The 230686-nt window shown below is 70.8% G+C and carries 166 protein-coding genes and 1 pseudogene (2 of these 167 cut by a window edge); 96 read left to right on the top strand and 71 right to left on the bottom strand.

Translation table 11 applies throughout. The annotated features are described in order from the left end of the window. Positions 1 to 219, bottom strand: the start of a protein-coding gene (locus tag ABZX37_RS01950) for a MarR family transcriptional regulator (RefSeq protein WP_354735092.1). It extends 291 nt beyond the left edge of the window; the window shows 219 of its 510 coding nt (coding positions 1-219); the start codon lies at positions 217 to 219; its stop codon lies beyond the left edge, outside the window. A 55-nt stretch (positions 220 to 274) separates the two neighbouring features. Here ABZX37_RS01950 and ABZX37_RS01945 point away from each other — a divergent pair, with 55 nt between their 5' ends. After that, the gene (locus ABZX37_RS01945; protein ID WP_354735091.1) at positions 275 to 2224 is read left to right on the top strand and encodes an MFS transporter; all 1950 of its coding nucleotides are present in this window, start codon (positions 275 to 277) and stop codon (positions 2222 to 2224) included. On the opposite strand, the gene ABZX37_RS01940 is transcribed toward ABZX37_RS01945, so the two are convergent. The 11 genes from ABZX37_RS01940 to ABZX37_RS01890 form a co-directional block, all read right to left on the bottom strand. Next, positions 2221 to 3045: a CoA ester lyase gene (locus ABZX37_RS01940; protein WP_354735090.1), complete on the bottom strand. Its 825-nt coding sequence runs from the start codon at positions 3043 to 3045 to the stop codon at positions 2221 to 2223. The two genes, ABZX37_RS01945 and ABZX37_RS01940, sit on opposite strands and share 4 nt — an antisense overlap. Next, positions 3042 to 4250, bottom strand: coding sequence for a CoA transferase (locus tag ABZX37_RS01935; RefSeq protein WP_354735089.1), 1209 nt, complete (start codon positions 4248 to 4250; stop codon positions 3042 to 3044). Before ABZX37_RS01935 ends, ABZX37_RS01940 begins: the two co-directional genes overlap by 4 nt. Beyond that, a complete protein-coding gene (locus ABZX37_RS01930; protein WP_354735088.1) occupies positions 4247 to 6190 on the bottom strand; it encodes an SUMF1/EgtB/PvdO family nonheme iron enzyme in 1944 nt (647 codons plus the stop codon). The genes ABZX37_RS01935 and ABZX37_RS01930 overlap by 4 nt, the downstream gene beginning before the upstream one ends. Further along, the gene (locus tag ABZX37_RS01925; RefSeq protein WP_354735087.1) at positions 6187 to 7089 is read right to left on the bottom strand and encodes a ribokinase; all 903 of its coding nucleotides are present in this window, start codon (positions 7087 to 7089) and stop codon (positions 6187 to 6189) included. Before ABZX37_RS01925 ends, ABZX37_RS01930 begins: the two co-directional genes overlap by 4 nt. Then, complete coding sequence (locus tag ABZX37_RS01920; protein ID WP_354735086.1) at positions 7086 to 8405, bottom strand: ADP-ribosylglycohydrolase family protein; 1320 nt, start codon at positions 8403 to 8405, stop codon at positions 7086 to 7088. The genes ABZX37_RS01925 and ABZX37_RS01920 overlap by 4 nt, the downstream gene beginning before the upstream one ends. Further along, complete coding sequence (locus tag ABZX37_RS01915) at positions 8402 to 9562, bottom strand: ADP-ribosylglycohydrolase family protein (protein ID WP_354735085.1); 1161 nt, start codon at positions 9560 to 9562, stop codon at positions 8402 to 8404. Before ABZX37_RS01915 ends, ABZX37_RS01920 begins: the two co-directional genes overlap by 4 nt. A gap of 94 nt (positions 9563 to 9656) precedes the next feature. Next, on the bottom strand, positions 9657 to 10940 hold the full coding sequence (locus ABZX37_RS01910) for a sugar ABC transporter substrate-binding protein (protein ID WP_354735084.1): 1284 nt from the start codon (positions 10938 to 10940) through the stop codon (positions 9657 to 9659). Positions 10941 to 10978: 38 nt separating this feature from the next. Then, the gene (locus ABZX37_RS01905; protein WP_116199984.1) at positions 10979 to 11806 is read right to left on the bottom strand and encodes a carbohydrate ABC transporter permease; all 828 of its coding nucleotides are present in this window, start codon (positions 11804 to 11806) and stop codon (positions 10979 to 10981) included. 3 nt (positions 11807 to 11809) lie between these two features. Beyond that, on the bottom strand, positions 11810 to 12763 hold the full coding sequence (locus ABZX37_RS01900; protein WP_354735083.1) for a sugar ABC transporter permease: 954 nt from the start codon (positions 12761 to 12763) through the stop codon (positions 11810 to 11812). Continuing rightward, a complete protein-coding gene (locus ABZX37_RS01895) occupies positions 12760 to 13785 on the bottom strand; it encodes a LacI family DNA-binding transcriptional regulator (protein ID WP_354735082.1) in 1026 nt (341 codons plus the stop codon). Before ABZX37_RS01895 ends, ABZX37_RS01900 begins: the two co-directional genes overlap by 4 nt. 267 nt (positions 13786 to 14052) lie before the next feature. Continuing rightward, entirely contained in the window at positions 14053 to 14604 is a 552-nt protein-coding gene (locus ABZX37_RS01890; protein WP_354735081.1) for a TetR/AcrR family transcriptional regulator, read from the bottom strand. Positions 14605 to 14670: 66 nt separating this feature from the next. Here ABZX37_RS01890 and ABZX37_RS01885 point away from each other — a divergent pair, with 66 nt between their 5' ends. From ABZX37_RS01885 to ABZX37_RS01875, 3 genes are all read left to right on the top strand, one after another. Beyond that, positions 14671 to 15432, top strand: a complete 762-nt coding sequence (locus ABZX37_RS01885) for an ABC transporter ATP-binding protein (protein WP_354735080.1) — start codon at positions 14671 to 14673, stop codon at positions 15430 to 15432. Between the two features lie 170 nt (positions 15433 to 15602). Continuing rightward, complete coding sequence (locus ABZX37_RS01880) at positions 15603 to 16928, top strand: FtsX-like permease family protein (RefSeq protein ID WP_354735079.1); 1326 nt, start codon at positions 15603 to 15605, stop codon at positions 16926 to 16928. Positions 16929 to 16952: 24 nt separating this feature from the next. Next, positions 16953 to 17279, top strand: coding sequence for a putative quinol monooxygenase (locus ABZX37_RS01875; protein WP_354735078.1), 327 nt, complete (start codon positions 16953 to 16955; stop codon positions 17277 to 17279). Between the two features lie 86 nt (positions 17280 to 17365). Here ABZX37_RS01875 and ABZX37_RS01870 read toward each other — a convergent pair whose 3' ends face one another. Continuing rightward, entirely contained in the window at positions 17366 to 18391 is a 1026-nt protein-coding gene (locus tag ABZX37_RS01870; protein ID WP_354735077.1) for a LacI family DNA-binding transcriptional regulator, read from the bottom strand. A 139-nt stretch (positions 18392 to 18530) separates the two neighbouring features. Between ABZX37_RS01870 and ABZX37_RS01865 the strand changes: the two genes are divergently transcribed. Genes ABZX37_RS01865 through ABZX37_RS01855 form a run of 3 tightly spaced genes read left to right on the top strand, consistent with a single transcriptional unit; the run spans position 18531 to position 23532 of the window. Then, positions 18531 to 19868, top strand: coding sequence for an MFS transporter (locus ABZX37_RS01865; RefSeq protein ID WP_354735076.1), 1338 nt, complete (start codon positions 18531 to 18533; stop codon positions 19866 to 19868). A gap of 26 nt (positions 19869 to 19894) precedes the next feature. Beyond that, positions 19895 to 21952, top strand: a complete 2058-nt coding sequence (locus ABZX37_RS01860) for a hydantoinase/oxoprolinase family protein (RefSeq protein ID WP_354735075.1) — start codon at positions 19895 to 19897, stop codon at positions 21950 to 21952. Then, complete coding sequence (locus ABZX37_RS01855; RefSeq protein ID WP_354735074.1) at positions 21949 to 23532, top strand: hydantoinase B/oxoprolinase family protein; 1584 nt, start codon at positions 21949 to 21951, stop codon at positions 23530 to 23532. The genes ABZX37_RS01860 and ABZX37_RS01855 overlap by 4 nt, the downstream gene beginning before the upstream one ends. Positions 23533 to 23556: 24 nt before the next feature. On the opposite strand, the gene ABZX37_RS01850 is transcribed toward ABZX37_RS01855, so the two are convergent. After that, on the bottom strand, positions 23557 to 23967 hold the full coding sequence (locus ABZX37_RS01850) for an NUDIX domain-containing protein (RefSeq protein ID WP_354735073.1): 411 nt from the start codon (positions 23965 to 23967) through the stop codon (positions 23557 to 23559). Positions 23968 to 24049: 82 nt separating this feature from the next. Between ABZX37_RS01850 and ABZX37_RS01845 the strand changes: the two genes are divergently transcribed. After that, positions 24050 to 24556 (top strand): HAD domain-containing protein, encoded by a 507-nt coding sequence (locus tag ABZX37_RS01845; protein ID WP_354735072.1) that lies wholly within the window; start codon positions 24050 to 24052, stop codon positions 24554 to 24556. Here ABZX37_RS01845 and ABZX37_RS01840 read toward each other — a convergent pair. Continuing rightward, on the bottom strand, positions 24548 to 25222 hold the full coding sequence (locus tag ABZX37_RS01840) for an endonuclease V (RefSeq protein WP_354735071.1): 675 nt from the start codon (positions 25220 to 25222) through the stop codon (positions 24548 to 24550). The genes ABZX37_RS01845 and ABZX37_RS01840 overlap by 9 nt on opposite strands. Before the next feature lie 162 nt (positions 25223 to 25384). On the opposite strand from ABZX37_RS01840, the gene ABZX37_RS01835 reads away from it, so the two are divergent. From ABZX37_RS01835 to ABZX37_RS01825, 3 genes are all read left to right on the top strand, one after another. Next, the gene (locus ABZX37_RS01835) at positions 25385 to 26200 is read left to right on the top strand and encodes a BPL-N domain-containing protein (protein WP_354735070.1); all 816 of its coding nucleotides are present in this window, start codon (positions 25385 to 25387) and stop codon (positions 26198 to 26200) included. A gap of 131 nt (positions 26201 to 26331) precedes the next feature. Beyond that, on the top strand, positions 26332 to 31293 hold the full coding sequence (locus ABZX37_RS01830; RefSeq protein ID WP_354735069.1) for an isopeptide-forming domain-containing fimbrial protein: 4962 nt from the start codon (positions 26332 to 26334) through the stop codon (positions 31291 to 31293). Between the two features lie 43 nt (positions 31294 to 31336). After that, positions 31337 to 31882, top strand: coding sequence for an AAA family ATPase (locus tag ABZX37_RS01825; protein WP_354735068.1), 546 nt, complete (start codon positions 31337 to 31339; stop codon positions 31880 to 31882). A gap of 6 nt (positions 31883 to 31888) precedes the next feature. Here the strand turns inward: ABZX37_RS01825 and ABZX37_RS01820 are convergent, their stop codons facing one another. The 4 genes from ABZX37_RS01820 to ABZX37_RS01805 all read right to left on the bottom strand — a co-directional run bounded on the left by ABZX37_RS01820 (position 31889) and on the right by ABZX37_RS01805 (position 35755). Then, entirely contained in the window at positions 31889 to 32536 is a 648-nt protein-coding gene (locus ABZX37_RS01820; protein ID WP_354735067.1) for a hypothetical protein, read from the bottom strand. 94 nt (positions 32537 to 32630) lie between these two features. Beyond that, on the bottom strand, positions 32631 to 33791 hold the full coding sequence (locus tag ABZX37_RS01815; RefSeq protein WP_354735066.1) for a sulfotransferase: 1161 nt from the start codon (positions 33789 to 33791) through the stop codon (positions 32631 to 32633). A 10-nt stretch (positions 33792 to 33801) separates the two neighbouring features. Beyond that, positions 33802 to 34581: an SDR family oxidoreductase gene (locus ABZX37_RS01810; RefSeq protein WP_354735065.1), complete on the bottom strand. Its 780-nt coding sequence runs from the start codon at positions 34579 to 34581 to the stop codon at positions 33802 to 33804. A gap of 4 nt (positions 34582 to 34585) precedes the next feature. Beyond that, positions 34586 to 35755, bottom strand: a complete 1170-nt coding sequence (locus ABZX37_RS01805) for a hypothetical protein (RefSeq protein ID WP_354735064.1) — start codon at positions 35753 to 35755, stop codon at positions 34586 to 34588. 87 nt (positions 35756 to 35842) lie between these two features. On the opposite strand from ABZX37_RS01805, the gene ABZX37_RS01800 reads away from it, so the two are divergent. Further along, positions 35843 to 36730, top strand: a complete 888-nt coding sequence (locus tag ABZX37_RS01800; RefSeq protein ID WP_354735063.1) for a helix-turn-helix domain-containing protein — start codon at positions 35843 to 35845, stop codon at positions 36728 to 36730. Between the two features lie 371 nt (positions 36731 to 37101). Here the strand turns inward: ABZX37_RS01800 and ABZX37_RS01795 are convergent, their stop codons facing one another. Further along, the gene (locus tag ABZX37_RS01795; protein WP_116200007.1) at positions 37102 to 37575 is read right to left on the bottom strand and encodes a nuclear transport factor 2 family protein; all 474 of its coding nucleotides are present in this window, start codon (positions 37573 to 37575) and stop codon (positions 37102 to 37104) included. 82 nt (positions 37576 to 37657) lie between these two features. On the opposite strand from ABZX37_RS01795, the gene cysD reads away from it, so the two are divergent. From cysD to ABZX37_RS01765, 6 genes are all read left to right on the top strand, one after another. Further along, the gene (cysD, locus tag ABZX37_RS01790) at positions 37658 to 38575 is read left to right on the top strand and encodes a sulfate adenylyltransferase subunit CysD (RefSeq protein ID WP_354735062.1); all 918 of its coding nucleotides are present in this window, start codon (positions 37658 to 37660) and stop codon (positions 38573 to 38575) included. Then, positions 38575 to 40413 (top strand): adenylyl-sulfate kinase, encoded by a 1839-nt coding sequence (cysC, locus tag ABZX37_RS01785; RefSeq protein ID WP_354735061.1) that lies wholly within the window; start codon positions 38575 to 38577, stop codon positions 40411 to 40413. Before cysD ends, cysC begins: the two co-directional genes overlap by 1 nt. Positions 40414 to 40668: 255 nt before the next feature. After that, positions 40669 to 41385 (top strand): methyltransferase domain-containing protein, encoded by a 717-nt coding sequence (locus ABZX37_RS01780; protein WP_354735060.1) that lies wholly within the window; start codon positions 40669 to 40671, stop codon positions 41383 to 41385. 76 nt (positions 41386 to 41461) lie between these two features. Next, entirely contained in the window at positions 41462 to 41596 is a 135-nt protein-coding gene (locus ABZX37_RS01775) for a hypothetical protein (RefSeq protein WP_354735059.1), read from the top strand. A gap of 61 nt (positions 41597 to 41657) precedes the next feature. Continuing rightward, positions 41658 to 42827, top strand: a complete 1170-nt coding sequence (locus ABZX37_RS01770; RefSeq protein WP_354735058.1) for a YcaO-like family protein — start codon at positions 41658 to 41660, stop codon at positions 42825 to 42827. Between the two features lie 18 nt (positions 42828 to 42845). Then, positions 42846 to 44249, top strand: a complete 1404-nt coding sequence (locus ABZX37_RS01765) for a TfuA-like protein (RefSeq protein ID WP_354735057.1) — start codon at positions 42846 to 42848, stop codon at positions 44247 to 44249. On the opposite strand, the gene ABZX37_RS01760 is transcribed toward ABZX37_RS01765, so the two are convergent. From ABZX37_RS01760 to ABZX37_RS01745, 4 genes are all read right to left on the bottom strand, one after another. Further along, complete coding sequence (locus ABZX37_RS01760) at positions 44246 to 44827, bottom strand: hypothetical protein (protein WP_354735056.1); 582 nt, start codon at positions 44825 to 44827, stop codon at positions 44246 to 44248. The two genes, ABZX37_RS01765 and ABZX37_RS01760, sit on opposite strands and share 4 nt — an antisense overlap. A 130-nt stretch (positions 44828 to 44957) precedes the next feature. Further along, positions 44958 to 45662 (bottom strand): type 1 glutamine amidotransferase domain-containing protein, encoded by a 705-nt coding sequence (locus tag ABZX37_RS01755; protein ID WP_354735055.1) that lies wholly within the window; start codon positions 45660 to 45662, stop codon positions 44958 to 44960. Continuing rightward, positions 45659 to 46579, bottom strand: coding sequence for an acetoacetate decarboxylase family protein (locus ABZX37_RS01750; RefSeq protein ID WP_354735054.1), 921 nt, complete (start codon positions 46577 to 46579; stop codon positions 45659 to 45661). Before ABZX37_RS01750 ends, ABZX37_RS01755 begins: the two co-directional genes overlap by 4 nt. An 81-nt stretch (positions 46580 to 46660) precedes the next feature. Continuing rightward, positions 46661 to 47242, bottom strand: a complete 582-nt coding sequence (locus ABZX37_RS01745) for a TetR/AcrR family transcriptional regulator (protein ID WP_354735053.1) — start codon at positions 47240 to 47242, stop codon at positions 46661 to 46663. 63 nt (positions 47243 to 47305) lie between these two features. On the opposite strand from ABZX37_RS01745, the gene ABZX37_RS01740 reads away from it, so the two are divergent. Next, on the top strand, positions 47306 to 48574 hold the full coding sequence (locus ABZX37_RS01740; RefSeq protein WP_354735052.1) for an NADH:flavin oxidoreductase/NADH oxidase family protein: 1269 nt from the start codon (positions 47306 to 47308) through the stop codon (positions 48572 to 48574). On the opposite strand, the gene ABZX37_RS01735 is transcribed toward ABZX37_RS01740, so the two are convergent. Beyond that, positions 48543 to 50174 carry an ABC transporter substrate-binding protein gene (locus ABZX37_RS01735; RefSeq protein ID WP_354735051.1) on the bottom strand — a complete coding sequence of 544 codons (1632 nt, stop codon included), beginning with the start codon at positions 50172 to 50174 and terminating at the stop codon, positions 48543 to 48545. The two genes, ABZX37_RS01740 and ABZX37_RS01735, sit on opposite strands and share 32 nt — an antisense overlap. A 27-nt stretch (positions 50175 to 50201) precedes the next feature. Continuing rightward, on the bottom strand, positions 50202 to 52250 hold the full coding sequence (locus tag ABZX37_RS01730) for a hypothetical protein (protein WP_354735050.1): 2049 nt from the start codon (positions 52248 to 52250) through the stop codon (positions 50202 to 50204). Between the two features lie 518 nt (positions 52251 to 52768). On the opposite strand from ABZX37_RS01730, the gene ABZX37_RS01725 reads away from it, so the two are divergent. The 3 genes from ABZX37_RS01725 to ABZX37_RS01715 all read left to right on the top strand — a co-directional run bounded on the left by ABZX37_RS01725 (position 52769) and on the right by ABZX37_RS01715 (position 61604). Further along, positions 52769 to 54103, top strand: coding sequence for a threonine/serine exporter family protein (locus ABZX37_RS01725; protein WP_354735049.1), 1335 nt, complete (start codon positions 52769 to 52771; stop codon positions 54101 to 54103). A 515-nt stretch (positions 54104 to 54618) separates the two neighbouring features. Further along, the gene (locus ABZX37_RS01720; protein ID WP_354735048.1) at positions 54619 to 60390 is read left to right on the top strand and encodes a type I polyketide synthase; all 5772 of its coding nucleotides are present in this window, start codon (positions 54619 to 54621) and stop codon (positions 60388 to 60390) included. After that, positions 60387 to 61604: a cytochrome P450 gene (locus tag ABZX37_RS01715; protein ID WP_354735047.1), complete on the top strand. Its 1218-nt coding sequence runs from the start codon at positions 60387 to 60389 to the stop codon at positions 61602 to 61604. Before ABZX37_RS01720 ends, ABZX37_RS01715 begins: the two co-directional genes overlap by 4 nt. Before the next feature lie 372 nt (positions 61605 to 61976). Here the strand turns inward: ABZX37_RS01715 and ABZX37_RS01710 are convergent, their stop codons facing one another. From ABZX37_RS01710 to ABZX37_RS01695, 4 genes are read right to left on the bottom strand one after another with little or no spacing between them, the layout of a single operon-like run. Beyond that, a complete protein-coding gene (locus ABZX37_RS01710) occupies positions 61977 to 63158 on the bottom strand; it encodes an alkyl sulfatase dimerization domain-containing protein (protein WP_354735046.1) in 1182 nt (393 codons plus the stop codon). After that, on the bottom strand, positions 63158 to 64480 hold the full coding sequence (locus ABZX37_RS01705; RefSeq protein ID WP_354735045.1) for an MFS transporter: 1323 nt from the start codon (positions 64478 to 64480) through the stop codon (positions 63158 to 63160). The genes ABZX37_RS01710 and ABZX37_RS01705 overlap by 1 nt, the downstream gene beginning before the upstream one ends. Before the next feature lie 50 nt (positions 64481 to 64530). Then, positions 64531 to 65850: an alkyl sulfatase dimerization domain-containing protein gene (locus ABZX37_RS01700; protein ID WP_354735044.1), complete on the bottom strand. Its 1320-nt coding sequence runs from the start codon at positions 65848 to 65850 to the stop codon at positions 64531 to 64533. Further along, entirely contained in the window at positions 65843 to 67891 is a 2049-nt protein-coding gene (locus tag ABZX37_RS01695; RefSeq protein WP_354735043.1) for an acetate--CoA ligase family protein, read from the bottom strand. The genes ABZX37_RS01700 and ABZX37_RS01695 overlap by 8 nt, the downstream gene beginning before the upstream one ends. Before the next feature lie 80 nt (positions 67892 to 67971). Here ABZX37_RS01695 and ABZX37_RS01690 point away from each other — a divergent pair, with 80 nt between their 5' ends. Then, positions 67972 to 69141, top strand: coding sequence for a helix-turn-helix domain-containing protein (locus ABZX37_RS01690; RefSeq protein ID WP_354735042.1), 1170 nt, complete (start codon positions 67972 to 67974; stop codon positions 69139 to 69141). On the opposite strand, the gene ABZX37_RS01685 is transcribed toward ABZX37_RS01690, so the two are convergent. The 6 genes from ABZX37_RS01685 to ABZX37_RS01660 all read right to left on the bottom strand — a co-directional run bounded on the left by ABZX37_RS01685 (position 69142) and on the right by ABZX37_RS01660 (position 76980). Then, the gene (locus ABZX37_RS01685; protein ID WP_354735041.1) at positions 69142 to 70143 is read right to left on the bottom strand and encodes a hypothetical protein; all 1002 of its coding nucleotides are present in this window, start codon (positions 70141 to 70143) and stop codon (positions 69142 to 69144) included. A gap of 21 nt (positions 70144 to 70164) precedes the next feature. Beyond that, entirely contained in the window at positions 70165 to 70977 is an 813-nt protein-coding gene (locus ABZX37_RS01680; RefSeq protein ID WP_354735040.1) for a DUF3592 domain-containing protein, read from the bottom strand. Positions 70978 to 70986: 9 nt separating this feature from the next. After that, positions 70987 to 71514 (bottom strand): hypothetical protein, encoded by a 528-nt coding sequence (locus ABZX37_RS01675; protein ID WP_354735039.1) that lies wholly within the window; start codon positions 71512 to 71514, stop codon positions 70987 to 70989. Positions 71515 to 71637: 123 nt separating this feature from the next. Then, complete coding sequence (locus tag ABZX37_RS01670) at positions 71638 to 74628, bottom strand: hypothetical protein (RefSeq protein ID WP_354735038.1); 2991 nt, start codon at positions 74626 to 74628, stop codon at positions 71638 to 71640. 1 nt (position 74629) lies between these two features. Next, a complete protein-coding gene (locus ABZX37_RS01665; RefSeq protein ID WP_354735037.1) occupies positions 74630 to 75664 on the bottom strand; it encodes a hypothetical protein in 1035 nt (344 codons plus the stop codon). Continuing rightward, on the bottom strand, positions 75661 to 76980 hold the full coding sequence (locus tag ABZX37_RS01660) for a hypothetical protein (protein ID WP_354735036.1): 1320 nt from the start codon (positions 76978 to 76980) through the stop codon (positions 75661 to 75663). The genes ABZX37_RS01665 and ABZX37_RS01660 overlap by 4 nt, the downstream gene beginning before the upstream one ends. Positions 76981 to 77420: 440 nt before the next feature. Between ABZX37_RS01660 and ABZX37_RS01655 the strand changes: the two genes are divergently transcribed. From ABZX37_RS01655 to ABZX37_RS01640, 4 genes are all read left to right on the top strand, one after another. After that, positions 77421 to 78968, top strand: a complete 1548-nt coding sequence (locus ABZX37_RS01655) for a flavin monoamine oxidase family protein (RefSeq protein ID WP_354735035.1) — start codon at positions 77421 to 77423, stop codon at positions 78966 to 78968. Between the two features lie 49 nt (positions 78969 to 79017). Beyond that, a complete protein-coding gene (gene cynS / locus ABZX37_RS01650) occupies positions 79018 to 79488 on the top strand; it encodes a cyanase (RefSeq protein ID WP_354735034.1) in 471 nt (156 codons plus the stop codon). Positions 79489 to 79658: 170 nt separating this feature from the next. Continuing rightward, positions 79659 to 79880: an MbtH family protein gene (locus tag ABZX37_RS01645; RefSeq protein ID WP_354735033.1), complete on the top strand. Its 222-nt coding sequence runs from the start codon at positions 79659 to 79661 to the stop codon at positions 79878 to 79880. A gap of 182 nt (positions 79881 to 80062) precedes the next feature. Continuing rightward, positions 80063 to 81028, top strand: a complete 966-nt coding sequence (locus ABZX37_RS01640; protein WP_354735032.1) for a winged helix-turn-helix domain-containing protein — start codon at positions 80063 to 80065, stop codon at positions 81026 to 81028. A gap of 106 nt (positions 81029 to 81134) precedes the next feature. Here the strand turns inward: ABZX37_RS01640 and ABZX37_RS01635 are convergent, their stop codons facing one another. Genes ABZX37_RS01635 through ABZX37_RS01620 form a run of 4 tightly spaced genes read right to left on the bottom strand, consistent with a single transcriptional unit; the run spans position 81135 to position 87740 of the window. Beyond that, the gene (locus ABZX37_RS01635; RefSeq protein ID WP_354735031.1) at positions 81135 to 82733 is read right to left on the bottom strand and encodes a beta-ketoacyl synthase N-terminal-like domain-containing protein; all 1599 of its coding nucleotides are present in this window, start codon (positions 82731 to 82733) and stop codon (positions 81135 to 81137) included. Beyond that, a complete protein-coding gene (locus ABZX37_RS01630; RefSeq protein ID WP_354735030.1) occupies positions 82730 to 85408 on the bottom strand; it encodes an amino acid adenylation domain-containing protein in 2679 nt (892 codons plus the stop codon). The genes ABZX37_RS01635 and ABZX37_RS01630 overlap by 4 nt, the downstream gene beginning before the upstream one ends. Further along, positions 85405 to 86763, bottom strand: coding sequence for a DUF6002 family protein (locus ABZX37_RS01625; protein ID WP_354735029.1), 1359 nt, complete (start codon positions 86761 to 86763; stop codon positions 85405 to 85407). The genes ABZX37_RS01630 and ABZX37_RS01625 overlap by 4 nt, the downstream gene beginning before the upstream one ends. Beyond that, positions 86733 to 87740 (bottom strand): hypothetical protein, encoded by a 1008-nt coding sequence (locus ABZX37_RS01620; RefSeq protein WP_354735028.1) that lies wholly within the window; start codon positions 87738 to 87740, stop codon positions 86733 to 86735. Before ABZX37_RS01620 ends, ABZX37_RS01625 begins: the two co-directional genes overlap by 31 nt. Positions 87741 to 88001: 261 nt before the next feature. On the opposite strand from ABZX37_RS01620, the gene ABZX37_RS01615 reads away from it, so the two are divergent. Genes ABZX37_RS01615 through ABZX37_RS01590 form a run of 6 tightly spaced genes read left to right on the top strand, consistent with a single transcriptional unit; the run spans position 88002 to position 104170 of the window. Continuing rightward, positions 88002 to 93233, top strand: a complete 5232-nt coding sequence (locus tag ABZX37_RS01615; RefSeq protein ID WP_354735027.1) for an SDR family NAD(P)-dependent oxidoreductase — start codon at positions 88002 to 88004, stop codon at positions 93231 to 93233. Further along, complete coding sequence (locus ABZX37_RS01610; RefSeq protein ID WP_354735026.1) at positions 93226 to 95511, top strand: lantibiotic dehydratase; 2286 nt, start codon at positions 93226 to 93228, stop codon at positions 95509 to 95511. Before ABZX37_RS01615 ends, ABZX37_RS01610 begins: the two co-directional genes overlap by 8 nt. Beyond that, positions 95508 to 98840: an amino acid adenylation domain-containing protein gene (locus ABZX37_RS01605; protein WP_354735025.1), complete on the top strand. Its 3333-nt coding sequence runs from the start codon at positions 95508 to 95510 to the stop codon at positions 98838 to 98840. Before ABZX37_RS01610 ends, ABZX37_RS01605 begins: the two co-directional genes overlap by 4 nt. Then, a complete protein-coding gene (locus ABZX37_RS01600; RefSeq protein ID WP_354735024.1) occupies positions 98825 to 100789 on the top strand; it encodes a radical SAM protein in 1965 nt (654 codons plus the stop codon). The genes ABZX37_RS01605 and ABZX37_RS01600 overlap by 16 nt, the downstream gene beginning before the upstream one ends. Beyond that, the gene (locus ABZX37_RS01595) at positions 100782 to 102449 is read left to right on the top strand and encodes an ABC transporter ATP-binding protein (protein ID WP_354735023.1); all 1668 of its coding nucleotides are present in this window, start codon (positions 100782 to 100784) and stop codon (positions 102447 to 102449) included. The genes ABZX37_RS01600 and ABZX37_RS01595 overlap by 8 nt, the downstream gene beginning before the upstream one ends. Next, positions 102446 to 104170, top strand: a complete 1725-nt coding sequence (locus tag ABZX37_RS01590) for an ABC transporter ATP-binding protein (RefSeq protein ID WP_354735022.1) — start codon at positions 102446 to 102448, stop codon at positions 104168 to 104170. The genes ABZX37_RS01595 and ABZX37_RS01590 overlap by 4 nt, the downstream gene beginning before the upstream one ends. A gap of 15 nt (positions 104171 to 104185) precedes the next feature. Here ABZX37_RS01590 and ABZX37_RS01585 read toward each other — a convergent pair whose 3' ends face one another. Continuing rightward, positions 104186 to 105472 carry a type VII secretion protein EccE gene (locus tag ABZX37_RS01585; RefSeq protein WP_354735021.1) on the bottom strand — a complete coding sequence of 429 codons (1287 nt, stop codon included), beginning with the start codon at positions 105470 to 105472 and terminating at the stop codon, positions 104186 to 104188. 151 nt (positions 105473 to 105623) lie between these two features. Here ABZX37_RS01585 and ABZX37_RS01580 point away from each other — a divergent pair, with 151 nt between their 5' ends. From ABZX37_RS01580 to ABZX37_RS01565, 4 genes are read left to right on the top strand one after another with little or no spacing between them, the layout of a single operon-like run. Beyond that, positions 105624 to 107639, top strand: a complete 2016-nt coding sequence (locus ABZX37_RS01580) for a fibronectin type III domain-containing protein (RefSeq protein WP_354735020.1) — start codon at positions 105624 to 105626, stop codon at positions 107637 to 107639. 11 nt (positions 107640 to 107650) lie between these two features. After that, on the top strand, positions 107651 to 108604 hold the full coding sequence (locus ABZX37_RS01575) for a MoxR family ATPase (RefSeq protein WP_354735019.1): 954 nt from the start codon (positions 107651 to 107653) through the stop codon (positions 108602 to 108604). 3 nt (positions 108605 to 108607) lie between these two features. Further along, positions 108608 to 109726 carry a DUF58 domain-containing protein gene (locus ABZX37_RS01570; protein WP_354735018.1) on the top strand — a complete coding sequence of 373 codons (1119 nt, stop codon included), beginning with the start codon at positions 108608 to 108610 and terminating at the stop codon, positions 109724 to 109726. Continuing rightward, the gene (locus tag ABZX37_RS01565; protein ID WP_354735017.1) at positions 109723 to 111840 is read left to right on the top strand and encodes a DUF3488 and transglutaminase-like domain-containing protein; all 2118 of its coding nucleotides are present in this window, start codon (positions 109723 to 109725) and stop codon (positions 111838 to 111840) included. The genes ABZX37_RS01570 and ABZX37_RS01565 overlap by 4 nt, the downstream gene beginning before the upstream one ends. A gap of 10 nt (positions 111841 to 111850) precedes the next feature. Here ABZX37_RS01565 and ABZX37_RS01560 read toward each other — a convergent pair whose 3' ends face one another. Then, positions 111851 to 113992 carry a protein kinase gene (locus ABZX37_RS01560; RefSeq protein WP_354735016.1) on the bottom strand — a complete coding sequence of 714 codons (2142 nt, stop codon included), beginning with the start codon at positions 113990 to 113992 and terminating at the stop codon, positions 111851 to 111853. Positions 113993 to 114155: 163 nt separating this feature from the next. Between ABZX37_RS01560 and ABZX37_RS01555 the strand changes: the two genes are divergently transcribed. From ABZX37_RS01555 to ABZX37_RS01535, 5 genes are all read left to right on the top strand, one after another. Beyond that, positions 114156 to 114500: a hypothetical protein gene (locus tag ABZX37_RS01555; protein ID WP_354735015.1), complete on the top strand. Its 345-nt coding sequence runs from the start codon at positions 114156 to 114158 to the stop codon at positions 114498 to 114500. 20 nt (positions 114501 to 114520) lie between these two features. Continuing rightward, positions 114521 to 115195 (top strand): hypothetical protein, encoded by a 675-nt coding sequence (locus ABZX37_RS01550; protein ID WP_354735014.1) that lies wholly within the window; start codon positions 114521 to 114523, stop codon positions 115193 to 115195. A 158-nt stretch (positions 115196 to 115353) separates the two neighbouring features. Beyond that, positions 115354 to 116730 carry a type VII secretion integral membrane protein EccD gene (eccD, locus tag ABZX37_RS01545; RefSeq protein ID WP_354735013.1) on the top strand — a complete coding sequence of 459 codons (1377 nt, stop codon included), beginning with the start codon at positions 115354 to 115356 and terminating at the stop codon, positions 116728 to 116730. Between the two features lie 5 nt (positions 116731 to 116735). Then, on the top strand, positions 116736 to 118172 hold the full coding sequence (gene eccB, locus ABZX37_RS01540) for a type VII secretion protein EccB (RefSeq protein WP_354735012.1): 1437 nt from the start codon (positions 116736 to 116738) through the stop codon (positions 118170 to 118172). A gap of 48 nt (positions 118173 to 118220) precedes the next feature. Further along, on the top strand, positions 118221 to 118898 hold the full coding sequence (locus tag ABZX37_RS01535; protein WP_354735011.1) for a precorrin-3B C(17)-methyltransferase: 678 nt from the start codon (positions 118221 to 118223) through the stop codon (positions 118896 to 118898). A 13-nt stretch (positions 118899 to 118911) separates the two neighbouring features. Here the strand turns inward: ABZX37_RS01535 and ABZX37_RS01530 are convergent, their stop codons facing one another. The 4 genes from ABZX37_RS01530 to ABZX37_RS01515 are packed head-to-tail and all read right to left on the bottom strand — an operon-like array spanning position 118912 to position 134957. Continuing rightward, positions 118912 to 121038, bottom strand: a complete 2127-nt coding sequence (locus ABZX37_RS01530; RefSeq protein WP_354735010.1) for a YrhB domain-containing protein — start codon at positions 121036 to 121038, stop codon at positions 118912 to 118914. Continuing rightward, entirely contained in the window at positions 121035 to 134201 is a 13167-nt protein-coding gene (locus ABZX37_RS01525; protein ID WP_354735009.1) for a hypothetical protein, read from the bottom strand. Before ABZX37_RS01525 ends, ABZX37_RS01530 begins: the two co-directional genes overlap by 4 nt. A gap of 4 nt (positions 134202 to 134205) precedes the next feature. Next, the gene (locus ABZX37_RS01520; RefSeq protein WP_354735008.1) at positions 134206 to 134580 is read right to left on the bottom strand and encodes a hypothetical protein; all 375 of its coding nucleotides are present in this window, start codon (positions 134578 to 134580) and stop codon (positions 134206 to 134208) included. Then, positions 134580 to 134957, bottom strand: a complete 378-nt coding sequence (locus ABZX37_RS01515; protein ID WP_354735007.1) for a YbaB/EbfC family nucleoid-associated protein — start codon at positions 134955 to 134957, stop codon at positions 134580 to 134582. Before ABZX37_RS01515 ends, ABZX37_RS01520 begins: the two co-directional genes overlap by 1 nt. Before the next feature lie 117 nt (positions 134958 to 135074). On the opposite strand from ABZX37_RS01515, the gene mycP reads away from it, so the two are divergent. Beyond that, positions 135075 to 136361, top strand: coding sequence for a type VII secretion-associated serine protease mycosin (gene mycP / locus ABZX37_RS01510; RefSeq protein WP_354735006.1), 1287 nt, complete (start codon positions 135075 to 135077; stop codon positions 136359 to 136361). Between the two features lie 57 nt (positions 136362 to 136418). Here mycP and ABZX37_RS01505 read toward each other — a convergent pair whose 3' ends face one another. After that, entirely contained in the window at positions 136419 to 136715 is a 297-nt protein-coding gene (locus tag ABZX37_RS01505) for a hypothetical protein (RefSeq protein ID WP_354735005.1), read from the bottom strand. A 28-nt stretch (positions 136716 to 136743) separates the two neighbouring features. Continuing rightward, positions 136744 to 137097 carry a type VII secretion target gene (locus ABZX37_RS01500; RefSeq protein ID WP_354735004.1) on the bottom strand — a complete coding sequence of 118 codons (354 nt, stop codon included), beginning with the start codon at positions 137095 to 137097 and terminating at the stop codon, positions 136744 to 136746. Between the two features lie 157 nt (positions 137098 to 137254). Between ABZX37_RS01500 and eccCa the strand changes: the two genes are divergently transcribed. The 5 genes from eccCa to ABZX37_RS01475 are packed head-to-tail and all read left to right on the top strand — an operon-like array spanning position 137255 to position 144714. Next, positions 137255 to 141220 (top strand): type VII secretion protein EccCa, encoded by a 3966-nt coding sequence (gene eccCa / locus ABZX37_RS01495; RefSeq protein ID WP_354735003.1) that lies wholly within the window; start codon positions 137255 to 137257, stop codon positions 141218 to 141220. A 45-nt stretch (positions 141221 to 141265) separates the two neighbouring features. Beyond that, entirely contained in the window at positions 141266 to 141664 is a 399-nt protein-coding gene (locus ABZX37_RS01490) for a hypothetical protein (RefSeq protein ID WP_354735002.1), read from the top strand. Between the two features lie 10 nt (positions 141665 to 141674). Next, entirely contained in the window at positions 141675 to 143042 is a 1368-nt protein-coding gene (locus ABZX37_RS01485; protein ID WP_354735001.1) for a hypothetical protein, read from the top strand. Positions 143043 to 143053: 11 nt separating this feature from the next. Further along, positions 143054 to 143500 carry a hypothetical protein gene (locus ABZX37_RS01480; RefSeq protein ID WP_354735000.1) on the top strand — a complete coding sequence of 149 codons (447 nt, stop codon included), beginning with the start codon at positions 143054 to 143056 and terminating at the stop codon, positions 143498 to 143500. 14 nt (positions 143501 to 143514) lie between these two features. After that, a complete protein-coding gene (locus tag ABZX37_RS01475) occupies positions 143515 to 144714 on the top strand; it encodes a hypothetical protein (protein WP_354734999.1) in 1200 nt (399 codons plus the stop codon). A 393-nt stretch (positions 144715 to 145107) separates the two neighbouring features. Here the strand turns inward: ABZX37_RS01475 and ABZX37_RS01470 are convergent, their stop codons facing one another. Next, positions 145108 to 146358 (bottom strand): HAMP domain-containing sensor histidine kinase, encoded by a 1251-nt coding sequence (locus tag ABZX37_RS01470; RefSeq protein ID WP_354734998.1) that lies wholly within the window; start codon positions 146356 to 146358, stop codon positions 145108 to 145110. Beyond that, positions 146355 to 147029, bottom strand: a complete 675-nt coding sequence (locus ABZX37_RS01465; RefSeq protein ID WP_354734997.1) for a response regulator transcription factor — start codon at positions 147027 to 147029, stop codon at positions 146355 to 146357. The genes ABZX37_RS01470 and ABZX37_RS01465 overlap by 4 nt, the downstream gene beginning before the upstream one ends. A 34-nt stretch (positions 147030 to 147063) precedes the next feature. Here ABZX37_RS01465 and ABZX37_RS01460 point away from each other — a divergent pair, with 34 nt between their 5' ends. Genes ABZX37_RS01460 through ABZX37_RS01450 form a run of 3 tightly spaced genes read left to right on the top strand, consistent with a single transcriptional unit; the run spans position 147064 to position 150771 of the window. After that, complete coding sequence (locus ABZX37_RS01460) at positions 147064 to 148458, top strand: BTAD domain-containing putative transcriptional regulator (RefSeq protein ID WP_354734996.1); 1395 nt, start codon at positions 147064 to 147066, stop codon at positions 148456 to 148458. After that, positions 148458 to 150098 carry a right-handed parallel beta-helix repeat-containing protein gene (locus ABZX37_RS01455; protein WP_354734995.1) on the top strand — a complete coding sequence of 547 codons (1641 nt, stop codon included), beginning with the start codon at positions 148458 to 148460 and terminating at the stop codon, positions 150096 to 150098. The genes ABZX37_RS01460 and ABZX37_RS01455 overlap by 1 nt, the downstream gene beginning before the upstream one ends. 10 nt (positions 150099 to 150108) lie before the next feature. After that, entirely contained in the window at positions 150109 to 150771 is a 663-nt protein-coding gene (locus ABZX37_RS01450; RefSeq protein WP_354734994.1) for a response regulator transcription factor, read from the top strand. Here the strand turns inward: ABZX37_RS01450 and ABZX37_RS01445 are convergent. Then, entirely contained in the window at positions 150753 to 151436 is a 684-nt protein-coding gene (locus tag ABZX37_RS01445) for a hypothetical protein (RefSeq protein WP_354734993.1), read from the bottom strand. The two genes, ABZX37_RS01450 and ABZX37_RS01445, sit on opposite strands and share 19 nt — an antisense overlap. Before the next feature lie 280 nt (positions 151437 to 151716). Here ABZX37_RS01445 and ABZX37_RS01440 point away from each other — a divergent pair, with 280 nt between their 5' ends. Together ABZX37_RS01440 and ABZX37_RS01435 are read left to right on the top strand one after the other, a co-directional pair. Beyond that, positions 151717 to 152754, top strand: coding sequence for a histidine kinase (locus tag ABZX37_RS01440; RefSeq protein ID WP_354734992.1), 1038 nt, complete (start codon positions 151717 to 151719; stop codon positions 152752 to 152754). Further along, positions 152751 to 153431: a response regulator transcription factor gene (locus ABZX37_RS01435; protein WP_354734991.1), complete on the top strand. Its 681-nt coding sequence runs from the start codon at positions 152751 to 152753 to the stop codon at positions 153429 to 153431. The genes ABZX37_RS01440 and ABZX37_RS01435 overlap by 4 nt, the downstream gene beginning before the upstream one ends. On the opposite strand, the gene ABZX37_RS01430 is transcribed toward ABZX37_RS01435, so the two are convergent. Together ABZX37_RS01430 and ABZX37_RS01425 are read right to left on the bottom strand one after the other, a co-directional pair. After that, entirely contained in the window at positions 153389 to 154615 is a 1227-nt protein-coding gene (locus tag ABZX37_RS01430; RefSeq protein WP_354734990.1) for a macrolide family glycosyltransferase, read from the bottom strand. The genes ABZX37_RS01435 and ABZX37_RS01430 overlap by 43 nt on opposite strands. Next, entirely contained in the window at positions 154612 to 167994 is a 13383-nt protein-coding gene (locus tag ABZX37_RS01425) for an amino acid adenylation domain-containing protein (protein WP_354734989.1), read from the bottom strand. Before ABZX37_RS01425 ends, ABZX37_RS01430 begins: the two co-directional genes overlap by 4 nt. Positions 167995 to 168204: 210 nt before the next feature. Here ABZX37_RS01425 and ABZX37_RS01420 point away from each other — a divergent pair, with 210 nt between their 5' ends. Genes ABZX37_RS01420 through ABZX37_RS01410 form a run of 3 tightly spaced genes read left to right on the top strand, consistent with a single transcriptional unit; the run spans position 168205 to position 178171 of the window. Continuing rightward, positions 168205 to 172665, top strand: coding sequence for an SDR family NAD(P)-dependent oxidoreductase (locus ABZX37_RS01420; protein ID WP_354734988.1), 4461 nt, complete (start codon positions 168205 to 168207; stop codon positions 172663 to 172665). Then, positions 172662 to 177005 carry a type I polyketide synthase gene (locus ABZX37_RS01415; protein ID WP_354734987.1) on the top strand — a complete coding sequence of 1448 codons (4344 nt, stop codon included), beginning with the start codon at positions 172662 to 172664 and terminating at the stop codon, positions 177003 to 177005. Before ABZX37_RS01420 ends, ABZX37_RS01415 begins: the two co-directional genes overlap by 4 nt. Continuing rightward, positions 177002 to 178171, top strand: coding sequence for a cytochrome P450 (locus ABZX37_RS01410; RefSeq protein ID WP_354734986.1), 1170 nt, complete (start codon positions 177002 to 177004; stop codon positions 178169 to 178171). The genes ABZX37_RS01415 and ABZX37_RS01410 overlap by 4 nt, the downstream gene beginning before the upstream one ends. On the opposite strand, the gene ABZX37_RS01405 is transcribed toward ABZX37_RS01410, so the two are convergent. From ABZX37_RS01405 to ABZX37_RS01395, 3 genes are read right to left on the bottom strand one after another with little or no spacing between them, the layout of a single operon-like run. Beyond that, a complete protein-coding gene (locus tag ABZX37_RS01405; RefSeq protein ID WP_354734985.1) occupies positions 178165 to 179280 on the bottom strand; it encodes an MAB_1171c family putative transporter in 1116 nt (371 codons plus the stop codon). The genes ABZX37_RS01410 and ABZX37_RS01405 overlap by 7 nt on opposite strands. Continuing rightward, positions 179277 to 179765 (bottom strand): hypothetical protein, encoded by a 489-nt coding sequence (locus ABZX37_RS01400; protein WP_354734984.1) that lies wholly within the window; start codon positions 179763 to 179765, stop codon positions 179277 to 179279. Before ABZX37_RS01400 ends, ABZX37_RS01405 begins: the two co-directional genes overlap by 4 nt. A gap of 22 nt (positions 179766 to 179787) precedes the next feature. Beyond that, positions 179788 to 180183, bottom strand: a complete 396-nt coding sequence (locus ABZX37_RS01395) for an XRE family transcriptional regulator (protein ID WP_344276142.1) — start codon at positions 180181 to 180183, stop codon at positions 179788 to 179790. 157 nt (positions 180184 to 180340) lie between these two features. Between ABZX37_RS01395 and ABZX37_RS01390 the strand changes: the two genes are divergently transcribed. Continuing rightward, positions 180341 to 180880: an RICIN domain-containing protein gene (locus ABZX37_RS01390; protein ID WP_354734983.1), complete on the top strand. Its 540-nt coding sequence runs from the start codon at positions 180341 to 180343 to the stop codon at positions 180878 to 180880. 142 nt (positions 180881 to 181022) lie between these two features. Here ABZX37_RS01390 and ABZX37_RS01385 read toward each other — a convergent pair whose 3' ends face one another. Next, entirely contained in the window at positions 181023 to 181577 is a 555-nt protein-coding gene (locus tag ABZX37_RS01385) for a helix-turn-helix domain-containing protein (protein WP_354734982.1), read from the bottom strand. A gap of 100 nt (positions 181578 to 181677) precedes the next feature. Between ABZX37_RS01385 and ABZX37_RS01380 the strand changes: the two genes are divergently transcribed. After that, a complete protein-coding gene (locus tag ABZX37_RS01380; protein WP_354734981.1) occupies positions 181678 to 182415 on the top strand; it encodes an SDR family NAD(P)-dependent oxidoreductase in 738 nt (245 codons plus the stop codon). A gap of 146 nt (positions 182416 to 182561) precedes the next feature. On the opposite strand, the gene ABZX37_RS01375 is transcribed toward ABZX37_RS01380, so the two are convergent. Beyond that, positions 182562 to 186614, bottom strand: a complete 4053-nt coding sequence (locus ABZX37_RS01375; protein WP_354734980.1) for a WD40 repeat domain-containing protein — start codon at positions 186612 to 186614, stop codon at positions 182562 to 182564. A gap of 399 nt (positions 186615 to 187013) precedes the next feature. On the opposite strand from ABZX37_RS01375, the gene ABZX37_RS01370 reads away from it, so the two are divergent. The 6 genes and pseudogenes from ABZX37_RS01370 (at position 187014) to ABZX37_RS01345 (ending at position 191625) form a co-directional block, all read left to right on the top strand. Next, complete coding sequence (locus tag ABZX37_RS01370; protein ID WP_354734979.1) at positions 187014 to 188063, top strand: ParB/RepB/Spo0J family partition protein; 1050 nt, start codon at positions 187014 to 187016, stop codon at positions 188061 to 188063. A gap of 140 nt (positions 188064 to 188203) precedes the next feature. Further along, a pseudogene (locus ABZX37_RS01365) lies at positions 188204 to 188788 on the top strand (3-hydroxyacyl-CoA dehydrogenase NAD-binding domain-containing protein); the annotation flags it as partial. Beyond that, positions 188786 to 189115: a 3-hydroxyacyl-CoA dehydrogenase family protein gene (locus ABZX37_RS01360; RefSeq protein WP_354735139.1), complete on the top strand. Its 330-nt coding sequence runs from the start codon at positions 188786 to 188788 to the stop codon at positions 189113 to 189115. The pseudogene ABZX37_RS01365 and the gene ABZX37_RS01360, both read left to right, overlap by 3 nt. After that, a complete protein-coding gene (locus ABZX37_RS01355; protein WP_354734978.1) occupies positions 189115 to 189390 on the top strand; it encodes an acyl carrier protein in 276 nt (91 codons plus the stop codon). Before ABZX37_RS01360 ends, ABZX37_RS01355 begins: the two co-directional genes overlap by 1 nt. A gap of 22 nt (positions 189391 to 189412) precedes the next feature. Further along, positions 189413 to 190519, top strand: coding sequence for an acyl-CoA dehydrogenase family protein (locus ABZX37_RS01350; RefSeq protein ID WP_354735138.1), 1107 nt, complete (start codon positions 189413 to 189415; stop codon positions 190517 to 190519). After that, positions 190516 to 191625, top strand: coding sequence for an HAD-IIIC family phosphatase (locus ABZX37_RS01345; protein WP_354734977.1), 1110 nt, complete (start codon positions 190516 to 190518; stop codon positions 191623 to 191625). The genes ABZX37_RS01350 and ABZX37_RS01345 overlap by 4 nt, the downstream gene beginning before the upstream one ends. Here the strand turns inward: ABZX37_RS01345 and ABZX37_RS01340 are convergent. After that, entirely contained in the window at positions 191597 to 192265 is a 669-nt protein-coding gene (locus tag ABZX37_RS01340; protein WP_354734976.1) for a class I SAM-dependent methyltransferase, read from the bottom strand. The two genes, ABZX37_RS01345 and ABZX37_RS01340, sit on opposite strands and share 29 nt — an antisense overlap. Positions 192266 to 192638: 373 nt before the next feature. Here ABZX37_RS01340 and ABZX37_RS01335 point away from each other — a divergent pair, with 373 nt between their 5' ends. The 5 genes from ABZX37_RS01335 to ABZX37_RS01315 all read left to right on the top strand — a co-directional run bounded on the left by ABZX37_RS01335 (position 192639) and on the right by ABZX37_RS01315 (position 199260). Then, positions 192639 to 194015 (top strand): SUMF1/EgtB/PvdO family nonheme iron enzyme, encoded by a 1377-nt coding sequence (locus ABZX37_RS01335; RefSeq protein WP_354734975.1) that lies wholly within the window; start codon positions 192639 to 192641, stop codon positions 194013 to 194015. A 214-nt stretch (positions 194016 to 194229) separates the two neighbouring features. Next, entirely contained in the window at positions 194230 to 195867 is a 1638-nt protein-coding gene (locus ABZX37_RS01330; protein WP_354734974.1) for an ABC transporter substrate-binding protein, read from the top strand. Then, complete coding sequence (locus ABZX37_RS01325) at positions 195864 to 196937, top strand: hypothetical protein (RefSeq protein WP_354734973.1); 1074 nt, start codon at positions 195864 to 195866, stop codon at positions 196935 to 196937. The genes ABZX37_RS01330 and ABZX37_RS01325 overlap by 4 nt, the downstream gene beginning before the upstream one ends. After that, positions 196934 to 198010 (top strand): enolase C-terminal domain-like protein, encoded by a 1077-nt coding sequence (locus tag ABZX37_RS01320; protein ID WP_354734972.1) that lies wholly within the window; start codon positions 196934 to 196936, stop codon positions 198008 to 198010. Before ABZX37_RS01325 ends, ABZX37_RS01320 begins: the two co-directional genes overlap by 4 nt. Further along, positions 198007 to 199260, top strand: a complete 1254-nt coding sequence (locus ABZX37_RS01315) for an MFS transporter (protein WP_354734971.1) — start codon at positions 198007 to 198009, stop codon at positions 199258 to 199260. The genes ABZX37_RS01320 and ABZX37_RS01315 overlap by 4 nt, the downstream gene beginning before the upstream one ends. Positions 199261 to 199284: 24 nt before the next feature. Here ABZX37_RS01315 and ABZX37_RS01310 read toward each other — a convergent pair whose 3' ends face one another. Genes ABZX37_RS01310 through ABZX37_RS01300 form a run of 3 tightly spaced genes read right to left on the bottom strand, consistent with a single transcriptional unit; the run spans position 199285 to position 201589 of the window. After that, a complete protein-coding gene (locus tag ABZX37_RS01310; RefSeq protein WP_354734970.1) occupies positions 199285 to 199737 on the bottom strand; it encodes a pyridoxamine 5'-phosphate oxidase family protein in 453 nt (150 codons plus the stop codon). Next, on the bottom strand, positions 199734 to 200705 hold the full coding sequence (locus ABZX37_RS01305) for a hypothetical protein (protein ID WP_354734969.1): 972 nt from the start codon (positions 200703 to 200705) through the stop codon (positions 199734 to 199736). Before ABZX37_RS01305 ends, ABZX37_RS01310 begins: the two co-directional genes overlap by 4 nt. Then, entirely contained in the window at positions 200702 to 201589 is an 888-nt protein-coding gene (locus ABZX37_RS01300; protein WP_354734968.1) for a GNAT family N-acetyltransferase, read from the bottom strand. Before ABZX37_RS01300 ends, ABZX37_RS01305 begins: the two co-directional genes overlap by 4 nt. Positions 201590 to 201878: 289 nt before the next feature. Between ABZX37_RS01300 and ABZX37_RS01295 the strand changes: the two genes are divergently transcribed. The 5 genes from ABZX37_RS01295 (at position 201879) to ABZX37_RS01275 (ending at position 205529) form a co-directional block, all read left to right on the top strand. Beyond that, a complete protein-coding gene (locus ABZX37_RS01295; RefSeq protein ID WP_354734967.1) occupies positions 201879 to 202664 on the top strand; it encodes a methyltransferase domain-containing protein in 786 nt (261 codons plus the stop codon). Beyond that, positions 202661 to 203587, top strand: a complete 927-nt coding sequence (locus ABZX37_RS01290; protein WP_354734966.1) for a 2OG-Fe(II) oxygenase family protein — start codon at positions 202661 to 202663, stop codon at positions 203585 to 203587. The genes ABZX37_RS01295 and ABZX37_RS01290 overlap by 4 nt, the downstream gene beginning before the upstream one ends. After that, on the top strand, positions 203584 to 204441 hold the full coding sequence (locus tag ABZX37_RS01285) for a prenyltransferase/squalene oxidase repeat-containing protein (protein ID WP_354734965.1): 858 nt from the start codon (positions 203584 to 203586) through the stop codon (positions 204439 to 204441). The genes ABZX37_RS01290 and ABZX37_RS01285 overlap by 4 nt, the downstream gene beginning before the upstream one ends. A 362-nt stretch (positions 204442 to 204803) precedes the next feature. Further along, positions 204804 to 205154, top strand: a complete 351-nt coding sequence (locus tag ABZX37_RS01280) for a hypothetical protein (protein ID WP_354734964.1) — start codon at positions 204804 to 204806, stop codon at positions 205152 to 205154. A 123-nt stretch (positions 205155 to 205277) separates the two neighbouring features. Beyond that, on the top strand, positions 205278 to 205529 hold the full coding sequence (locus ABZX37_RS01275) for a hypothetical protein (RefSeq protein ID WP_354734963.1): 252 nt from the start codon (positions 205278 to 205280) through the stop codon (positions 205527 to 205529). Between the two features lie 222 nt (positions 205530 to 205751). On the opposite strand, the gene ABZX37_RS01270 is transcribed toward ABZX37_RS01275, so the two are convergent. Next, positions 205752 to 206288, bottom strand: coding sequence for a DUF6292 family protein (locus tag ABZX37_RS01270; protein WP_354734962.1), 537 nt, complete (start codon positions 206286 to 206288; stop codon positions 205752 to 205754). A gap of 396 nt (positions 206289 to 206684) precedes the next feature. Between ABZX37_RS01270 and ABZX37_RS01265 the strand changes: the two genes are divergently transcribed. Genes ABZX37_RS01265 through ABZX37_RS01255 form a run of 3 tightly spaced genes read left to right on the top strand, consistent with a single transcriptional unit; the run spans position 206685 to position 208659 of the window. Next, positions 206685 to 207680, top strand: a complete 996-nt coding sequence (locus ABZX37_RS01265; protein WP_354735137.1) for a zinc-binding alcohol dehydrogenase family protein — start codon at positions 206685 to 206687, stop codon at positions 207678 to 207680. 54 nt (positions 207681 to 207734) lie between these two features. Continuing rightward, positions 207735 to 208193, top strand: coding sequence for a hypothetical protein (locus ABZX37_RS01260; RefSeq protein ID WP_354734961.1), 459 nt, complete (start codon positions 207735 to 207737; stop codon positions 208191 to 208193). Positions 208194 to 208233: 40 nt separating this feature from the next. Next, complete coding sequence (locus tag ABZX37_RS01255) at positions 208234 to 208659, top strand: hypothetical protein (RefSeq protein WP_354734960.1); 426 nt, start codon at positions 208234 to 208236, stop codon at positions 208657 to 208659. Positions 208660 to 208686: 27 nt separating this feature from the next. Here ABZX37_RS01255 and ABZX37_RS01250 read toward each other — a convergent pair whose 3' ends face one another. Then, entirely contained in the window at positions 208687 to 209724 is a 1038-nt protein-coding gene (locus ABZX37_RS01250; RefSeq protein WP_354734959.1) for an alcohol dehydrogenase catalytic domain-containing protein, read from the bottom strand. Between the two features lie 58 nt (positions 209725 to 209782). Further along, on the bottom strand, positions 209783 to 210373 hold the full coding sequence (locus ABZX37_RS01245) for a hypothetical protein (protein ID WP_354734958.1): 591 nt from the start codon (positions 210371 to 210373) through the stop codon (positions 209783 to 209785). A 210-nt stretch (positions 210374 to 210583) separates the two neighbouring features. On the opposite strand from ABZX37_RS01245, the gene ABZX37_RS01240 reads away from it, so the two are divergent. Beyond that, on the top strand, positions 210584 to 211513 hold the full coding sequence (locus tag ABZX37_RS01240; RefSeq protein WP_354734957.1) for a universal stress protein: 930 nt from the start codon (positions 210584 to 210586) through the stop codon (positions 211511 to 211513). On the opposite strand, the gene ABZX37_RS01235 is transcribed toward ABZX37_RS01240, so the two are convergent. Further along, positions 211443 to 211682: a PLDc N-terminal domain-containing protein gene (locus ABZX37_RS01235; RefSeq protein WP_354734956.1), complete on the bottom strand. Its 240-nt coding sequence runs from the start codon at positions 211680 to 211682 to the stop codon at positions 211443 to 211445. The genes ABZX37_RS01240 and ABZX37_RS01235 overlap by 71 nt on opposite strands. 141 nt (positions 211683 to 211823) lie before the next feature. On the opposite strand from ABZX37_RS01235, the gene ABZX37_RS01230 reads away from it, so the two are divergent. Beyond that, complete coding sequence (locus ABZX37_RS01230; RefSeq protein ID WP_354734955.1) at positions 211824 to 212498, top strand: CBS domain-containing protein; 675 nt, start codon at positions 211824 to 211826, stop codon at positions 212496 to 212498. A gap of 51 nt (positions 212499 to 212549) precedes the next feature. Here the strand turns inward: ABZX37_RS01230 and gap are convergent, their stop codons facing one another. From gap to ABZX37_RS01215, 3 genes are all read right to left on the bottom strand, one after another. After that, complete coding sequence (gap, locus tag ABZX37_RS01225; protein ID WP_354734954.1) at positions 212550 to 213566, bottom strand: type I glyceraldehyde-3-phosphate dehydrogenase; 1017 nt, start codon at positions 213564 to 213566, stop codon at positions 212550 to 212552. 115 nt (positions 213567 to 213681) lie between these two features. Then, positions 213682 to 214980 (bottom strand): FAD-dependent oxidoreductase, encoded by a 1299-nt coding sequence (locus ABZX37_RS01220; protein ID WP_354734953.1) that lies wholly within the window; start codon positions 214978 to 214980, stop codon positions 213682 to 213684. Between the two features lie 98 nt (positions 214981 to 215078). Beyond that, positions 215079 to 216536 (bottom strand): AAA family ATPase, encoded by a 1458-nt coding sequence (locus ABZX37_RS01215; RefSeq protein ID WP_354734952.1) that lies wholly within the window; start codon positions 216534 to 216536, stop codon positions 215079 to 215081. 183 nt (positions 216537 to 216719) lie between these two features. On the opposite strand from ABZX37_RS01215, the gene ABZX37_RS01210 reads away from it, so the two are divergent. The 16 genes from ABZX37_RS01210 (at position 216720) to ABZX37_RS01135 (ending at position 228227) form a co-directional block, all read left to right on the top strand. Next, the gene (locus ABZX37_RS01210; RefSeq protein WP_354734951.1) at positions 216720 to 217733 is read left to right on the top strand and encodes a nitroreductase; all 1014 of its coding nucleotides are present in this window, start codon (positions 216720 to 216722) and stop codon (positions 217731 to 217733) included. Next, positions 217730 to 218608: a universal stress protein gene (locus ABZX37_RS01205; RefSeq protein ID WP_354734950.1), complete on the top strand. Its 879-nt coding sequence runs from the start codon at positions 217730 to 217732 to the stop codon at positions 218606 to 218608. Before ABZX37_RS01210 ends, ABZX37_RS01205 begins: the two co-directional genes overlap by 4 nt. Positions 218609 to 218731: 123 nt before the next feature. Next, positions 218732 to 219133 carry a DUF6010 family protein gene (locus tag ABZX37_RS01200; protein WP_354734949.1) on the top strand — a complete coding sequence of 134 codons (402 nt, stop codon included), beginning with the start codon at positions 218732 to 218734 and terminating at the stop codon, positions 219131 to 219133. A 121-nt stretch (positions 219134 to 219254) separates the two neighbouring features. Beyond that, positions 219255 to 219893: a CBS domain-containing protein gene (locus ABZX37_RS01195; RefSeq protein WP_354734948.1), complete on the top strand. Its 639-nt coding sequence runs from the start codon at positions 219255 to 219257 to the stop codon at positions 219891 to 219893. Positions 219894 to 219898: 5 nt separating this feature from the next. Further along, a complete protein-coding gene (gene ppk2, locus ABZX37_RS01190; protein WP_354734947.1) occupies positions 219899 to 220753 on the top strand; it encodes a polyphosphate kinase 2 in 855 nt (284 codons plus the stop codon). 69 nt (positions 220754 to 220822) lie between these two features. Continuing rightward, positions 220823 to 221650, top strand: coding sequence for a universal stress protein (locus ABZX37_RS01185; protein WP_354734946.1), 828 nt, complete (start codon positions 220823 to 220825; stop codon positions 221648 to 221650). Positions 221651 to 221683: 33 nt separating this feature from the next. Then, positions 221684 to 222256 carry a CBS domain-containing protein gene (locus ABZX37_RS01180; RefSeq protein ID WP_354734945.1) on the top strand — a complete coding sequence of 191 codons (573 nt, stop codon included), beginning with the start codon at positions 221684 to 221686 and terminating at the stop codon, positions 222254 to 222256. Between the two features lie 30 nt (positions 222257 to 222286). Then, complete coding sequence (locus ABZX37_RS01175) at positions 222287 to 222568, top strand: DUF1918 domain-containing protein (RefSeq protein WP_354734944.1); 282 nt, start codon at positions 222287 to 222289, stop codon at positions 222566 to 222568. Beyond that, complete coding sequence (locus ABZX37_RS01170) at positions 222555 to 223445, top strand: universal stress protein (protein WP_354734943.1); 891 nt, start codon at positions 222555 to 222557, stop codon at positions 223443 to 223445. The genes ABZX37_RS01175 and ABZX37_RS01170 overlap by 14 nt, the downstream gene beginning before the upstream one ends. Further along, positions 223442 to 223846 carry a hypothetical protein gene (locus ABZX37_RS01165; protein WP_354734942.1) on the top strand — a complete coding sequence of 135 codons (405 nt, stop codon included), beginning with the start codon at positions 223442 to 223444 and terminating at the stop codon, positions 223844 to 223846. Before ABZX37_RS01170 ends, ABZX37_RS01165 begins: the two co-directional genes overlap by 4 nt. Further along, the gene (locus tag ABZX37_RS01160; RefSeq protein WP_354734941.1) at positions 223843 to 224967 is read left to right on the top strand and encodes a CHAD domain-containing protein; all 1125 of its coding nucleotides are present in this window, start codon (positions 223843 to 223845) and stop codon (positions 224965 to 224967) included. Before ABZX37_RS01165 ends, ABZX37_RS01160 begins: the two co-directional genes overlap by 4 nt. Before the next feature lie 94 nt (positions 224968 to 225061). Continuing rightward, on the top strand, positions 225062 to 225676 hold the full coding sequence (locus ABZX37_RS01155) for a CBS domain-containing protein (protein WP_354734940.1): 615 nt from the start codon (positions 225062 to 225064) through the stop codon (positions 225674 to 225676). Continuing rightward, positions 225673 to 226569 (top strand): universal stress protein, encoded by an 897-nt coding sequence (locus ABZX37_RS01150; protein ID WP_354734939.1) that lies wholly within the window; start codon positions 225673 to 225675, stop codon positions 226567 to 226569. The genes ABZX37_RS01155 and ABZX37_RS01150 overlap by 4 nt, the downstream gene beginning before the upstream one ends. Before the next feature lie 293 nt (positions 226570 to 226862). Next, complete coding sequence (locus tag ABZX37_RS01145; RefSeq protein ID WP_354734938.1) at positions 226863 to 227249, top strand: hypothetical protein; 387 nt, start codon at positions 226863 to 226865, stop codon at positions 227247 to 227249. A 43-nt stretch (positions 227250 to 227292) separates the two neighbouring features. Further along, the gene (locus tag ABZX37_RS01140; protein ID WP_354734937.1) at positions 227293 to 227499 is read left to right on the top strand and encodes a hypothetical protein; all 207 of its coding nucleotides are present in this window, start codon (positions 227293 to 227295) and stop codon (positions 227497 to 227499) included. A gap of 86 nt (positions 227500 to 227585) precedes the next feature. Further along, on the top strand, positions 227586 to 228227 hold the full coding sequence (locus tag ABZX37_RS01135; RefSeq protein ID WP_354734936.1) for a response regulator transcription factor: 642 nt from the start codon (positions 227586 to 227588) through the stop codon (positions 228225 to 228227). 10 nt (positions 228228 to 228237) lie between these two features. Here ABZX37_RS01135 and ABZX37_RS01130 read toward each other — a convergent pair whose 3' ends face one another. Both ABZX37_RS01130 and ABZX37_RS01125 read right to left on the bottom strand, forming a co-directional pair. Further along, the gene (locus ABZX37_RS01130) at positions 228238 to 229215 is read right to left on the bottom strand and encodes a nitroreductase family protein (RefSeq protein ID WP_354734935.1); all 978 of its coding nucleotides are present in this window, start codon (positions 229213 to 229215) and stop codon (positions 228238 to 228240) included. Then, positions 229212 to 229691, bottom strand: coding sequence for a universal stress protein (locus ABZX37_RS01125; protein WP_354734934.1), 480 nt, complete (start codon positions 229689 to 229691; stop codon positions 229212 to 229214). Before ABZX37_RS01125 ends, ABZX37_RS01130 begins: the two co-directional genes overlap by 4 nt. A gap of 189 nt (positions 229692 to 229880) precedes the next feature. Here ABZX37_RS01125 and ABZX37_RS01120 point away from each other — a divergent pair, with 189 nt between their 5' ends. Next, positions 229881 to 230686: the 5' portion of a nitroreductase family protein gene (locus tag ABZX37_RS01120; RefSeq protein WP_354734933.1), read on the top strand. Its footprint extends 190 nt past the window's final position; the window shows 806 of its 996 coding nt (coding positions 1-806); the start codon lies at positions 229881 to 229883; the stop codon falls past the right edge of the window.

The following is a 230686-nucleotide window of genomic DNA, read 5'->3' as shown; positions in this document are numbered from 1 at the left end:
CGAAAGGCGGTACGGGGGACCGGCCCGCTTGAGCGCGCCCAGCAGTTCCACTTCCCACAAACCGACCCCGAAGGCGTCGAACTCGCGGCGCAGTTCCGTTTCCAGCAGGCGGGCGGCGCGCAGCAGGCGGAAGCTCAGCGCCTTGCTGACCCGGTCTTCCTCGCGCACGCCGGTGATCTGCGCCATGACTCCGTCGACGTGGTCTCGCTCCGCTGGCATGGGCGAGTATTCTAACACCGGTAATTATCTTACCGGTCTCGAATCAGGATGGTCCGTGCACGCTTCCCCTGCCCCCGAGCCCGATCCGCAGCGCTGGCGCGCCTTGTGGGTGTGCCTCATCGCGGGGTTCATGACGCTGCTCGACGTCAGCATCGTCAACGTCGCGCTGCCCTCGATGGAGCACGGGATCGGCGCGACGCCCGCGGACGTCTCGTGGGTCGTGTCCGGTTACGCGCTCACGTTCGGGCTCGCGCTGGTGCCCTCAGGACGGCTTGGCGACGACTACGGTCGCCGCCGGATGTTCCTGTTGGGGCTGGTGTTGTTCGTGGCGACCAGCGTCTTGTGCGGTGCGGCGCCGAACGCCACGTGGCTTGTGGTGGCCCGGCTGGGGCAGGGCGTCGCGGGCGGGTTGCTGAACCCGCAGATCATCGGGCTGATGCAGCAGCTGTTCTCCGGTCGCGAGCGGGGCAAGGCGTTCGGCGCGTTCGGGGCGACGGTCGGGCTGTCCACCGCGATCGGGCCGGTGCTGGGCGGGTTGCTGATCCAGGGCATCGGCGTCGACCAGGGGTGGCGCTGGGTGTTTTACGTCAACCTGCCGATCGGGATTCTCGCGATCCTGTTCGGGCTGCGGTTGCTGCCGAAGGACTCGCGCAGCGGCCGGAAGCGGACGCCGGACTTGGTCGGGTCGGTGCTGCTCGGCGTGGCGGTCGTGCTGGTGATGCTGCCGTTAATCGAGCAAGAGGAACAGGCGACGTCGCCGCGCTGGTGGCTGATGGGCGTCGCGGCCGGGTTGCTCGTGCTGTTCGTGCTGTGGGAGCGCTGGCTCGGCAACCGCGGCAAGCAGCCGCTGGTGAACCTGAAGCTGCTGACCGTGCGCAGCTACTCCATGGGTTCCGCGCTCGGCATGGTCTATTTCGCCGGATTCACCGGGATTTTCCTCGTCCTGACGCTGTTTTTCCAGCAGGGCCTCGGCTACACGGCGCTGCAGGCCGGCGCGGCGATGCTCGCGTTCGCGATCGGCTCGGCGATCTCGCCGACCATCGGCGGGCGGCTCGTGCACCGGTTCGGCAGGCCGATGGTCGTCCTCGGCACCTTGCTCGTGGCGATCGGGCTCGCCGCCACCGCGTGGCTCGTCCGCGACTACTCCGGCGCGAACACCGCGTTCGTGCTCGCCGCGCCGTTGTTCGTCGGCGGGTTCGGCAGCGGGCTGGTGATTTCGCCGAACTCGACGCTCGCCTTGGAAGAAGTCCCGCCCGCGGAAGGCGGCACCGCGGCCGGAGTGCTGCAGACCGGGCAGCGGATCGGTTCGGCGGTCGGGACCGCGCTCGGCGGGTCGCTGTTCTTCGGCGAGCTTGGCCGTTCGCACGGGGACTACCACTCGGCGACCGCGCTCGGGCTGATGGGCTCGACCGCGCTGGTCGTGCTCGCGCTGCTGTTCGGCGTCGTCGATGTGGTGCTGTCCCGGACGCGAAAGCGCCGCAGCACGCCGGAAAACAAGCCGTCCGCGGCGATTTCCGGCTCGGTAAGCGGTCTCGCTCCCGCCGAAACCGCCTCGGTAAGCCTGACTTCCTTGGAAACTCACGAAGTACGCCGCACTACCACCGCCGCGGACAGCACGTTCGCCCTCGACGCCCCGGCGGGCGCGTATCTGCTGCTGGTCCAGGCGGGCGGGCGCGAGCCCGTGGCGCGGCACGTGCAGGTGGGCGCCGAACCGGTGCGCGAGGACGTCGAGCTGGCGCGGTCGGTCCGGCTCACCGGCACCGTGCACGCGATCCGCGGTCCGTTCCCCGGAGCCCAGGTCGCGGTGCTGGACGCCGAGGGCGAGGTCCAGCGGGTGACCGTCACGGACGAGGCGGGCCACTACACCGTCGACGATCTCTTCCCCGGCGAGTACACCGTCGTCGTCACCGGGTATCAGCCGGTCGCGGGCCCGGTGCAGTTGACGGACGAAGGTCCGGTCCGGTTCGATCCGTTGCTGCGCTTGGTTTCCGCGGACAAGGTCTAGTCGGCCACCAGCGCCAGCACCGCCAACGCCTGGTCTCGCATCGCGACGTCCAGGAACGTCCCGTCGGCGAGCGCGATCGCGCCCACCCCGGCCTGCGTGGCACCGTCCATTCGGGACAGAACCTCCCGCGCCCGAGCGACCTCGTCCGCCGTCGGCAGGAACGCCGCACGGATCGTCGGCAGCTGCACCGGATGAATCGCCGTCCGGCCGCGGAATCCGAGTGCCCGTCCGGCCCGGCAGCTCTCGGCCAGCCCCTCGAGATCCCGGACGTTCGCGTACACCGACATCGCGGGCGGTGGCAGCCGCGCGGCGCGGGCGGCGTTCACGATCCGGCTGCGTGCCCAGGTGAGTCCGGCTTCGTCGGCGAGCCGCAGGTCGGACCGCAGATCCGCCTCGCCCAGCCCGAGCGACGCCGGCTGCGGGGAAGCGAGCGCGATCTCCAGTGCCCGCTCCACCCCGAGCGCGGACTCGATCAGCGGGTGCAACTCCCTGCCCGGCAAAGCATCGGCGTGCGACCGGACGTCGGCCGAACTCTCGACCTTCGGCAGCCGCGCGCCCACCCACGTCGGCAGCGTGGCGACCGCGGCGACGTCCGCCGCGTGCCACGGCGTGTCCGCGTGGTTGATCCGCACCTGCACCGGACGCGACGCGGGCACGTCGGCCAACAGCCGCATCGCGTTGTCCCGCGCGGCATCCTTCTGCGCGGGCGCGACGGCGTCCTCCAGGTCGACCAGCACGACGTCGGCGTCCGACGCGAGTGCCTTGGCGACGCGGTCGGGCCGGTCCGCGGGGACGTAGAGCAAGGTCAGCGCGGGCGTCATACCGCTCCCTCCGCACGAAGCTCGGCGATTCGCGACGGAGCGAAGCCCAGCGAACCGAGCACCTCGTCGGTGTCCGCGCCGTGCGGTCGTCCGGTGAATCCGATGACGCCGTCGTTGTCCGACAACCGAAAGAGCGGCCCCTGCATCAACGTCGTGCCCAGTTCCGGGTCCTCGATCTCGTGGATCGTGCCCAGCGCGCGGAACTGCGGGTCGGCCACGATGTCGGCGGCGTCGTAGATCGGGGCGACCGCTGCCTGTGCCTCCTCGAACGCGGCCACGACCTCGTCGCGCGTGTGCCGTGCGATCCAGCCGCCGACGGCCTCGTCCAGTTCGTCGGCGTGCGCCGCGCGGTCCGCGCCGGTCGCGAACCACGGTTCGTCCGCCAGTTCCGGACGGCCGACCAGGCGCACGACGCGTTCCGCGATCGACTGTGCCGACGTCGACACCGCCACCCACTGGCCGTCGCTCGTGCGGTAGGTGTTGCGCGGCGCGTTGTTCGTGGACCGGTTGCCGGTGCGCGGCTGGACCGTGCCGAGCTGGTCCCATCGCGTGATCTGCGGTCCGAGCATGGCGAGAATCGGCTCGATGATCGCGACGTCCACGACCTGGCCGCGTCCGGACGCGGTCCGCCCGGCGAGCGCGACCATGATCGCGTACGCGGTGGCCAGCGACGCGACCCCGTCGGCGAGCCCGAACGGCGGCAGCGTCGGCGGGCCGTCCGGTTCGCCGGTGGCTGCCGCGAATCCGCTCATCGCCTCGGCGAGCGTGCCGAAGCCGGGCCGCGAGCGATACGGGCCGAGCTGGCCGAACCCGGTCACCCGGGCCAGAACGAGGCCCGGGTTGCGCGCGGACAGCTCCTCGTAACCGAGGCCCCAGCGTTCGAGAGTGCCCGGGCGGAAGTTCTCGATCACCACGTCCGCGGTCCCGGCGAGCGCCAGGAACACCTCGCGTCCGCCGTCGCTGCCGAGGTTCGCGGTGACGGTGCTTTTGTTGCGCCCCAACGTCTTCCACCACAGATTGACGTCGCCCTTGGCCACCCCGTGCGTGCGCGACGGGTCAGGCCGCGACGGGTGCTCGACCTTGATCACCTCGGCGCCCATGTCGCCGAGGTGCATCGCGGCCATCGGCCCGGCGAACAACGTCGACGCGTCCACGACCCGCAGCCCGGCCAGCGCCCCGGCGGAAGCCTCCCTCGACACGGTCATCGCGTCACGTCCCACGCGCAGCGGAACCCGACGGTCGCGCCGCGCGCCAACCCCAACCCGGGCAGCAGCAGCTTCACGCTGTAATCCGGGGCGTGCCGGCCGCCCTCGACGTACCATTCCGAACCCTCGGCGCGGTAATCGCTGCCGCCCTTGAGCATCACGAACCGGGTCCTCCCGTCGGAGTGTTCGCTTTCCGTCCAGTTCCACACCGCGGGCGTGCCGCGCCGGAGCCCGCCGGTTTCCCCGGCTAGCTGCCATTCGTCCTCGGTGGGCAACCGGCCGCCGCGCCACGCGCAGTACGCACGGGCGTCGTCGAGGTCCACAAAGGTCACCGGCTCGTCCTCGACCAGGCCATCGGCCCAATGCGCGAGGAACCGATGGGGCTCGACCGGCTGGTATCCGGTAGCGGCAAGGAATTCCGCGAACTGGCCGTTCGTCACCTCGGCAGCGGCGACCGCGACCGGCGACGCCAGCGAACCGTCTCGCTGCAGCGTCCGGGCGTCGTGCAGTCGCGGCGGCAACGGCTTCCACTCGTCTACATACGGCGCGCCCTGGTACATCCCGGTCTCGCGCCCGCGGTAGCGCACCGTCAGCACGTACGGCCCGGCAGGCACCACGACCGCGTCGTCCTCGGGCCTGCCCCGAGTCGGCTCGCGAACGACCCGCGTCGCGAGCCGGTGCGGGAAACGAGCGTCCGGATCGTGGGGGAGAGTCGCTACCCGGGACAGCCACGACGGCTCCGCCGCACCCTCGGCGACCCGCAGCAGCGCCGAAATCCCGCGCGCGGGCACCCGCCCGTCGGCGAAAAGATCGATCACCGGCCCGTCAACGACCGGACCGACATAATCCACGGAGCTGCGGTTCACGACCGTCCACAGTGTCCAGTCACCCAGCTCCCAGCGCGACGCGTAAACCCCGGCCGCCTCCGCTTCCGGCGTCAGCGGAGCCAACGGCGTCCACTCACCCTCGCGCAGCAGGTCACCGGCCGCACGCTGCACCGTCACCATCCGCCGCACGGTCGCGGCATCCCGCTGGGACCACCCGACCCACACGCCGAACACGACTTCCCACACCATCACGCCGACGCCGTTCAGCCACGCCGACTGAAGTTCCTCGGTGTGGTCGCGGTGCCATCGCCGCACGTGGTGCTGCATGTGCCGCCGCTCGTACCAGTGCGAACGCAGCACGCCCGGCACCGGCGAATCGGCGAAGAACTGCGCCCACGACGCCGAGTGGTCCTCGATCCGCTCGACCGGCAGCTTCGATTCGCCCTCCAGCACGACCCCGGGCCGCGCGCGTTCGAGCTGCTCGACGAGCGCCGGATCGGCCTTCTTCAACGTGTCCAGGAAGACGCCGTCCGCGCCGAAATCCGCCAGCACCGCGGACAATTCCGCAGCGTCGTCCTCGCCCCGGCGTGTGCCGACGTCCCACGGGTTGTAGTCCACGAATACTCGCACGCCCGCCGAGTGGAACGTCTCGACCAGTTCGCGGAGGCCGGGCACATCGCGGTAGAAATCCCACTGGTTGCGGTCGTCGAGGCCGATCACCGGGTACGCGTGCCACAGCACGACCGCGTCGAGGCCGCCGAACCGCTGGTGCGCGTCGGCGAGGAACCGCTCCGGCGTGAACCGGTGCTCCTCGAACGAATACAACAGCTCGTCCCACAGCCAGACCTGCGCGACGGTGTGGCATCCGGCGGCCCACGCGGCTTCGGGCCGGTCGTAGGCGCGGCCGTGGTAGCTGTGCCGTTCGTGCGCGTCGGCGCGCCATTGCCGCAGCCGAGCCCGCCATTCCGGACGGTCGGCAGGATTCGCCGGGCCGACGAAGATCTTGGCCTCGTCCAGCGCGACGAGCTGTTCAGCCGACAGGGGAGTGCCCAGCGGGACCTCGGTCGGCTGGTCGATCGGGCGCGGGACGAGCGGGTCGAACACGTACGTCATCGGGCGTTTCCTCCGGTCGCGAACTCAGCGAACTCGGCGACCTCCGCAGCGGTCGGCACGGCGGACTGCGCGCCGGGCCGGGTGACAGCGAGCGCGGCGGCGGCCCCGGCGCGCTCGGCGGCTTCGCGAAGCGGACGACCCTCGGCGAGCACCGCCGCGAGCACGCCGCAGAACGTGTCCCCGGCTCCAGTCGTGTCCACCGGGGACACTCGGAACCCGGGCAGGTGCACGATTTCCGCTTCGGCGACCACACAACCGGCCGCCCCGAGCGTGATCACCACAGCGGGCGCGCGCTGCTGCAGGGTCCGGGCCAGCTCCTCGGGCGAGCCCGGCGTCCCAGCCAGGTCCGCGGCTTCATGCTCGTTGACGATCAGCACGTCGAGGTCAAGATCCGGCAGCGGCCGGGAAGGCGCGGCGTTGAGCACCATCCGCGCACCAGATCGCCGGGCCGCGGCAGCAGCGGTTACGGCCTCGAGCGGAATTTCCAGCTGCGCGAGCACAACGTCCGCCGAAGCGATCCGCTCAAGCTGTGTCTCGGCGAGCGAGAGCCGTGAATTGGCCCCAGGCGCGACCACAATGGAGTTCTCGCCGTCCGGCGACACCATGATGAACGCGGTGCCGGTCGCACTGTCCACTCGAGACACCAGGTCAGTGCGCACCCCGGCCTTCGTCAACGACGCCAACAGAAACTCGGCACCGTCATCGACACCGAACGCTCCGAGGAACGTCGTCTCCGCCCCACCGGCGAGTGCTGCGGCGACCGCCTGATTGGCCCCCTTGCCACCGGGACTGCGCCGCACATCCCCGCCGAGAACGGTCTCGCCCCCGCGCGGCTGCCGCGGCACGTCGACCACCAGATCGACATTCGCCGACCCGACGACAGCAACCCGCCCGGTCATCGCGTCACCCCGGCCGTCCGCGCGGCGAGATCGGTGATCCGCTGCTCGCCGCCGGGCAGCGACGTCGCGATCCGGTTGTCGAGCGGCTTCGTCCACTGCTCGCCGATCCCGTCCACACCCAGCAACGCGCCAACGACCCCGCCGACCGTCGCAGCCGCGGAATCCGTGTCCCAGCCAGCCGTGACAGCGAGCGAGATGCTCTGCCCGAAGTCGCCATCGCCGCGAGTCAGCGCGTACGCGATCACCGCCGCGTTGTTGAGCACGTGCACCCAATGCAGGTCGCCGTATTCGGCGTGGAGCCGGTCCAGCCCGTCGTCGTACGCAGCAGCTTCCCGCCCAAACCGGACCGCCGCGGCCAGCCGACTGTGAGGCGGCAGAACAGTTTCCGCCGCATCGAGGACATTGTGGACGGAGTCGCACACCATCGCGCCCGACGCCAGCGCAGCTGCCCACATCGCGCCGTAGATGCCGTTGCGAGTATGGCTGAGCCGCGCGTCGACCCACGCGAGCCGCGCGGCGCCGCGGACGTCTCCGGGGGAGACCCAGCCGAAGACGTCGGTCCGGATCAACGCCCCGATCCACTCGCGGAACGGGTTGAGGTGCGTCGCGGTCTCCGGCACCGGCCGCGCGTCCAGCAGATTCCGGTACGCGGCGCGCTCGGCGGTGAACACCCGCCCGGCGGGCAGTTGTTCCAGCCAGAGCTGCGCGACGTCGTCAGCAGTGAACTCGCGGCCGTGCCGTTCCAGCAGCGTGAGCGCGAGGATCGGGTAGTTGAGGTCGTCGTCCTCCGGCATCCCGGAGATGTTCTCCTCAAGGGAAGTCGGCCGGGAGCGCCGGTTCCACGGCCACCGCGCCGCGACGTCTTCGGGCAGGCCGACCTCGGTGAACCACCGGTCCAGCGGCCAGCGGCCGGTCGCGCGCAGGATCTCCTCGATGCCCTCGCGCGGGATCTTCTCGACCGGCTTCCCGAGCAGGCACCCCGCCGCCCGGCCGGTCCACGCGCCGAGCGTGCGGTCCGCGACGGGCCGGGGGAGGACCGGCGCGGCCGGGAGCAGCGCGGCGATCGCGTCCCAGTCGTCCGGCTCGTGCGGCGCGGGAGGACAGGGGAGTGCGGCCAGTTCCTCCAGCAGCGTCCGGGCCAGCGCCCGCAACGCTGGGGGCGCCGGCCGCGGTCCTGCCCCGCTCACGGCGGGCACCGGATCGCCGCCGGCGGCGATCCAGCGCTCCCGCACCGAGGTCGCGTCCTTGCCCTCCGCGGCGGACTGGACGAACTCGTGCGCGAGCAGGTCTTCGGGCTGAGCCCAGGTCAGCCTCATGCGGCGGCCAGCGCGTCGAGAGCGGCGAGCCGCGCCTGGGTTCGCGCGCGGTCGGCCTTCACGATGTCCGTCGCGGCGGACGCGAGCAGCAGCCCGGTCTCACGCAGATCCATCTTGCTGGCCTCGCCGATCGGATCGATCCACTCGTCCGGCACCGAAGCCGCCCCGCCGAGCCCGGCGCAGAGCGCACCCGCCATCGACGCGATCGAGTCCGCGTCCCGGCCGTAGTTCACCGAACCCAGCACCGCTCCGCGGTAGTCGCCCTGGTGTCCCAGCACAAACCCGAGCGCGGCGGGCAATTCCTCGATCGCCTTGGTCCGCGACGGCCGCCGTGCGTCCATCGACATCTGCCGGTACTCCGGCCCGACCGAATCGAACGGCGCGACGACCTCGCGGATCTTCCGCGCGAGCGCCCGCTCCTCGTCGTCGGTCTTGGGCGTGGCGTTCCACCCCTCGAAGGCTTCGACGACAGCCCGCAGCGCCGCCAAAGTCCCGTCGTGCGACACCGCGAGCGCGGCCCGCACGATGTCGTCCAGCCGGGCGCCGGGCGCGACCGAAGCGGCGACCATCGCGGCCAGCACCCCGGCGGCCTCGCGGCCGTAGCTGGACTGATGCGGCGCGGTCAGGTCGATCGCCTCGGCATACGCCGCCTGCGGATCACCCGGGTTCACGACGCCGACCGGCGCGATGTACATCGCGGCGCCGCAGTTCACGATGTTGCCGACACCAGCCTCACGCGGGTCCACGTGGCCGTAGTGCAGCTTCGCGACGATCCACTTCTCGGCGAGGAACACCCGCTGCAGCAATAGCGCTGTCGACTCCAGCTCCGGCACCCAGCGCGGCTCGCCGATCATCAGCGGCACCAGGTCCTCGGCCATCGAGTACGCGTCGAGATGCGCGCGGCGCTTCGCGTACACCTCCACGATCGCGCGGGTCATCAAGGTGTCGTCGGTGATGTGCCCGTCGCCCTTGTGGTACGGCGCGATCGGGCGCGCGTCCCGCCAGTTCGGGTACCAGGGCGGGACGATCCCGGTCACCCGGCCGCCGTGGCGCTCCTCGATCTGCTCGGGCGTCCACCCTTCGGTCGCGCCGCCGAGCGCGTCCCCCACTGCCGCGCCGGTGATCACTGCCACCGCGCGGTCCTCCAGCCAGGTCACCGGCTTGCGTCCCTTCGTTCCCCGGCGCGGGCACTGCCGCCCGCGCCTGTTGTGCGCGCCGGGACCGGACGCGTGCCCGGTCCCGGCGCGGCGGTCACTTGCCGACGCTCTTCCAGCCGTCCTTCAGCTGCTGCGCCAGCGTGGTCGCGTCGATCTGGTTCGCCAGGAAGCGCTGGTAGGCAGGCGTCGCGACAGTGTCCTTCCACTGCGCGTACTTGCCGGCGAACAGATACGGCGCGGAGGTCAGGTACTTGCCCGACGCCAGGATGGTGCTCCAGCCCTTCTTGGCGCCGAGCTTCTTGTCCAGCGCCTCGCGAGCGGAGTTGCTCGCCGGGATCAGCGTGTCGGCCTCGTTGAGCGCGGCGAGGTTCTCGGTGCCGGTGAAGAAGTCCAGGAACTTCGCGGCCTGCTCGACGTGCTTGGAGTCCTTGTTGACCGACAGCGTCTGCGGGTTCGCCGCCTGCGCCGGTCCGGCCGGGCCGGCGATCGGGGGCAGCGCGACCCAGTCGAGGTCCTTCGGCGCGTCCTTCTCGATGTTCGCCGCCTGGTACGAGCCCTGCACGGTCATCGCGACCTGGCCCGCGTAGAACGGGGCCAGCGCCTTGCCGCCGGACTGGGTCAGCGTCACCGGCAGGATCGAGTGGTCGGTCGCGTTCATGTCGTGCACCAGCTGCGGCAGCGCCATCTCGCCCTGGCCGACGCTGATCTGCGCCTGGTCGCCGGTGCCCTCGAAGTACTTGCCGCCGAACGCCGGGGCCATCGCCACGAACGTCGCGGTCGGGCTCGACAGGCCCCAGCCGAGGCCGTATTTGCCGTCCTTCGTGGCGGTCTTGGCCAGTTGGCGCAGCTGGTCCCAGGTCATCGTCTCGCCGGTCGGGACCTGCGCGCCGGACTGCTCCAGCAGCTTCTTGTTCGCGAAGACCACATAGGACTGCAGCTCGGTCGGGTACGCGACGACCTTGCTGTCGACCGTCACCGAGTCGAGCACGCCCTTCGGGATGTCCGCGCGCTTCTGCTCGGTCAGGTAAGGGGAGAGGTCGGCGAGGTAGCCGTCGGCGGCGAACGGCCCGATCCCGGCGGCCTCGTAGTGCACGATGTCCGGCGCGGTGCCCGCGTTGAACTGGGTGATCAGCTTGTCGTAGGCGCTGTCCCAACCGGCCTGGACGACCTTCACCTGCGTGTCCGGATGCGCCTGGTTCCACGCGCCGACGATCTTGTTCGTGGCGGCGATCGCGGCGGGCTGGTCCGACAGCGACTGGAAGGTGAGGGTGACCGGTCCGCCGTCCCCGCTGCCGCTGTCCGCGCCGCTGCCGCACGCCGCGGCGAGCAGGCTGGTGAGGGCGAGGCTGGCGGCGATGGCCGCGCGTCGTGTCTTCATCGACCGACCTTTCGAGGGTGTTTCCGATGGGGTGGGGCTCATCCCTTCACCGCCCCGGCCATGAGGCCGCCGGTGAGTTTCTTCCGCAGGAGGCTGAAGAAGGCGATGCTCGGGATCGCCGCGAGCACGGCGCCCGCGGCCAGCGGACCGAGGGCGACCTTGCCCTCGCCGCCGATGAACATGGTGAGCGTGATCGGCAGCGTGTAGTTCTCCGGCGACTGCAGCAGCACCAGCGCGAAGAAGAACTCGTTCCACGACGACACGAAGCTGAACATCGCGGTCGCGACCACGCCCGGGGCCAGCAGCGGGAACACGATGGTGCGCAGCACGGTGAACCGGGTCGCGCCGTCCATCGCCCCGGCCTCCTCGAGGTCGACCGGGATCGCCGCGACGTAGCCCTGCAGCATCCACAGCGCGAACGGGAGGATGTAGGTGGTGTGCACGAGTGTCAGCCCGACGAGGCTGTCGGCGAGACCGAGCGTCCGCAGCACGAGGAACAGCGGCAGGATCACCAGCACCACCGGGAACACCTGGCTGACCAGGATCCAGGTGACGCCGGCGACGCGCAGCTTCCCCTTGAGCCGCGCCAGCACGTAGGCCGCGGGCACCGAGATCAAGATCGCGAGGACGGTGCTGGCCAGCGCGACCAGCAGGCTGTTGAACGCCGAATGCAGCAGGCCCTGGCGGGAGAGCGCTTCGCCGTAGTTGTCCCAATGCCATTCGCTCGGGACCAGGTTGACCGACAGGGAGTTCAGCTCCGCCGACGACTTCACCGACGCGGAAATCAGCCACAGCAACGGGAAACCGAGGAACAGCAGGTACAGCACGAGAGCCAGGTACTGCGCGGGGCGCACGGACCAGCGCATCGCTCACCGCCCCCTTTCCGGGCGGTCGCCGCGGAACTGCGACCGCAGGTAGATCGCGAGCAGCGCGACGACCACGATGACGAGGACCAGCCCCATCGCGGCGGCGTAGCCGATCTCGCGGTTCTTGAACGCTTCGAGATACACGAACAGCACCGGGACCATGGTTTTGCCGCCCGGGCCGCCCGCGGTGAGCACGTACACGAGCGAGAAGGAATTGAAGTTCCAGATGAAGTTCAGCGAGGTAATGGAGCTGACGATCGGACGCATGCTCGGCCAGGTGACTGCGGTGAACCGTCGCCACGCACCAGCTCCGTCGACCGCGGCCGCCTCGTGGAGTTCAGCCGGGATCTGTTGCAGGCCAGCGAGAAGCGTCACGGTGGTCTGCGGCATGCCTACCCAGACGCCGACCACGATCACCGCGGGCAAGGCGGTGTTGAAATCGCCGAGCCAGTTGATTCCGTCCGGGAGGCCGATGCTGCCGAGAAATGCGTTGAGCGGTCCGCCGTTGGCCGAGTAGATCATTTGCCACATAATCGCGACGACCACCGGCGGCATCGCCCACGGAATGAGCGCGAGCACCCTCGTGAGGCCCTGGAGTTTGAGGCCGGAGTTGAGCAGCAGCGCCAGGCCCATCGCGGCGGCCAGCTGCAGGACGGTCACCCCGACCGTCCAGATCAGCCCGATCCGCAGCGAGTCCCAGAACAGCGAGTTCCCGCCGAGGCGGACGAAATTGTCGATCCCGGCGAAGCCGAAGTCCGGATGCCGCACCAGCCGCGTGTCGGTGAACGCCAGCACGATGCCGATGACCAGCGGGGCCACCGACAGCACCAGGATCGGGATCAGTGACGGCAGCACCAGCGCGATCGCCTCGCGCCGGCGCGTGCGGGCCCGCGTGGTCTTCTTCGGGCGCGGCGGGGGAGCGGGGGCGGCTCGCCTCGGCTCGATCGCGGTGATCATTCCGCGTCCTCCACGTTCTGGTCCACGGTGGATTCCCGGACGAACAGCTCGGTGCCGACCGAGATCTGCCGCGCCGGCGCGTCCGCGTCGTCGGTGAGCCCGAGCATCAGCCGGGCGGCGGCGCGCCCGCGTTCGGCCGAACCGAGGGACACACTGGTCAACCGGGGCAAGAAAACCTGTCCGAGCTCGGTGTCGTCCATGCCGGTGACGGCGACGTCGCGCGGGATGCTGAGCCCGAGTTCCCGGGCGGCGCGGACAGCCCCGATGGCGAGCAGGTCGTTGGCCGCGACGATGGCGTCCGGCCTATGTGGACGGTCGAGCAGCTTACGGGCGGCCTCGATCCCCGCTGCGACAGTGAAATCGGCGGCGACCTCGACGTCCGTCTTGGCGGCGAAGTCCTTCGCGGACACCGCTTCGTCGAAGCCGCGCTGCCGCGAGGAGCCCGGCGTGGTGTCGAGCGGCCCGTTGAGGAAGCCGATCCGGCGGCGGCCCAGGGAAACGACGTGCTGCACCGCCGCGCCGATCCCGGCGGCGGAATCCGTGGAGACCGAACTGATCCCGCGGTCGCTCATCGCACGGCCGATCACCACGACCGGCACCGGCGCCCGGCCGATCTGCTCGATCAGCTCGTCGTCGGTGCGCAGCGGGATGACGATCATGCCGTCGACGAACCCGCCGTGCAGGCTGTGCGTCAGTTCGGTCGTCGAGGCCGCGGTGTCCCCAGTGGACATGACGACGACCCGATACCCGTGCGGCGCAAGGACTTCGTGGATGCCGCGCATGATCTCGACGTAGACCGGGTTGCCGATGTCCGCCACCGCGAACGCGATCTGCGACGTCTTCTTCAGCCGCAACGACCGCCCGATCGCGTCCGCGCTGTACCCGAGTTCCGCCGCGGCCGCCCGCACACGTTCGACCATCGCCTTGCTCGCGCCGGTCCCGTGCAGCGCGCGCGAGGTCGAAGCCAGCGACACGCCGGCGCGCTCGGCCACCTGGATCAGCGTGGCTCGGGTTGACGTCATCGTCCCTCCCAGTCGGACACAGCGAGCAACAGTGCGGATACCGCTGTTGGAAACGTTTCCAGTCTACGGACTGGATGGTTTGGAAACGTTTCCAAGCGGTGCCGGGATCATGTCACCCGGATGGCGGACGTGTCAACGGAGCTGGTGCGGGGTCCGGGGATCTGTGATGCCAGCGTGACGTGCGCCGGTTCGGCGCAGGCCCAGTGCGGGCCCGGGTGCTGGTCTGGCGCGGGTTCTGCGCGGGTTCTGCGCGGGTTTAGCGCGGGTTTAGCGGGATCGCCAGTCGGCGCGGACCACATCCGCGGCCGAGGGAGCGTGGTCCGGATCGGTCAGCCACTGCAGCGCGGTCCCGACCAGCAGCGAGTAATAGTGCGCGCCGACCGCGTGGACGTCCTTCGGATCGGCGTCCGGTCCCAGATCGCCGAACGCGCGGGCGAGCCCGACGCGCGCCAGCTGCTGGCCCTCGGCGTTGATCTTCCGGACCTTCTCGTCGTGCTGGAGGTAGCTGACGCTCTCGAAGTTCACGAACCACAGCTCGCGGTGTTCGCGGATCGACTCGATGATCCGCGCCCAGCGCTGCTCCGGCCCGGCCTTCTCGTCGTCCGGTTCGGAGAGGACGGCGAACAGCATCTCGCCCCACTCGGTGTTGAGGTCGGACAGCGCCTGCGTCAGCAACTGTTCCTTCGACCCGAAGTGGTAGTTGATCGACGCCTGGTTGGCCCTGGAGGCGGCGACGAGGTCGCGCACCGTAGTGCGCGCGTAGCCGGCTTTGAGGAGGCATTCCCGGGCGGCGGTGATCAGGTTCTCGCGGTGTCCCACACGTGCTACCGTATCATGTAAACGTTCGTTTTAAACGTTCATTCACATCTCTGGGAGGACTGGAAGATGACCGCACCCGCGATCCGCACCAGACGGCTGCGCTGCCGCTTCGAAGGAGAGGGCGGCCCGGTCGACGCACTGCGCGGCGTGGACTTGGACGTCCCTCGGGGCGCCTTCGCGGCGATCATGGGCCCGTCGGGCTCGGGGAAGACGACGCTGCTTCACTGCGCGGCTGGCCTGCGCACCCCGACTGAAGGCACCGTCGAACTGGACGGCGCTGATCTGTCTGCTTTGGACGAATCGCGGCTGGCGGAGCTGCGCCGCCAGCGGATCGGGTTCGTGTTCCAGCAGTTCAACCTGCTGCCCGCGCTGACCGCCGAGGAGAACATCGAACTGCCGTTGCGATTGGACGGCCGCAGCCCGGACCCGCGGCGCACCGCGGCGTTGCTGGCGCAGGTCGGTCTGGCTCAGCGTGGGGGACACCGTCCCGGGCAGCTGTCCGGCGGGCAGCAGCAACGGGTGGCCGTGGCTCGGGCGCTCGTGACGGATCCGGAGGTGGTTTTCGCCGACGAACCGACTGGCGCGCTGGACATCCGCAGCGCGCGGGAAGTGCTGGGCTTGCTGCGGCAGCTGGCGGACCGGGGCCAGACGATCGTCATGGTGACGCACGACCCGGTGGCCGCGTCCTATGCCGACGCGGTGCTGTTCCTGGCGGACGGGCTGGTGGTCGATCAACTGGCCCGGCCGACTGCCCCGGCGGTGGCGAACCGGATGGCCGTGCTGGTCGAATCCGCTGAGCGGGCGGCGAATGCGGTGGGTGCCCGGTGAAGCGGCGCGAAAAGCCCAGTGGCGACAGCAAGATCGATGGGGCTTGACGTGGTGAGACTTGTTTTGCGGCGGTTCGGCGATCACCGTGCCGACCGGCCGGGTGGTGTTCGTCGAGGCAGCGCGCTCGGCGAGATCGAGCGCGGTGGCCGTGAGTCCAAAGGGGAATTGACATGCTGAAACTCGCTCTACGGCTCTTCAGCCATCACCGCGCGGCTGCCATCGCCACCGGTCTGGTCGCGCTCGTCGGGATGGCGCTGGTGGTCGCGATGACCGCCCTGCTCGGCACCGGCCTCTCCGGCAGCACCGCTCCGGCCGATCGGGGGTTCCTCACCCAGTTCCCGCTCATTATGGGCGGTTGGGTGGTGGCGATCGTCGTGTTCGCGATGGTGTCGACGATCGGCGTCACGCTCGCCGCGCGGTCCGGCGAGATCGGCGGGTTGCGCCTGATCGGTGCGGCGCCACGGCAAATCCGGGTGCTGGTCTCGATGGAGACCCTCGCGATCACCGCGGTGGCCGCGCTGCCCGGACTGGGACTCGGCTACCTGCTCGGGTTCCTTGTGCTGACCGGTGTGCGTTCGACCGGGCTCACCGCGTCGAGCACGTCGTTCTCGCCGGGGATCGGGCTGCCGCTGGCCGGTGTCGCGGTCGTGCTGCTGGCCGGGGTGCTCGCGGCGTGGATCGGCAGTCGCGGTCCGGCTCGGCGCAGTCCGGTCGACGAAGAGTCCGGACCGCGCCGGGTCAGGTCGGCGCGACCGCGCCGGATCGCGGCGATTGTATTGCTGGCAGCCGGTTTCGGGTCGGCGAGCGCGGTGCTCGCCCTGCCTGCCGACAGCATCGCGACGACCGGCCTGACCGGTCCCGCCGTGGTGCTGTGCTCGATCGGGTTCGCGATCCTCGCGCCGGAACTGATCACCGTGGCGAACCGGATCGTCGGCCGTCTGTCGCGCGGGGCGAAGAACGCCGAAGCGCATCTGGCGGGGGTGAACCTGCGTGCCGCACCGGAACGAGCCCGGCCGATCGTCACCTTCCTGACGCTGCTGGTCGGCGTCTCCGCGGGCACGTTGGCCATGCAGGGCATCGAAAACCAGCACAGCGTCCCGGGCAGCACCGCCGACGTCCTGGCCTCGATCAACTACCTGGTGGTCGTCCTGATCTCGCTGTTCATGGCGATCGCGCTGACCAACAACCTGGTGGCCGCGATCGGCGATCGCCGGACGGAGTTCGCGACACTGTCGCTTATCGGCTCGACCGTCCGGCAGGTGCGCGGCGTGCTCCTGCGCGAAACCGCGGCCGCGACCCTGTTGGCGATTGTCGTCGCGGTGGTGGGTTCGGTGGTGTGTGTCCTGCCGTTCTCGATCGTCAAGACGGGCGGTCCGGCTGCCGCGTTCAGTGTCATGCCGTTCGTGGTGAGCGCGGTTTTCGGGGGAGGAGTGGTGTTTCTGGTGACGTCGGTGGCCGGAGCACGGGTGATTCGTTCCGCGGCGGTGGCCGGGTAGCCGGTCGCTTGCGATACTCGGGGCATGATCTTGATCGTCCTCAAAGCACAGATCCGCCCAGAGAAGCGCGCCGAATGGCTGGAAGGCATCGAGCGCTACACCGCGAACGTCCGGAGCGAACCGGGGAACGTTTCGTTCGACTACTACCAGAACGGCGGCGACGAGAACGAGTTCGTCATGGTCGAGGTCTTCGCCGACAGCGCGGCCGGGGACGCGCACGTCGCGACCGCGCACGCGCAGGAGTTCTTCCCGTTCATGTCGACAGTCGTGGCGAAGAAGCCGGAGATCAACTATCAGAACCTCGACGGCGCGGCCTGGTCCGAAATGGCCGAGGTCACCCCGGTGGACTAGCGGTGGGCCGTGAAGGGAACCCTGCGGGACTCAGAGTCCGTGAAGGTTCCCCTCACGGCACACTCGCGGAGCAACGAAACCCGGCGTCAGTCGCGTCGCCTGGTTGATTCCCGCAATCGCAGTTCGGGAGTCAGAAACACCGGCCCGGCAGGCGTCTCGGCACCGGACAACCGCGCCAGCATCAACTCCACCGCTCGCTCGGCCAGCGCTTCGTGCGTCAGGTCCATCGCGGTGATCGGCGGGGTGCTCGTGCGGGCGTGCTCGCTGTCAGTCAGGGCGGCGAGCAGCAAATCGTCCGGGATGCGCAGGCCTTGCGCGGCGGCGGCTTCGGCGATCAGCGGGGCGAAATCGCTTGTCGCGACCACGATCGCGTCCGGCCGGTCCGGGCCGGACAGCAAGGGCTGCACCAGTTCGGGCACGTCGTGCTGGGTCAGGCCTTCGCTGAGCAAAGCTGTCCGCGGTGGTAGCCCGCGCCGCTTGCACCACGCCAGGTAGGTCTCGCGCGGACGCCGGTTCCAGGCGTTGTCCTCGGTGCCGGACAGCAGAAGCAAGTCGCGCGCGCCCTGGTCGTGGAGGTGGTCCAGCAGCGCCTCGACGACCGGCGGATAGTCCAGCCGCACCGCCCACGGGAGGTCGGGCTGTTCGGGATCCTCCTCGACGGTCACCACGGGCAGGCCCCGGCCGAGCAGTTCGGCCAGCGCGGTGTCGCCGCCGTAGGGGTGGGCCACGATGCAGCCGTCCATCGGCACGCTCGCCACCGCGGGGTCGTGCAGGTCGGGTACGTGGATGAGCCCGGTCTTGTGCCGCAGCATCTCGGTCGCGATCGACCCGACGAGCCGGTTGAACGTCTCGGCGCGGTCGGGCGTGCCGGCCACCGCGTAGCGCGGCCGCAGGATGAGCCCGACGAGGCCGGACCGGCCGGTGCGCAGCGAGCGCGCGTTGGGGTTCGGGTCGTAGCCCAGCTCCGCGGCGGCCTCGCGCACCCGCGCCTTCGTCGCCGCGGAAATGGGCCTGCGCCCGGAAAGCGCGTGCGAAACCGTGCTGATCGAGACCCCGGCGCGCTCGGCGACCTCCCGGATCGTCACCGGCCGCTTGCCGCTCGCCGTGTCCACTCCTCGTACCCCTTCGCCCTGCCTCCGGACGGCCCAGTATCGCCCACCGGCCGGCGGAGGAGGGCTTGACACCGCACCGGCGCGCGGGTTTGATGCCGCGAAAGCTCATCAAAACGTTTTGATGATGATAGGAGGCGCCATGGCCGCCCCGCACGAGCCCGCCCCGCCCACCTCCGCCGCCGCGCCGACCGTCGGCGACGTCTGCACCGGGATGCGGCTGACCCGGCGGCATTGGCTGGCCGGTTCGGTGCTGTTCTTCGCGTTCGTCGTCGAGGCCTGGGAGCAGGTCGGGCTGGTCTACGTCTCGAACGGGATCGCGGGCGAGTTCGGCGTGGACAACACGAAACTCGGCTGGGCGCTGTCCGCGGTCGCGTTCGGCATGGTGCCCGGGGCGCTGCTGTGGGGCGGGCTGATCGACCGGCTCGGCCGCCGCCGCGTGACCGTCGCGAGCCTCCTGATTTACGCGGTGCTCGCGCTGGCCGCGGGCCTGTCACCGGCATTCTGGCCGTTCGTTGTGCTGCGGTTCCTGTCCGGCGTCGCGTTCGGCGGGGTCTACGCGGTCACGTTCCCGTATTTTCTCGAACTGCTGCCCACCGCCCGTCGTGGCCAAGGCGCCGTGGCGCTCAGCATCGGGTTTCCGATCGGCACGCTGCTGTGCATCGGGGTGAGTCAGTCGCTCGGGATGATCAGCTGGCGCGCTGTCGCCGTGGTCGCCGCGCTGGCCGGGCTGTGGGCATTCGCCGTCCTGCGCTGGGTACCGGAATCGCCGTACTGGCTCGCGCGGCGCGGGCGACACGCGGAGGCTGCCACCGTACTGCGCGGTCTCGGTGCGGAAATTCCTTCTGACACAACGTTTTCCGTCGAGGACGCCGACCGCAAGGCAGGCGCGGTGCGGAACCTGTTCCGGTCGCCGGTGCGGCGGCGGTTCCTGCCGCTGCTGCTCACGTCGTTCACGTTCAGCTGGGGCTATTGGGGTTTGCAGACGTGGCTGCCCGTGCTGCTGCAGAATCGCGGGCTGAGCGTGTCCGGCGCGCTGTGGTTCGTCGCGGTGACCCAGGTCGTGTCCGTCCCCGGCTACCTGCTCGCCGCGTGGCTGACCCGCCGCCACGGCCGCAAGCGGATCTTCCTGCTGTTCGCGCTGGCCTCGGCGATCGGCGGCGTGCTTTTCGGCCTCGCGACCGGTTCGACGCAGCTGTACGCGGGCAATCTGATCCTCGCGTTCTTCTCGCTCGGCGCCTGGGGCATCTGGAACACCTGGTCGGCCGAGGTGCTGCCGACCGGACTGCGCGGCGTCGGCTACTCGTGGTCCACCTCGGCGATCCTGCTGGCCAACACCGTTTCGGTGCCGGTGATCGGCGCGATGATGGACCACGGCGTCGCGTCCTCGCTGACCGTCGCGTCGATCGTGGCCTTCCTCGTCGTCGCGCTGCTCGCCGTCCTTCCGCTGCCCGAGACCGAGGGTCGCGCGCTCACCTGATTTCCCTTACCGGACAAGGAGTTCCCATGACCTACCGGGTCGCCATGGACATCGGCGGCACCTTCACCGACGTGGTCGTCCACGACGGCGCGACGCGGCGGCTGCGCGCGGGCAAGGTGCTCACCACCCCCGACGACCTCGCGCGCGGCGTTTTCGGCGCGCTCGAAGGATTCGACCTGCCGTTCGCCGAGATCGAGTTCTTCGTGCACGGCACCACCCAAGGACTGAACGCGCTGCTCGAACGACGCGGCGCGAAGGTGCTGATCCTGACCACTCGGGGGATCGGCGACGTCTACCGGATCGCGCGCGGCAACCGGAACCGGCTGTTCGACCTGCACTACCGCAAGCCCGAACCGCTCGTCGGGCCGGAAGCGGTCGCGGAGGTCGCCGGACGGCTCGACGCCACCGGCGCCGAACTCGAACCGCTCGACGAGGACGCGGTGCGGCTGGTCGCGAAACGCGTGCGCGAAGAGGGTTTCGAGGCCGTCGCGGTGTGCTTCCTGTTCTCCTACTTGGATTCCGGGCACGAACGCCGCGCGGGCGAGATCCTGCGGGGCGAGCTCGGCGACGACGCGCTGGTCGTGCTCTCCCACGAGGTCGCGCCGGAATGGCGGGAGTACGAGCGGACGTCGACCGCGGTGCTGGAGGCCTACACCGGCCCGTCGGTGCACCGCTATCTCGACCGCATCGAAGCGCGGTTCACTGAGAAGGGATTGCATGTCCCGGTGCACGTCATGCAGTCCTCCGGCGGCCTGGTCAACGCCGGTTTCGCGCGGCGGCATCCGTTGCAGACCCTGCTTTCCGGTCCGGTCGGCGGCACGATGGGCGGCGTCGCGGCGGCGAAGCTGCTCGGCCGTCCCGACCTGATCTGCATCGACATGGGCGGGACCTCGTTCGACGTCTCGCTGGTGATGAACTACGCCGCCGACGTTTCGCCGGACGGCGAGGCGGAGGGATTCCCGCTGCTGATGCCGCTGGTCAACCTGCATACGGTCGGCGCGGGCGGCGGTTCGCTCGCCTATGCCGAGGGCGACGCGCTGCGTGTCGGCCCCGAATCGGCGGGCGCGGTGCCCGGCCCGGCGTGCTACGGCCGCGGCGGGACGCAGGCGACGGTCACCGACGCGAACTGCGTGCTCGGCCGTGTCGATCCGGAATCGTTCGCGGGTGGCGGAATGCCGCTCGACCTCGACGCCGCGCGCACGGCCGTCGCGACGCTGGCGGATCAGCTCAGCATGGACCCGGTCGAGCTGGCGTCCGGCATCTGCGACGTCGGCAACGCCAAGATGGCACAGGCGATCCGCACCCTGACCGTCGAACACGGCCGCGAGCCGGGCCAGTTCGCGCTGCTCGCGTTCGGCGGCGCGGGACCGATGCACGCGGCGTTCATCGCGCGGGAAATCGGGATCACCGAGGTGATCGTGCCGCGGTTCCCGGGCGCGTTCTCGGCGTGGGGCATGCTCGAGGCGGACGTGCGGCGGGACTTCACCATGCAGTTCTTCGCCAACGGAGCCGAACTCGACACCCGCGCCCTGCGCGCGGCCCTCGACTCGCTGCGCGATCAGGCGCTGGAAGCGTTGCGGGACCAGGGAATCTCCGAGGACCGTCAGTCGGTGACGCACGGCGTCGACATGCGGTACGAAAGCCAGGACTACACCCTGACCGTGCCGATCCTGGATTCAGATCCCGTCGACAGTCCCGATTTTCTGCCTGCGGTGGAGGCGCGTTTCGCCGAGATCCACCACCAGCGCTACGGCCACGCCACCCCCGGTGCGCCAGTGCAGTTCGTCGCGCTCCGCACCACGGGCCACGGCGTCGTCGACCGCGCTGAGGCCTCCGCCGAGGCGATCGTCGAGCGACCCGGGCCCGTTGTCCGCGACGTCGTTTTCGCCGGCCAGGCCGTGCCCACCACGATCGTGGCGCGCGCGTCGCTCGCCCCCGGCAGCCGCTTGTCCGGACCCGCGATCGTGCACGAGGAAACCGCCACCACGGTCGTCCCGCCGGACGCCGAACTCGCCGTCGACGACCACGGCTTCCTGGTCGTCACCCTCGCGGCCGCCGGCCACCTGCAGGAGGAGCACGCGTGAGCATCAGCCCCGTCACCACCGAAATCATCCGCTCGGCGCTGATCCAGGCGGCCGAGGACATGAACATGACCCTGATCCGGTCGTCGTACACGCCGACGATCTACGAGGGCAAGGACTGCGCCGTCGCTTTGCTGGACCGGAGCCATCGCGTCCTCGGCCAGTCGTCCGGGCTGCCGATTTTCCTGGGGAACCTGGAGATCTGCACGAGCCACACCGAGGACCTGTTCGGCGCGGACGTCTGGCAGCCCGGCGACGTCTGGGTGCTCAACGACTCCTACATCGGCGGCACGCACCTCAACGACTGCACGGTTTACGCGCCGATCTTCGTCGGAGACGAACTGGTCGGGTTCGCGGCTTCGCGCGCGCATTGGATCGACATGGGTTCCAAGGATCCCGGCGGTTCGATGGATTCCACGAACATCTACCAAGAGGGCCTGCGGATGGGGCCGACGCGGATCGTCGCCGGTGGCGTCGAATGCGCCGACATCCTGCGGCTGATCGAGACGAACGTGCGGTTCCCGTACGTGACCCTCGGCGACATGCGCGCGCAGATCGCCTGTGCCCGGATGGGCGTGCGGCGGCTCGGCGAGCTGTTCGCCCGCTACGGCGCGGAAACCGTCGACGCCGCGCGCGAGCAGATCTTCGCGCAGACCGAACGGCTCGAACGCGAGCGGATCGCGGCGATCCCGGACGGCGAGTACGAGGCGACCGGGTATCTGGACAACGACGCGATCGACCCGGACACGCCGCTGAAAGTGCGCGTGCGAGTGGTCGTCGAGGGCGAATCGATGACGATCGACCTCACCGACTGTGCCGACCAGGCCACCGGTCCGGTGAATTGCGGCCGCTCCCAGGCGATTTCGGCGGCGCGGGTCGGGTACAAGCTGCTGATCTCGCCGCAGGTGAGCCTCAACGGGGGTTCGTTCGCGCCGCTGGACGTCCAGGTCCGCGACGGGTCGATGCTCGGCGCTCGGGAGCCCGCCGCGTGCCAGTACTACTACTCCAGCCTCGGCATGCTCATCGATCTCGTCGTGGCCGCCCTCGCGCCCGCGATGCCGGACCGGGTCGCCGCGGCCAGCTACGGCGATTCGATGATCGTGCAGTTCGCCGGCGACCACCCGCGGACAGGCGAACCGTTCGTGACCCTGGAAGCGACCGTCGGCGGCTGGGGAGCCTGGAACGGCGGCGACGGGGAAACGGCACTGATCAACAACGTCAACGGGTCGCTGCGGGACCTTCCGGTCGAGGTGGTCGAAACGCTGTATCCGGTGCGGGTGAACGAATACCGCATCCGCACCGGCTCGGGCGGCTTGGGCCGCTGGCGCGGGGGCGACGGAGTGGTGCGGGAGTACGTGATGGAGGCGGACCAGGATCTGTCACTGTGGTGGGAGCGGTCGGTGACGCCCGCGTGGGGGCTGTTCGGCGGGTCGTCGGGCGCTCCGCCGCGCGTGGTGTTGAACCCCGGGACGCCGGACGCCCGGGAGATGTTGAAGGTGAACAGCCTTCGGGTGCACCGAGGAGACGTGCTGCGGTGCGAGTCCGGCGGGGGAGGGGGTTACGGGACGCCTGCCGGGGTGTAACGGAGTCTTCCGCGAGGTGACTGTCTACTGTGGAGCTTCAGCGAGCAGCCCGGCTTCGCGCAGGTGATCGAAAATGACCTGGTCGACTGGGGACACCTTGCTCCGGTCGGCGTAGGTCAGCCAGACGATCTCCTCGATCTCGCTGCTGGGAGCCAGGGCGCCGCGGTAGTCGGCGGTGTAGCAGGTCATCCGGACGGCGATGCCCGCGGCGTGTCCGTGGGCTTGGGCCTGGAAGGTGCCGAAATGCCGCGCGCTCTCGGGCACGACGGCGACGGTGAGCTCCTCGTCGATCTCGCGGACGAGAGTCTGGAGATCGGTCTCGCCGGGTTCGCGTTTGCCACCGGGGAGGTAGTAGACGTCCTTGCCTCGTGAGCGAGTGCTGAGAACCCTGCCCGCGTCGAACCGGATCCAGGCGATCTTGTCGATGACGGTCAACGGGGTTCCTTCCGGGCGGGATTCGTCGGGTGAAGGTAGCTGCCGCGGGGTTGGCGGCTCAACTGGATAAGCTGGCAGCGCAATGGAATCGACTGAGTCCTCCCTTGGCGGCCGTCGCTCGTTGGTGTTCCTTGATGTCGACGGAACGCTGCTGCCGTTCGGTGCTGCCCCGGGCCGCGAACCGCTTGAGCCGGGTCCGCTGCTGGATCGGCTCGATCCGCGGTGGGGGACCCGGCTCGCCGCGCTGCCTGCCGAGTTGGTGTGGGCCACGACGTGGGAAGACGAAGCCAACACCGAGATCGCGTCGCGGCTCGGCTTGCCGCCGCTGCCGGTTGTGCGCTGGCCGGAGCTCTCGGAAGCGGAGGAACGCGAAGACCGGTGGTTCGGCGTGCATTGGAAGACCCGGACGCTGGTCGAGTGGGCGGGCGGACGTCCCTTCGCCTGGGTCGACGACGAGATCGCTGACGGGGACCGGGAGTGGGTGCTGGCCCGCCATCCCGGTCGTGCGCTGCTGCACCGCGTCGCTCCGGATCTCGGTCTCGCGGAGGAGGATTTCGTGGTGATCGGCGAGTGGCTGCGGTCATTGTGAAAGCTGGCGCTCCGCCAACGCCCGACGGCACAAGGAATCCGCCCGGCGCGTCGTCTCCGGCAGGCGGTACTTCCGTGCCAACGCCAGCGTCGCATCGCTAGCCTCCGCCAACCCGATCCGATGACCGACCGAAACGAAGACCGGCTTGACCCCAGCCTGCGTGCGCAGCGCCCGCCCGACGACCTCCTCGCCATCAACCAGCGGAGTCCAATCGCCGCGCGCTGGGCCGGGTTGGTCATAGGTGAAGGTGAACGGCGTTTTGGCGACTCCGGCGGTGCGGAGTCCGGTCAGGACTCCGAGGTGGCTCGCCAGCCCGAGCCGGCGCGGGTGGGCGAGGCCGTAACCGTCGCAGAGGACCAGGTCTGGGCGGTGGCGGAGCGCGGCCAGGGCGTCCAGGACGGGCGGGAGTTCGCGGAAGGCGAGCAAGCCGGGGATGTAAGGGAAGCTGACTTGCCCCGCGGCCGTCGTTTCTTCCACCGTTTCGAGCGACGTGATGTCGACGAGCACGGCGGCTGCGACGACCAGGTCCCGTACATCGTCGTAGGCGACGTCGACGCCCGCTACCAGGGCACCGTCGGAGAGGGCCGGGCCGGTCGGGTCCACGAGGGCGCGCAGGCGGTGTTGTTCGGCAAGGGCGTCGGCCTCGGTGGCGGGCCAGGCTGGCATGGAGTTCCTCGCGGAGTGGCAGGCCCAGCAGGTCCTGCGGCACGATCGGTTACGGGCGAAAGGTCGGCGCTGACCCTATCAGGCTCAAAAGTGTGACCGTTACTAAAAGCTAATCGTTAGTGCTATCGTGCGGCAACGGCCGCCAAGAGGAGAGAGAAAACCATGCCCGGTACGGACCTCAGGCCCGACCGTCGTCTCGCGATTCCGGGGCGGCGGCGGTGGCTGGCCGGTCTTCTCTCGGCCGCCGCGTTGCTGGCGGTGGGTTGCGGTCAGCCGGAGGCCGCGGCGGAAAAACCTCCGGCGCGGAGTGCGGAAGCGCCGCTCGCGCTGGTTTACAACGGGCCGCAGGGGTGCGCGGATTGCGGGCCCGCGGTGGCCGATCTGCTGCGCCGGGCACCGCAGCATTTCCGGGTCGAGTACGTCGGGCCGGGCACCGGGAAGCCGCTGACCGCGGCCGTGCTGGCGGAGGCGCAGTTGTACGTCCAGCCGGGCGGCGGTCAGGATCTCGACCGGACTTGGCGGGACCTGGACGACTCCGCCGACGCGGTCCGCGACTGGGTCCGGGGCGGCGGCAGCTACCTCGGCCTGTGCTTCGGCGGCTATCTCGCGGGCCGCGATCCGGGGTTCGGCCTCCTGCCCGGCGACACGCACGGGTACGCGGGTTCTCCCGGCTCGACGGTCCCGGACGAGCGCGACACCGTCATCGAGGTCAGCTGGCGCGGGAAGCCGCGGCACATGTATTTCCAGGATGGGCCCGTCTTCCGGCTGGACGAGGGTTCCCACGCGACTGTGCTGGCGACCTATACCAACGGGGCGCCCGCGGTGGCCGTCACCCCGTACGGCAAGGGGCGGGTCGGCGTCAGCGGGCCGCATCCGGAAGCCGACGCCTCCTGGTACGACGAGAAGGGGCTCACCAATCCCGACGGCGTCCAGACGGATCTGGCCTACGAGCTGATCCAGGCGACCGTCTCGCGGTAAGGGAAATGCCCGCGTGAATGTTTTTCGCGGGCGGGCAATTCCGGTGCCTAAGGTGAACTCAAGTGGGTGACTTGTGCGCCCCGGCGCGCTTTCGAGTTGTCGGTTGGGGTGCGCGTTGATTCGATGCGATCATGGTGCGCTGGGCGGGTGGGAACGGGAAAGCGGTCCGGCGGTTGGCCGTGCAGGTTCTCGTGACGGCGGTCGCCGTATCGGGTGTCGTGGTCGGCGGCGCTGCTCCCGCGTCGGCGGAGACGTGGCCGGTGGAAGGCGAACAGAGTCCGTCCGCATTCGACTGCGACCATCTTTATTACAGCAATTTCCGCTCGGGCATGCAGTTCCGCACGGACGCCGCCGGGGACGCCGAGATCCAGAACACCGTGATCAGCAAACGGGCGGGCACCGGCCTGCCGGATTACTGGTCGACCGATATGGCGCTCGGCAAGGATCCCGACACCGGCCGTCCCGCCGCGTTCTATTCCAGTTACACGAGTGCGAACCGGAAGCTGTACAAACACGTTTCCGGGACGGACCGGGCCACCGACGAGATCGCGGCCGGCCAGACCCGCGACCTGCCCGCCGGGGTGAACTGGGGCGGGACCGCCGCGGACCCGAACACCGGGATGCTCTTCGGCGCGCAGAACGGCGGCGCGCCGAAGCTGTTCGGGATGAACCTGGCGACCGGCGCGACGACGGTCTGGACCAGGGGCTCGAACCTCACGCCGGTCCCGTCGAACGATCCCGTTTTCCTCGGCGGCTCGCTGGTGCCCGACCTGTTCGTGGACGCCGACGGCGGCGCGTACTACGGCATTTCCTACGGCGGCTCGACCTACGTGTACCGGCTCGATCCGGCGACCGGGACCACGACGCGGGCGGTGCACGTCGTCGGGCCGGGGTCGAGCAACGGCTTCAACAACTACGGAATGGCCTACTTCCACGGTTCGATCTACCTCGGCTACTACGGCGGCGCACTGTACAAAGTGGACCCGAAGACCGGCGCGTCGACGCTGGTGCCCGGCGGGAACGCCCAGGACAACCAGGTCGGCCGGATCAAGTCCGAATCCGGCGGCACCTGGCCGATCACGGACCTGGCCAGTTGCTCGATCGCGCCGAACCTGACTTCCCGCCTCGTCGTGCGCAAGACCGCCAGCGAGCAGACCGCTAAGCCGGGTGACACCGTGCGGTACACGGTGACGATCACCAACGAGGGCGACGCTCCCACCCCGGCGGCCAGCCTGACCGACGACCTGAGCGCGGTCCTCGACGACGCCGCGTACAACAACGACGCGTCCACCACGAACGGCGGGGCACCGACGCCGACCCAGCCGGGCTACGACGGCCGGAAGCTGACCTGGACGGGTGCGATCGCGCCTGGCGACACCGTCACCATGGCCTATTCGGTGACCGTGGGAAAGCCGCCCGGCGGGGACAAAAAGCTGACCAACGTCGTGACAGTCCCGGAAAGCAATTGCGCTGAGCCGTCGAAGGACCCCGCGTGTTCGACGGTCGTGCCGATCGCCACGTTGAAGATCGCGAAACATGCGTCGCCCGCCAACCCGAGCCCGGGGAGCGTCGTCTCGTACACGGTCACCGTGACCAACGACGGTCAGGCTGATTGGGCTGGAGCGCACGTCACCGACGATCTGACCGACGTCCTCGACGACGCCACCTACAACAACGACGCGCGCGCAACCGGTTCCGGCACGATTACCTATGACCCAGGACGATCGCTGCGCTGGACCGGCGATGTCGCGGCGGGTGCCACGGTCACCATCACTTACACGGTGACCGTCGCCGACCCGCCGCGCGGAAACCGTCGCCTGACCAACCGAGTGGTGGGCCCGGACGGTTCGAACTGCGGCACGGACCCCTCATGCACCACGGACGAACCGATTTCTGGCTTGGTGATCCGGAAATCGTCCTCGCCCGCCACCGCGAAGCCAGGCGACACCGTCACGTACACGATCACCGCCGAGAACATCGGCAGCGCGACGGCGACCGCAGTCCACCTTTCCGACGATCTCACCGGCGTGATCGACGACGCTGCCTACAACAACAATGCCGCCGCCACCATCGGCGGCACTCCCACGCCGAGCCAGCCGGGATACGACCCGAACACGGCGAAACTCACGTGGACCGGCGACATCCCTGCCGCCCAGACCGTCACGATCCGCTACACCGTCACCGTGCACTCGCCGCCGCGCGGGGACCACAAACTGCGCAACACCGTGACCGGCCCAGAGGGATCGAACTGCCCGCCGAACAGCACGGATTGCGCCACCGACACTCCCATCGGCGCGCTCGAAATCAAGAAGACCGCGGACAAGACCGATGCCAAGCCCGGCGAGCGCGTCAGCTACACCGTGACCGTGCGGAACGTCGGCGAGGCCGCGTATCCCGGAGCGTCGTTCACCGACGACCTGTTCGGTGTCCTCGATGACGCGACGTGGAACAACGACGCGACAGCCACGTCGGGCACCGCCTCCTTCGCCGCCCCGCGGCTGCACTGGACGGGCGACGTCCCGGCTGGTGCCACCGTGACCGTGCGCTACTCCGTCACCGTCGGCACTCCGCCCGGCGGCGACAAGCGGCTGCGCAACCTCGTCACCGGACCGGACGGTTCGACGTGCCCGCCCGGCAATACTGATCCGGACTGCGGTACTGACACCGGGATCGGCGCCCTGGAATTGTCGAAGACCGCTTCGCCCGCGACGGCGCAGCCCGGCGACAAGGTCACGTATACGGTGACCGCGCGGAACCCAGGCACCGCAACCTATCGAGACGCGCGTTTCACCGACGACCTGAGCCGAGTCCTGGACGACGCGACCTACAACCAGGACGCCCGGGCCACCACTGGCACCGTCACCTACGCCGAACCCACCTTGACGTGGACCGCCGACCTGCCCGCGGGCGGGACCGCGACGATCACCTACTCGGTCACCGTCAGCCCGGCGCGCGCCGGGGACAGCGAACTCCGCAACGCGATCACCGGCCCGCCCGACTCCAGCTGCCCGCCCGGCACCAAGGACCCGGACTGCAATGCGGTTACGCCGGTCGCTCGGCTGCACGTCAAGAAGACCGCGAGCCCGTCGAATCCGCGGCCCGGCGACACTGTCACCTATACCGTCTTGGTGGCCAACGACGGGAAGGCCGCTTACCGTGGCGCATCCGTCACTGATGACTTGACTGGTGTTCTTGATGATGCGAGTTACAACAACGATGCTCGTGCGACGGGTGGCGCGACTGCTTATGCCGCACCGAAACTGACGTGGAATGGGGACGTCGGGGCGGGTGCGTCGGTGACGATCACGTACACGGTCACGGTGCACAATCCGCCGACCGGCGACAAGGAGTTGGTCAATGCGGTGACGGGCGGTGATTGTCTGCCGGGTGGTGATGATCCGGATTGCGGGACGGTCACGCCGTTGCCTGCGTTGAAGGTCAAGAAGACCGCGAGCCCGTCGAATCCGCGGCCCGGCGACACTGTCACCTATACCGTCTTGGTGGCCAACGACGGCAAGGCCGCTTACCGTGGCGCATCCATCACGGACGACCTCACCGGCGTTCTCGATGACGCGAGTTACAACAACGATGCTCGTGCGACGAGTGGCGCGACTGCTTATGCTGCACCGAAACTGACGTGGAGCGGCGACGTCGGGGCGGGTGCGTCGGTGACGATCACGTACACCGTCACCGTGCATAATCCGCCAACCGGCGACAAGAAGCTGGTCAACGCGGTGACGGGCGGTGATTGTCTGCCGGGTGGTCATGATCCGGATTGCGGGACGGTCACGCCGTTGCCAGCGCTGAAGATCACGAAGACCGCGACCCCGGCGGAGATCAAGACCGGCGATCGGGTCAGCTACACGATCACCGTCGAGAACGTTGGCGAGGCTGACTACCGGGCCGCGTCTTTCACGGACAACCTCGCTGGCGTGCTCGACGACGCGACCTACAACGGTGACGCCAAAACGGACACCGGCACCGTAGCCGTCACGCCGCCGAACCTGACGTGGACCGGGGACCTGGCCAAGGGGGCCACCGCGACCGTCACGTATTCCGTCACGGTCACCAACGCAGGCGACCACCGGCTCGTCAACACCGTCACCGGAAGCGGGTCGAACTGTCCGGAGGGGTCGACCGATCCGGACTGTCGGGTCGTGCTGCCGAAGCCGCACCTGCGGATCACCAAAACCGCCGCCCCGGCGATCGCCGAACCGGGCGGGAAGGTCGCCTACACCGTGACCGTCCGCAACATCGGCGAGGCGCCGCAGCCGGACGCACAGTTCACCGACGACCTCTCCGGCGTCCTGGACGACGCCGCCTACAACGGAGATGCCAAGGCGACCGCTGGCGACGTCCGCTACCAAGCCCCGCGTCTACAGTGGACTGGACCCGTCGAGGCGGGTGCGCAGGTCACGATTACGTATTCGGTGACGGTCGGGGATCCGCCGCGTGGTGACAAGGTCCTGCGCAACGCGGTCACGAGTCCGGACGACACGAACTGCCTGACCCGGGACCCGGCTTGCGGCACGGAAACCCCGGTGCGCGCCATGACCATCACCAAGCGCGCGGGCGTGGCGACGGCGAAACCGGGGGAGAAGGTCACCTACACCGTCGAAATCGCCAACACCGGCACGGCCGCCTATCCGGACGCGGCGTTCGTCGACGACCTCTCCGACGTTCTGGACGACGCCACCTACAACCAGGACGCCAAGGCCACGAGCGGAACCGTCGACGAGAGCGGCTCGCGGCTGACCTGGCACGGGGCGCTGGCGGTTGGCCAGACCATCACGGTCACCTACTCGATCACCGTCAAACCCGGAGCGGCTGCTGGGAGCCATCTGCGCAACGTCGTGGTCTCGTCGAATCCGGGAACCAGTTGTGTCACCGGAGCTGAGCCAGGCTGTTCCACCGACACTCCGGTGACACCGCCGACTCCGGTGAAACCCCCGAACCCGGTGGTACCGCCGAGCACACCGCCGCTGGCCTCGACCGGCACACCCCTCCGGGACCTCCTCTTCAGTTCGCTGTTCAGCTTGCTCACCGGCTTCGCGCTGCTGGTTGCCACCCGGCGACGCAGGCGGCGAGGCTGAAAATCGTTGGCGGACCGCCGATGAAGAAGGCAGGGTCCGGGGCGTGACGATCTTCGTGGTGACCGGAATCCAAGCGGCGGGCAAGTCGACGGTGGCGCAGGCCCTCGCGAAACGGTTGCCGAAATCCGTGCACGTGCGCGGGGACGCGTTCCGGCGGATGGTGGTCAACGGACGGGTCGAGATGGGTCCGGCCGACCCGCCCGCCGAGGCGATCCGTCAGCTTCGGCTGCGGTACGCGCTCGCGGCCCAGGTCGCGGACGGGTACGCCGACGCCGGGTTCACCGTGGTGCTGCAGGACATCGTGCTTGGCGAACACCTGACCGAGATGGTCGACGCGCTGCGCACGCGGCCGTGTTACGTCGTGGTTCTCGCGCCGAGCGCCGAGGTGGTGGCGCAGCGCGACGCGGCTCGGCAGGCGGTGCGGGGGAAGATCGCGTACCAGCCGGGCGACACGGGCATCGCCGGGCTGGACGCGTACCTCCGCGAGGAGACTCCGAAGATCGGGCTGTGGCTGGATACCTCGGAGCTGACGGTCGAGGAGACTGTCGACGAGATTCTTGCCCGGGCCGAGGCTGAAGCGGTGGTCTGACCGGAGTCAGTTCGGCGGCTGCTGCGGGCCTTCGCCCGGGTTGGGCTGCGGCGGCTCGGGCTGGGAGTGCCCAGGCTGCTCCGGCTGGGGGTAGCCGGGCTGCTGCTGGAAGTAGCCGGACTGCTGGCCGGGATCCGGCGCGGGGTAACCGGGCTGGGGCTGACCGGGCTGACCCGGTTGCGGCTGACCGGGCTGGCCGGATTGCGGATAACCAGGCTGCGCGTAGCCGGTCTGCGGATACCCGGGCTGGCCGTAACCGGCCTGCGGGGCGAACCCGGGCTGCCCGCCCGTCGGGTACCCGCCCGGCGCGAAACCGGGCTGCGCGGCGCGGCCGCCCTTCGCGACCGCCAGCACGACCAGCAGCCACGACAGTATTTCGAGACCGTTGAGCGTGATGCTCGCGGACGTGAAGATCGTCGACAGCTCGGCGGTGCTCAGGTGGTCCGACATCATCCAGGACGTGATGTTCGCCAGGATGAGCTGCCAGGCGATGTTCAGCGCCGTGGTGACGAGCATGACCGCGAAGGCGGCCACCATCAGCCCGGAGCCGCCGCGCGAGCGCTTGCCGATCGAGAGGATCAGGCCGAACAGCCCCACGATCAGCAGCAATGCCTGCGGGAGGACCTGGATGATCGCGTTGGTGAAGGTCGTCATACCTGCTCTCCGCTCAAGGAACGTCGGGCAGATCCTAGGGGGCGGCCCCGTGCGGCGTGGCCGGTTCGCCGAAGATCCCGGTCTCGAAACGGCTTCAACTTCGGTGCGCGGAACGGTATCCGGCGAACCGCTCGTCGACCTCCCCGGCGGTCAGGCCGAAGTCGGCGAGGTCGTAGCGGTGCCTCGGTTTCGCGTCCCCGGTGCGGCTCCGCTCGTGCAGCGTCGTCATCGCGTCGCGCGCCCGCGGGGCGAGGTCGAGGCCGAAGTGCTGGTAGACGCCCTCGACAGTGCTGATCGGGTCGGCGACGAAGTCCTCGTACCGGACGTCGCAGAACTGCGCGGGGTTGTGCCGCTCCCGGGCCGCGGCGAACTGTTCCGCGCCGCGGGCCCACAGGTCGAGCTGGCTCCGTCCGACGACCTCGCCGCGGAAAGTGTCCGACCAGCCTTCGGAAGCCTGCTCGGTGAGGCTGCACACCGACGCGATGATCGTGCTGGGCGCGCGATGGGTCTGCACGACCAGCGCGTCCGGGTAGACCTCCATCAGCGCGTCGAGCGCGAACAGATGGCTCGGGTTCTTGAGCACCCAGCGGCGGCCGGCGTCGGGCAGGCCGATGAGCTGCAGGTTGCGCCGGTGCCTGCGGTAGGCGTCGGTCCAGTCCTGGCCGTCGAGCCAGCGCGAGTAGCCGGGCACGTGCGCGAGGCATTCGTACGACACGGATTTCAGCGACTGCCGCAGCAGCTGCCAGCATTCCTCGACCTGGTCCGCCGACATGTGGTGCAGGCCCATGAATTCGGGGTGTTCGACGTGGTGCTGCTCGTATCCGGCCTGAATCGCCTGGAACACCGGGTTTTCCGCCCAGGTTTCGCGCGGCGGGCGCGGCTGCGGCATTTCGGTCAGCCACACTTCGAGACCCTGGTGCGCCGGGTCTTCGGTCAGCAGCCGGTGCAGCGCGGTCGTCCCGGTGCGCGGCAGGCCGGTGACGAAGATGGGCCGCTCGATGGGCACGTCGGCGTACTGCGGATGCTGTTTCCACGAAGCCTCGCTCAGCAACCGAGCGACCAACGCGCCGCGCAGGAAGGCGCGATGGACTTTGTTGCCGTACGGCGTTAAATCGGCTTCGGTGGCATAAGAATCAAGCAGCACGCGCAGGCCTTCGAGGTGCTCGTCGCCGCCGAAATGGTCGAGGCCGGTGAGTTTCGTGGCGGACGCGTGGAGGTCTTCGACCGTGCCGACGCTGTCCCGTCCTGGACGCATGCTCTTCCCCTCAGTGATGGTATTCGCCCGCGTTCACGTCGAGGCACTGCCCGGTGACGCAGCGGGCCAGCGCGGACGCGAGGAACACGACCGTGTCGGCGATCTCGTCCGGTTCCGGAAGCCGGCGCAGGTCGATGGTCTCCGCCGTTTCCTCGTACACCTGCTCCGCGGGCACGCCGCGTTCCTTGGCCAGGTAAGCGAAGTACCACTTGAGCGAGTCTGCCCAGATGTAGCCCGGGGCAACGGAATTGACCCGGATTCCGCGCGGGCCGAGTTCCGACGCCAGGCTTTGCGCGAGCGCGAGCAAACTCGCCTTGGCCATTTTGTACGCGCCGAAAGTGCGCCGCGAATGCCGCAGCACGGCCGAGTTGATCATCACGACCGAACCGGCGCTTTCGGCGAGTGCGGCGGTGCAGAGCCGGGTCAGCCGGAGCGCGGCGAGCACGTTGGTTTCGAACCCGGCGCGGACCGCGTCGAGATCGACTTCGGCGAGATCGGTGATCGGCGGAATGGCGAAAGCGTTGTTCACCAACGTGTCCACTCGCCCGAACTCGCTCAGCGCGGTCTCGACGAGCTTCGCTGCCGAGGCGTCGTCGGTGATGTCGGTGGGCACTGCGACGGCCCGGCGGCCAAGCGCCTCGACCTCGGCGGCGACTTCGGCGAGCCGGGATTCGGTGCGGGCCGCGAGGACGACGTCGGCGCCGGCCGCGGCGGACCGCAACGCGATCGAGCGACCCAGCCCCGGGCCGATGCCGGAGACGAGAACGACTTTGCCAGCAAGGAGATCCATGGACTCAGCCCAGCATCCTGGCCGCGACCGCGGCCTGTCGCGCGGCGATCCGCTCTGCCCATTCCTCGGGGGTCACGCTGGCCTCCTTGTGAAACGGCAGCCGGTCGGCGAGTTCGCCGAACTTCACGACTTCGACCTCCGGACCGTCCTCAGTGGTCAGTTCCCGGGAAAGCCGCTGCCAGCGGATCTGGACGTACCCGCGGTCGTGCCCGGTGCGTTCGAGCCAGTTCGCGACGCCGGGGTCGCGTTCGCTGATCACGAACCGCATCTTGCCGTCCGGGTCGGTCCGGGCCTGGTCGGCGGTGAGGCTGGTCTGGTGGTTGAGGTAGTCGAGGGAGACGTACCACGGGCTGCCGAGCTGGATGCCCTGGTACGGCGCGTCCGAACGGGGCACGGTGACGATCATGACCTCGTCGTCGGCGAGTTCGTAGTGCCCGGCCGAGGAGTACTGGGTGGGCAGGCCGCCGGGCGTGCTGCGCGGTTCGGTCATCGTGTTCACCGGCAGATTCAGGTAGAACCACTTGGGGAAGGCGAGGAACGTCCGGATCCGGCTGAGCAGGATCTTTCCGGTGACGCCGTAGCGTTTCTCCATCGCGGTGCGGGACAACGCGGGCGGCGCCTGGCCGGTGGTGCCGGCGCAGCGGAGCTGGATGCTGCCGCGCTGTTCGGTCGCCCAGTCGCTGTAGACCTCGCGGACGACGAGCATCGACGAGCCCGGACCCAGCACGAAATAACCGGGCTCGGGATCGGGTTTCGCCGGGCCGAAGCGGATCTCGAAGGTGCCGTCGGCGGCGACGGGGATGTCGCGGTCGTCGAACGCGGTCATGCTGTCGGGCACCTCGACCGGCGTGTAGTCGCCGTTGAGGACCTGGAAGCTCAGGTCGGCGGTGGTGCCGCGGGTGCCGGTGACGACGTACTCGCGGTCCTCGCGGATGTTCGCGTTGAAGTACAGGGTGTCCGGGTTGTCGAGGCCCATTTTCGTGTACGGGCCGGTGGACAGGGTGAAGTACGGGAAGTCGCGGTCGTAGGCCCACGCAGTCTGGACCGAGGCCCGGATGCTGCCCGCGAGGTAGTCGTAGCCCTCGATCAGGTCCTGTTCGGTCCGGACGTGCGGCGCCTCGGCGATGATCTTTTCGGCTTCGGCGATCGCGCCGGCGAGCGGTTCGGTCAGCACCGGAGACTCCTCACGCTGGTCCAAATCTGTACCGGGGTGGTACGTTCGGTGTCGGTTGAGACTAGAACGCGTTCTAAGGATGGGTCAATGGCGGTTACCCGGCGCTCGCCGCCGACCGAACGGGTCGTGCGGCTGCTGGACTATTTCGCGGCCCGGCCGGGACAGCGTTTCGGGTTGTCCGCGCTGGCCCGCGAACTGGACCTGAGCAAGCCGACCTGCCTCGGCATCCTGACCGAGCTGACCGCGAGCGGCTACGTGGTCCGCGATCCCCGGTCGACGACCTACCGCCTGGGACCGGCGATGATCGCGGCCGGGCGCGCGGCCGCCGAGGGTTTCGGTGCCAGCGAAATCGCCCGCACGCACCTGGAAGAACTCAGCGCCCGCTACCAGTCGACCTGCACCGCGTCGGCTGTGGTCGACGGCCGCATCCTGATGCTGCAGAGCGCCGGGCCGGGCAAGGTGCGACTCGGCGAGACGTATCCGTTCGCGCCGCCGGTCGGGCTGATGTACGTGCTGTGGGACGCCGAATCCGCCTTCGACGCCTGGCTCGCGATGCCGCCCGCGGTGCCCGTGCGGCTGGACGAGGCGTACCTGCGGCGCGTGGTCGCCGAGTGCCGGGAACACGGGTATCTCGTGGAAAGCCTGACGTCGGCGGGCCGTCGGCTCTACACGCTGATGGCGGGCGTCGCCGCTGGTGATCTGCCGCCCGAGGTGCGCGGCTTGGTCGGCGAGCTGGTGTCGAGCCTGGGGGAGCGGGTGTACCTCGGCGCGGACCTCGAACCGCGGAAGAAACACGCGGTGAGCCTGCTCGCGGCCCCGACTTTCGACGCGTCGGGGAGGCAGGAGCTGGTGCTGACGCTCTCCGTGGGCGAACCGATCACCGGTGCGGAAATCGCCCGGCGCGGGGCGGCGCTGGCCGCGGTGGCGGATGCGGTGACGGCGGAGGCGGGCGGGGTTCGTCCTCGCTCGGTGTGACGTCCGTGAGGGGAACCCTCAGGGACTCAGAGTCCCTCAGGGTTCCCCTCACGGACTCCAGTAAACGGTCGCATGGTCGTAAATCGGGCATTCCGGCAACCTTGACGTCCTTTGTGGACGGTCGGCGAGCGTAGGCTGCGCAGTTTAAGGCCCTGGCATTGCCGCAGAGGTCCGTGAGGGGCTCCTTGAGGGACTCAGATTCCCGCAAGGAGCCCCTCACGGACCTCAAGCCTTGGCTGCATGGCAACAAGTCGGGCGTTTCGGTGCCGTTGGCTTCCTTTGCGGACGGTCAGCGGAGCGAGGTTGCGCGGATTAAGTCCCTGGCATGGGGAATCAGATTCCCGCAAGGAGCCCTTCACGGACCGCCGCAATCAAGCGGGCTGGCCCCACATGTTCGCCGTCAGCTTCCACCCCGGCTGGTCCTTCATCGTCACCAGCGTTTCGTACAGCCGCTCGTACCCCGTGCTGCTGATCCGCCAGGCGCCGTCCTCGCGCCGGTAAGTGTCCTCGTAGTACGCGGCGCCCTCGATCACGACGCGGTGCTCGGCGACGATCACCTTGTCCTGGAACATCCACCGCCCGGTCGCGGTGTCGCCGTCGATCTCGATTTCCGGGTGGCCGGCGAAGTGCATCGTCGTGATGCCGGGGCCGACGGTGGTGCGCAGGAACTCCATGAGCGCGTCGCGGTTGTCGAAGTTCAGCGGTTCGCCGTAGGAGGGCGTGCCGTAGTGCACGCGGGCGTCGGCGGTCAGCGTCTCCGCCATCTCGTCCCAGCGCTTCAGGTCGAGGCACCGGAGGTAGCGGAATTTCACGCGGCGGATTTCTTCGAGCGCGGCCAGGTCCATGCGCTCAGCGTCCTCCGCCGCTTGACCGAGTGCAAGAACCTGTTCTACTTTTCTGTCCTCGAACCCCGGAAGGGCGGATCCGATGGCGACCCAGGCACCCCCGGCCTACGAGCTGAGCCACCTCGGTGCGCTCGAAGCCGAAGCCGTGCATGTCTTCCGCGAGGTCGCGGCGACCTTCGAGCGGCCGGTGCTGCTGTTCTCCGGCGGGAAAGACTCGATGGTGATGCTGCACGTCGCGGCGAAGGCGTTCTGGCCCGCGCCGCTGCCGTTCCCGGTCATGCACGTCGACACCGGGCACAACTTCGACGAGGTCATCCGGTTCCGCGACGAAACCGTCGAGCGCTACGGGTTGCGGCTGGTGGTCGCGAGCGTTCAGGACGACATCGATGCGGGCCGGACCGTCGAAGATCCGAAGGCGGGCCGGAATCGGCTCCAGACGGCGACTTTGCTGCGAGGCATCCGCGAGAACGGCTTCGACGCGGTGTTCGGCGGTGCGCGGCGCGACGAGGAGAAGGCCCGGGCCAAGGAACGGGTGTTCAGCTTCCGCGACGAGTTCGGGCAATGGGATCCGCGGCGGCAGCGGCCGGAACTGTGGAATCTTTACAACGGCCGCCATCGCAAGGGCGAACACATCCGGGTCTTCCCGCTGTCGAACTGGACTGAGCTGGACATCTGGCAGTACGTCGAGGCGGAGAACGTGACCCTGCCGTCGCTGTACTACGCGCACCAGCGACCGGTGGTGCAGCGGGACGGCATGCTGCTCGCGGAGACCCGGTTCCTCACCGTGGGCGAGGGCGAAGTTCCTTACCCGGCAACGGTTCGCTTCCGCACTATCGGGGACGCGACCTGCACCGGCTGCGTCGAATCGACCGCTTCGTCACCGGCGGAAGTGGTGGCCGAGGTCGCCGCGACGCGGGTCACTGAACGCGGCGCGACCCGGGCCGACGACCGGATTTCCGAGGCCGGGATGGAAGACCGCAAGAAGGAAGGCTACTTCTGATGGGCGCCGGGGATCGGGTCACGACGGTGCGGCTCGCCACGGCGGGCAGCGTGGACGACGGCAAATCGACCCTGATCGGCCGCTTGCTGTTCGATTCGAAGACGGTGTTCACCGACCAGCTCGAAGCGATCGAGCGCACCAGCCGGGACCGCGGCGACGCGTATCCGGACCTCGCCCTGCTGACCGACGGCCTGCGCGCCGAACGCGAGCAGGGCATCACCATCGACGTCGCGCACCGGTATTTCGCCACGCCCAAGCGGAAGTTCATCATCGCCGACACCCCGGGGCACGTGCAGTACACCCGGAACATGGTCACCGGGGCGTCCACTTCGGACGTCGCGCTGATCCTGGTCGACGCGCGCAAGGGCGTGCTCGAACAGTCGCGCCGGCACGCGTTCCTCGCCAGCCTGCTGGGGATCCGGCACCTGGTGGTGTGCGTGAACAAAATGGACCTTGTCGACTGGTCGCAGGAGCGGTTCGAGGAAATCCGCGAGGACTTCCGCCGGTTCGCGATGAAATTGCAGACGCCGGATCTGACTTTCGTGCCGATGTCCGCGCTGCACGGCGACAATGTGGTGCACCGGGGCGCGAGTATGCCGTGGTATGAGGGCACTTCGCTGTTGCATCACCTGGAGCAGGTGCACGTCGCTTCGGATCGCAACCTCGTCGACGCGCGTTTCCCAGTGCAATACGTGATTCGCGAACACAGCCGGGACTTCCGCGGTTACGCCGGAACGGTGGCCGGCGGCGTGTTCAAACCCGGCGACGAGGTGACGGTGCTGCCGTCCGGGTTCACCACCACCGTCCGCGCGATCTGGGGCCCCGGCGGGGTCGAGGTGCCGGAGGCGTTCGCCTCGCTGGCCGTCACCATCGAACTTGCCGACGAACTGGACCTCAGCCGCGGCGACCTGATCTGCCGTCCGGGCAACCGTCCGCACGTCGGCCAGGACGTCGACGCCATGGTCTGCTGGTTCTCCGAACAGGCCGCGCTCGCTCCGGGCGCGAACTACCTCGTCCGGCACACGACCCGCGAGACCAAGGCCGAGGTCCGCGCGCTCGACTACCGGCTGGACGTCACCACGCTGCACCGCGACGAGGCCGCTGAGTCGTTGTCGCTCAACGAGATCGGCCGGATCCGGCTGCGCACGCGACAGCCGTTGCTGTTCGACCCCTACCTCCGCAATAAGCCGACCGGTGGATTCCTGCTGGTCGACGAACACTCCGGGGACACCGTCGGGGCGGGCATGATCACCGGCCCGAGCGCAACCGCGCCGAACGTGGTCTGGCATCCGGCGGCGGTGTCGCGGGACGAACGCGCGACCCGCGGCCGCACCGTCTGGCTCACCGGGCTGTCCGCCTCGGGCAAGTCGAGCGTGGCCGTCGAGCTGGAGCGCAGGCTGGTCGCCTCGGGCCGCCCCGCCTACCTGCTGGACGGGGACAACCTCCGGCACGGCCTCAACGGCGACCTCGGGTTCGCCCCGGCGCAGCGGGCGGAAAACATCCGCCGCGTCGCGGAGGTCGCCAAGTTGTTCGCCGACGCCGGGGTAGTGGCCGTCGTGTCGCTGATCAGCCCGTATCAGGCTGACCGCGAGCTCGCGCGGGCCGTGCACGAAACTGCGGGTTTGCCGTTTTTGGAAGTCTTCGTCGACACGCCGCTCGAAGTGTGCGAGGACCGCGATCCGAAGGGCATGTACGCCAAGGCGCGGTCGGGGGAAATCACCGGATTCACCGGAGTGGACGCGCCGTACGAACGGCCCGCGTCCCCGGATCTGGTGCTGCGTCCGGAAAACGGCGACCCCACTGCGATGGCCGCATTGGTTCTCGCCGCCCTGGAGTGACGTCCGGGCGGCGCAGGACGCATTCGTACGGCTGGGCTAATTCGCGCTGCGACCGTTTTCCGCCGAGAGTCGATCGGGCAGGCGTGCCAGTTTCTTCGGGTAACGACCTTTGACGGTGCGTCGCGGGCGCTGCGACTCTGGAGTTCTGCCTCCGGCGGTGCGCCCGCTGGATGCTGAGGTCTCGGTCGAGCCGGGCGATTCGGTGCCCGGTCCGGCGTCATTCGCATTTCGGCAATGGTGCTGGGAGTGTCAGGCGTGGATGTCACTTTTTTCGAACAGGCTTTGCAACGCGAAATCCGGCCGGGTTCCTTCGCGGTCGAAATCGGCGACAGCACGCTGCCGGTCGCCCCGCAGCCGCTGGGATGGTGGAAGCGGGAACCCGGAGCCGAGCCGCCGGTCGGCTCGGACGTGCTCGACTGGGTGCGGGACGGCTACGTCCTCGACATCGGCTGCGCCACCGGCCGTGACCTGGAGATTCTCGCCGCTCGCGGGGTCCGTGGGCACGGGATCGAGCTGATCCCGGCCGCGGTGGAGATGGCGCGGGCCGCGGGCGTCTCCTGTGTCCGGGCGGACGTTTTCTCCTACCTGCCGCCGCGCCCCGTGGACACGGTGCTCGCGGTCGGCGGAAACGGCGGAATGGCGGCCCGGCTCGCCGCACTGCCGGAATTCCTGCTTCGGTTGTCCTCGTGGCTGACCGAAGCCGGCCGCATTGTGTTCACCAGCACGGATTGGCGGAAACTGCCGCCGGGAACATTCAACACCCGTGAACTCCCCGACGGCGGATACCGCGGGGACATCCGGATGCGGCTGTGGCTCGAGGACGAGGCCGGCCCGTGGTTCCCGTGGCTGTTCGTCGATCCCGACGCACTGGAAAAGGCCTGTGCCGAAGCGGGGCTGCGGATCGCCGGCCGCAAGGAATGGCAGGGCGGGATCGCCTACGCGGCGCTGCTCGAGCGGGCCGTTTCCGCCTGATCGCACGGGGAAGGCCGGTCCGCGCCCCCGAATTTCCCTGGTCCGCAGGGGAAGTGGAATGAAAGGAAGTTCCCGCATGAACGAAATCGTGCTGCCCACGGCCGCCGAACTGGAAGCCGACCTGACGAGCGTCCGCTCGGAAAAGATCTCGACCTTCCAGTCCCCGTTCGCCGAGGGCGTGGCCGAAAGCAGCGAACTCTGCGGCTGCTGACCGGGGTCGGGCTGGCGGTGCGTGCCGCCAGCCCGATCGGCGCGGAAGAAACGAGGCGACGATGACCCAGCAGACGGCCGCGGATCCGGGCCCGGCCAAGGTGGTGTTCGACGGGACGCACCGGAGCCGTCGGCCGGAGGAGACGTGGCAGTGGATCAAACCGAAACTGCCGCGGCTCGGCATCACCCGCGTCGCCGACGTCACCTGGCTCGACGAGATCGGGATCCCGGTGTTCCAGGCGATGCGGCCGAACGCGCTGACCCTCTCGGTTTCCCAGGGCAAGGGCGTCAGCGCCGCGCTGGCCCGGGTGTCCGGGGTGATGGAGGGCGTCGAGCTCTGGCACGCGGAACACCCGCTGAAATTCTCGGCCGACACAGCCGCCGTCGGCGAGGTCGAACGGTTCACCGGGTACCGCGTCGACGAGCTCGCGCTGGCCGCCCGGCATTGCCTCAACCCGGACACGCGGTTGGAATGGCGGACGGCGCGGCTGGTCGACGGCAGCGGTACGTCGCTGGTCCCCGTCGAGCTGATCGCGCTCGACTTCCGGTTCGACGAGCGCTGGCTCCCGCCGTTGTTCCGGATCAGCAGCAACGGCCTGGCCAGCGGAAACACCCTGGACGAGGCGTTGCTGCACGGGATGTACGAGGTGGTCGAACGCGACTCGATGGCGCGCCGGGCCGCCGGGGAACAGCCGTTGCTGGTGCACCCGGAAACCGTCGAGAACGCCGGGCTGGTGGCTCTGCTGGAGAAATACCGGGCGGCCAAGGTGCACGTCCAGATGAGCTTCCTGCCGAATCCGTTCGGCATCCCGGCCTTCGACGTGCTGATCTGGAGCGACGCGTTCCCCGCGACGTTCACCGGCTCCGGCGCTCACCTGGACGCCGCGGTCGCGTTGTCCCGGGCGCTCACCGAAGCCGCGCAGTCCCGAGCCACAGCCATCGCCGGAGCACGCGACGACATCGGCAAGGCCCCGTACCGGGAAGCCCGCGTCTTCGGGGTCCGCCGGTCCTCGGATTCCCCGCCCTTCAAGGAGGACGACGGCCCGGCGATCCCGTTCGGCGAAATCGAATCGGCCCCGCTGGCCACTTTGGCCGGTGAAGTGCGGGACGTCGCCGAGCGGGTCAAGCGAGTGACCGGGCACGCCCCGCTGTATGTCGACCTGACCCAGCCGGACCTCGCGATCCCGGTGGCGCACGTCGTCTGCCCGGGAACCTCCTTCCAGCACCATTGACCCGGAACGGACGCCTTCATGCCCCGTCGTCTTCTTTTCGCCGGTCCGAGCCTGCCGGACGCCGCCGAGCTCGCGCGGGACTCGGACATCGAGGTGCTGCCTCCGGTGGCCGCGGGCGATCTGCCCCGGCTGTCGCTGGCTCCCGGGGACGCGGTCGGCATCGTCGACGGCTACTTCCACCAGGTCGGCACGGTCCGGCACAAAGAAATCCTGGCGCTGCTGGGCGAAGGGGTGCGGGTGCTGGGCGCGGCCAGCATGGGCGCGCTCCGGGCCGCCGAACTGGACGTCTTCGGCATGGAGGGCGTCGGCCGGATCTACGCGGACTACCGCGACGGGCGGCTGGAGGCGGACGACGAGGTCACCCTGCTGCACAGCACGCCGGAGGAGGACTACCGGCCGCTCTCGGAACCGTTGGTGTGCATGCGCGCGACCTTCTCGCAGGCGGTGGCGGCCGGGGTGTGCGACAGCGAGACCATCGCACGGCTGGTCGCTGTCCTGGCCTGCTGGCCCTTCGGCCGGAGGTCCTACGACGGTCTTGCCGCGGCTGGCCGGGAAGCCGGGATCGACCCGAAGCTGGCCCGCGAGATCGGCCAGTACTGCGTCGCGCATCGGCTGGATCCCAAGCGTTCGGATGCGATCCTGCTGCTGGACGCCTTGCGGCACGAACGGCCGACCCCGCTCGACCCGCCGACGGTCAACCGGACTTCCTTTCTGTACCTGTGGCAGACGGCGGCGTCGGGGCTGGAGATCGGGGACTCGCCGCACCAAGGCCACCTCGGCGCGCTGCGCGCCTGCCAGCTGTTCGCGGCCGACTATCCCTCGTTCCACCGAAGGGTGATTTTCCGTGCTCTGGCAGCGAAATGCGTCGAGGAATGCGGCAGTGAGCCACTCGCCGACGACGCGGAGACTGCTTTGCGGCACGGCGAGCACCGGGGCCTCTACCGGCTCCCGGCCGACCCCGCGCGGCTGGCCTTCCTCGCGCAGTGGCTGACCGCGGCCGAGCGCGAAACTCTGCCCCGGTCAGCGCAACTGCTGACCTTTCTCGTGCGCAGTTTCCGGGTGAATCCGGGCCTCACGTGGGAGGAACTGCCGCTCCGGCAGCTGCGGGAGAAGCCGTCGTGGGAGGACGCGCGACGGCTCGTGCGGCTCGCGTGGGAGGTCAACGACCGGGTGTTCGCCGAGGACCAGGAACGCGACGTCAACGACCTGTCGCACGAGAAGATCCTCGACCTGTTCGCCGGCCGGTGGGGCGTCGCCCGCGACGAGCTGGAACTGGCGGCGATGGACCGCGGGCTGGAGTCGCTGGACAGCCTGGTGATGGCGGGCCGCGCGTTCTACCTGCTCGCGCGCTACAACCCGAACCTGGCGCGGCTCACCGTCGAAGCGGCCGATGCCCCGACGGCGAGCCGGAGTGCCAGCTAGCGCGACAGGGCCAGGCACCGGATCCCGAAGCGGTCGCCGTAATTGTTGAAATAGGACACCAGGCTGAAGCCTTTGGCGACCCAGGCCGGATTCTGCCAGCGGCAGGCCGCGTGGAAGTCGATGGGAACCGACGTTCCGTGTCCGACGCACCGCCAGGACGCGACATTGTCGCCGACGCTCGCGTCGGAATAGCCGAGGGAGTTGCAGTATTTGTTGACCTCGATTCCGCCGACGTCGGCGTACGCGGACGGATTGGCCCAGCACCGGCCGCCGTTGTTGGTCACGGTGAAACCGGCCCGCACCAGGTCGGAGAATTGCCACCGGCAGGCAGCGGTCAACGGCACCGCGGTGTCGATTTTGTGGTTCCCGACGCAGAACCAGACGTCGGCGCGCCGCGTGACGTCCGCGAACCCGTTCGCTTGGCAGAACTCGCGAAGCATCATTCCGCCGAGGTCGCCGACAGTGGCGGGCGACGCGGGCTTGGCAGGTGCGGCGGACGCGGCGGGGGAAATCAGCAGGAATGCGAGCAATGCGCCGCCCACCGCGGCCAGCAGCGATCTGAACCGTGATTGTCTCATCGGAAATCCGTCCGTCTCTGTCCGGAATTATCGCTTTGTGGTGCGCCTCGCGAAGCGGCCCGGGTATCGTTGCGCGCGGGGACGGGTGAGCACAATCAGCCTATGAGCGTAAGCCGTGGCGTCATTCGCGCTATGCGGCGGAGACGTCGGCGATGATCCGGCGCGCGAGCGCGGCCGACGAGCCGGGATTCTGGCCGGTGTAAAGAGTGCGGTCGACGATCACGTGAGACTTCAGCGGCAGGCCGGCGACGTAGTCCGCGCCAGCCTCCTTGAGCCGGTCTTCCAGCAGCCACTTGGCTTTCCACGCGAACGGGTTGAACCGTTCCTCGACGTTGGAAAGCCCGGTCATCCGGTATCCGGCGAACGGCCAGGTCCCGTCTGGGTTCTTCGCGGCCAGCGCGGCGGCGGGCGCGTGGCACAGCAGCGCGAGCGGCCTCGCCGAGGCCAGCCGTTCGGTCAGCAACGCACCGGAAACCGGGTCGACGGCGAGGTCTTCCATCGGACCGTGGCCGCCGGAATAGAAGACGACGTCGAAGTCGTCGGGGTCCACTTCGGACAGATCGGCGGGCTGGGCCAGCACGGGGGAGAGGCGGTCGAGTTCGGCCTTGAGTTTCTTGGCGGTGCGCGGAAGAACGCCGCCTTTGACGCCGAGGCTGAGGTTGTCGACCACGGGCTGCTTGCCGCCGGGAGTGGCGACCGTGACGTCCCAGCCCGCTTCGGCGAACAGCGTGTAGGGGACGACGAACTCCTCGGCCCAGAATCCGGTCGGGTGTTCGGTGCCGTCTTTCAGCGTCCAGACCCGGGCGGCGGAAAGCACCTGCAGCACCTTGGTCATCGCGAAACTCCTCGCTGGGGAACCGAGTACGGGACCGGCAGGTGCAGCGCGAGCTGGCCTTCGGCGAGCACGTCGAACCGGACCGGGCGGGTCGGCTTGAGCGAGCGCAGGTCGTCGCTCATCCGGCCGCGGCCGAGCTGCAGATTCACGGTGCGCGGGAAAGACGCGCTACCGGACGACAGGGCGTTCGTCTGGCTGAGCGTCGAGTGCCAGGCGCCGTCGATGGTCGTGTACGAGGTGAGGGTCGAAACGCGTTCCCCGCTGGGGTGCCTGGTCTGCGCGGGGGTGGCGGCGGACAGCGTCAGATCGGCGTCGCCCTCGTCGTTGGCGACGCGGGCGGTGGTGCGTTCGGCGTTGATGTCGACGTCCAGTTCGGTGACCCACTTCGGGAAGCCGTAGCCGTCGTGGCCGCGGACCTGCGCGATGTCGGTGTTGACCGGCAGCGACAAGACGTAGGTGTCGAGGTGGTCGTTCTTGAGCGCGGTGAGCAGGTCGACGAACCCGAGCTTGCCATGCCGCGCGGGCTGGACCGCGACACCGACGGCCGCTTCGGTGTAGAAGTCGATGTCGCACACGTCGTAGCGGAAGAACATCACCGACACGAGGCCGAGGCCGGGCGCGACTTCCAGCGGGGCCAGTTCCCGCGGCAGCCGGGCGCGGATCGCGCGGGAGCGGGCGAGCATGGTGAGCCGTGCCGAGGACATCCGGTAGTAGAAGTTCGGCGTCAGCGTGGGCCCGATCGGCGACTCGACCCTCGTCTTCGGCAGGCCGCGGAAGAACTCGACGCCGCTGACGCGTGGGTCGCGGGCGACCTCGTCCAGGTCGGCGGCCATCCGGTAACGGTCGTACAGGCCGCCCTCGGGGACGGTGACGAGGCGACCGCCCAGGTCGACGTCCACAGTTCCGGTCGATGCCATCGGGGTCGCTCCTGTCGCGTCATGTGTGCAGTGCTTACATGACGGTAAGCCTCGATGTGAGCACTGTCAACACTGGGGTCGTCACTCACCCGCCCGGGCAGCGAAGACCGCGGTGAAGGACGCGCGGACCCGTTTGGCGACGTCGTCGGGGGAGTCGCTGGCGAGCTTGCCGTCGAGGTGCAGGCTGGCCAGTCCGTGCACCATTCCCCAGCCCGCGATCGTGATGGCGGCCAGGTCTGCCTTGGGGAAGACGGTGGCGACGGCGCGGGCGAGCGTTTCGTGCACCGCGGCGGCGGCCTGGACGCGCTCGTCGTTCGTGTCGTCGCAGGCGTTGCCGAACATGAGCCGGAACAGCGCCGGTCGGCGCAGGGCGAAGTCGACGTATGCGACGCCCAATTCGGCCAATTCGGCGACCGTGGTCGGCACCGCGCCGCCCTGGGCCAGGTCGTCGTTCAGATCGCGGAGGCCCTGGGCGGCGAGGGCTGATTCGAGGGCGTCGCGGTCGGCGAAGTGCCGGTACGGCGCGGTCGGGGAAACGCCCGCTTTCCGTGCGACAGCCCGCAGGGAGAACTGCTCGCCCTGCTCGAGCATCTCCATCGCGGTCGTCAGCAAGGCGGCCCGGAGGTCGCCGTGATGATAGCCGTCCTTCGCGGAAGTTGACACTGCTTACATCGCCTCCTATTCTCATGTGAGCACTGCAAACATACCGCACGGATCGAAGGAATCATGACCACCTCGCCCCTGTTCGCGCCGTTCGCGCCCGCCCACGGCCCCGCGCTGGCCAACCGGCTCGTCAAAGCGGCCATGGAGGAGAACATGGCCGGCTCCGGGCAGTTGCCCGACGAGCGGATGCGCCGCCTGTACCGCCGCTGGAGCGAGGGCGGCGCGGGGCTGCTCATCACCGGCAACGTGATGGTGCACGCCGAAGCGATGACCGGACCGGCGGGCATCGTCCTGGACGAGCGGTCGCCGCTGGAGCCGTTCCGCGCGTGGGCGGACGCGGCGAAGAGCGGCGGTGCGCGGGTGTGGATGCAGATCAACCACCCCGGACGCCAGGTGATGGCGAACCTGCCCGGCGTCGCGTGGGGTCCGTCGGCGATCAAGGTGGACCTCGGCAAGCAGAGCAAGCGGCTCGCCCAGCCGACCGCGATGACCGCTGACCACATTGGACAGACGGTGGCGCGTTTCGCCGAGACCGCGCGTCGCGCCGAGGAAGCCGGGTTCGACGGCGTCGAGATCCACGCTGCCCACGGGTATCTGCTGTCACAGTTCTTGTCGCCGCTGGTCAACACGCGCACCGACGAATGGGGCGGCAGTTTGGACAACCGCGCGCGGCTGCTGCTCGACATCGTGCGAGCCGTGCGAGACGTCGTTTCCCCGGATTTCGCGGTCGCGGTGAAACTGAACTCGGCCGATTTCCAGCGCGGCGGATTCGACGCCGCGGACGCTGGCCGGGTGATCGAAATGCTGGCTCCGCTCGGTGTCGACGTAGTCGAACTGTCCGGCGGCAGCTACGAAAGTCCCGCGATGTCCGGCCGGTCCGGCGACGAGCGCACGGTGGCGAGGGAGGCGTACTTCCTGACTCTGGCGGAAGAACTCGCCCGGACAAGCCCGCTGCCGCTGATGCTGACCGGTGGCATCGTCCGGCGTTCGGTCGCCGAGCAGGTCCTGGCGGGCGGGATTGAGCTGGCGGGGATGGGGACCGCCCTCGCGGTGGACCCTGACTTGCCGAAGAAGTGGCTTCACGGCGAGGACGCCGCTGTCGAACTCGAGCCGGTGACGATCAAGGACAAAGCGCTGGCGTCCGCGGCGGGGATGGCCCGGGTGCGCCGCCAGTTGCGACGGCTCGGCGCGGGCCGTGCGCCGCTGTTGCGCACGAATCCCAAGCTGGCGCTGCTGAAGGAAACCGTTCTGCAGCAACGCGCCTTGCGCCGCTACCGGGGCTGGCTCGCGGACCGGGGCGTCAGCAGGACGTTTTCGCCACAGCAGGCGTGACCGCCTTGTTCCACACCGTCCCGGTGGATCCGTCGGCCCTGATCTCCACGACCGGGAACGGTTTCTCCACCGGGTTGCCGTACTGCGCCTGATCAGGGCTGAACTGGATGCTGCCGCTCGCGCCGCGGACGGCGTTCTGGCACCGCATTTCCTCGATGAGCCCGATCTGGGACAGGGGCGCGCGCACGACCGTGTCGGCGACGCCGTTCGCGGCGCGTCTGGCCGCGGTCACGGCGACCATCATGGCGTCGTGGGTGAGGATGCCTTCGCCGCTGCCCAGGTCGGCGACGGAGAAAGCCAGCGGGGTGGTCCCGTCGTCCGCTCGGACCGGCTGGCCGTCGCACGCGCCGGGTTTGCCGGTGAAGACCGCCTGGAAAGTGTTGTAGGCGGCCTGTTCCCCGGAACCGTTGCACGGCCCCCATTCGTCGGGACTGGCCAGCGAGGTGAACAGCACCCGGACGTGGCCGCCGCGGACGGCGTCGCGGAGGCTCGCCTCGTTGATCGAGGAGCCGCCGTCGTCGCCGGTGACGACGGTCAGCTTCCCGTTGGCGCACGGGGTGTTCCCCTGCGTCCAGGACTGCACGAACGGCCCGAGATCGATGCCGCGGCCGGTGAAGTAGACGACCGTCGGCGCGACCGAGCAGAGATTCTGGTCCAGGTAGGCGAACTGGGTGAGCAGCGGGTCGGCACGGGAGACGTTGGGAGGCAGCGGGCCCGGCGAGGTGAACGGGAACCGGTGCGCCGCGGGCATTTCCTTGACGGCCATCGCGCCGAGCGTCTGGGTGTAGTCGTCGCCGGGAACGTTGTCCTGCACGATCGCGACCCGCGACGGGTCCGGCTCGATGCCCGCGATGTACCGGGCGGCGGCCGCCACGGAGTGGGTGTTGGTGGGCGAGGTGCGGAAGAAGCCGGTGTTGAGCCTGCCCTCGGGGGTGAGGTTCATGGTGTCCCCGGTGACCGTCGCGCCGATCACCGGCAGATGCGCCTGACCGGTCAGTTTCGCCGCCGCCGCACGGGTGTTGTCCAGGCTCTGCCCGAGCCCGATCACCGAGACCACATGGTGGGCGGCCGCGTGTTCGGAGATCTTGTCGACGGCCTCGGACCAGCTGGCGTACTGGCTGCCCATATTGGCCAGGAACAGCTTCACTTTCGGCACGCTGCCCTGGAACGCGGCGGTGTGGTTGGCCCGCCACGTTCCCGCGAGCGCGCCCTCGATGTCGGCATACAGGTCGGGGTAGAGCCTGGTGTCGATGCCTTCGTTCGGCGTCATGTCCTGGAGCAGCACGACGGACACGTAGTTGTCGGTGACGGCTTCGTTGGCGGCCCGGACCGTCTTTTCCAGTTCCCGCATGTGCTCCGGTTCGTCCTTCCGGAACTGCGAGCTGTCCAGGTTGATGCCGACGCAGGCGTCGGTCGCGTCGGCGGACATGCCGTCCCCGCACGGCGCGAACAGCGGGGGGACGAGGAAGATCGCGGCGACGAGGGCGGCCACCGTCAGCGTGGCGAAGCTGGTGGCCGTCACCGGGCGCCGCAGCACCCAGTTGACCAGACGCGGGAATCTGCAGGTGAACCAGCGCAGGAATTTTCTGATGAGGCGCATCGCGCTCCTGTCGGGGAAGGGGTGGCTTTACCGGCCGCTGAATTGCGCGGCGGCCTCGGTCAGCGCGTCGGTGTCGTCTCCGGCCGCGTAGTTGCCGGCCAGCCTCGTGAAGTTTTTGGAGATGCGCTTGTCGTGCGACGGGCTGGGAACGGTGTGCGGGTCGTGGTAGAGCCACAGCCGCGCGACGATGCTGGTGATCGCGGCCTCGGCCGATTCCCGCCCCGGCGGCCCGTCGGGCACGAGCTTCGTGACGCTGTCCTCGGTCGGCTCGACCGCGGGCAGGCGGCACGGAGCCATCGTGATCTGGTCGACCAGCCGAACCCAGGCTGGGTGTGCGACCTCGGCGAACTGGTCGACCAGTTCGCGGACGACGGGCGCGAAGTTGTCGCAGGCGAGCGCGTAATACAACCGCCGGGCCTGATCCTCGGTCTCGCCGGTCGGTTCGGCGCAGGTGTTCGCCATCCGCCCGAACACTTCGGCCCACGTCATGGCCACGGGATGGCGGTCGGCGCTTTGCGCGTGCAGACCCGCCAGCAGGCAGGCGAGCAGCCACGGGTGCAGGGCCGCCGGATGTTCCCGCCCGGGAGCGGAGACCGGCCACAGGCGCGAAGGCCGGGCGGCGAAGGTGCTGATCCACAGGTTCTCCCGCAGCGAGCGCAGAATGTCGTTCGCGTCGGGAAAGGCGGCGGGATCCAATCCGGCCGACCGCCCCGGCTGGCCGAGCCGGACCGCCACCGCGACCGCCTGCGGAATGACGGCGTGCAGCGCGTCCGCCAGCAGCGACATCGGCAGGAAGGACTTCAGCGCGCGTTCCCACAGCGCGATTCCTTCGTACGGCTGGAAAAGCAGCGAGCGGTCGAGCGGTGCGACGTCCGTCGGCAGTTCGGCGACCCAGCGGCCGATCTCCTGCGCGGCGGCGGGCAGGCCGCCGGAGAGGCGCTGGACGAACTCGTCGAAGACAGCCGGTTCCCAGCCGTCCGGGGTGGTCGGGGCGAGTTCGCGGAGCACCTCGGGGCCGGGCGGGTCCAGCCAGACGGGATACCAGGCCCGCGCCGCGCCCGCCCGGGCGGCGGCCAGGTGCTGGGTCCACTGCTTGAAATCGGCCTGGGACAGCAGCGGGACCGGCCGCCCGTCCGGGCAGTCCGCCTTCGTCAGCCACGGTTCCCGCCACTCATGGCCCCAAGCGGCCGACCACCGGTCCATTGCCGCCACGATCAGCAGCGGATCGCGTTCGGGCAACCGATTCTGTCGTGCGCGGATGAATGCGGTGAGGAATGCGCGGCCCGCGGGGGTGGCGTCGACGTTGTCGATCAGCAACGCCCAGGCGTGCTCGTGCGGGCCGTCCTGTCCGCGCGGGGCCAGACACTGGCATCGCCGTACCGGCGTCGTCCATTGGTCGGCGCTGCGCTGCAGATCAGTCAGGAACGCGTTCATCACGTGCGGGAGCGGGTCCGAACCGCGTTGGCTCAGCTCGATCAACGAGTCGATCGTGCTGGCTCCCTCGAGCAGGCCGCTGAACCAGCGCAGCGCCTGCCGCACGCTTCGCCGCCGTCGGTTCGCGAGACGCAGCAGCGCGCCGATTCCGCTGCTGACCGCTTTCTGAACCGCGGGACCCGGCACCTGATCTCCGATCCCGGACAGCGAAACGGCGAATCGGACCGCCGCGCCGGCCATGTCCGCGATCCGCTCGTCTTCTTCCTGGTGCAGGTAGCTTCCGATGAGCTGGAGCACGTACGCGCGGGCGGCGTCCCGGTCCTGCGGCAGGGTTTCGTTCAGCGCCAGCAAGGAAAGCCCGACGCGGTGGAAAGCCGGGTCGCGCGGCAGATTGTCCCAGTGCCGCGCCAGGAGGAAGGAAACGCAGGCGACGGCGGAGATCGGGTCGGCGACGCGGGCGTCCTGGAAATCGAGCCGGGCGTGGACGAGCGTGCCGCCGCAGGCGCCGGCGATCGCTTTCAGCGCGGTGCTCTTGCCCGAGCCCTTCGGCCCGAGCAGCGCGACCACCGGCTCCGGTACGGCCGTCCCCTCCGCCGGTCGCCGGAATGCCTGCCCGACGAAAAGCTCTGCGGCAGTGATCACGGGTGGTTCCCCCAGGTCTTGGACGCGCTGTTCGGCTCGCTCGCGGTGCGAAGGCACGGCAGAGGGTGTATCGGTTCAGATGTGGGCCGTGTCACAGGTATCGCGGCGGTTCACTCGGAAGTGTGGCCATCCTGACCGGTCGCGCAGGTGGCCGTCCGAGGGTGTTCCGGTGGCTGGAACAAAGGTGGGCGGCGTGGTGCTTGTGAGGGGAACAATGCCAGGGACTTGAGCTGCGCAGCCCCTGTCTGCTGACCGTCCACAAAGGACATATGTGCCGCCGGAATGCCCGATTCATCACCATGTGGCCAGGTCTTGAGGTCCGTGCGGGCGCCTGGCTCCGCCCGGGTCCTCCGATCTGGGCGAACCGCACCCGCAGCGCCGTCTTAAGGCCCTGGCATTGCCGTGAGGGGAGCCCTGAGCGCCTCGCGGACCGTGGAAAAGCCACGATCGGGCGAAGCTGCCGGAGCGACGCGTTCGCGGGCGCATTTTTGTCTGGGTGCCTCCTTAAAGTGCGGTTCATGGCAAAGGACGAGCGCGAACAGGCGCGAAGGGTGCTGAGCTTCGCGCTCGACGTGGCGATGCAGATGTTCCAGCAGGGCATCGAAACGGCGGTCATCGTGCGCACGGTCCGCGGGCTGGCGCTCGCGGGCGGCGTCGAGGATCTGCGGATTTCGGTGGGAGTACGGGCAATTCACCTTCAATACTGCCCTGGCGGCGGCGGGGAACCACTGGTGCTGTTCGGGAGCGTGCGGGCGAACGACGCGCGCGACATCGGCCGGATGGGAGATCTGGAGGCGCTCGCGGTCCGCGCGGGTGCCGGTACGATTTCGCCTGCCGATGCCGAGCGCGACGCCGAAATCCTCGCTCAAGCGGGGCCGACTTGGCCGTGGTACGTAAGTCTGCTCGGCGGCTGCTTGCTCGCGGCGATGATTTGCCTGCAGGCGAACGGGACTGTGCTCGCCGCGGTGGTGTCGGCCGGGTTGTTCGTCTTCGCCAACCGCGTCGGCTGGGCGTTGAGCACGGTCGGCATCGCGGAGTTCTTCCAGGTCGCGGCCAAGGCGAGCACCGTGCTGGCCGTCGCGATTTCGTTGCTGTCGCTGGGTTTGCTCACCGGGCACGAAGCAGCGAGCCTTTCGGCGGCCAATCTCGTGCTGTTGCTGCCGATTCTGTCGTTGGTGTCGCTGGTGGAGGACGCGGTCGGCGACTTCCATCTGATGGCCGCCGCGCGGATCGTGACAGTGCTGCTGCTGACCGGGGCGATCGCGACCGGGGTGATGGTCGTGGTGTCGGTGGCGAACGACCTCGACATCCTCGGCGAGGCAAGCCGCGTTTCGCTCGCCGCGCTGCCGCTCGCGCTGGTCCCGGTGACGGCGCTGGTCGGTTCGCTGGGAAACGCGATCCTGATGGGCACTCCGATGCGATGGTGGCTGCTCGCCTGCGGGGCCGGACTCGTGACGTCGCTGGTGAACTGGACCGGACGCTCGGCGCTGGGCCTGTCCGCACCGGTGTCGATTTTCCTCGCCACCACAGTGCTCGGCGTCCTCGCCGGTGCGGCGGCCCGGATCTTGAAGGTGCCGACCGCGGTCGTGACGATCCCCGGTTTGACCGGCGCGGTTCTGCCGGGACCGGCGATGTATCTGAGTTTGTCGCAGGTTTTCGCTCGTGTCCCTGGTGCGTGGGATGCGGTGGCGGAGGCGATCGTGTCGACGGCGGCGATCGGTGTCGGCGTGGTGCTGGGCCTGCAGCTCGCGGCGTTGCGCCGACCGGCTGCGGCGATGCTGGGCAAGCCTCGCCGCGAGCAGGCGGGTCCCGGTGCCTGGGAGAAAGGGGGCGAACGGCGGGAATTCCGTTGAGGCACTGGCCGGTGCGGCGGCCCGAGCCTTGCTGCCGACCGCGGTCGGGTCGATTCCCGGTTTGACGGGCGCGGTGGTGCCGGGGCGTGCGATGTATTTGAGTTTGTCGCAGGTTTTCGCTCGTGTCGCTGGTGGTTGGGATGCGGCGGCGGCGATCGTGGCGATTGGCGTCGGCGTGGTGCTGGACGCGAAAACCCGCTTGGCCGGTTCGGGCATCGCGTTCCTCCGAGGGTTGATCAACTACGTCCGGCAGCACAACCTGGACGTCCGTGACCAGCGAGGTGCTGTTGGGCGAACACCAGCGCGAGCAAATCGATCCCGGAGCCCGGGAGAAAGGGGGTGAACGACGGGAATTCCGCTGAGGAAAAGGAGATCCCCGCGCTGCTCAGCGCGGTGCGCGAGCGACACCGGAGGGAGAACCGGCCACCGGGGCCCATTATCTAGGGGGTGGCAGTGATCCCGTTGGTGCGTAATGTCGGACTGGTCACGCCGCACATCTAGCCCTGGGGGGGCCGTTGAGCGAGTCCGAACGCACTCTGGTCGCCGCATTGCGTACGTCGCTGAAGGAGAATCATCGGCTCAAGGACGAGAACCGGCGGCTGCTCGGAGCGGCCGCGGGAGCGGAACCGGTCGCGATCGTCGGCGCGGGATGCCGGCTGCCGGGCGGGATCGAGACGCCGGAGCAGTTGTGGCGGCTCCTCTCGGACGGCGGCGACGCGATCGGCGGGTTCCCGGACGACCGGGGTTGGGACGTCGAGCGGCTTTACGATCCCGAAGGGGTCCGGCCCGGGTCGATTTCCGTGCGGGAAGGCGGATTCCTGACCGGTGCCGGGGAGTTCGACGCCGGGCTCTTCGGGATTAGTCCCCGCGACGCCCTCCTGATGGACCCGCAGCTGCGGCTCCTGCTGGAAACCGGCTGGGAATCCCTGGAGCGGGCCGGAATCCCGCCGCGTTCGCTGGGCGGCAGCCGGACCGGCGTGTTCACCGGCGTGATGTACCACGACTACCCGGGCAGTTTCGCCGCGTCCGGAATGGTGTCCGGCCGGGTCGCCTACACGTTCGGGTTGCAGGGCCCCGCGATCACGGTGGACACAGCCTGTTCGTCGTCGCTGGTCACGGTGCATCTGGCTGCACAGGCGCTGCGTGCGGGGGAGTGCGAACTCGCGCTCGCGGGCGGGGCGACGGTGATGTCGACGCCGCGCACCTTCGTCGAGTTCAGCAAGGACGGCACGTTGTCTCGCGGCGCGCGGTGCCGGAGTTTCGCCGAGTCCGCCGACGGAACGGCGTGGTCCGAGGGCTGTGTAATGCTGGTGCTGCAACGGCTTTCCGATGCGCGCCGATCCGACCGCCCCATCTTGGCGGTGCTTCGCGGGAGCGCGGTCAATTCCGACGGGGCGTCGAACGGCATCACCGCGCCGAACGGTCCGGCGCAGCGCCGGGTTATCAAGCAGGCGCTGGCGTCGGCTCGGCTGTCGGCCGCGCAGATCGACGTCGTGGAGGCGCACGGGACCGCCACGCCGCTCGGGGATCCCATTGAGGCGCAAGCGATTCTGGCGACGTACGGTGCGGACCGGAGCGGCGGGGCTCCGCTGCGGCTCGGGTCGTTGAAGTCCAATCTCGGGCACACGCAAGCCGCGTCCGGTGTCGCTGGGCTGGTGAAGTTGGGGCTCGCGTTGCGGCACGAGCTGCTGCCCAAGACCTTGCACGTGGACGCGCCCAGCAGCCGGATCGACTGGTCCGCCGGCGAGGTCGAGCTGCTGACCGAGGCGACGCCGTGGCCGCGTGGGTCTCGGCCGCGCCGGGGTGCGGTATCGAGTTTCGGGCTGAGCGGGACGAACGCTCACGTTGTGGTGGAGGAAGCTCCCGCACCCGCCGAAACCGCTGCGGGCGATGGAGTGGCGGTGCCGGTGGCGCTCAGCGGGCGCGATCTGGCGGCCCTGCGGGCGCAGGCAGACCGGCTGGCCGAGCGGGTGCGGGAGGAGCCGGATCTCCGTCCGGCGGACGTCGCTTGGACGCTCGCGACCGGCCGCACCCACCTGGAACACCGCACGGCTGTCGTCGCGCGCGATCGGGACGAACTGCTCGCCGGACTGGAAGAACCGTCCGCCCGAGCGGCGCGTGGCGAGGGGCCGTTGGCGTTCCTGTTCTCGGGCGCCGGTTCACAGCGGACAGGCATGGGCGAGGAACTGGCCGCCGCGTATCCGGTGTTCGCCGCCGCTTATGCCGCTGCTTGCGCGGAACTCGATCGACATCTGGACCGTCCGCTGCGGGAGGCGATCGGCGGCGCGCTCGACGAGTTCCGCTACAGCCAGGCGGGGTTGTTCGCGATCGAGGTCGCGTTGTTCCGGCTGGCCGAGTCGTGGCAGCTGCAACCGGACGTCCTTTGCGGACATTCCGGGGGCGAGCTGGCGGCCGCGCATTGTGCGGGAGTGCTGACGCTCGCGGACGCGGCGGAGCTGGTCGTCGCGCGGGCGACGCTGATGCAGGCCCAGCCGCGCGGCGTGATGGCGGCGATCGAGGCGGAGCCGGAGGAACTCGCTGGGGAGGCGGTCGATGTCGCGGCGAGCAACCATCCGCGAGCGGTTGCCGTCGCTGGGGAGGCGGTCGATGTGGCCGCGGTCAATGGTCCGCGAGCGGTCGTCGTCTCCGGGGAGGAAGCGGCGGTGCTGGCCGCCGTCGCCCGGTTCTCCGCTGCGGGGCGGCGCACCAAGCGGCTGGCGGTCTCGGTGGCCTGCCATTCGCGGCTGATGGATCCGGTGCTGGAGCCGTTCCGCGCGATCGCGGCGCGAGTGACGTACGCCGAACCCGCGCTGCCGGTCGTCTCCACCGTGACTGGCGAGCCGATCGACTCCTTCGACGCGGACTACTGGGTTCGCAACATCCGCCGCACGGTCCGGTTCGGCGATGCGGTCCGCACGCTGGAGAGCCAAGGCGTCACCCGATTTCTCGAACTTGGCGCGGACGGGCCGCTCACGGCGCTGCTTCCGGACGCTCCGCTGGCCGTCGCCGCGCTGCGCCGGGGCGTGCCGGAGGACGTCGCCATCGCCGAGGCGATCGGGGCGCTGCACGCCGACGGCGTAACCCTGGACTGGGCCGCAGTTCTCGCGCCGCGCGAAGCGGGGTTCGTGGACCTGCCGACCTACGCCTTCCAGCGGGAACGCTACTGGCTGTCCGGTTCGGCCGAGGCGGGCGACCTGTCCGCGACCGGGCTCGAAGCTGCCGGGCACCCGTTGCTGGGGGCCGCGGTTCCGCTAGCCGACGGCGACGGATTCCTGTTGCACGGCCGGATTTCGGTCGCCGCGCAGCCGTGGCTGGCCGGACACGCCGTCGGCGGCTCAGTGCTGTTTCCCGGCACCGGGTTCCTGGAACTCGCCCTGCGTGCCGGTGAGGAGTCGGGAGACACGCGCGTTCGCGAGCTGACCGTGCACGCGCCGTTGGTGCTGGCGGCCGACGGGGTCCGGGTTCAAGTCCGGGTCGGTGGGGCTGATGAGGCTGGGGTGCGTCCGTTGAGCATCCACGCGCAGACGGGCGACGCACCCTGGGTGCGGCACGCCGACGGTGCGCTGGCTCCGGCTGGCCCGGCGCCTGAGACCGCTCCGGCTTGGCCGCCTGCCGGGGCCGAGGAGATCGATCTCGACGGGATGTACGAGCTACTCGCCGAGCGCGGTGTCGAGTACGGTCCGTTGTTCCAAGGGCTGAAGACCGCTTGGCGGCGCGGGGACGAGGTGTTCGCCGAAGTCGCGCTGCCGGAATCCGCGGTGCTGGATGCCGCTGAGTTCGGCCTCCACCCAGGGCTCGCCGATTCAGCTCTGCACGCTGTCGGCCTCGGCCCGGCTGCCGGCGCGGGGACGCTGCTGCCGTACTCGTGGTCCGAAGTGGACTTGTGGTCGCCCGGCAGCTCCGAGCTTCGAGTGCGGGTGAAACCGTTGGGGGAGAATACGGTCTCCCTGTCCTTGTCGGACTGCTCGGGCCATCCGGTGGCCACGATCGGTTCACTGGCGTTGCGGCCGGTCACCGGCGTGCGGCGGGCTCCCCGCTCAGGATCGTTGCTCCGTCCGGAATGGACCGAATGCACCCTGTCCGGCGGAGCGGCGGAGGACGTCCAGGCTTTGGTCGTTTCGCCGGGATCTGACGCCGCGGCGGCACAGCGCGAAGTCCATCGGATCCTCGCCGCGTTGCGCACGGCGCTCGCGGACGACCGGCGGATCGTGGTGATCACCCGGCACGCGGCCGGACTGCCCGGTGAACCGGTCGACCTGGCCGGTGCGGCGGTCGCCGGATTGATTCGCTCCGCGCAGACCGAACACCCAGGCCGGATCACGCACCTGGACACGGACGCGCCACCGTCCGACGACTTGATCGCCGCTGTGCGCGAGCCAGCCATTGTCGTGCGTGACCATCGAACCCTGACCCCGCGTTTGGTCGCCGTCGAAGCCGCCGACAGTGCGGAGTGGGGTCCGGGACCGGTGCTGATCACCGGCGGGACCGGGCAGCTCGGCCGGTTGGCGGCCGAACACCTAGTCCGTCACCACGGCGTACGGAAGCTGGTGCTGGCGAGCCGGACCGGCCGGGGCGGGGACGACGTCGCCGCCGAACTGGCCGCGCTCGGTGCGGAGGCCGACGTGGCGGTCTGCGATCTCGCCGACCGATCCGCCGTCGCCGCGCTGCTGACCGCGCACCCGGTCACCGCGATCGTGCACGCGGCGGGAGTCCTCGCCGACGGGATGCTCACGTCGTTGACCGCGGACCAGGTCGACGCGGTGTTCGAGGCCAAAGCCACCGCCGCGTGGAATCTGCACGAACTCGCCGGTGACGTGGACAAGTTCGTCCTGTTCTCGTCTGCGGCAGGCCTCCTCGGCGCGCCGGGCCAGGCGAACTACGCGGCAGCGAACGCGTTCCTCGACGCACTCGCCCAGCACCGCCGCAGCCTCGGACTGCCCGCTCAATCACTGGCCTGGGGGCTGTGGAACTCCGACGAACGCACCGGCGGTCTCACCGCTGAAGCAGGTCTGGCGCTGTTCGACGCGGCCCTCGCCGACCCGGCACCGGTACTGGCCCCGCTGCGGCTCGACGCGTGGCGTGGCGACGACGTCCCGCCGCTGCTCCGCGGCCACGTGCGGACCACCCGGCGCGCAGGCGGTTCCGCCGCCGGACGACTGCGCCGCACCCCACCTGCCGAGCGCCGGGAGCGGTTGGCGGAACTGGTCGGCGCGCAGGTCGCGGCGGTACTCGGACACAGCGCGACCCTTGAACCCAGCCGTGCGCTGCCGGATCTCGGTTTCGACTCGCTCACCGCGGTCCAGGTGCGCAACCGGCTCGCCGAACTGACCGGCCTGACTCTCGGCGCGACCCTGGTGTTCGACCATCCGACGGTCGCGGACCTGGCCGAATTCCTGAACGAGTCCTTTTCGGACACTCCGGCCGAGCCTTCCGCTCCGGTGCCGGCGGATCCGGTCGCCCGGCTGTTCGCCGAGGCAGTAGCGGCGGGTCGGGTGCCAGATGGCGTCGCCCTGCTGGGGGCCGCGGCGAATCTGCGCGAGTCGTTCAGCACGGCGATCGGGACATCTCGGCCAGTACGGCTCGCCGAGGGGCCACAGCGTCCCGCGCTGCTGTGCGTGCCCTCACCGGCCGCGATGACCGGTGCCGTCCAATATGGACGCTTGGCCGCGCCGTTCCGCGGCGACCGGCGCGTCTGCGTGCTGTCCCTGCCCGGCTTCACCGCGGACGAGCCGCTTCCGGCCGACCTCGCCACGCTCGTCACCACCCTCGCCGGCCAGGCGCGCGAAGTGGCCGACGACGAACCCTTCGCGCTGCTGGGATATTCGTCCGGCGGGTTGCTGGCCGAAGCTGTGGCGGCGGAACTGGCCCGCACCGGCCGTGCCCCGGCGGGCGTGTGCCTGCTGGACACCTACGAGATGGGCGGCCCGGCCGAGAACGCCGTTCACGCGATGGCCGGGGAAGTGCTGTCCCGCGAGGACGAAGGCGGGTTCGACCGGGCGCAGCTGACCGCCATGGGCCGCTACCTCGGCCTTCTGGCCGCCGCGGGACCGCCGGACATCCGGGTTCCCGCGGTGCTGCTGCGCTCCGCCCGCAGCTTCGGGGACGTGGCGGGGACGGCGTGGCAGACGACGTGGTCGCGAGCCGACCGCGGGGAAACCGTGCCCGGGGACCATTTCAGCATCGTCGCCGAGGACGCGGAGAGCACGGCGTCGGCTGTCGGGGCGTGGCTGGAATCCGTGGCAGAACCGATCGTGGAAACCGTTACCGGACTTGGGAGTTCGTCGTGAACACTGAAGTGTGCCCGTACCCGTTCGCACCGTCGGCGCTGGCGGTCGACGCCCGGTACGGCCAGATGCGCGAGCAGCCTGGAATGAGCCGGGTGCGGCTGCCGTACGGCGGCGAGGCCTGGCTGGCGACGCGATACGAGGACGTGCGGGCCGTGCTGGTGGACCGGCGGCTGATGCGCAGCCTGACCGTCGGCAAGGACGCGCCGCGCGGGACCGAGGCGATCGAGAGCGAGAGCTCGATCATCACGATGGACCCGCCGACGCACTCCCGGCTGCGCCGGCTCGTCGCGGCCGCGTTCACCCCGAAACGGGTGGAAACGCTGCGCCCGCGCGTCCAGGAGATCACCGACGGCCTGATCGACCGGATGATCGAGCAGGGCCCGCCGGTCGACCTGGTGTCGTCGTTCTCGATCCCGCTGCCGATCACCGCGCTGTGCGAGCTGCTCGGGGTGCCGCAGGAGGATCGCGAGAAGGTGCACACCTGGACCGACACGATGCTGATGCTCAGCGGCGACGGCTCGGACCACACCGCGATCATGACCGCGCAGCGCGAACTGTGGGGTTACATCGCCGGTCTGGTCGCGGAACGCCGGGAAACCCCCACCGACGACCTGATCGGCGCACTGGTGCGGGCCCGCGACGACGAGGGCAGGCTGACTGAGGGCGAGCTGATCGACCTGTCCGGCGGCATCCTGGCAGTCGGGCACGAGACGACCGCGAACCACATCTCCAACCTGCTCTACACCCTGCTGACGAACCCGGACCAGCTGGCCCGCCTGCGCTCGGATCCCAGCCTGATGCCGTCGGCGGTCGAGGAGTTGCTGCGGTTCGTCCCGCTCAGCGCGAGCGCCAGTTTCGCGCACATCGCCAGCGAGGACGTCGAAATCGGCGGCCAGCTGATCCGCAAGGGCGAGGCGGTGTTCGCCGACGTCGACGGCGCCAACCGCGACGCGACCGTGTTCGAGTGCCCGGAGGATCTCAACCTGGCCCGCCCGCGCAACCACCACGTCGGCTTCGGCCACGGCCCGCACCACTGCCTCGGCGCCCAGATGGCGCGGCTGGAACTGCAGGTCGCGTTGGGGACGCTGCTGGCGCGGTTCCCGGATCTGGGGTTGGCGGTGGACGCGGCCGACGTGCCGTGGCTGAGCGCGCGGCGGCAGCGGGGGCCGGAGCGGCTGGAGTTGACTTGGACCGAGGCGTTGCCCGCGCAGTGACGGGTTTGCCAAGGTTCGTGAGGGGAACCCTGACGGAATCAGAGTCATCAAGCCGCGCGACCTCGGTCCGCTGACCGTCCACAAAGGACGAAAACGGCACCGAAATGCCCGATTTGCCACTATGTGGCCGCGTCTTGAAGTCCGTGAGGGACTCCTTGAGGGAATCAGGTTCCCTCAAGGAGTCCCTCACGGACCGCAACCCGGCTTCCGCTGCGGGGCCACAGCGACGTGCGTTCACCCGGATCGAGCCAGCTGAGCTGCGGGAACGCGCCGGAAGCACGTCCGCATCACAGCCTGAAGTTCCTGGCATTGGGAATCAGGGTTCCCCTCACGGACCTCCGCGTCGCGAACCGCGGCCGGATCTCGGCGGCGTCACCAACCGCTGCGATAGAAGCTCCGCGACACGTAACTACTCGCCTCCGCAGCTCGAACCGCGCACAGTTCCTCCTTTACCGCCCGCGCCTGCTTGACCAGCGGGTCGTCCCCAGGCGCGAGCGCCAGCAGATCGATCACATGCAACGCCTCCTGCGCCCGCCCGTCCGCGCGCAGCCGCTCGGCGTGGTCGAGCACCGCCTGCTTGTCCGTGATCGCCTCGGCCCGGGCGGCGGCCGCGGCGTCTGGGCGGGACGGGTGCAGGGTCGTCGGATTTCCGTCCCACCAGCCGGTTTCCGAGCGGACGATATCGCGGACGATGTACTCCCGGTGCCCGTAGTGCTCGCGCATCCACGGCACGTCGAACAGCTCGGCCGGGTACAGGAGGTCGTGCACGATGTCGTCTGCTCGCCGGCCCCGGTTGAGCTGGTCCACGACCGCGCTCCGCAGCCACCGGAGGGCGGCGGCGGTCATGGTGAGCTGCCGGACCGGATCCTCGCGGATGACGGGGCCGAATTCCGGCACCAGGACAGCGGGGTTCAACGCGGCGAGGCGATCCAACGTGTCGGCCCAGCGGACGGTGTCGCGCATGGTGCGCATCGGCGTCCCGATGTTGGGGATGCCGTTGATCACCGCCGCGCTCCCGTACAGAACCCGCTGGGACGGCAGCCACACGGCGGTCACGTCGTCGGTTTCGGACGGGGCCCACAGCAGCCGGACGTCCGGGGCCAGGGTCATCGCTTCCCGGTAGGTCTGGTCGGGGAAGGTGACCGGTGGCGGGGCCGTCAGGTCGGCCATCGGACGGCGGAACTGCCGGGTGTTGATGTGGTTCTGCAACCCGGCGGTCTCCAGATACCGCCGGTAGCGCCGGACGACGTTCTCGTGCGCGACGACGGCCGGGCGGCGTTCGCCATGGGCAGCCGCGTAGTCGAAGAACCCGGGTACGCCGTAGTTGTAGCCGAGATGGCCGTGGCTGTAGACGATCCAGCGCACCGGTTCGCTGAGCTGGTCCAGTACCGGCGCGACGAGGTCCGGAGACGGGCCGGTGTCGACCACGACGAGACCCGAGGGAGTTTCCACTGCCAGGCTGTTGCCCTGCAGGCCGATCGAGCGGACGCCGGGCGCGACCTCGGTGATCTCACCGGTGCCGTGGAGCGGGTTTTTGGTGTCTTGGAAAGGCATCAGCTGACCACCTCGGTGCGGAGTCCGAGCCGCCGCGCGGTGCGGTCCGGGTTGACGAAGAACATCGCGAGCAGACCGCCCACAATGGACAGCAGACCGCTGATCGTGAAGGCGAGCGTGAAGCCGCCCTCGGGCGACGAAGCGGCTTGGATCAGCCGCCCGGTGAGGTACGGGGCGAGCAATCCCGCCGTGGTGACCAGCCCGACGCTGATCGACAGCACCGCGCCGCGCTGCCGGGTCGGGCTGATCTCGGCGTTCATCGTGACGCCGAGCGCGAACATGACCCCGCCGAGGCTGAACGCGACGGTCAGCAACGCGATCTGGAACCAGCCCCCGGTGTGCGGGAACAGCAGCATCGCGAGACCGGAAACGAGCACCGCGATGCCGCCGAGCACACCGCGGGCGACCCGGCTCGACACTCCGCGCCGCATCAAGCGGTCGCTGAGCGCGCCCTGGGCGAGATTGAAGACGACGGACGCGATCCACGGCAGCGCGACCAGCGTCCCGGTGGTCACCGTGCTGTAGTGCAACGCCGTCTCGAGGTAGTGCGGCACCCACGCGACCAGCACGGAAAGCGCCCAGTACGCGGCGAAACCGGCCAGGAAGCCGCCGAGCCACGTGCCGCTCAGCAGGATTCGGCGGTAGGGCACGCGGGGTTCGTCCGCTTCGGTCTTGGCCTCGTCCGCGTGCACGGACGCGGTCCCCGCGACCTTGCCCTCCCGTCCGAAGATCGCCCACAGCAACGACCACACGAGGCCGACGACAAGCAGCGCGAAGAACGCCCACCGCCAGCCGTAGCCGACGATCAGCGCCGTCAGCAGCGGCGACGCCAGCGCCACGCCGATGCCGGAACCGGCGTTCAGCAACGCGCTCGGCAAGCCGCGTTTCTCGTTGGGGAACCACTTGTACGCCGCGTGCATGGCCAGTGGATTCGCCGGTCCTTCGGCCGCGCCGAGGACGATCCGGCTGACCAGCACCGCGCCGAACCCGACGGTGCCGAGCATCGGGGCCTGGGTCAGCGCCCAGACGACGCCCAGCACCAGCAGGATCCACTTCGTCGGCACGCGGTTCGACACGAAGCCGACCACGATCGCGGAAATGCTGAACAGGAAGTAGAACCCGCTGCTGATCAGGCCGTACGCCTCGGGCGTCAGGCCGAGATCGTGCATCAGCGGCTTCGCGGCGAGCCCGAGCACGGCCTTGTCCGCGAAGTTGATCAGCATGAACACCAGCAGCAGCCCGGTGACGACCCAGCCGCGGGCGCTGGTGCCGCGGGTGCGCCGGCGGGCGGCGGTTTCGGCGGGGAGGGCGGGAGCGTTCATCGTGGGGTCCCCATTTCAACGTCGTTGTCGGACGGGGTGGTACAGAAAACTCAGAAGGCCCAGCGGGTGCGGCCCGCGGTGCGGGCGCGCAGTTGCTCGGCGCGGTCGGTGCCGTCCAGCACGGCTTGGGATTCGGCGGCGGCCCAGGCGTAGACACCCTTCGCCATCGTCGAGGTCGCCGCTTTTTCCAGTGCGGTGAAGACTTCCGCGCGGGCGGTGTGCGCGGTCTCGTCGTCCGGGGCCGCGTCCACGGCGAGCTGCGCGAAGTGCCCGGCCAGCCGGTGTTGCCCGGCCGCGAGCAGTTCCCGCGCCCGCGCGGCCAGCCGGTCGGAGCCGCCGGACAGGTCGGCGAGTTCGCGCGACAGGTCGGCGCGGCGGGCGGGTTTCAGGTTGGCCGGGTTGCCGTCGTACCAGCCGCCGTAGAGCCGCCAGACGTTGCGGACGACGAATTCCGGCTCGTCGTACGACGGTTTCAGGTATGGCTTGGCCAGCAGTTCGGCAGGTGCGGTGACGCCGTGCACCACCTCGTCGAGCGTGGCTCCGGCGTTCATCGCGTCCACGGTCTGGTCGTGCAGGGTTTCGAGGAACTCGGCGGTGTCCGACAGCGCGGTCCGGATCCGGTCCGCGCCGACGATCGGCACGCCGTGCCCGGGCAGCAGCAGTTCCGCGCCGAGCCCGGCCATCCAGCGCAGCGCCTGCGCCCACTCGGCGGCGTAGCGCTGGACCTTCTGCGGATTGCCCGGGTTGGGGGAGGACCAGATGAAAAAGTCGCCGCAGCACAGGATTTTCCGGTCGGGCAGCCACGCGATCGTCGCGTCGTCCGTCTCGCCGCGGCCGTGTTTCAGCTGGACGTCGAGGTCGCCGATCCGCAGCGTCGTGGTGTCGCGGTAGGTGAGGTCGGGGTGCCGGTACCGGTCCGGCCAGCGGAAGCCGGGCGACTGGAACTGCCGTTGGTTGATCACCGTGTTGTAGCCGCGGGTGCGCTCGTACCGCTCGAAGCGCGGCGGCGTGTTCTCGTGGGCCAGCACCGACGGGCGACGCCAGCCGCGTTCCTCGGCCTCGGTGTCGAACGGCCCGACGCCGAAGACGTGGTCGATGTGGCCGTGCGAGTAGACGGCGGTGTGCAGCGGGGCATCGGTGCGCGCGCGGGTCGCGCCGAAGAGGTCTTTGGCGGTACGGCGTTCGCCGGTGTCGAAGCAGAACAGGCCGTCGGCGGTCGGGAAGAGGAAGACGTTGCCGAACGCCGGCCACATCCAGACGCCCTCGGCCAGCTCGTGCAGACCGTCCTTGCGCAGCGCGCCGGTGTGGTAAACGCGGGTGTCGGCCTCGCCTCGCCAGACTTTGTCGGCGTAGTCGAGCAGGTCAGTCACGGGATGCCTCCTGAAGAGTCGCGGTGAACAGCGCGTCGACGGCGACCAGGTCGTCGCCGGTGACGCAGAGCGGGTTGAGGTCGGCTTCGGCGAATTCCGGATGGTCGCCGAGGATGCGGACGAGCCCGTCGATCGCGGCGGCGACGGCGGGGACCGGGGCGGCGAGGACGTCGCCCGCCCACTCCGCCAGTTCGGCCCGCTGCTCCGGGGTTGCCGGGAGCAGCAGCGCCCGACGGGGTGCGGTGGGGTCTTCGGCACGGTCGCCGCCCGCGCCGAGGACGATCGCGGTGCCGTACAACGGATCCCGCGTCGCGCCGAGGGCGAGTTCGGCGGTGTGCGGCAGCAGAGGCTGCACGACGAGGGTGCGGTCCGGGTCGGTGGAAACCTCGTCCAGGCGGGCCTGGAGCGTCTCCAGTACTGCAGGCAGCTCGGCCGCTGTGACGCCGACGCGGACGAGTCCGGCGCGGGCCCGATGCGGAACGTCGGTGGCGTCGCCCTTGACCACGTACGGCTCCGACCAGCCGTTTTGCTGAACAGCAGTAGCGAGATCGATCCCGGCGACGGTTTCCACGTGCGCGATGCCAGCGTCCTCCAACAGCGGAATGGCCCGCAGTTCTGTCCACACTGGACGGTCGTCGCCGATAGCCTGGTGCGCGGGTTCCGGGACCCGGTCCGGGATCAGCACCTGAAGCCGTCGTACGAGAGCGCCGATGCTGGGCAGCACGGTGTCCGGCCGTCCGGCGTTCGCCAGCTCGCCGGGCGGCGCACATGCCCAGATGAACCACGTCGGCGTCCGCATCGCTGCGGCAGCGGCGGCAAGCCGGTGATACGCCTCCCGGAACCGGTCGCCGAACGTCAGATAGAGCACGACGCCGTCCAGCTCCGGGTCTTCGTCGAGCGCGCCGAGGAGATCGCCGACGCGGTCGAGCCAGCGGTCGATGTTGCCGCCGAGATCGACCGGGTTCTCGTCGGCCGCCTCGACGCCGCCGACCTCGGCGAGCTTCGCGCGCGTCGCGTCCGACAAGGGCGGGATCCGGACGCCCAGCGCGGTGAGGTTGTCGGCGAGGATGCCGCCCGCGCCGCCGGACATCGTGAGCACGGCCAGCCGCGGAGCAGGCGGAAGCGTCGTGCCTTTGCGGGCGCAGAGCACGGCGTCCACGAGCTGGTCGTCGTCCGTGACCAGGTGAATGCCCTCTTGGCGGCACAGCGAGGCGAGCAGGAAGTGATCACCGGCGACGGCGGCGGTGTGCGACAACGCGGCCTGCCGACCGGCGGCGCTGCTGCCCACCGCGAGGGCCACCACGGTCTTGCCCGCCGCTCTAGCCTGGCGTCCGAGTTCACGGAGACCGTCCGCGTCGCGCACGCCTTCGAGGTAGAGCACGAGCACCTCGACGTCCGGCTGGTCGAGCAGGCAGCTGCCGAGCTCGTGGCTGGACAGGCAGGCTTCGTTCCCGACGCTCGCGTAGTACGAGTAGCCGATCCCGGCCTGTTCGAGCAGGTCAGCGAGCACGAACCCCATCGCGCCGCTCTGCGTGACGATCGCGAGCGGGCCCGGCGGGACGCGTTCGCGGTCGAGGAAGACAGTCGTGGACAGCTGCACCCCAGCGGGGTGGCTCACGACGCCGAGGCAGTTCGGGCCCAGCACCGGCAGGTCTCCGGCGGCCTCGCGCAGTTCGTCCTCCAGCGCGGGGTTGCCGCCCTCGGCGAAACCCGAGGCGAAGACGATGACCGCGCCGGAGCCGAGTTCGCGTGCCTGCCTGACCAGCCCCGGGACCGTTTCCGCCGGGGTCGCGAGGACCACGAGGTCGGGGCCGTAGCCGATCTCGGCGAGCGAGCCGACCGTCCGTACGCCGGGCAGCTCGAGCGGGCCGCGCGAGACCGCGAAGACCTCGCCGCCGTAGCCGCCGCGCAGCAACCGGTCCAGCGCGATCCGTCCCCAGGACAGCGCGGTGGTCGCGGACACGCCGACCACGGCGACCGACTTCGGGCGGAACAGCGGCTCGCAGCGCATGGGTCCGGGGCCTCCTGTGATCGCGGTCATGGACACAACCCCAACTGTCGCCCCTGGCCAATCCGGCTGGTAGCGCACATTGCCCAGGTTTTCGGCTACCGTGCTGTGACATGTCACAGCTGTCGTGGCGCAGCTTCGAGCACCGGCTGCCGAAGATGGGCGAGCGGACGATCCGCCGGTACGTCGAGACGTCCCCGCACTACCGGGGCCAGGTGCCCGCGCACCTGCACCTCCACATGGCGCACACCTGCCGCGAGTTCGGCCGGATGTTCGCGCGCGCCGTGCGGGAGCACGACGAGCTGCGCGAGGACGAACTGGAGCTGTTCCGCCGGCGCGGCCGGGAGCGGGGCGCGGAGGGGCTGCCGGTCAGCGAATTCGTGCACGCGTACCTGCTGGCGGCCGAGGAGATGTGGGCGGAGATCCAGGACCTGTCCGAGGGGTCGCCGCCCGGCGAGACGACCGCGGTGCTGCTGAAGTGCCTGCACCAGGTGCTGAACGCGGCCGTGCAGGCGCACCAGAAGGAATTCCAGACCGCGGACCACGAACAACGCGAGGCGGCACGGGCCCTGGTCCGGCGGCTGGCGGCGGGGGAGTTCGTCCCGGAACCGGCCGACGTCCGGCTCGCCTCGGCGTACGGCGTGCTGGCCCTGCGCTTCGCCGCGGACCCGGCGGATTCAGTCGGCGACGCGGTCGGCCGGCATCTGGCAGGACAGCGGAAAGCGCGGTTGCTGTTGCAGCACCTGCGTCGAGAACTGTCCGGAGACGTCCTGGCCGCCTTGGATCCGGATGGCGGGCTGCTGTTGCTTCCGGCTGCTTCGGACAGTGGAGAGGCGGCGCTGATCGAGGCTCGGCAGGCTGTTCTGCGGGCGCATCAGACGACGGGCGTGGAGATCACCGGGGCGTTCGCGCACGCGGCGGATCTGTCGGAAATCCCGGCGGCGGTGGCGGAGGCAGAACGTTTGCTGCGGTTGAATTCGGCTCCTGACACCGTTGCGGTGCTTGCGGATCATCTTTTCGAGTACCAGTTGAATCACGACAGTGCGGCGACGCCTCAGCTGCGTGCGCTGGCGGAGCGGCTGGGCGGCGAGCCTGATCTGACGACGACGCTCCGGACGTACTTCGAGACTGATTTCAACCGTCGTGAGACGGCGCGGAAGCTGCACGTCCATCCGAACACGGTGGACAATCGCCTGTCGCGGATCGCGAACCTGACCGGTGCGGATCCGCGTACTGCCAAAGGGCTGTTGCTGCTCGGCGCGTCGCTGGGCTTGGCGGGCTGATCATCCGGCGAGAGAACCGCTGCCGTTGGGTCCGGTGACCGTGACGCGAATGGTGCGAGCCGTCGGCAGCTGGACGACGGTGACCTGCCAGGTTTGCGGCGTGCCGACGTCGATGGTGCGCAAGGCTTTTCGGACCGAGCCGGGAATCTGGTCGACGGGCAGCGAGCGGAGATCGAAGCGCGGGACCTGGACTCCGGTCGGCGCGAAAACGACGGTCAGCCGGTGTTCCTGGACGACCGCGGTGAGCGTCTGCGAGACGTCAATGCTCTGGGCCAGCCCATCGACGGCACGGCGCAGCTCTCCCTCGTCCAGCAAGGACCGGTCCGGGCCGACGTCGACCGTCGCGGAGCCTGACGAGGTCACCTCGGACGACGCGGGCGGCGGCGGTGCCGGGGCGCTCGAGTCCGGAGCGAACAGTTCGACGCGGAAGAGCCCGAGGACGGCGCCCGCGCCGAGCAGCAGGCCGAGCAAGGTCAGGACACCGGCCGCGCAGCCTTCCGGCGGCGGGTGGACCAAAGCGGACTCAGCCGCGGGTTCGATGACCGCGTTCGCCGCCCGGCGCTGCCATTCCGGCGAAGGATTGGAGACGAGCCGCACCTTCCACGGCCGCTCCGGCGGGTACACGACCACCAGGACGTCGCCCGTGCGGTACTGCGGGAGATCGACCAGATTGACAGTGTGGGTCATCGCCGCGCGATGGGACGGGGCCCCGTCCGGCGCGACCGTGAGGATGAATTCGACCGGGAGATCGCCTGTTTCGGTGCCTCCGGCGCGGAGGCTTTCGATCCGCGCGAGCGCCACGACAGGTGGCACGGCCGCTTCGCGGGCGCGGCGTGGCATGCCGCCGAGGTACACGAGAATGCCGTAGCCGGCCGGAATTCCCAGGCCGGCCACGAACAACGGAACACTCTCGAGGATGACCCCGACGACGAGCGAACACAGGGTCGCTCCGATGACCAGACCGGTCAGGAAACCGAACGCGATCGTGCGGATGGCTGCCATGGAAGTGCTCCCTTGCGGCGGTCAGAGGGAAATCGGTTCCACCAGAACGGCTTTCGGATCCTGCGGGTCGTAGCGGACCTTCACCGCCGAACCCTGCGAAGGGGCTTGGAACAGCGACGTGATCATGGTCGTCACGACCTCGCGTTCGCCGGTCTCGGTGGGAAACCGCACGGTGACGGCGAATCGCGGATTCCCCATGACCCAGACGTTCGTGAAGTCCACGCGGGTGAGAAAACCCGTCACCTGACGGCCGGAGCGGAGCAGCGCCTGCTCGCGGTCGTCCGCCTCGGCCGCGCGAAGGAACGACCGCAGCAGCACGATGATCAGGACCAGCGCGATGAGCCCGGCCACCGCGGGCACCAGGAACGGCTCGTAGTAGACGACCCAGTCCACATCGGACCACGGCTCGGCCTTGCCGTCGAGGAAGGGCAGCCGTTCGCCCACGGATTCCGGCGGCGTCCACGACGGAGCCGCCACGCCGCTGCCCAGCGTCACCCCGAGCGCCGCGGCCAGCGAGCTCGCGCGGAAGCTGATGCCCATGCGGCGCAACGACATTCCGCCGCCCCACAGCATGGCGAAGCCGAGCGACGAGGCCACCGTGACCGCCAGGCTGAAGAACAGCACGAGCGACCCCGCCGGTCCCGCGTCGGCCCCCCACGCGCCGACGCGGTTCAGCGACATCAGCCGGAAGCCGTCCAGCAGCCCGAGTGCGCCCGACCAGCCGGCGACCGCCCAGGCGAGCGTCGTGGGAAGCCCGAGCAGCCACAGCCGCCTGCTCGACGCCCGGGTCTCTTCAGGATCGTCCGACAGGCCGAACGCGAATAAGCTGAACACCGCGCCCGCCTACGCGATCGGGCCGAACACGGCGACCTTGGCCGGGTCGGCGGGGTCGAGGCGGGCTTCGTGGCGGGTCCCGGGCGCGTACTGCTGGATCGTCGCCTGCGGGGTGATCAGCGGGGTGACCGTCCGGTACATCATGCCGTCGGCGCGGGTGACCTCCAGCGTCGCGGTGTACTGCGCCTGCCCGGCGACCGTCCGGCCGGTCGGCTCCAGCGCGCGGATCACCAGCGTGGCCTTCTCGCCGGTGTCGTAGAGCCGGCGCAGTTCGGTGCCGTAGGCCTGGAGTTCCTGCTGCTGGCGCAGTTGCTCCTCCATCGGCAGCGCCATAAAGGCCGCCGTCGCCGGGTCGGCGGCGACGGTGCGGAACGCCTGCGCGGCCAGCTGCGGAGTCGGCAGCTGCGGGGTGATGTCGTGCCCCTGCGCGGCGGCTGCCTGCCGGAACTGCTCGGCGTGCTGCTGGAAATCCTGTGCGCCGCGGGCCATGCCCTGCTGGGTGGCCTCGTTGATCTTGTCGCGGATCTTCTTGAACATGGGATGCCTTTCGCCGTGTCGGTGTGCTGGACACAGCTTCGGGCGGGCGGGGCGCTACCGAACCCAGGTTTTGCGGTCGTGGGGTGCGTTGATGCTGGTCAGGGCGGTGTCAGGGGTGGGCTGCTACCGCGGCCAAGTCCTGCCGTCGTCGGTGGCGTCGAGACAGGTCAGAGCTGCCCAGAAGACCGGGGAGCGGGCTGGCCCGGGCTGTTCGCGCCAGCGCGCGAGCTGGTTCCGCTGCCACGCGCAGAGCTCGGCGACCGGATCCGGCCCGGCCAGCGCGGTGTCGACGGCGATGATCAGTTCGGCCATCGGATCAGCACCGGGCACTGCGGCGGAAGTCGGCAGCGCCCACACCGTCGCGGCCACCAGCCCGGCCCCGGCCGCGACGGCGGCGAGCAGCACGCCGAACGGTTCGGGCAGGCCGAAGTCGCTCGCGCTCGCGCAGCCGATCAGCGCCGCCCGTGCGGGCATGTCCACTTCGGACAGCGCCAGGTCGGCGGCGGTGAACGGCCGGTGCGCGCCGATCGGTGCGGCGGTGCCGGGCAGGTCGGCCGAGCAGGACAGATGGAGTGCGGTCTGCGCGCCGTGGACGTCCTGGATGCGGCTGACGTGCCCCGCGAACACCAGCCGCGAACACGGTTCGGCCAGTGCCGCGGCGAGCAGCCGCCGGTCGGTGTCGGTGCGGCGGACCAGGTCGAGGCCGCGCGCGGCGGCGGGGCGGACGGGGCCCGCGGCGAGCCGGGCGTCGAGGTGGCGGATCAGCGGCGAGGTCGCGTCTTGCTTGCCGAGGACCGAACCCAGCTCGCCGAACGCGCTCTGGCCGGGGATCCGCGGATCGAGCAGGTAGACAGGCGGTCCGGCGGGGCCTGGTTCGCGGCGCGGGATTCCGGCGGGGGCGAGGAGGGAGACGTCGGCGAGGTCGAGGATCCGGAGGTCGCTGTCGAAGCAGGTGTCGACCTCGTCGGCGTCGAGCACGCGGTCCGGCCGCCGGTCCGGCAGGGCGAGCAGGCCCCACGGGACCGCGGCGAGCGCCGGTGACGGCTGGATTCGGAGCAGCGGGCGCGTGGCTTGTCGGAGTCGCGCGACGAGGTCGGCGGGCAGGAGGTTGAGCGCGAGGACGCGGGCGAGGCGTTGTTCTCCGGAGGAGAAGGCGTCGAGCGATCGTCGGACGGCGTCGGCGATCCGCTCGCCTTCCCGCGGCGTCGGGGAAGCCTCGGCGAGGAACCCGCGCGCGGTGTCGACGAGATCGGCGTCGATCGGGTGCGTGCGGACGGTGTCGAGGTCGCTGGTGGTGCGCCAGCTGAGGTAGGTGTGCCCGGCGTCGGCGTAGCGCAGGATGAACGTCTCTCGACCGGGTTCGGCGGCGGGCCAGGTCTCGACCGTCCGGGTCGCCGAGACGCACCCGTAACGCTCGTCGGCCAGTCGGGACCAGTCGTCCAGTTCCATCGGCGAAGACGGCGACCAGCGCAGACCGGGCGGCGGGGCGAGCCGGAGCGGGAGCGACGAGGTGACCGAACCCAGTGCTGCCAACGGAAGCTGATCGGTCTCGGCGGGCGGCGTCGCCAGCGCGGGGAGTTCGCCGGTCAGGTTCAGGGAACGGTCTTCCGGGTACGCGCCGACCGCGCAGGTCCGTTCGATCAGCTCCGCGATAAGGCGCGTTTCGCCGAGCTGGGTCAGCAGGACCATCAGCAGTTCCGTCGCCGGGCCCGCGACGCTGTTCGCCCACGCTGTGCGCGCCTGGGCCGACGCGAAGGCGAACCGGTACTCCTGCGCGGCGAGGGCCACAGGGAGCAGCAGGTCCAGCACCGCTCGCGGGTCTTCGCCGCGTGCGTAGCCGATCGTGGCCGACAGATAGTCGGCGCGCAGGCACTCCAGCCATTCGCCCGAATCGCGGGCCGCGGTTTGAAGATCGGCCGCGTACCTTTCCGCGGACGGCCAGTCTTCCTCGGCCGCCGCACAGCGAGCCAGCGCCGACGCGAGTCGACGCGCGCCCGGGGTGTCTCCGCTTGTCGCCCACAGCTTTCCCGCGTGTTCGAACTGGTCCCGCGCCTGCGCGACTTCGTCGGCGAGCAGCAGCAACGTGCCCAGTGCGTAGCTTGCCTCGGCGACGTCTCCGGTCACTCCGGCGGCGGCGAGTTCGTCCCTGGCCTTGATGATCGCGGCGATCGCGCCGGGGAGGTCTCCGTCGAGCGCGCGGGTTTCGGCCAGCCCGATGGCGAATTTCGCCGCTGCCGGACCATCGTGGCGGGCGGTGAGCCGCAGCAGGTCCGCGGTCGCGTCTGCTTCCTCGCCGCCTGCTTGGCGGATGCGGGCGCGTTCGGCCCGTGCCATCGCCTGCAGCGCCGCCGCCTGGACGCGGACCTCGTCGATGTCCGCGATGCGGTCGAGGTCGGTCAGAATCTCGTCGATCGCGGAGCGTGCCCCGGCCGGATCCCCGGCGGCCACCTGCACGCGTACTTCGAGGATGCGCAGTTCCAGCTCGTCGGCGCCGTGCGGGTCGAGCTGCTCGCGCGGGAACTGGCCGGGTTCGGCTGCCTTCCGGAACGCCGCGCGACGTCGCTGATCGCCGAGCAGCTCACGGGCCCGGTCGAGGTCACCCTCCTCAGTGGACAGTGAGATGAGGACGCGTTCCGCTACCTCGCGGGAACCCTCGATCATCCGCAGTTCGGCGTACTGTCCGAAGTGGACAATGGCGGCGGTGCTCACGGCGAAGACAGTGAGCACGGCTTCCGCGCACTGGCGCGCGTTGCGGAGGTCGCCCGCGGAGTAGCAGACGGTGGCCAGATCGCTGACAGCGGCGACTTCGAGACTGACCCGGTCGAGTTGCTGGGCGAGCTGACGCATCCGTGCGTAAGCCCGCTGAGCACCGGCGACATCCCGCGCCGCGGCGAGTTGCTTGGCCTCGGCTTGGACAGCGACGGCTTCGGTGAGCAGTTCGTGGTACTCGGCTTCGGTCAGCGAGCACGCGGGCAGCTCCTGGTAAGCCGCCGGATCGAGACCGAAATGCGTTGCGACGCAACGACAGTTGTACCCGTGTGAAACCGCGCCGGCGAGTTCTGGGGGCAGCGGCCGGTCCGGCGGCTCGAGCGGCGGCGGCAACCCGGCGAGCACGTCAGAACTCCTCGTCGGCGACGGCGCGTTCGGCCAAGGTCCGGGCGGCGGGCGGCAGCGCTTCGCGGGCCCGCACCAAGGAGATCACTTCGGCCCGGTCCTCCGGCGTGGTCCCGTTGACGTCCGGGTCGGCCGCGCCGACGACGAGACCGATCCGGTTGAAGGACGTCGCCGCCAGTCCGGTCCCGGCTTCGTCCAGGTCCGCGGTTCCGGCGAATCCTCCGCTGCCGAGATGCAGGGCGGCTTCGGCGAAGGGCTCGCCGTCGTGGGCCGCGACGGCAGTGAGGGACGCGTCGTCGAGCGCGCCCGTGACTTCGACCTCGAGCCGGGCGGCGGTCCTGGTCGCGACGATCCGCCAGGTCACGGTGTCGTCCGCGGCGTCCAGAACGCCCGGCGGGACCCGGGCCCAATCGACACTCGCGCGTCCCTCGGCCAGCACGCCCTCGGCGGACGCGGAGGGGCCAGCACCGGCAGCCAAGGCGTACGCACGCTGACCAGGGGCAACCCGTGCCGCCAGGTCGGCCGCGGCGTCGGCTCGTTCGAGGTCGTCGTGGCGGTCGAACCAGGCGGAGAGCTGTGTGCACAGCTGCCGGGTTTCCTCGGCCACCGATCCGGCGGCAGCGAACAAGCCATTCGCCGCGTCGAACAGCTCTCCCGGACTGGCTTCGAAGCCGTCGAGCAGGCCCTCGGCGACGTCCTCCACTGCCGTGGTCGCGACGGCCGCTTCCAAGTCCAGCAGCGCCGGGTCGAGCGACGGGATGCCGAGGGTCGGGCTGGCGGGCCACCAGCGCCGGGCCCACAGCAGAAGTGCGAGGCGGGCCAGTTCCGGCTGGGCCGGGAGGTCGACGTGCCCGTCGCTGAGTGCGGTCAAGCTGGCTTCGGTGCCGACGAGCCTGGTCAGCCACGGTTCGGCCGCGCTGGCGTCGGTGAGTTCGATCCGCATCGACGGCACGGAAGCGCTGAGCAGGTCGGCCAGCGCGAAGCGGATGAGGCCGCCGTCCGCTGCGATGACTGGAGTGTGCACTGGATGGGTCACGAGGCAGCCTCCAGTCGCGGCAGGCTGGCGACGAGGGCACGGCGCACCTTCGTCCGCAGGTCCAGCGACGTTGAACGAACGACTCCGGTGAGCAGGTCCCGGATGTCGGCCGCAGCGGCCGGAAACTCGCCGCTGACGTCGAAGCCGTGCAACCGGACCCACAGCCGGGCGAGGAACCGCTTCGCGAACTCGCGCAGTTCTCGCAGGACCTCGGCGTCCGGCTGCGCGGTGAGGGGTGTCGAACCGGCCAGCGCTCGGCGTGCGTACAGGACGTAGCCCTCCCTGGCGACCTGAGCGTTGAGCCGCTGCGCGAATTCCGGGAGGTCGCCCCGGGGCCCGTCGAGTGGCCGAAGCGCGGGTGCGAGGACGACGCCGAGCGCGAAACACGTTGCCAGCACGGGTAATTCGAGCCCGAATCCGGCGGCCGTACGGCTGAGTTCTTCGTCGACGAGACCGGCGACGGGGTTCTGGTCAGCGGCGGGCAGACGGCGCAAGGTGGCGCGGACCCGGCGTTCGATGCTGCGTTCGAGAAGCTCGCTGCCCGTTTCGTCGCGCTGGTTCAGCGGGGGCACGGCGGTGCGTTCGCCGCGCTGAAGGCCGAGATCAGGCGCGGGCAGGCCGGAAACCTTGCGGACGGCCCGGGCGAGTGCGGCGGCGCCTCCGGGCTGACGCAACGCGAGGCCGAACGCATGTCCGGCGGGGGAGTCGGCGAGCGCTTGCCAAGCCTCGTCAGTGAAGCCGTTGACGACCGCGGCGAGCAGCGCTGCGGCGTCGGCTGTCTGGTACGGGTGTGGTGTGGTGTGCCAGCGGCGGCGCAGTTCGGCGGTCAAGTCGGCCGTGGGCTGGGGGTCGGCCAAGTAGCGGCTCAACTGATCGACCCCGGCCGCACCGTCTTCGCCGTGCCATTCGCGCAGCGTCGACGCGGCCCGCTCCGGCGCGGCGGCGTCCGGCATGCCGAAGGTGGTCGCGAGTTCGTAGGCGAGCGGGAAGCACACGTCCTGGACGTTTCCCGCCGTGATGCGCAGGGCCCGGCGTTGCCGCTTCAGGTGGGTGAACCACGCCGCAGTGGCGCGCAGCCGCGCCGAATCGGCCAGCAGCAGTTCGGTCACTTCCGCCGCGGCGGGCGGATCCAGCAGCGGGCGGCCCAGGCGAGGCCTGGCCGCGGTACGGATGACGAGCGGATCGATGATCTTCTTGATCGTGCGGGTCAGCGGACCGCCGTCGCCCGCCGAAAGGACCTCGACGTCCGGGATCCGCCGCCAGGCGTGCGCGAGAACGGCCGAGCGCAACCGGGACTGCCCCTGGCCTGCCGTCATCGCGCCCCCTCGTTCCGCCCGCACTTTATCCTGCCGCGCGGTCCGGTGTCCGACGGGCATATTCCACCGCTGGCGGAAACGCCCGGGAAAGGGAGAAGGATTCGGCGCCGAACACGGAATCGAGTGCGGAATGGGACCGGCACGCGCGTTTTCCCGGGTTTTCGCTGAATTCGGCTGCCAGATGGTGCAACGGATACGGAAGCGCGGCACGGTCCGCGGTGCGGAAGACGTAATGCGAGCAAAGGCATAACCCGGTCCGGCTCAGGGTGGTTACCCGGAATGTTGTATTGAGCGGCTCGCGCGATCTGCAGTAGGCTCGCCGCAGCTTCGCCGCACTAAGGAAATCCTTATGTCTTGCGGTTCTTGGGGAGAGGGGAAGATGTCCGATGGCTGGTTCTGTCCTGCCGCCGGGATTGAGCAGACGGCGGTTTATTTCGGCAATGGGAGCCGCCGGCGGCGCGGGCGCGATGTTCGCGACGATGGGGGCGCTGGGTCTCGCGCCGACGGCCCGCGCGAGCGCGGGTTACGAGCCGCCGCGCCGGTCGGATTTCACGCTGACCGGGCGCGGAGCGGCGAAAGTGGTGATTCTCGGCGGCGGCGTCGCCGGGCTGGCGACTGCGTACGAACTGACGAAGGGCGGCTACGACTGCACCGTTCTGGAGGCGGCCGATCGTCCGGGCGGGCGGAACTTCACCGTGCGCGGCGGTACGGTGCAGACCGATGTGCGCGGAAATACGCAAACCGCCGCTTTCAGTGAAGGAATCTATCTGAACGCGGGCCCGGCGCGGATCGCGCAATGGATGGTCACACTCGATTACTGCCGTGAACTCGGGGTGCCGATCGAGGTTTTCACGAATACCAACGCGAGCGGTTTCGTCTTCAACGAAGCGGCCGGAATGCAGCAGCCGCAGCGGATCCGGACCGCCAAAGCCGACGTGTACGGATATGTCAGCGAACTGCTCGCCAAGGCGACCGACCAGGGCGCGCTGGACAGCGAACTCACCGCGACGGACAAGGAGCGGCTGCTCGATTTCCTGCGGGACTGGGGCGCGATCGGGGACAAGGCGGCGGGCCGGCGCTACGTCGGCTCGTCCCGGCGCGGCTACTCGACCGAACCGGGCGCGGGCGACCAGGCGGGCGTGCCGCTGGGCCCGGTGCCCTCGCTGGCCCAGACGCTCGCCGACGGCACCGGCCGGTACTTTTCCTTCGATTTCACCTACGAGCAGGCGATGCTGATGTTCCAGCCGGTCGGCGGCATGGACCGGATCCCGATGGCGCTGGCCCGCGTGCTCGGACCGCAGCGCCTGCGGCTGGGCACGGAGGTCACCAGGATCGTCAACGCGCCGGACAAGGTCGGCGTCACCTTCCTCGAGCCGAACGGCAAGGAGGGCCACCTCGTCGCCGATTTCTGCGTCGCCGCGCTCCCGCCGCAGGTGCTCGCCCGGATTCCGCACAACCTCGGCGCGGACGTCCAGGCCGCGCTCGGCAAGTGGCAGCTCGGCACGGCCGCGAAGATCGGCCTGGAGTACCGCAGCCGGTGGTGGGAGACCGACTACCGGATCTACGGCGGGATCACCGACACCGACCTGGACATCGAACGCCTCTGGTATCCGTCGCACGGTTTCCACGGAGCGCGCGGGCTGCTCGTGAACTACTGCTACGGCAACCACGCCCGCCAATACGGGGAGCTTGCCCCGGACCAGCGGGTGCGGCGGGCGGTGGAGCAGGGCGTGAAAATTCACGGCGCGAAGCACCGCACGGAACTGGCGAACTCGTTCTCGGTCGCCTGGCATCTCGTGCCGCACCTCGAAAGCGCGTGGGCCATGCCCCCGCTCGGCACCCCGGCCTACCAGCTGCTCGGCAAACCGGCCGGACGGGTGTACTTCGCCGGGGACTGGCTCACGCACCTCACCGCCTGGCAGGCTGGGGCCTTCGAGTCCGCGCGGCTGGTGGTCCGGCGACTGCACGAGCGCGTCCTGTCCCGCTGAACTCCCCGGCGGCGCGGCGGCAAGCGGTCCCTCCGAGGAAAGGACTCCCATGGTGCACTCCCAGTTCGACCCGGCCGTCCGCGAGGCGCTGGCCGCGAAGGCGGTGGAGGCCAAGACCCGCGAGGGCCTCACCTGGCAGCAGCTCGCCGACGCCGCCGGTCTGTCTCCGGTGTTCACGACCGCCGCGGTCCTCGGCCAGCATCCGCTGCCGAAGGAGTCCGCCGAGGCCGTGGCCTCGCTGCTCGGCCTGGACGACGACGCCGCGCTGCAGCTGCAGACGGTGCCGGTCCGCGGGTCGATCCCGGAGCGGGTGCCGACCGACCCGACCATGTACCGCTTCTACGAGATCCTGCAGGTCTACGGAACGACCTTGAAGGCGCTCATCCACGAGCAGTTCGGCGACGGGATCATCTCGGCCGTCAACTTCAAGCTCGACGTGAAGAAGGTCGACGACCCCGAGGGCGGCTCACGGGCCGTGATCACCCTGGACGGCAAGTACCTGCCGGCCAAGCCGTTCTGAGCCGGCGGCGGGCCGGAGCGCCTTCCGGCCCGCCGCTTGTCTTGCTGAACCGATTCCGGCGAAGAATTCCGGAACCGGGCAGTCTTGGCGCACACTGCTCGTCGTCGTGGCAATGCTGGTCTATCCTGCTCTCAGTGCGGTGCTGTCGCCGACCGGAATAGGAGAACGCTGTGACCAATCCGTTCGAAGACGAGAATGGGGTTTACCTCGTCCTGGTCAATGCCGAGAATCAGCATTCGCTGTGGCCCGAGTTCGCCGCCGTGCCCGCCGGATGGACGACCGTCCACGGACCGGCGTCCCGGGCGGAGTGCCTGGACTACGTCAACGAAAACTGGACTGACCTGCGCCCCGCCTCGCTGATCGCCGCGATGGCCGAGTCGCCCGCGCGCTGACGCCTCCCGGGGCGGGAAATACCGGAAACGACATCGATCGCCGGACGAGGAAATACTTTTCAGACGTGTTTAGCAGCCGTAGCTGAACCGTCAGCACGACGATTGTATTCTTCATGTACGCGGGCCTGATTGACTTCGCCTGGAGGGGGATTAAACGGCGTTTCTGTCAGATCGGTGGTATAGTGATCCGGCTTCATCTGACCCTGGAGTCATTTCAGTCCGTCCGATTTCTCGAAGGCCCCCTCCCGGTTGTCGAACTGCTCGGCGCGCTGTGCCGGCTGAGAAGGGACGCGCGTCCCGCCGGGCATTTCCCGGTCCGGCTCCGGCCGCCCCGGCCGATCCGGCCGCTGTTCGACCTGTTCTCCGCGCGCGGCGAGGTGCCGGACTTCCTCGTCTCGCGCCGCGCCGAGATCGGCTCCGCGCTGGACGACCTCGCGGCCCTGCCCGCCGACCGGGTGCGCGCCGACCTCGCGGCGACGTTCCGGCTGAAGCGGCCCGCCGGGTGGCTGCACGACCTCGCGTCCGGGAGCGACGAGGCGAGAACGGCGCTGGTCAAGGCCGTCGACGAGGGATACCGCGGCCTGGTGGAACCGCAGTGGGCCGAGATCGTGGCCACCGCGCAGGCGGACCTGGCCCAGCGGGGGCACATCATGCTGCGCCAGGGCGTGGCGAGAGCGATCGGCTCGGTGTCCGCGGGGATCGGGCAGCTCGGGAACGTGGTGGAGATCGGCAGTCCCGCCGACCGGGACCTGCCCGCGCCGCACGGGCTGGACTTCGTGCCGTCGTGCCTGGCCCCCGAGACGGTAGTGATCCCGGGCGGGTCGGGCGAACCGGTGACCGTGGTGTACCCGATCCCGGGCGTGTCCGCGCGGAGCGGCCCGGGTCGATCGAGCGGTGACGGCTTGTCGGCACTGGTGGGGGCGCGCCGGGCGGCGATTTTGCGGGCCGCGGTCGTGCCGCGCGGGACCACGGAGCTCGCGGTGCAGGCCGGGGTGAGCTTGTCGTCGGCTTCGGAGCACGCGAGCGCGTTGCGCAATGCCGGGCTGATCATGACGGTGCGGGCGGGGCGGAAGGTGCTGCATACGGCGACGGAGCTGGGCGCTTCGCTGGTGCGGGCGAGTGATGCGCGGTTGTGCGACGCGCGTTGACCCCGGCTGTGCGCTTGCGGGCTGTCTCGGGCAAGGCGGAGCTTTCGGGCTGCGCGACGTTGGGCTGATGGCGGCGGAAGTCGCCTGACCTGACGATGACCTGGCCTCATTCGGGCAGCACCGGAACCCCTTTGGCCCACTGGCGGGTGCGTTCGAATGGATAGGTCGGCAGCCACACTCGGCGGTGGCCGGGTGCGAACACTGTCGACCAGTCCGGCGTGCCGCCCGCCGTCCACAGCCTGCCGAGGTTCGCCAGCTCGGTGGACGGGGAACCGTTGGCGACGATCTCGAACTGCCGGAAGGGCCAGGCCCGGCGACCGGTGGCCAGGGTGAACGCGACGTCGGCCAGTGGCAGGTCGGGTTCGCGGTCCAGGTGGTCCCGGAGCTGGGCCGAAACAGTCGCCAAGGCCTGCGGGCTGCGGGCGGACAGGACGAGGAGGTGCTGGGAGCAAGCCGCCGGGCGAGGGAGCGGCGGGGGTTGTTCCAGGAGCACGTGCGCGTTCGTCCCGCCTAGGCCGAATGAGCTGACTCCGACTCGGCGGGGTGCGGCCAGTTCGACGGGTTCGGTGTTGACCGTGAAAGCGCCGGAGAGGGGGAGGTGCGGGTTCGGACGGCGGAAGTGCGCGGTCGGCGGGACGGTGCCGTGCCGGGCGACCAGGGCGGACTTGATCAGGCCGACGACCCCGGACGCCCCGTCCAGGTGGCCGATCGCGGGTTTCACCGAACCGAGAAGGCACCCGGGGATCCCGGCGAGCCGGAAGGCGCGGTCTAGGGCGTCGACCTCCAGTGCGTCGCCGAGAAGGGTGCCGCTGCCGTGTGCTTCTACGTAGCTGACGGCGTCGAATTCCGCGGCCCGCAACGCTTCCAGCACGACGGCGGCCTGTCCGCTGCCGCTGGGAGTGCGGTAATCGGGGCGGTCGCCGTCGTTGTTGATTGCCCAGCCTCGGATGACCGCGTGGATGGCGTCGCCGTCGTCCAGCGCGTCGGCGAGCCGTTTGAGCAGGACGGCGCCGGAGCCGCTGCCGAAGACCGAGCCGTCTGCGTCGGCGTCGAAGGTGCGGCAGCGGCCGGACAGCGAGACCAGGCCGTCGTCCGCGGCCAGGCGGGCCGGGTAGGGGATGGCTGCCGCGCCGGCGAGGGCGAGGTCGCACCGGAAGTCTGCGAGGTTCTGCGCGGCCAGGCATACCGCGACCAGCGAAGACGAGCACGCGCTTTGCACGGCGAGGCTTGGGCCGGAAAGGCCGAGTGCGTAGGACACGCGGGCGGCGGCATGGTCGGTCGCGGCGCCTACTGGATGCGCGCCGGGCCAAGCGCCGGCCAAGCGGTAGTGCTCGTACCAGCTCGGGCCGACGCTGGCGAAGACTCCGGTGTCCGGGCACGAAGCCGGGTCGTAGCCCGCGTCCTCGAAGGCTGACCACGAGGTTTCCAGCAGAAGCCGGTGTTGCGGATCGAGTTGTGCGGCCTCGTCCGCGCTGTAGCCGAAGAATTCCGCGTCGAAGTCGGCGATTCCGGTGAGGTGGCCGACTGCGCGCACCAAACCAGGGTCGCGCAGCAGTGCTTCCTCGACTCCGGCGGCGCGCAGTTCTTCGTCGGAGTAGCGGCGGATCGGGTCGATGCCTGCGAACAGGTTGCGCCACAACGCGTCCGGGCTCGCCGCGCCGGGGACGCGGCACGCCATGCCGATGATCGCGATGTCCTCGGTCACCGGGAACGCCGTCCTGCCCGGGCGGCGCGGCGGCGGGACATGCGGTCGCCGACTCGGTCCAGGGCGCCGTCGGGGCTGGCTGACAGGGAGTCGGCGAGCGCGGTGATCGTGGGGTGGTCGAAGAACCGGCCAAGGGGGATTTCTACGCCGAGTTCCTTCTCCAGCAGGCGTTTCAGCACCGGAACCTGTGCGGAGTGTCCGCCGAGCGCGAAGAAGTCCTTGTCCATAGGCGGGTTAGGCAGGCCGAGCACGGTTGACCAGGCGCGGGTGATCGCCCGGGGCACTTCGCCCAGAGGGCGGCGGGTCGGCGACGGAACGGGTAGCGCGCGGACGTCGACCTTTCCGGTGCTGGTCAGCGGGAACGTGTCGAGGACGGTGACGGAGCGCGGGACCATGTAGTGCGGCAGCTTCCGGGCGAGTGCGTCGAGCAACGGCTCCGGATCCGGGCGCGAGCCCCGTGGCACGACGTACGCGAGGATCTCGCTCTTTCCGGCGACGGCGACGGCCTGCGCGACCCCGGGCTGAGCGCACAGAGCCGCTTCGACCTCGCCTAGTTCGACTCGGTAGCCGCGGATTTTTACCTGCCGGTCGGCGCGGCCGAGGTGCAGGAGGGTTCCGTCCGGCAGCCGGCGGGCGAGGTCTCCGGTGCGGTAGGCGGGCACGCCGTCGATCGTCACGAACTTCCCGGCGGAGGCGGCCGGATCCCGCCAGTAGCCCGGCGCGACGTGCTGGCTGAGCACGGTGATTTCGCCGCGGAGGCAGGTGCGGCGGCCCGCCGGGTCGAGCAGGACGACCTCGACGCCCGGCAGCTGGCGGCCGACTGGGATCACTTCGCCGTCCACCTGCGCGTCGGGGCCCAGATGGTGCTGCGTGACGAAGCTGATCTCGGTGGCGCCGTAGCCGTTGACGAACACGCAGTCTGGCGCACCGACGCGGCGCGCCCGTTCCACGTCGTCGCGACGCACCTGCTCGCCGCCCAGGAGAACCGCGCGCAGAGCGGGCAGGCGACGGTCGCCGAGGGAATCGGTCAGGTAGCGGAACATCGTCGGCGTCGAGTGGTAGACCGTCACCTCGTGTTTCGCGAGGACCTCGCCGAGTGCGGCGACGCCGTGCGCGGCCACGTCGAAAGGCACCACCGCGGCACCGCTGAGCAGGGCGGAGAACAGGTCGGTGACGGCCATGTCGAAGCCGAAGGACGTGAGCAGGCCGAGCCGGTCGGCGGGGCTGATCCGGAAGTTGCCGACGTGGTTGCGGACCTGGAAGAGGACGTTCGCGTGCGGCTGCGCGACCGCCTTCGGCTTGCCGGTCGACCCCGAGGTGTACAGGACGTAGGCGAGGGAATCGCCGAACGCGGCGATGTCCTCCAGCCGGAGTTCCACTGTGGACAGATGGTGCACGGCCAGCGTGGGGGCGATCCGATCGCACAGGGGCTGGTGTTCCGGGTCGGTCAGGACCGTGGTGGCGCCTGCGTGGGCCAGGATCGCGGCCAGCCGGTCGGGCGGATGGTGCGGGTCTAGCGGCACGTACGGCCGTCCGGTGAGGACGGCGGCGACGATCGCGACGATGTGCGCTGGTCCGTGCGGGAGCAGCAACCCGACTGGGCCGGTGTCGGACCGCAGCAGGGCGGCGGTTCCGGCGGCGCGGGCGGCGAGTTCTTCGTAGGTGAGGGTTTCGGAGTCGGTGAGGATCGCCGGGTTGGCGGGGAACCGTTGGCAGATCTCGGCGAACCGGTGCGCGATCGAGGTCGCGTCGGCGGGGAACGGGGTGTCGCTGGAGGTCTCGAGGGTCGACGTTCGATCGCCGCGGGCGCGCGGGAGCAAGTCCGCCGTGGATCGCTCCGGGTGGTCGAGGATCTCGGTCAGCAGGGTGGGCAGATCGGCGGCGAGGTCGGCCAGCAGGGACTCCGGCAGGTGCCCGAGCCACGAGATCCGGGGGCGGTTCGCCCGCAAGGTCAGGACGATCTCCAGGTCGTACGGGGTCGAGGAACGGGCGACCGGTTTCAGGCTCAGCCCGCCTGCCTCTACGGGTTCGCCGTCCTCGCCCAGGGCGAAAGCGCTCAGGCTCGAATGGCCGAGGAATTCGTCGACCGCGACCGCTACTTCGAATCCGGCAATTGCCGTGGGCTGCGTGGTGGCGATGTCGCTGAGTGCGGTCGAAACCGGTCGATCCTCAGTGAGGTCGACGACAAGCGCCGTGCCGTCGGACAGACCGAGCGTGATCGCACCGGTCCCGGTGTAGCGCCGCAGCAGCAAGGCGATCGCGGTGAGGAAGACCGAACCGGGCTGACCGGCGAAGCGCAGGTCGAGTTCGGTGGTCAACCGGGCGCACCGGCCGGACGGGGCCAGATCGAGCCGGGAGCCGACCGGGTGGCTCGCTGCGATGGCCGGGGTGAACTCGGGTGCGGGGGAGCCGGAAAGTTCGGCGACGAGGTGTGCCAGGAACTGGCCGAACCGCAGGTGAGTGGCGTGGGGCAGCGCGACCAGCAGTAGGTGCTCGTCCTCGGCGAGAGAGCGCAGGCTTGCCCGCAGCGGAGGCGCGGAGAGGTCGTGGTCGTCCGGAAGAGCGTCCACTGTGGAGGATGGATCGTCCGGAAGCCGGGCGGCGATCCGCTTCAGGACGGCAGACAGCTCCGCCCGGTCGAGCGGGCCGGTGATGCGCAGCGCCCGCACGGTCACCGCCCCGCCGGGACGGCCAGCGCCGCGTCCACCGCCGCACTCACCTGGTCCAACCCGGTGACCGGCACGAGCGCCGCCGGTTCGATCGGCTGGTAGTCGGCGGCGGTGTACGTCCCCGACGCGTGCAGGACGATCTCGGTGCCCGCGGGGACCAACCGCCGCTCGATGGCGTTCAACACCCCGGTCATCGCCATCACCAGCGACCATTCCCGCAGCTCGGCGTGATCGTCAGGCATCGGCCGCCCGGCGGCGTTCAGCAGGTCGCGGACCGCCGCGTACCGGTTCGCGCACTCCTGCCGGGACACGACGATCCCGGTCCCGCCGAACCGCCGCACGAGCGGGTCCATCGTCTGCGAGGTGGCCGGGCGGCGGGTGTAGAACGTCGGCTCCAGCACCTCGTCCGGGTCCTCTGTGGACAGCGGGAAGTGCGGGTCGGCGTCTTGGACGTAGTGCCCGGCCGAGCGGCGGTACCGGGGCGCGTTCGCGGGGTCGTGGCCGCCGTGGAGCAGGCTCAGCACCATGTCGGGCGCGCCGAGGTGCTGGACCAGCAGGAAACCCGGATGCGTGGCCGGATCCGCCTCGTGCGCGGCTTCGAGCTGTTCCCGGCCCTGGTGGTAGCCGAGCAGGCCGAACGCGCTCGACACGGCGTGCGCGTGCCAGCGGTTGCCGCGGGCGGGGTCGACGTCGTTTTCGAGGAAGGCCCGGGCGGCGTCGGCGACCAGGTAGTTGTCGAGGTCGAGGGTGAACCACAGGCGCGGAGAACCGGGGCGGACTTCTTCGCGGGCCACGAATTCGCGGGCGAGGTCTTTGACCTGCTCCGGTCGCGGGCTGTCGAGCAGCAGCACCGGATTGCGGCGGGCCAGCTCCGGCTCCCGGGACAGTGCGCTGGAGCGGAATTTCGACTCGGAAAGGGCGGGCGCGAGCACTATCACCCGGAGCTGGTCGGGCCGCACGAGACCGGTCGCGATCGCGCGGTCCACCGCGTCGCGCAGGGCCACGCCCTTGTTCGCGGACGTCGGCGTGAAGATCACGATCGGCTCGCCGGTGCGGCGGATGTGCTCGACCGCCCTGGCGACGATCAGCAGGGAGGCGAAGGTTTTCGTCGTGTGGGTGCCGGGGTTGCCGGTGAGGTCGAGCAGCCGGATCGAGTGGCCGTCGATCTCCGCCAGCGGGCCCCACGCGGCGGTCGCGACGGAGAAGTACTCCCGGGTCGCGGGGCCGAGGTCCGGCAGCGCGGAGCCGGGAGCGAACCGGCCCGGCGAGGTGACCGGAGCGGGCACGCGGCGTTCGATTTCCGCGCGGATCCGGGCGTAGTAGTCGGTGATCAGGTTCCGGGACGCGCGGGGGACGGCCATCGCTCCTCCTCGTTCGGGACAGGGGCAGGGGAGCGCAGCCGGTCGCGCAGCTCCAGCAGGCGGTCGCAGACGGAAGCGGTGTCCTGGACCGGGAATCCGGCCGCGACGTCGGGCAGGTGCGGCAGCAGGGCCGCGCGCGCGGTTTCGCCGAATACGACGTCGGACCCCTCGATCACGACTCCGTCCCGGCGCCCGTCGCGCTGGTTTCGCCGCACCGCGACGTCTTCCTCGACGGGCAGGTCGAGAGTCAGCGAGCTGGCGCGGATCCGCACCGGGTATCCGCCGGGCAGCCCGAGCGGTCCCGGCACGTTCGTCCGGGTGTCCGCGCCGGTCAGCAGGTTTTCGACCAGCAAGGCAGCGGCGTGCCCGGTCACCGCGTTCAGCTCGCGGCGGTCGACCGCGCGGAGCTTGGCCAGCCGGGCCGTGACGTCGGTCAGCGGCGCGTCGTCCAGCCAGGCCAGCGCTTCGTCGGCGGCGTCGTCGGGTGCGTGCAGGTGGACGTGGTGGGCGAGCACGCGCAGCGTCCGGGTGTCGTCGGCGGGCAGCGTCGCGCGCAGTGCGGCGGCGAGGGTCTGCACGTTGCCGATGCCGCAGAACACCGGCAGTCCCAGGGCTTTCAGCAGGGGGTTGACCGCGTCCGGGAAGCAGCCGTTGACCAGCAGCGACTCCGGGCTGGTCGCCGCCACTGCCTGCGCGAGCGAGATCGCGGGTCCGGCTTGGAGGGGCAGAGTGAGCCCGAAACCGCCGTGTCGCAGCAGGTTCGTCCACTCCGACGGGCTTGTCATCCGCTCCCACGGCGACTGATGCGAAGCGCAGTTCAGCACGACCGTCGGCTGGGTCCGCGCCAGGACCTCTCGCAGGTCGGTCAGGGACCCCGCTTCGAAACGGACGGGCGAGCCGCTCAGCCGCGCCCGCATTCCGGCGAGATCCGCGACCTCTCGCGCCTGGCCGGGCCTGCGCGCCAGGATGTGCGCCACGGCCGGAATCCTCGCCAGGGCAAGCGAAAAACACGCACTGCGCGCCAGGGATCCGCTCCCGGCGACGACGACGCGGGGCACCCGGGCCGAATTCTCGGTCAATCTGGGTCCTTTCGCGGGAGAACGGGGCTCACGGTAACCGCGTTCGCCCGCCCGCCACCGTGGTTTCGCCTGGGTCCGAAAGCATGGACGCACGCGGGCGGCCTGGATCTACTGGCGACGAGAAGGTTGTCGGCCGACGTGTGCGATGAGTGAGGCGGTATGGCCATCGGTGACTCCGCTGACCCCGACCCGGCCGTCGAACCGGTCGCGATCGTCGGGATGGCCTGCCGGGTGCCGGGCGCGGCGGACGTCCGCCGGTTCTGGCGCAACCTGACCGCCGGGGTCGAGTCGGTGCGGCGGTTCACCCGCGCCGAGCAGCTGGCCGCCGGCGTGCCGGTCGAGGAGCTCGACGACCCCGCGTTCGTCCCGGCCGCGCCGGTGCTGGACGACATGGCGGGCTTCGACGCCGCGTTCTTCGGGATGACCCCGCGCGAGGCCGAGCTGGCCGACCCGCAGCAGCGGCTGTTCCTCGAGCTGTGCCACACCGCGCTGGAGGACGCGGGCCATCCGCCGGGCCGGGTCCGCGGCGAGGTCGGGGTCTACGGCGGCACCGGCGTGGACGACTACCTCTGGCGCAACATCCGCGGCAACCGGCGGATCTGGGAGTCGGCGGGGCGCGGCCTGACGATGGTCGGCAACTCGCCGGACTACCTCGCGACCTTCACCTCGTACAAACTCGACCTGCGCGGCCCGAGCATGACCGTGCAGACCGCGTGCTCGACGTCCCTGGTCGCGGTGCACCTTGCCTGCGAAGCCTTGCGCTCCGGCGAATGCGACCTGGCGGTGGCGGGCGGCACCAACATCGAACTCCCGCACCATCGCGGCTACCTGCCGCGCGTCGGCGGTGTCGATTCGAACGACGGACACTGCGCGCCGTTCAGCGAGCAGGCGTCGGGGACGGTCTGGGGCAGCGGCGGCGGGACCGTCGTGCTCAAGCGGTTGTCGGAGGCGATCGAGGACGGTGACCACGTCCACGCGGTGATCCTCGGCAACGCGGTCAACAACGACGGCTCGGAGAAGGTGTCCTTCACCGCTCCCGGGCCGAAGGGCCAGACCGCGGTGATCGCGCAGGCGTTGAGCGTGGCCGGGGTGACCCCGGCGGACATCGGCTACGTGGAGGCGCACGGCACCGGCACCCGGCTCGGCGACCCGATCGAAATCGCCGCGCTGACCGAGGTTTTCGGCCGCGAGCCGCGCGACGGGCAGCGGTGCGCGATCGGCTCGGCCAAGTCCAACATCGGCCACCTCAGCCAGGGGGCCGGGGTCGTGGGCCTGATCAAGGCCGCGCTGATGGTGTCCCACGGGATGCTGCCTCCTTCGCTGAACGTCACCGCGCCGCATCCGGACATCGATTTCGCGAACTCGCCGTTCACCGTCAACACAGTCGCGCGGGTTTGGGAGGCGGCCGGGCCACGCCGGGCGGGGGTGAGTTCGTTCGGCTTCGGCGGCACGAACGCGCATTTGGTGGTCGAACAGCCGCCGGTGCCGGCGGCCACTGAGGCGGGGGAAGTCGCGCTGATCCCGTTGTCCGCCAAGACCGAAAGCGCCCTGCGGACTGCGGCGACACGACTGGTCGAGCATGTTGCCGACTCTCCCGAGCTGAGTCTCACCGACATCGCCCACACGTTGCGCACCGGGCGGGACGAGCATCCGCACCGCGCCGCAGTGGTCGCGCGGACTCGTGAAGACCTTGCCCGCGCACTGGCCCGCCCCGCCGCAGCGGTCGCCGATCCCGCCACGAAGGTCGCGTTCCTGTTCTCCGGACAGGGCAGCCAGTACCCGGGCATGGGCGATGAACTGCACAACGCCGAACCGGTCTTCCGGTCCGCAATGGACGAATGTCTTGAGCTGACGCGGGCAGAACTCGGTGCTGACCTGCGAGAGCTGCTCGCCGCGCATCCGGAGGAGACCCAGTTCGCGCAGCCCGCGCTGTTCGCCGTCGGCTACGCCTTGAGCCGGTTGTGGCGGTCGTGGGGCGTCGAACCCGAGGCGATGATCGGCCATTCCGTCGGCGAGTACGTGGCGGCTGCCAAAGCCGGGGTGTTCACCGTGCCCGAGGCGGTCCGGCTGGTGTGCGCGCGAGGACGGCTGATGCAGCACGCGCCGCCGGGAGCCATGCTGGCCGTCTCGATGGACGAGGACCGGCTCCGCGAATGGCTGCCCACCGACTTGTCGCTCGCCGCGGTGAACGGCTCGGGGGCCTGCGTGGTCGCCGGGCTTGCCGAAGCGGTCGAAGACTTCGCTGCGAAGCTGTCCGCGGAGAAGATCCAAAACCGAGAGCTGCGTACCTCGCACGCCTTCCACTCGCCGTTGATGGACGGGGTTCTCCCGGACTTCCGCGCCGAGGTCGCGGCGGTGTCGTTGCGCCGCCCCAACCGGCCCTACCTCTCGACCCGCACCGGGGACTGGATCACCCCGGAACAGGCCGCCGACCCGGACCATTGGGTCCGGCAGCTGCGCGACACCGTCCGCTTCGGCGACTGCGTGCAGCGGCTGCTCGCGGACGGTTCCTGGGCGTTGGTGGAATGCGGTCCCGGACGGCAGCTCGCCGGGCTGGCGCGGATCCGGCCACGCGGCGCGGCGCGGTCGAAGGGCCCGCTCGCCCTGCCCAGCCTGCCGACGCCTGGCGATTCTCGCGGCGACGTGGAGACCTTGTATGCCGCGGCGGGTCGCTTGTGGACGGTCGGCGTCCCGGTGCGCACCGGCCGCATCGGTGCCCCCGGACGCCGCGTGCCCCTGCCTGCCTATCCGTACGAGCGCACGCATTACTTCGTCGAACCCGATCCGCCGTGCGCGCCGCAACCCGCTCCGGAACCGGTCGAGCACAGCTGGGTTTCCGTGCCGACCTGGCGGCAGACCGCGCCGCTGACGGCGACCGGCGAGCCGTCCAGCTGGCTGGTCTTCAGCGACGGTCCGCGCGGAACCGACCTGGTCACGGCGCTCCGGCGCAGTGGTGCCGACGTTGTCGTCGCAGGAGAGGAGCCGGGCAACCCTCACTGTGTCCGCGCGACCGAACCGGACGACTACGCGCGCCTCTTCGCCGACCTTGCCGCGCGCGGCGGGATGCCGCCGCGGATCGCCCACGCTTGGCTGCTCGACGCCGACGAGGCCGATCCTCTTCGCGCCCAGGATCTCGGATTGTTCAGCCTCATCGCCTGTGCGCGGGCGCTCGCTACGACCGCACAAGCTCAGTCAGGGGAGAGCGGCGCGATCGCACTGGACATCCTCACTCGTGGCGCGCGCGATGTCACCGGCGCCGACCTCGTCAATCCCGCCAGCGCGACGGTGACCGCGTTCGCTGAGGTCGCTCCGATCGAACTGCCTGTCCTGCGCGTCCGCCACCTCGACCTCGGGCCGGGCGACCGCGCCGCCGGTGCTCTCCTGGCGGAACTGTGCGCCACCCCGGGCGATCCGGTCGTGGCCCTGCGCGGGGGACGCCGGTGGGTCCCAGAGCAGCAACCCGTTCCCGAACTGTCCGAAGTGGACTCGGAAACCCTTCGGCAGCAAGGCGTCTACCTGATCACCGGCGGTACCGGAGGGATCGGGATCACCGTCGCCGAGCACCTCGCGCGGCGGGTCGCGGCAAGGCTCGTCCTCACCAGCCGCCACGGTCTCCCGCCGGAGCACGAGTGGGGTGCGCTGGGCGCGACCGATCGCATCGGCCGGGCTGTCGCGGCGATCCGCCGGATGCGGGCGGCCGGAGCGGAAGTCGAGGTCGTCGCTGCTGATGTCAGTGAAGCGGACGACCTGGCGCGTGTTCGGGAAGTCCTTATTGGACGGTTCGGCCGTCTCGACGGCATCGTGCACGCGGCGGGCGTCGCCGGCGGTCAGATGATCGAGGCGTGGGACCGTGCCGAAGCCGAACGCGTGCTCGGCCCGAAGCTTCTCGGCACCAACCTTCTCCGTGCCACGTTCGGCGATCTCTCCCCGGATTTCCTCGTGCTGTGCTCCTCGACCTCGGCGTTGATCGGGGCCCCGGGACAGCTCGACTACAGCGCGGCGAACGCTTACCTCGACGCGTGCGCGGGTGCCGCGGACGGGTGGCCGGTGCGGCGGTTGTCGGTCAACTGGGGGCGGTGGCTGGAAGTCGGCATGGCCGTCGAGACCGAGGTGCCCCGGGAATGGCAGCGCGTGCTCGACCAGCCCGGCGAGGCCTGGGACCACCCGATCCTGACCCATCGCGACGGCAACGGCGGATACCGCGGGACGGTTTCCCCGGCAACGCATTGGGTGCTTGACGAGCACCGGCACCACGGCCGCGCTCTCCTGCCGGGAGCCGCGCACGTCGAGCTGATCCGGGCGGCCTTCGAGAACCATGTACCCCGATCCTCGCCGCAGCATCAGGCCGAGCTCAGCGATCTCGTGTTCGTGCGCCCGCTGGTGCTCGCCGACGACGAGAGCGCCCGCATTCGGGTCACCGTTCGAGGCGACGCGGGGGAGTACCGGGTCGAAGTCGCCAGCGAGACTGGGGTGCACGCCGAGGCCAGGGCACGGTGGACCGCCGCTGACGCTGAGCTTGTCGATCTGCGCGCGCTTCGAGCTGGCCACGGCGGACAACGTCAGGACTACGACGGCGAACGTCTCGGAAAGGCGGGCGGCTTCGCGCTGGGCGGGAGGTGGCGCAGCCTGCGGCACACGACCGACGCCGTCGACGGCACGAGCCGCTTGGCCTGGTTCGAACTCCCCGACGCGGTGCGGACGGAGGCCGAGCGGCTGCCGCTGCACCCGGCGGTGCTCGACGAGGTCACCTCGGTGGCCAGCGACGGACAGGGCAAGTACCTGCCGCTGAGCTACGGACGGCTGGTCGTGCACCGGCCGTTCCCCGCGCGGCTGTGGGCCTGGGCGCGCTACCAGGGGGCCAGAGACGGCGAGGTCATCACCGCTGATCTGTCCGTTGTGGACGAAATCGGCGAACCGGTGCTGACGGTCACCGACTTCGTCATGCGCCGCACCGACGTCGCCGCCCTCAGCAGCAAACCCGCCGCGCCGACCGGCGAGGGCCTGCGTCCGGAAGAGGCGGTGGACCTCCTCGACCGGCTCCTCGGCGCGGACCTCGGTCCTCGCGCGATCGTCTCCGCGGTGCCGCTGGCCAGGATCCGCCAGCGCTCCGAGGCGATCATGGCTTCCGGCCCCGGCCCCGGCGCCGCGCCCGCCGACGACCTGGAGACCGCCATCGCACGCGTGTGGGCCGACGTGCTCGGGATCGCCGAGGTCGGCGCGGACGAGGATTTCGCGGAACTCGGCGGGAACTCGCTGACCGCGGTCCAGCTGATCTCGCAGGTGCGCAGCGCGGTCGGCGTCCGGGTGCCGATGCAGGTGCTGTTCGAAGCGCCGACCGTCGCGGCGATGGCGGGCGTGGTCGCCCGGATGCGGGGCGACGCCAGTGGCTGACGCGCACCTCGTCGAGCTTCCCGGCGGCGACTGGAAAGTCTGGCGCGCGGCCCTGCTCCGCACGACCGGCTTCCCCGCCGACGGACTCGCCGCCTTCACCTGCTCCGAAGCCGCGGCGATCGTCGATGCGCATCTCGACGGCACCGTTGCCCAGCACGAGGCCGAGCAGGCGTTCGCCGAAGCCGCCGCGCAGGGGAGTCGTGCGCTGTCGAAGATCGCGGCCGACCCGTTGTTCCGCGAGGCGCTCGTGTGGCAGAACGCGCGCGTTCTGCGCGTGGCCGATTCGATCGCGGCCGAGACCGAGCCCATGCAGCTGAACCGGCGGCGCCGCCGGGACGAGGGCTTGCTCGCCCGCTACTGGCAGCGCTACTGCGCCAAAACCGAGACGATCGGCTTCTTCGGGCCGGTCAGCTGGACCGAGATCACCTCCGGGCCGGATATCGTCACCTCCGGGATCGGCCCGCGCCTGGTCCGGGCCCGCGCGACCCACCTCGAGTACTGGGTGCTCGACGCGTACGCCCGGCACCTGGCCGAAGACAGCAAGACCCGGTCCTGGTTCCCGGTCCGGCTGCCCCCGCACCTCGCGCTCGACGGAACCCGGCTGCTGCATCCCACCGAACCCGCCCGCACCCTCACCCCGCAGCAAGCGCAGCTGCTCGCCTGCTGCGACGGCCGTCCCGCACGGGAAGTCCTCACCGCGCTCGACGGAACCCTCGCGGAGCGGGTCGATCTGGAGCGCATGCTCGCCGACCTGCACGACCGTTCGCTGGTGTCGTGGGGCATCGACCTGCCGCTGAACCACACCGCTCAATCCGCGCTGCAGCAGGGAATCGAGGCGATCGGCGACGAGCGGATCCGGCACGACGCGCTCGCCGGGCTCGAGCGTCTCGACCGGGCACGGGCGCGCGTGGCCGAGGCAGCGGGCGACGCCGACGCGTTGCTGACCGTCCTAGCGGAACTGGACGACGTGGTCACCGCGGTGACCGGAAGCGCACCACGGCAGCGTGCCGGCGAGATGTATGCGGGCCGGACTCCGTGCTACGAGGACACGATCCGGGATGTGGACCTCAGCTTCGGTACTGGCCTGCTGGACGGCTTCGGTCCCGCGCTCACCCGGATGGCCCACCTCGCGCGCTGGCTCACCGCGGAACTCGCTGCCGCCGTCCAAAGTGGACTTAGAAGGCTGCACGCCGACCTGGCCGAGGACAGCGGCGGCCGGGAGGTCCCGTTCGGACAGTTGTGGTACCTCGCCCGCGGCGTGCTCTTCGGCCAGGACGACGGACCGGTCGCCGCCGTGCTGGCCGAGTTCTCCCGGCGGTGGGCGGCGTTGTTCGCGCTCGACACCCAGTCCGAGGACGTCCGCCGCGCCAGCGCCAGCCTCGACGTCGAGACGCTGTTCCCCGCCGACCGGCCGGGCTGGGCCGGGGCGAGGTTGCACAGCCCGGATCTCCAGCTGTGCGCGGAGAACCTGGACGCCCTGCGCCGTGGGGACTTCTTCGCCGTCCTCGGCGAGCTGCACGTTTCCTGGCCGACGTTCGACTCCGGCGTCACCGTCCGCGTCCACCCCGATCCCGAGCAGCTGCGCGCCGATCTGCGAAACGACCTCGGTTCCGGCCGGATGCTGCCGCTGTTCCCTTCCACGTGGCCACGGGTGACCGCGCGGGTGAACCGCTGCCTGGAGAACGTCGACGACCGTCAGTTCGGCTTCGTCGACGCACCGGGTGCTGATCCCGATCGGCTGGTGCGCATCGCCGCTTTGGCCGTCACCGACCACGACGGCGAACTCCTCGTGCACGGGCCCGGCTTCCGCCGTCCAGCGCTCGATCTGTTCTCCGAGCTGCTGATGATGCGGGCGGTCGACGCGTTCCGCTCGGCCACCGCGCGACCGCACACGCCGCGGATCACCGTGGATCGGCTGGTGGTGTGCCGGGAGAGCTGGCGGACGACCGTCGGCGAGACCGGGCTGTCCGAGGTCGAGGGGCATCGCCCGCGATACCTGGCGGTCCGGCGCTGGCGGCGCGAGCTCGGCCTGCCGGAACGGGTTTTCGCCAAGTTCGCGACCGAGGGCAAACCGCTCTACGTCGACTTCACCAGCCCGGTCTACGTGGCGGGATTCTGCTCCGCGCTGCGGGCCGCCGCTCGCACCGGAGCGGACAGCGCGCTGACGCTCACCGAGCTGCTGCCGGGGCCGGAGCACGCGTGGGTGCCTGATGCCGAAGGGCGGACGTACCTGTCGGAGCTGCGTGTCCAGCTGCGGGATCCGGAGGCGGCCGAATGACCCTTCTGCCACAGCGGGTGCTGGCCCACGCTCAGCTGCGCCCTGACGCGATCGCTGTGCGCCAATGGGATCGCCGCCTGACCTACGCCGAGCTGGCCACGGCGGCCACCGGTCTCGCCGCGACCCTGCGTGCCCGCGGTGTCGGCCCGGAGACCCCGGTGGGACTGTGCCAGCGCCGGACGCCGGAGATGATCGTCGGCCTTCTCGGGATCATGCTGGCGGGCGGGGTGTACCTGCCGCTGGAGCTGTCCCACCCTCGCCACCGCCGCGACGCCATCCTCGCCGATGCCCGGCCAAAGCTGGTCGTCGTCGACGACGACGGCGAGAAAGCCCTGGCGCACCACAGTATTCCGCGTCTTCGGCAGCAAAGCGCAACAGATGCGAGCGCCGTCGAGATCGCCCCGGACAACCTCGCGTTCCTGATGTACACTTCCGGCTCCACCGGCGAGCCGAAAGGCGTCGCGCTCGGACACGGCGGCCTCATCGCGCACCTGGAAGCCGCCGCCACCTGGGTCGGGCTCGACCGGAACGCCCGCGTCCTGGCCTTCGCCTCGTGCGGTTTCGACCTCTCGCTGCACGAGATCGGGGTCGCGCTCGCGTTCGGCGCGGAGGTGGCGCTCATTGCCGAGGCCGACCGTCTGGATCCGGTCCGGCTGCACGAATTCCTGCGCGCCCACGAGGTGTCCTACGCGAACCTGCCGGTTTCCGTGCTGCCGCTGGTCGAACCGCACGGACTGCCCGCGTTGACGGTGCTCGGGACGGGTTCCGAGGCACCGGGACCGGAGCAGGTCGCGCGATGGACCGCGCCGGGCCGCCGGTTCCTCAACAGCTACGGGCCGACCGAGACCACGGTCATGGTGTCTTCCTTCGACGCCCGCGGCGAGTGGACGCGGCCGATCCCGATCGGCCGTGTGCTGGGGGAGCACGGGCTGCACGTGGTGGACGAGAAGCTGTGCTCGGTCCCCGCTGGGACCCCCGGCGAGCTGCTGATCAGCGGAGCGGGGCTCGCGCGCGGCTACCTCGGGCGGCCCGGGCGCACCGCGGAACGGTTCATCGCCGATCCGTTCGGCAGCGGCGGGCGGGCGTATCGCACCGGCGATCTCGTGCGCCGCAACGCGGACGGGGACCTGGAATTCCTCGGCAGGCTGGACCGGCAGGTCAAGATCCGCGGTCAGCGCGTGGAACTCGGCGAGATCGAGACCGCGCTGCGGGCGCACCCGGAGGTCCGGCACGCGGTCGCGGACACGGTTTCCGGCACGGTCGTGGCGTTCTGCGTTCCGGAGACAGTGGAGCCGTCGGCGTTGCGGGAGTACTGCGCCAGCCGGTTGTCCGCCGCGATGGTCCCGACGCGGGTGTTCTGCCTGCCTGAGCTGCCGCTGCTGGCCTCGCACAAGGTCGATCTGAACCGGCTCCGCGAGCTGGTCGCTCGCGAACCCGCGGCGGCCGGTGCGGCGGACGGGCCGCTGCCTGCGGTGGTGGCCCGCGTGTGGCGCGGCCTGCTCGGCGAAGGGGAGGATTTCTTCGCCAGCGGTGGACATTCGCTCACCGCGATGACCATGGCCGCGGCCTTGCGCGCCGAGCTTGGCCGTGACGTCGGAGTCGGCGACATCTACCACAGCCGCACCCTCGCCGGGCTCACCGAACGCGTCGCACAGGCTGCCCGCACCGACGAGATCGAGCTGACCACCGGACATCCGCCAGCGCTCTCGCCGGGACAGCGACGGTTGTGGTTCCTCGACCAGCTGGCCCCCGGCTCCGCCGCGTACAACACGCCGATGGCCCGCAGACTGCATGGACCAGTCGTCCTGGCGAGGCTGCAAGCTGCGTTGACCGCGGTCCTCGCCCGGCACGAAGTGCTGCGATGGCGCTTCCCGGCCGACGGCGGCACGCCCCGAGCGGTGGCCGACCCGCCGTTCGTGCTGCCGTTGCCGGTCCTCGACACGTCCGTCGAGCGGATCCAGTCGGAGCTGGACGCCGAAGCCACCGCGCCGTTCGACCTGGCGGGCGGCCCGCTGGTGCGGGCGAAGCTGCTGCGGCTCGCCCCGGACGACCACGTCCTCGCGATCACCTTCCACCACGCGGTGTTCGACGGATGGTCGCTAGAGCCGTTCTGCCGCGACCTCTCCGCCGCCTACACCGCCGAACTGCCGCCGCTGCCGGTCAGCTACGCCGACTACCCGGCCTGGCGGAGCGAACGCGACCGGCGTCGTTCCGCGGAGGACCTCCAGTGGTGGCGCGAACATCTCTCGGACGCGCCGACCGTCCTCGACCTCCCTCGCGACCACCCCCGGCCACCAGCGCAGACGCACCGGGGAGCCCTCGTCAAAGGCCAGCTCGGCCAAGACCTCTCCACCGCGGTCGAAGCGCTGGCGTCCACTGTGGACACAACGTCCTCGGTGGTGTTGTTCGCGGCGTTCGCCGAGCTGCTGCACCGCGTCACCGGCCGCGACGACCTCGTGCTCGGTACCCCGGTCGCCGACCGCGGCCACGTCGCCTTCCACGATCTGGTCGGCTTCTTCGTCGAGATCGCCCCGCTGCGGTGCCGCGCCGACGAGACGCGGAGCTTCGCCGACACGGTTCGCCGCGCGGCCGCCGAGTTCGTGGCCGCCCTCGCGCACCCCGCCGCACCGCTGGAACGCATCGTCGCCGAACTGCGCGTGCCCCGCGAATCGACCCGCGGTCCGCTCGTGCAGGTGCTCTTCAACGTCTACGGCTTCGCGCCCGGAGAGCTCGTCCTGCCCGGCGTCGCCACGGAAACCCTGCCCGCCGGACAGCCTGGCTCCGCGTTCGACCTGACCGTCTACGTGGAACGCCACGAGGACGGATTCGGCGTCGAGCTCCTCTACGACCGCGCGCTGTACGAGTCCGACCGGATCGACCGCCTGCTCGCCGCGTACCTCGAATGGATCGCCGCGCTGGTGACCACCGGCGAGAAACCCGCGCTGGACCCGTCGCTCAGCAAAGGAATCCGCGAAGCAGCGGCGTCCGATGAGCCGGCGGTCAAGGAAAGCACCTGGTCCGACACCGAACGAGAGCTCGCCCGGCTGTGGACCGAGGTCCTGGACGGACGCCCGGTCGAGGTCGCCGACAACTTCTTCGACCTCGGCGGCACCTCGTTCGCCCTGACCGTCCTGCACGGCCGGATCGAACGGCAGTGGGGCAGCCGCGCCCGGCTCGTCGACCTGTTCCGTTATCCCACCGTGCGCGCGTTCGCGGCGTTCCTGGACGGCCAGGCCGCGGACACGGCGCTCGAAGCGGCCGACCGGCGGGCCCGTGCCCGCCGGAACCGGGCCCAGACACGAGGAGGGCGGTCATGGGCCTCCCGGTAACGCTCGTCTTCCCGCCCGCGGCGGACCCTTCGCTGCCGCACGGCGCGCTGCCGCTGCTCGGCGCGGTGCTCCGGCGCGGCGGGCACGACGAGGTCGAACTCCGCGACCTCAATCTGGAGGCCTTCGACCACCTGCTGCGGCCGGAACCGCTCGCGGCGGTGTCAGACGGCGGTGCCGCCGAAGTCGTCGCGAACATCACCGAATCCCGGCGGATCCTGCGGGATCCGGTCGACTTCTACGATCCGGCGAAACTCCTCTACGCCAAGCGGATCTTCCACCTCGCCGGCGACCTGATCACCGCGGGGCAGCCGGAGTCGCGGTTCGGCAAGTACTCCTATTCGCAGGCGACCTACGACAGCTACGAGGAGGTCGCGCACGCGGTCGACACCGAGGCCGGACCGCTCGCGGGCTACTTCCGCGACGTGGCCGTTCCGTCGCTGCTGGCGCGGAAACCGCGGTTGATCGGCCTGTCGGTGCCGTATTTCTCGCAGCTGATCCCGGCGTTCCTGCTCGCCGAGGAGATCCGTCGGCAGGACCCGAGCGTGCACGTCACGGCGGGCGGGCCGGTGATCACGTGGGGCCGGGAAGTGCTCACCGCCGACGCCCGGTTCGGCCGCTGGCTCGACTCGTTCCTCGTCGGCGAGGCCGACGAAACTCTCCTGCACTTCGCGGATTCCCTCGCCGGAGAACGGGACCCGGCGTCGGTGCGCAACATCGTCCGCTATGCCGGCGGCGCGGTCCTGGAGCAACTCGACCCGACCTACCAGCTCAACCTGGACTGGCTGCCCGCCCCGGATTTCACCATGCTGCCGCTGAAGGACTACTTCGCGCCCAAACGGGTCATCTGCATGATGCCCACGCGCGGCTGCTACTTCAACCGGTGCGCGTTCTGCAACTACGCCTTCATCAAGATCGCGCCCTACCGGATGCGCTCGCCGAAACTGATCGCCGAGGACGTGGCGTCCGTGGTCGCGTCGACCGGCGAAGACGTGTTCTCCTTCGAGGCGGACGTCATGCTGCCCGCCCATCTGCGGTCGCTGTCCGAGGCGTTGCTGGAACGGCGGACCGACATCAGCTGGCACGGCGTCGCTCGCTTCGAGAAGGGCTTCACGCCGGAGGTGTTCGCGACCATGCGCGAAGCCGGGTGCGTCCGGCTCTACATGGGGCTCGAAAGCGCCAACGAACGCGTGCTCAAGGCGATGGACAAGGGCACGACCCCGCAGCGGATGGCGGATATCCTCGCGATGTGCCACACCGCCGGGATTTCCGTCGAAGCCGGGGTGTTCAGCGACTTCCCGTCGGAGACCGCCGCCGAGGCGGAGGACACCTACCGCTTCGTGCGCGACCACCGGCACGTGATCGGCCGCGCCGACGCGGGCACGTTCCGGCTGCTCAAGGGCGCGCCGATCGCCGACGAGCCCGAGGTGTACGGGATCACCGTCAAGGACGACCCGGCGCGCCGCTGGTACCACCTCGACTACGAGGAGGACACCGGCGTCTCCACCGGGCTGGCCGAGCGGATCCAGCGGCTCTACCCGGAGGTCGCGCTGATCGACGTGCCGGAGGACATCCTCTACAACGCCCGCTTCGGCCCCAACGCGTTCCGGAGGTTCTTCGACGGCGGCGGCGAAGCGGCCGATCCGCTGCCCGCCGAGGCGAAACTTTCGCTGGCCGACGGGGTCGTGCTGCACCGCGTCCTGGTCGCCAACTCCGGTGCGGTCCACTTCGACGGCTCCGAGTCCTCGCACGCGGGTTTCGAGAAGTCCCAGCTGGCGATCACGATCGCCCTCGATCGCCGCCACTCGCGCGTGCACCCGTTGGGGGACAACGAGGAGAAGGTCCTGCGCCGGTTGGCCGAGGGCGACGCGCGGGCCGGCGAACTGCATTCCACTGTGGACACTCTGGTGGCGAAGGGGCTGGTGACGGTTCAGGACGGTGCCGGTGCCTGACCCGGACACCCGGGGGCCGGGCCGCTACCTGTGGTGGCTGGTGCGGTGCCAGCCCGGCCGGGTGCTGTCCGGCGGCCTGGTGAGCGCGGCGTGGATGGGCTGCCTGATGCTGCCGCCGTACTTCCTGTCGCGCGCCGTTGACGAGGGACTGCGCGGCGGGAGCATGGCCGCGCTGCTGGGCTGGGCCGCCGCGATCGTGGGCATCGGTGCGGTCAACGCGACGCTGGAAACGGTGCGGCACCGCACCATGACCCAGGTCCGGATGGACGCTTCTTTCCGCACCGTGCGGGCCTTGACGCACCAAGCCGTCGAGGTCGGGGCGACTCTGCCGCGGAAGGTCTCGGCGGGTGAGGTCGTCAGCATCTCGGCGACGGACGTGATGCGGATCAGCTGGGCGCTGACGGTCACCGGCCCCGGTTTCGGCGGCATCGTGGCGTTCGCGGTGGTCGCGGTGCTGCTGTTCTCGGTGTCGCCGACGCTGGCGCTCGTGGTCCTGCTCGGGGTGCCGCTGCTCGTCGTGCTCACCGGACCGCTGCTGAGGCGACTGCAGCACGTGGAGACCGAATACCGGCGGCAGGAGGCGGCGCTGACGACCCGGGCCGCCGACATCGCCGGGGGACTGCGGGTGCTGTGCGGAATCGGCGGAAAAGACCGGTTCGCGGGCGGTTACCGGCGTGCCTCGCAGGCCCTGCGCGCGGAAGGCAACCGGATCGGCGCGGTGATCAGCTGGATCCAGGCGCTCGGCGTCGGCCTGCCCGCGCTGTTCCTGGGCGCGGTCACGTGGATCGCGGCCCGGATGACCGCGGCGGGGGAGATCACGATCGGCGAACTGGTCGCGGTGTACGGTTATGTGGCCGTGCTGGTGGTGCCGGTGTCGTACTTCATCGAGGGCGCGGGGGACATCAGCCTCGGTTTGGTGGCCGCGCGGCGGGTGGTGCGGATCCTGGTGCTGCGCCCGGAGGTCACCGACGGTCCTGGTGCGGTTTCGGGCCCGCCGGGGCAGGCGCCGATGGCTGACTGTGTCTCTGGGCTGGAGGTGCGTGCGGGGGAGTTCCTGGTGCTCGCGACCTCGACGACGGCCGAAGCCGCCGCGGTCCTGGAACGGCTCGCCCGGCTGACGGACTCGGACGTCCGGTGGGGCGACGTTCCCCTCAGCGCGGTCTCGCTGGCCGAGGTGCGCCGCCGGGTCGTGCTGAGCGATGTCGACGGGTACCTGTTCGGTGGTTCTCTCCGCGAAACCGTTGCCGCCCAACGGGATGACGACGCGATCACCGCCGCGCTGGAGGTCGCCGCGGCGGAAGACGTGCTGGCTGCTGGGCTTTCGTCCTCAGTGGACGCCAAGGGCTGGAGCCTGTCCGGCGGCCAGCGGCAACGGCTGCGGCTGGCGCGTGCTGTGCTGGCGGATCCAGACGTCCTGCTGCTGGTCGACCCGGCGGCGGCGGTGGACGCGCATACCGAGTCGCTCATCGCGGACCGGCTCCGAGCCGCGCGGCGAGGGCGGACCACCGTGGTGGTGAGCACGTCGCCGCTGTTGCTGGCGAAGGCTGATCGGGTCGCTTTGTTGAGCGACGGGCAGGTGGTCGCCGTGGGCTCGCATGCGGAGTTGCTAGGCCGGGAGGCTGGGTACCGATCGCTGGTGGCTCGTGGAGGTGAGGTGTGAACGGCTCGCTGCCCGTCGCGGACAACCGTGCGGTACGCCACGAGGCTCGGCGGCTCCTCCGCGCCGACCCGCGCGCCGTGACCGTGATCGTCCTCCTGAACTGCGCGGCGGCGGCGCTCGGCCTCGCCGCCCCGTGGCTCGTCGGCGAGATCGTCAACCGGGTCACCGCGGGCGCTGAAGTGTCCACTGTGGACTTTCTGGCCGTCGCGATCGTCGCCTTCGCCGTGGCGCAGCTGCTGGTCACCCGGTTCGCGCGGTACGCGGCTTTCCGGTTCGGGGAACGGTCGCTGGCCAGCCTGCGCGAGCGATTCGTGGACGACACTCTCGCCCTGCCGGTGTCCGTGGTGGAGCGCGCGGGCGTCGGCGACCTGATCACCCGAGGCTCCAGCGACGTCGCGCAGGTCGGCGGGACCCTGCGCGACGCGGTCCCGGACCTGTTCGTCTCGGTGGTGCAAGCGGTGTTCATCCTCGGCGCCGTTTTCGCGTTGCATCCGCTGCTCGGCCTGTGCGCGCTCGCGGGCATCCCGCTGATGTGGTGCGTGACGCGGTGGTATCTCAACCGTTCCCGGAGCGCCTACCTCGCCGAAGGCGAAGCGAACTCCGCGCTCGCCGACGCCATGGCCGCCACCGCCGAAGGAGCCCGGTCCGTCGAGGTGTTCGGCCTGCAGCAACAGCGAATCGACGCGGCAGAACGCGCGATCTCAGCCTCGTACGCGGCCCGGATGCGGACGTTGTCCTTGCGCACGGTGTTCATCCCCGGAACAGTCTTCGCCCACTCGATCCCCGTCGCGGTGACCCTCGTCGGCGGCGGTGCCGCACACCGGGCCGGGCTGCTCAGCCTCGGCGCGGTGATCGCGGCCGGACTGTACCTGTGGCAGCTCGTGGACCCGCTCGACCACGTCCTGTTCTGGCTGGAGCAACTGCAAAGCAGCGGTGCGTCCCTGGCCAGGATCAAAGGCGTCGCCGAAGCCGCGGCCGACGACGAGCCGGCTGCGGCCGTGCCCGTCGACGACCGGATCGAAGTCAAGGCCTTGCGCTACGCCTACCGCGGCACCGCCGACGTCCTCCACGGCCTGGACCTGACCGTGCGCCCCGGCGAACGGCTGGCGATCGTCGGCCCGTCCGGCGCGGGCAAATCCACGCTGGGCCGATTGCTCGCCGGAATGGACGCCCCGCGAACGGGCAGCGTCACTCTCGGCGGCGTAGATGTGCACCGGCTCGCTCCCGGCCGGGCGCTGCTGGTCACGCAGGAACATCACGTGTTCGTCGGAACCCTCCGGGACAACCTGGCCATGGCGGCCCCCGCTGCCTCCGACGACCGCCTCGCCTGGGCCTTGGAGACGGTCGGCTGGACGCACCCGCTGCCGGACGGCCTGGACACCGAACTCGGCGACCCAACCCGCGGCGACCCTTCGCTCGATCCCGCTCAGGCGCAGCAGATCGCGCTCGCGCGCGTCCTGCTGGCCGACCCGCGCACGGTGATCCTCGACGAGACCACCGCGATGCTCGACCCGAACGCGGCGCGCCGAGTCGAACGATCCCTGGCCGCGGTCTTGGAAGGCCGGACGGTGATCGCGATCGCGCACCGCCTGCACACTGCGTATGACGCTGACCGCGTCGCGGTGCTGGAGCACGGGAGGCTCACGGAACTCGGGAGTCATGAAGATCTTCTTGCGGCACAAGGCACTTACGCGGCGTTATGGCGGTCGTGGCACAGCTGACCCCGGAACCGAGACTCAGCAAACCGCCCCCAGCGGCAAGGTCGCCGTCAACCCGTCATGCTGACGCCCCTCAAGCCGATCCAGCCGCAGCCCCCATTCCCTGGCAAGCCGAGCCAGCACCTCGCCCGCCCGCTCGACCGCCGCCGCGTGCGGAGAAGCGACACGCACGACGGCCACCACCTCAGGCACCCCAACCAAACGGCGAGCCGTCAGCGACAGCGTCACCGCGGTCTGGGATGTCGCGCCCAGCACCGCGTGGATCAGCCGGGGAGTCGTCGCGGGCGGGAGGGCGGACCAGCCGTCCAGCCGGAACGCGGTCTGGGACACCGGGCCGCTGTGCCAAAGCCGCCACTGCTCCCGGACCCGGGTGCGGCCAGCGGTGACGTGCGCCAGCGACGCGATCGAGCCGAGAAATTCAGTTTCTCCTAACGGAGTCGTCGGCACGCCGTCGCGGCGCAGGCGACGCTGGACGCGCCGAAGCGCATTGGTCAGCGCTTGGCGCACCGCATCGTGCTCGTACCGCTCGACGGTGCGCAATGCTTGCAGCGCAAGCCAAATCCTAGGTGGTTGCTGACGGTCGACGCCCGCGTGGTAAAGCACCTGCGCGACGAAGCCGGTGCCAGGTTCGGCGGGCGGCAGCAGCGCTTCGGGGCCCGGGATCGGCGTCGGCGGAAGCGAGTTCGGGCGCAGGACGGCGGAGATCCCGTCCGTGCGGCTGAAGAGGAACACGGGATCGTCGCCGAGTTGCCCGGGATGTCCGGAACCTTCCGGCGACAGCGTGCGCAGCAGAGCCCGGCCGGTCTCGTCAGCGTCGGCCAGTTCGCGTTCCCGGTCGCGCAGCGCGTAGCCCAGGGAAAGCGACAGCCACTCGTAGCCCCAGCGACCGCGGTACCGCAGTGACGTCAGGGTCAGCAGCGCCACGGCGCCGAGCCCGATCGTGGCCGCCACCGGCCACGGTCGGCCGATCGCCAGGACAGCTGCCACCAGCACCAGTTGCCAGCAGACAACCTGCAGCGCGCCCCATCGGCGACGTCGCTCAGTCGGAAGGCGTACCGGAGTCGGGGGCGGTGTCGTCACGACCGGGCGCCACGGCTGGGCATAGGTCGCCACCGGGGAAGGAGCCGCTGCTCTCGCCGCGGTCAAGGCGGCCAGTGCCGCAGCGCGGGCCGCTGCCTGGGCATCCGCCGGTACGGGGATCTGCTGGCCCTGGCCGATCGGCCGGGCGAGCGGCGTCGGCTCCGGGACTCCTCGCGCCGGGGCGCTGGCGCGCCGCCCGGGATGTGCCTCGCCGGGATGGGTCACGGCAGCCTCCTCACGTCCCGGACAGGGTCGCGGGGAGAAGCTGAGGTTTCCGTGACAGCACGTTTAATCAGGATTTCAACGGCGTCCTCTAGCGTCCGGGCATGGGTTCCGGATGTATCCCGGCTGTAGCCGACGCCGTTACGGTCCTCCGGTGACCACAGAAACGCCGCGCGCGAGGCGCGCCGCCATGTTCCGGCTGGGGACGGTCGTCGTCGCCGCCCTGGCCGTGGTCGGCATCGCCGTCACCGGGCACGCGTCGCTGCCCACGGACCTGCAGTTCGCGGACGCCGGGCACTGGGTCTACAACACCTCGTCGCAGTCGGCGGTGCACGTCGACGGCGCGACCGGCCAGGTCGACGCCCAGGCAGCGGTCCCCGGCGCGGAGGCGGGCAGCCCGGTCGCGCAAGGCGGCCGTTCGGGCTACGTCGTCGACCGGACGCGGATCACCGAGTTCAGCAAGTCGACGCTCGGCGTCGAGAGCAGCAAAGCGCCGCCCGCCGCCGAGGAACCGGTCGTGCTGGAGGTCGCGGGCGGCCCGTACCTCGTGTACCGCAACGCCGGGCAGATCGCGCGCCTCGGCGACCCGGCGGCCACCGCGCCGACCGGCGGCCCGCTGTCCGCACCGGTGACGACGTCCGACGGCACGGTCTGGGTGCACCGCATCGACAACGGCTCGATCTGCGACCTCCCGCGCGGCGCCACGCTCCTGACCTGCCCCGCGCAGCTGCCGCAGGGACACGACGCGTCGCTCTCGATCGTCGGCGACCGTCCCGTCGTGCTCGACACGACGGCCAGCGTGCTCCGCTCGGTCGGCGCGAACGGGCTCGGCGAACCGGCTGACCTCGGCCTTTCGCTGCCCGCGACCGCGCAGGTGGCGAGCGACGACGTCGACGGGCGGCTCGCGGTCGTGGACCCGGATCACGGCCAGCTGCACCTGATCGACGCCGCCGGCCTGCTGCAGAACCGTCCGGTCGCGCGGCCGGTGTCGGTCCCGCTGGAGAAGGGCGGCCACTACGTGGGCCCGGTCGCGACCTCGCACACCGTCGCCGTGGTCGACCAGGCCCGGCACGAGGTGCGCACCTACGACAGCAAGGGCACGCTGAAGAGCAGCAAGGCGGTGCCCGACGGCGGCGGCGAAGCGCGGCTGTCGCTCGGCCAAGACCACCGGATCTACGTCGACAACCACGACGGCTCGCACATGGTCGTCGTCGACGGCGGCGACGGCGTGGCCGCGGACGTGGACGTCAGCGCGAAGACCCAACCCAAGCCCACCCCGCCTTCGCAGCCGGAGACCACGCCCAGCAGCCAGCCGCCCGCGCCGCCGGGCCCGCCCGCGCAGCGGGACAACCCGCCCCCGCCGGTCGCGAAGCCGACCCCGCCGGGTGCACCGCGCAACGTCCGCGCGACCGCGGGCACCGGTTCGGCCACGGTGATGTGGTCGTCCGCTCCCGGCAACGGTTCCCGCGTGGTCCGGTATGTCGTGTCCTGGTCCGGCGGTTCGACCACAGTGGACGGTGGGCGGTCGCGGGTCACCGTGGACGGGTTGACCAACGGCCAGTCCTATTCCTTCAGCGTGGCCGCGGAAAACTCCGCGGGCCGGGGCGCGGCGGCGAGTTCCCGCTCGGTCGTGCCGGGCGGCGCCGCCGAGGCGCCGAAGGTCACCGCGACCGTCGGGTCGAACGGCGCGGTATCGGTGAGCTGGACGACCCCGGACCTGCACGGAGCCGACCTCGACCACTACGCGGTGAGCGCGTCCGGACAGGGCGACCGGTCGGTGTCCGGCACGTCGACCAGTTTCCAAGGTTTGAGCGGCACCATCACTTTCACGGTCCGCGCGATCACCTCGTACGGCTCGGGCGGGCAGATGACCGGCAGCCCCGGTTCGGCGCGGGCGACCCTCGCGTCCGGCCCGCCGTCGGTGAAGATCACGAGCGTGCGCAGCACGAACGCGCTGATCGTGACGGTCAACGCGGACCCCAACGGCGGCGCGGCCACCTGCCAGGCCTCGTTCATGGGCGCGACTTCGCCCTCGAAGTCCTGTTCCGGAACCACTCAGCTCACGATCTCGAACGTGGCTTGGTTCGGGGCGATCACGATCAAGGCTACGATCCGGAATTCGGCGGGTTCGGCGAACGACAGCTGGACCGGCACTCCGACCACTTCATGAGAAGGGCGAACGTGAGCTTCACGCCGAAAGCGGCCTACGACCTCATTGCCGACAACGTGCAGACGGTGCTGCGCGGCCACCCGGACGTCGTCCGGATGGCGGTCGCGGCGCTGTTCGCCGAGGGGCACTTGCTGATCGAGGACGTGCCCGGTGTCGGGAAGACCACGCTCGCGCGGTGCCTCGCGGCCAGCGTCGGCGGCCGGTGGAACCGCATCCAGTTCACCCCGGACCTGCTGCCCGGCGACATCCTCGGCGTGATGGTCTACCACCAGCACGCCGAGCAGTTCCAGTTCCACCCCGGCGGGATCTTCGCGAACGTGGTGCTCGCCGACGAAATCAACCGCGGCACCCCGAAAACGCAGGCGGCGCTGCTGGAGGCGATGGCCGAGCGGCGGGTCACGGTCGACGCGGTCACCCAGCCGGTGCCGCGGCCGTTCCTGGTGGTGGCGACCCAGAACCCGATCGAGATGGAGGGCACCTACCGGCTGCCCGAGGCGCAGCTGGACCGGTTCCTGATGCGGTTGTCGGTCGGCTACCCGAGCCACGACGCGGAAGTGATGGTCGTGATGGGCGACTGCGCGGGCGTCACCGCCGACGAGCTGCGGCCGGTGCTGCGGATCGAAGACGTGCAGCAGGTCATCGCCCGCGTGCGGCAGGCGTACCTGGCGCCGGAGGTCGTGTCGTACGCGGTCCGCCTCGCCGCGGCGAGCCGCAGCCATCCGGCCGTGCGCTACGGCGTGAGCCCGCGCGGCAGCATCGCGCTGATCCGTGCCGGACAGGGCCTCGCGGCCACGCACGGCCGCGATTACGTGACCCCGGACGACGTGAAGGACGTGGCGCTTCCGGTGCTGTGCCACCGGCTGGTGCTGACCCCCGACGCCGAATTGAACCAGCGGCGGCCCGAGGACGTCGTGGCCGAACTGCTCGCCGACACCGCCGCCCCGACGGCCGCGCCCGGGCGCTGAGGCGTGCGGCTCACCCGCCGCGGAATCGCGGCGCTCGCCGGTGCTGTGCTGGGCTACGGGCTCGGCGAACTGGCCGGATATCCGCTGCTGCGCGTGCTCGCCGGGATCGTGGCCGGCGCCGTGCTCGCCGCGGTGCTCGTGACCCGGGCCCGGCCGAAGGCCGAGGTCTCGCGGTCTGTCCACCCGGAACGCATCGAACGCGGCCGTCCGGCACTGGCGACTTTGACGGTGCGCAACGAAAGCGAGCGACGGCACGGCGGGTTCTCCGCGCAGGATTGCGTCGGCGCGGACGTCCGCGAGGTGCAGGTCCGCGCGCTCGCGCCCGGCGCCGCGGCGACCTACCACTACGAGCTTCCGACCACCGTGCGCGGCAGGCTCGAGGTCGGTCCGCTGGTGCTGCACCGGTCGGATCCGTTCGGGTTCGCGCGCGCCGACCGGACGCTGGGCGCGGCCGCGTGCCTGTGGGTGTACCCGCGGCTGAACCCGATGCGCCCGGCCGCCGCGGGACATCCGCGCCACCACCACGACGGCCCGATCACCGATCCGCCGCTGCGCGGTTCCGCGGATTTGCTGGCCGTGCGCGAGTACATGCTCGGCGACGAAGTCCGGCACCTGCACTGGAAAGCCAGCGCGCGAACCGGGCGATTGATGGTGCGCGACTACGCCGATCCGGCGCAATCGCGGCTGACCGCGGTGCTGGACACCCGGTCGGCGGCGATGCGGCCGGAGGTGTTCGAGGAAGCCGTCGAAGTCGTGGCGTCGCTGCTGTACGCGTCCGCGACGGCGGGCCAGCACTGCCGGTTGCTGACGTCGTCCGGGCTCGAAACCCCAGTGGGGAGCGGGGTTCCGACGGCTCGCTTGCTGTTGGACGAACTGTGTCTGGCTACGCAAGATTCGGACGATTCGCTGCTGCTGCCCGCGGCGCGGCTGGCTGGCGCGCGGCCGGGCGGGGCGCTGGTCGTGGTCACCGGGCCGGAGGCCGATCTCGGGGCGGCGCTGCGCTGGCGGCCGGACACTGTGGTCCGGCTGGGTGTTCGCGAGCCGGGCGTGCGCGCCGGTTCGATCGACGCGGTGGATGCGGCGGACGCGGCGGCGAAGTGGAATGCCCGGGGCGAAGGGTGAACGCGCGGTTGGCGGTGACCGGACTGCTCGGCTCCACCACGGTGGCCGGGCTGTTGTTCGCGCCGGTTTTCGGGTTGTCGGCGTTGTTGTTGCCGGTGCTCGTGGTCGTGCTGCTCGGCTACGCGATTGCCGAGCTGTGCCTTCGCCTGCCGCGCCTGACGGCGTGGCGTCCGCTGCTCGTGCTAGTCGCCGGATTGCTCGGAATCGTTGAGACCACGCTGTTTTCGACCACCGTCTCCGGATTGCCCACGAGTGCCTCGCTGCGGGGATTGAGCCACGGGCTGACCGAGAGCTGGCTGCAGACCCTGCAATCGACCTGGCCCGCGCGGCCGGACGCCGGACAGCTGCTGTTCGTGCCGCTGGCGGTGCTGCTGGCCGTCGTGCTCGGGCTGGAACTGGTGCTGCGTCTGCGAATGCCGCTCGTGGCGCTGCTGCCAAGCCTGGCCGTGGCGGGTCTGGCGCAGGCGTATCAGGCCCTGAGCGGGTTCACCGCGCTGTACGCCGCCGTCGCCTATTTCGCGCCAGCTGGGCTGTTGCTGTGGGCGTCGCGGCCCGGCGGCGGTTCTCTGCGGCTGCGTCGGCCATCCGGTGCGGCTGCGTTGGCGGTGCTGCCGCTGGTGGTCGGGATCGCCGCTGGAGCAGTCGTGTTCGGCGGGCTCGACCCGGCGGGACGGGCGCCGTTCCGGCTCGCCGACGGCCATCCGGTGCCGCCCCCGCAAACCCCGGTCAGCAACCCGCTCGACGAGATCGCCGGGCAGCTGGCCGATCCGGCGCGCCCGGTGTTCAGCTACCGCAGCACCGCTCCGGTCGACCGGTGGCGGCTGGTCGTGCTGAACGGGTTCGACGGGGCGAACTGGTCGGCCGAACCGAAACTGCGCCGGCTCGGCCAGAGTCTCGACGGCGTTCCCGGCGCGCCGGAGGTCTCGGCGGAGCTGAGCGTGCCGCCGTTGTCCGGTCCGTGGCTGCCCAGCCAGCCGGGCTTGACCAGCGTGATCGGCGCCGCGCCGCTGGTGGACCCCGGCGCGGGCGTGCTGCTTTCTGCTTCGCCGGGCGGGCAGACCGACTACCGGATGACCTGGTCGGCGCCGGAGGCGGACGCTCAGTACCTCGCCACCGCATCGGTCGATGCGCAAGCGCCGGGCGGGCTCGGCGGTGTCGGCGCAGTGCCCGACGACGTCGCCAGGCTTGCCTGGACAGCGGTGCACGGTCTCCGTCCGACGTTCCAGTCCGCGTTGCAGCTGCAGCGATTTCTCCAGCAGAACTACCAGCTCGCGGTCGGCGACGATCTGCCGACCGGGGCGTCCTGGCCGCAGCTGCGGCAGTTCCTGACCGTCTCGAAACGGGGGACGAGCGAACAGTTCGCCGCCGCGTACGTCGCGCTGGCCCGGATCACCGGCATCCCCGCCCGGCTCGTGGTCGGCTACCGCGGCGCGGACACGGCCGGTGAGCACGTCGTGCACGGCGGCGACGCGCTGGCGTGGCCGGAGGTGGCGGTCGCCGGGGTGGGCTGGGTGCCGCTGGACCCGACGAAGTCTGCGGCCACGTCCGCCAAGTCGTCCGGGCTGGCGGGTGCGGCGGGACGGGCGCAGTCGCAGCTGCCGCCGCTGGAAAAACTCCAGCCGCCGGTGGCGCCGCCGGACAGCAAGCCGGAAGCCGCCTCGTTCGTCTCCGGATCCGCTGGCTGGCCGTGGTGGATCGCCGCGGCGGTCGTACCCGGGCTGATGCTGTGCGGGCTGGTCGCCGTGCCGCTGGCGAAGCTTCTCCGGACGAGACGCCGACGCCGTCGCCTGGGCAAAGACGCGATTTTCGGTGCCTGGGCGGAGGCTCGGGATCGGCTGCGCGCCCACGGAGTCGTTTATCGAGTCGGCATGACGCCCCGGGACCTGGCGGAATCGGCCGGGTCGGCGCTGGGGGAGCGGGTGCGCGATCCGGTGCTGCGGCTGTCCGGCGTGATGGATTCCGCGCTGTGGTCGCGGTTCCCGCCGTCGGAGAGTGCGGTGGGGGTGGCGTGGATGGAGATCCGGGAACTGCGGCGGGCGCTGGCCGGACGTCCCTTGCTGAGCCGGGTGCGTGCGGTTTTCGACCCGCGTTCGTTGTTCCGGCGGTCTGCTTAGGACAGTGCGGTCAGGAGGTGCAGACCGCGCCGCGGATCGGGACCGGAGGGGTTTCGTAGACGTGGCTGCCGTCCGTCGCGCGGATCTGGAAGCAGTACTTGCGCGCCGGGTCGACGGGAACCGACATCGCCCGATTGCGGTGGGCGGTGAGGACCATCGGCGCGATGCGCTCGGCCCCCACGACGACCGCGAAGTCCAGATTCCCCTCGGCAGTCCAGGAAAGCTTGATCTGAGTGCCGAGATCGGCCGGTGCGGCGAGGGCGAGATGCACATCCGGCGCCGGGACCCGCTCGGCAGGCGGCAGCTGCCCGGACGACGGCGCGGTCGCGAGCGGGAGCGCGGGCCGGGGGTCTTGTTTTGAGGTGAGCATCGGCACCGCGATCAGCGCGCCGACGGCCGCGACCAGCCCGGCGGCGAGGGCGGGCCACCAGGCGATGCCGGGCAGCTTCTTGGCGCGGCGGGGTTCTTTGGTGTCGTCGAAGGTATGCAGGAGCGTCCGGCCGGGGGCGGTTGGGCCGGAGACGTTGGTGGGGTGCTGAGGAACGCCGCCCAGGCCGTTGGGTTGTTGGGGCGCGGCGAGGCTGGGGGAGCTGGCGGGTTGCTGTGGCGCGCTGCCCGAGCCGCCGGGTTGGTGCTGGGGCACGGCTAAGTTGGGTGAGCTGGCGGGTTGGTGTGGTGCGTTGGAGAAGCTGCCGGGCTGCTGTGGCGCGCTGACCGGGCTGCCGGGTTGGTGTTGGGGTGCGGCGAAGTTGGGGGAGTCGGCGGGTTGGTGCGGTGCGCCGGAGAAGCCCGCGATCTGCTGCGGAGAGCCACCCGCGCCGCCGGGTTGGTGCTGGGATGTGGTGAAGCCGCCCGGCAGTGGGGCGGGGCCTGGCGAGTCGGCGGCTTGGTGCGGTGCGGCGATGGGACCGCCGTCTGGCTGCGGTGGCGCTTGGCCGATTCCGGGCACCTGCGGCGGGGGGCTTTGCTGGCCGCCGGGCCGCTGGTGGAGTGCGGCGAAGCTGCCTGTCTGCTCGGCAGGGACGGGCCACTCGCCGGGTTGCTGTGCTGCGCTGCCCGAACCGCCGGGCTGCTGGTGGAGTGCTGCGTCGCTGCCGGGCTGTTGAGCGGGGACGGGCCAGCCGCCGGGTCGCTGTGCCGCGCCACCCGAACTGCCGGGTTGCTGAAGAGCGGCGAAATTCCCGGCCTGCTGGCCTGAGCCGGGCCAACCTCCAGGCTGGGCCGCGGCGAAACCGCCCGCCTGAGGCGCGGCACCAGGCCATCCTCCCGGCTGCGGCACCCCGCCGAACCCGCCCGGCTGCGATGCCATCCCGCCGAAACCGACCTGCTGCCCATGCCCCGCGAAATCGTCGAATTCCACCTCGGCCGGGGCCGCGCTCGCCTGGTACAGCCGCTCCAGCGTCTCCGCCACCGCGGCGGGGTCCTGCGGCCGGTCCGCCGGGTCCTTGGCCAGCAGCCGCCCGATCAGGTCGGCCAGCGCGGGCGGGGCCCCGGGCACCCGGATCGGCGGCACGGGATCACGGAACACCTGCAGGATCCGTTCGGCCCGCTGCTGTCCGGTGTGGCGCGGGAACGGCGACGAACCAGTCAGCGCCGTGTAGAGCACCGCGCCGAGGCCGTACAGGTCGCTCGCCTCGGAGAGGGCGTCGTCCCGCAGCGTTTCCGGGGCGGCGTAGTCCACCGCGTGCAGCGGATCGCGGGGGAAGCGGCGGCGCAAGGCCAGCCCGAAATCGGCGAGGGCGAGTTCCCCCGAACGGCGCAGCAGCACGTTGTGCGGCGTCACCCCGCCGTGCACGACGCCCACCTGATGCGCCGCGGCCAGTGCGGCCGAGACGGTCCAGCCGACGGCGAGGACGTCGCGCACCGGCAGCTGTCCGTCGAGCAGGTGCGCCAGCGACCGCTGGCACAGCTCCATCCGCACGCCGAGACGGCCGCCCGACAGCTCGCCGACCTCGTCGGCGGGCAGGATCGCCCGTTCGCCGCGCACGGCGGCGAGTGCCTTGCGTTCCCGGTCGAACCGGGCCGCCGTGTCGCGGTCGAGGACGCCGTCGAACACCTTGACCGCCACGTCCTCGCCCGCCAGCCGGCCCGCGTAGACCTTGGCGACCGGTCCCTCGGCGAGCAGCCGCTCCTCGCCCACCCCGATGCTCATGGCTGCCATTCTCCCCTGTGCGGGCCCGTCCGGCGCAACGCCCGGGCAGGTTCCTGCCTCGCGTGCGCGTGTCATCGAAACCTCATCCGCCGCGACCTAGTTTCGGTCCCGTCACCACAGCTTCGGCGGCCCGGCGCCGCCTGGAACGGACAAGGAACGACCCATGGATATCTGGCACATTCTCGCCAAGCCGATCCTCACCGGCCTGATCATCTTCGGCGTCGGCTGGCTGAGCATGACGATCCGCAAGCGCCGCGTCGCCCGCACGGAAGCCGCCGCTCCGGCTCCGGTCGAGGACCGCTCGCAGGCCGTCCTCCGGCAGGCGCAGCAGTTCGACGCCGAGCGCGACGCGCTGGCCGCCCGCGGACAGGACGCGCTGGCCAAGGCGCGCGCGGCGGTGGACAGCTGGCAGGAACTCGCGCAGCTGCGGCCGGGCCGCTTCCAGTCCGAATTGCAAGCCGCTTCAGCGCGTTTCGCCGAGTTGAGCGGCTCCGCGCGCACGGCCTGAAAACCGAAGGGGGAATTCCGATGTCCGCCGCCTTGTGGACCGGCCGTCGCGCCGAACCCGCCACGGTCACCGCCGACGTCGCCGCGACCGTGCGGAAGGAACTCGGCCTCGCCGCCGCTCCGGCGGCGATGACCTTGCCGGGCAACAGCACCGGCGTCCCGGCAGGCAGTCTTCTGCCGCCGCGCGAACGCTTCAGCGGCATGCCCGCGCCGACCGACTGCTTCGTCTACCTCGACGCTCAGCAGCCCCGCCCGTTCGAACTCCGCGCCGCGGTCATGAGCGGCCGCACCGCGGTGCGTCGGGCGCTCGGCTTGGGCGCGTTGGTCTACGCGGTGCCGCTGCGCCTGCCGAGCCCGGTCCGGGTGTCGCTGAGCGCGCCCGGTGGCCGGGGACTCGCCCCGTTCGAGGGCGACCCGGCGGTCGCGGACCGGCTGAACGCCGACGCGGGCCTGCTCGAAGCCGCCAACCGCCTGTCGAGCACCCGCGCGGGCCAGACGAAAACGCTCCCGAGCGGCACTGCCCACCAGAGCTGGGACGTCGATCGCCTGCTGATGATCACCCCGGGTGCGGACGGCGCGGTACTGGTGGTGCGCACGCTGCACCGCGTGGTCTCGTCTGGCTGGCAGCTGCGCGCGGACACCGTCCTGGACTTCGCCGCCCGGCTCGAAACCGCCCTTCGCGGAGTGTGTGCCTGACGGCGACCCTTGGCCTGCCCTTGCCCCGGAAACACCGATGGGGCAAGGGTATTGCCGTGTCTGAAAGTCCTTTGTAGACATACAGTGTGCCGCCCGGGTCGGCGGCAGGTTCCTGCCTCGGCACCCCGCGGCGGCAGTTCCCGGGAGAAGGTGAGCGCATGCAGACAGCCGGCTTGATCAGAGTCACGATCGCCGCCCCGAAACGACGGATCGACATGGCGCTTCCCGAGCACGCGAGTGTCGCGGAGCTGCTGCCGGGCCTGCTCGCCCGCGCGGGCGAGGGGCTGGCCGACGACGGTGCGGCAGGCGGCGGCTGGCAGCTGCGCCGTCCCGACGGGGCGCGGTTCGACCTCGGCCGCACGCTCGCGGGGCACCGTGTGCGCGACGGCGAGGTGCTGCATCTGCTGCCGGCCAGGGCCGACTGGCCGGAGCCGGAGTACGACGACGTGGTCGACGCGATCGCGACCGGTGCGACCGGGCTCGGCCGGGCGTGGGGGCCGCGGCACACGCGTACGGCGGGACTGGCCGCGGGCGGCGCGACTGTCCTGTTAGGACTGGTCACCGTGCTGCGCGCCGGTGCGCCGTGGACCGGTCCGGCGATGTGGGCGCTCGCGGTCGCTGGACTGCTGCTGGTCGCGGGCGTCGTTCTCGCCCGGGCGGCCGGAGACGCCGGGGCGGGCGCGGTGCTCGCCGCCGTCGCCTTGCCATTCGCGTTCCTCGGCGGCGGATTGCTGCCCGCCGGGACGCACGCGTTGACCGACCTCGCGCCGGGACAGGTGATGCTCGCGGGGGTCACGCTGGCGCTGGCGGCCGTGGCGGGCTACCTCGGGGTCGCCGCGGCGCAACCGTGGTTCGCGGGTGCGGCCACCGCCGGATTCTTCGCCTTGATCGGCGGTTTCGTCGGCGCGAGCGGCGATTTCGCGGCGTACCAGGCAGCGGCCGCACTCGCCGCCGGACTGCTGGCACTGTCCATTGTGTTCGCACCGCTCGCGCTGCGACTCGGCAAGGTGCCGATGCCGGTGCTGCCGCGATCGACCGCTGACCTGGTCCGGGACGATCCGCAGCCGCCGATCGACCGCGTGCACGCTGCGGTGGCCCGCGCGGACGGCCTGCTCACCGGCATGCTGGCGGGCGCGGCCGCAGTGGTGGTCTGCTGCGAAATGCTGCTCGTGCATGAGGGCAGTGCCGCTTCGGTCACGATGGTCGCGGTGGTCTCCGCCGGATTCCTGGTGCGGGCCAGGCTGTATCCGACGCTGCGACAGCGGATCCCTTTGCTGGCAACAGGAATGGTCGGAGCCGCGGCCCTGGCGACCGGGTTGGGCTCCGGGGCGATGCCGCTGGTGTCCTCCGGGGCGATCCTGCTCGTGGTCGCGGCGGCCGTCGTCGCGGCGGGGCTCCTGTTCAGCACCCGCGCGTCGAACCCGTATCTCGGCCGGTTCGCGGAGTACTCCGAAATCCTCCTGGTGTGCTCGCTGGTGCCGATCGCGTGCTGGGTGCTCGGGCTGTACGGCTACGTGCGCGGATTGGGGGGCTGAGGGCCGTGGCGTCGAAACGCGATCAGCTCCAGGCTTACCAATTCCTTGTCCAGCGCGCGATTTCCGCGCTGGTCACCCGGGAGACCGACCCCGAACAGCCGCCCTTCCGCCGCTCCGGTGCGGCGGCGTTCGCCGGGCTCGCGCTGGCGATCGTGTCGCTGGCCTGCGTCGGCGTCTACGGGATGATCGTGCCCGGCGGCAACGATTCCTGGCGCGGCCAGGCCGCGGTGATCGTGGAGAAGGAGACCGGCACGCGCTACGTCTTCCAGAACGGCAGGCTGTACCCGGTCGCGAACTACACCTCCGCCCTGCTGGCGCTCGGGCAGCACGCGGCGACCGAGACTGTGTCCGGGAATTCGCTGGCCGGAGTGCCGCGCGGGCCGCGGATCGGGATCCCGGACGCGCCCGACGCGCTGCCCGGCCCGGATCGGCTGCGGACCGGATCGTGGTCGCTGTGCTCGACTCCCGCTCGCGACACGGCGGGGAGCGCGATCCAGGAATCCGTCCTGCTGGCCGGGGCCGAACCGGGCGGCGGAACCGGCCTGTCGGACGCCGCGCTGCCGGTGCAGCTCGTGTCGACGGGGGACCGCTACCTGCTCTGGCACGGCTACCGGCACAAGATCACCGAGTACGGCACGGTCGGCACCGGGCTCGCGCTGACCGCCGCGTCGTGGGCTCGGGCGGGCCAGGCCTGGCTGGACGTCGTGCCTGAAGGCGCGCCGATCGGGCCGCTCCCGACTGCGCAGGCGGGCCGTCCGTCCACGGCCGTGCCTGGGCGATCCGACGTCCTGACTGGCTCGCTGCTGGTCGTGCACACCGCGGGCGGCGGGCAGCAGTACTACGCCGCCGAGCCGGACGCGCTTCGCCCGATAACCGAACTGCAGTACCAAATCGAGCTGGCCGACGCTCAGTTGGCACGCGCCGCCTACTCCGGTGCACAGCCCCACGCGCTTCCGCTCGCCCCGGCCGAGGCAGCCGCAGCTCGACAGCTGGACCCGGTCCCCGCTACCGCGGACGCCGCCCCGATCGCTCGCCCGCAGCTCGCCCGGTTGTCCGATCAGGACGCCACGCTGTGCGCGGTCTACGCGCCCGGTGCGAACGCGCCGCAGCTGATCGTCAGTCCGGAACTGCCTCCGGAAACCCAGCTGCTGTCCACCGCGGGCCGGTCTGCCGCGGGCACTCCGCTGGCCGATCGCGTCTACGTGCCGCCGGGCTCGGCGGTGCTGGTCGAGGCGATGCCGTCCGCGCAGGCCGCGTCCGGCACGCTGACTCTGGTCACCGACCTGGGCCGCCGCTATCCGCTGGCAAAGCCGGACGTGGCGAAGACACTCGGCTACCCGTCCGCCGCGCCGGTGCGGCTGCCCGGCGGACTCGTGGCCCGGCTGCCGGAAGGACCCGGTCTCGACCCCGCCTCGGCGATGCGGCCCACCGTGTCCGGGTGAAAAGCCTATGCTGGCGCGGCAACGATCATGGAGCCTGGGGGGGTTGTCATGCCGGAACGTCGTGCCAGACAGCGGATTTCGCGGCTGGCGGTGCTCGGGATCGCGCTTCTCGCACTGGCGGGATGCGGGTCGGGCCCGCAGCCCGTTGACGAGGCCGGTGCCAGTTCGTCCGCGGGCGCTCGTTCGTTCATCGATCTGGTGCGAGCGGCCGGTCTGGAGAAGGGCCTGCGGTTCCGGCCCGTCCTCGCTTCGGCGGAGAACGCGGCCACCGACCCGCCGTCGAGCGAACGGGACCGGCAGAGCACCGACCCCGCCGTGCAGCAGCGGACGCTGGAGAGCTTCGACTGCGGACTGGGCCGTCCCGACCCGCTGACCGGCGAGGACGACCCTGCTCTGCCGCTGGTGACCTGCGGCCGGTCGAGCGGTACCCGCTACCTGCTCGGCCCGGCGGAGCTCGACGGCTCGGCGGTCAAGTCGGCGGGCCTGAGCGACGCGCCGGGGAACGCCGTCTTCACGGTCCGGATGACGTTCACCCCGGAAGCTTCCGCCAAGTGGGCGGAACTGACCGCGAAGAACGTCGGCAAGTCCATCGCGATCGTGGTGGGCACGCGGGTCCTGGTCGCACCCGCCATCGTGGCGGCTATCCCCGACGGCAAGGCGGAAATCACCGGGTTGACCGACCAGTCGGAGGCGGAGGACCTCGCTGACTGGTTGAACGGCCACTGACGGGGGCACTGGTTCAGCGGGTCTCTCTCGGATAGCGCTCCGCCCACTGCGCCGCGTACCGGGAATCTGCCTGCGGCGGATGCGCGGAGAAATACCAGAACGCATCACCCGCGACGGTCTCCACCAGGTCGCGCGACTCAAGCCGGTCCAGCCACTCGGCGGGCAGCCCGGGCATCCCGTACCGCGCGCCGAGTGCCGCACCGGCCAGGGCACCGGTGATCGCGCTGCGGCCGGAGTGGCGGATCGCCGACATCAGCGTCCAGCGCGGGTCGAAGAATCGGCGGAAGACAGCTGTCATGCTCCGGCCGACTGCGTCCGCGGCGGTGTGCCCGGAGCCGAGCGCGTCCAGTTCCTCGTGGTCGGCGCGAATCAGCTCGACCCGCGCCCGGGCGGCGCTCGTCAGGGCCTCGGCGACCGCGCCGGACACCGACCCGGAGGCCAGCATCTGTTCGACGTGCACATGCGGCGGCAAGACCGGGTCGGCGCGCCGGAACAGCCGGGCGAACAGTTCGGCGACCGCCGCGGCCGCGTCGGCGGCAGGCTCGTCGGCACCTGCGCCCGCGGCGAGCAGACGGCCCGCTTCCGCCGCAGTGCGTTCGTCGGTGTCCGGACCGCCTCCGCACAGCGCGGCGGCCAGGCCCGGGACGAGGAAGCTGACGTCATCCGGCTCGGCGGGCACCCGGGAACGCAATGCCTCGACCCGCGTCAGCCAGCCGTCCTCGGTTTTCGCGTCCTGCCAACGACGTTGCGCACGAGCACCGGTCTCGCGCAAGTCAGGCAGTCCCCGCAGGAGACCGTCAGTGTGGAACAGCAACTGCGTGGTAAGCGGGCCGATTCGCTCTAGTTCCCCGTCGAACTCGGCGACGGGCGACCGGTCCGCGGCCAGTCCGAGCGATTCCCCGAGCGCGAACCCGACGAACGCTCCGGCGACGCGATGCCACTGGAAGCCGACGCCGTCCGCGTCCTGCCGGAAGAACTTGCCCGAACCCGTGGCGTGCGGGCGAACGCGGCCGAGAGAGTCGTAACCGGCCGTCAGCCCGTTGGCAGCGAGGTCTTCGGGCCATTCCGGTCCCGGCGGTGCCTCGAGGTCGCCGGGACCCACGCCGTTGTGCCGCTCCCAAGCCCGGCCGGCGACGAACCGTTCACACTCCACTTCGGACAGTTCGAACCCGGCCGCGCGGGCTTTCGCCACCGCCTCGGGCAATCCGGCGAGCGGCTGCGCCAGCCCGAATCGCTCGCCGACCAGCCGGGCAGTCTCGGCCACCCGCACCGAGTGCTCCGGTGAGACCTCAACGACCCTCGGAGCCGGTCGCAACTGCGGCCACTCGCTGCGCGCCTGAGCCAATTCCGCGGCGGCGAGCCGGTCGGAGGGGAACGATCCCGGGTTGATCAGCAGGCCGGCGCCGGGGAAGTCTTCGAGGATGGACAGGACGTCGGCGCGGAGCCACTGCGCCGTGCCGACCGGCAGCCTGCGTCGGGAGCTGTACACGCGCAGGATCGTCCGTTCGTCCTCCCACTGCTGCTCCAGCGGCAGCCCGCGGTCGGGGTCGAGCGGCACGAGCACCTCGGCGTTGAGCAGCCCGGCCAGGTAACGGGACCGGTCGTAGCGGCCGGTTCCCGCGCAGCCGAGCAGGTACTCCAGCGGCGTGTCCGCGGGCGGGTACCCGAGCCGTTCCGGGCCCTGCCGGTATTCGGGGTTGATCCGGATCTCGCCGGTCGGCGCGCCGTCGACGTATTCGCGCCAGGCGAGGACGGCTTCCAGCGGCACGCCGAGGTAGGCGACGCCGCTGCGTTCGAACTCGGGCTCCAGGACTTCGCGCCAGTCGCTCTCGCCGCCCGCCGCGACCGGCGAACTCGGCAGCCGCCCCTCCGGGCTGAGGTCGGGCTGCCGGAGCGCGCCGTCCTCGCGCACCACGAGCGCGGGCTGCGGGACCAGGGACGCCAGCCAGTCGCCGGTGTCCAGGGCACGGGCCGAGTCGTAGGGGACGTACCAGCCCTCGGGCACGCGGACCACGTGCTCGCGGTCCACGCGCACGGCGTGCTCGCCGGTGGTCAGGTCGACCGGTGTGCCGGTGCGGAGCCAGTGGTCGACCTTCGCCGCGGCTTCCGAGGCTTCCAACGCTGCTCCTTCTTGTGTCATCGGTAGTCCCTCGCCAGTCCGTCGCGGCCGTTCCAGATGCGGCCGGTCCATTGTTGTCCGCCGATGCGGCCGAGTCGCTGGACTTCTTCGTGGCGGTCGCGGGCTTCGTCGGCGGCGTACTCGCTCATCCCGCTGGCGCGGAGCATCCGCACCAGCCAGCCGGGATCGATCGCCCGGATGCGGGCCAGCACCTCGGCGTCGAGCGGCCGGTTCAGCCAGGCCGCGACAAACGGCGAGTTGATTCCGATGAGATCGTCGGCGTAGTCCGGGAAATTCTGTCCGTTGTCGATCGCGACGACCTGACCGTCCTTCGACAGTGCCTTGCAGTCGGAGCTGGCCCCGACATAACCGAGGTACGCCATTTCCTGCTGTTGCGCGAGCGGGTAGGACGAGACGTCCAGCGCGGGGGAGAGGCCCTCGATCCGCCGTTGCGCGGAACCGGGGCCGCACGGGCCGTCGATGTGTGCGGTGACCGGCACGACGTTCGACCCCGCTGCTCGGGCCAGCCGGTACATCGCGTTCTCCCGGAAGCCTTGCCCGCCATGGGGGATCGGCACGGCCAGCGAGCGGGATTCGCCCGAGGCGGGCTTGTAGATGGCTTGCGAACCGTCGGCGTAGGTAAGCCAGTGGGTTTCGTTGGCGCTGGCGAGATTGTCGCCGAACTCGATGTGGCTGACTATCTCGGCTGCGGTCAGCATGGCTTCGTCCGGGTCCATAAAGGACTCCAAGCTGGCAGGCGGTGAGGGGAGGCCTCGGCGCAGGGCTTCGTCGAAGAGTTCACGCTGCCGTCGGCGCAGGACTGCCGCGACGGCCTCGTCATGCGGGGTTCTCGGCTGGGTTTCCTCGACGGCACGGGCGAAATTGCCCAGCGCACGCGCGGTCCCGGCCACCTCGTCGATCGAGGTCAGCCCGAGCCGTAGTTCGGCCGGGCGTCCGTCGGGCAGACGGAGGGAAATCCGGATCTCGCGGTGTCCGGTGGCGTCGGGAGCGGCGAATCCGTCCTCGACGCCGGTGATCCGGGCCGGTCCGTCCCGCCGCAGGACCTCCAGCGCCTGGTAGATCCAGGACACCCGGTCGAACCGGACGGAGCCGGGGCCGGCGGTCCCGCCGGTTTCGGAGGCCAGCCACTGGGCGAGATCGGCGACGGGCGGCCTTGCCGGCACGGGATCGCTCGCGTTCGCGCGGATCTGGTCGAGCGTCTGGGCCTGGGCCGGAGTCGGTTCGAGCGGCCGGGGCGGCGCGGCGAGAGCGTCCTCGCGCAGGATCGCCTCCGGACCGCGGGCCTCGACCTCCGCCACCGCCTCGGCGAGAATGACGTTCTCCACCGGTTCCGGGGTGGCCTCGACCTGGGTGTTCTTGGTGACCACGACATCCAGCTTCGCGAACTCGTCGTCCACTCGGATGCCCTGTGCCGCCCGCCATTCCCGCAGGCCGGACTTGGCACCGTGGAAGAGCGGCTTGACGTCGGTGTAGAACTCGACCCCGCGCCGGTCCGACGGCAGCGGTCCGTTCCACGCCTGTACCGCCGGATTGCTGCCGTGCCGGGGCGTCCTGCCCCAGACCTCGTTCGACTCCTCGATCAGCTTCGCCGTTTCCGGGGACTGGCTGCGGCTTTCCAGCCGGTGGTACGGGCCGTAGCGCGCCGGTTTCGCCGCGTCCGACGGGGGTCCGGCGGGATGCGGTGCCTGGCGCATCGGCGGCCGGAGCGCGCGGCGCGGCCCGGGAGTCGAGAATTTGACGCCGCGTCCTTCGTCCACACCGGAATCGGGGCCCTGATGCCTCGGTGTCCACATGGGACCGGGCGCGGACGGTTCCTGGTACGGACGCCGCAGGTCGACGCCCGGGCTCGGTGCCGGAGTGTCCGGCACATACAGCTTGCCCGCCGCGGGCTGGTACTCCGGCGGCGCGTCCGGCCAAGGCAGGAAGGCGTCGGTGAACGGCAGCAGGGCCAGCCGGGCCGGATATTCGGGCAGGCGCAGCAGTTTGCCTTCCAACCGGTCGAAGAACGCGATGCCGTAGCGGCCGTGGGCGACCCAGCCGAGCTGGTGGTATTCGTTGTCATAGCGGTCTGTCGTGACGATGTGCAGCAAAGCCCTGGCTTCGAGCGGCCGTTCGGCCATCGCGATGATCACGCTGTCGTAGGAATCGTGGCTGTGGAACCAGAACCCGCCGAACCAGTACGCCAGATAGCCCTGGTCCACCCGCCCGTCGGGATGCCACGCGGCGCCGTAGGCGTTCGGGTCCGGCCGGTCGTAGCCGGGCTGTGCCTCCCGCACGAAGCGGGCCGCCTGCGACTTCGACACGGTGCCGGCGTCGATCGCGGGGAGGGAGTGCGTCCGGGTCGCCCTCGCGAGCGGCGAGCGCCGCCAGAGCTGGAACACCGGGTGCGTCAGGAGATGAACCGGCGGGCTCTGCTGTTCGGCGGGCAGCGGCGGGAGGTTCTTCCCCGCGAACTGCGGTGATTGCCGCAGCACGTCGTAAACCGCGCGCAGCCGTTTCCCGTGGTAGCCCTCGGTCCGCTCTTCCGGCCGGACCCGGTCGAGCCCGGCGGGCGGCAGTGCGACCGGCTCCGTCGACCGCAGCGCGGCGAGATCGACCGGGAGCAGATGGATCTCCAGCGGCCGGGCGGGCAGCTTCGTGGCGGATCCGGTCATCGGGTCGGCGAAGACCGGCACGCCGGTCCGCTCGCTGACGATCACCGCGCTCACGTGCCGGGCGATCGTGCCGTCGTCGCCGAGCGAACGGACGGCGACCGCGGCCACGAGCCCCTTGCGCCCGGTGATCGCGGCGATGAGCCGGTCGTACTCGCTGCCGTGCGCTTCCCACGTCCCGCCGAGCCGCTGCCAGAGCGCGGCCAGCGTTTCCGGCTCCGGCCCGGCGGGCACGGCGGTGGTGTCCCAGCCCGCCATCCGGTGGAAGAGCGCGCTCGTGGCGGAGACGCAGTTCGACCGGTACCGGTAGCGGTCGAGCCGGGCCGCGCGGTAGTTCGGGTTGACTTCCCGCAGCAGCGGGACTTCTTCGCGCAGCAACGCTTCGAGCACGGCGGCGGGCGCGGTGTCGGCGGTGACCGCGGGCAGCGTGTAGCTTCCGTTTTTCTTCCCGGACCAAATCGCCAGTTCCACCGCCTTCCTGGCCTCGGCGAGCTGTTCGGCGCTCCAGGTCCGGGCCCGCGTCGCCCAGCCTTCGGGCACGACGTCGGCGAGGAAGCGCAGTCCCAGCACCGTTCGGACTGGGTCCGGCCGGTTCGCGAGATCGTCGGCGAGCAGTTGGCCCGGGCTTCGGTAATCCGGTTCGGGCAGCTCGGCGGCCGGGGGTTCGAGGCGGGTGAAGCGCATCGGGTCGCTGGCGGCCTGGTACTCGTCGAGGAGTTCGTTGAGATCCCGGATCGCGGCCACGGCGAGCCGGGCGGCTCGCGTGCGTTCGTGCTCGAACGGGAGCAGGAGCCGGCGCAGTTCGCCGGGGAGCCGCTCCGGCTGGCGCAGCAGGTCGCGGACTTGCCGGGCGAGCTGGCCGTCGCCGCTGGTGCCGTGCCAGTGCACGAGGAGGTTGACGTGTGCGGCGATTTCCTCGTCCCGGGGGCGCGAGTCCAGCAGTTCCGCCACCCGGTCGGCCAGTTGGCCGCGGCCGTGTTCCCGGACCAGCTCTCCCAGCCGCGCGGCGAGGTTTCCTTCGTGCCGCCGCACAACGGAAATCAGCCCGCGGAGCAGGTCCGCGTCGGCGGTTTCGTGCTGCCGCAGAACCTCCTTGACGTGCGTGGCGAAGTCTCCCTCGCCGGTGCGCAAGTACTCCCGCAGCGTCGCGTCCAGATGGTTGGCGAGGAACCCGTGCTCGCTGCCTTCGTACTTGGCCAGCTGCGCCCGTGCCCTCGCGGAAAGGCGGGGCAGTTCGTCGCGCAGCAAGGCTTGGCGGCGCTCCAGCGTCGGGCGGAAACCCCAGTGCCCCAGTTCGTTCTCGACAGCCCGGTCGAGGGCGTCCAGCCTCTCCCGGAGTTCCGCTGCCCATGCGCCGGACCGCAGGCTTTCGTCGGTGAAAGTCAGCGGCTCGAATTCGGAAAGCGGCGTCACGGCGGGGAGCACCGGCTGTTCGCCTTGCTCCCGGCCAGCGGTCTCGAGCAGGAGCCGGAGCACGTGCCCGTTGGCCACCGCGTCGCGATCGCTCTGCTGCTCGACCGGGGTGCCCGCGCGGTCGTCGGTGAGGATCTCGCGGATACGGTAGTACGGCTTGCCGACGACCGCGAGCAACCCGGCGACCGCGGCCGCGACGGCACCCCACACCGACGTGACAGGCACTCCGGCCAGCACGCTCAAGCCGACGGTGAATCCGCCCACCGTGAACGATTTCGCGCTGATGACCGCCGCGTACCGCAGCCGGGAAACAGCGGCCTTGCGGGACACCGGTTTCGGCAGCAGCGGCGGTTTCGAACGAATTTCCGCGAGTGCTCGTTCCACTGTGGACGAACTCGCGCCCGGCCGCGCGGTCCCTACTGCGGCGAGCGCCTCGCCCACCAGGTCCCGCAGCAGCAGGTCCCGGTCCCGGATCTTCACCGGCAGCTGGGTTTCCCGTTCGGCGCGCATCCGCATCGCGATCCGGGTGAGCTTGTTGTTGACCTCGCCCACCGCGAGGTGGTTGTCCGCCAGAGCGGAGATCCAGCCCGCGACGCCGAGTTTCGCGAGATCCACGGCCGCCAGGATTTCCAGCGGGGTGAAGTGCTCGAGGAGGGCCTTGAGCGGCTGCAGAGTCGGGTGGGTGATCTTGTACAGGTCGGGCAGATAAGGGAGGAAGCTCGCGACGGCGTCCATCAGCTTCGAACCCGTGACCTGCTCGGCGAAATCCACCGCGGCGCGTTCGGCCGGCGCCGGGGACAGCTGGGCCAGCGCGGCGCCGGGGATCACGCCGTCGGCCAGCAGGCCTTCGATCGCGGCGCGGGCGTGCACCAGCTGCCGGTACAGCTCTTTCGCGTCTTCGAGGTCGTACTCGTGCAGTTCGCGCCGAATCGCGTCGTGCGCCGCCAGTTCGGCGCCCTTGCGCCGCCGTCGGGTGTAGCCCTCGGCAAGCGGCCGGAACACCGCCGTGCCCACCCCGGTCGCCACGAGCGCGAAGAACGAGCCGGTCGCGATGTCCAGCGGGAACCCGACGGCGGCTGCGGTGCCCAGCGCGACCAGCGGCGGAGTGCTGAACCGGACGATCCGCGTGCGCAGCGGCAGGGCGATGTCCGGCGCGTCGCTTTCGAGCTGCGCCGGGGTCGGGACGCCGGTGCTCAGCAGCGGGGTGCCGAAGTTCGCTTCGTGCCAGCTGTTGACCAGTTCGTGCTGGTCCCGGCCGCGGTCGGCATTCGCGCGGATCTCGTCGTACTTTTTCTTCAGTGCGGCCTGTTTGTCGCTGGCGATGTCGTAGCGACGGGTCATCGCCGCGCCCAGCACCGCGGACGCCGCGCCGTACACGAGGTAGCCGATGCCGTTTCCCGGGTGCCCGCTTGCGAAACCGGATATCGAAAGTGCGACGGTCATGGCCACGGTGGCGGGCTGTTCGAACATGACTGTGGTCGCGATGGTGAACGCCGTGGTCGGGTAAGCGGTGTCCTTCCGCTCCACGGCGAAGGTGTCCACGACGGCGCGCGCGTGGGCACCGAGCGCGGCGACGCGGTAGGAATAGTCCGGCAGTTGCTTTTCCAACCCGGCGTGTTCGAGCAGGCTGCGCAACTGAGAAATCAACTGCTGCCGATGTCGCGGACGCCAGGCCGGAGTCGTGGTGATCCGGTCGCCCAGCACCTCGAGCCGGGCTTCCAGCGCGCGGTCTGCTGGGCCTTCGGGCAGCCGGTCCGTGTCGGTGTCCGGGCGGAGCGTTCCCGGGTCGCAGGTGGCGGTGCGGAAGTAGCGCGTGCCGAACGCGAGCGCCGCGCGGACGATCTCCTCGACGTCCTGCGGCCGGAGCCGGGCCGGGAGGTAACCCGACAGCGTCCGGGTGCCCGGGTGGACGGAAACGCCGGTCGATTCGAGCGTCGTGCGCGGCAGCACGTGGAAGGCCGCGGTAAAGAGGTGGCGGCCGTCGTGGAACACGTCGTAGCGGAGGTCGGGGCCGGCGGGCACCAGCAGGATTCCGGTCCGTTCGGCGGCCTTGCCGACCTGCGCGCGGATCGCGGCTTCGACCGCTGCGGGATGGTCGAAGCGGCGCGCCGGGGTGTCCACCGGGAGTCGATGGCCGATCTCGACGGCGGGGTCTGCGACGGGCCAGTGGGTGACGCGGTAGCCCTCGACCGCCTTGGCCGGACGGTATCGGTCAGCCACGGTCAGCGCGCGGTCGATGCCTGCTGTGCTTGCGCTGTGTGCGGCCAGCGCGGAGAGGCGGGTGGCGGCGTGGGGATCGTCTGCGGCCATGCCGAGGTAGGACAGCAGGCGCGAGAGGTGTTCGCGCATCCGGCCTCGGTCGCGCCGCCGGGTTCCGTCCCGGTCGAGTTCCGCGCCGAGCGCGGCGACCTGAGCGACGTAGCCGAGGTCGGTCGGCGTCGGCTTCGGGGCGGTGCCGGGGAATCGGTCGTGCCAGAAGTGCTGTTCCGGCAGGGAAACCGGGTCGCCGCGCCGGTGGGCCGTGAGCAGTGCCGCTCCGGCGGCCATGGCGTGGGCCATCGGGAGGACGGCCAGGTCCGGGGCCAGCCAGTCGGGAAGCCGGAGGACGACCAGCGGCAGCGGCTGCCCCGGCGTGGGCTCGCGGAAGACCTGGAAGGTGATGGGGTTCCGCGGGGAGTATCCGAGGTTCGGGGTCGGGATGACTTGGAAGGCGAACACCGTCCCGGACTGGTCGAGGAACACGGTGTCGTCCGACGGGCGGGGGAACGGGCCGTTCTCCGCGACGCGCACACCGGCCGCTGCGGCCGCGGCGGGCAGCATCCGGCGGGCAATGTCCTCGGCGGCCAGCCGCTGCCGGGCGGCGGGGATCGTGCTGAGCGGGGTGTGGATCTCGATGGTTCCGGTGAGGGGTGGTGCTGCCGCGGCTTCCGCTGCGGGCCGGACGGCGCTGGGCTGGACGGCGCTGGGTTGGCGGGCATGGGGTTGGCGGGCATGGGGCTGGACGGCGTTGGGCGGCTGGGGCACGGCGGGGGAGCGCTCGGCCGCTTCCACCGCGCGCTGCGCCTGTTCGGCGAGACGGACGTGTTCTTGGTGCCTGGCCGCCGCCTTGCCGGACAGCCATTCGGCGAGTCCCGGGGCGATCGTGGGCCGGGGCGGGCCGACGGCGTGCGCGGTCAGGCTGGTGAGGAGGTTCGTCCGCGCGGCGAGGACGTCGAACGCCGAGCCGGGGCGGTGGACCGCGACCGCGTCGAAGCCCTCGGCGAGCAACTGCTGGGACAGTTCACGCAGCGCTTCGGGGTCCGCCGCCGTCATCTCGCCGGTGAGCACGACGAACTGGGGGTGCGCGCCGTTCGTGGCCAGATTCCGCCGCAACCGGGCGAAGATCGTCTCGCGCTCGTCGAAGCTGTCCGCCCGCGCGACGACCACGTGATAGTCCGGACCGGTCGAAGTCGCGTCCCGCACGGGGAAATCCGGGAAGGCCGCCGGGTCGCCGTCCGGCCGGGCCGGTGCTTCGAAGACTCCGGGCTGCCACAGATCGCCCAGCCCGTGCCGGTGAAGGGCCAGTTCGGCCAGCACCGCCGCGGCGGCGACCTCCTCGTCCGGGCTCGCGTGCAGCGGCCCGAAATCCGGTGCGAACTGCCGAATGTCCTTAATGGACACTCCGGCGCTCAGCGCGGCGAACAGCGCGGACGCGGTCCACAGTCCTTGCGCGTCCTCGTAGGCCTGCTTCCAGGGCGGTCGTCCGTCGATCCATTCCCCGAGCCACTGCAACTTGTCGCGCAGCGCCTGACGCTGATCCTCCGGCACCCTCGCCAGTTCTCGTCCGAGTGCGGCGAAATGCGTATCCCTCGTCGCGGGCGTGCTGTCGGGCCGGAGCAGCAACGACAGGACGTCGACAGCGTCCTTCGCGGGCAGCTGGGCGATCTGCCGCAAGCCCGGCTGCCCGTGGGGCCCGGCGGCCTTCCACAGTTCCGAGAAAACTTTGCCCAGCCAGGGTTTGTCCGAACGCGCCGGTGCCGCGATCGATTCGGCGCGTACTGCGTCGTCGAGATGCAGCGCAGTGACCCGGGATTCCTCGGCAGGCCGGGTCGGGTCGCTGTACAGGACGGCCGCGAAGCCCATTTTCCGCAAGCCGTCCGTGAGCTCCGCGAGATCTGCTTCGCCGACGTTGCGCCATTCCCGGCTGAGGACGAGGTAAGGCTTCTTCTCGCCGGATCGCTGATTCCGCAGATAACGCCGCGCGTTCTTGACCAGCCGTTCGCGGTCGGCGGAGCCGGGGCCGCGCAACCGGGCGACGACGACGTTCCGCCGTCCGCCGTCGGCGTGGGAGAACGAGAACTCGGCCAGCCCGATGGTTTCGCCGTGGTCGTGGACCTGCCCACGCGGCTGGAAATCCGTCGCGCCGCCGAACCCGAGCGCGGCTCGCTCCGCGTCGTCGGAAAGGCTCAGCGCGTGGATGAAACCCAGGTCCGGGCCGACCAGGTCCAGGTATTCCTGGGCCAGTTCCAACGCCAGTTCGTACGCTCGTTCGGCGAGTTTCGGGCTGTCGGCCGCCGCGGACTTCGCGAGCGCCAGCTGCGCCTCGATGCGGTCGAGGAGGTCTCGTCGCTTGGCGAACTCGGCGTAGGCGAAGGACAACGTGGTGAGGACGCCGTAACGGAGGAAGATGCCCGCCGCGCCGTCGCCGCGGGTTTCTTCCTCTTCGACGACCTGGACGCGCGCCTGCGGCCTGCCGGTGAGTTCCGCGAGCCGGTCGCCGACGAGCAGCCGGTCCGTTTCCCGTTCGGTGGCGAGAAACCGGAGCTTGTCCGCGAGACTCGTGTCTTGATGCGGCAGCCCGCGGCCCGGTTTGCGGATGCGGTCGTAGAGGACCTTGTCGACGATCCAGCGAAGGATGTCGCCGGGGCGGGCGCCGGTCGCGCGGACGAGCGCCCACAGGTCGGCGAGTTCCTGTTCGGTGAGCTGTTCGCGGACCTCGCGCGGGAGGTCGAAACGCTCGTCTGTGTCCTCGTCCGGCACCGGCGGCGGGGGCTTCGTCTCGCCGGGATAGTCGTGGCGCAGCGGTACGACCCCGGTGTGCTCGCGGACCGGCCGCGCGACGGTTTTGTCGGTGGGGTAGGGGAAAGTGGCGGGTACTACGGGCGGGACCTCCGGTACGGCGGGTTGCGGGTAGCGCACGTCCGGGACGGGTTTCGGCTGGTTGTCGCGGCCGGGGAAGTCCGGCGGGAGTCGCGGAAGCGGGGCGACGTCGCCTGTGCGGAACGGGTCGCCGACGCGCACTGGCACCGGGTCGCCGGGGACCGGTGTTCCCGGACGGGGATCGCCGACGCGGACCGGTGCCGGATCGCCCACCCGAGGCGGGCGCGGATCGCCGACGCCCGGGAACGGTTCCGTCCGCACCGGAGTCCGGGCGGGGAAGCCGATTGACGGCCGCACCGGATCTGTCACGGTCGTCGGCGCCGGGCTGACGACCGGGCCGAGCAGGCTTTCGGCGAAGCTCACCGACTGCCCCAGCCGCGCCCGGGGAAGCGTCGGCTCGTCCCGGACGGATTCCGGCCTGGCGGACGGGGAGCGGGGGTGGGTCTGGACGGGTTTCGGCCTGGCGGATGGCGAGTGGGGGTTGGCCTGAACGGGTTCGGGCCCTGCGGACGGCGACTGCGGTTCGTCCCGGACGGATTCCGGCCTGGCGGACGGGGAGTGGGGGTGGGTCTGGACCGGTTGTGGCCTGGCGGGTGACGTGTGGGGGTTGGCCTGAACCGGTTCGGGCGCAGCGGAAGGCGACTGCGGTTCGGCGTGGACCGGGTGCGGCTCAGCGGACGGCGAATGCGGGCCGGTGCCCAGGTGGTCCAGCTGATCGAAGGCAGCGCGGAACTGTGTGCGCAGCCCACGTCCTTCCGGCGTCGGCGTCTCGGTCAGCCAGTCGTGCAACGCCAGCCGGAAGTCGTGGCGTCCGGCGGCGTCGAGGTTTCCGGTTTGGGCGTCGTTCAGGAGCGTCAAGTGCGCGGACAGACCGCCGAAACGAGCCTGTGCGTGGTAGTTGTTCCAGAGATCGGGGAGCGCTCGGGCCCGGTCCGGAGAGATCGGGGTATCGCCGCCCGGCAAATGCGCTCCGACGGTCTCCGGCGCACGCGCCCCGGCAGGTCGATTCCCGCCGGCCAGCGCTTCGCTCGCCCCGGTGATGACGGGCACCGAACGCAACGCCGCTCGCGTGCCCGGCTCCCCGTCCGAGACACCCTCGCCGTGAAGCACCGTGAAGGCGACCGGATCCGGTTGTGGTTCGGGCGTCCGGGCTATTGCTTCATGGGCTTTGGCTTCCAGCCCTTTGGCCTCGGCGAGCAGGTCGCCCGTCCTCGACAGCACCTCGTCGAACGCCGTGCGGGCGGGATGTCCTTCGGCGGAGGACAGATTGGTCCGCGCCACGAGCGCCTGTTTTAATTCCGACTCGCTCAGTTCCCGGTGCACCATCCGGTCGACGAGCGCGAGATGCCGGGACGCGACGCCCTGCTCCGCGAGGTCCGGCAGCGAGTAGCCGAGTCCACGCAGGCGTCCGAGGACGTCGGCGAGTTCGGCCTCGTTGCGGCGGGTCTCGAGGGTGAACCACCGATCGCCCGGCCTCGGCCCGGCGGGGTGACCGCCGAGCGAACCGAGCAGCTGGTCGCCCAGCCAGCCGACGCCGCGATCGCGCGCGTAGGCGGCGCGCTCGGAGAGTTCCGCCAGCTTCGCCTCGGGCTCGGACACGAGAACCCTCTTGACCCGCCCGGCGAACGTCTCCTTCGGCCGGAAATTCTTGAGCTCAGCGGGCAATTTCGCCGATGCGGACTCCTCGCTGCCCGCGGTCTCCGATCGCTGCGGCGCGGACTCGCTGCGGGGCGTAGCGGCGTCGGCCGAGCGGGTGGTTCGGAGCGGTGCGGGTTCGTTGTGGGGTGCGGCGGTGTCGGCCGAGCGGGTGGTTCGGAGCGGCGTGGGTTCGTTGTGGGTTGCGGTGGTTCGGGTCGGTCGGGCACCGGTGTCGGGCGATCCGGCCGGACGTTGCGGCGCGGTTTCGCCGCGGGTGGCGGTGGCGGTTTTTGTCGGCTGAGCGCCGGTGTCTGCAGATCGGGTGGTTCGGAGCGGTGTGGGTTCGTTGTGGGTTGCGGTGGTTCGGATCGGCCGCACGCTGGTGTCCGGCGATCCGGGCGAGCGTTGCGGCGTCGGCTCGCTGTCGGGTGCGGTGGTCCGCGTCGGCCGGGCGCCGGTGTCGGGCGATCCGGTGGTTCGGAGCGGTGTGGGTTCGCCGTGGGGTGCCGTAGCGGAGGCCCCCGTCGGCCGGGTGTCCGGCGAGCCGGTAGCTCGCGGCGCGTCCTTCTGACTCGTGGCGGGCCCGGACGGTCCAGCCGACTCATCCGGCTGCGGAACTGGCGGCTCGTCCGGCGGGGTGTCCGCCTCAGGAGCCCTCTTCTCCCCAGCCGCTTCGACCGGCTTGCCTTCCGCGGCGGAGTCGGGATTCCGCCGCGAGTCCAGGTCGATTACCTTCCCTGCCTTGGACTCTCCGGCCACCTCAGCAGACGAGTGTCCCTCTTCCGCGGCACCGGAAGCACCGTCATCAGCGCGCGTCGGTGCAGTCTTCTCCGGCGCGGCGGCGCTGTCCTTGCCCGAAGACGAACCTTTGGTACCACCGCCTGACCCAGCGTCCCTGGTCGGTGCCGAGGCGGGCGCATCGCCAGACCGCGCCGGAGGAGTTCCGTGCGCGGGCGAGTGCGGCGCGAGGGTAGCGGTCCGCGCAGGCAGCTGTGCCGGTGCCGAGGACGGCGGCCGGGCCAGGTTCGTCACTTCCGCGCCAGAAGAACCGGCGTCGACTCTCGGGGCCAGTCCCGCACCGGAATGGGTGCCGTCTGTACCGGTGGCCCGTTCGGCGAGACGTACTTCGGCGTGCTGGGCCGAGGCCTGCTGTTCGGCGGAGTTGTGCACTCCGGGGTGCTGAGACGTGCCAGCCTGGTCGGCCGAGCCGCGCGCTTCTCCGCCGGACGGGGCGGGGGAGCCGTGGTCGGGAGGCGGCATCGGGGTGTTCGGGGGACCGCCGTCGGGCGGGGTCGGCAGGTGGGACCGGATCAGGTCGCGGATGGTCGGGTGCTGCTCCCCGGTGATCCGCTCATAGGTGTTCTTCATGCCGTTCGCCCCGAGCGCGTGCATTCCGCCCCGCGCGGCGCCGGCGATCGCACCCTGGCCCATGGGGTGGTCGAGGATGTAGTTCGTGCCGGCGCCGGTGATGGCTCCGGACACGCTCGCGCCGGCGACCGAGCCGAGCTGTTTCGCGGCGTCCTCGGACAGTTTCGGCAGTTTTCCCAGGCCCTTGGCCGCGGTGTCGGAAACCACCTTGCCCACCGTGCGGTTCGCCGCGTGCCCGAGCGCGCCGCCGATGGCGCCCGCCTTGATGGCGTTCGTGACCTTGTCCTTGTCGACGTCCCCGTAACCGCGCCACGAGCTGAACTCCTGGCCAAGCAGGTTGCCGACCCCGCCGCCGGCGGCTCCGCGCCCGGCGTTCCAAGCCGCCTCGACGGTGAACTTGCCCAGGCCCACAGCCAGCCGCGCTGCCCGGCTGGAAGCGGCGATCTTCTCGACGAACGCGGCGACCCTGGCCGCGATCTGAGCGCCGAGCCTTGCTGCGAAGAGGGCCTCGCCCGCGGGTCCGGCGATCAACGTGGACAGCGCGAACAGCGCGACGTTGATCAGGATGTCCGCGACGATCTCGCCCTTGATGTCCGCGAGGTCCTTCGCGTACTTCCGGCAGGCTTCGGCCAGTTCGTGGCAGTGCCCGGCGAGCTGGGACAGTCCCTCGCCGCCGGACGAACCGTCGAGGAAGCGGTGCAAGGCGTTGTACGCGGAAACGCCCGCGAGGTCGGTCCAGGTCTCGTGCAGGCTCTCGACGTGCGGACCGGCCTGGTCGTGCAGCGTGTTCAGCGCGTCCCGCAGATGGTCCCAGGCGTCGCCCAGCTTCCGCGCGTCGGATTCGCTGTCCAGCGGCCAGATCGCGTCGAGCCATCCGGCGTGCCGCGAGAGCCAGTCGGACTTGACGCGGATCCACAGCTCTTCGGTCGGTTCCTGGACGTCGCCGGGGGCCATCCGGCTACTGCCCGGTCTGGGACGAGCGCAGCTCGGCGGCGTTCTTCGCGTCCGCGGTGCGGTATTCGGCGATCTGCCCGACGGCCTGGTCGGTCATCTGCGCGAGGCCGAGCGAGGCCAGCTGCGCGTTCCGGTCGAGGCTTTTCGCCCAGTCGCGGTAGGAATCCATGAAAGCCTTGCCGGTCGCTCCGTTGCCGACCTGGTACTCCTGCTGCAAGTCGTCGCGGATGCCGCCCAACGTGGTGTGGTAGGTCTGCTGCAGTTGCGCCAGCGCGCGGAACACCTGCTCGGTCGCGTCGGGGTACATCCCGGCGTACCCGCCGGGGTCGGTGCGGTCGACGAGGTGTTCGCCGGGGGCGGGTTTCTCCGGCGGGGCCATCAGCGGCCCTCCCCGGTGAGCTGACGGTCGAGTTCGTGCAGCATCGGATCGGCGCGCAGGTCCGCGGTCTCCGGAGTGGCGTCGGGAGGCAGGTATCCGGACAGGATCGAGAAAGTCTCCTGACGGGCAAGCTCCGCGGCCCGGTGCACGACGTCGGTGATGTCGGCGGCCAGCTGGGCCGAATCGGGCGCACGGTAGATCCGGGAGTCCAGGCGCAGTTCGACGAGTTCGCCGGAACTGCCGACGACCGCGGTGATGAGGTCGTCGTCGGAGGAGGCCTCGGCGCGGACTTCGGCCATCCGGGACTGCGCGGCCCGGATGTCGGCGGCCAGCTGCCGGTATTCCTCGTACATGTTCAGGTGCGGTGGCGTGTCCATGCCGGTCCTCCTCGCTTCCGGACGCCAGTCTGGGACCGCGAGCGCGGTCGTGGCGGGCGGTGACCGGTAGCGGCCACGGAGCCGGGAACGGGCGCGAAGTGCCGCAGTATCGCGAGGGTGACCCGACACCGTAAGGCTTCTGTCGCCACCGTGCTGACGGTGACGTCGCTCCAATTCGTCCTCGGCGGCGGCACAGCGCGGGCGGCGCCTCCTGCTGGGGCCTGTGCCAACGCGCAACCCGCGCACCCCGAGATCGCCGCGCAGCCTTGGGCGCAGCAGACGCTCGCCCCCGATTCGGCGTGGCGGTACACGCGCGGCGGCGGGGTAGTGGTGGCGGTCGTGGATTCCGGAGTGGACGCCGACCACCCGCAGCTGCGCCGTCCCGGAAAGGTGTTGCCGGGGCGCGATTTCGTGGCGAACCAGGATCTTCCCGGCTCCTTCGACTGCGATTCGCACGGCACCGCGGTGGCGAGCATCGTCGCGGCGGACGCGCTGCCCGGCGTCGGCTTCCGCGGCGTCGCGCCGGACTCGACGGTGCTGCCGGTCCGGGTCAGCGACCAGGACCTCACCGACCAGGGCCAGATCCAGCGGATCAACCCGCAGACCGTCGCGAACGGCATCGTCTACGCGGTCGGGCAAGGCGCTCGCGTGCTGAACCTGTCCATGTCCGGGACCGCCGACTTCCCGCCGATCCGCGATGCGGTCGCCTACGCGGTGGCCAGCGACGTCGTGGTGGTCGCCGCGGCGGGCAACGCACAGCAGGACGCGTCGGCGAAACTTCCGTCGTATCCCGCGGCTTATCCCGGTGTGCTCGGCGTAGGCGCGGTGGACATCGACGGGGCGCGGGCGTCCAGTTCGCAGATCGGCCCGTACGTCGGGCTCGTCGCGCCGGGAGCGAAGGTGCTCGCCGCGACCAGAGTGGACGGTCATGCCTACGACGACGGAACCAGCTTCGCCACCCCGTTCGTCGCGGGTACCGCGGCTCTCGTGCGCGCGGCCTGGCCGAACCTGTCGGCGCCGGAGGTCATCCGGCGGCTGGAGGCGACCGCGAGCCCGGCAAGGGGCGGGCAATCCAGCGACGTGTACGGCGCCGGTCTGGTCAACCCGTACCGCGCGGTCACGGACGGGATGAACCTCGCGCCGGCAGCGGGAATCCCGGCGTATCACCCGGCTCCCGAGGACCGGGCCGCGGTCGCGCACGCGGAGTGGGTCCGCGGCACGACCTCGACCGCGACCTGGCTCGCCTTCGGAGGCGCCGGGGTTTTGCTGGTGGCGGTGCTGATCGTGGTCGTCGTGCGACGGGGCGGCCGTCGCGGGTGGCGAGCGGGCCGGGCCGCGGCCTTGCCCGCCGATCCGGTGGCGGAGGAGCTGCCGGACCAGGTCTCGCTCCTCGGACAGTCCTAAGCGGACACAAGAAAGCGCGCCCCGTCCGAGAACGGGGCGCGCTTCACCGTGTCAGGATCACACTTGCCACGTGGCGGCGCAGCTCTGCACGCAGTGCTGCGACCGGTCCACCGAGTTCGAGGTGGCGCGGCCCATCGCGTGGGCCTTGTCGTTGTATTCGTTGTCCAGCTTGAACTTCTGGCCCATCGCCGCGTCCATCTCGTGGCCGTTGCCGTCGGTCAGGACGCTCGAGAACGCGTCCTTCGCGCGCTGGTACACGTCGCCGAACGACGTCGAGTCCTGGCCGGTGGCCTTGAAGATCTCCTGGGCCTGGCTCTGGACCTGGTCGAAATACATCAGGATCTGGTCGGTCACTGTGGTCTCCCTTCTCCGGTGCGGCGGCTCAGACGGCGCCGAACGCGGAACCGAACGAACCGGTGTTGATCTGGAAATCGCCGGTCACGCTGAGCGCGCGGCCGTTTTCCGCGTCGTTCTCGAAATACTTGTTCGCCGACGTGGTCAGGGTGTCGGCCAGTCCGTGGCCGCTCGTCGTCAGCCGCTGGTTCTGGGCGAACCGGTCCGGCTCGATCCCCTGGAACATCCGCCCGCCCGCGCCCTTCCAGACGCCTTCCAGCCCGGTGTTCCCGGTGTTGAGGCTGGTGTTGCGGTTCGCGACCTCCTCGTAGAGGCCACGCCAGTTGTCGGCGATCCCGCGCATCTGCGTGGGATCGCCGTTCATGAAATTGAACCCGGTCACAAGACCCTCCATTCGCGCTCACGGGAACGCGCCCCGGATTCCCCGGCCGCCTCCCTGCGTTGTCCGAAGCTAGTTCCTCCGGCGCGCAATACCGGCCCGGCGGCACGTTCCTGCCACGGCCGTCCGGAACGCCCGTCGAACGCGGAAGATCGGTGCCATGGCGACAGTCCTGGTCAAGCGGCCCGCGCGGAAACCGGCCCCGGAGATGCCGGCCGGCGAGCTGATGCTGCAACCGCCCCCGGCGATCCCGGCCCCGCCGGGACGGCAGTGGGCGCAGGTGTTCACGGTGCTGCCGATGCTCGCCATGATGGCGTCGACGCTGCTGCTGTACTCGGGCAACCTCGGCGGTTCCCTCCGGTTCGTGGTCTACGGGCTGATGGGCGTCGGGATGCTGGGCATGATCCTGACCGGGCTGCTGCAGGGCGGCGGCCCGAGCAAGCGGGAAATGGGGCAGGCCCGGCGGAAGTACCTGCGGCACCTGGCGCAGCACCGGGTGCGGCTGCGCCGGGCGGTGCGCCGGCAGCGCACGGCCATGGACTATCTCCACCCGGAGCCGGCCGCGCTGTGGTCGCTCGCGGCGAGCTACCGGCTGTGGGAGCGGCGCAAGGACGACGAGGACTTCGCCGTGGCCCGGATCGGGCGCGGTCCGCAGGGCCCGGCGCTCGCGCTCGTCGCGCCGGACACGCTGCCGCTCGAAGAGCTCGAACCGCTGTCGGCGCTGGCGTTGCGGCGGTTTCTCGCGACTCACCGCACGGTCGACGGGCTGCCGCTGGCGATCGCGGTCAACGGCTTCAGCCGGATCCACCTGCGCGGGGACCGCACGGCGGCACTCGGCATGCTGCGGGCAGTGCTGGCCCAGCTCGCCGCGCTGCAGTCGCCGGATGATCTGCGGATCGCGGTGTGCGCGAGCGAGGACCGCCGCGCGGACTGGGAATGGCTGAAGTGGCTCCCGCATTCGCTGCACCCGGCGCGTTCGGACGCGCTCGGCCCGCTGCGGCTGGTGGTTCCGGCGGTGTCGGCGCTGGAAGCGATGCTGGAGGAGGAACTGGGCGCCCGCCCGCGGTTCGATCCCGACCAACAGGTCAGCGTCCCCGGGCCGTACCTGGTCGTGGTCCTGGACGGCGGCGAGGTCGCCGGGTCGGACCACCTGATGACCGGCGGCGGCGTGGAGGGCGTCACGGTGTTCGACCTGACGACTCCGCCGCCGCGAGTGCCTGCCCGGACTTCCGTGCTGCTGTCGGTCGGGGCCGACGGCGCGCTTTCCAGCCGGACCGCGGAGGGCGAAGCGCAGCTCGGCGAGGCCGATTTCCTCGACGGCGCGGCGGCCGAAGGACTGGCGAGGCAGCTCGCGCCGCTTCGGCTCAGCTCGGGAATCCGCGACGCGCCGATGAGTTCCGAGCTCGGTCTCGCCGAGCTGCTGGGGCTGGGCGATCCCTACGACCTCTCGCCGGAGGACACCTGGGCGCCGCGGCCGAACCGCGACCGGCTGCGGATCCGGTTCGGCATCCAGGAGGACGGCGCCCCGATCGACCTCGACCTGAAGGAATCGGCGCAGGAGGGCATGGGCCCGCACGGCCTCCTGATCGGGGCGACCGGCTCCGGCAAGTCCGAACTGCTGCGGACGCTCGTGCTGGCGCTGGCGATCACGCATCCGCCCGGCTCGCTGAACTTCGCGCTGATCGACTTCAAGGGCGGCGCGACCTTCACCCGGCTCGACAAACTGCCGCACACCAGCGCGGTGATCACCAACCTCGCCGAGGAACTGCACCTGGTCGACCGGATGACCGACGCGATCAACGGCGAGCTGATCCGCCGCCAGGAGCTGCTGCGCGCGGCCGGGAACTTCTCCTCGCTGCGCGACTACGAGAAAGCGCGCCAGGCGGGCGCCCCGCTGCCGGAGGTGCCCACGCTCCTGGTCATCTGCGACGAGTTCTCCGAACTTCTTTCCGCCAAGCCGGATTTCATCGACATGTTCGTCCAAATAGGACGGCTGGGCCGATCGCTCGGCGTGCACCTGCTGCTCGCGTCCCAGCGGCTCGACGAGGGACGGCTGCGCGGGCTGGAAGGCCACCTGTCCTACCGGATCGGCCTGCGGACGTTTTCGGAGATGGAGAGCAGGGCGGTGCTCGGCGTACCGGACGCGTTCAAGCTGCCGCGCGCGCCGGGGAACGGTTTCCTCAAGGTGGGCACCGAGTCGATGGTGCGGTTCCGCTCGGCCTACGTGTCCGGCGTGCACCGGCGGGCCAGCCAGTCCGGCGGACCGGCCGGCCCGCCGGAGGACCTGGTGCTGCACGAATACACGACCGCCTACCACGCGCCCGCGATCGACGCCGGGGACACCGCCGAGCCCGAGCCGGAACCCGACGCCGCGGTCGGCGAGACGCTGCTGGACATCATGGTCGACCGGCTGGTCGGCCGGGGCACGCCCGCGCACCAGGTGTGGCTGCCGCCGCTGGACGAATCGCCGTCCCTGGACGAACTGCTGCCGGACCTGGTCGCGCACCGCGAACGCGGGCTGACCGCCAACTCGACCGAACTCGCCGGAGCGCTGCGCCCGGTGCTCGGCCTGGTGGACCGGCCGTACGAGCAGCGACGCGATCCGCTGAGCCTGGACCTGTCGGGCGCCGCCGGACACGTCGTGGTCATCGGGGGTCCGCGCAGCGGCAAGAGCACGGCCTTGCGCACCTTGATCCTCAGCCTCGCGCTCACGCACACGCCGCGCGAAACGCAGTTCTACTGCCTCGACTTCGGCGGCGGAACGCTCGCCGCGCTGGACGGGCTGCCGCATCTGGCCGGGGTGGCCGGACGCCTGGACAGCGGCGCGGTCCGCCGCACGGTGTCCGAGGTCGCCACGCTGCTCGCCCAGCGGGAGCGGCTGTTCGCCGAGCACAAGATCGACAGCGTCGCGACGTTCCGGAAGCGCAAAGCCGCGGGCGAGTTCCCGGACGATCCGCACGGCGACGTGTTCCTCGTGATCGACGGCTGGCTGACCCTGCGCAACGACTTCGACCAGCAGGAGGAGATCGTCAGCGACATCGCCTCGCGCGGTCTCGCCTACGGGATCCACGTGGTCGCCGCGTGCTCCCGCTCGTTCGACCTGCGGATGAACGTGCGCGACCTGTTCGCCAGCAGGCTGGAGCTGAAGATCAGCGACCCGATCGATTCGATCGTCGACCGGCGCGCGGCGATGGGCGTGCCCGCCGACCGGCCCGGCCGGGGACTGTCGGCGAGCAAGCACCAGATGCTGATCGCGTTGCCGCGCATCGACGGCGGGCACAGCGTCGGCGATCTGCCCGAGGGACTCGCGGGCCTGGTCACCGCGATCGCGGACGCGTGGCCCGGCGCGGCGGCGCCGCCGGTCCGGCTGCTGCCCGGCGTGCTGGCGTATGACGAGCTTCCGGCCGCCGACGCACTGTCCGGACCGGACGCCGGGCTCGCGATCGGCGTCCACGAGCACGACCTGTCGCCGCTGCGGCTGGACTTCGCGAACGATCCGCACTTCTTCGTGCTGGCCGACACCCAGTCCGGCAAGACCTCGTTCCTGCGCACGGTGGCCCGCCGCATCTGCGCCGCGTACACGCCGGAGCAGGCGCGGATCGTGCTGATCGACCACCGGCGCGGGCTGCTCGGCGAGATCCCCGACGAGTACCTGCTCGGCACCGGCACCAACGACGCGCACAGCATCGCGCTGCTGAACGAGGTGGTCACCCGGCTGTCGCGGCGGCTGCCCGGCCCAGACGTCACGCCCGAGCAGCTGCGGGCGAAGAACTGGTGGCAGGGCGCGGAAATCTTCGTGCTCGTCGACGACTACGACATGGTGGCCACGCACCAGAACCACCCGCTCATGCCGTTGCTCCCGCTCGCCGCCCAAGCCGGTGACATCGGGCTGCGCATCGTGCTCGCCCGCCGCACCGGCGGCGCCGGCAAGGGCCTGTACGAACCGGTCCTCAACCGCATGCGCGAGGTCGGCGCGGCCGGCGTGCTGATGTCCGGCGACCGGGACGAGGGCCCGCTGCTCGGCGGGATGCGCGCGCAGGTGCTGCCGCCCGGCCGGGGCTGGCTGGTCGACCGGCGCGGGAACAAGGGGCTGGTGCAGCTGGCCTGGTCGCCGCCCCGGGCCTGACCGAACAGACCACTGTGGACAGACGAGCGGAAGCAGGAGAGCGCGATGACACCACCGGACAGAATGGCGGGAATCCCGGCTTTGATGGAGCGGTTCGCCGAGAACGCGGGAACCCTGGCCCGGGTGTCGGTCCCGGACCTGGTGGCCGGACGGGGCAGCGGCGGCTGCGGCAGCATGCTGAACGGTCACGAGTCCGTGCTGGACGCCGACAGCGGGACCACCGACCGGCTCTACCGGTTCATCACCCAGTTCAAGGAGACGGTCAACGCACTGGGCACTTTCGCGCACAACGCGGCGCAGAACTACCACTTCACCGACCAAGCCGCCAAGGACGACCTCGCGAAGGCCGCCTTCGACGACTACACCCGCACGGCGTTCGGCAAGATGACCGGCGACGGCCTGCCCGCGGTGCTGCCCTCGCTCACGTCCGGGCAGCAGCGGTAGGGCGACCGGCATGATCGACTACCGCAGCAAGGAACTCGGCGAACTCCGCGACATGATCGTGGCGGAGTGCGTCCAGCACGTGCCCTTGCTCAGCGCGGCTTCGGCGATGTGGACCCAGGTCCGGCCCTGGCTGGCGGACCGGGCGGCCGATCTGGACCGGACGCGGCTCGATCTCGCCGACGGCTGGAAGGACTTCGCGGGCACCGTCTTCGACGCCGAGGCGCTCAAAGTGGTGCGGGTCGCGCAGTCCTGGACCGACGACATGGCCGGAGGACCCGAATCGGGCGGCCCGCTGACGACCAGCACGACCACCAAGCAGATCAGCGACGCGATCACCGCGCTGATCAACGCGATCCACGACGCGCGGGGCTTCGCGGACGCGAAGATCGCGAACCTGCCGTCGAACGCGTCGCAAGCGGACGTGGACCAGGCGCGCAACGACGTCGCCGACCGGCTGAACACCCTGACGCCGCTGTATCAGGAGGTGACGTCGAAGCTGTTCGCCGCTCCCGGCAGGCAGCTGTCGGGGGATCCGAAGGTCGGGTTGACGTCGACCTCGGACCAGCCGGGGCCGGGTCCGGCCGTGCCGAACAACGGCGGCGGGGATCCCGCGTCGGCGAATCCGCAGGAAACCCCGTCCCCGCAGGAGGTTCCTGACACCAAGGAACCCGCCAAAGACCCCGCCGACAGCTCGCCCGAATCGCCGCTGGTGACCGCCAAGAACGCGGCGGACGTGGCGAGCAAGCTGCTCGACCTGGCCAAGAACGCGGGCGGCACCGGGGGAAACGCCGCGCAGGTGCCGAATCCGGTCAGCACCGCGTTCAACCCCGCCGACCTGTATCAGCCCGCGGACTTTTCTCCGGTCCCGCAACCGGATTCCGGATTGCCCGGGCTCGCTGGCTCGGTCGGCGGCGGGGCTGGTGCCGGAATCGGTGGTGGTGGTGTCGGCGGCGGCCCGGCCGGGGCGGGAACAAGCGCGAGCGGGGCTGTTTCGCCGAACGCCGCGCAGGCTGGGCTTTCCGCCGGAGCCGCACCCGTCGCCGGGACGGCGACGTCAGCTGGGACCGCTGGCAGCAGCGGCATGCCGCCGATGTATCCGCCGCAATCCGGTGCCGGGCGGGGAGGTTCCGGATCCGGCGGGATCCGGCCCGGGGCGGCGGAACGGGTCAACGCCGTGCGGTCGCGCAAGACCGACGGCAAGACCGGGGTCGTGCTGGCCGGACGGGAAACCGAAGGCAAGCGCAAGAAACCGGCTCCGGCTCCGGCGAAGGCCCCGAAGAAACCGCCGCCGCCGGTCGAGCAGGCGCCCGTCGAGGTGCTCGACGAAGAGTTGTGGCAGGTCGGCAGCGCCGGCCCGGAACGCAGTTACCGAACCTGAGGAGGGGAAAGATGTCCGACGCATCCTTCATCAAGGGGGACCCCGAGGCGATGGCGGTGTTCTCCGCGCAGACCAAGGCCCCGGCGCCGCCCGCGTCGCTGGCCAGGCTGGGGGAGCCGGTCAGCCCGCTGGGCACCGTCGAGGGAATCCTGATGGCCGTGCTGGACAAGGCCGCGACCGGCGTGGTCGGCGCGTACATCGGCAACACCAGCGAGGACATGACGACCATTTCGGCGAAGGTGAAGGCCGCCGCCGCGCAGTACAAGGCGACCGATCTGATCAACAGCATCGACCTGGCGACGTCCACGCTGAAGGTGGCCGACAAGGGAATCGGGGTGCTGAAGCAGTTCTCGGGCGCCGGGAAGACGCCGAGCACCGGGACCGGCACTGGCACCGACACGGGGACTGGCACCGGTGGCGCCTCGCCCGAACATCCGTCCGCCCCGAAGTCTGTCTGAAGAGGAGTTGACCGGTGATTCCCTACAACGTGCTGCTTCCCGATTTCCACAAGGCGATGATCAACGCCGAGCAGGCGCACATCCCGACGCTGCGCTCCGCCGCGACGATGTGGTCGGAGGTGCATGCCTGGAGCCAGACCGCCGCCGCCGAACTGCGTCGCAACGCGGGCACCGTGACCCTGGCCGGCTGGCAGGACAAGGCCGCGGATTCGTTCGAGGCCAAGGTCGGCCGGTCGATCGCCGACCTGACGACGTGGAGCGACCGGATCGCCGCGTCGCAGGTCTCGACCCAGCTGAACGCGCTGGCCGACACGCTGCCGGTGACGCAAGGTCTGGTCGAAGGCTTCTTCGCCGAATACGCGGCCACCCGGATGAACCCGCTGACGTGGGAATTGGCTTTGCAGGCCTGGCAAAGCTCCGCGACGGTGATGAACGAACTGGGCGCCCAGTACGACGGCGCGATGCTGGCTGTGTGCGGGGCCGCGGGCGTGACGAACCCGGCGGACCTGATCCCGAACTTCCCCATCTCCTCGGCGGACGCGGTGAAAACGGCGGACGCGGCGGTGAATCTGCTGACCGAAGTGCAAAGCCTCGCCCAGACAGCGGGAATCGGCAGCGGGTCGGGGACCTCGCCGGACCTGTCGAAGCTCACCAGCGGCCTGCCCGGAGCCATCGGCGGCAACGGTCACGGCCTGAGCCTGGACCCGAAGGATTGGACGTCGGGCCAAGGCATTTCGCTCGCCGGGCTGGGTCCGGGCTCGCTGTCGCCGGGCGACCTGGGCGGTGCGCTCGGCGGGATGCCTTCTCCCGCCGGTTCCGCGCCGGTGGCCTCGGGATTGCCCTTCGGTGCGCTCGGCGCCGCTGGCGCTGGACTCGGTGCGATGCCCGCCATGCGTTCCACGGCGGCGAAACGAAGCAGCGTGGAACCCGAGGGGACAGCGAACGGTTCGGCCCGCGGCGGTGCGGGCGGAATGGTGCCGCCGATGACGCCGCACGGCATGGGGGCCGGAACCGCCGGAACCCTGCGTCCGGGCAGTGCGGAGAACACGGACGGCCAATCCGCCAACGGACGCCGCCGCTCCACCGCGAACGACGGCGTGACGGTCGCCCTTCGGGGCCGGGCCAACGGTGCCCAGGACGGATTCGTGGCGCGGCCGAACCGGTTCGGTGAGTCGGGGAGCGGCACAGTGGAACTGATCAACACCGCGGACTAGCGCCGAGTCGTGACGGCCGAACTTCTGGCTCGGCCGTCACGCTGCTCTGTGGATACGGAGTTCAAGGCCGCGCAGCTGTGGGCATCTGCCACTAATCGGGGGAACGATGAGCCGTGGCACCCGGATCCGGCCTCTCGGTTCGGCCGTGACGCTGCCTTCGGAAAGCACAGCTCGAAGACCGCCCCGCCCTCGTCCGCGTTGTACACCGTCAACACCCCGTCGTGCGCCACCCGCCCGACGATTGCTGCGTCGCGGCGGCCGGAGCGAACCGCTGGACCTCGTCGTCGTGCGGCCTGAAGGAAGCGGAGTTCGAAGGCATCGCCGACGTCAGCGTTGCAGATCGACAGCACGCCGCCGTGAGTTCGCGCGGTCCTGCCGACGATCGCTGGGTCGTCATGCCGCCTGCGGGAAGCGGAGCTCGAAAATCGCCCCGCCCTCGTCCGCGTTGTACACCGACAACACCCCGCCATGAGCCTGCGCCACCCACCGCACAATCGACAGCCCCAGCCCCGACGACCCGCCCGTGCTGCTGAACCGGTCAAAGGCGTCCGCGGCCGTGGACGGGTCGATGCCGGGCCCGTGGTCGGCCACCGTGACCGTCCCGCCGTAAACCGTGATGTGCACGATCGCTTCCGCGCCCGGCTGCCTTCCGTAGCGAACCGCGTTGTCCAGCAGGTTGCCGACCGCGCGGCGGATCAGCGTCGGGTCCGCGTTCACCTTCGTCGGGGCCGCGGTCACGGTCACCTGCGCGCCTCCGGTGTGCGCGCTCTCGGCGATGTCGGTGACCAGCTGATCGAGCCACACCGGTTGCAGGTGCAGCTGTTCGACGCCCGCCGCGAGCCGGGCGCGGACCAGCAGGCTGTCGATGATGCTGCCCATGTCGGACGCCAGCTGCACGGTCCGCGGCAGCAGCGCGGCGCGCTGATCCGGGTTCGCCTGGGCGGTTTCGGCCAGCGCGCGCAGGGCGGCGACCGGGCTGCGGAGGTCGTGCGCGGTCTCGGCGAGCAGCACTTCCTGTTCCTGCAACGCCGCCGCCGCGGGCCGGATCGACCGGCCGGACAGCAGGTGCCCGGCGAAACCGAGCACGGCGATCAGCAGCACGCAGCCACCCACCACCAGCAGCACGAACCGCGTGTGCGCGGACTCCGTGTCGGTGAGGTCGGCGGACGCGACGACGGCCCCGAGGTACTTCCCCGACGGGTTCAGCAGCGGCTGCGCGCGCACCAAGACCGACCGGCCGTCGGTGCTCTGCTGGTAGCCCTGGACGAGACCGCCGGTGTGGATCGCGTCCGCGGCGAGCCCGTTGAGCACGCCGGTGTCCATCGGCACGCAGGTGCGGCCGGAGAGGTGCGGCCGGAAGGTCTGGGCGCCGCCGGGCAGGATCGCGAACTGCGGGCAGGCGTTGTTCAGCTCGTCGCTGTTGACGAGCGCGAAGCTGACCACGCCGCCGTCGTAGCCGACCTGCCTGCTGACGGCAGACGTGACGCGGTCGAGGCTCGAAGTGACCTCGGCGGTCCCGCGATCGGCGTCCTCGTTGACGACGATCCAGGCGAGCACGATCAGCCCGATCGCGTTCATCGTGGTGAACAGCGCGGTCAGGACCCAGCGCAGCCGGCGCAACCGGTCGGCGGCGGAGCCGTTCACTGAGCGCCGAACCGGTAGCCGAGACCGCGCACGGCGTGGATCAGCTCCGGTTCCCGCAGCTTCCGCCGCAGCCGCTTGACCACCGCGTCGACCGGGTTGGACTTGTCGCCCATTTCCTCGGGAGCCGCGGCCCAGCAGTGTTCGAGCAGTTCCGCCCGGCTCACCGCCTGCCCGGACCGGACGAGGAGGTATTCGAGCACGGCGAACTCCTTGTTCGACAGGGTGAGCAGCACGTCGGCCCGGCGGACCTCGCGCCGCGCGCAGTCCATCACGAGGTCGTCGTGGCGCAGCACCGAGGGCCGGTCCGACCCGCTGCGCCCGCACAGGTTCAGCACCCGCTGGGTCAGCTCGGCCATCGCGAACGGTTTGACCAGGTAGTCGTCCGCGCCGTGCTCGAACCCGGCGACGCGGTCGGCCGGCGAATCGCGGGCGGTGAGGAACAGCACGGGCGTGTGCCAGCCCTGGCGGCGGAGCGCGTCGACGTAGCCGAGGGAATCGCCGTCGGGCAGCATCCGGTCGAACACCGCGCAGTCGTAGGCGTGCGAGCCGAGCGCTCTCCCGGCGGCGGCGAGGTCTCCGCAGACGTGCACGCCGAGTCCGGCCGCGCCCAGCTGCGCGGCGACCGCGACCCGCATGTTCTCGTCGTCTTCGACGACCATCACCGTTGTCATCCAAACCTCAGGTGTCCCGATGGAAAGTTAGCGCATGGAGTTTCAACTACTCGGTCCGCTCGAGGCGCGCCCGTCGAGCGGCACCCGCATCGAGCTGAGGGCGACGAAGCCGGGCGCGCTCCTGGCGTTGTTGCTCCTGCACGCTAACGCCTGGGTCCGCGTTGATCAGCTGATCGCCGGAATCTGGCATGAACAGGCCGTGCCCGCCTCCGCGCTGCGCAACCTGCGCAGCTACGTGTGGCAGCTGCGGCAAAGCGTGGGGGAGCGGCTGGAAAGCCGGCCGGGCGGCTACCGGATCAAGGTGCTGCCAGGCGAACTGGACACCGAGCTGGTCGAAACGCTGGCGGAATCCGGCCGGGCGGCGCTGGCCGAGGCGGCGTACGAGACCGCGGCCGAGCAGCTTTCCGCCGCGCTGGGGCACTGGCGGGGCGAGCCGTTCGAAGGTCTCGAGTTCGACGGCGCGCGGGCCGCGGCGGCGAACTGGGAGGAACGGCGCGCCGAGCTCCGGTGCCTGCTCGCCGAGGCGTACCTCGCGTCGGACCGCGCGACGGACGCGATCACGCTGCTGCGCGAGGTCGTCGACCGCGACCCGCTCCGCGAAAGCGCGTGGGCTCGGCTCGTGCTGGCCCTGCAGCAAGCCGCGCGCCCGGCCGAGGCGCTGGCCGCGTTCGAGCACGCACGGAAGCTGCTGGCCCGCGAGCTCGGCTGGGAGCCGGGGCCGGAACTCGTTGCCGCGCAGCGGAAGGTGTTGCAAGAACGGCAGCCGGGCACGGGCGCGAAGCTCAGCCTGGTCGCGGGCGGCGGTTCCGCGCCGCGACCGGCCGGGATCGACGGGCTGCTCGCATCCGCCACGAGCGAGGTGCTGATCATGTGCGCCACCGTCGGGCCGGGACCGGCGGACGTCGTGCGCCGGCTGGGCCAGGCGACGCTGCGGCCCGGCGTGCGCTACCGCGTGCTGTGCCCCGATTCGGCCCGGCTGTCCGGTGCGCTCGGCGGCTTAGCGCTCGCCGGCGTGGACGTGCGGACTGTGGCCGACGTGCCGATGGACGCGCTGGTCGTCGACCGTGCGGCGGCGGTGCTGCCGGACGACCGGGCCGGGAGTTCGTCCGCGGCGGTGTTCCGGCTGCCCGGCGTCGTCGCGGCGACGGCCGGGTTGTTCGACCGGATCTGGCCCGAGGCCGTGCCGCTGATCCCGACCGGTCTCGACGACCGCGAGGGCGCCGCGGGGCTCACCCGCCGCGAGCGCGATCTGCTGACCCTGCTGTGTTCCGGCAGCACCGACGAATCCGCCGCGGCGCGGCTGGACATCTCCGTGCGCACGGTGCGCCGGATGGTCGCCGACATCATGAACCGGCTCGGCGCGCGCAGCCGGTTCCAGGCCGGGGCGAAGGCGGCCGGGCGGGGCTGGCTGATGGCCGAGGCGGGCTGATGACGAACGCACGACGCCTTCTGGTCGCCGACCGGCCTGGCGCGTACCCGACGATCGGCGACGCGCTCTCCGCAGCTCCGGACCACGCCGTGATCACCGTCGCCGAGGGCCGGTACCGCGAGGTGCTCGCCCTGTCCGGCCTGCACGTGACGCTGACCGCGGAGGCCGGGGCGCGGGTGATCGTCGACGGCGCCGGAGCGGAGCATCCGGTGCTGCACGCGGTCGGCGGATCCCTGACGCTGCAAGGGATCGAGTTGCACGCGGGTGAGTCGGCCGCGTTGGCCGCGGAGAACGTTGAGCTGGTCGTACGGCGCTGCCTGATCACCGGCGGGCGCGGGCCCGCGGTGCGGATCGAGGGGACGGCGGGGTTTGAGCTGACCGGCTGCTCGATCGAGGCCGTCGAACAGGGCGTGGTGATCGAAGGCAGTCCGGGACGACTGGTGGACACCGTCATCGAGGAGGTGACCGGGGACGGCGTCGTGATCGGCATGGGCGCCGCACCGGTGTTGCGCGGCTGCACCGTGACCGGGTGCGGGCTGCGCGGGGTGTACGTCTACCAATACAGCCGCCCGGTGTTGGAAAACTGCGCCATTTCGCGGACCGGCTCGGACGGGATCGCCGTGGCCCAGCACAGCTCGCCGCTGCTGCGGCAGTGCACCGTCCGGGACGCGCGCGGTTTCGGCATCGCGTTCGCGGCCGGATGCGGCGGCAGTATCGAGGAGTGCCGGGCGGAAAACACCGCAGAGCCGGGCATTTCCCTCGCCGACGGCGCGAACCCGACTGTCGTGGAGGCGACCGGACCGGCCGGTTCCGGCAACGGGGCGCCGGACGAGCTGCTGACCGAACTCGACACGATGGTCGGCCTCCCTCGCGTCAAGGCCGAGGTGCGTTCGCTGGTGGACGAACTGCAGGTCAACGAATGGCGGCGGAACGCGGGACTGCCGGTCGGCGGCGCGAGCCACCACCTGATCTTCGCCGGCGCGCCCGGCACCGGGAAGACGACCGTGGCCCGGCTGTACGGGCGGCTGCTGCAAGCACTGGGGGTGCTGCCGCACGGCCAGTTCCGGGAGGTGTCGCGGCGCGATCTCGTGGGCCAGTACATCGGCCACACGGCGGAGAAGACCGCGCTGATCTTCGAGGAGGCCAAGGGCGGGGTGCTGTTCATCGACGAGGCCTACACGCTGTCGCGCGCGGGTTCGGCGGGCGGCGACTTCGGGCAGGAGGCGATCGACACCCTGGTGAAGATGATGGAGGACCACCGGGACGAGGTCGCCGTGATCGTGGCCGGGTACACGAAGGAGATGGCCGGGTTCCTGTCCGCCAACCCCGGGCTCGCGTCGCGGTTCGGCAAGACGATCGAGTTCGAGAACTACACCCCCGGCGAACTGCTCGGCATCATCGAACGGATGGTCTCCAGCCAGGATTACGAGCTGGACGCGGCCGCGGAACCGGTGCTCGTCGACCACTTCGCGCGGATCTCCGGCGACGAGAACTTCGGCAACGCCCGCGACGCGCGGCGGCTGTTCGAGGGCGTGCGGAAGTCGCAGTCCCAGCGGTTGCGGCTGCTCGGCCGGGTGCCGACGCTCGAGGAACTGCGGAGCCTGAGCATCGCCGACATCGAGGCGGCGGTGGCCCGCTAACCTGGGCTTCGTGCGGGTGCTGGTGGTCGAAGACGACGACAATTTGCGGATAGCTCTCGACGTTTCGTTGCGCAGTGCCGGATTTGCCGTGGACGCGGTGGGCGATCTGCCGGTCGCCGACGAAGCGCTCTTCGTCAACGCCTACGACTGCGTGGTCTTCGACCGGATGCTGCCGTCGGGCGACTCGCTCGGCTACGTGCAGCACCGGCGCCGGTCCGGCTGGCTGGTGCCGGTGCTGTTCCTGACCGCTCGCGACAGCACCGCCGACCGCGTCGCGGGCCTGCAGCTCGGCGGCGACTACCTCGTCAAACCGTTCGAGATGGCCGAGCTGGTCGCGCGCGTCCGCAGCCTGTGCCGGCTGAGCCCCGCGCCGCGAACCCGCCCGGCCGTCCTGCGCCGCGGCGACGTGGAACTCGACGCGGGCACGCGCGAGGTGCGCCGCGCGGGCGTACTGCTCACCCTGGCCCCGAAGGAATTTCTGGTCCTCGAACGCTTGATGGCCGCGGCGGGCGCGCCGGTGCCGCGCAAGGAGCTGATCGAGCACGCGTGGGACCGGATGGCCGACCCGGACTCGAACGTCCTGGAGGTCGTGGTCCGGCAGCTCCGGCGCAAACTGCGGGAACAGACCCTGATCGAGACGGTCCGCGGCGTCGGCTACCGGTTCGCCGGGTAACGGCCTGCTCGCCGCGGCAGGAACACGGCGAGCCCGAGGAACCAGGCCATGCCGAGGTAGCGGCCGATCGGCAGGAAGGGGGAGAACCCCTTGGCCAGCAGCGAAAGCATGGACAGCACGGAAAGCGCGGCGACCCCGAGGCCGAACCAGGCGAGCCACTTCGGAAGGCCGCGCGCGCCGGTCGAGACCGCGGCGGTGAGGAGCCCGGTGGCGGCGATCTGGACGGCCGCGCCCGTGCTGAAGCTGAGGTCCGTGACGGCGCGGTAGACGGCGAGGTTGTCGGTGATTCCGGGCAGGGAAAGGATCCATTGAATGCTGGCCGAAAGCAGGAGGAATACCGCTGCCGCGGTCCCGGCGGACCGGGCGAGCGCGGCATGGGCGTCGCGGCCGAGGCGATGCAGGTAGGCGGCTGACCAGCCTGCGAAGACCAGCAGTGCGAGACCGCTGACGGCTTGGCAGAAGGCGGCGATCGGGAGGCCGCTGTGGCTGGTTGCGGCGAGGTAGGCCGCTACCTCGGAGTTCGTCGGGTACGGCGTGACTATGGACGCGCCTCGGTTCTGCCCGAGCAGGCCCGGGAGGACGAGGGACGCCAGGAAGAAGACCACATAGGACACTGCGGCCAGTACGCCGGTGCGGACGCGGAATTCGGTAGTGGTGGTGGGCATGCCAGGGATCATGCGGCGGTCCGCGGCCGGTGCGCGTCGCTTCGGAGGCGTATCCCGGCCTGCTCCCGGGGGAGTACGTCCGGGAGCGTAGCGGCGAATGCGCTTCCGGACGGACGCGCCAGCACCGCGAGACGCGGACGATGGCGTGGTGACATCTGGTCGGGCCGCCGCAGCATCCCGCCGTCTGCCGGGCGGCGGGAATGCGTTGCTGGCCTTGGCTTTCGCCGTGGCTGCCGCTGTGGTTGCCGTCGTCGCCCACAGCGCATCGTGGACGGGGTGGGTGACTGCCGCCGTAGCCGGTGCGGCCGTGGCGTGGTGGCGGACCCGCCCGACGCTCGCGTTGCTGGCCGGATTCGCCATGTACGCCGCGGATCTGCTCTTGGGCACGGTGCCCGCGCCGGTATTCCTGCCGCTGGTCCTCTTGTTCGCCGCCACGGTGGTACTCGGCCGCCGCCCGGTCGGCTACGCGGTGCTGGCTGCCGGGTACGCGCTGGCCGTCAGCGTCCCGGTGCCCGGCTGGGATGCGCCCACCCTGGCGTCGGCGGTCGGGTTGGCAGCGTGGTTTCTCGTGCTGGCCGTGGCCGCGGAACTCGTCCGGGTCCGGCGGCAGGCGCGTCAAGCCCGCGAGGCCGGGCTGGCCGGTGAAGCGCGAACCCGGCGGGAACAAGCCTTGCGCCGAGCCGGGGACGAACGGCTCCGGATCGCGCGCGACCTGCACGACGTGCTCGCTCACCAGCTGGCGTTGATCACCGTCCAGGCCAACGCCGGGCTCGCCCTGCTGCCGCGCGATCCGCAAGCCGTCGAACAGGCGCTGACCGCGATCAAGGACGCGGGAAACTCCGCGCTCGGCGAGGTGCGCGCGGTGCTGGACGCGCTGCGTGCGCCCGAATCCGGCGACGTCCCGTACCGCCCGAGCCCCCGGCTTTCCCAACCCGGCGACCTGGCCGAACTGCTCGACGGAGCGCGCGCGGCGGGGCTGCGCGTCGCGACCGAGATCGAGGACGCGCTGCCGTCGTTGCCCGTCCCGGTGGACCAGGCTGCGTACCGGATCGCCCAGGAAGCGGTCACGAACGCGATCCGGCACGCCGGTGCGGGCGCGACCGTCGGACTTCGCCTGTCCTGCGCCGACGACCGGCTCGAGCTGACCGTGACGGACGACGGCGGAGGCCGTCCTCGCGGCGGAGCGTCGGGAGGCGGCAACGGGCTGCCGGGAATGCGGGAACGCGCGATGGCGTTCGGCGGCGCGCTCACCACGGGCCCGGTTCCCGGCGGCGGGTACCGGGTCGCCGCGGTCTTGCCGGTCGGCGGCGCCTGGTGACCGGCCCGATCCGGGTCGTTCTCGCCGACGATCAAGCGCTCGTGCGCGCCGGCATCCGGGTGCTGCTGGAGACCAGCCCGGACCTCGTGGTGGCAGGCGAGGCCGCCGACGGCGAGACCGCGCTGAACCTCGTGCGGGAACTGCGGCCCGACGTCGTCCTGATGGACATCCGCATGCCCGGCCTCGACGGACTCGCCGCGACCGGCCGGATCGCCGCGGACCTGCGGTGCGGCGGGACCCGCGTGGTCATGCTCACCACCTTCGACCTGGACGAGTACGTCTTCGAGGCGCTGCGCCGGGGCGCGGCCGGATTCCTGGTGAAGAACAGCGAACCGGGCGAACTCGTGCGCGGCGTCCGGGCCGCCGCGGCCGGGGACGCGCTCCTCGCCCCGGGCGTCACGCGCAGGCTGATCACGGAATACGCCGCCCGAACGAAGCCGGTCCCGTCCGCCGCGGCGGCGCTCTCCGCGTTGACCGGGCGGGAGCGGCAGGTACTGGCACTGGCCGGGACAGGACTGTCCAATGCGGACATCGCGGCCCGGCTGCGGGTCAGTCCGCTGACCGCGAAGACCCACGTGTCGCGCATCATGGGCAAGCTGTCGGTGCGGGACCGGGCGGGGCTGGTCGTGCTCGCCTACGAAACCGGCCTGGTCCGTCCCGGCTGGGCGGCCGAGTGACCTCCGATACCCCGCGCCGCCGCCAACTCCGCCTCGATCAGATCAGCAGCCCGCGCGGTCCCGCCCTCCGCCATCAGCTCCTGACGAACCTCGGCCAACCGAGCTGCGACCTCCGGCGACCCGACCAGCTCCAGCAAGCTCTCCCGCAGCACTCCGGCAGTCACGCGGCCAGGATCGATCCTGCGCCCGACCCCGAGCCGAACCAGGACGTCGGCGTTGTCCGGCTGATCGGTGTGCGGGTCCTGGGGCACCGCGATCATCGGCACGCCATGAAACAGCCCCTCCACGCACCCGCCCATCCCGGCATGGGTCACGAACGCGGAGGCCTTCTCCAACACCGCCAGCTGCGGCACCCAATCCCGCACCTCGACCGTCCCCGGCAACTCCCCGAGCGCGGCCGGATCGACATGCTTGCCGATCTGGAGCACCACGTGCCACCCGGGCAGGTCGCCGAACGCCGCGACGCAGTCCCGGTAAAAGCCGGGCTTGCTGGTGAACGTCGACCCCAGCGACACGAGCAGCACCCGTTCCACCCCGGCGGGAGGCTGCCACGCTTCCGATCGTGCACCGAAGCAAGGGCCGACGAAGGTGGTCCGCCGCGAGTCCACCCGGCCGGGGTTCGGCTGCAGCACCCGGGGGATCAGGGCCAGTTCCCGCGCCGGACGGCCGAGGTAGCCAGACGGGATTCCGTTGGCGCGCAACCACTCCGCCCACCGTCCGTAGTGGACGGAGAAGCGCGGATCACGTCGCCGCTCCTCGAATTCGCGCAGGAGCTCGTCGTCGCCGCGGTCCGGGACGGAGTTCGGCGAGAACATCACGTGCGGCACCCGCCACTCTTCGGCCAGCACTCGGACCGCGCCCACGCCCTGGTCGTAAAGAACCAGATCTGGGCGGTCGTGCTGGAACGCCGCCCGCAGCTGCGGAGTCATCGCGATCGCGTCGTCGAGGAACAGGTCCCGGTGCGCGATCTCGTCGGACGGCCATTCCGCACGGCCGTCCAAATAGGACAACAGTGTCGACCGGTACGGGACGAAATCCGCCCCGGCAGCGGTGATCACGTCGGCGAAAGCGGGATCGTTGGCATAGCTCACCCGATGCCCGCGCGCGACGAGTTCCCGGATCACCTCCAGGCTCGGCAGCACGTGACCGTACGACGGCAGATTCGCCATGCAGAGATGCGTCACGACGACTCCAGCCGGGAAAGCGGCGCGTCGGGCGCGTCGACGGCCGCGGCGAGCAGCGTCCGCAGCTTGTCGAGCAGTCCGGCGGCGGTGGCGCGGTCGAACAGGTCGCCGGAGTAGTGCAGGTAGGCGTCCAGTTCGTTCGTCCGCGCCTCCTGGAACTCCAGGTACAGGTCGTGGTCGTGCGAGTCGGTGCCGATGGCGACCGGACGCTCGTCGCCCCGGTTCGCGCCGACCGGCAGGTCCTGCAGAGCTAGCTGCACTTGGAACAACGGATGCCGGTCCGGCGTCCGCGCGCCCAGTTCCGCCACCAGCCGGTCGAAGGGCACGTCCTGGTTGGCGTACGCGGTCAGGTCCACCTCGCGCACCCGCGCCACCAACTCCCGGAACGACGGGTCTCCGGCGGTGTCCGTGCGCAGCACCAGGCAGTCGGCGAAACAGCCGACGAGATCGTCCAGCTCCGGACGCGGACGGCCGGCGACCGGCGTGCCCAGCGGCAGGTCGGTGGCACCGCTGAGACCGGTGAGGAGAGCGGCCAGCCCGGCGTGCAACACCATGAACAGGCTCGCCCCGCATTCCCGGGCCACCGCGGTCAGGCCGTCGCGGAGCCCGGCGTCGAACCGGCCGAGCACCGTCCCGCCTCGCCCGGTCCGGATGGCCGGGCGAGGCCGGTCGGTGGGCAGCGGGATTTCCGCGGGCAGCCCGGCGAGCGTGGATCGCCAGTGGGCGAGCTGTTCCTCGACGCGCAGATCACGGTGCCACACCGCGTAATCCGCGTAACGGACCGGAAGCGGCGACCACGTGGGCTGAGCACCGGCGCGTCGAGCGGAGTAGGCCTGGCGGAAGTCGCGGGACAGCACGTCCAGCGACCAGCCGTCCGCGGCGACATGCGGGAGCACCAGAAGCAGAATCGGCTCCGCACCGGTGACCAGGTAGACGTGCAGCGGCGGCTCACGCGTGAGGTCGAACGGTTCGGCCGCTGCCGCCGACAGCACCCGATCCAAGTCACCGGCGGTCAGCCGCCGCACCTCAGGCGGTGCTGGAGTCAGGATGCGTTGGTACGGCTGGCCTTCATGCACGTCGTAGACCGTCCGCAGGGATTCGTGGCGGGTGACGAGATCGGCCAGCGCGGCGGTCAGCGCGGGCTCGTCCAGCTCCGGCAGCCGCAGGGCGAGCGGGAGCACGGTCGTGGCCGTCGGCCCGTGCAGCTGATCCCGTGCCCAGAACCGGAACTGACTGTGCGACAACGGGATCCGGTCAGGAAGAGGCTGCCGCTCCAGCGGTGCCGCCACAGCGGGCCGGGCCTGCTCCACCCGCGCGGCGAGCCCGGCCGCGGTCGGGTGGTCGAACAGCTCGCGCACGGCGAGTTCAACCCCGAGCAGGTCCCGGATCCGGGAGACCGCCCGCATCGCCAGCAGCGAATGTCCGCCCAGCGCGAGGAAATCCTCGTCGACGCCGACCGGCGAACGGTCGAGTGTGTCGGCGAAGACCTCGCAGAGCATCCGCTCGTGCGGGGTGCGCGGAGCCCGGCTCGCGACCGGGAGCGCCTGCTGGGGCGCGCTCGGCCCAGGCAGCGCCGCGCGGTCGATTTTTCCATGGGCAGTACGCGGAATCTGCCCCATCACCAGCAGCGCGGACGGCACGAGGTGGACCGGCAGCCGCGCCGCGAGCCCGGTCCGCACCGCGGCGGGATCGACCGCGGCGCCGGGCGCGGGCACGAGATAGCCGATCAGCCGCCCGTCGTCCGGCACGACCACGGCCTGCCCGACGTCCGGGTGATCCGTCAAAGCGGCCTCGACCTCGCCCGGTTCGATCCGGATACCGTTGACCTTGACCTGGTCGTCGACGCGCCCTTCGTAGTGCAGGAGACCGTCCGCGTCCCAGCGGCCCAGGTCGCCGGTCCGGTACATCCGCGCGCCGGGCGGGCCGAACGGGCACGCGGTGAACCGCTCCGCGGTCAGCCCCGGCCGTCCCAGATAGCCCCGGGTGAGACCGGGACCGGCGACGTAGATCTCGCCGACCGCGCCCGGGGCCACCGGCGCGAGCCGCGAGTCCAGCACGAACACCTCGGTGTCCCGGATCGGGCGGCCGATCGGCGCGACGGCGCGGCCGGAACCGGGGGAACAGCGCCACAACGTCACGGTGTCCGCGGCCTCCGCCGGGCCGTAGGTGTTCACCATCCGGCGGCCGCGCGCCCACGTCTCGATCAGCGGGCCCGGACAAGCTTCGCCCCCGACCACGAGGGTGCGCACCTGAGGCAGGCTCTCCGCCGGAACGGTCGCCAGCACCGCCGGAGCGAGCTGCACGTGCGTGACCTTGTGTTCAGTGATCCACTCGGCCAGCGATGGCCCTTCCAGGATGACGTCCGGGCCCGGCAGCACCAGGTGCGCGCCGGACAGCAAGGCCGAGCACAGTTCGGAAATCGCCGCGTCGAAGCTCGGCGACGACAGCTGGGAGACGGTCGAGTCCGCGTCGACAGCGAATCCGTCGATCTGCGCGGCTGCCATGCTCGCGACCGCCGCGTGCGGGACGGACACTGCCTTCGGCGTCCCGGTCGAACCCGAGGTGTAGAGCACGAACGCGGGGTTGAGCGGCCGGAGTTCGACCTTCGGCGCCGTGTCCGGTTGCCTGGCAAGGACGGTCCGGGGATCGGCGAGATTGAGGTGCGGCGTGTCCAGCTCCTCGTGCGCCAGCGTCAGCACCGGCTGAGCGTCGGCGAGCATGAACCGGATCCGCTCGGCCGGGTAAGCCGTGTCCACCGGCAGCACCGCCGCCCCGGACTTGAGGACCGCCACGATCGCCAGCGCGTGATCGGCTCCGCGCGGCACCGCGACGGCGACGACGCGCTCCGGCCCCGCGCCGTGGGCGATCAGCAGGTGCGCGAGCCGGTTGGCCGCCGCGTCGAATTCCGCGTAGGTGTAGGAAATCCGTGCATCGGAGACCGCGGGTTGATCCGCGTAGCGCGCGGCGATCCGGCCGAACCACTCCGCGACAGTGGTCGTAGGCCGCAGGATCCGATCGGGTTCGTCCGCGACCGTCAGCAGGATCTGGCGGAAGCGCTCGGCCAGCTCGGTCGCCGTCGCCGGGCCGATGACATCAGGCCGGTAAGCCAGCCGGATGCCGAGCTCCGCGCCGGGGCGCACGGTCAGGTCGAGCGGGTAGTGCGTCGACTCCCGCCCGCTGACCCCGTTGAAGAGCGCGTCGCCGCCTGGGAGTTCCTTGGCACCGGCGTAGTTCTCCACGACGGTCGCGGTGTCGAACAGCTCGCCGTGCCCGGCGAGGCGCTGGATCTCCGCGAGGTCGAGGTACTGGTGCTCGAACAGCTCGGCCTGTTCCCCCTGGAGCCGCCGCACGAACTCGGCGAGCGGCTCGTCGGCGGCCAGCCGGACGCGCACCGGGAGCGTGTTGATCAGCAGGCCGATCAACTCGCTCGCTGCGGGCAGGTCCGGCGGACGCCCAGACACGGTGGTGCCGAACACGACGTCCGCGCGACCGGTGTGCTCGCTGAGCAGAATCGCCCAAGCGGCCTGGACAGCCGTGTTGAGCGTGACGCCGAGCTGCCGCAGCCGCGCCGACAACCTGGTGTAGTCCTCAGTGGACAGTGCGGTGGTGAGCTCGACCGGATCAGCGGTCGCGCGGCGGTCGGCGATCAGCGTCGGGCTGGTGAGGCCGTCCAGGGAAGACCGCCACGCCTGAACGGCCGCCTCGCGGTCGCGCTCGCCGAGCCAGTCGAAGTAATCGCGCAGTTCCACCACCGACGCTCGGTGGCTCCCGGCGTACCCGCGGCGGATCTCGTCCAGCAGCAGCGGAATCGACCATCCGTCCACCAGGACGTGGTGATAGGTGAGCACCAGCCGGTTCTGTCCGCCGGGCAACCGCACCAGCAGCGCCCGCAGCAGCGGCGGCCTGGTGAGGTCGAACGGCCGGATAGCCTCCGCCTCCACCGCGCCACTGTCACGCAGATCGCTCCACTCCAGCTCCGGCTTCGCCGGAATCACGGCGACCGGTTCGCCGGAACTGACCGTCGGGAACGCCGCGCGCAGGTGCGGATGCCGCTCCAGCACCGAGACCACTGCCGCCCGCAACCGTGAAGCATCCACGTCGCCGGTGAGATCGAGGCTGAGCTGCATGCGATAGCGGTCAGCGTCGGCCCCGTCGAGGTTGGCGTGGAACACGAAGCCGCGTTGCAAGGGCGTGAGCGGAAGGACGTCGGCGAAGCCGGGGTACTCCGCCGCGATTCTGTCCACATCGGACTGGCGCAGCGGCGTCAGCGGGAAGTCGGACGGCGTGTGCCCGCCAGCGCCGGGAATCCGGGCGTGGTCGGCCAACGCGGTCACTGCCCAGGTCCAGCTCTCCGCGAGATCCCGGACGTCCTCTTCGGACAGCAGCGCCGGGGCGCAGGTCCAGGTGGCGCCGAGGACGGGGCCGTCCGGGCTTTCGGTGACGTGGGCGTCGACGAGCAGGGGATGCCCCAGCGGCTGCCGGTTGCCGGAACCGCCGGTGATCACCTCGGCGGTCAGCGCGCCGTAGTCGGTCACCGGAGCCCAGTCGGCTTCGGCGGACGGGGCGAACCGGCCGAGGTAGTTGAACGCGATCTGGGCGGCGGGGGCGGCGGCAAGGCCGGCCGCAGTGTCGGGGTTGAGGTAGCGCAGGAGGCCGTAGCCGAGGCCGTGACCTGGTGCGGAGCGGACTTGCTCCTTGACCCGCCGCAGGGACGCGCCGACGTCGGCGCCGCCGGACCAGACGTCGTCCCACCGGAGCGGGCCGGGGTCGAGGCGCACCGGACGCATGCTGGTGAACCAGCCGACGGTGCGGGTGAGGTCGATCGCCTCGTCGAGGTCCGCGCGGCCGTGTCCCTCGACGTCGACCCGGAATGCGGTGCGCGGCAAGCCGTTGCGCTCCCGCCAATCGGCGACCGCGATTGCCAGCGCGGTGAGCAGGACGTCCTCCGCCGAGGCGTGGAAGGCCGCGCACACCGGACCGAGCACGGCGCGGGTGGTGTCCACGGGCAGCGAGACGGTGTGGTGGGTCGCGGTGCCGAAGGTGTCTCGTTCGCGGTTCAGGCTTCCCGTGGTGATCGCGGGGCCGGTGTTCGCCACGACCGAGTTCCAGTACGGCAGTTCTGCCAGCCGCCGCGTGGACCGGGCTTCCTCGTGGAGTCGGGTGGCCCAGGCGCGGAAGGACGTGGGTACCGGCGGCAATGGCGTGTCCGGAGCCTCGCAGGCGGCGGCGAGATCCGACAGGAGGATCGGCCAGGACACTATGTCGACGGCCAGGTGGTGCACGATCAGGAGCAGGCTGCCCCGGCGGTCAGGCCCGGCGTCGAACCAGACCGCGCGGACGATCACGCCCTGCTCCGGCGCGAGTGAAGCGCCTGCTGCCGCGGCCTCTGCCTGGATGAGCGCGTCGGTGTCCGGGCCGGTGGCGTCAACGCGCCGAAGGCACCTCCCCACGCTGGCCTGGATCTCGATCGCCCCTCGCGTCCACCGCATCCGCAGCATGTCGTGCCGCGCGAGGACCTGGTCCAGTGCACCCGCCAGCCGAGCCTCGGTCAGCCCGGCGGGGGTGTGCACGAACGCCGACTGGCTGAACCGGTCGATGTCCCCGCCGGTCTCGGTCAGCCAATGCATCACCGGTGTCAGCGGCACCTTCCCGCCGAGCTCGACTTCGGCCCGGACCCGCGCCACCGCGGCGAGCCCGGCGGGACTGCCGTGCCGGAACACCTCCCGCAGCGTGAACCCGAGACCGGCGGCCTGCGCCCGCGTCACCAGCTGGATCGCGGAAATGCTGTCCCCGCCCAGGTCGAGGAACCCGTCGTCCGCGCCGACCTCGGTCGTGCCCAGCACCGAACCGAAGATCCGGCACAGCGTCTCCTCCCGCGCGGTGGCCGGGCGACGGGATTCGGGGCGGTCCGGACGGGGGAGCGCGGCACGGTCGACCTTGCCGTTGGCCAGCCGAGGCAACTCGGCGAGCCCGACGACCGCACCCGGCACCACAGCTTGCGGCAGCACCCGGCTGAGATGCTCCCGAACGTCCGCCGCGTTGATTTCCGGGACCACGTAAGCGATCAGGCGCTTCTCGACGGTGACCACGACGGCCTGCTCGACGTCCGGATGCGTCAGAAAGGCCGCTTCGATCTCGCCCGGCTCCACCCGGACGCCGTTGATCTTCAGCTGCCCGTCGGTGCGGCCGTCGTAGTGCAGCGTGCCCTCGGAATCCCAGTGCGCGAGGTCGCCGGTCCGGTACATGCGCGCGCCCGGCGGACCGTACGGACAGGCGGTAAAGCGTTCGGCGGTCAGTGCGGGCCGGTCGCCGTAACTGCGGGCGAGACAGTCTCCGGCCAGGTACAGCTCGCCGGTGATCCCCGGCGGGAGCGGGCGCAGCGCCGAGTCCAGCACCAGCACGCGCACTCCCGGCATCGGCTGACCGATCGCGGCGACGGCCGTGCCGGAACCGGGCTCGCAGTCCCACAGGGTCGCCCAGATCGTGGCCTCGGTCGGACCGTAGGCGTTGACCACCGTGCGGCCTTCACCCCATCGCTGCGCCAGTTCGCCGGGACACGCCTCGCCGCCGACGATCACGGTGGTCAGCCCGACGGCGGATTCGGGCGGGATCGTGCCCAGCACCGTCGGCACCAGCTGCGCGTGGGTGACTTCCGCCTCGCGCAGCCAATCGCCGAGTCCGGCCCCGGCGCGCGGCACGCTGGGATCCGGGATCACCACGGTCGCACCCGCCGCGAGCGGCGCGAACAGTTCCGCCACCGAGATGTCGAACGCCGCCGACGTAGTGTGCGCCATCAGGGCGTCCTCGCCGAGGCGGTAGCCGGTTACGAAGGCAGCGACAGCGTTCGCAACCGCGGCACGCGTGGTGACGACCGCCTTCGGTGTCCCGGTCGAGCCCGACGTGTAGAAGAGGAACGCCGGATGCTGCGGCATCGCGCGCTCGGCCGGTCGCGTGTCGGGCTGGTCGATCGTGCTCGGCAGGACGAGGTGCGGGCCAGGCAGACCGTCGAGCGTCGCCGCGGTTCCGAGCGTCAGCAGCGGGCGGGAGTCTTCCACCATGAACCGTCGTCGGCGCGGGGGATGGTTCAGATCGAGCGGCAACGCGGCCGCGCCTGCGCGAGTGATCGCGAGCAGCGCGATCAGATACGAGGCGGACGGCGGGATCGCCACCGCCACTGTCCTTTCCGGACCCGCGCCGTGCTCGATCAGCAAGTGCGCCAACCGGTTCGCCGCCGCGTCGAGTTCGCGATAGGTGAGCTGAACCTCCGCGTCACGCACCGCGACCCGGTCCGTGCCAGCCGAGATCGGATCGAATGGCCGTGCTCCCGAAGCAGCACCGAGGCCCGTGGCGAGCAATGCCTTCGCACGGTCGTCGGTCAGCAGCCGGATCGCGCCCGTCGGTCGCGCGGGTTGATCGACGATCGCCGTCAGCAGACTGAGGAAGCTCTCGGCGACCTCCGTCGCACTGTCCGCGCTGAGCACGTCCGGTCGGTAAGCGAGTTCGATCGTCAGCTCGCGGCCGGGAATCACGTAGAGGTAGAGCGAGTAATGCGTCGACTCCTGCCTGCCGAACCCGGTGACGGCCAGTTCGCCGGTGCGGCCGAGCCCGCCCATGTCCGGGTAGCTCTCGACCACGGTCGCGGTGTCGAACAGCACCCCGTGCCCGGCCGCGCGCTGGATGTCGGCGAGACCGAGGTACTGGTGCTCCAGCAGATCCGCCTGCTGGTCCTGGACCTGCCGCAGCAGCCCGGCGAGCGGCCCGTGCGGCGAACACCGCACCCGGACCGGGATCGTGTTGATCAGCAACCCCACCATCCGGTCCGCGTGCTCCAGCTCCGCCGGACGCCCGGACACGGTGGTCCCGAACACGACGTCTGCCTTGCCGGTGAGCCTGCCGAGCAGAACCGCCCACGCGGACTGCACGGCGGCGTTGAGCGTCAGGTCCAGCCCGCGCAGGCGCTCCCGGAGCGCAGCGAAGACGTCCGCCCGCAGCCGGGCGCTGACCAGCTCCGGCCGGACAGCGCGCGAGCGCAGCGGGGCCACCAGTGTCGGCCCGTCGAGATCCCGCAACGTCTGCGCCCACGCCTTGGCCGCGACCGTGTGCTCCTGTTCCGCAAGCCAGCGCAGGTAATCGCGGTGGTCGGCGGCGGGAGGCAACTCCGCACCGGCGGCCAGCGCGAGCAGTTCGCGGATGACGATGGGCGTCGACCAGCCGTCCAGCAGCACGTGGTGCAGGGTCAGCAGCAGCCGTGACCGGCCTTCCCCGAGCATCAGCAGCGCGGCCCGCAGCAGCGGTGGATCGGCAAGGTCGAACGGTGCCTGCAGTTCCTCGGCGGAGATCCGCCCGGCCTCGTGCTCTGCCGAGGAAACCTCGCGCCAGTGCGGCGGACGGTGCGCCGGGATCACCTGCACGAGGCGACCGTCGCGGGTGGCCGGGAACGCCGCGCCGAGGTTCGGGTAGCGACGGACCAGTGTGTCGACTGCGGCGTGCAGGCGGTCCGGATCGAGGTCGCCGTCCACGTCGAGCGCCAGTTGCACCCGGTAGTTCTCGTCGTTGTCGTAACTGCCGTGGAACACCAGACCTTGCTGCAGCGGCGTCAGCGGCACGACGTCGACCAGTCCGGGGTAGTCGCGGAGCAGATCGTCGACCTCGGCCTGGTTCAGCTGCGCCAGCGGGAAGTCGGCGGGCGTGCGGCGGTCGCCGGCCAGCCGCGCGAGCCGGGCCGGGGTGCGGCGCAGGAACAGCTCGTGCGGTGTGAAGCGGATCCCCTTCGCCTGCGCGCGGCCCACCAGCGTGATCGCCAGCAGGCTGTCCCCGCCGAGCGCAAAGAAGCTGTCGTCGACGCCGACCTCGGCAAGCCCGAGCACCTCGGCGAACACCTGGCAGAGCAGCTGCTCCGCAGAAGTCGTCGCGCGGGCGGTGCTCGTCGCGGACCGGACCGGGGCTGGTAACGCGGCAAGGTCAGTCTTACCGTTGCGGGTGGTCGGGATCTCTTCCAGGACAACGAGGTCAGCGGGGACGAACGCGCCGGGCAGGGTCGCGGCGAGTCCGGTCAGCACGCCCTCGACGTCCACTGTGGACGCCGGTGCGGGCACGACGTAGCCGACGAGGCGTCGCCTGCCCGGCTCGTCCTCCCGCACCACGACCGCCGCACGATCGATCGCCGGAACGGCGCGCAGGGCCGCTTCGACCTCAGCGGGCTCGATCCGCACGCCGTGGATCTTGACCTGCTCGTCAGCGCGCCCGCAGAAGTGCAGGATGCCGTCGGCGTCCTCGCGGACCAGGTCGCCGGTCCGGTACATCCGCGCGCCCGGCGGACCGAACGGACAGGCCACGAACCGCTCCGCCGATAACCCCGGCCGGTCGGTGTAGCCACGGGCGAGCCCCGTCCCGGTCAGGTACAGCTCGCCGGGTTCGCCAGGCTCCACCGGGCGCAGCCGTGCGTCGAGCACGTGCGCGGCGACACCTGGCAGGGGACGGCCGATCGGAGCGGACGCCGTCGTCGCGCGACCAGGCCGGTGCCGCCACAGCGTCGCGACCACCGTGGTTTCCGTGGGCCCGTAGGTATTCCAGATCTCCCGGTCCGGCCCAGCGAGACGGTCGAGCAGATCCGCCGGGCACGGCTCGCCGCCGAAAATCAGCAGCCGCACCGACTCCAGGTCCTGCGCTGTCCACGCCGCGGCAAGTGCGGGCACCGTCGAGACCACGCTGATCCCGCGCTCTCGCAGCCAAGGCCCCTCGACCGTCTCCCGGGCCGCCGGGACCAGGCACGCACCGCCGCGCCACGCCAGCCAGATCTCCTCGCAGGACCCGTCGAAGGCGACGGAAAGCCCGGCGAGAACCCGATCGCCCGGCCCGAGCGGCTGACCAGCGCGGAACAACCGCGCCTCGCTGTCCACAAAGGACACTGCAGCGGAATGCGGGACGGCCACGCCCTTCGGCCGCCCGGTGGAGCCCGACGTGAAGATCACCCAAGCCTCGCCGTCAGCCCGGCCCCCGGCCGCGGAGCGCTCCTCGACCCGGCCGCCTTGCCGCACCACCGCCCGAACCGCGGCCTCAGCGAAGACCCGTTCGACGCGCTCGTCCGGGTCGTCGGCATCCACCGGGACATAGGCTGCCCCGGCGAGGAGCACGCCGAGGATCGCGACGTACAGCTCAGCCGTGCCGGAGGGAACCCGCACGCCGACCCGATCGCCCGCGCCGACCCCGTGCCCGCGCAGGCGCTCGGCCAGCGCACCAGCCTGTTCAGACAGTGCGGAGTAGCTCAGCACCGTGGTTCCGTCGTCGAGCGCCGCAGCCGCCGGATGCCGCCGCACGGTCTCGGCGAAGACATCGGACAGCGTCCGTTCTGCGACGCGGGAGTTAGTGCGCGACAGCACTTCCCGCGGCTTCTCGGACATGGCGGCGGCGATCCGCGCGGGGGTCCGCCGCCGGAACACGTCCCGAGGCGAGAACGCCAGACCCGCCTTGCGCGCGCGGTTCACCAGCCGGATCGAGGACATGCTGTCGCCGCCCAGCGCGAAGAAGCTGTCCTCCGGCCCAGCCTCGGCCAGCCCGAGCACCTCGGCGAACAACCGGCAGATCACCCCGACCGTGCCGGACACCTCTCCGCGCGGAGCGGCAGGCACCGCGGGCGCGGGCAAGGCGCTCCGGTCGAGCTTGCCGTTGCGAGTGAACGGAATCGACTCCAGCGCTACCAACGCACCAGGCACCAACCCGCTGGGCAAGCGTCCTGCGAGGTCTGCCAGTGCCGCGTCGGTGTCCACAGTGGACCCGGTCACGTATCCGACGAGCCGTCCTTCGCGGAGCACGACGACGGCGTGCTCGACGTCCGGCCGCGCCAGCAGGGCGGCCTCGATCTCGCCCGGCTCGACCCGGATCCCGTTCACCTTGACCTGGTCGTCGGCGCGGCCCCGGAACTCCAGCAGCCCGTCGTGGCCCCACCTCGCGAGGTCGCCGCTGCGGTACATCCGCGCACCCGGCGGCCCGAACGGACACGCCACGAACCGCTCCGCCGATCGGCCCGGCCGGCCCAGATAACCCCGGGCGACACCGGATCCCGCGAGGTACAGCTCCCCGGTCACGCCCGGCGGCACCGGTTTGAGTGCCGCGTCCAGCACGTACGCCTGAGCGCCCCGATGCGGGCGGCCGATCGGCACGGTCGGTGTCTCGGCGCCGGGCTCGAAGTCCCAGAGCGTCGCGCTGACCGTCGCCTCAGTCGGGCCGTAGGCGTTGACCACTCGGCGTCCGTCCCCGTGCCACCTCGCGGCGAGGTCCGTCGGGCACGCTTCGCTGCCGACGAACACCGTCTGGACGCTGCGGAGCGAGCCTTCCGGAAGGCTGGCGAGGACCGTCGGAGTGAGCAGCAGTTCGGTGACCGCCTGATCGTCGAGCCACTTCGCCAGGTCCTCGCCAGCGGTTGGAGCCTCGGGGATCACCAGCGTCGCGCCGGCGGCCACCGCGGCGCCGATCTCGGCGACGGAGGCGTCGAAGGCCGCCGAGGCGAGCTGCGCGACCCGCGACTCGCCGGTCAGCCCCAGCCGCTTCGCCCACGTGGCCGCCAGTCGCGCCCACGACCCGCGCGTGACCACCACGCCCTTCGGCTCGCCGGTCGAACCCGAGGTGTGCAGCAGGTAGGCGGCGTTGTCCGGAAGCGCCGGACGCGTCACAGCCGCGGTGGGCAGATCGTCCAGCGCGTCCAACACAACGGGGTCGCTGCCCGGCGGCAGCAGGTCCACTGTGGACGAAGTGGCCAAGGTCGCCGTGGTATTCGCCAGCAGCTTTGCGACTCGTGCTGGCGGGGTGGCGGCGTCGATCGGGGCGAACGCGGCTCCAGCGCGGAGCACCGCCAGCACGGCAGTCAGGTAGGCGGCCGAACGCGGCGCGACGATCGCCACGACGTGCTCCGGACCGATCCCGCGCGCGGCCAGCACCTCGGCCAGGTGCTCGACGCGTTCGCGCAGTTCGGCGTAGGTCAACGTGGCGTCGGCAGCTTCCACCGCCGGGCGTTGCGGCGCGTTCTCGGCGTGGCGGGCGAGCAGATCGGGCAGCTGTTGCGGCGCAGCCGACGGTTCTCCCGTGCTCCAGGCCAGCACCTCCGCCAGTTCGCCGTCGATGTGCACGGGCAGGTCGCGCAGCCGCGTATCGGGCGCGTCCAGGGCCGCGGTCAGCAAGCCGAGATACCGCCGGGGCAACGCCTCGGCACTGCGCCGCTGGAACAGATCCGTCCGGTACAACAGCCATCCGTCCACAGCGGACAATTCAAGCGCCAGATCGGCGCGGGCCCACCCGTTGTGGATCGACTCGTGCCCCGACGACGGAACGTAGTTGAACGCGACCCGGGACAGCTGCCCGAACCGGTCCGCGGTGCCGGCGCTGAACTCCTCGGCGATCTCCTGGAACGAGATTCCCTTGTGCCGCAACCCGTCGAAGAGCGCGTCCCGGACCCGCGAGACCGCTTCGGCGAAGGTCAGCCCGGCAGGCAGCGCGACCCGCACGATCACCGTGTCGATGAACATCCCGATCACCGACCGCGTCTGCCGGTCCCGGCTGGAGGTCGGCACCGCGATGGCCACGTCGGCGCTGCCCGACATCCGCGCCAGCAGCACGTGATGCGCGGCCAGCAGCACCATGAACGCCGTCGCGCGGAGGCCGCGCCCGACTGCGGTCACGCGGTCGACGAACCCCTCCGGCAGGCGAAACGGCACCGCTGCGGCCTCGTGTCCTGGCACGGCGGGCCGGGGCAGATCCGTGGGCACCAAGTCCGGCAGTTCGGCGAGCTGATCGCGCCAGTACGCCAGCCGCCGCTCCTGATCGCTGCGAGCGGAGCGCTGCCGCACCGAGTAGTCGGCGTATTGCGTCGCGAGTTCGGGCAACTCCGGCGGCCGCCCAGCCGCCCACGCCGCGCACAGTTCGTCCAGCTCGGCCTGCAACAGCACGCTCGACGCAGCATCGAACACCGCATGGTGGACCACGAACAGCAGCCAGTAGTCCACGTCGGACAGGCGCACGCACACCGCACGCCACAGCGGCGCGCGATACAGGGGGAGCGGTCGAAGGCTCAGCTCCCGCAGCAGGCCGCGAGCCTCCGCCTCGGCCTCGTCGTGCCCGCGCAGGTCGACGTGTTCGACGTCCAGGACAACCTCGTCGTGGATGGTCTGGTGCGGCACGCCGTGCTCGTCGGCGGCCAGCGACGTGCGCAGGGCTTCGTGCCGGGAGGCCACGGTCGCGAGCAATTCTTCGATTTTTTCCGGCGGCAATGCGACCGGCGGCACCGTCATTGCCGCCGAGATGTGGTAAGCCGGGGAATTCGGCTCGAATTGGCTGGCGAACCAGATCCGTTCCTGTTCGCACGAGGCGGGACAGATCCGTTCGGCCATGAGCAACTCCCGAAGCCAGCGAGCCCGAGCGGGGCCGAGATGTGCCCGCATTGTTTCGGCGCCCGCCAGGTCCGGTCAAGTTCTGACCAGCTGCGACGCGGTATCCGGGGTTCGCTTCGGCTCTGTCCGAAATGCTGGCTGCCGCGCCGGCGGGTGTGCTGCACTGCGCGTATCAGCTCTCCGCCGAGAGTGAAATGGTGAGGGGTGGATATGGAGCCGATCGCCGTGGTCGGGATGGCGGTCCGGTTTCCGGGTTCGAATGACCTCGGCGAATTCTGGCGGAATCTCCTCGACGGCCGTGATTGCGTCACCGCGCTTTCCGACGACCAGATCCTGCGCGCCGGGGAGGACCCGAAACGCCTGGCCATGCCCGGCTACGTGCGCCGCCGTCCCCGGATCGACGCGCCCTACGACTTCGACGCCGCGTTCTTCGGTCTCACCCCGCGAGAAGCCGAGATCCGCGACCCCCAGTTCCGGGTGTTCCTCGAGGTCGGCCACGCCGCGCTGGAGCACGCCGGGCAGGTCCCCGCCGATTTCCCCGGCCGGATCGGCGTTTTCGCCGGCGCGGGCAGCAACCGGTACGCCAGCGAGCACGTCGAGCCCGACGCCCGCCTCCTGCGCTCGGTCGGCCAGCTCGCCGTGGACTTCAACAACGACCCCGATTACTTCGCCGCCAGCGTCGCGCAACGCCTCGGGCTGACCGGCCCGAGCCTGACCGTCCGCACCGCCTGCTCCACCTCGCTGGTCGCCCTGCACCTGGCCCGCCAAGCGCTGCTCGCGGGCGACTGCGAGCTCGCGCTCGTCGGCGGTTCGATGATCGACCCGCAGAGCGAACGCGGCTTCGTGCACGTGCCCGGCGGGGTCAACTCCGCCGACGGCTCGTGCCGCCCCTTCGCCAGCGCGGCCACCGGGACGAACTTCGGCGACGGCGTCGGCGCGATCGTGCTCAAACGGCTCTCCGCCGCGCTGTCCGACGGCGACACCGTCCACGCGGTGGTCCGCGGTTCGATGGTCAACAACGACGGCGGGCGCGGCACCGGCTTCACCGCCCCGAGCGTCGACGGCCAGGCCGACTGCATCACCGGCGCGTTCGCCGCGGCGGGGATCGACCCGCGCACCATCTCGTACTTCGAAGCGCACGGCACCGGAACGGCGATCGGCGACCGCACCGAGGTCGCCGCGATGACCCAGGCGTTCCGCACGCTCGCCGGGCAGCTGCTGCCGCCGGGTTCCTGCCTGCTCGGCTCGGTGAAGTCCAACGTCGGCCACCTCGGCACCGCGGCCGGAGTGGCGGGCGTGATCAAGACCGTCCTCGCGCTGCGGCACGAGCGACTGCCCGCGAGCATCAACGTGGACGGGGTGAATCCCGGACTCGGCCTCGCCGATTCGCCGTTCGAGGTGCTCACCGAATCTCGCCCGTGGCCCCGCCAGCCGGGTTCGGTCCGCCGCGCGTGCGTGAACTCCTTCGGCATCGGCGGCACGAACGCCCACGTGATCCTGGAAGAGGCCCCGTCAGCCGAACTTCCGCCTTCGTCCGGGGAGCAGATCGTCGTCTGGTCCGCCGACGACCGGACTGCTGAGTCCCAGCTTCGCGACCGCCTCCGCAGCTACTTCGCCGACCTCGACCCGGCCCTGTTCGCCGCCGCGGCGAACACGCTGCAGGTCGGCCGGACCGCGCGCTCCGTGCGTTCGGCGGTGGTGGCGCGGAACCGGGACGATTTCCTCGCGCAGCTGGGTGCTGGCGTTCTCAGCTCGGAGGAGCGTCCGCGCAGCGTGGGCCTGCACTTCCCGGACGAGTCGGTGTGGCAGCCCGGCTTGGCGAGCGGTCTTTACGCCACCGAGCCCGACTTCCGCGACGCGTACGATGCCGCATTCGCGGTCCTCGAACCCCTTGCCGGACCGGGTGGCGCACCCGACCTCGCCCGCCCGACATTGTTCGTCCTCCAGTACGCGATGGCCACCTGCCTGACCCGCTGGGGAGTGCGACCGGAGAGCGTGACCGGCGACGGTGTCGGCGCACTGGCCGCGCAGGCCTTCCGCGAGGGCGAAATCTCGCACGATCTCGCGGAACGCGTGCTGAGCGGCGCCGACAGTCCACAAAGGACCGAGCCGCGAGCGGACCTGACGGTGCTGATCGGCCCCGGCACCGCATCCGCCCGCGTCCTGCCGGTCCTCTCCGGCAACGGCCTCAACGACGCCCTGGCCAGGTTGTGGGTCCACGGCCAGGACATCGACTGGCGCAGCCGGGCCCCGCGCACGTCACGCCGGATCCCCGTGCCGGACTATCCCTACCAGCGAAGGCGACACTGGGTCGAGTATCACGGCCCCACTTCCGATGACCAGCCGAAACCCGCCGGGTGGACGTTGCTGCACGAGCGCTGGCAACCCGGCAGCGACGCACCGGCGACCATCGTGCGAGGCGCGCGAGCGCTGGTACTCCGACCCGAGAACGCCCAGTGGGTAACGGATTCCGTAGCCGCGGCCGGGTACGGCACCACCGACCTGCCCACCGTCGAAGCCCTGCGCGAGACCGCGATACCCGACCTGATCGTCCACGCTCTCGGGGTCGCCGACGAGGACGGCACCGACCTGGAAACCGGCCTCTACAGCGTCCTGGCCTGCGTCCAAACCCTGGCGAAGCAACTTCGGTCCGCCCCGGCGACCCTAGCGATCCTGCTCCGGAACGCCGTCGACCTGACCGGCGCCGAACCGCTCAACCCTGCCCGCGCGATGCTGAACGCCTTCGCCCGCACCGTCGAACGCGAGATCCCCAGTCTCCGCTGCGTGCTGATCGACGTCGGCCCCGTCGCGGTGCCCTCCGTGCTGGCCGCTGAACTCGCCACCCTGACCGCGCCCCACGTGGCCCTGCGCGGCCGGACCCGCTGGCTGCCCGAAATCGTCCCGCTTGACGACACCCCGGCCGAGCCACGCCCGTTGCGAGAGAACGGAATCTACCTGATCACCGGCGGCCTCGGGGGAGTAGGCCTCGTCATCGCGCAGGCACTCGCCGAGACCGGGATCCGCCCGCGGCTGGCCCTGCTCGGCCGCTCCGCCACCCGCACCCCGGCGATCGCGCAGCTCGAAGCGACGGGCGCGACCGTCGCGGTGCTCAAAGCCGACGTGACCGACCCCGAATCCCTGCGCGGTGCCTTCACCGAAATCGAGCGCACGTTCGGCCGAGGCCCGCACGGAGTCGTCCACGCCGCCGGAATCGCAGGCGGCGGCCTGATCGAACGCCGCTCACGGTCCGATGTGGACAGTGTCCTGCGACCGAAGGTCCACGGCACTCGCGCACTCGAACACGCCCTGTCTGGAACAGACCTCGACTTCCTCGTCTACTTCTCCAGTCACGCCGGGGTGTCGGGCCTCCGCGGCAGCGCCGACTACGCCGCCGCCAACGCCTTCCTCAACGCCCACGCCGCCCGCCACCGGCTGCGCCAGCCCCGGACCCTCTCGATCGCCTGGCCCGGCTGGGAACGAACCGGCATGACCGACACTCCGGGCCACCGCTTCGTCATCGCCCCAGGTCAGAGCTGGCAGCTCGACGAGCACCAGTTCGGCGGCGTCCCGGTCCTGCCCGCCACGGCGATGCTGGAGTTCGCCGTCACCGCCGCGAGAGCCGTCCTGCCGGACACCTCCCCGGTCGGCCTGCGCGACACGCTGATCCTGCGCTCCCTGCCCGTCACCGAGCCCCACTTCGTCGAGGTCGCCGTCTCCGCCGCCCCCGGCGGTCATCGCTTCCGCCTGCGATCGAAACCCGTGCAGGGACAAGGGGAGTGGACCGACCACGCCGAGGGAATGATCGAAGTCCCCGGCACCGAACCCGAACTCGCCAGCCAGTCACTCCCCAGCACCGCCCCGCACGTGCCCGCGACGGCGGCAGGCCCCGGCTTCGGATTCGGCCCGCGCTGGGAAAGCGAAGTCCGCCGCTGGCGCGACGAGCACGAAGCGGTCGCCGAACTCGAGCTGCCCGAAAAGTTCCACACCGACCTGCACGAACACCTCCTGCACCCGGCCCTCCTCGACGTCGCGGCCGCCACCCTGATCGACACCACCGCCGACGCGGTGTTCGTCCCGTTCCGCTACCGCTCGGTCGCCGTCTTCGCCCGGCTCACCAGCCGGATCACCGCCCGCTCCCGGATGCGCGAGCAGACCAGCACCACCCGAGTAGTCGACGTGGACCTCCACGACACCGAGACCGGCAACCACCTCGTCGCGATCCGCTCGCTGACCTTCCGCGCCGTGCCCCGCACCGACTTCAGCCGCCCCGCCGCACCGGCACCGACCTCGCGCGATCCGCGGCTCACCCCAGCGGAAGGCGCGCAGATCTTCCTCGACGTCCTCAACCGCGACCTGCCCGCCACGGTGATCGTCGACCACCTAGGCACTCCGGCAGCATCGGAACCCGCCGCCGAGCCGACCCCGCCGCCCGCCCCGGCCGGGCAGCCAGTCGTCGAGGTCGTCCGTCAACTGTGGACAGACCTGCTCGGCAACCCCGACATCGGCCTCGACGACGACTTCTTCGACGTGGGCGGCAGTTCGCTCGCCGCCGTGCACATCGTGGACCAGATCGAACAGCGCTACGGCATCGCGCTGAGCTCGGGCGCGCTGTTCGAATCCGCGACCGTGCGCACCGTCTCGGCCACCCTGACCGACCGAGGAGCACGATGAGCGACGAGATCGCGATCGTCGGCATGGCCTGCCGTTTCCCCGGCGCGAACGAGGTCACCCGCTTCTGGGAGAACCTCCGCACCGGCATCGCCTCGATCACCGACCGCACCGAGGACGAACTCCGCGAAGCAGGAGTCCCGCCGACGAGGATTGCCGACCCCGACTACGTGCGGGCCGCCGCGCTGGTAGCCGACCTGGCCGGATTTGACGCCGACCTGTTCGGCTACCGCCCGGAGCTGGCCAGGGCCACCGACCCGCAGCACCGGCTGTTCCTCGAATGCGCGCACGCCGCGCTCCAGAACGCCGGTTACGACACCGGCCGCGTTCCGGGGCGAGCCGGAGTCTTCGGCTCCGCCGCCCCGAACCTCTACGGTGCGCTGCACGTCAGCCGCGACCCGGCCGCCCGCGCGGCGCTCGCGTCGCTGGAGTGGAGTGTCGGCAACGAAAACGACTACCTGGCCACGAACGTCTCGCACCGTCTCGGCCTCGACGGCCCCAGTCTCGCGGTCGCCACCGCGTGCTCGTCGGCCCTCGTCGCGGTGCACCTGGCCGCCCAATCCCTGCGGCAGGGCGACTGCGACCTCGCCCTCGCCGGTGCTGCCGACGTCCAGCTGCCCTACGGCCACGGCTACCTCTGGCACGAGGGCGCGATCGTGTCCCGCACCGGTCGCTGCCGGCCCTTCGACGCCGCGGCAGACGGAACCGTCTTCGGATCCGGCGCGGGCGTCGTCGCGCTGAAACGCCTCGCCGACGCCGTCGCCGACCGCGACCACATCTACGCGGTGATCGGCGGCTCCGCAGTGAACAACGACGGATCCCGCCGGTTCACCTTCACCTCGCCCGGCATCGTCGGCCAGGTCGAACTCGTCCACACCGCGCTCGCCCGCGCCGGGCTGGCCGCCGCCGACCTCGGCTACGTCGAATGCCACGGCACCGGCACCACCGTCGGCGACCCGATCGAGGTCGAGGCGCTCACTACCGTGCTGGCGGGCGGCGGCAGCGTCCCGATCGGCTCGGTCAAGGGCAACATCGGCCACCTCGGCTCCGCCGCCGGGATCGCGGGCCTGCTCAAAACGGCACTGGCGATCCACAATGGACAGATCCCCGCGAGCGCCGGTTTCGCCGAACCCAACCCGGACATCGGCTTCGACTCCAGCCCCTGCTTCGTCAACACCGAACTCCGCGACTGGACGCAGCGTCGCCGGGTCGCGGGCGTCAGCTCCTTCGGCATCGGCGGCACCAACGCCCACGTCGTGCTCACCCAAGCCCCGGCCGTCACCACCGAAGCCAGCGCGCGGCCCCGGCAGCTGATCACCGTCTCCGGCCGGACCGAAGCCGCCGCCAACGCCGCCGTCCGCGCGCTCGCGGAGACCGTGCGCACGAACCCGGACCTCGACGTCGCCGACCTGGCCCACACCCTCCACCGCGGCCGCGCCGCCCACGCGCACCGCCGCACCCTGGTAGCCGCACCCGGCGAGAATCTGGCTCAACGCCTGGACGAACTGGCCGCCGACGGCCGCCCACCGGCCCCGCGACGTCCGCCAGCGGTCGCGTTCCTGTTCCCCGGACAGGGCGAGCAGTACGCGGGAATGGGCCGTGAACTCTACGCAGACGAACCGGTGTTCCGCCGCGAACTCGACCGCTGCGCCGACCTCCTCGGCATCGACCTCGACCAGGAAACCCTGCGCACCACAGACCTCGCCCAACCCGCACTGTTCGCCGTCGAATACGCCCTCGCCCGGCTCTGGACGCACTGGGGCGTGCGGCCCCGAGCCCTCGCCGGACACAGCATCGGCGAGTACGCCGCGGCCTGCGTCGCGGGTTGCTTCAGTCTGGAAGACGCCGCCAAATTGGTTGTCCTGCGCGGCGAACTCATGGCGAGCACCGCTCCGGGCGCGATGCTCGCGGTCCCGCTTCCCGAGGACGACCTCCGCGCCGAACTCCCGGACGGCGTGTCGATCGCCGCCGTCAACAGCGCCCGCAACACCGTCGCGTCCGGGCCCGCGCAGCTCGTGGACCAGCTCCGAAACCAGTTGACCGACAAGGGAATCCGCTGCGTCCCGCTTCCGGTCGACCACGCCTTCCATTCCGCGCTGATGGACCCGATCCTCCCGAAATTCCGCGACGCGCTCGCGGACATCGAGCTGCACGCCCCGGAAATCCCCGTCGTCTCGAGCGTCACCGGCGACTGGCTGACCGCCGACCAGGCCCGCGACTCGGAATACTGGGTCCGGCAACTGAGCCAGCCAGTGCGGTTCGCCGACGCCTTGAACACGTTGTGGGGCAACGGAGAACACGTCCTGCTCGAAGTCGGCCCCGGCGGCGCGCTGTCCACCCTCGCACGCCTGCACTGGCGGGAAACCCGAACCGGGCCCGCACCGGCCATTGTCTCCTCCATGCGTCACCGCGCCGACAAACGCACCGACGCCGACCTGCTGTTCCGCGCGCTCGGCACCCTCTGGTCCGCCGGAGTCGAACCGGACTGGGACACGTTCTGGGCGGGGGAGAACCGCCGCCGCCTGCCGCTGCCCGGCTACCCGTACCAACGCGTCCGCGCGTGGGTCGACCCGGATCCCGGCCGTCCGCCGCTGGCCGGGATGTACGGCGTCCCGCTGACCGCCGCCGCGCCATCGGTCGAAAAGACGCCGCTCGAACTGCCGACCTGGGCCGAACAACCCCTCGACCAGACCAGCGTCGGCGTCACCCCCGGCGAACCGTGGCTCGTCTTCACCGCAGGCTCGCCGGTCGCAGACCTCGTTCTCGACGACCTCCGCCGCGCCGGCGCCACCGTGGTCCGAGCCGAACCCGGCACCGAGTTCGCCCGCCGCGCCCCCGGCCGGTACACGCTCCGCCCCTCCGACCCCGCCGGCTACGACGCACTCCTGACCGACCTTGCCGCCGCCGGACTCGCACCCCGCCGCATCGTGCACGCCTGGCTGCTCGACGAGGACAGCCTCGAACACGGCCTGTTCAGCCTGCTCGCACTCGGCCGGACCCTGGCCCGCAAGCAAATCTCGGTCCCGATCACCCTGACGGTCCTCACCACCGGCCTGCACGAGGTCACCGGCACCGACCCGGTCACCCCCGCGAAGGCGACCGTCCTCGGCCCGCACCACATGGTCAATCAGGAGATCCCGAACCTGTCCAGCCGCGTCGTCGACCTCGCGCTGCCCGCGGACGCCCGGCAGGTGCTCGCCGAACTCGGCGCCACGGACGACCAGGTCGCGCTGCGCGGACGCCGCCGCTGGGTCCGCGAGATCCGCCCCCTGCCGAGCACCCCGCCGCGATCCCTGCCGTCGCTGCTGCGCGAACGCGGCACCTACCTGATCACCGGCGGGCTGGGCGGCATCGGCCTGGCTCTCGCCGAGGACCTCGCCCGCCTGGTCCGCGCCCGGCTGGTCCTGGTCGGCCGCTCCAGCTTCCCCGACCGCCCCGACTGGGACACCTACCTCGCCGAGGGCCCGTGCCCGATCCGCAAGCAGACCATCAGGCGCTTCAAGGAGATTGAGGCGCTAGGCGGCTCCGTCCTGGTCCAGGTCGCCGACGTCACCGACGAGCAGGCCATGCGCCAGATCCGCGACACCTGCGGCCGCATCGACGGCATCTTCCACGCCGCAGGCAGCCCAGGCGGCGGCATGCTGGCAGTCCGCCGCCGCGAGGACGTCGAAGCCGTACTCGCCCCGAAGATCACCGGAACCCAGATCCTGGACCGCGTTTTCGGCCAGGAACCGGACTTCCTCGTCCTGTTCTCCTCAGTCACCGCGCTAGTTCCGACCTACTACGGCCAGGCCGACTACCTAGCCGCCAACGCCTACCTCGACGCCTTCGCCCACGCCAGCCCGCCCGGGCCGCGGCACACCGTATCGGTCAACTGGGACGCCTGGAGCGAGACCGGCATGCTCGCGTCCAACGATCCGCACAGCAACTACCTCCGCACGAGCGAAGGCCTCGACCTGCTCTGGCGTATCCTCGCCGCCCGCCTCGGCCCGCAGGTCATCGCCGCCCCGCGCGGCCTGGCCGAAGTCGGCCGCGAAGCCGCCCAGCGGATGGAACCCCAGCCTGCCCCGACGCCCGCGCAACACCTAGCCCCCGTGGTGCGCGAGGACCTCGCCGACGCGACCGACCTCCAGCGAACCCTGCTGCAGCTGTGGGAAGAAACCCTGGGCGTCCCCGACCTCAACCTGGACAGCGATTTCTTCGAACTCGGCGGAAATTCGCTCCAGGCCACCCAGCTGCTCGCCCGGCTCCGCGAACACCTGGACGTCGACCTGCCCGCTGCCACCTTGTTCGACCACTCGACGATCCGCGCCCTGGCCGACGAACTCAACGCACTCCCATGAACCTGGCCGACCCCCGCACCTTCGAAGCTGATCTCACTGAGTTCTGGCGCTCCACCCGCGCGCACAACCCCGTCTACCGCCACGAGCCGCACGGCTTCTGGGTCGTGTCGCGGCACGCAGATGTCCTCGCCGTCTACCGCGACGCCGCCCACTACACCTCAGAACGCGGCAACGTCCTGGTCACCCTGCTGGCCGGGGGAGACTCCGCGTCCGGCCGCATGCTCGCCGTCACGGACGGTCCGCGCCACCGCGAACTCCGCCAGATCCTGCAACGCGCCTTCACCCCGTCGGCGCTCGACCGCCTGACCCGCCAAGTCCGCCGCAACACCCGCACCCTGATCATCGACGCCGTCTCGCGCGGCGATTGCGATTTCGCCGCCGACGTCGCCAGCCGAATCCCCATCACCACCGTCGGACACCTGCTGGGCGTGCCGGAGAGCGACCACGATTTCCTCCTGACCCAGACGAAACGCGCCCTCAGCTCCGACGACCGCGACTCCGACGAGCTGGAATCTTCCCTGGCCCGCAACGAAATCCTGGCCTACTTCACCGACCTGCTGGCTGATCGCCGTACCACCCCGGCCGACGATGTCCTCACCGCGCTGGCCGCCTCCGCGTTGTCCGCCGAAGAAACCGTCCTGAACTGCTACAGCCTCCTCATCGGCGGCGACGAGACGAGCCGCCTGTCCATGATCGAGGCCGTCCGGGCCCTAGCCGCCCATCCTTCGCAATGGGATCTGCTGCGCAACGGAGACGTCACCCTTCCTTCCGCCACCGATGAGGTCTTGCGCTGGTCGACTCCCGCGATGCACTTCGGCCGCACCGCGATCGCTGACACCGAAATCTCCGGTCACCCGATCGCGGCGGGGGAGATCGTCACCCTGTGGCTCAGCTCGGCGAACCGCGACGAGTCCGTCTTCGCGGATCCGGACCGCTTCGACCTCCGCCGCACCCCGAACAAACACCTCGCTTTCGGCTACGGCCCGCACTATTGCGTCGGTGCCCAGTTGGCGCGGATCGAAATCGCGGAGCTGCTTTCGGCACTCCGGAAGTACGCGACCGGGATCGAGGTCGTCGGCGAGCCGCGACGGATCCACTCCAACTTCCTGACCGGGTACAGCACGCTGCCGGTGCGGTTCGTCCCGGATACCGCGGAGCTTTACTGAAGCCGGTACGTACCCGGCCAGCGGAGTTCCCGGGAAACCGCAGTGAGCCAAGCCGTCTCGGCCGCGATGGTCGGAGCGAGACCGGGCGGCCGATAGTCCGCCGCGGTGCCGAACCGGCGGCCTTCGCGATGGGCGGCCAGTGCGGCGACGATCGAGGCGGCTTCGATAGCGGCGGGTATCCGATCCGGGGCGATGCCAGTACGCCGAGCGATGTACGCCGCCCGTTCGGCCACCGCGGGGTCGAAGTGCTCCCGCAGCGCAAGGTGCCCGTCGCGGATCTCGATGATCCGGCGGTAGAGGGCCAGATGCACGCCGCCGCCGGTGTTCAGGACGATGCCGGGCACCGCCTTCCGCATCATCGTCCACAAAGGACCAAGGCGGCGGTACCGCAGGTAGGCCCGCAGCCACCGCACGGGTGCGCCCAGTCGCGGCCCCCACGCGGAGAGCGTCGCGCCGGCGGCGGCGAGGGTCACGGCGACCGCGCCGAGCAGCACCGACGGGATGTCCTCGGCGGCGCTGACCCGGCCGGTTGCCAGCAAGCTGTACATGTCCTCGACAGCCCACGCCGTCCACAGGAGACCGGCCGAGGCACCGGCGATGATCAACTGAAGCCCGCGCCGCAGCGAACCGGGGGCCATCCGCCTGGCGTACCGCCGGATCAGGACGATGAACAGCGACAACGCCGACGTGGCGGCCAAGGTGTAGATCACGTAGTAGATCAGCAAGGGCAGGACGCCGGACCCGTTCACCACGGTGTTCCCGTCGACCTCACGGGCGTCGGCGGCGGCGAACAGCACGGCGTTGACCGCGAGCATCTCGCCGGTCACCAGCAGGGCGCAGCGGACCTGTCGCCGTGTCGGTTCTCCCGGCGACAGCGATCGCGCGAACAGAACGAGGAAGGCGAGCGAGGCGAGTTTCAGTTCGTCGCCGAGCAGGCCCGCCGTATTGCCGCCCCGGACGGCGAGCAGCGTCATCCCGGCGGTCAAGCAGCCGATGAACAGGCACAGGTACCTGATCCCGGGCGGGGGAGTCGGGCGACGTGACTCCACCTTCGCGGCCACCGCGAGCAACGCGCCCAGGCAGCCGGAGTACCCGATCGCCTCGATCACCCGAACCACCGCTCCACCAAGGCGAGCCCGCGCGAAACGCGAGCGTTCTCGGCAGGCGCCGGATCGTGTCCTCGGGCCGCGCGGTGCGCGACCAGGGTGGCGAGCAATTCCGCCTCCTGTTCCTGCACCTCGGTGTACACCGTGCGGCCGAGCACCCGCTGGACGAGTTCGGGGGAGAGGGTCGGCAGCAGCGCGCCGACGTCCACGGCGCCGGAGTGCCCACACACGAGGTGCCCGATTTCGTGGAGCAGGATGTGCTGGCGATGCAGCGCGGAAGTGTTGGCGGGCAAGAGAATGTAGTCGGCGCGGTCGGTGGACATCACCAGCCCGCACGGACCCCCGGCGATCGCCCGGGCAGGCAGCAGCTCGATCGGCCGGTCCCGGCTCGCGGCGACTCCCCGCACGAACTCGGCCGGATCGAAGGGCTCCGGCAGTTCCAGGTCGTCGGCGAGTTTTTGGCATCTTCGCCACAGCTTGCGATCCACGAACCGACCCCCCAGTCCTGCCTTACTCGCCGGCTTCTCTTCGCGCGATCGCGTCGATCATGTCGCTGATGGTGCCCAGCCCGGCCCTGGACAAGGTCACCGCGCGCAGCGCCACGTCGCGCACCCCGGCGTCGCGCAGCGCGCCGAGCAGTTCCAGTTCCTCGGCGATCCGGGCGCTCTGCTCGTCGTCGAAGAAATACGCGGGCGGCACCTGGAAAAACCCGGCCAGCGCCTCGAGATGCCGCTTGGTGGGATTGTCCCGGCGGCCCGTGCGCAGCTGCCACAGGTAGGTGGCCGAAAAGGTCTCGCCCGTCGCCTCCCGGCAAGCGCTGGCGACCTCTTCGCTGGAGTACTGATCGCGGCCCGGCTTGCGCACGACGTCGAACAACTTCTCGATCTTCTCGGCGAGCGAGGCCATCGTCAGTCTTCCTCTGCTGGCGTGAACATGTCCGGCTTCCGGATTCATCTTAGTTGACAGCGGCCGTCCCGTCATCCAGGATCTGCTATCAGCTGAGATGAATCTGTCGATGGATTGCACTCATGTCAGCTAACACCCCGATGTCGAAGGAGAAGACATGACGAAGCGCAAACTCCTCGCCGGCGCAGTCGGCGCCCTGGCCCTCGCCAGCACGATGTTCACCGCGGCCCCGGCGTCCGCGGCGCCCGCGACCGCGCCCAAACCGGTGCAGCCGGTCGGCTACTACGCCTTCGGGTCGTACTACTTCAACGGCACGAAGTGCATCGACGAAGACTCGGACGACAGCAGAGGCGACGGCCGCAAGGTCTGGACCTACAACTGCAATGGCAGCTACAACCAGCAATGGGCCATCGCTCCCGACGGCTCCATCCACAGCACCAACGACGGCCGCTGCCTGTCCCCGTCGGCGACCGGCCTCGGCGACCCGACCCCGCGCCTGGAGGGCTGGGGCTGCAACGGCCGGGCCGAACAGCAGTGGGTCTTCTACGACGACGGCACCATCCGCAACCGCCTCCTGGGCACCTGCATCCAGTTCGGTTTGGACCAGGTGAACAAGAAGGGCGTCTACACGTTTGTCGGACAGTGCAACAACCTGGCCCCGCTGCAGGGCTGGGACGCGCACTATCTGCACAGCTGATCTTGGCTGCCCGGACGGAGCCTCTTGCTGGGCTCCGTCCGGGCGGGACCGCCCCCGGTGGCGCACTTCCTGCGGAACCGGCGGCTGGTGATCTGCTCAGCCGGATCTGGCTCGGAAGCCGAATTGCCGCGAGCTGCGAAACCTAAACCGCCCGCAGCCCGGCAAGCGCGAACTCGAACACCCGTTCCCGCTGGGCTCCGTCGGCATACTCGACCGCGGTGATCCCGGAGATCATCCGCAAGACATCGTCGATCGACGATTCGGGACGCGCCTCTCCAGCCTCCTGCGCGCGCACCAGCAGCGGCCCGCCCGCCTCGCGCATTGCCCGGCGACAGGCGTGGAAACCGTCGGTGGTGCGGTTGAGCGATTCGGCGAAGGTCCGCTTCGTGCCGATGTACTCGACGAAATGCCGAAGCCACGCCGCGAGCGCTTCCCACGGTTCGAGGTCCGCGACGTCGTCCGCGGCCCGGCACAGCGCCTCGACCGCCTCGCGGTTCACCTCTTCGACCAAGTCCTCGCGAGTGGGGAAATTCCGGTAGAGCGTCGCGATGCTCACCCCGGCCCGGCGCGCCACATCCTCCAGCGACGTCTGCGCTCGCTGCTCTTCGAAGGCATCCCGCGCTGCGGCGACCAGTGCGTCGAAGTTGCGCCGCGCGTCGGCGCGCTTGGGCCGCCTGCTCGGCAGTTCCGGTTCCATCCCGTCTCCCGCGTTTGACAACCGTAGGAACCCTACGGTTAAAGTGTAGGGATACTTTCACTTCTTATCGTACGTGCCTCGGCACGGAAGGGCGGAGAGCATGTCCGCGGACACGATCGCGCTGGTCACCGGCGCGAACAAGGGGATCGGCCTCGCGACCGCCCGGCAGCTGGCCGAGCGCGGCCTGACGGTGCTGCTCGGCGCCCGTGACACCGAGAAAGCGGCGAGCGCGGCGAAGAAGCTGGCCGAGGAGGGCCTGTCCTTGGTCCCGGTTCGCATCGACATCGCCGACGACGCGTCGGTGAGGGACGCCGCCACGCTGGTGGAGCGGGAGTACGGATGGCTCGACGTGCTGGTCAACAACGCGGGCATGCTGATCCGCAAACCGGCGGTGGAGGTGACGGCCGACGACATGCGCCCGGAGTTCGAGACCAACGTCTTCGGGCTCGTGCGGGTGATTCACGCGATGCTGCCGCTGCTGCGCCGTTCGCGCTCGGCCCGGATCGTGAACGTCGCGAGCGATTCGGCGATGTTCGCCAAGACCACCGAACCGGGCTCGATGTTCGCGCGGTCGCACGAGTCCTTTGTGTACTCCGCCTCGAAAGTCGCGGTGAACATGCTGACTGTCAAGTATGCCAACGCATTCCGCGCGGACCCCGAACTCGCGCACATCAAGGTCAACGCGGTGACCCCGGGGTACGTGGCGACGGACCTCAACAACTTCAACGGCGTCCGCACCGCTGAGGAAGGCGCGCGGGCGTCCGTCCGCTGGGCAACCGTGGGCGACGACGCCGAAACGGGCGGCTTCTTCGACGACGAAGGCCGGGTCGCTTGGTGACCCCAATGCCAGGGATCTGAGCTGCGCACCTGGGCGAATCGCACCCGCGGCACCGCCTTAATAAGTCCCTGCCATCGCTTGGCGACCCCGGCAGGGCGAACCGCTTTCCGGGCAATCCACTGTGGACTGCCGGGCACCGGAGCGCCTCAGCCGCACACGGGGCTGTAGTCGAATTGCGGCAGATGCTGTTTCCACCGCTCGGGAGTCAGGACCGCGCGGGTGACCGCGCAGATCCGGTCGATCGCGTGGTTCTCGTCGAGGTCCCAGACCCGCACGTTTCCGTCGTATCCGCCGGAGGCGAGGACCCGGGTGAAGGGGTTGAACACCACGACCCGTCCGGCGTCGCCGTGACTGGTGAATTCCTGTCCGAACGGTTGCGGCGCCGCGGGGTCGGCGATCTCCCACAGCCGGACGGTCTTGTCTTCGCTCCCGCTGGCCAGCAACTGCCCGTCGGCACTGAACGTCAGCGAGTTCACGGCGTCGGCGTGCCCCCGCAGCGGTTGTCCCAGCTGCCGCGGCTGTTCAGGCAGGGAAAGGTCCCACAGCCGGATGAGCTTGTCGTCGCCGCCGGTGGCGAGGACGCGGCCGTCGGGGCTGAATTTCGCGGACCGGACCAACGCGGTGCCGCCGCCCGCGGCGGGTCCGAGGGGCTTCGGGCGGGTCGGGTCGGCGACGTCCCACAGCTGGAGGGTCTTGTTCTCGTTGCTGGTGGCCAGGATCCGCCCGTCCGGGCTGAAGGCCGCGGAATGGATGTAGGGGTGCTGGGCGGGAAACGGCGGACCCAGCGGTTTCGGCTGGACGGGGTCGGCGACGTCCCAGAAACGCAGGCTCTGGTCGCCGTCGCCGGTGAGCAGCACACGCCCGCCCGGAGCGAACAGCGCCGGACTGCCGTACCTGGTCTTGAGCTCCAGCGGGCGGCCCGAAGGCTTCGGGCGGGCGGGATCGGCGACGTCCCACAGCCGGACCGTGCTGTCGCCTTCGCTGACCGCCAGCGTTCTTCCGTCCGGGCTGAACGAAAGGGTGTTCGCATACCCGCGGCCGCCGGTCAACGGCGGACCGAGGGCCCGGGGCCGGGCCGGGTCGGCGATGTCCCACAGCCGCGCCGTTCCGTCTCGTGCCGAGGTGGCCAGCACGCGTCCGTCCGGGCGGAATCCCATCGAGGTGATCCGCGCGGTGTGCCCGAGCAGCAGGGTGTTGGGCAGGGACCAGAGCTGCGCGGTGCCGTCGCCGGTGCCCGCGGCGAGCGTGTGGCCGTCCGGGCTGAACTGCAGGCTGAAGACCGAGCCGCTGACCCCGGTCAGGGGCGCGCCGACCGAAGTGACCGCAGCCGGATCCGTCGCGTTCCACAGCCGTACCGAATCGTCGCCCGCGGACGCGAGCAGCCGCCCGTCCGGACTGAAACTCACCTGCCAGATGTCCCCGGTGTGCCCGACGAGCGGCTGTCCGAGCGGGGCCGGTCTCGCCGGGTCGGCGACGTTCCACAGCCGGATCGTCTTGTCGGGGCCCGCCGTGGCGAGCGTGTGCCCGTTTTGGCTGAAGGCCACGGAATTCACGGTGTCGGAGTGTCCGGTCAGCGGCTTGCCCAGCGACACCGCGGCGGCCGGGTCCGTGGTGTCCCACAGGCGCACGGTTCCGTCGTTGCTGCCGGACGCCAGGGTCCGGCCGTCCGGGCTGAACGCGACCGAGCGCACCCGGCCGGTGTGGCCGGTGAGGGCGCGGCCCGGGGAAACCGGGCGGGCCGGATCCGTCACGTTCCAGAGACGTACCGTGCCGTCGTCGTCCGCCGTCGCCAGGTCCCGGCCGTCCCGGCTGAGCGCGATCGCGTAGACAGTGCCGTTGCCGCTGTTCACCGGATCTCCCAGCGGTACCGGCTTGGCCGGGTCGCTGATGTCCCAGCGGCGGATGGTCCAGTCGTCGGCGGCGGTGAACAGAGTGCGGCCGTCGTGGCTGAACACCGCCGAGGTGACCCAGCTCGTGTGCCCGCGCAGCGGCGCTCCGAGCGGGCGCGGATCGGCGGCGTCGCGGGCGTCCCACAACCGCACGGTGTGGTCGTCCCCCGCGGTGGCGATGGTGTGCCCGTCCGGGCTGAAGGCGATCGTGTAGACCGGGCCGGTGTGCGCGGTCATCAAGGCGGCCAGGGGGTTCTGCTGGGTGGACAGCAGCCGGGCCGCGACGGACTGGTCGTCGGGGCGCAGGCGATGGGCGACGAGGTCGAGCTGCGCCGACAGGGACGGGTCTGTTTCCTGCAGCCGGTCGGCCTCGGCCAGGATTTGCCGGAAGTTGGCCTCGTCGCGTTCCCGGAACGCGACCCCCGCCGCGATCGAGGCGATGAGGGCGAAGACGACCACCAGCGCGACCGAGGCGCGGCGGGCCCACACGACCCGGCGGGACTGCCGGGTCGAGGCGTGCAGGAACTCCTGTGCGGCGGCCGAGCTGCCCAGCGGTCCCGCCGGTTCGGCCGACTGTCCCGCCTCGGACAGCTTGATGCCCCGGTACAGCAGGGAAGGATCCCGGTCCCTCGCCTGCCAGGCGCCGGCGTCCTCCTCCAGCCGCTGCCGGATCAGGTTCCCGGCGCGGTCGTGGTCGATCCAGTCCCGGAGGCGGGGCCACGCGTACAGCAGCGCCTCGTGTGTGATCTCGACCGAATCGGCGTCCAGCGTCACCAGCCGGGCCGAGGCAAGGGTTTCGAGCGCTTCCTCGACGACGGCGGGGTCGTCGGCGCTGTCCACCAGCTGGGCCCTGGTCGCCCGCCTGCGGGTGTCGCGACGGTCCTCTCCGATGCACACCAGCCGAAGCAGCAGCGGGCGCGTCGCGTCGCGCGCGGCGGGAGTCAGCTGCGCCCAGGTCTGTTCGGCGGTCGCGGCGACCGCCCCGTTGATCCCGCCCGCCGCCCGGTAACCAGCGATGGTGAGCTTGCCGGCCTGACGGCGCTGCCACGTCGCGGCGAGCGCGTGGGACAGCAGCGGCAGGGAGCCCGCCTCGTGCACCTCCTGCTTGCCCGCCGGCAGGCCGCGGCGATGCCCGACGGCCAGATCGAGCAGGATGAGGTCCGCGAGGCCCGCTTCCAGAGGCAGCCCGACCGACTTCGCCGGTCCGGTGATCGCTTCGCGCACCTCCGCGGAACTCATCGGGCCGAGCAGGAGCTGGCGGTTTTGCAAGGCGTCGGCGAGTTCGGGGTAGCGCAGGCATTGGTCGTAGAAATCAGCGCGCAGCGCGATGAGCACCACGGCCGGCGCATTCGTGTCGAGCTTCCCCGGCACACACAGTGAACGCAGCGCCTCGATGAACAGCTGTCGTCGCGACTCGCTCTCGCAGAGAGTGAAGAGTTCCTCGAACTGATCCACCACGAGAAGCAATCGGCGCGAGGCCTTCGGATTCGGAGCGGGCGGATCCGAAGGCTCGGAGCTGATCTCGGGAACTGCTCTGGCCAGTTCCGCGAGCGGATCCGTTCGCGGAGTCATTTTTCTGAGCAGCCATCCGGGCGCTCCCTCGCCGGAGGCGTCCCGCGAAGCCAGAATCGGCATCAGCCCGGCTTCGAGCAGGGAGGACTTCCCGGCTCCGGAGGAGCCGATGAGGGCGAGGAAACCGCCGGTGGCGGCCGCGTCGGCCAGCCGGGCCAGCAACGCCTCGGTGCTGCGGCCCCGGCCGAAGAACCAGGCGGAGTCCTGCTGCCGGAAAGTCGCGAGACCCGGGTAGGGGCAGAGCCCCGTCCCGGCGGCGGGCGGGGAACCGGTCCCGGTCTCGCCGGAGCCCGGGGAAATGGGACTGGCCAAGGCGTTCTCCCACAGGGAACGCCAGTGGCCGAGATCGTAGAGATCACTGACCAGCGACGCCGGACGGTCTTTCCTCGCCTCGGTGACGAGCACGTCGAGCACCGCCGCCAACACGGCGAACTTGGCCGGGACGTTCCGCCCGCGGCGCCAATCGCTCACCCGCTGGGCGGTCGCCCGCACCGGCTGCCCGCGTTCGTCGACCTGCCTGGCCCTCGCGACCGACTCCGTGACGCGTTTCAGCGGAGGATCGCCGGCCGCGGCGTACAAAAGCGAGAATCTTTCGGCAAAGATTTCCCGCGGTCCCGGTTTCAGGATCGGATCGTCGATGTCGCCTCCCTCGAGCCGTCGAGCGACCCGGGGAGCCGGGTCGGCGGCTTGCGCCGGCGGCGAACCGCCATGGTTCATCCTGGACAGCTTCCGTTCCACTTTCAAGATCGTGCGGCCGTCCGGGGGCGCCGCGGACGGCGTCTCCGCGAAGACCGGGATCCGCCGTCGTCCGCGCGGCCCGGCGCGCCCGGTCCCGTCCAGCCGGGGCCGACTGTCGAGGTGAGCCGAACGAGTGAGCCGGTTCCGGACCGGAAAATTGACCTTGGCGGTTGAGCTGGGGTTTCGGCGCGGCGCTCCGCCGTACGCCGTTGAACGCCGCCGGGCTCGGTGGCAAGCTTCGGCGGGTGGGGTGAACCGGACCGGCGTCTGCCGAAATGTCCGGACAACGGGCGGGTATGGGTGCGGTGGCGCCTGGGCGCACCTCGGTGCGCGTTCCGGCGACGGGCCCGGCCCTGAATCGCGTCGAACGGCAAGGTCGGACTACGGAGATGGGGCGGTATGGGCTCACGCTGGCAGCCGGTCGAGACGATCCAGATGTCAGACGATCCGTTCGAGGAGTTGTTTTCGCCCGCGGAGGAGCCCCGGCCGATCTCCGGGCCGGTACGGAAGATTTCGCTCGATTCGCTGCTTCCGGGCGATTCGCCGCGGATCGGCGGGGAGGACAGCGAGCACGTCCGCGCGCTCGCGCAGGTGAACGGCGCCCTGCCGCCGATCATCGTGCACCGGCCCAGCATGCGCGTCATCGACGGGATGCACCGGCTGCGGGCCGCCGCGTTGTGCGGCGAGCGCGATATCGCGGTGCAATTCTTCGAGGGGCCGGCCGAGGAGGCGTTCGTGCTGGCGGTGAGGTACAACGCGCATCACGGACTGCCGCTTTCGCCGGTGGACCGGGCTGCCGCGGCCGCGCGCATCCTCCATTTCTTCCCGCGGTTTTCGGACGCGAGGATCGCCTCGCTCGCCGGTGTTTCGGACAAGACCGTCGCGGCCATCCGGGCGTGTTCGACCTCGGAAACCCCGAAGTCGAACACACGGATCGGCAAGGACGGCCGAAGCAGGCCGCTCAATGCGGCGGAGGGGCGGCTGCGCGCCAGCGCGCTGTTCGCCGAAAAGCCCGACGCGACACTGCGGGAAATCGCGAGCCAGGCGGGGATCGCCCTCGCCACCACCAGGGACGTGCGTGAACGGCTCCGTCGGGGCGAGCACCCGGTGCCGTCGCCCCGGCGGCGCGGCGGCGCCTCGCGCGAGCCGGTCGCGGTGGCGCCGGACAGCGCGGACGAGACGAGCCAAGGGGACGGTGCGACCGGGCCGGCGGCGCCGGCCACACCGGACTTGCGGACGATCGGGCGGGACCCGGCGATGCGGCTCAGCGAAGGCGGGCGGGAGGTGCTCCGGCTGATCGGCGCGCATTCGCTGAAACAGCAGGACTGGGTGCGGCTCATCGAAAGCGTTCCGCCGCACTGCGTCCCGGGAGTGGCGGACGCCGCGCGCAGTTGCGCGGAGACCTGGCAGCATTTCGCCTGGCAGCTGGAAAAACGCCGCCGGCTGTAGCGGCGCGAAGGGGTGTCCGGCATCGCCGATTCGCGGCCGCCGGCCACTCGTTCGGTGGTGTTGATCAGCGGCCGGGCCAGTAGGCTCGGCGCGGGGTTCGAAAATGGCGTGCGTTTGCCCGTGATGAATCGGGCGAAGAAAAAAATCAGTCGATAGCGGTCCCTACGTGCTCACGCGGAGGAGTGTTGGCTGCACAATTCGATAATTGCCGGATCGCTGTCTTCGGTGCGGGCGTGATGGGCGTGGACATCGCGACGATGATAGTCAGCCAGGGAATTTCGGTCACGGTCGTCGACGTCAATTCCGCCGCTCTTGAGCGAGCGCGAGAAGGAATAGCCAAGCGGATGCGGCACGCCGCCTTGGCCGGGACGGTCGCGGAGGGGGTCGAACCGGGGAACGTGACGATCGCTGCTTCCTTTTCCTTCGATTCCGAAACCGCGGCCGTGATCGAGGCGATCACCGAACGCGCCGATCTCAAAGCCGGGCTTCTCGCGGAGGTTTCCGCCGCGCTGCCGGCCGGCATCCCGGTGATCACCAATACCTCGGGCATCCCGATCGAGGAAATGGCGGGCTGGGCCGCGCGGCCCGCGGAGGTGGTCGGCGTGCACTTCATGAACCCGGCGTACTTGATAGCCACGGTCGAGGTGGTCAGGGGTCCGTCGACCGGTGCGGCCGCGCTCGACCGGGTGCTGGCGCTGCTCGCCCGGCTGAACCGGAAACCCGTGGTCGTGCGCGACTCGCCCGGGTTCGTCACCAGCAGGCTGCTCCATCCGATGCTCAACGCGGCCGCGCGCCTGGTCGGAGCCGGGACCGCGACCGCGCAGGAGGTGGACGCGCTGATGGAGGGGTGCCTGGGGCATCCGGTCGGTCCCTTGCGCACCGCGGACCTGATCGGTCTCGACAATCTCGTCGATTCGCTGGCGGCCCTTCACGAGCGCACCGGCGAAGAGTCCTGCCGGCCCTGCGGCGTGCTGGAAGAGAAGGTGCGGAACGGTCACCTCGGCCGCAAAAGCGGCCAGGGTTTCTACGATTACGGGAAGGAACCGTGGTAATGACCGCTCTACCCGCCGAAAGCGTTTCGGTCATCCAGGACGAGATCGCCGGCTACCTCGAAAAACGGGTCAAGGCCCCGATTCTCCCGGAACAGGACCTGTTCGCCGCCGGGCTTGTTTCCTCCCTGTTCGCGATGGAACTCATCCTCCACCTGGAGGAGAGCTACTCCGTCACGATCGCCGGGCCCGATCTGAGACTGGAGAACTTCCGCACTGTCCGGCAGATGACCGAGCTGGTGTCCCGGCTGGGCGGCTCGGCGGGCACCGGTGGCTGACCTCCCGCCCGCCGCCCGCGCGATGGTCGCCGACCTCGTCGGAGACCGGGCGGGGGACTGGGACCTGGCGGGGGCCGTGCCGGGGGAAGTGATCAGGAAGCTCGGTTCCGCGGGGCTGCTGTGCGCTCAGGTGTCTGCCCGGCACGGCGGTCTGGGGCTGAACTTCCGGGACGACGGGCAGTGGACCGCGTATGTCGGGAGTCTGTGCAGTTCCCTGCGCAGTCTCATGACCTCGCAGGGCATGGCCGCCTGGAGCGTCAGCCGTTTCGGGGACGAGGAACAACGGGCCGGGTACCTTTCCCGGCTGACCGGCGGAGATCTCGCCGCGGTGGGCTTCACCGAGGCCGGCGCCGGCAGCGATCTGTCGGCGATGCGCGCCCGGATCCGCCGCGACGGCGACTCGATCGTCGTTGACGGGCACAAACGGTGGATGACCGGCGCACGGTATGCCGACCTGCTGCTGGTCTTCGGGCGCTTCGAAGACGGAGCGGCGGCGGTGATGGTGCCGGCCGAGGCGGCGGGGGTGAGCGTGGAGCCGGTCGCGGATCCTTCGGGCTGCCGCGCCGCCGGGCACGCCGACGTCCGGCTGAACGAAGTGCGGTTGCCGTCCGCCGCTCTTCTCGGCGGCGTCGCGTTGCCCCTTCCGTTGCTCGTGACCACGGCGTTGGGATACGGGCGTCTTTCGGTGGCTTGGGGATGTGTGGGAATCCTGCGCGCGTGCCTGGCGAGCGCCGCCGCGCACGCGCAGCGGCGAGAGCAGTTCGGCGTCCCGTTGAAGGCGAATCAGCTGATCGCGCGTCATCTGGCCGGACTGTTCTCCGGCGAGCAGATCGCGACCCGGTTGTGCGAGCACGCGAGCGCGTGCTGGGACACCCGCTCGCCGGAACTCGTGGTGGCCACCGTGCTGGCCAAACAGGTCGCGGCGGAACAGGCTGTGCGCGGCGCCGCGACGGCGGCACAGGTGCTCGCCTCGGCGGGCGCGCACGGCGGGCACGTCGTCGCGCGAGCGCACCGGGACGCGAAACTCATGGAGATCATCGAAGGCACGGCGGAGATCTCCCAGCTGATCCTCGCCGATCACGTGACAGCGCACTCGCCGCTGCCCGCCGCTGAGGAGAAGAACCTTTGACCGCTTCGGCTGAACTGGTGAAATGTCTCGTCTGGGATCTGGACGAGACCCTGTGGCGGGGAACGCTCGCCGAGGGCGACCGTCCGGTGCTGCCGGCCGCGGTGCGGGATGTGGTCGAGACTCTGGATTCCCGGGGGATCCTCCAGTCGATCGCGAGCCGGAACGACCACGAGCAGGCGATGGCCCGGCTGGAGGAGCTCGGGATCGCCGAGTACTTCGTGCTGCCCTCGATCGGCTGGGGACGAAAATCCGATGCGGTGCGGGCGATCGCCGACGAGCTGGGGTTCGCCTACCGCACGATCGCCTTCGTCGACGACCAGCACACCGAGCGGGCGGAAGTGGAGTTCCACCTCCCCGAGGTGCGCTGCTACGCCGCCGAAGACGCGGTCCGGCTGGCCGGTCTGCCGGAGTTCGTCCCGCGTTCCCTCACCGCCGATTCCCGCCGGCGGCGGCAGCTCTACCAGGCGGGATTCCGGCGCTCGGCCGAACGGGCCGCTTTCGCCGGGCCGGACGAGGGGTTTTTGCGCTCCCTCGATCTGCGGCTCGACGTGCGCCGGGCCTCGGGCGACGACCTCGCCCGGGTCGAGGAACTCACCCTCCGCACGAGCCAGATGAACGCGACCGGGGTGCACTACGACGCCGCCGCGTTGGGCGAGCTGACGCGCGACAGCGGGCACGAGGTGCTGACCGCCGCCTTGACCGATCGGATCGGGCCGCACGGGGCGGTGGGAATCGTGCTGCTCGAAACCGGGGTTTCGAACTGGCGGCTGAAGCTGCTGGCGACCTCGTGCCGGGCGGTCCCGTTCGGCGTCGGCTCGGTGCTGCTCGGCTGGCTCGCGGACCAGGCCGCGCTGGCCGGGGTGCACCTCAGCGCGGACTTCCGTCCCACCGGGCGCAACCGGATGATGGAGGTCGCCTACCGCTTCGCCGGCTTCGCCGAACAAGAGTGTTCCTGTCTGCCCGAACGCGGTGGCTCCGGTCCGGACGAGGAAGTCCAGCGGTTGCACCTGATTCCGGACCGGCAGGCGCCTCCCGCCACGATGCGGTTGTCCGTTCCGGATCTCGCCGGGCCGCGGCTCAGCCGGTCTTCTTCCGGACCAGAGTGACCCCGTCGGCGACCGGAAGGAGGCTGAGGTCGATCCGGTCGTCGGCGCGCAGTTCGGCGTTGAGCCGGGACACCTCGGCCGTTTCCGGGTCGCTTTCGGCCGGGTCGAGCACCCGGCCGAACAGGAGCGTATTGTCCACGACGATCAGGCCGCCCGGGCGCAGCAGCTCGAAGGACAATCGGTAATAATTCCGGTAATTGCTTTTATCGGCGTCGATGAAAACGAAATCGAATGTCTCGCGGTGCCCCGTCGCGAGAAGCTGCTCGAGGTATTCCCGGGCGTCTCCGAGATGCTGTTCGATCCTGTCTTCGAGTCCCGCGCGCGCCCAGTGGGGCGCGCCGATGCCCGGCCACTTCGCGGCGAGGTCGCACGTGAGGATCTTCCCGTCCGCGGGCAGCGCGGACGCCATCCAAAGCGTGCCGTATCCGGTGAAAGTGCCTACTTCCAGTGCTTTCCGGGCACCGCTGAGCCGGATCAGCAACGCAAGCAGCTGCCCCTCCTCGGGCGGGATGCGCAAGGCGTCGCCGGCCGGGAGCGTCGCGGTCTCTTCGCGGAGCCGGCGCAGGACATCGCTTTCGCGCAGCGACGTGTCGCGAACGTACTGCAGCAGTCGCGCCGGGATGAACGTGCGGTCAGTCATATTTCGATATTAGGCGCTTCACGGTCTCCGGGGCGAGTGCCCGTTGCGGTGCGCACCGGAAGTTGAACAAACACCGCCCCACGAAAAGACCATTGTCTGCTCTTTGTCGCTGGCACTAGTATCTGAGATGCGCTCACAGGTATCGGTTTTATCGGTGCTGCTGAACCCAGCGATTATGTGGCGCTTTCCCGGACAATACGAGCAAAGGGGGTGTCATGTCGTACTCCAAGCAGTGGCAGAAGGCGCGCGAAGCCCGCAAGGTGCGCCCGGTTCTGTCGGTCGTGTCCAAGTGGTGATCGTGCTGCGGTAGCAGGCTGATAGACGGCGGAGCCCGGCGTTCCCGGACTCCGCCGTCCACCCCATGGAGGGCTCTGTGGCTCATTGGCGAGAACTGCTTCCCGAAAAGCAGCTGTTCGAGCGGCAGCTTCGCCCGGAAGCGCTGAAAGCGGATCTGGCCGCGCTGGGACAAGCGGTCGCGCGCTGTCCGGACGGCGAGATCGAGGAGGCCTGCGCGGTCGCGGCGATGCACGAGCTGCCGTGGGTGCGGCAAGCCTTGCTGAGGGCGCTCGCGGTCCGGGCCCCGCAGCATGACGAGGTGCGCGCGGCGGTGGGGTGGCTCACGCACGACTACGAGGATTACGTCGCGTTCGAAGCCGTGACCCTGGCGGGCGAACTGCGGTTGCGGGAGGTGCTCGCGGACCTGCTGGTCATCGTCGGCAGGGCGAGCGAGCGCGTGACCGGCTTCGCCGGCAAGCCGGTGGGCATCGGCCACGCGGTCGTCCTGCGGGCGATCACGGCGATCATCGGCAGCACGGACCAGGCGGTCCTGCGCTCGGTCGAAGACGAACTGTTCGCCGAGGGCGTCGACCAGGCCGAGTATCCGGCCCGGCCGGTCGAGGACGCGGCGGACGGCGGTTCGCACGAGCACGGGTCGATGGCGGCGGTGCCAGGGGGAGTCGTGCTCGGCGGACCGCCGCCCGCCTTCGCCGGCGAGAACCTGCTGTTCGACTGGAACGATCCGCCGGAAGAACGGCACTGCGCCGGTTTCCGGATCGACAAGCTGCCGGTGAGCAACGCCGAGTACGACCTGTTCGCCGGGTCGCCCGCGGCGCTCCGGCACCGGTTCTGCCATCCGCGGGAGCCGAAGGGCAAACTGCATCTGCGCAACACCCTGCTGGATTCCCGCAGCGGCCCCGGCCATCCGGTCACCGGGGTCGACTGGTTCGACGCGTACGCCTACGCCCGGTCGCTCGGCAAGCGCCTGCCCACCGAGACCGAGTGGCAGCGTGCGGGCGAAGGGCCCGACCGCCGCGCTTACCCGTGGGGCGACGAGTTCGACGGGGCGCGCACCCGGTGCCTGCCGCCGCCTTCCGGGAACGGGTGGGCGACTGTCGACCGCTGGCGGGACGAACTGCTGGGCCTGGCCGACGACCCGCCGGCGCACACGGCGCGGGAACGGGGGATGCCCGGCAACGTCAGCCCGTTCGGGGTCGGCGACCTGTCCGGCAATGTCTGGGAATGGACGTCGTCCTGTTTCGACGGCCCGGCCTTCAGCCCGGTCGGAACCGACCGCGACGCCATCGACGTCATCTACGACCAGCGCTCCTACGTGGTGATCAAGGGCGGGACCTGGACGTCGCTCCCGGAACAGGCCTCGCTCGCCTTTCGCGGCCGAGACCTCGCCTTCGATCGGCATTTCGAGATCGGTTTCCGCTGTGTGTGCGACTGCGGCGGGGACGGCGCCCGATGACGGTCGCCCAGGGCCGCCGGTTCACCGGACTGGAGGTGCGGTGAACCGGCGGCGGGGAAGGCCCGGCCGCGGCGCGAGCGGACGGAGCAGGGGACCAGCGACGACCGGTCGCAGCGAAAACGCGCGTGCCGCCGGGCGCGCGGCGAACCAGGCACGGCGGCGCGGGCCCGGACCGGGGTCCCGCCGCGGCGCCGCATCGGGAGGGCAGTGAGCCGTGGGTACCGAATCCTCTGTGGTGATCGACGCGTTCGACGATCCGGCCACGCTCGATCCGCACAAGGCCTTCGAGACCGGGTCCCGGCATCCGGTGCTGAACCTGTACCAGGGCCTGCTCGGGCTGACCGACGACGACGAGTTCCGCCCGCTGCTGGCGGCCGCCGAACCCGAGGCGACGCCGCACGGGGACGGCTGGCGCGTAGTCGTGCCGGTGCGGAAAGGAATCCGGTTCCACGACGGGACCGAAATGACCGCCGACGACGTCTGGTATTCGGTGAGCCGGGCGGCGATCACGGCGGACGGCCCGGCCGGTCTGCTCGCGGACGTGCTGCTGGGCGCTCCGATCGACCGGCTCGGAGCGGAGGACGCCGCCGCGATGCTGCGGCGGATCAGCCGTTCCGGCGACGAACTCGTGCTCGACCTCGCCCGGCCTTACGCGCCGCTGAAGCATTTCCTGGTCCATTGGTCGCTGGTGGTGAGCCGGTCCTGGTGCGCCGCGCGAGGGGAGTGGGACGGTTCGCCCGGCGCCGTGGAGCGCTTCCTGAACCGCGGCGCCTCGGCGCTGGACGACCAGGCCAACGGCACCGGTCCCTACCGGCTGGAGGAGTGGGACCGGGCGGCCCGGGAACTGCGGTTCGCCCGGTGGGAACAGCCCGGCGCGCGGCGAGGCCCCGCCGGAATCGTCCTGCGCTCGGTCGACGACCGGATGGAACGGGAGAAGGACCTGCTGGCCGGGGCCTGCGATTTCTCGGTGTGCCAGCCCGAATCCGTGCAGCGTCTCGGCGATCTGGGACAGACCGTGCTGGAGAAGCTGCCCGCGGAATGGAGCATCAACCCGCTGGCGTTCATCGCCCAGCGCGTGCGGCCGGATTCGGAATTCCTCGGGTCCGGGGAATTCGGGCCGGACGGGCTGCGCCCGGACGCGTTCGCCGACGTGCACCTGCGCCGGATGCTGCCGCTGTGCTTCGACCACGAGCGCTACGTGCGCGAAGTCCTCGACGGCGAGGGGATCCCGCACATCCCGCCGTTCCCCGCTCCGGCCCTGCCCGGGACGTCTCCCCGGCCGCTCGCGCGCGATCTGGACCGGGCGGCGTTCGAGTTCCGCTCCGCCTGGGGCGGCGAGGCGGCCCGTTCCGGGTGCCGGATCGTGATCGCGACCCACGGGACGAACGTGTCGCGTGCGCGGGCCGCGGAGTTCCTGGCCGACGGGCTCACCCGGATCAGTCCCAAGATCACCGTCGAGATCTTCGAAACCGACCTGCCGCGGCTGACGGAACTGCTGTATCAGGGCAAGTGCCCGCTGGTGTGGGCCGGCTGGGCCAGCGACTTCATGCACCCGCACGCTTTCGTGTCCGCGTTGCTCGACCCGCGGGCCACTCTCCCCTCGGCACTGGGCTTTCGGGACGAGGTCCTGTCGGGGCTGGTGGAAGCGGCGCGCGGGGCGGAAGGCCCGCTCCAGGAGCCGGTCTACCGTGCGATCGCGCGGTACGCGGAGGATCAGGCGTATTACTTCGCTCCGCCCGGGAAAATCAGCTACATGACCTACAACAAGCGCTGGCACGGCGTGCGGCTGATGCACCAGATGTCGAATGTCCTGGACTTCTCCAGCTTCGAGGAACGGGTCCCGGCCGAATGAACGATCAGTGGACCTGGGCGACGGTCGCGGATCCGGCCGTGCTGGAGCCGGAACCGCCGTCGATGCCGCCGCGCGAGGCGCAGGACTGGTGCAACTTCGTCGTGTGGATGCCGACGGAACTCCCCGCCGACGTGGTGCCGGAAGCGGCCAGCGTGCGGAAGGAAGCCCCGCCCGGCAGGCCGGCGAGTTCGGCGGGGCGTGCCACGTGGTCCGAGTGCAATCCGTCGTCCTTCCGGTTCGAGCTGGCCGGGCACGAACGGCGGGCGCGGGTCAAGCAGTTCCTCTACGATTGGGCCTTCCCCGCGCTGGACCATCCCTCGCTGTTCGGAAATCCCGCGACGCCCGTCGTGCTCGACGACCGCTACGTCCTCTGGACCGGGACCGACCACAAAGGGAATTCCGCGGCCACCGCCAGGATCGCGCGCACCACGATCGAGTTCTCGGTGCTGCGGGGCGAGTTCACCGAGGCCGAGGTGCTCGGCGTTTTCCGTTCCCTGGCCCCGGCGGTCCCGGAGGCGCTGCCCGGGATCGCGCGCATCCCGTTCCCGGAACTCGGCTACTGGGCGCGGCATCCCACCGCCGCGGTGGTGGAGGTCCCCACCGGCCTGTGGCGGTTTCCCCGGGAAGAAGGGGAAAACCACGTCGTCTGGCTCGAGGACGCGGCGGCCGGGCACGACGGCGTGCGGCTGCCGGGCCGGCTGGGCGGGATGAATCTCGACGGCGCGGCCGTCTTCAGCGACGGAGCCGGTGCGACGGAACTCGAGGCGGTGTACGCGGGCGGCCCGGATCGGGGGCACGAGCTTCGGCTGGTGGTCCAGCGGAAGGGGAAGGGCCGCCTCGAATGGCCTCCGGCGCCGGAGCGGGTCGCCGCCCTTCGCACCCCGGTGCAGGGCGATCAGTGGCAAGGCATGCTCGCTTGTCTCGACGAGAACGTCGGCCCGTGCGACGCGGTCGTGGAGATCCCCGCCGCCGATCTCGAGCTGAGACTCTGCGGCAGCACCGGCCCGGGGATGGGCAGGACGTGGTTTTCCGGAGTGGTCCGCCAGGTGTGCGAAGCGGGGCTGCGATGAGCGGCGTCCGGCTCGAATCCGTGACGGTCGGGCTGGACTGGCGTGCCGCGTTCGCCAACGCCTATGTCCGGGTCAGCGGGTTCAGCACCACCATTGTCCGGCTTCGGCCGGACCCGGAGTCCGGGCTGGAGGGGATCGGGGAGGCGGCGCCGTCGATGCTGGGCCGGGAATCGGCCCGCACCGTGGCCGCCGATTACGCGAGCCTGTCCGGATCCGGTCTGCTGCGGGACGTCCGGGCGGACGACCCGGAGACCTGGGCGCCCGTGCTGCGGGCGCTGTCGGGGCGCCCCGCCGCGCTGGCCGGGGTGGAGACGGCGCTGCTGGATCTGTCCGCCAAGGAGGCCGGACTGCCGCTGTGGCGGTGGTGGGGGTTGTCCGGGACCGGGCCGACCAGGACGTTCTTCACCATCCCTATGGTCGGCGGAGCCGAACTGGAGCACTGGATCGGTCTCGGGACCGAACTGGGAGCCACCCGGCTCAAGGTCAAGGTGGGCAATCCGGGAGCCGAACCGCGGTCGGCGGCGGCCGACCGGCTCCGCCGGACTCGGGCCGGGTTTCCGCAAGCGCCGATCAGGGTGGACGCGAACGCCGCGTGGGAGCTCGAGGACGCGGCGGATTTCGCGGGCGAACTGCTCCGGTGGGAGGTCGGTTCGCTGGAGGAGCCGCTGGCCGAAGGAGCCTCGGTCCAGGATTTCGCCGACCTGCGCGCACTGACGGGGCTGCCGGTGTTCGCCGACGAATTCTGCACTTCGCCGCGGGCTTTGGCCCGCGCGGCCGACCGTTACGACGGGGTGGTGCTGAAAACGCAGAACTGGGGCGGTCTCGGCCGGACCCGCCGCGCGATCGAAACGGCGCGCCGGAACGGCTTGGCGGTCTGCCTCGGCTGCAACGCCGAGACCTCGGTCTCCATCGGCGCGTCCGCTCAGCTCGCGTCGCTGGCCGACGACCTCGACCTGGACAGTGCCCTGCTGATTCACGAAGATCCCTTCATGGCGTCCGGAATCGAAGGCACGGAAATCCTTCCTGGTTCGGCGCCGGGCATCGGGGCGCGGGAAGCCGGGGCGCCGCGGTGAAGACACGGACCGAGAACCTGGTGCGGAACCGGGGTTTCCGGATGCTGTGGGCGGCGGAGTCGGTCAGCCAGGTCGGGTTCATGGCGGCGCAGACCACGGTGCCCCTGATCGCGGTGGCCCTGCTGGCGGTGTCGCCGTTCGAGATGGGCGTGCTGACCGCCGCCGGCACGATCTCGTTCCTGCTCATCGGTTTGCCCGCGGGCGTGTGGCTCGACCGGCTGAACGTGCTGCGGTGCCTGGTCTGGGCGAGCCTGGTCCGGCTGGCGGTGATCAGCACCGTCCCGATCGCGATCTGGGCGGGTTTCCTGAGTTTCCCGCAGCTGACGACGGTCGTGCTGATCGCCGGCGCGGCCGGGGTGTTCTTCGACGTGGGATACCAGAGTTACGTGCCCCGCCTCGTCAGCCGTTCCTCGCTCGTGGACGGCAACGGGAAGCTCGAAGCCAGCCGCTCCACCGCACAGGCGGCGGGACCCGCGCTGGGCGGCGGACTGGTGCAGGGCGTCGGCGGAGCCCTGGCGGTCGGCGCCACCGCTTTGTGCTACGCGATTTCCTCGCTGATCCTGCTGCGCATGCGGCCCGTCGCCGGTCCGCCGAAGGACGAGGAGCGCGCGGACCGGCACCTGTGGCGCGAGATCCGGGAAGGACTCCGGTTCGTCTCGACCCACCGGGTGCTGCGTTCGCTGACCTTGTGCAGCGCCAGTCTGCTGCTGTTCACCGGCATCGCCAACGCGGTGCTGGTGCTGTTTCTCGCCCGGAGCCTGCTGCTCTCCTCGGCGGAGGTGGGGCTGGTGCTCGCCGCGGGCGGGCTCAGCGGCGTGCTGGCCGGGATCGTCGTCGGCCGCGCCGGGAGAATCTTCGGGACCGCGCGGCTGATCTGGCTCGCCGCGGGGCTCACGTGGCCATTGGCCGTGCTGCTGCCGCTGTCTCAAGCTTGGGGCGGAGTCGCGCTTTTCGCGGTGGCCTGGTCGGTGATCGGCTTCGGCTCCGTGCTGTTCAACGTGGCTCAGGTGAGCTGCCGGCAAGCCTTGTGCCCGCCCGGGCTTCTCGGCCGGATGAACGCGACCGTGCGGTTCCTGACCTGGAGCGCGTTGCCGGCCGGCGGGCTGCTCGGCGGCGTGCTCGGCGAGAGCTGGGGAATCGGGACCGCTTTCCTCGTCGGGGCCGTCGGGATGGGGCTTTCACCGTTGTGGCTGTTCTTCACGCCGCTGTGGCGCATGCGGGACATCCCGGACCGTCCGGACGAGGGTTAGCGCGGGACCGCCCGGCCTCGCCGGTCACGTGCTTTCGAGCCACTTCCCGTCGCGCATGACCGTCCGCCCCTTGATCTCGTCGGGCCCGCGCCAGACTTGGACGCGGTCCGGGGTCAGCACCATCACCACCCAGCTCTCGCCGAGCCCCCTGGCGTCCCAGCCCGTTCGGTCGGCGAACAGGTCCAGCGCGCCGGCCGGAGCCTCCGCCTGCGGGAACACCTGCGCGGTGGCGGAGACGAGGACTACGTCGCGGCTGTCTCCGACGAAGAGTTTCGCCTTCGGGTTGCCGGCCAGATTCCTGGCCGTCGCGTTCTTCCCGTCCGTGGTGAGAATGATGCGCTCGCCGTCCCAAGCCAGGGAGAAGGGCACGAGAGCGGGATTGCCGTCCGTATCGGCGGACGCCAGCCAGACGTCGGCTTCGGTTTCGAGTTTGTGGCGCGCGTCCTGTTGCCGTTGCTCGAGTGTTCGCTCCGTCATGACTCGACCTTAGCGAGCCGGTCCGAGCTTTCAAGGGCGTGCACCAGCATGTCGGCGAAGGCGCTGCCGACTCCGTCCGGCGTCCTGTGCAGCGAATCGTCGGCGACGTGCCGCCAGAAAGAGATCGTGGGATTGACTTCCAGGATGGTCAGCGAGCCGTCGAGTCCTTCGGCGAAGTCGACGCAGGAGTGCTCCAGGCCGAAACAGCGGGTGGCCGCGACGACCGTGTCGACGAGTTCGGCGGTGCACTCGTAAGGCTCGACGAGCTGGGGGTTCTCGCGGGTTTTCTCGTCCGCTGGCGAATGGAGCGTCTTGCGCTGATAGCACGCCACCACCTGGTCTTCGATGCACATCGCCCGCACATCGCTTCCGGTGTTCGGCACGAATTCCTGCGCGCACATCGACTCGTGCGTCCGGAGAAGGTACGAGAGCTTGATTTCGTTTCCCAGGGAGAGCTCGTGCGGCGTGTCCGGACTCCGGAAATCGACCTGGTCGCGCAGCAGCACGTTATCGGTGGACGCGATGCCGTGCACCGGTTTGAAAACCACGTCCCCCCATTCGCGCAGGCACTCGGAAGCGTGCTCCAGCGTCCGGACCAGCCTCGTCCGCGGGACCGGCAGGCCCGCCCGCGCGAGCACGTCGACCGACAGGACCTTGTTGTGCGCCTGCTGCACCCCGGACGCCGCGTTGACCACCCGGATGCCCGCGTTCTCGAGCATGGCCAGCGAGTCGAAGACCGAGACCGCCTCGGAGATCCGGCTGAAGAAGCGGGAGCGGATCAGCACCACCGCGGGATCGACCTGCTCGCCTCGGTGCCGGAGCGGGGAGCCGCCCGCGCTGAAGACCACGTCGTCGTAGTTCAGGTAGGCGGCTTCGAGCCCGCGGCCGCGCAGCGTGTCCAGGAGCCCCTGCATCTCCAAGTACGGGATTCCGCGGTCGAGGATGGCGATGTCGATCTTGGCTGTCATGTGTCGATCTCTTCTCTTTCGGGTGCCGGGACGACGGCTGTGCGGTTCCGGGACAGGAATTCCCGGACCTCGCGGAACTGGCCGCGCGAGTCTCGCCAGCGGGGGAGCAGTACCGGCTCCTCCGCGACAGCGGCGCGGCAGGCGGCGTTGCGGAGCTGGAAACAGTGATGCCAGGACTGGCGGGGCAACGGCACGTCGAGCCCGGCGTAACGGAATCTGTCGTCGTTGTGCAGCCGCTCGGCCAGATCCGGTCCGACCAGCACGTCGAGATATCCCGTCTCGGTCAGGTCGGGCAGCGTGCCGAGCGTGCTCGCGGTGTCGACGAGGTAGCGCGTGACGCCGAGGGCCGGATGCTTGATCACGGCCGGTTCGAGCACCGCTTCGGGCACCGGGTCGGCTTCTGTCACGGTGAGCACAGAGGAGTGTTTTCCCTGTTTCACCATGTCGTGATACCAGCCGTACCGCAGATTCGCCGGCCGCATTCCGAGGAGGGACTTCAGTCCCTGACTGGCCGCGGTTTCGCACAGGCAGGTGCCGTAGCACAGCAGGCCCGCTCTTCGCACGGCGCGCATCCGCGCTTGCTCCAAGGCGAGGGCGACCCCGTAATCGCGGTGGCCGGGATCGACGGCCATGTTCATGATGTACGCGTACCGCCCATGGGTTTCGAAAGCCGCGTAGCCGACGATTCTTCCTTCGCGCACGGCGGTGAACCTCGTCCTCGAGACGGATCCCAGCATCGAATGCTCGAAATAGCGGAAGTAGGTGCGCCGGAACAGGTCGCCGATCTCCTCGACGCTGTGCCGGGGCAGGCGCGAGCCTGCCGGGTGCTCGCGGACGACCGCCTCCGGACCCTGTTCTGCCGTGCGGATCTTTTCCGTGTCCATAACCGCTCCCTGGGTCGCCCTGTCGTCGATGTGGCCGGGAAATCGGGTGAGGCGCGAACGCGGGCCTGGGATTTTATCCTAGACACGATCGAGAAGGTCGACAACGGTTATTTTCGTGCTGCTCCGATCGGGTTTCCGGTGAGGGGCGGGTTGCCCGTATGCGGCATTCGTTGCTAGTCTCCGTCGGCGGGGGCGAGAATTGGCGTAAATATGTCGCCGCGGTCGAATGGTTCGCCAGTCGGTATTCGAATCAGGAATCGAGCTGTCTTCTTTCATGAATTCTGCGGCTGTGAATCGATTTCAGGATCTGGACGCCGGGCCAGGGCACCGGGTCGAGGGCTATCTCGACACGGTGCGGCGGCTGCACGCGTCCCACACCGGGCCGCTGGAAGCGGCGGTGCGCGCGGATCCGGGGCTCTCGGTGCTCGACGTCGGCTGCGGTGTGGGCGGCCGCCTGCTGGAACTCGCCCGGGCGGGGCATCGGGGCGAGCTGGTGGGCATCGACCGGAGCGAGCTCGTGCTCGCCGAGGCGCGCCGCCGGTGCGCTGCCGAGGGGCATGCCGTCACGTTCGTCCACGCGGACGCGGCCGACTCGGAATTCGACGCGGATTTCGACCTCGTGCACTCGGAGCGAGTGCTGATCCACGTCGAGGACGTCGAGACGGTGGTTGCCGCGTACCGGCGTGCGGTGAAGGTCGGCGGCAAGGTGATCGTCTCCGAACCGCACGCGTCGGCGTTGGCGGTGAACGCCCCGGACATCCCGCTCACGAACGCGGTTTTCGGCCATGCCCACGCTTCACTGCGCAATCCGTGGGTATCCGCCCGGCTTCCTTCCCTGCTGCGCGCGGCCGGATTCGCCGACGTGTCCACCACCGGCTGGGTCGGGATCACCGAGAGCCTGCCCGACTTCGACCGCATGCTGCAGCTGACGAGGTGGTCGGAAGCGGCGGTGGCGGCGGGCAGCGTCGACGCCGGCGGGCGGGACCGGTGGCACGCACAGCTGGAAAGCGCTCAGCGGCGCGGAGAGTTCTTGGGCAGCTGGACGGTTTTCACCAGTCAAGGAACGCGAGCGTGACGAGAGGGGACTGGGCCATGACGACGTCGGTTGTCCCGCTGCTGGATCTGCACGACGCTCCCGCGCGATTCCGCGAGCAGTTGCTGGCGGGGGCCTCGTGGGGGGCCGCCGAACTGGCGGGAGCTGAGCAGTGCCGCGAACTCGCCCGCCGGACGGAGCTGGCCGCGTCGGAGTTCTTCGCCGGGGACGAGTCCGAGAAAGCGGCCAGCGTCAGCCCGTCGGGGCACCGGAACCGCGGCTGGACCTCGGCGGCGGACGACGACGGGCAGCCGGTCTACGACCGGCTCAGCATCGCCCGCTTCGACGACGCGGCGGCAGCGAGCGCGGGCGGGGTTCCCGCCGAGTACACGGGATTGTACGAGCATCCGAACGTCTGGCCGTCTCCCGAACTGAAGGCGTTGACCGAGCGGTTCCGGGACTCGGTGGTGCGCACGTGCGAACAGCTCCTCGCGCGCATCAGCGAAGCACTGGGAGTCAAGCCGGACGACCTGTTCGCCGGAGCCCCGGACAACACGAACATCACGCTCACGGAATATCACCCCCGGGCGGGATTGCCCGCCGGCGACGGAAACCCGCTGTCCTTCCCCGAGCACAAGGACCGCAGCCTCCTCAGCCTGCTCTCGGAATCCGGCGAGCCGGGACGCCTGCAGATCGAGTCCTTGACCGGGGAATGGCTGACCTGCCGTCCTGATCCGGCCCGGTTCGTCGTGCTGTTCGGCCTCACCGCGGAAAAGCGCACCGGCGGACTGCTCCGCGCCGGCAACCACCGGGTGCTGCCGCCCCGGACCGGGCGCAGGAGGTCCACCTCCAATTTCTACTTCCCGCACCTCGCGACGCCGACCGGCTCCTTGTTCGGCGAGGTCGCGGCAGAGCGGGAGACGGTCGGTCAGGTGCTGCTCGCGGCGCGAGGAAGGTCATTGTGACGAATCAGCGCGAGCGGGACCTCGTCGACGGCGAGGTGCTGGCGTTCGTCCGGACCGCCGAGAGCGCCGAAGGCTATCCGCTGGAGTCCTCGGACCGGATCCCGTCGCTGCAGGCCGCGAGATTCGCGAGCGAACTGACGAACTTGGCCGGCCTGCCGGTCTCCGCCCGGACGCTCGCTTTCGTCGCTCAGTGCCGGCGGGGCGAGGCGTTCGCTTTCGAGCGCGAAGGGGACCTGCCGACCCTGCCGGGAACGTACTACGCGCTGCGGGTGCTGACGCTGGCCGGAAAGCCGTGGCGGGAGCCGGCCACGACCCGATGGATCACGGAGCGGTTGTTCGATGACCGAGGGCGGCTGGCTGTCGGCATGGACGAGCTGTTCTACGGTGCGCGGGCGTTGATGCTGCTGGAAGCCGACTTGCCGCAGTCGGCGCGGAAGGAGATCCTCGAGTTCCTTCGGGCGCGCAGGTCGCCCGAAGGCGGCTACGGGCCGGATCGAGGGGAGCCTGCCGACATCCAGCGCACATATTGCGCCATTTCACTGCGCGGCTGGTTGCACGACGGTGCCCGCGTCGAAGAGGACGAGGGCCTCGCCGAGTGGATAGCCGGGTGCCATCGCGACGGCCGGATGCACCTGAGTCCCTCGTCGGGGGAGTGGTCGCTGGGCACCGCCGCCTCCGGACATCGCTGCGCCGATGTCCTGGGGCTCGCGTGGCCGTGGAACGAGGCTCGCGAATTCGCGGAATCCCACCGGCGAGAGGACGGCGGTTTCGGGCTCGGTGCCGCGTCGACGCTGTGGGAGACCTACTGCGGGCTGCGGACAATCCAGTTGGCAGACGAGCACACTCGCCTCTGACCAGACCCCATGGAACGGTACTCGGGCCGGGGGTTTCGTTCGTCCGGGAACGGAACGACCTCCGGGATGGCGAGGTGGTGCGCTGCCATGAGTCGTTGAGGTCGTATTCCCCGAGGCATTCGTCCACAATGGATTTGTTTCGGTCGACCCGGCCGCGGCCGACAGCAGTGCGTTCCCGTGGCTGCCGCTTCCGGAGCCGACCGAGGTGCAGCGCCCGGCGGCGATCCCGGCACACCGGATGAAAATCAAGCCGACGTACCCGCGCGAGCGGCAGCGCCGCGCAGATCGACACGGTCTGCCAGCACCTGACCTCCGACGAAGATTCCTCGTGCCAGCCACTCCTGCCAGGTTGCAGCGGCCAGGTGAACATCGTGGCCCCGGGAAGCACTCCGGAAGCGCAACGAGAATCGATCATGAAGGCGGCGTGCCTCGTTCTTCCGGGATCGCTACGCCGCCACCGCGCCGACGGGGCGTACATCAACTACCCGGACGTCGATCTCGCGGCTCTGGCCTCGTTCAGCGCCTCATTCGCCACGGTCAAGCGCCGCGCCGCCTGTGCGACCAAGCGGCCCCCATTGCCACTGGATCGGCCCAGCATGTTGCGCGGTGGTCCCCACACGGTGTTCCCGGGCAAGATCAACCCACGGATGCAAAAAGCCGCCCGACTTGGATTTTCACCCAAGCCAAGCGGCTTGTTCGTCCGGCCGGGCTGACAGGATTCGAACCTGCGACCCCTTGAACCCCAGGACGGTGGCTTATCACCTGCGGCTGCTGGGCCACGCCGTGACAGTCCGGGACGCGGAAGCCGAACCCGGCGGGATGCCGATTTCGACGTATTGAACACCTGGTACTACAGCGATGCCGAAGCGAGCGTGCGGCCGAGGCTGGAAGCTGCCCGGCGGACTTCGACATTCGACGAGGTGACCGGCGGGCTCGATCAGGAGACCGCGGTGTACGAGGCGCGTCGCTGCCTGTCCTGCGGCAGCTGTTTCCACTGCGACAACTGCTTCGGCGTCTGCCCGGACAACGCGGTGCTTCTGCAAGGGATGCGGGATGTGCGCGCAGGAATGTCCTTGCGGAGCCATTGAAATGGTGCCCGAAGAGACGTGATCACGGACAGGCGGAGGGGGCAGACGATGCACACCGGAAAATGGCGGGTGGACGTTTCCTGAGCGAGGATGAGAACCGCACGCACGCCATCGCGCGGCTGCACACCGCGGCGGGCGAAATCACCGCCGACTCGCCGGGCTGCACCGGCTGAGCAGCGAAGGACCGTGCGGCTCTCGACTCCGCTGCCGTCCCCGCGGGAATCAGATTCCCTCAGGGGTCCCCTCACGGACGTTCGCGGTGCCGGACGGCACCTGTTGACCAGGGACACGACGCTGACCGTCGTGTGCGGAAGGGGGTCGCAGGCCGAGCAATGTGTGCGGGGCCCGGTAGCCGAGAAGAAGGCCGACGAGTTCGGCCCGGCTGCGGCTCAGGTCCGGCGGCGCGGGCGACGGTGTGCGCCGGGTGCGGGCGCGGACCGCGCGGACGAACTCCCGGACCCGGGAAGGCGGCGGCACCAGTTCGCCGCCAAGGTAGGCCACCACGAGCAAGTCTTCGCCGGAATGGGTTTCGATGGTGAACGACCAGCCGTGGCGTTCGTCCCACGCCAGCGCCGTGTCGCGTCCGGGATGGACAGAGAGCTGCCCGTCGAGCGCGAGGTATGCCGACATCGGCGGGTCGAGGTCGATCGTGCAGGATTCCGAGCCGACGCCGGCGGCGGCGCTCACTGCGTCGAGATAGGCGCTCATCGCGCAGAGCAGGCGGTATTCGGAGTCGGTGGTCAGGGGCTGTGCGGTCATCGATTCTCGTTTCTGCTGCCGCGTGGGCGAGTGGATTTTCGGGTGTCAGCCGGCTTGGCCGTGGGCGTTCGCCCGGCGCTGGAAGGAGTTCTCGCCGGATTCCTGCCCCGCCGGTTCGCGGCGGTCAGGTCATCGGCGGCTCTCGGCTGCCCGCTTCAGGCTGCGCTCCGGACGCATCCCGGGCTAGGGCCGAAGGTCCTCGGCCCCGGCTGTTGTGGACGGTCCGGCACCCAACCGCCGAGTCCCCCTTGTCGTCGTGGCGGTCTCGCGGGTCCGTGCCGGGCGAGAAGAGCAGAACGTCCCCGCCGGGCGGGACCTGCGGACGTCGTTCGGCGCCCGCCGGGACGACATCCTGGACGGGCACTCCGGGCGAGAGGAGCCGCGATGACGGCGGAAATGCGGGCCTGGCGGGTGCGCGCGCCCGGCCCGATGGCGAGCGGGCCGCTGGTGCGGGAACGGATGCCGGTCCCGGAGCCGCGGGAGGGCGAACTGCTGGTGCGGGTGCGCGTGTGCGGCGTGTGCCGCACGGACCTGCACGTGGCGGAGGGCGATCTTCCGGTGCGCCGGGCGGGCGTGGTGCCGGGGCACGAGGTCGTCGGCGAGGTGGTCTCCCCGCGGGCGGGCGGATTCGAGACGGGGGACCGGATCGGGATCGCCTGGTTGCGCGGCACCTGCGGGATATGCCGCTATTGCCGGTCCGGCAAGGAGAACTTGTGCCCGGATTCGAGGTACACCGGTTGGGACGCCGACGGCGGCTACGCGGAGTACGCCGTCGTCTCGGCGGAGTACGCGCATCAGCTGCCCGCCGGGTACTCCGACGAAGAGCTGGCCCCCCTGCTGTGCGCGGGAGTGATCGGCTACCGGGCGTTGCGGCGGGCACAGGTCCCGGACGGCGGACGGCTCGGCATTTACGGTTTCGGTGGCAGCGCGCATCTCGCCGCGCAAGTCGCGCTCGCGCGCAGGGCGACGGTGCACGTGCTGACCCGCAGTCCTGAAGCGCGGAAGCTGGCGCTCGAACTCGGTGCCGCTTCGGCGGGAGACGCGGCCGAAGCGCCGCCGGAACCGCTGGACTCGGCGATCCTCTTCGCCCCGGCCGGAGAATTGGTGCCAGTCGCTCTCGCGGCGCTGGACCGCGGCGGCACGCTCTCGATCGCGGGCATCCATCTCTCGGACGTCCCCGTGCTGAACTACCAGCGGCATCTCTTCCAGGAGCGGCAAGTGCGCAGCGTCACCGCGAACACGCGGGCGGACGCGCGGGAGTTCCTCGAGTTCGCGGGAGCGCACCGGCTGCACGTCCGGACGACGTCTTACCCGCTGTCGGCGGCGGCGGAGGCGCTGACGGACCTGGCCGCGGACCGCGTCACCGGAGCCGCAGTCTTGCACGCGGACTGACGCAGTCCACTGTGGACCGAACCGGAAGACCTGCGGCGCCGATCGGGAGGCGTTATGACACGTCAGGGGAAGCGGCTCCCGGGCGAATCGCTCTTGCTCGCCGCGGTGGCTGCGCTGTTGCTCGCCGGGGGAATTCTCCGGTTGTCGCGAACGCCCGGCTCCGACGGCTGCTGGGCGGCGGCGACCGCGCTCGAGCTGGCGCCCGCGGCCTGGTGGGTGGCGGCGGATCTGCGCCGCCGGCGCTGGGGCGCGGATTCGCTGGCGGTGCTGGCGCTCGCCTCGACCCTCGCGGTGGGCGAGTTCCTCGCGGGCGCGGTGGTCGCGGTCATGGTCGCGACTGGGCAAGTGCTCGAATCGCGGGCACAGCGCCGTGCCGCGCGGGACCTGACCGCGCTGCTGGAGGTGGTGGAGGTGCGGGAGCACCTGCGGGCGGAACTGGACGACCGCGACATCCGGCCGGGGGAGCCCGCGCAGGGCGGGGTGTTCCCGGACCGGTCGATCCATCGTCCGTGAGCCCGGGCCGGGTGTTCGTCAACGGAGAGCGTGCGGATGAGTGTCCGCCGCGGTCCGTCCCGTAACAGTCTCGGTCGCCACGACGACTCCCCACCACAACTACACCGTCGACTCCGCTGGGGTGCCGATGCCTGAGACGTTCGAGATGGACCGCGTGGACCGGATTGCCGACATTCTGTACGGTGTCGCCTCCGGCGGAGGCTTGATCCAGTACGTGCCGCTCGGCAGACGCGTCGGCGTACAGCCGAATCACCTGGGCTACTTCCTGGAGCAAGTCTCGATCCGCGCGGCAGATCAGGAAGCACCCCTGTGGAGCGCGCTCGTTGTCTCCAAGGACAGCGGCCGGCCGAGCGAAGGTTTCTACGGCCTGGCCCGGCGACTGCGAAGCGAATACCGCGGCCTCGACGAGTCGACGCTGTGGCACCAAGAACGGCAGCGCTGCTACGAGGCCGCGCGACCCGCCTGATACGGGCGTCGAACGGAACGCGGCACGTCACTCGCGGAACAGGGCGACCTTCACCGCGCCGCTGTCCTGCGGACGCGCGAAAACGTCATACGCCTCGTCCATCTCCTGCAACCCGAACCGGTGCGTGACCATCCGGCTGACGTCGAGGTGTCCGCTCGCCAGCATCCGCAGCAGCATCGGCGTGCTGGAGGTGTCGACGAGGCCGGTGGTGATGGTGACGTCCCGGATCCAGAGCCGTTCGAGATGCAGCATGGTCGCCTTGCCGTGCACGCCGATGTTCGCGACCCGCCCGCCGGGGCGGACGAGGTCGGTGCACAGTTCGAAGGTTTCCGGGACGCCGACGGCTTCGACGGCTGCGTCCGCGCCGAGTCCGCCGCTCGCGTCGCGCACCGCGGTTTCCGCTTCCGCGGGCTGGACCGTCACGTCGGCGCCGGCCGCTTTGGCCGCCGCCAGCCGGGCGGGTTCCTTGTCGATCACGATGATCGACATCGGGCTGTAGAGCCGGGCCGCGGTGATCGCCGCGAGGCCGATCGGGCCCGCGCCGACGATGGCCACGACGTCGCCGGGACCGACCTGTCCGTTGCGGACTCCGACCTCGTAGGACGTGGGGAGGATGTCGGCCAGCAACAGCGCCGATTCGTCGTTCACCGACGGCGGCAGCCGGTGAACGGAGGTGTCGGCGAACGGGACCCGGGCGGACTCGGCCTGTACGCCGTCGACGAGGTGGCCGAGGATCCAGCCGCCTCCGCCGAGGCATTGGCCGTAGCTGCCGCGGCGGCAGTATTCGCAGCGGCCGCACGCGCTGATGCAGGACACGAGCACCCGGTCGCCCGGCGCGACCGAGGCGACCGCGGCGCCGGTGCGCACGACGGTGCCGACCGCTTCGTGGCCGAGGATCCGGCCGCGTTCGACCTCGGGCACGTCGCCTTTCAGGATGTGCAGGTCGGTGCCGCAGACGGTGACGGCGTCGATCCGGACGATCGCGTCGGTCGGCGCGAGGATCTCCGGGTCCGGGCGGTCGGTCCAGCACCGTCGTCCGGGGCCGTCGTACACGAGTGCCTTCACAGTTCCTCCTTCGCGAAACTGCGGGCGTCCGCCAGGACGGCGGACGCCCGTGACCGGTTCAGCGCAGCCAGGTCCGGTCGCCCACGAAGGCGGCCCAGCGGCGGCCGATTCCCCACGTGTCGCCCGCGCACGTCGCGGCGAGCGCGATCAGGACGAGGGCGTAGAGGAGGTGGTAGTCGAGGATCGGGTTGGTCGAGTGCGTCGGGGCTCCCGCGCCGGTGGTGCGGGCGAGCGGCCATTCCGCGGCCCACATGAGCACCAGCAGCGCGGTGCCGGACACCGCGGCGATCCGCAGCCCGGCCCCGGCGACCAGCGCGAGCCCGATGCCGAGCAGGCTCAGCATGAACAGCCAGTCGGCCCACCAGGTTCCGGCCCACGCGTGGAACATCGAGGCGAACGGGCCGGCGTCGACCTTGCTCAGGAATCCGTTGGTGGGCGAGCCGCCGTGGAGCCAGGCCCCCGCGGCGGGCGTGGCGTAGCCGAGGCCGAACAGTTTGTCGGCGAAGGGCCACAGGAACAGCAGCCCGGCGGCGATCCGCAGGACCGCGAGCGACCGCGCGCCGTAGCTGGTCCACGGCGGGTCCGTTTCGGTGCGGTGCGCCGGAACCCGGGTCGCGGCGGGCTCGTCGTGCTCAGGTTTGAGGGACATGGGACCTCCATTCGTCGTCGCCCCGAGTCTGATCCGCCGGGCGAGGGCGGCTCTGGAGCCGAAAGTCCCCGCCGGGCGGGCCGTTGGACGCGGACCGCCGAGGAGGGGCCGAAGGTCCGCGCACGAGGGGACCGACGCCGCTGCCGCCCGAGGCCGTCCGTGCCTACCGTCCGAGGGGAAAACCGTTGCCGGGCAGGAAAGGCGGAACCGATGTCCGAACCCGCACTCGTCGCCGCGGTCGACGGCTCGCTGGCTTCCCTGCACGCGGTCGGCTGGGCGGCGCGCGCCGCGGCGGGGCGCGGTGTTCCGCTGCGCCTCGTGCACGTCCTCGACGAGCTGGCCCTCGACTTCCCCCGTCCATTGCGGACGCTGGAGAATTTCGGCGCCGTGCTCACCGCGCGCGGGCACCGGATCCTGGGCACCGCCCGCGACGCCGCGAACGAAGCGGTCCCCGCGCTGACGCCGGACCTGGTGCTGCTGCGCGGAATCGCCGGGAAGTGCCTCGCCGCGCAGTCCCGCGGGGCGGTGCTGCTGGTGCTCGGAACGCCGGGGCTGCGTCCGCTGGGCCGGGTCCTGCTCGGCTCGGTGTCGGTCTCCCTCACCGCGCACGCGGACTGCCCCGTGGCGCTCGTGCGGCCGCACGCGGGCGACGAGGAGCCGCCTGCCGCCGGCCCGGTCGTGGTGGGGGTCGACGGTTCGCCGTCGAGCGAACGGGCGCTGGGGACGGCGTTCGAGGAAGCCTCGTGGCGAAACGCTCCGCTGACCGCGGTGCACTGCTGGGACGACCGGTTGCTCTCGGCGATCTTCCGGGAGAACCGCTGGAACACCGACAGCGCGATCGAGCAGGAGGCGCACGCGGTGCTCGCCGAGCGGGTCGCCGTGTGGGCGGAAAAATACCCCGGCGTCGACGTGCGGCGGCTGGTGGTCCGCGGCCGCCCGGCCGAGCAACTGCTGGATCTGGCCGACCGGGCGCACCTGCTCGTCGTGGGAAGCCGCGGCCGCGGCGGGTTCGGCGGACTGCTGCTCGGGTCCACGAGCCAGGCGGCGATGTCCTACGCGCTGTGCCCGGTCATCGTCGCCGGTTCCGGCGCGGAACCGCCCGGCCCCACCGGAAATACGCCAGCGGACCCAGGAAATTGACCGCGATCGCGACCGCCCAGGCGGATTTCGCGCCGTTGACCCGGTCCTCGGGCCGTTTCGCGAGATCCCGCCAGGCGGCCGCGGCCAGCAGCACCTGTGCCGCCGCGGCGGCGAGAACGGTCCGCCGTCGCGCGGGGGACAGGTCGGAGACCTTCCGGTGTGCTCGCATGGTTCCTCCTCCGGTCGCGCTCCAGGCAACACCGGGACCCGGAGGGGGGAAAGGGGCGAACGGCCCGGCCGCCGGGGACCGCGGACCCCGGCCCCCGACCGGCGAAAAGCCTACTGTGCGGGAAAACGCGGAGGTGCTGCGATGACCGGACTGCGAGTTTCGGATGTGATGAACTGGCCGGTGGTGACCGCCGCGCCGGGCACGCCGTTCAAGGAACTGGTCGATCTCCTCGTCGCCAACGGCATCTCGGCGGCGCCGGTGACCGACGGTTCGGGACGGCCGGTCGGGGTGGTTTCGGAGCGTGAACTGCTCGCCCGGTACGACCGCCGGGCCGAAGGCCCCAGGCCGGGCCTTTTCGCCTCCTCGCGCCGCCGTCGCGGCTGGGCGCGAGCGCGCGGGCGGCGGGCCGTCGACGTGATGTGCACTCCGGTGCGCACCGTCCGGCAGGACGAACCGCTGGCCGACGCCGCGCGGTGGATGGTCGAGGCGAACCTGCGGCGGTTGTTCGTCGTCGACGGTTCCGGAACGCTCACCGGGGTGCTCGCCCGCCGGGACGTGCTCGCGGTTTTCCTGCGGCCGGACGCGGAAATCAAAGAAATGGTCGAACGGCGGGTGCTGCGCCAGGCGCTGTGGGCGGATCCCGCGAGGACCGCGGTGCGGGTCGACGACGGCGTGGTCACCTTGACCGGAATCGCGGACAGCCCCGGCGAGGTGCTGCGCGCCGAGCGGCTGACCGAGGTGCTGCCGGGAGTCGTGGGCGTGCGCAACCAACTGCGGTGCGCGGGAGACCGGCACGAGGCCGGTGCGCGGCTGTAACGACAACGGAAGGGCCGCCGCGGATTCCGGTTCGCTGCGGCCCTTCCGCGTTCAGCCCTGGTCGAGGGTCCGCCCGATGGCTTCGGCGAGTTCGACGGTGCGGGCCGCGTAACCCCATTCGTTGTCGTACCAGCCGAAGACCTTGACGAGATGGCCGTCGGCCTTGGTGAGGCCCGAATCGAAGACGCACGACGCGGGGTCCCCGATGATGTCGCGCGACACCAGAGGCGCTTCGGTGTAGCGGAGGATTTCCTTGAGCTGCCTGTCCGCGGCCTGCGCGAACGCGCGGTTGACCTCGTCCGCGGCGACGTCGCGTTCGAGTTCCACGGTCAGGTCGGCGAGCGAACCGTCCTCGACCGGGACCCGGATCGCGACCCCGTCGAGCCTGCCCGCCAGCGCCGGGATCACCTCGCCGATCGCCCGCGCCGCTCCGGTGCTCGTGGGGATCAGGTTCACTGCGGCGGACCGGGCCCGCCGCGGGTCGCGGTGCGGCCGGTCGAGCAGCGCCTGGTCCCCGGTGTAGCTGTGGATCGTGGTGAGCAGCCCGCGGCGGATCCCGAACGCCTCGTGCAGCACCTTGACCATCGGCGCGGCACAGTTCGTGGTGCAGGAGGCGTTGGAGACGACGTCGTGGCGCGCCGGGTCGTAGTCGCCGTCGTTGACGCCGAGCACCAGCGTGGCGTCGAGTCCCTTGCCCGGCGCGGAAACGATCACCTTCCGCGCGCCGGCGGCGAGATGCCCGGCGGCCGCCTCGCGGGTGCGGAAGCGGCCGGTCGATTCGATCACGACCGACACGCCGAACTCGTGCCACGGCAGTTTCGCCGGCTCGGTCTCGGACGTCACCCGCACGACCTGGTCGCCGGCCTCGATCGCGTCGCCGATCACCCGCACCGGCAGCCGCAGCGGGCCGTAGGTGGAGTCGTGCGCGAGGAGGTGGGCGAGAGCGTCCGGGGTGGTGACGTCGTTGACCGCGACCACTTCGACCGGGCTGTCCGGCCGCTCAAGGACGCGGCGCAGGATGTCGCGGCCGATGCGGCCGAACCCGTTGATGCCGACTCGTACGGTCATGGCTCCTCCGTGGGTGCTGGGCGGCCTTGGCGGGCCGGACGAGGCTGAGGGTTGCGTGATCGGGTCCGGTCCTCCGGCCGGAGGGGGTTCGGCCGGAGGACCGGGGGAGCCCCGCTCACGGACCGGAACGACCGGCCTCGGAGCGGGGAGTTTCCGTGCGGCGCGGGACCGGTCGCGGCTCCTGCCGCGTGCGGTCCCGGCGGCTGCTGCGCGCGACCCGGCCGACGCTGACGCGGAACGGCAGGCCGAGCCGGAACCGGGCGGAAAGCGCGGTCTCGGCCAGCCGCGCGCCCGCGCGCCAGAACGCGCCGGAGCCGACCCGATAGCGGGCGGACTCCTCGTCGACGCGCGCGGGGTCGTCGCCGGGCAGCAGCGGAATCTGGGCGAAGGCAGCGTCGTCGAGCATGTCCAGCACGTACCGGACCGCCGGGATCGGCCGGGCGGACAACATCGTCCTGGACTGTTGCGCGGCGATGGCGTCCGCGACCGCGTCAGCCTGCAGCATGGCCGCATACCCCAGTTTCAGCGGGAAATTCCCGGCGTCGCCGGGCGCGTAGACCTCCGGCCGCCCGCACACCGCACGGCTGACGGTCTCGCACCGCAGGAAGCCGCGCTCGTCGCACTGCAAACCGGAATAGCCGACGGAGGCGACCTGCGGCGGGAACGTGGCCAGCACGTCGAACTCCCGCTCGGAGCCGTCGGCGAAAACGGCGCTGCGTTCGGTCGCCTTGGCCAGCGTCGTCGCGGTGCGGCCGTCGATGCCGCGCGCCTCGAACTGGCGGGAGACGAGTGCGTGCAGTTTGGGGCCGAAGGCCTGGACGTAGGTCTCCTCGCAGGTTTCGAAGGCAATCTCCACGTTGTCGCGGATCTGCTTGCGACGCAGCCACGTGTCGAGCATCAGCGCGATCGCGTACAGCGGCGCCGCGCACTGATTGCCCGGCGGCAGCGTGAAAAGCACGCGTTGCGGACGGCCGTGCCGGGCGTTCTGCGCGGCCCAGCGCAGGTCCTCGCCGAGCCGGTGCAGCGCGCCGGGAGCGGCGATCGAGTGGGCGTGCTCCGCGAGCCCGGGGATCTCCTCCGGCCGGCTCGCGGCTCCGGTGGCGACGACGAGCCGGTCGTAGGAGATCCGGCCGCGGGACGTGTGCACCTGCCCCCGGTCGAGGTCGATCCCCTCGGCCGTCGCGATCACCGCGCCGATTCCGCGCCGCCGGAACGCGCCCGCGAGCGGAACGTGCAGCGGCTCCTCGGCGGCCCCGAACGGCAGCCGGACCGTTCCGGGGCGGAACAGGAAATCGTCGCGTTCGGACACAACCGTGATCCCCACGTCGTCCTCGCCTGTCCGGGCCCGGAGCCGGAAAGCCGTTTCCAGCCCGGCGAAACCGCTGCCGAGAACGACGATCTCCGTGCGTGCCATGCTGTCTCCTCCCGCTGGGCCTGCCCCCACAGTGCCCGTCCTCGCCAGCGGAACGGCAGGGACGTTGGCAGGCAGGGCGGGGGACGTTCGTCCTCCGGTCACGAGCCCTGCGCGAGATGCGCGAGCGCGTTTTCGATCGTTTCGGCTGGTGTCCCGGTGGTGTCGAGCGAAAAAGCCGACGGCCACGGGGCGTCGTCGCGCGCCATTTCCCGGGAGATCGCGGGCCTGGCGTCGGACAGGGAACCAGTGCGGGTCACGAGCCTGCGCCGGCGCAGGTCTTCCGGTGCTTCGCAGCGCAGCGCGGAAAGCCTGCCGCCGCTCTGGTGCGCGACGGCGGCGATCGCTTCCCGTTCCCGGGCGGAAGTCCAGGAGGCGTCGAGGACGACAGTCTCGCCGAGCCCGAGCAGTTCGCTCGCGCGCCGGGCGAGTTCGCTGTAGGTCAGTGCGGTCCATTCGGGCGTGTAGATCCCTTGCCGATAGCCGGCCGGCAGGTGCTGCTCCGGGTCGGCTCCGGCGAGCTCCTTGCGGATCCGGTCGCTCTGCAGCAATGTCGCGCCGAGCGCGTCCGCCAGCCCTCCGGCCACAGTGGACTTTCCCGAGCCGGGGAGACCGCCGACCACTATCGCCCGGACCTCGCCCGCACGGAGTTGGCGAAGCGTCGTTTCCGCGTACGCGCGAGCCAGCTCCGCGGCCGCCGGATCCCCTTGCGCGTGACGGAGACAGGCGACCTTGACGCGCACGAACGCGCGATAGGCGAGATAGTGGCGCCGCAGCGCCGGGGGAGCGTTGTCGCCGGAGAATTCGGCGTACGCGTCGAGCAGTTCGGCGCCGAGCGCGGGCGCGCCGAGCCGTTCGAGGTCCATCGCGAGGAACGCCACGTCGTCGAGCCCGTCGACGTGGCGGAGCCGGTCGTCGAACTCCAGGCAGTCGAGCACGCGCGGGCCGTCGTCGAGGCAGAAGATGTCGTCGGCGATCAGGTCGCCGTGGCCGTCGACGACCCGGCGCTCGGCGATGCGGCGGGCGAAGAGGGGCTCGCGCCCGGCGAGGAACAGGTCCGCGCGGCTCTCGATCTCCTTGGCCGCCGCCGCGTCCAGCACCACCCCGTGGAACGGCCGCACCTGGTCGAAGCTCGCGTGCCAGCGGGCGCGGACCGCGTCGCGCGTGCCGTCGGCGTCGATGGCCAGGCCGCGGTGCGCCCCCGCGTGGAAGGCGGCGAGCAGCCGGGCGAGCGCCCGGATCGCCGGTCCGACCGGTTCGCCGCGCCGCACCAGGCCGGACAGCCTCCGGTCGTCGGGCATCCGGCGCATCGCGACGAGGTGGTCGCACACCGCGCCGTCCGGACCGGTCACGGCGGCGACCCCGAGGTAGACGTCGGGCGCGAGCCTGCGATTGAGGTCGACCTCGCGGCGGCAGACGCGCTCGCGCACGCCCGGATCGGTGAAGTCGAGGAAGCCCAGGTCCACGGGCTTCTTGAGTTTCCACGCCCGGTCCCCGGCGAAGAAGACCGCGCCGCTGTGCGTTTCCCGTACTGCGGCCCACGGTTGGGTTTCGCTCATGCCGCCCACCTTCGCGGGCACGCGGGCGGGCGGAAAAGGGCGCTTGGTCCTCCCGGCGGTGCCGTTGGGCCCGGCCCGTGCGGCCGGTGACGTTGGTCCCTTGACCCGGTGGCTTGCGGCCGGAGCGCGGAGAGGCCCGGCCGGGGTTGGCTCAGGGTGTTCGCTACGACAGGAGTGACCGCCATGGAGAAAACAGCCACAGCGGCGGGTCGCCGGTCCGGCGAGTGGACACTCGCGGAAGCGGAGGTGCTGGGCCGTACAGTCCTGCGCGCCCCGTCGGTGCACAACACACAGCCCTGGCGGCTCGAGCTGACCGACGGTGCGGCACTGTTGCTGGAGCGCACCGACGTGGCCCTCCCGCGGCATGACCCCCGCCGCCGGGACCTGGCGATCTCGTGCGGGACCGCGCTGGCGAACCTGGAGCTGGCCGTTCGCGTGCTCGGCAGACGCGCGGAAGCGACCGTATTGCCGGATCCGGCGCACCCGGAGGTCGTCGCGCGGGTCGAGGCGGCGGAGCCGTTGCCGCCGACTGACCAGGAGCTGCAGCGGTATGGGGCGATCATGGTGCGGCGGAGCCATCGCGGGGCGTTCACCGGGCTGCCTGTCAGCCCAGAGGAGACCGCCCGGGTCGTCGCGGCCGCGGTGACGACGGGCGTGGAGGCGATCCGGCCGAGCGGAACGGAGCGGCTGGCGAAGTTCTTCGAACACGCTGCCCGGGTTCTCCAGGACGACGGCGCTTACCAGCGCGAGCTGGCCCTCTGGACGATCCGGGACGAGGCCGCGCACCCGCACGGCGCGGGAATCCGGTTCTCCGCGCTGCCGCCCGGCGAACTCCCGTGGGCCGGGCTGGTGCGCCGGGCGACGGTCATCCCGGACTCGGCCTTGCTGCGGGAACGGCTCGAGGCCGAGACCCTGCTGCTGTTCGCGACCGCCGACGACGCGCGCGCCGATCACATCCGCGCCGGGTACGCACTGGAGCGGTGCTGGCTCGAAGGGGTCACCCTCGGTCTCGCCGGCGCGGTGCTGACGCAGCCGCTGCGAGTGGCCGAGGTGCGTTCGGCGTTGTGCGAGGACTACCGGCTCGCCGGGTTCCCGCAGGCGCTGCTCCGGCTGGGCCGGTCGACCCGGGTGGCGCCGTCGAGCCTGCGCCGCGGCGTGGCCGAGGTCCTCGGCGAGAAGTGGCGGGAGCGGCGATGAACACGAACCCGGTTCTGGTCGGTGTCGACGGGAGCGAGTCCGCCGCCGCGGCGGCACGGTGGGCGGCGCGCGAGGCGGTCCTGCGGCACGTGCCGCTGACAGTGCTGGCGGCGTTCGGGTTCACGGACGGCAGTTTCGCCGGCGAACGATATCCGCCCGCGGAGTGGCTGGAGGCGAAGGAAGCCGCCGCGGAGGAGCTGCTGCGGACCGTCCGGGAGGATCTCGCGGAGGCCGAGCCACGGGTCCGGATCGCCGTCGAGACGAGCCCGGCGGGCCCCGAGGTCGCGCTGCGGGAAGCCTCGGCGAAAGCGCGGCTGCTGGTGCTGGGCGAGCCGACCGGCACGCTGTCGGGGCTTCTCGCGGGCTCGCCGGACATCGATCTCGCCGCGCACGCGCACTGTCCGGTCGTGGTCGTCCGGGGCACGGTTCGCGCCGACGGTCCGGTGGTGGTCGGAGTGGACGGAAGTCCGCTCAGCGACGCGGCGATCGCCTGCGCCTTCGAGGAGGCCGCGGTGCACGGCGTTCCGTTGGCCGCACTGCACGTGTGGCTCGACGCGGACCGCGCCCGGCTGTTCGGCGACCGCGATTTTCCTTTCGAGGCAAGGGAAGCCGAGCACCGGATGCTGGCGCAACGACTGGCCGGGCACGGTGCGCTGTACCCGGACGTGCGGGTCGAGCAGATCGTGGAGCAGGACCGGCCGCGCGACCGGTTGATCGAATGGAGCGCCCGGGCCTCGCTGGTGGTGCTGGGCTGCCGGGGACGGGGCGGGTTCACCGGGATGGTGCTCGGGTCGACGAGTCATGCGCTGCTGCACCACGCCGAATGCCCGGTGCTCGTCGTCCGGGCCGGGAACAAAACGGCGGGCGACCGGTGACACGGTGCTGATGTCCGCCGGCGGCCGGTTTGCCGCCGGGACGGAGTGCCGTTGGCGGGAAACCGGCGGAAATTGGCTCTCTGGCGGGTTATGCACGCGGGCCCGCCGTCCTAGCGTCGGGCTGTGATCATCGTTTCCGCCGTTCTCGTCGGCATTGTCTACACACTGCTCAACTCCTTCCTCGCCGAGCCGCACCGCCGAAGTTTCAACGCGATCATGGTCGCGGGCGCCGGTGCCGCCTACCTGAGCAGCGGCGCTTTCGGCCCCGTGGAACTGGTTTTCACCGCTGCGGTGACGTACTGCGCCTACCGCGGCCTGAAATCCTGGGCGTTCATCGGGCTCGCCTGGCTCCTGCACACAGCCCTCGATGTGCTGCACCACCTCAAGGGCACGCCGATTCTCCCGTTCGCGCACACCTCGTCGCTGGGCTGTGCGATCTGCGACCCGGTCATCGCCATCTGGTGCTTCACCGGAGGAATGTCGGTAAAGGACGTTCGCACGAGACTGGTCTCCGTACGGGGCTGACCTCGCTTCTGCCATCGAGGACATTGGTCCTTCGCGCCGATGACTCCGGACCGGCGTGCCGGGCCGGTCCTCCTGCCTATTTTGAGGCTGCACAGGGAAGCGCGGACCTCACGGAGGAGCAATGAACACGATCACGACACCGGTCTCCGCGGTGATGACCGCCCGCCCGGTCTGCGTGCGGGCCGAGACGCCGGTCAAGGAAATCGCCGCGATGCTGGACCGGGAGGGGATCAGCGCGGTCGCGGTGGTCGACCGCGCGGGGGCGCTCGTCGGCGTGGTGTCCGAAAAGGACTTGCTGCCGATGCTGGGAGGCGGCCAGCTCCGGTGGTGGCGCCGGCGGGAAGCGCGGAAGGCCGAGGGGCAGAGCGCGCGCGAGGTGATGACGAGCCCGGTCGTCACGATCGCCGCCGACGACACAGTGTCCGCTGCGGCCGCGAAGCTGGAGAAAACCGGGCTGCGGCGGTTGTTCGTCGTGACGGACGGCCGTCCGGTGGGCGTCGTCGCCCGGCGTGACGTGCTGCGCGTGCTGACCCGGCCGGACCCCGAGATCGAACGGGACGTGGTGACCGGCGTGCTGTACGAGACGCTGCACCTCGGCCCGGACCGGGCCCGCGCCGTGGTGCACGCGGGAGTGGTCACCGTCGCCGGGCGCGTGGAGCGGCGCAGCGAGATCGCCCCGGTCACCCGGCTGATCGAAGCCGTCCCGGGCGTGGTCGCGGTCTGCAACGGCCTCGACTACGTGTGGGACGACGTCGCCTGACGCGGGTGGCCGCGAAACGCGGGACCGCCCGGCTGCCCCGGGAGGTCTACGAGGCGGAACTCGCCCGCCTCCAGATCGAATTGGTGAAGCTGCAGGAATGGGTGCGCCACGAAGGAGCCCGGCTCGTCGTGGTGTTCGAGGGACGCGACGCCGCGGGCAAGGGCAGCGCGATCAAACGCTTCACCGAGCACCTCAACCCCCGCGTCGTGCGGATCGCCGCACTGCCCCGGCCGACCGACCGGGAGGCCACGCAGTGGTACTTCCAGCGGTACGTCGCGCAGTTGCCCGCGGCGGGAGAGATCGTGCTGTTCGACCGCAGCTGGTACAACCGCGCGGGCGTCGAGCGGGTGCTCGGGTTCTGCACTCCCGAGCAGTACCAGCGATTCCTGCGCCACTGCCCGATCTTCGAGCGGCTGCTGGTCGAGGACGGCCTGCTGCTGCGCAAGTACTGGTTCTCGGTGAGCCGGGACGAGCAGGAACGGCGGTTCCGCGCTCGGATCGAGGATCCGCTCCGCCGCTGGAAACTGTCCACAGTGGACCTCGAATCGGTCCCGAGATGGGACGACTACTCGCGTGCCAAGGACGACATGTTCGTGCACACCGACACGCCGGAATCGCCGTGGTACGTAGTGGACGGCGACGAGAAGCGGCGCGGCAGGCTGAACATGATCGCGCACCTGCTCGCCAGCGTCCCGTACCGGGAAATCCCGCCGCCCGCGGTGGCGCTGCCGCCCCGTTCGCGCGGCTCCGGCTACGCGCGGACCGACCGGCGCTTGCTGCGCGAGGTGCCCGACCACGCGGCGACCCTGGGCAAACAGCATTCCGCTTTCGTCCCCGGCGGAAGGGACTTCGGGCTCTGACCCGTGCCGCGGGCGGCGGGCGACAGTGGAATGGGCCGCCGGGACCGGCGGCGGAACGGGAGGAAAGCGGTGACCGCGAACAAGCCCGACGGCGTGGTGCTCGTCGGGATCGACGAATCGGAGACGTCGCTGACTCCGGTCCGCTGGGCGGCCGAGGAAGCGAGGCGGCGCGATTGCCGGCTGGAGCTGTTCCACGCCGGGATCGGCGAAAACCTCGACGTTCCCGCGAAGGTCGCGGAGCGGAAGGCGCACGAGCTGTTCGGTCGTGCGCACCGGTGGCTGAGCCGGGCCGCGCAGGTGGCCGAGGACGCGGCGCCGGGAGTACGGACCCAGCTCGTCGCCCGCGTCGGGTTCGCGGCCGATCTGCTCATCGAGCTCTCCCGGTCGGTGTCGCTGATCGTGGTGGGTTCGCACGGGCTCGGCGGGCTGCGCGGAGCGGCGATCGGTTCGGTCGCCCTGCGGGTGGCGGCGAGCGCGTCCTGCCCGGTGGTCGTCGTGCGCGGGCGCGCGGTGCCCGAGGGCGCGGTCGTGGTCGGAGCGGACGGCGACGAGTCCGTTCTGGAATTCGCCTTCGACGCGGCGGCGGGCAGGCAGGTCCCGCTCGTCGCGGTGCACGCCTGGCACGCGGCGCTGTTCGACGAGCACGGACGGGCCGACGCGGAGGAGCGCGCCGTACGCGAGCAGGTCGCGGTGTGGGCGCGGAAGTATCCGTCGGTCGAGGTCAGTGCGCTGGCGGCGCGGGAGCGTTCGGCCGCGCGGGCGTTGACGGCGGTCGAGGGAGCGCAGCTGATCGTGATCGGCAGCCGCGGTCGCGGGCCGGTCGCGGGCGGGTTGCTCGGGTCCACCGGGAACCGGCTGCTCGCGCACTCGGCCTGCCCGGTCGCGGTGGTGCACTGAGCCGCCGGTCCACTGAGGAACGAGGAGAAAGCCGTGCGAGCACGGGACATCATGACCCGGCCGGTGGTCCGGGTCGGGCCGGGGACGCCGGTCCGCGAAGCGATCGCGCTGCTGACCGAGCACGGTGTCGCGGCGCTGCCGGTGGTCGACGAGGGCAACCGGGTCGTCGGCATCTTCACTGAGGCCGACGCGCTGGCCGGAGTGCTGACCGGCGAGCCGGTCGCGCCGGAGCTGCGAGTGGACGCCGTCATGAGCAAGTCGGTCGACACCGTCGACCTCGACGCCGACGGGAGCGATATCGCGGCGCGGATGCTCGTCGACCGGCTGCGCAGCGTGCCCGTGGTCGACGAGGGCGGGCTGGCCGGAATCGTCAGCCGCCGCGACCTGCTGGCCCCGCTGGTCCGTCGCGACGACGCGATCGCGTCCCGGTTGCGCGCGCTGCTGAGCGACTACGGCGGGCACCGGGACCGGTGGGACGTGTCCGTCATCGGGGGAACGGTGACCGTTCGCGGCGCATTCGCCGACGAAGCCGAGCGCCGTCTCGTCACCGCTCTCGCCCGAACCGTCGAAGGCGTGCTCACGGTCGAGCTTTCCGCACCGCGGTGAGCGGCACGGCATCAGGACAGAGGAGGAGAAATGCGTGCACAGCCCGGCGATTGGCTGGTGGTGAAGGGCGTCCGGCTGGATCTGCCGGAGCAGCGCGGCCGGATCGTCGCGACCGGAAAGCCGGACGGCAGCCCGCCGTTCACGGTGCGCTGGCTCGCCGACGACCGGGTCACGACGGTGTTCCCCGGGTCGGACGCGATCGTGCTCACCGAGGCCGAGGTGTCCGAACAGGACCGGAACGAACGCAACCGGTTCGACCGGCTGCGCGCGCTGCGGCGGGGCAGGAGGGGAGCGCGCGATGTCCGGACCTGACGAAAGCGTCGTGCTGGCCGGGATCGACGGTTCGGTGTCGGCGCGCAACGCGGCCGTCTGGGCGGCCGAGGAAGCGGGCCGCCAGGGCGCGACGCTGCGGCTGGTGCAGGCCTGCTTGATTCCCTCGCCGGGCATCACCGGGCCGTTCGCGGCCGGAGCGCGCGCCGGATTCCAGGGACAGGCGGAGGAATGGCTCGACGAGGCCGAAGCCGCGATCCGCGAGCGGTGGCCCGCCGCGCGGATCGAGCGGGTCGTCGCCGAGGGGAACCCCGTGGCCGTGTTGCTGGCGGAGAGCCGCGACGCTGAGCTGGCCGTGCTGGGTTCGCGCGGGCTGGGCGGGTTCACCGGCCTGCTGGTCGGGTCGACCGCAGTCGCGCTCGCCGCGCACGCCCCCTGTCCGGTCGTGGTCGTGCGCGGGCGGATGCCGGACGACGTCCCGCCCGCGACCGGACCGGTCGTCGTCGGGCTCGACGGGGCGGCCGACAGCGAGGACGCGCTCAGGTTCGCCTGTGCCGAAGCGGTTGCGCGGAAAACGTCGCTCACGGTTGTGCGCACCTGGAACGAACTGAGCCCGGACGGGTCTTTGCGGACCATGGAGATCGTCCCGGACGAGATCGCCGCCGGCGAGCGCTGCCTGATCGAAGGCCAGCTCGCGCTGTGGCGGCAGAAATATCCGGAACTGCGGATCGACGTCGAGATCGTGCGCGGGCGGCCGGTGCGCACCTTGCTGGAGTACGGCGAAGCCGCCCAGCTGGTCGTGGTCGGCAGCCGGGGGCGGGGCGGGTTCGCCGGAATGCTGCTCGGCTCCACCAGCCAAGCCCTGCTCGCGCATTCGACCTGCCCGGTGGCGGTCGTGCGGCCGAGGAGCCTGCCGTGACCACGTCGCGCTGCCGGACCGCGCAGCGGGTGCTCGCGACCTACGAGACAGTTTTCGCGGCCGGTGCGCTGGCCGGCGGCATTTGCCTGATGGTCGGCGCGCCCGGGTTCCGGCTGCCGCTCTCCGCGCTCGTGCGCCTCGGACTGTCCAGCTGGGCGCTGCCCGGGCTGGCGCTCGTGATCGCGATCGGCGGCACGCTCAGCTGGGCCGCGCTCGCGGCGTGGCGCGGCGACCCGGAAGCGCATTGGTTCGGCTACGCCGCGAGCGTCGTGCTCGGCGGCTGGCTCGCGATCCAGTTCGTCGTGCTCGGCTTCCGCGAGCCGGTGCAGTGGGTGACGCTCGCCCTGGCCGTGCTGCTGGTCCTGCTGAGCCGGCTCGCGCAGCGGGCGGTGCCGTCGTGACCCGCGCGGCGCGGCCGGTGACGTACTACGACACGACCGGTCTGCGGTTGCGGCGGCACGGGATGGCGATCAGCCGCGCGGGCAGCGAATGGCACCTCGATCTCGGGGACGGCCGGGGATGCCGCGTCGAGGCTCCCGGAGCGGAGCAGGTGCCGCACGAGCTGTCGCGGCTGGTCCGCGCGTACAGCCGGGACCTGGATCTGGTGCCGATGCCGAGGCGGGCCGTCGCCGGGCCGGGCGCCGACGAGGAGCCCGGCACTGCTCGGCAGGTCGTGCTGGGTTACCTGGAGCGCCAGGTCGAAGCGCTCGCGCGCGCCGATCTCGCGGTGCGGCTGGAAGACCCCGAGGGCGTGCACGACCTGCGGGTCGCCGCCCGGCGGATCCGGGCCACGCTGCGGACTTTCGGGCCGGTGCTCGGCGGGCGGCTCGCCGGGCGATTCGTCCCGGCGTTGCGCTGGCTCGGCGCGAGCGTCGGGCCTGCCCGGGACCTCGAGGTGCAACGCGCCCGCTTCTTCGCCGCGCTGGAAAAGCTCCCGCCCGAAACGGTTTCGGACGAAGTCCGCACCAACGCCGAGCAGGTTTTCGCCGCGCAGGCGGAAGAAGCGGCCGCCGAGTGCGCAGTCGTCCTCGACTCGCCGCGGTACCTGCAACTGCTGAACGCGCTCGACGTGCTCCTGGTCGTGCTTCGCGAGCAAAGCGCCGGCGCACAAGGGAAGCGCGCGCGGCGACCGGCGGCGAAAGTGCTTCCGGGCTTGGTCTGGCGGGTGGTCGCGGAAACCGACTCCCGGGTCAGCGCGGTGGCAGACGGCGCGGGAGCCGTGCACGCGATGCGCAAGAGCGTGAAGCGCCTCCGCTACGCGGTCGAGGCGGCCGCCGCGGCCCTGCCGGTCGATCGGGCCGAGGTGCTGAAGAGCTTGCGGGGCTTGCAGGAACTGCTCGGCGAATACCAGGACGCCGTGGTCGCGCAAAGCAGGCTGCGGGAGCTAGTCGAGTCCGGAGAGGCGACGAGGGCCCACGTTCTGGTCTTGGAAGCCGAGATCCGCTGTGCCGGCGAGTGCGCCGAGCAGCTGCCCGCCGCGTGGCGCAAGACGTACCGGCAGCTGGCCCCGCTGCGGGGCTGAGGACGTTGGTCCTTCCCGCCGGGGACTCCGGACCGGCGTGCCAGTGCGGTTCCGTTGCCTATTTTCGAAGCAGCACAAGGAAAGGACGGACCTGATGCGTGCACGCGACCTGATGTCCGCACCGGTCGAGACGGTGCATCCGCGGACGCCCGCCAAAGAGGCGGCGGAGATCCTGTCCGAGCACGGCTTCACCGCGCTTCCGGTGGTGGACGACGACGACCGGCTGATCGGCATCGTCACCGAGGCGGACCTGATCCGCGGCCGGATCCCGGCGGACACGCGGTCGGAGTACCGGCACCCGCACCACCCGGGCGCGATCGACACGTCGGTCGGCGCGGTGATGACCTCGCCCGTGACCGCGATGTCGTCCGGCACCGACGTCGCCGACCTCTGCCAGGCACTGGTGGACGCGCGGATCCGGGCGATGCCGATCGTCGACGGGAGCCGGGTGATCGGCATCGTGACGCGCGGCGACATCGTGCGCGTGCTCGCCAGGGAAGACCACGCGATCGCCGCGGACGTGCGGCACCGGCTCGAGATTTACGGCGGGACCCGCCGCTGGAAAGTCGAGGTGCACGACGGGATCGTGCGGATCGTCGACCTTTTCGACGACGAAACCGATCGCCACGTCGCGACGCTGCTGGCACTGGCGGTGCCCGGCGTGGTCGCAGCGGACACCGTGTCCGCGGAACAGGAGGTGGGAAGATGACTGACCGGACTCGCACGGTGCTCGTCGGAGTCGACGGTTCGGAGGGGTCGGCGGACGCGGTCCGCTGGGCCGCGCGGCTCGCCGCGGGACGCGACCTCGAACTGGAGCTGGTGCATTGCCTGCAGCTGGCCGGGCTCGTGTACGGGGGCGGTCTCGCCGGGAGCGAGGTGCTTTTCGAAGGCGTCCAGCAGGCCGGCGAGCGCATCGCGGCCGAGGCGCGGGAGCTGGCGTTGTCGGTGGACGCCTCGCTGGAGGTCCGCAGCGAGGTGTTCACGGACTCGGCGCCGGCCCTGCTGATCGACCGCTCCAAGAAGGCCCGGATGGTCGTGCTCGGCCGCACCGGGACCGGCGGTTTCACCGGCATGCTGGTGGGCGCCACGACCGCGGCGGTGGTGAGCCACGCCGGCTGCCCGGTGGCGGTGGTTCGCGGGAGGCACGGTGACGGCCCGGTTCCGCAGGACGGACCGGTGGTCGTCGGCGTCGACGGCAGCCCGAACAGCGAGGCGGCGATCGAGGCGGCGTTCGAGGAGGCCAGTTTCCGGCGGGCGCCGCTGGTAGCGGTGCACGCCTGGGTCGACGTGGTCTACGACTCGACCGACAGCACGGCTCGGCTCATGCCGCAGTGGGAAACCCTGCAGCCGACCGAAGAACGGCTCTTGGCGCAGCGGCTCGCGGGCTGGCAGGAGAAGCACCCCGACGTCGAGGTGCGGCGAAAGCTGGTCCGCGACCGGCCGCGGCACGTGCTGCTCGACGAGTCCGACCGGGCGCAACTGCTCGTCGTCGGCAGCCGCGGGCGGGGCGGGTTCGCCGGGATGCTGCTCGGGTCGACCAGCCAGGCGCTGGTCCACCACTCGTCCTGCCCGGTGCTCGTGGTGCGGGAGTCGAGGAGGTGACCCCAGGGAAGCCGACCGCCCGGTGACGGGGAATCTGGCCGGGCGGGTCGGACCCGGAACCGACGCCGACTGCGCCCGGCACGTTCTGATCCAGCGCTGACGCGCTGAGCCACGCACGGCGCCGGAGGGCTTCGAGTGCGTCCTTTCCGTACCCAGCGCCGGGCAGGGCCCGGGGACTGCTTGGGAAATCTTCACGTGCTGGTTCAGGCCTTCAGATTCCCGTCGTGCGCAGAAGCGAGCCGCCTATTTCCGTGTCCTCGGCGCGGGTTCTTCGCCGACTCCAGGTCTGACTGGTGCCAGGGCAAAGATTCTTGGCGATTCCGCAGGCCTCCGCGCTGCACGACGAACGCGACCGGATCGCGGCCGGGATGCAGCGCGAGATCCTGCGGCGGCTGTACTCGACCGGGCTTTCGCTGCAGACCACGGCTGGGCTCGCGAAGTCGCCGGTCGTGGCCGCACGCTTGCGAGAGACGATCGCTGAGCTGGACGGAATCATCGCCCAGGCGCAGAGCACGGTCTTCCGTGCGGAGGAGGCGCTGCCGCAGTCGCCGGAGCCGATCCGCGACCAGGTGCTGCGGGCGGTGGCCGAAGCCGGTGCCGCGCTGGGGTTCGCGGTGTCGACCCGGATGACCGGGAAACTCGACGAGGTTCCGTCCGACGCGGTGATGCCCCTTCCTTGACGAGGCGCTGCGGCTGGTCGTCCGGCACGCGTCGGCCGGGGCGGTGGAGGTCGAGATCCGGACGGAACCGGACCACACGACGGTCACGGTCCGCTGCGAGGCGGCCGGGGATCTCGCGCTGTCCGCCGCGGACGAGCTGGCCGCGCTGGCGGAACAGGCGAGCCGCCGGGGCGGGAAGCTGACCGTCGCCGGGGGCTCCCGGCTGCGCTGGCCGGTCCCGGTGGCCGCGGGATTTTCGTCGGCGGATTGAGGACTTTCGGCACCGCCGGGCCGGGCATTCCGGTCGTACGCTTGACTTCTGGCCGTGCGGCTGTGCCGGAGCTGGGAGAAGCGCACATGGTGCGGGTATTCTTGGTGGACGATCACGAGGTGGTCCGACGCGGAGTCGCCGACCTGCTGGAAGAGGACGACGGGATCACTGTCGTGGGCCACGCGGCGAACGTTTCGCAGGCGCTGGCGCGGATTCCGGCGCTGCGGCCGGACGTCGCGGTACTGGACGTGCGGTTGCCCGACGGCAACGGCATCGAACTCGCCCGTGAATTGCGGTCCCGCTTTCCCGAACTGAAGTGCTTGATGCTCACCTCCTACACCGACGAGCAGGCGATGCTCGACGCCGTCATAGCGGGGGCGAGCGGCTTCGTGATCAAGGACATCAAGGGGTTGAACCTGATCTCCGCGGTCCTGGACGTCGGCGCGGGAAAGTCGCTGCTGGACGCGCACGCGGCGGCCACGTTGATGGCGAAACTGCGCGACAGCGCGGAAAAACAGCGGGGCCCGTTGTCCCAGCTGTCCGAACAGGAACGCACGCTGCTGGGGTTGCTCGGCGAGGGTTTGACGAACCGGCAGATCTCCGAACGGATGTTCCTGGCGGAGAAGACGGTGAAGAACTACGTGTCGCGGCTGTTGACGAAGCTGGGCATGGAGCGGCGCACGCAGGCGGCGGTGCTGGCGACGGAACTGCGAAGCCAGCGGCAATAGGCCGTTGCGGTCAGGCGCTGAGAGAGGGCGGGTCGAGCAGAACGTCCTCCAATGCCCGGCGAGGGGTCCAGGCGACCGGCGTGCCGTAGCCGAGCCGGAGCACGATCTGCGGCCAGAGCCCGCCGCCGAGCAGATCCCGCAGCCGGGTGCGGATCGCGGGCACCTCGACCGGCTGGGAGATGAACGAGGCGTCGATCCCGAGAGCGGTGGCGGTGAGCAGCACCCGTTGCATCGCCTGTCCGGCGCGGAGCCGGTCGAGGGGCTGATCGCCGAACGTCCCGATCACGACGACGAGCGGCGCGGCGCCCGGCGCGCGGGCGCCGCCGAAATCGCGCAGGACCCAGGCATCGTCCGCGGCGGTTTCACCGCCGGCGGCGAAGGGCACGCCGTCGCGGTTGGCCTGGCCGCGTCCGGTCCAGCGTCGCCATTCGGCGACGAACGCGGGGTCGTTCGCCTGGAGGCGGTGGCTTTCGCCGACCAGTTCCTTGAGCCCGTCGAGTTGTTCTGCGTCGAGCCGCGGCATCCAGGCGTGTTCTATCTCGGCCGCGTGCCGCAGGGACCCGACCGCCTCGGCGGGCACCGGGCTGGCGGCGAACGGCGTGCGGTTGGTGTGCCGGCGGGGGATGGCCTTGGCGAGGGAAGCGATCCGGCGGTCGATCGTGGCCGGGGACCGCGGCCGCACGAGGGCGAGCAGGTCGGGGTCGCCGCGGCGGGGCAGCAGGGTGGCAGCGGGCTGGAACCCGGTCGCGTGGATCGCGGTACGCAGGTTGAACAGCGCGGCCCCGCAGGAGAGCAAGAGTTCGCGCCGGTCCGGGTCCGCCACGGGCAGCGTGCGGTCGGCGTCCGCGTACAGTTCGATGCCCGCCGCTCCGTTGCTGAACAGCCAGGGCTGGGTGTTGTGCGTGGACGGGGCGAGCGTGGCCGAGCGCAGCACCGAGGTCACCTGATCGGCGCTGAGCTGACCCGCGGACGCCACCCGGAGAGTCATCGTTCGTCCGCGGGAACCGGGGCGGGAACCAGCCGCCGTGCCGCTTCCGGCGTGATGACCACCACCGGACACCGCGAATACCGCACGCATTCCTCGGAAACGCTGCCCAGCGGCAGTTTCAGCGCGGGCCCGGCCCCGTGCGCTCCGACCACCAGCAGATCGGCGTCCGCGGAGGCGGTGACCAGTTCCGTCGCCGGATCGCCGTGCGGACTGGCGACCGACACGTCCGGAGCGTCCGGGAATTCCCGCTGGGTGCTCGCGATGTGTTCGTGCGCCGGGGAATTCCCGCCAGGGCGGCGGCCGTGCGGGTGGAACGTGAGCGACGTTCCGGGAAGCAGCGCCTCCACCGGGCGCACCACGACAGCGTGCACGCGGTCGCCCGGTCGCGCGGCGACCCGCAGCGCCCAGCGCAGGGCTGCGTCGCCGTGCGGTGAGCCGTCGACGCCGACGACGATGAACCGGCCGGGAGAGTTCATGTTCCTGCCCCTTTCACTGGGATACGGCTGATCGTGCGGCAGGGAACGCACGGCGGGACAGGGCCGGAGGTCATCGCTGTGCACGGGGACGTCTGCACTGGTCGCGATGACTTTCGGCCCCAGCAGCACGCGCTGTGGGCCGTCAGCATGAACGTTCTGGCACACCGGATGCCAGCTCCTGGAGTGATCATGAAAACCTCGGCGACCGCGGAACTTGCCCCCGTCGAAACGGCGGCGCTTGTCCGGGCGGTCAGCAGGGCCCCGTCGGTGCACAACAGTCAGCCCTGGCGGCTGCGGGTCCGCGGAGCGGACGTCGATCTCGTCGAATGCGTCGACGTCGCGCTGCCCTGGCACGATCCCGAAGGCCGGGATCGCCTGCTCTCGTGCGGAGCCGCGCTCGCGAACCTCCAGCTCGCCGCGCGAGCGCTCTGCCGCGAAATCGCTACATCCTTCCCCCTGTCCGGCGAGGTGACCGCGACTGTCCACACGAGACCCGGCGGCGCTCCGGCGGCCGAGGACTTGGCGCGTTGCCGCGCGATCGGCCGCCGCCGGAGCTATCGCCGCGATTTCGCACCGGGACGAGTGCGCGACGAGGTCCTTGTCGAACTGCTTGGCGCGGCCGGAGAGCCCGCGGTGCATGCGCTGGCACCGGCGAAGGTCGACGTGCTCGCGCAGATGCTCGGCTTCGCGACGCGGGTGTTCCGCTCCGACGCGGCTTACCAGCGCGAATTGGACATCTGGACCGCGCACACCTTCGGCCGCTACGCGCTGGGCGCGGTCGACGGGGTGCCGGAAGCGGCGTTCGGCGACGGACCGCTGCCCGCCGCGGGCCTCGTCCGCCGGACGACTCCGGTCCCCGACGACCTCCGGCTGGCCGAACAGCTCGCGGCGGAAACCCTCGTGCTGTTCTGCACTGCCGACGACACGAGACGGGCACACCTCGCCGTGGGCGCCGCGCTCGAGCGAGTGTGGCTGGAGGCAACCGTGCACGGCCT

This window comes from Amycolatopsis sp. NPDC004079, from assembly GCF_040610415.1.
GTDB lineage: Bacteria > Actinomycetota > Actinomycetes > Mycobacteriales > Pseudonocardiaceae > Amycolatopsis > Amycolatopsis halotolerans.
This window is presented reverse-complemented; position numbering and strand designations above follow the sequence as displayed.

Coding starts and splice junctions, on each gene's coding strand:
- ABZX37_RS01940 (WP_354735090.1), bottom strand. CDS start 3,045: ATGACGCCCGCGCTGACCTTGCTCTACGTCCCCGCGGACCGGCCCGAC.
- ABZX37_RS01935 (WP_354735089.1), bottom strand. CDS start 4,250: ATGACCGTGTCGAGGGAGGCTTCCGCCGGGGCGCTGGCCGGGCTGCGG.
- ABZX37_RS01930 (WP_354735088.1), bottom strand. CDS start 6,190: ATGACGTACGTGTTCGACCCGCTCGTCCCGCGCCCGATCGACCAGCCG.
- ABZX37_RS01925 (WP_354735087.1), bottom strand. CDS start 7,089: ATGACCGGGCGGGTTGCTGTCGTCGGGTCGGCGAATGTCGATCTGGTG.
- ABZX37_RS01920 (WP_354735086.1), bottom strand. CDS start 8,405: ATGAGGCTGACCTGGGCTCAGCCCGAAGACCTGCTCGCGCACGAGTTC.
- ABZX37_RS01910 (WP_354735084.1), bottom strand. CDS start 10,940: ATGAAGACACGACGCGCGGCCATCGCCGCCAGCCTCGCCCTCACCAGC.
- ABZX37_RS01905 (WP_116199984.1), bottom strand. CDS start 11,806: ATGCGCTGGTCCGTGCGCCCCGCGCAGTACCTGGCTCTCGTGCTGTAC.
- ABZX37_RS01900 (WP_354735083.1), bottom strand. CDS start 12,763: ATGATCACCGCGATCGAGCCGAGGCGAGCCGCCCCCGCTCCCCCGCCG.
- ABZX37_RS01895 (WP_354735082.1), bottom strand. CDS start 13,785: ATGACGTCAACCCGAGCCACGCTGATCCAGGTGGCCGAGCGCGCCGGC.
- ABZX37_RS01885 (WP_354735080.1), top strand. CDS start 14,671: ATGACCGCACCCGCGATCCGCACCAGACGGCTGCGCTGCCGCTTCGAA.
- ABZX37_RS01880 (WP_354735079.1), top strand. CDS start 15,603: ATGCTGAAACTCGCTCTACGGCTCTTCAGCCATCACCGCGCGGCTGCC.
- ABZX37_RS01875 (WP_354735078.1), top strand. CDS start 16,953: ATGATCTTGATCGTCCTCAAAGCACAGATCCGCCCAGAGAAGCGCGCC.
- ABZX37_RS01865 (WP_354735076.1), top strand. CDS start 18,531: ATGGCCGCCCCGCACGAGCCCGCCCCGCCCACCTCCGCCGCCGCGCCG.
- ABZX37_RS01860 (WP_354735075.1), top strand. CDS start 19,895: ATGACCTACCGGGTCGCCATGGACATCGGCGGCACCTTCACCGACGTG.
- ABZX37_RS01845 (WP_354735072.1), top strand. CDS start 24,050: ATGGAATCGACTGAGTCCTCCCTTGGCGGCCGTCGCTCGTTGGTGTTC.
- ABZX37_RS01840 (WP_354735071.1), bottom strand. CDS start 25,222: ATGCCAGCCTGGCCCGCCACCGAGGCCGACGCCCTTGCCGAACAACAC.
- ABZX37_RS01835 (WP_354735070.1), top strand. CDS start 25,385: ATGCCCGGTACGGACCTCAGGCCCGACCGTCGTCTCGCGATTCCGGGG.
- ABZX37_RS01830 (WP_354735069.1), top strand. CDS start 26,332: ATGGTGCGCTGGGCGGGTGGGAACGGGAAAGCGGTCCGGCGGTTGGCC.
- ABZX37_RS01820 (WP_354735067.1), bottom strand. CDS start 32,536: ATGACGACCTTCACCAACGCGATCATCCAGGTCCTCCCGCAGGCATTG.
- ABZX37_RS01815 (WP_354735066.1), bottom strand. CDS start 33,791: ATGCGTCCAGGACGGGACAGCGTCGGCACGGTCGAAGACCTCCACGCG.
- ABZX37_RS01810 (WP_354735065.1), bottom strand. CDS start 34,581: ATGGATCTCCTTGCTGGCAAAGTCGTTCTCGTCTCCGGCATCGGCCCG.
- ABZX37_RS01800 (WP_354735063.1), top strand. CDS start 35,843: ATGGCGGTTACCCGGCGCTCGCCGCCGACCGAACGGGTCGTGCGGCTG.
- ABZX37_RS01795 (WP_116200007.1), bottom strand. CDS start 37,575: ATGGACCTGGCCGCGCTCGAAGAAATCCGCCGCGTGAAATTCCGCTAC.
- cysD (WP_354735062.1), top strand. CDS start 37,658: ATGGCGACCCAGGCACCCCCGGCCTACGAGCTGAGCCACCTCGGTGCG.
- cysC (WP_354735061.1), top strand. CDS start 38,575: ATGGGCGCCGGGGATCGGGTCACGACGGTGCGGCTCGCCACGGCGGGC.
- ABZX37_RS01775 (WP_354735059.1), top strand. CDS start 41,462: ATGAACGAAATCGTGCTGCCCACGGCCGCCGAACTGGAAGCCGACCTG.
- ABZX37_RS01770 (WP_354735058.1), top strand. CDS start 41,658: ATGACCCAGCAGACGGCCGCGGATCCGGGCCCGGCCAAGGTGGTGTTC.
- ABZX37_RS01765 (WP_354735057.1), top strand. CDS start 42,846: ATGCCCCGTCGTCTTCTTTTCGCCGGTCCGAGCCTGCCGGACGCCGCC.
- ABZX37_RS01760 (WP_354735056.1), bottom strand. CDS start 44,827: ATGAGACAATCACGGTTCAGATCGCTGCTGGCCGCGGTGGGCGGCGCA.
- ABZX37_RS01755 (WP_354735055.1), bottom strand. CDS start 45,662: ATGACCAAGGTGCTGCAGGTGCTTTCCGCCGCCCGGGTCTGGACGCTG.
- ABZX37_RS01750 (WP_354735054.1), bottom strand. CDS start 46,579: ATGGCATCGACCGGAACTGTGGACGTCGACCTGGGCGGTCGCCTCGTC.
- ABZX37_RS01740 (WP_354735052.1), top strand. CDS start 47,306: ATGACCACCTCGCCCCTGTTCGCGCCGTTCGCGCCCGCCCACGGCCCC.
- ABZX37_RS01735 (WP_354735051.1), bottom strand. CDS start 50,174: ATGCGCCTCATCAGAAAATTCCTGCGCTGGTTCACCTGCAGATTCCCG.
- ABZX37_RS01725 (WP_354735049.1), top strand. CDS start 52,769: ATGGCAAAGGACGAGCGCGAACAGGCGCGAAGGGTGCTGAGCTTCGCG.
- ABZX37_RS01710 (WP_354735046.1), bottom strand. CDS start 63,158: ATGCCTTTCCAAGACACCAAAAACCCGCTCCACGGCACCGGTGAGATC.
- ABZX37_RS01705 (WP_354735045.1), bottom strand. CDS start 64,480: ATGAACGCTCCCGCCCTCCCCGCCGAAACCGCCGCCCGCCGGCGCACC.
- ABZX37_RS01695 (WP_354735043.1), bottom strand. CDS start 67,891: ATGACCGCGATCACAGGAGGCCCCGGACCCATGCGCTGCGAGCCGCTG.
- ABZX37_RS01690 (WP_354735042.1), top strand. CDS start 67,972: ATGTCACAGCTGTCGTGGCGCAGCTTCGAGCACCGGCTGCCGAAGATG.
- ABZX37_RS01685 (WP_354735041.1), bottom strand. CDS start 70,143: ATGGCAGCCATCCGCACGATCGCGTTCGGTTTCCTGACCGGTCTGGTC.
- ABZX37_RS01675 (WP_354735039.1), bottom strand. CDS start 71,514: ATGTTCAAGAAGATCCGCGACAAGATCAACGAGGCCACCCAGCAGGGC.
- ABZX37_RS01660 (WP_354735036.1), bottom strand. CDS start 76,980: ATGACGGCAGGCCAGGGGCAGTCCCGGTTGCGCTCGGCCGTTCTCGCG.
- ABZX37_RS01655 (WP_354735035.1), top strand. CDS start 77,421: ATGGGAGCCGCCGGCGGCGCGGGCGCGATGTTCGCGACGATGGGGGCG.
- cynS (WP_354735034.1), top strand. CDS start 79,018: ATGGTGCACTCCCAGTTCGACCCGGCCGTCCGCGAGGCGCTGGCCGCG.
- ABZX37_RS01625 (WP_354735029.1), bottom strand. CDS start 86,763: ATGGCCGTCCCCCGCGCGTCCCGGAACCTGATCACCGACTACTACGCC.
- ABZX37_RS01615 (WP_354735027.1), top strand. CDS start 88,002: ATGGCCATCGGTGACTCCGCTGACCCCGACCCGGCCGTCGAACCGGTC.
- ABZX37_RS01605 (WP_354735025.1), top strand. CDS start 95,508: ATGACCCTTCTGCCACAGCGGGTGCTGGCCCACGCTCAGCTGCGCCCT.
- ABZX37_RS01600 (WP_354735024.1), top strand. CDS start 98,825: ATGGGCCTCCCGGTAACGCTCGTCTTCCCGCCCGCGGCGGACCCTTCG.
- ABZX37_RS01560 (WP_354735016.1), bottom strand. CDS start 113,992: ATGAGCATCGGGGTGGGCGAGGAGCGGCTGCTCGCCGAGGGACCGGTC.
- ABZX37_RS01555 (WP_354735015.1), top strand. CDS start 114,156: ATGGATATCTGGCACATTCTCGCCAAGCCGATCCTCACCGGCCTGATC.
- ABZX37_RS01550 (WP_354735014.1), top strand. CDS start 114,521: ATGTCCGCCGCCTTGTGGACCGGCCGTCGCGCCGAACCCGCCACGGTC.
- eccD (WP_354735013.1), top strand. CDS start 115,354: ATGCAGACAGCCGGCTTGATCAGAGTCACGATCGCCGCCCCGAAACGA.
- ABZX37_RS01535 (WP_354735011.1), top strand. CDS start 118,221: ATGCCGGAACGTCGTGCCAGACAGCGGATTTCGCGGCTGGCGGTGCTC.
- ABZX37_RS01530 (WP_354735010.1), bottom strand. CDS start 121,038: ATGACACAAGAAGGAGCAGCGTTGGAAGCCTCGGAAGCCGCGGCGAAG.
- ABZX37_RS01525 (WP_354735009.1), bottom strand. CDS start 134,201: ATGGCCCCCGGCGACGTCCAGGAACCGACCGAAGAGCTGTGGATCCGC.
- ABZX37_RS01520 (WP_354735008.1), bottom strand. CDS start 134,580: ATGGCCCCGCCGGAGAAACCCGCCCCCGGCGAACACCTCGTCGACCGC.
- ABZX37_RS01515 (WP_354735007.1), bottom strand. CDS start 134,957: ATGGACACGCCACCGCACCTGAACATGTACGAGGAATACCGGCAGCTG.
- eccCa (WP_354735003.1), top strand. CDS start 137,255: ATGGCGACAGTCCTGGTCAAGCGGCCCGCGCGGAAACCGGCCCCGGAG.
- ABZX37_RS01490 (WP_354735002.1), top strand. CDS start 141,266: ATGACACCACCGGACAGAATGGCGGGAATCCCGGCTTTGATGGAGCGG.
- ABZX37_RS01485 (WP_354735001.1), top strand. CDS start 141,675: ATGATCGACTACCGCAGCAAGGAACTCGGCGAACTCCGCGACATGATC.
- ABZX37_RS01480 (WP_354735000.1), top strand. CDS start 143,054: ATGTCCGACGCATCCTTCATCAAGGGGGACCCCGAGGCGATGGCGGTG.
- ABZX37_RS01465 (WP_354734997.1), bottom strand. CDS start 147,029: ATGACAACGGTGATGGTCGTCGAAGACGACGAGAACATGCGGGTCGCG.
- ABZX37_RS01460 (WP_354734996.1), top strand. CDS start 147,064: ATGGAGTTTCAACTACTCGGTCCGCTCGAGGCGCGCCCGTCGAGCGGC.
- ABZX37_RS01455 (WP_354734995.1), top strand. CDS start 148,458: ATGACGAACGCACGACGCCTTCTGGTCGCCGACCGGCCTGGCGCGTAC.
- ABZX37_RS01445 (WP_354734993.1), bottom strand. CDS start 151,436: ATGCCCACCACCACTACCGAATTCCGCGTCCGCACCGGCGTACTGGCC.
- ABZX37_RS01425 (WP_354734989.1), bottom strand. CDS start 167,994: ATGGCCGAACGGATCTGTCCCGCCTCGTGCGAACAGGAACGGATCTGG.
- ABZX37_RS01420 (WP_354734988.1), top strand. CDS start 168,205: ATGGAGCCGATCGCCGTGGTCGGGATGGCGGTCCGGTTTCCGGGTTCG.
- ABZX37_RS01415 (WP_354734987.1), top strand. CDS start 172,662: ATGAGCGACGAGATCGCGATCGTCGGCATGGCCTGCCGTTTCCCCGGC.
- ABZX37_RS01410 (WP_354734986.1), top strand. CDS start 177,002: ATGAACCTGGCCGACCCCCGCACCTTCGAAGCTGATCTCACTGAGTTC.
- ABZX37_RS01395 (WP_344276142.1), bottom strand. CDS start 180,183: ATGGCCTCGCTCGCCGAGAAGATCGAGAAGTTGTTCGACGTCGTGCGC.
- ABZX37_RS01390 (WP_354734983.1), top strand. CDS start 180,341: ATGACGAAGCGCAAACTCCTCGCCGGCGCAGTCGGCGCCCTGGCCCTC.
- ABZX37_RS01385 (WP_354734982.1), bottom strand. CDS start 181,577: ATGGAACCGGAACTGCCGAGCAGGCGGCCCAAGCGCGCCGACGCGCGG.
- ABZX37_RS01380 (WP_354734981.1), top strand. CDS start 181,678: ATGTCCGCGGACACGATCGCGCTGGTCACCGGCGCGAACAAGGGGATC.
- ABZX37_RS01370 (WP_354734979.1), top strand. CDS start 187,014: ATGGGCTCACGCTGGCAGCCGGTCGAGACGATCCAGATGTCAGACGAT.
- ABZX37_RS01355 (WP_354734978.1), top strand. CDS start 189,115: ATGACCGCTCTACCCGCCGAAAGCGTTTCGGTCATCCAGGACGAGATC.
- ABZX37_RS01350 (WP_354735138.1), top strand. CDS start 189,413: ATGGTCGCCGACCTCGTCGGAGACCGGGCGGGGGACTGGGACCTGGCG.
- ABZX37_RS01340 (WP_354734976.1), bottom strand. CDS start 192,265: ATGACTGACCGCACGTTCATCCCGGCGCGACTGCTGCAGTACGTTCGC.
- ABZX37_RS01325 (WP_354734973.1), top strand. CDS start 195,864: ATGAACGATCAGTGGACCTGGGCGACGGTCGCGGATCCGGCCGTGCTG.
- ABZX37_RS01320 (WP_354734972.1), top strand. CDS start 196,934: ATGAGCGGCGTCCGGCTCGAATCCGTGACGGTCGGGCTGGACTGGCGT.
- ABZX37_RS01310 (WP_354734970.1), bottom strand. CDS start 199,737: ATGACGGAGCGAACACTCGAGCAACGGCAACAGGACGCGCGCCACAAA.
- ABZX37_RS01305 (WP_354734969.1), bottom strand. CDS start 200,705: ATGACAGCCAAGATCGACATCGCCATCCTCGACCGCGGAATCCCGTAC.
- ABZX37_RS01300 (WP_354734968.1), bottom strand. CDS start 201,589: ATGGACACGGAAAAGATCCGCACGGCAGAACAGGGTCCGGAGGCGGTC.
- ABZX37_RS01270 (WP_354734962.1), bottom strand. CDS start 206,288: ATGACCGCACAGCCCCTGACCACCGACTCCGAATACCGCCTGCTCTGC.
- ABZX37_RS01265 (WP_354735137.1), top strand. CDS start 206,685: ATGCGGGCCTGGCGGGTGCGCGCGCCCGGCCCGATGGCGAGCGGGCCG.
- ABZX37_RS01260 (WP_354734961.1), top strand. CDS start 207,735: ATGACACGTCAGGGGAAGCGGCTCCCGGGCGAATCGCTCTTGCTCGCC.
- ABZX37_RS01245 (WP_354734958.1), bottom strand. CDS start 210,373: ATGTCCCTCAAACCTGAGCACGACGAGCCCGCCGCGACCCGGGTTCCG.
- ABZX37_RS01240 (WP_354734957.1), top strand. CDS start 210,584: ATGTCCGAACCCGCACTCGTCGCCGCGGTCGACGGCTCGCTGGCTTCC.
- ABZX37_RS01235 (WP_354734956.1), bottom strand. CDS start 211,682: ATGCGAGCACACCGGAAGGTCTCCGACCTGTCCCCCGCGCGACGGCGG.
- ABZX37_RS01230 (WP_354734955.1), top strand. CDS start 211,824: ATGACCGGACTGCGAGTTTCGGATGTGATGAACTGGCCGGTGGTGACC.
- gap (WP_354734954.1), bottom strand. CDS start 213,566: ATGACCGTACGAGTCGGCATCAACGGGTTCGGCCGCATCGGCCGCGAC.
- ABZX37_RS01220 (WP_354734953.1), bottom strand. CDS start 214,980: ATGGCACGCACGGAGATCGTCGTTCTCGGCAGCGGTTTCGCCGGGCTG.
- ABZX37_RS01215 (WP_354734952.1), bottom strand. CDS start 216,536: ATGAGCGAAACCCAACCGTGGGCCGCAGTACGGGAAACGCACAGCGGC.
- ABZX37_RS01210 (WP_354734951.1), top strand. CDS start 216,720: ATGGAGAAAACAGCCACAGCGGCGGGTCGCCGGTCCGGCGAGTGGACA.
- ABZX37_RS01205 (WP_354734950.1), top strand. CDS start 217,730: ATGAACACGAACCCGGTTCTGGTCGGTGTCGACGGGAGCGAGTCCGCC.
- ABZX37_RS01195 (WP_354734948.1), top strand. CDS start 219,255: ATGAACACGATCACGACACCGGTCTCCGCGGTGATGACCGCCCGCCCG.
- ABZX37_RS01175 (WP_354734944.1), top strand. CDS start 222,287: ATGCGTGCACAGCCCGGCGATTGGCTGGTGGTGAAGGGCGTCCGGCTG.
- ABZX37_RS01170 (WP_354734943.1), top strand. CDS start 222,555: ATGTCCGGACCTGACGAAAGCGTCGTGCTGGCCGGGATCGACGGTTCG.
- ABZX37_RS01155 (WP_354734940.1), top strand. CDS start 225,062: ATGCGTGCACGCGACCTGATGTCCGCACCGGTCGAGACGGTGCATCCG.
- ABZX37_RS01150 (WP_354734939.1), top strand. CDS start 225,673: ATGACTGACCGGACTCGCACGGTGCTCGTCGGAGTCGACGGTTCGGAG.
- ABZX37_RS01135 (WP_354734936.1), top strand. CDS start 227,586: ATGGTGCGGGTATTCTTGGTGGACGATCACGAGGTGGTCCGACGCGGA.
- ABZX37_RS01130 (WP_354734935.1), bottom strand. CDS start 229,215: ATGACTCTCCGGGTGGCGTCCGCGGGTCAGCTCAGCGCCGATCAGGTG.
- ABZX37_RS01125 (WP_354734934.1), bottom strand. CDS start 229,691: ATGAACTCTCCCGGCCGGTTCATCGTCGTCGGCGTCGACGGCTCACCG.